Genomic DNA, 221866 nt, shown 5'->3' on the forward strand with positions numbered 1-221866 from the left:
GCCTGATCCGCCCGGTCGGCTGGGCGCATGGCGTATTGTTCCTGTCCTATATCGTGGCGATGGTGCCGGGCCTGTGGGGCAGGAAGGCGGGGCTGCTCGGCTGGCTGCGCACTTTCATCGCGGCGCTGTTTCCCTTCGGCACCTTTCTCAATGACGGGTTCCTGAAGCGCCTTGAACGTTAGGGGCGATCTTGCCGGTCGCGCGGCGGCCTTGCCAGCATGGCCACGGCCAGCGCGGCAAGGCAGGCCAGCGACAGGGACCGCAGCGGATAATCGACGAGCGAATGCGCCGCGATCACCGCGAGCACGGCCATGCCGAAAGCGATCTGGACCCGGTCCTGCCGTTCCCTGCGCCAGGCGCGAACGGCCATGAACAGCACCAGCAGAGCCGTCAGGGCCAAGGCGGCGATCCCGAAAACGCCCGCTTCGAGCGCCAACTCGAGATAATCATTATGGGCCCGGTTGGGCATGCCCGCATCGACAGCCTCAAGCGGTTCCAGCGCGACAAATGTGGGAACGAAAGTGCCCATGCCCGATCCGAAGGGCCAATATTGACAGACGGCGTAGAGCGTATCGCGCCATAGCCCTTCGCGCCCATCGCCTGCGATCCGGTCGAACCGCCCTGCCACCTGCTGCAACGCCAGATTATGCCGCAGCAGGAATAAGCCCCCAAGGATGACTGCAAGGGCACCCCCGGCGATTACCGGCAAGCGCCGGTTCCACGCCTTGCGCGGATCGAGCGCAAGGATAGCCCATGCCGCGATCCCGACCGGCAGGATCAGCGCAATGCCCGTGCGCGACGCTGTGAAAATGCTGGCAAGCACGAGCAGCAGGGCAGCGCCTGCGAGCCACCAGACCCGCTGTCCGGCAGCCTCCCGCTTCGGCTGGCCTTTTTCCGACTGGTGCCCTGCCGCATATGCGGCAAGCGCCAGCATCCCGATCAGCAGTATGTCGGCAGTCGCGTTGCGGTTGGCCTGAAAGCCGACCAGAGTGGCGTGGCTGGCGCTGTAGAACCGAAAGGCCCGCCCGCCTGCACTGATCTGGAATGCGCCGATCAACGCGGATGCGAGCGCCATCAGCAGGATAGCGGCCAGCAATATGCGGCGTTGCCGGCGCTGGAGCGCGCCAGCCATCAGCATCAGCGTAAGGGGCGGGACCAGGGATAGCAGGCTGGCCAGCGTGCGCGGCGGCGACATGGAAAGCGGGCGCCAGCTGTCCTCCTCTCCAACCAGAGCAAGCGCGGCAGCCTGCGCCTCTCGGCCCGGCAGTGCCTGCCAAATATCCGGCGGAAGCGGCACGAGCTGCAAGGCAGGAACAGCGATGGCGAGCGCCGCGATGGTCCATAGAGCAGGGTCAGTTGGCAGGCGGACCGGGCCAGGCAACCATATCCATGCCAGCATGGTCAGGCCCGCAAGCAGTTCGAGGGAGAGTTCCGGCAGCGGGCTGGGCGTGCCGCCACCGCCCAGCAGGAACGCCATGATCAGCAGAATCACGGCGGGCGTCAAATGGTGCCGGGACGGATCGAGAGCCTGAAAGAGCCGCGTCAAAACCTCGCACCCCATGATTGCTCGGAAACGTCAGCCATCAACGCATAGTCCGCCCTAACAGAGCGTCAACGCATGACGATGGTTTTCGCGGTGAAGCGATTCACTGCTTCGATCAGGGGCGGAAATTCTGGAAAAGGCTGGAGCGGGTAGCGGGAATCGAACCCGCCTAACTAGCTTGGAAGGCTAGGGCTTTACCACTAAGCTATACCCGCCCGTTCCAGTGGCGCTGCACTGCCATTGCGGGGTATGTTCAGTCAATAGCGGCGTTTGCAGGGCGACCATTCCTGCAGGTCCGCAATCAGTGCAGGTCAGTGACCTTCGAATTCCATCAGCGCTTCGACTTCGATGCCGTTGTCGCGCAGCAATTGCGCCCCGCCCAGTTCGGGCAGATCGATCACAAACAGGGCACGGTCCACCACGGCACCGGCCTGGCGCAGCAGCCTGGCGGCGGCCAGCGCGGTGCCGCCGGTTGCGATCAGATCATCCACGATGATTACCGGTTCACCCGGCTGGATCAGCGTTGGATCGATCTCGAGCCGAGCCTCGCCATATTCCAGCGCATAGTCGATGCCGATGGTCGGCACCGGCAGTTTGCCGGCCTTGCGCACGGGCACGAAGCCCAGCATCAGTAAGGAAGCCACGGCGGCGCCAAAGATGAAACCACGCGCCTCAAGCCCTGCAATGGCGCCTGCTCCAACCGCATTGGCGCGCTTGGCGATATGCTCCACCGAGGCTGTCAGGCCCTTGCCGTCCGCCAGTAGGGTGGTGATGTCCCGGAACAGGATTCCTTCCTTGGGGAAGTCCGGCACGGTGCGGATCAGGGACTTGAGTTCATCGGTCGTCATGCAAATCCCCTTCGGGCGCTGGCGGGCCAAATAAAACGCCCCTCGCATCAGGGGATGGAGGGGCGTTCGGATATTCAGTTCTGTCTTACCGGACTCAGTGCTTGGCTTTCTTCTCAGCCCAGATGTTCCGGTAGGCAAGATAGGCAAGCACGGTGGCGAAGAGCAGGAAGCCCAGCACCGGCCAGCCGGTCTGCTTGCGCTTGTCGAGAGTTGGTTCGGCCGTCCAGGTAAGGAAAGCAGAGACGTCCTTGGCCATGGCATCGACCGTGTCGGGCGAGCCGTCAGCAAAGGTGACCTGACCATCCGTCAGCGGCGGAGCCATCGCGAGGTTGAGGTTCGCGAAATACGGATTGTAGTGCAGGCCGTTCGGCGTCTTGGAATCCGGGAACTTCTTGATCAGTTCCGCAGGCTGGTTCTGGAAGCCGGTCAGCAGCGAATAGACATAGGCAGCACCGTCATGACGGGCCTTGGTCATCAGCGAGAGATCCGGCGGAACCGCATTGTTATTGGCAGCGCGCGCGGCGATGTCGTTCGGATAGGGCGACGGGAAGAAGTCCGTCGGCAGACCCGGACGAGTGGTCGCCTCGCCGGTGTTCGGGTCAACGCCCGGCACCTGCTTGCTGGCGGCAATCGCCTTCACTTCGGCTTCGGTATAGCCCAGCTGCTCAAGATCGCGGAACGCGACATACTTGAGCGAGTGGCAGGCCGAGCAGACTTCGCTGTAGACCTGGAAGCCGCGCTGGAGCTGCTGCTTGTCGAAACGGCCGAAGGGGCCATCGCTGGCAAGGTGCAGTTCCTTGGGCGTCTTGTGGAACTCGTGTTCGGCGGTCGGCGCGGCCGGCTCGGTGATCGCGGTGTAAGCGCCGCTGACGAATGCAGCGAGCACGGACAGCACGAAGAACAGGCCGACGGCGACGGATGCGATGAGGCGGTTCATGTGTCGTTTTCCCTCGGGACTGTTCGCTTAGCTCTTCGCAGCCAGCTTCGCATCGTCATCCGATCCGAGCACCGCCTCGGTGATCGAGAAGGGCAGCGGCTTGGGCTTTTCCATCAAAGCGACAAGCGGAAGAACGATGAGGAAGTGGAGGAAGTAGTAGGCCGTGGCGATCTGGCTCATCATCACATAGGGCTCTGCAGCCGGCGCGCCGCCGCAATAGAACAGCACGGCCATGTCGATGACGAGGATCCAGAAGAACTTCTTGAACACCGGGCGGTAGTGGCCCGAGCGCACCGGCGAGTTGTCCAGCCAGGGCAGGAAGAACCACACCAGGATCGCCGCGAACATCGCCAGCACGCCCATCAGCTTTGCGGGAATGAAGAAGATGTCGAAGGTGAAGGCGCGCAGGATCGCGTAGAACGGCCAGAAGTACCATTCGGGCACGATGTGCGCCGGCGTGGAGAGCGGGTTCGCCGGGATATAATTATCCGGGTGGCCCAGCTGGTTCGGCATGAAGAACAGGAAGGCGCAATAGATCAGCAGGAACACGCCCAGCCCGAAACCGTCCTTCGCCGTGTAATACGGGTGGAAGGGCACGGTGTCGCTTTCGCTCTTCACTTCTACGCCCGTGGGGTTCGACGAACCCGGGATGTGGAGCGCCCAGATGTGCAGGATCACGACGCCCGCGATCACGAAGGGCAGCAGGAAGTGCAGCGAGAAGAAGCGGTTCAGCGCGGCATTGTCAGGGGCGAAGCCGCCCAGCAGCCAGGTCTGCAGCGGTTCGCCGACGACCGGAATCGCGCCGAACAGGCCGGTGATCACCTTGGCGCCCCAGAAGCTCATCTGGCCCCAGGGAAGCACGTAGCCCATGAAGGCCGTGGCCATCATCAGCAGGAAGATCACGACGCCCAGCAGCCAGATCATTTCGCGCGGCGCCTTGTAGGAGCCGAAATAGAAACCGCGGAAGATGTGGAGATAGACGACCACGAAGAAGGCCGAGGCCCCGTTCGCGTGCGCATAACGCAGCATCCAGCCCCAGTTGACGTCGCGCATGATGTGCTCGGTCGAGGCGAAGGCAACGCCCGCATTGGCTGCATAATGCATCGCCAGGATCACGCCCGTGACGATCTGCAGCATGAGGCAGAAGCCGGCGAGAACGCCGAAGTTCCACATGTAGTTGAGGTTGCGCGGAACCGGATAGCCGGCACCGACTGCATTATAGACGAGACGCGGCAAAGGCAGCTTCTCGTCCATCCACTTCATCACGGGATGCGACGGGGTGTAATGGTTTGCCCAGGGAAAGCTCATGATCTCTCTCTTTCGCCTCAGCCGATCTTCACGACAGTGTCGGAGGTGAATTCATATTCCGGCACTTCCAGATTCTTGGGAGCCGGACCTTTGCGGATGCGAGCCGCGGTATCGTAGTGCGAACCGTGACAGGGGCAGAAATAGCCGCCAAACTCGCCCTTCACTTCGCCTTCAGCGGCGCCCAGCGGCACACAGCCGAGGTGGGTGCAGACACCCATGGTGATGAGCCAGTTTTCCTTGCCCGGCTTGGTACGCTCGTCAAGCGTCTGGGGATCGCGCAGGCTTGCGGTGTCGACCGCATTTGCCTCGGCGATTTCCTTCGCCGTGAGGTTACGGATGAAAAGCGGCTGCTTGCGGAAAATCGCCTTGATCGCCTGACCCGGCTGGATCGCGCTGACGTCGACCTCGGTCGAGCTTTCTGCCAGCACGTCCTTCGACGGAGCCATCTGGCTGATCAGGGGAACGAGCGTTGCGATGCCGCCCACGCCAGCGGCACCGACTGCCGCGATATTGATGAAGTCCCGGCGCCGGATGCCTTCACCTTCCGTCCCGGCGATCGTTGCCGGGTCTGCGGTGCCAGTCGTATCTGCCATCAACCTTGCCTTGCCTGTCGGCCGTACCGGCGGAGCTTACCGCCGGCAAAGCCGGGAAAATCAACAAAAGTCGCGCGTTCAGGAAGCCCCCGCCGCAAGCGTTGGGCACAGGTCTAGCGCCTGCTGCCAATGCCGACTTGGGCGGGCTGATAGACGAGAGGCGCCCCTATGCCAACAGGCATTTTGGCGGTTTTGCGACCCTCTTGCAGCTAGATCGAAAAAGGTAGGCCGATCAGCGAGAATTGGCGCCCGTAATTGGGCTCTGCGCGATGGGTGGAGCGGCGGAAGGAGAAGAAGCGCTCTTCCAGCGCATAAGTATCGAGGCCCAGCCCCTCCACCTGCCCGATACCGGCAGCCTCAAGCCTGGCCGCAACATAGGATTCCAGGGCGAACTGGAAGTGGCCTAGCATACCGGAAACGAAGAAGCGCGAATCCTGCGGAGTGAAGTTGGCTCGGAAATCCTCGCCCACTTCGTAGCTTGCCTGCGCGATGCAAGGGCCGATGGCTGCCGCGATGCGATCCCGCCGGGCGCCCAGCGCCTCCATTGCCTCGATCGTCGCTTCGGCCACCCCACCATGCGCGCCGCGCCATCCGGCATGGGCCGCGCCGATCACCCCCACTTCGCGATCCGCGAAGAGAATCGGGGCACAATCCGCCGTGACGATGCCGATCAGCGTACCGGGACGGGCCGTGACTAGCGCATCGGCAGTGGGCCGCCGGGTATCGTCCCACGGTTCCTCGACCGTCACGCAGATGGCCGAATGGACCTGGTGGACGGCCACCAGCGGCGCACCGGGCAAGACGGCTTCGCCCGCGCGGTGCCGATTCTGTGCCACAGCCTCCGGATCGTCCCCCGCGCCGAAGCCCACGTTCAGCCCGGCGACCAGCCCGGTGGAGACCCCGCCCCGACGCCCCAGAAAGCCGTGTGGAAGGCCCTCCAGCACTCCGGCGCGGTTCACCTCCACGGCTTCGGGCGCGGAATCAGCCAAGGCTTTTCGTCACCTGCTCGTAAGTATCGGCCGAAAGATTCGGCGAGGCCGCGATCCGTTCCAGTTCGCCGCGCATCATCTCCGCCCGCTTCGGTTCGATCCGGCGCCAGCGGCCCAGCGGCGGAACGAAACGCGCCGCCGTCTGTGCATTGAGCGGGTCGAGTGCGAGAATCAGGTCCGCGATCATGCGATAGCCCTCGCCATCCGCCGCGTGGAACGCATGCGGATTCACTGCGAAGGCCATATAGAGCGAGCGCACACGGTTCGGATTCTTGAGCGTGAAGTCCTGGTGCTGTGCCAGCGCCTTCACATGTTCGAGCGCCTGCGGGTGGAGCGACTGCGCCTGCAGCGAGAACCACTTGTCGATCACCAGCGCATTGCCGGCGTAACGCGCGTGGAAATCGGCCAGCAATTCTGACCGCACATTTGCACTTTGGGGCGTTTCCAGCCCGGCCAGCACCATCAGCGCACCCTGCCGGTCGGTCATATTGTCCGCCGCGCGATATTGTGCCGCCGCCAGTTCGGCTGCCTTTTCGGGCGCGGCGGCCGCAAGATAGACCAGCGCCTGCGTCTTCACCTTGCGCGCACCGCGTGCCTCGGCCTCGAGGCTGTAGGGCACGGCAGAGGCGCGGGCGTGGAGCGCAGTGAGTTCCGCCTCCAGCTGAGCGCCGAGCCAGGCCTTCAGCCCTTCCCGCTCGCCATGGACGGCAGCCGGATCGGAAACCAGCATCTGTTCGGAAAGATAGGTCTGGCTGGGCAGCAGCATCAATTCGCCGCGCATCAGATCGTCCAGCGCCGAATCGGTGAGGACGGCTTTCAGCGCAGTGGCAATCGCTTCGCGCCCGGCCGCGCGCGCCGCATCGTCCAGCGTACCGCCCAGAACCGCGGTGAGGTGGCCCACGGTAAGTTCCTGCATCGCCTCATAGCGAGCGAAGGGATCGTCATCCTGCGCGGCAAGGAAGACGAGATCGTCATGGCTCATTTCGCGCTCGATCGAAACCGGGGCGGAAAAGCCGCGATTGATCGACAGCACCGGCGCTTCGCTGAAACCGCTGAAAGTGAAGCTGGCCTGCGCATCTTTCAGCACCACCAGTTCCTCGCCCCGATGAGCGCCGCTTGCCCGGTCGAACAGAGCCAGGCGCAGCGGGATAACCATCGGCTGCTTCACCTTCTGGCCGGGCGTGGCGGGCACGATCTGGCTGAGGTGCAGCGTGGAAGTATCGCCCGCATGGTCCAGCCGCACCGTCACCTTGGGCGTGCCGGCCTGCGAATACCAGAGGCGGAACTGCGCGAGGTCCAGCCCGGCGCCTTCCTCGATCGCCTTGACGAAATCCTCGCAGGTCGCGGCTTCGCCATCGTGGCGGTCGAAATAGAGGTCGCTGCCCTGCCGGAACCGTTCCGGCCCCGCCATGGTGCGCATCATGCGGATGACTTCCGCGCCCTTGTTATAGACGGTGGCGGTGTAGAAATTAGAGATTTCCTGATAGGAATCCGGTCGGATCGGGTGCGCCAGCGGGCCGGAATCCTCCGGGAACTGGGCCGCGCGCAGCACGCGCACATCCTCGATCCGCTTCACCGCCTCGGAACCCATGTCCTGGCTGAAAAGCTGGTCGCGCAGCACGGTGAAGCCCTCTTTCAGCGAGAGCTGGAACCAGTCGCGGCAGGTCACGCGATTGCCCGACCAATTATGGAAATATTCGTGGGCGATCACGCTTTCGATGCCGTCATAATCGGCGTCGGTCGCGGTTTCGGGGTCTGCCAGCACATAGCGCGTGTTGAAGACGTTGAGGCCCTTGTTCTCCATCGCGCCCATGTTGAAATCGCTGACGGCGACGATGTTGAACAGGTCTAGATCATATTCGCGGCCGAAGACCTGCTCGTCCCACTTCATGCTCTTGATGAGGGAGCGCATGGCATGATCCGTCCGGTCGAGATCACCGGGGCGAACCCAGATATTCAGTTCGACTTCGCGCCCGCTCATGGTGGTGAAGCTGCTGCGATTGGAAACCAGATCGCCCGCCACCAACGCGAAGAGATAGCAGGGCTTGGGCCAGGGATCGTGCCATTCGGCCCAATGGGTGCCATCCGCATTCTCGCCTGCGGCTTCGCGGTTGCCGTTGGAAAGCAGCACGGGAAAAGCGGCCTTTTCCCCCGCCATGCGCACGCGATAGGTGCTGAGCACGTCCGGACGGTCGGGGAAAAAGGTGATGCGGCGGAAGCCTTCCGCCTCGCACTGGGTGCACAGCATGCCGTTTGAAGCATAGAGGCCCATCAGCTGAGTGTTCTGTGCGGGATCGATCTCGGTGACGATTTCCAGCGAGTGCGCGTCGCCCGGCAGGGCGATCAGCAGGTCGCCGCGTTCCAGCCGCCAGCTGTTCACTGCCTCGCCATCCACCCGGACTTCCAGAGGAGCAAGCCCGTCGCCATTCAGGCGGATCGTCCCATCATTTGCCGCCGCGGGATTGGCCGCCACTTTCAGCGTAGCCTGCACCCGGGTCTTTTCCAGGCCCAGCGCGAAATCCAGCGCCACTTCCGGCACCAGCCATGCGGGCGGAACATATTCCTCGCGCAGGACGACAATGGGGGCATGGGGCGTTTCGGCCGCGTCGGCCATCTCGGGATTGGTCACGATATCCATGGCTTTGCACTTAAGTACTTTGCAGGCCGCATCCAATGGGTAGATTGGCGCCATGGCCCATTTCCTGATCTTCGGCCTTGGGTACACGGCCGGCTATATCGCCAGCGACCTGCGAGCGCAGGGCTGGCAGGTCGATGCGACAGGCAGCAGGGGCAATATCGCCTTCGATGACGAGCAGGCCGTGCACGATGCGCTGGACCTTGCCAGCCACGTGATCTCTTCCGTTCCGCCCGATCCCGCCACCGGCCTCGATCCGGTGCTGGAACGCTATGGCGCGGCGCTGGCAGGCCGCTGGCTGGGCTATCTGTCCTCCACCGGCGTCTATGGCGATACGGGCGGGGCGTGGATCGACGAGGACGCACCCACGGGCGGCGGCAGGCGCACGGCGCGGGCCGCAATCGACGCGCGCTGGCTGGAACTGGGCGCCCATGTCTTCCGCCTGCCCGGTATCTACGGGCCGGGCCGCAGCGCGCTGGACCGGGTGCGCGAAGGCAAGGCGCGGCGGATCGACGTGCCGGGGCAAGTGTTCAGCCGGGTACATGTGGCGGACATCGCCAGCGGTGTCGTGAAGGCAGTGAATGCGCCCGCCGGGGCCTATAATCTGGCTGACGATTATCCCTGTTCGCAGAACGAAGTGATCGAGGAAGCCTGCCGCCTGCTGGGTTCCCCCCTACCGCCGCTGGTTGCGCTGGAGGATGCCGGCCTTAGTGATCAAGCCCTTGCTTTCTATACGGAAAACCGCCGGATTTCGAATGGCAAGGCCAAGCGGATACTTGGTTGGAAGCCCACCTATCCCACTTATCGCGAGGGGCTGCGCGCCCTTAATGCCAGCACCATGCCCAGCAATGCCAGCACCGCTCCGGCCACCGAAAGCAGTGACCAGCGATAGCCTTCCGCCAGGGTGGAAATCAGCATGGCGACGATGGGCACCACCACGCCATTATAGGCTGCGCGACCCGGCCCAAGCGCGCGTATCAGGCTGAAATACAAGGGAAACGTGACGACAGAACCCATGATTCCGAGATACAGCACACTGGCGACATAACGGGCACTCAAGGGGAGCACAGGGGGGCCTGAAAGCACCCAGGCGACGCAGAAATCGCCCAGTGCGCCCCATAGCAGCGCCCAGAACAACATGGCGAGAATCGGTTGCCGCCGCGCCACCTGTCCGGCCTGCATCACATTGGCCGCCGATGCCGCGAGGATGGAAGCGCAGGCAAGCGCAATGCCGGTGACGACCGCACCGCCCGCAAGCCCGCCAGCCAGAGAGGCCACGCGCGCTTCATGCAGCAGCAGCAGGCCGATGCCCGCCAGCGCCACGGCGGTTCCCGCAACGAAACGCCCCGAAACCCTGATGCCCAGGAAGACGCGCCCCAGCAGCGCATTGGGCAGCATCAGCATGGCGAACATTACCGCGACGATGCCCGATGTGAGATAGGCCTCTGCCCGGTAGAGCAGATTGAAGTTGAGGCAGAACTGGGTCAGCCCGAACAGCGCCGCCACCACATGGCCTTCGCGGCTCATGCGGAAGCTCTGCCGCCGCGCCAGCACCAGCACGCCCATGCCGATGGCCGCCACGATGAACCGCCAGGTGACGGACCAGCTTGGCGGCGCGGCGTGGAGCTGATCCTTGATCGCGAACCATGTCGCGCCCCAGATCAGGGCCGTGAGGGTGAAGGGAATGACGATGGCGGGCCGCAGCAGGGTTTGCGCAGTGCCCTCGGCAGGTGCCTCGCTCACAGGGCGCTCATAGGGCGGCAATCGCCTTTGCCAGCGCGGCGGCATGTTCCGCAGGCGTATCCCACGCCGTGACCATGCGCACCGATGCATCGTCCCAGTCGTAAAAGGCAAAGCCCTGCGCGCGCAGGGCCGCGCGTTCGGCTCCATCCATGCGCAGGAACACTTCGTTGGCCTCTACCGGGTGAAGCAGGCGGCCTGTCGCCCCGCTTGCCACTTCAACCGCCGCGGCATTGGCCGCCCGGGCATTTTCCAGCCACAGGCCATCTTCGATCAGTGCCAGCAACTGTGCAGCCAGATAGCGGCCCTTGGACTGCAAGTGCCCGGCCCGCTTGCGCCGCCAACGGGCCAGATCGGCCTGTTCCGGATCGAAGAACACCACGGCTTCCGCATCCATGCCGCCATTTTTCACGCAGCCGAAGCTCAGCACATCGACCGGCCCGGCCGATTCGGCGGGCGTGCAGCCGAGAAAGGCCGTGGCATTGGCAAAGCGTGCGCCGTCCATATGCAGGCCAAGGCCATGCGCCTTTGCCAGCGCGCCGATCGCCGCCAGTTCGTCGGGACAATAGGCACGGCCATATTCGCTGGCCTGCGTGATGGAGATCGCCTGCGCGGGCACCTGATGCACGCCGCGCGTGATGCCCGCCAGCACCGCTGAGATGCTTTCCGCCGTCAGCTTCGCGCCATCGCCTTCGGCCAGCAACAGCTTGGCACCGTGCAGGAAGAAGCCCGGCGCGCCGCATTCGTCCATTTCGATATGCGCCTCGCGGTGGCAGATCACGCCGCCATGCGGCTGCACCATGGTAGTGAGCGCAAGGCAGTTTGCCGCCGTGCCGGTGGCGACCCAGATCGCCGCCACATCCCGCCCGAACAGCGCCGAAAACGCCTCATCCATCCGCTGCGAAAGCGAATCGCCATCATAGGGGCGGTCCGCCGAATCGGCCGCCTGCATCGCCGCCCACACTGCCGGGTGCACGCGCGCCGCATTGTCGGAAAGGAATTGCATGGCAGCGCCATGGACCCGGGCCGGGGCTTGTGCAAGATTCCCGCTGAGGCAAGAGGAGTCCCCATGGAAGGCTTGGCAATCACCCGCATCGATCACGGCGACCATGGCGAATATCGCGCCCATCCGGCAGACAGCCATTTCATCGGGCGGCTGACCTGGGTGCAGAAAGACGGTGTCCGTGCGGCTGAACACACGATCGTGCCCAAAGAGATCGGCGGGCGCGGGATCGCGGGCGAGTTGGTGAAGGCCCTGATTGCCGATGCGCGTGAACAGGGCTTCCGCATCGCGCCGCAATGTTCCTATGTCGCCGCCCAGTTCGATCGGCACCCGGAATGGGCGGATTTGCGCGCCTGATTGGCATATCCAGCCGGGCCGGTCCCCCACTGCGATGAGCGGCGGAACACCGCCCCTGCCCCTCCGTTGATCGGATACAGGCGACGGACGGATCGCTGACGCGCCGGTCGAATCGGCGCGTATCGCGGGCCACCCCATGGCTGCCCCCGCATCCGCCCGCGCTTCCGCGAACAACGGAGGAGATGCGACATGAACCAGATGACCAGCGAAACCCTGATGCCTGACAAGGCCGCAGGCCCTGGCAATTCCGTGAGCACCGAAGAGACGCACGATCTGATCTCGTCCGACAAGGTGGACGGCACCGCCGTCTATTCCACCGATGGCGAGAAGCTGGGCCATGTCGATCATCTGATGATCGGCAAGCGCAGCGGACAGGTGAAATATGCCGTGATGAGCTTCGGCGGCTTCCTGGGTCTGGGTGAAAGCTATCACCCGATTCCCTGGGATGCGCTGGATTACGATACGCAGCGCGACGGCTATGTCGTCGCCATCGACAAGGCCAAGCTGCATGACGCGCCTTACTACACAGGCGATTCCCCGCCCGTGTTCGACGCCAATTTCGGCGCGGGCCTCTATCGCTATTACGGCGTGTTCTACTGAAGCAGGCTGCGCATACGGGCCGGGCGGCCCGACGCATCCGCACCGGCCCCTGGGCCTCGGCGCAAGCCGGGGCCCTTCGCTTGAGGGCCAGGTTCCAGCCTGATTTTCAGGAAAGAAGGGAAATGGTGCTGCTGGGGAGGATTGAACTCCCGACCTCAGCCTTACCAAGGATGCGCTCTACCACTGAGCTACAGCAGCCAACCATTTCAGATGCGGGGCGAGGCGCAAAAGCCCTGCCCGGCAGGGGCGCGCTATTGGCGGGGCTGGCAGGGCTTGTCAAGCACTGCCCGGCTGCGGCAATGCCTTTCGTGATGAAGGACGAACCCGCCACCCTATCCCGCGAAGAACGGCTTGCCGCAAAGCTCCGCGAAAACCTGCGCCGCCGCAAGGCACAGTCCCGCGAGATGGAGGCGCGCGAAACGCTGGATGGCACGGCGGATCAGGCGGAAAACGCCACCCTTCCCAAAGAGGCTTCGAAAAGCTAGGGCGACGTGCTCCCGACCGAGAGCAGGAGCAGATTGCCCGTGTCCACCCCCCGCGCCAGCCTTATCCTTGTCCGCCATGGCCAGAGCCAGTGGAACCTGGAGAACCGTTTCACCGGCTGGTGGGACGTGGATCTGACCGATCAGGGAATCGCCGAAGCGCGCGCCGCCGGCGAATTGCTGGGCGCCAAGGGCCTGCTGCCGACCTGCGCCTTCACTTCGCTGCAGACCCGCGCGATCCGCACTTTGCACATCGTGCTGCGCCATTGCGGCCGCCTGTGGGTGCCCGAAACCAAGGACTGGCGCCTGAACGAACGCCATTATGGCGGGCTGACCGGGCTGGACAAGGCCGAGACCGCCGCCAAGCATGGCGACGATCAGGTGAAGATCTGGCGCCGCAGCTTTGACGTGCCGCCGCCGCCGATGGATGCGGGCGGGCCGTTCGATCTCTCGTCCGATCCGCGCTATGCCGGGATCGACGTGCCGGCGACCGAAAGCCTGAAGGACACGATCGCCCGCGTGCTGCCCTATTATGAAAGCGCCATCCTGCCCGAGCTTTCCGCCGGCAAGACGGTGATCGTTGCCGCGCATGGCAATTCGCTGCGCGCGCTGGTGAAGCACCTGTCGGGCATTTCCGACGATGACATCACCGGGCTGGAAATTCCGACCGGCCAGCCCATCGTCTATGATTTCGACGATGCCATGGCGCCGGGCGAACGGCATTATCTGAAGGACAGGTAAGATGGGGGCAGGAACCGCGCCGAACGGGGCGCCGAAAGTTGCGATCATCATGGGCAGCCAGTCTGACTGGCCGACCATGCAATGCGCCGCCAAGGTGCTCGACGATCTGGGCGTCGCTTACGATGCGCGAATCGTTTCCGCCCACCGCACGCCGGAACGGATGTTCGATTTCGCCCGCACGGCCGAAGCACAGGGCTTCCACGTGATTATCGCGGGTGCAGGCGGCGCGGCACATCTGCCGGGCATGGTCGCCTCGCTCACCCATCTGCCCGTGCTGGGCGTTCCGGTGAAGTCCAAGGCGCTGTCCGGGCAGGACAGCCTGCTGTCCATCGTGCAGATGCCGGCGGGCATTCCCGTGGGCACTCTGGCCATCGGCGAAGCCGGTGCGACCAATGCCGGGCTTCATGCCGCCGCGATTCTCGCCCTGTCCGATGCCGCCCTTTCCGAACGGCTGAAGGCATGGCGCGCCACCAATACGGCATCGGTGGCGGAAAAGCCTTCCGACGACTAGAGCGAGGCCCATGCTTCTTCCCGGCGCCACGATCGGCATTCTCGGCGGCGGCCAGCTTGGCCGCATGATGGCCGTTGCGGCCGCCCAGCTCGGCTATCGCTGCCATATCTACGCGCCGGAAACGGAAAGCGTGGCGGGCGAAGTTTCCGCCCAGCTGACCCGCGCGGACTGGCACGATACGCAGGCGCTGGCCGATTTCGCCGCGCAATGCGACGTGATTACCTATGAGTTCGAGAATGTGGCTGCCGGCCCGCTGGCGATGATCGCGGACATCGCGCCGCTGCGTCCCGGCCCCAAGGTGCTGGAAATCGCCCAGTCGCGCAGCAACGAGAAGAATTTCGCGCGCGATTGCGGCGGGGTGACTGCGCCTTTCGCCCTGGTCGATTCGGCGGAAGAACTGGCTGCGGCCATTGCCGAAATCGGCGCGCCTGCGATCCTGAAGACCAACCGCCTCGGCTATGACGGCAAGGGCCAGATGCGCCTTTCCGGCGGGGAAGACCCGGCGCAGGTCTGGCAGGAAATCGGCGCCCATACTTGCGTGCTGGAAGGTTTCGTCACCTTCGAGGCGGAATTCTCGGTGATTCTGGTGCGCGGGCTGGATGGCGAAATCCGCTTCTGGGACAGTGCGGAAAACGTCCATGTCGGCGGCATTCTGGCCACTTCCACCGTTCCCGCATCGCCTGTGGCGCAGGCGCAGGTGGCCGAAGCACGCCACTTTGCGGCGCGCATGGCGGAAGAGCTTGGCTATGTCGGCGTCCTGTCCTGCGAATTCTTCGCCACGGCAGAAGGCCCGGTGTTCAACGAAATGGCGCCGCGCGTGCACAATTCCGGCCACTGGACCATCGAAGGCGCGGTGACGAGCCAGTTCGAAAACCACATTCGCGCGATTTGCGGCCTGCCGCTGGGCGATACCTCGCTCACCGGGTCGCAGGTGGTGATGGACAATCTGATCGGCGACGACGGGCTGGACGTTCTGCCGATCCTGCAGGACGGGGCGAACCGCCTGCATCTCTATGGCAAGAGCGAGGCGCGCCCTGGCCGCAAGATGGGCCATGTGACGAAGGTGACACGCTGATGGCGCGCGACATCCTGTTCATCGTTGCCCGGGCGAGCGACGGGACCATCGCCATCGACGGCAAGGTTCCCTGGCAGATTTCCGCCGATCTCAAGCGATTCAAGCGGATCACCATGGGCACGCCGATGGTGATGGGCCGCAAGACTTTCGAGAGCCTGCCCGGCCTGCTGCCCGGCCGCCGCCACATCGTGCTGACTCGCGATGCAAGTTGGCAGGCAGAGGGCGCGGAAGTGGCCCATTCGGTGGAGCAGGCGCTGGAAATGGCCGGGGACGGCGATGTTTCCGTGATCGGCGGGGCGGAAATCTTCGCCCTGTTCGCCCCGCTGGCCACCCGCTTCGAACTGACCGAGGTGCATGAGGATACGCAGGGCGATGTGTTCATGCCCTATCCCGGCCCCGAATGGCGCGAGACTGCGCGCGAAGAACATCCCGCCGCCGATGGCTGGCCCCCCTACGCCTTCGTTACACTGGAGAAACGCCCCTGATGCGCCTCGACCACCGCCAGCCGATCCCCGAAAACCTGCGCGGCGCGATCGTGGCGCTGGGCAATTTCGACGGCTTCCATCTGGGCCATCAGGCCGTGGTGAAGGAAACGGTGGAATGGGCGCGCAGCGAAGGCCGCCCGGCGATCATCGCCACCTTCGACCCGCACCCCATCCGCCATTTCGCGCCGCATGTGCCGCCCTTCCGCCTGACCACGCTGGACCAGCGCGAGGAGATGTTCGCGGCCGCCGGGGCGGATGCCATGCTGGTGTTCCATTTCGACGATGAACTGGCCACCACCCATGCCGACGATTTCATCTGCACCCTGCTGGCCAAGCGCGTCGGCGCGGCGGGCGTGGTGACGGGTGAGGATTTCACCTTCGGCAAGGGCCGTGACGGCAATCGCGACACGCTGATCGCACTGGGCAAGGCCCATGGCATCGCCGCGCGCGCCGTGCCCGAAGTGATGGAAAGCGGCATGGTCGTTTCGTCCAGCCGCATCCGCGATTCGCTCAAGGCCGGGGAATGCGACGTGGCCACCCGCCTGCTGACCCGCCCCTTCGCCGTGCGCAGCACCGTGCAACATGGCGACAAGCGCGGCCGGGAAATCGGCTTTCCCACTGCCAACATGGCACTGGGCGCCTATCTGCGCCCGCGCTTCGGCGTCTATGCCATCACCGGCACCGTGCTGGACACCGGCGAACAGTTGAAGGGCGCCGCCAATATCGGCATCCGCCCGCAATTCGAGCCGCCGATCGAATTGCTGGAACCGCATTTCTTCGATTTTTCCGCCGACCTCTATGGCCGCGAGATCGAAGTGCAGTTCCGCCACTTCCTGCGGCCCGAAGCGAAGTTCGATTCGCTCGACGCGCTGATTGCCCAGATGAACCGCGACTGCGACCGCGCGCGCGAATTGCTGGCCTGAACCCGCAATCATGTCGGGCATCCCGGTTCTGGAGACGGAGCGCCTGATTCTGCGCGGCTTCCAGCCGTCAGACCGCGAGCCATTCATGGAAGCCCTGGCGAAGGACGAATTCGCCCGCACCATTTCGCGCGAGGGGCGGGGCCTGACGCGGGAAGAGGCATGGCGCTCCATGGCCATGATCAACGGCAGCTGGTCGCTGGAAGGCTTCGGCAATTGGGTGGCGACGCTGAAGGAAACGGGCGAACCCATCGGCCGCCTTGGCCCCTTCGCCCCGCCGGGCTGGCCCGGTTTCGAAGTCGGCTGGGCAATCTTCCCCGAACATCAGCGCCGCGGCTATGCCGTGGAAGGCGCCGCCGCCGCGCTTGTCTGGTGCAAGGAAGCACTGGGGCACGATCTGGTCATGCACTGCATCCTGAAAGGCAATGCAGGCAGCGAAAAGACGGCCGCCGCGCTCGGTTCCCGGCCCGAACGGGACTGGAGCCCGCCGTGGGGCGGCGATGTTACCATTTGGTACACGCATTGGGATGAATTCACCCGCAGCATGCCCTATCGGCGGCTGATGGCGTGGCGCAGCGGCGCCTGATCGCGATTCGGGGGGAATCATGGGGGGTAATCGCAAGGCCTGGCTCACGGGCGCCGGCATGGTGCTGGCGCTCGGCTTCGTGGGGCTGACTTTCACCAATGCCAGCTGGCTGGCCGATGCGCCGCGCGGCACGCCGTGGAAAGTGGCCCATCGCGGAATCGGGCAATATGCCACCGGCCCCGGCCCGAACGGTTGCAGCGCCGCCGCGATAGAGCAACCGGTGCATCAGTTCATCGAGAACACCCTGCCCTCGCTCGCACAGACCCGGCGGCTTGGCGCAGGCATGCTGGCGGTGGACCTCGTCCCCACGGCAGACGGCAAATTCGCCGTGTTCCGCGACGCCACGCTCGATTGCCGGACAGAGGGCAAGGGCAAGGTTCGCAGCCAGACGATGGATCAGCTCAAGCAGCTCGATGTCGGCTATGGCTATACGGCGGATGGCGGCAAGAGCTTCCCCCTGCGCGGCAAGGGCATTGGCGCCATGCCATCGCTGGACGAATTGCTGGCCGCGGTTCCCGATACGCCGATCCTGTTCAACCTGAACGGCTTCACCCCCGCCGATGTGGACCAGTTGGCCCGCACCCTGCGCGGATCGCTGCGCGACGTGGACAATTCGCGCGACGGTTTTTCCGGCGACACCCCTGCCATCCGCCGCATTGCCGAACATTTCCCCAAGGCGTGGAGCTTCAGCGTGGAAGGCGCGAAGGCCTGCCAGAGCGACTATATGCTCAGTGGCTGGACCGGCGCCCTGCCCGACAGCTGCCGGGGCGGCACCATGCTGGTGACGATGGAAAACAGCTTCTTCCTGTGGGGCTGGCCCAATCGCCTGATCCAGCGGATGGAAGCACAGGGCGGCCATGTGATCATCGCCCCGCCCGCGCCCGACACATCCCCGCTGGGCGGCCTTTCCCTGCCTGAAGAGATCGGCGAGATTCCCTCCACCTTCAACGGCCATATCCTGATCGACGATATGTGGACCGTAGGCCCCGCCCTGCACCCATCGCTCGACAAGCGCCGCGATGAAGAGATTGCAAAGGCCGAAGCCGGGCTGGAGAAGCGCCGGGCCACGAAGTGATCCCACGCGTGATCCGGGCGGGCACTTCGCCCGAAAAACCGGCTCCGCGTTCTTCCCGGCGTGTGGATAGTCTTTATCACGCCGGTTCTTTGCTCTAACGGCGCAGCCATGTCAGAACAGCGCGATTATCGTCCCACGGTTTTCCTCCCGAAGACCGATTTCCCGATGAAGGCCGGCCTCCCCCAGAAGGAGCCGGGCATTCTTGCGCGCTGGCAGGCTGACGGGCTGTATGAAAAGCTGCGCGCCGCCCGTGCGGGCGAGGAAAAGTTCATCCTGCACGATGGCCCGCCCTATGCGAATGGCGACATGCATATCGGCCATGCGCTGAACCACATCCTGAAGGACATGGTGGTGCGCACGCAAAGCTTGCTGGGCAAGGACGCGCCCTATGTTCCCGGCTGGGACTGCCACGGCCTGCCCATCGAATGGAAGGTCGAGGAAGAATACCGCAAGAAGAAGAAGAACAAGGACGAGGTTCCCGCCAAGGAATTCCGCGCCGAATGCCGCGCCTACGCCCAGAACTGGGTGAATGTGCAGCGCGAACAGCTCAAGCGCCTGGGCGTGAATGGCGATTGGGACCATCCCTATCTGACCATGGATTTCCAGGCCGAAGCCACCATCGTGGGCGAGCTGCTGAAATTCGCGGAAGCCGGCCAGCTCTATCGCGGTGCCAAGCCGGTGATGTGGTCGCCCGTAGAAAAGACGGCGCTGGCGGAAGCCGAGGTTGAGTACGAGGACATTACCTCGACCCAGATCGACGTGGCCTTCGAGATCACCGAGAGCCCGATCAAGGAACTGATCGGCGCCTATGCGGTGATCTGGACGACGACCCCCTGGACGATCCCGGTGAACCAGGCTTTGGCCTACGGGCCGGAGGTTGAGTATGTTTTGTCTGCAGTTATCGTCGCTGCGCATGCTGCTTGGAAAGATGATGCAGAACTTCAACCTGCTTTCGTCGCAAACACTGTTGGCAAGCAGTTCCTTATTGCCCGCTCACTTCTACCGCAGTTCCAAGAACGAATTGTCGGGAAAGGTGGCTCACTAGAAATCGAAGAAATCTGGTCCGGCAAAGGCTCCGACCTCGCCGGGACCGTCGCCCGTCACCCGATGCACCAGCTCGGCGGCTTCTTTGCCGAGCCGCGCCCCTTCCTGTCCGGCGACTTCGTCACCACCGAAAGCGGCACCGGCCTGGTCCACATGGCGCCCGACCATGGCGAGGACGATTTCGACCTGTGCAAGGCCCATGGGATCGAGCCGAAATTCGTGGTGGAGGCCGATGGCCGCTATCGCGAAGACTGGGCATGGCTGGGCGGTCAGGGATCGGTCATCAATCCCAAGTTCAACGCGCCCGACGGGCCGATCTGCACCGACCTGCGCGAAGCAGGCGGGCTGCTGGCCGCATCGGCGGATTACAAACATTCCTATCCGCATAGCTGGCGCAGCAAGGCCAAGGTGATCTTCCGCTGCACGCCGCAATGGTTCGTGCCGATGGACAAGCCGCTGACCACGCTGGAATTCCCGGTCGCCCCGCTGGACGGCGTGGGCGCTGCCGTGGCCGCCGTGGTTTCCGCCAACAGCGCAACCCTGCGCGAAGTGGCGCTGCAGGCCATCGCCGAAACACGCTTCGTGCCGGACAAGGGCCGCAACCGCATCGGCAGCATGGTGGAAGGCCGCCCGGACTGGGTGCTTTCGCGCCAGCGCGCCTGGGGCGTGCCGATCACCCTGTTCGTCGATCGCAAGACCGGCCAGTATCTCAACGATCCCGCAGTCAATGCCCGCATCGTCGCCGCCGTGCGCGAACAGGGCGTGGATGCCTGGGATGACGAGAATGCCGCCGCACTGCTCGGCCCCGATTACGATCTGGCCGATTACGAACGCATCACCGACATTCTGGACGTGTGGTTCGATTCGGGCAGCACCCATGCCTTCGTGCTGGAAAGCGGCCGCTGGCCCGAATTGCTGCGCCCGGAAGGCTATGAAGGCCCGCCGGCGGACCTCTATCTGGAAGGCAGCGACCAGCATCGCGGCTGGTTCCAGTCTTCCCTGCTGGAAAGCTGCGCCACGCGCGGCCATGCGCCCTACAAAGCGGTTCTGACCCACGGCTTCACCATGGATCAGAAGGGCATGAAAATGTCCAAGTCGCTCGGCAACACCGTCAGCCCGCTGAAGGTGATGGAGCAATATGGCGCGGACATCATCCGCCTGTGGGCGCTCTCGGTAGATTACACCGAAGATCACCGCATCGGGGACGAGATCCTCAAGGGCGTGGCCGACCAGTATCGCAAGCTGCGCAATACCTTCCGCTACCTGCTGGGTGCGCTGGACGGCTTCACCGAGGAAGAACGCCTGCCGGTGGAGGAAATGCCGCAGCTTGAGCATTACATGCTCGCCTTGCTGCGCGATCTGGATACGGAACTGCGTCGGGCGACCGATGCGTTCGATTTCAACGCCTATGTCCGCGCGCTGACCGATTTCTGCAATGAAGACCTCTCGGCCTTCTTCTTCGATATCCGCAAGGACTGCCTCTATTGCGATGCGCCGTCGGACCCGCGCCGCCGCGCCTATCGCACGGTGCTGGACACTCTGTTCCACGCCCTGATCCGCTATGCGGCGCCGGTGCTGGTCTTCACTGCGGAAGAAGTGTGGCAGAGCCGCTATCCCGACAGCGAAAGCGTGCACCTGCTGGTGTGGCCGGAACTGCCCGTGGCCCATGCCGCCATGGCCGACTGGAACGGCCTGCGCGAATTGCGCCAGAAAGTGACCGAGGCCATCGAGCCGCTGCGCCGCGACAAGACGCTGGGTTCCAGCCTGCAGGCCGAAGTAATCCTGCCGGAAGGCCCGATGGTGTTCGACGATGCACAATTGGCAGAGCTGTTCATCACCGCGTCAGTCACGCACGCTAAGGGCGATGAAGTGACTGTCACCGCAACCTCTCGCCACAAATGCGGCCGCTGCTGGCGCCATCTGCCCGAAGTGGCGGAAGACGGCGCCCTGTGCGACCGCTGCGAAAGCGTGGTTGCCGAAATGGATGCCGCCTGATGGCCCGTGCAACCCGCAACCGGCTTTACGGCCTCGGCCTTGCCGCAGTGGTTCTGGCGCTTGACCTGTGGGTGAAGGCGCTGGTGCTCGGCCCCATCGCCCTGCGCAACCAGCCGGGCGGCCAGATCGAGATCCTGCCCTTCTTCAACCTCACCTGGACGCAGAATTTCGGCGTCTCGCTGGGGATGCTGCAGGCCACCTCCGCCGAAATGCGCTGGGGCCTCGTGGCGATGACCGGGCTGATCGCACTGGTGGTGCTGGTGTGGATGCTGCGCGAGCGGCGGCTGTGGGACATCCTGCCGCTGGCCTTCGTGCTGGGCGGCGCGCTGGGCAATATCCGCGATCGCACCGTCTATGGCTATGTGATCGACTATGCCGATCTCCATTTCGGAGAATGGCGCCCCTTCATGATCTTCAACATTGCCGATGCCGCGATCAGCATCGGTGTCGTGATTATCCTTGCCCGCGCGATCTTCCTGCGCGAAAAGCCTGCTCAAACGAGCGCCGCATAGGCCCCGGAGAAGAATTGATGCGCAAGACCACCACGATCCTCCTGCTGCTGGCCGGTTCGGCCATGCTCGCTTCCTGCGGCAGCGGCGGCGGCATCTTCAACCGCGCGCGGCCCGATGAATTCGCGGTGCAGCGCCAGGCCCCGCTGGTGGTTCCGCCCGATTTCAACCTCGTGCCCCCGGCCCCCGGCGCCCCGCGCCCGGCAGAAGGCACCGCCAGCCAGCAGGCGCTCGATGCGCTGTTCGGCGGCACCGCCCCGCGTTCCAGCGTGGAAACCAGCGCGCTTGACCGTGCAGGCTCGGCCGATGCGGGCATCCGCTCCGCCGTGGGCGATACGCAGACCAATACGGTGGACAAGGGCACTGTCACCCGCGCCATCGTTTCCGCGCCGCAGGGCGACGGGCGCGAAGCACAGGCCGTGATCCCCAATCAAGGCTGACCTGGCCTGACCGGACATGAAAAAGGCCCGCTTCGGCGGGCCTTTTCTTTTGGCGAGGGCAGGCGCGTCAATCGCCCGTATCGGGTTCAGGTGCCTCGTCGTTAAGCTGGCTGACCAACAGCTGGTCGATGCGGAGGCCGTCCATATCGACCACCTCGAAGCGCCAGCCCTGCGTTTCGAACACTTCGCCCACCGTCGGCAGCTTCTTCAGCACGGCAAGGACGAAACCCGCCGCCGTGGCGAATTCACGATCTTCGGGCAGTTCGATTCCCAGCCGGTCAGCCATCAGATCCGCCGGCATATAGCCAGCAACCAGCAGCGATCCGTCCGCCCGCTCCACCAACTGCGGCGCATCGCCTTCATCCTGATGGCTGACGAAAGTGCCCACCAGCGCCATCAGCAAGTCAGCCGGAGTGACGACGCCTTCCAGGTGGCCATATTCATCATGCACCATGGCCATGCCAGTGCCCGATTGCTGCAACATGCGCAGCGCATCCATGGCATCCAGCTGGTCGGGAATGACCTCAGGCTTGCGCAGCACGCTGTCGAGATCGATGGTCTTCTTCTCCAGCAGCAGGGCCAGCACTTCGCGCACCTTCACCACGCCCACGACCTTGTCGGTCGAGCCATCGGCGACTGGCAGCAGCGAATGGGGCGATGCGGCGATGGTCGCGCGAATTTCCGCCTCGCTCGCCGAACAGTCGATCCAGTCCAGCTCGGTGCGGGGGGTCATCAGTTCGCGCACCGGACGATTCGCCAGCTTCATGATCCCGGCCATGATCGCACGCTCGTCTTCCTCGATCGCGCCGGACCGGGTCGCCTCGGCGAAGATGATCTGCAGTTCCTCGGCCGTCAGCCCGTGTTCGCCGCGATGGCTGATCCGCAGCAGGCGCATGAGCGTGGCGGAAGACTTGTCGAGCAACCAGACGAAGGGCGCCGCCACCTTGGACAGCAGCATCATGGGCCGTGCCATCAACAGCGCGATCGGCTCTGCCGCGCGCAGGGCGAATTGCTTGGGCACCAGTTCGCCCACGACGAGGCTGAAATAGGTGGTCAGCACGATCACCAGCGCAAAGCCGACTTCGTCCGCCATCCTGTCGGGCACGCCCAGCAGGCCCAGCCGCTCGCCCACGGGCCCGCCAAGGCTCGCCCCGGAATAGGCACCCGCGATAATGCCCACCAGCGTGATGCCGATCTGAACCGTGGAGAGAAACTTGCCCGGGTCCGCTTCCAGATCGATCGCGGCCTTGGCGGCTTTGCTGCCCTTTTCGGCTGCCACTTGCAGGCGGGCCGGCCGTGCGGAAACGATGGCCAGTTCGGACATGGCGAACAGGCCATTGAGCAAAATCAGTCCTGCGATGATCAGGACGTCGATCCAGGGGAAAGGTGTCACGAGGCATCGCTAGCAGATTCTTGCCGCCCCGCAAATCGCTCAACCCATCCCTGTGCCGGAAGGAGTTCCAATCCGTTCATCTAAGAGTAAAGACCGGAAAGGCAGCAGGAATTGACGCGGGCAATCTCCCCCCTTTGGCCCGCGCAAGAACAGAAAGGAGCCTTCACCATGAGGAAATCGCGCCTTTTCATCTCGAGTTTCGCAGCAGCAGCGCTGCTCTCCACCACGGCATGCGTGACCGATCCGAACACGGGCGAGAAGAAAGTCTCGCGCACGGCGATCGGCGGCGTGGGCGGCGCACTGGGCGGTTACCTTCTGGGCGGCCTGATCGGCGGCAAGACCGGCCGCATCATCGGTGCGGGCATCGGCGGCGTGGCCGGTGCGGCAGTCGGCTACACGATGGACAAGCAGATCAAGGAACTGAAGGAACAGACTGCCGGCAGCGGCGTGGATGTTACCGAAACGCCTGACGGCCAGGCCATTCTGGTCAATCTGCCCAATGGCGTCACCTTCGATGTGGACAGCAGCACGGTGAAGCCGGAATTCCAGCGCACGCTGGATACTATCGCCAACAGCCTGGTGACTTATCCCAACAGCCTGATCGACGTGATGGGCCACACCGATTCCACCGGTAGCGACGAGTATAACCTCGCTCTGTCGCAGCGCCGCGCCAATGCGGTGGCCGATTATCTGGTGATGCGGGGCGTATCGCGCGCCCGCGTGGCGACCATCGGCTATGGCGAACGCTATCCGGTGGCCGATAACAACACCGAATATGGCCGCGCGCAGAACCGCCGCGTGGAACTGAAGATCACCCCGATCAGCCAGGAAGACGTGAGCGCCGCCCGTCAGGGCAACTAAGCGCCCATAGCCAATGGCTGAAAGAAGGGCCGGCCGCTGCCAAGGGGCAGTGCGCCGGCCTTTTCATTCCGGCGGCAGGGAAAGCACCGCCGCGCGATCCGCCAGCCGCTCCACCGCGGCAGCATGAATCGCCGGGGCACACACCAGCACACCGAAGGCGCGCGGATCGCGCTTGTTATAGGCCAGCGGCTCGCCAAAAGCGTCGCTGACGGCGGCGCCCGCCTCCCGCGCGATCAGGGTCGCGGCGGCGATATCCCATTCATAGCCCCAGCGCAGGGTGGCCAGCAGATCGGCCCGGTCATCCGCCACCATGGCGATGCGCAGGGCGATGGAATTGGGCTTTTCGACCATGGTCAGGTCGCGATCTTCCTTCGGCAGGGAATCGGCCGGCACACGCGATCCGGGAAAGTCCTGCCGGGTGCTGGCCTTGAGGCGCCTGCCATTGAGCCATGCGCCCTGCCCGGCCATGCCATACCATTCCTCGCCGCCAGGTTCGGTCCCGCGTGCCGGCGCCACCAGCATCCCGATCAGGGGGCGCCCGGCACTGACCAGCGCGACCGAGACGGACCAGCCGGGGCGCCCGCGCATGAAATCGCGCGTGCCGTCGATCGGATCGACCAACCAGCACAGGCCCCTGCCCAACCGCTCGGGATGATCGGCGGTTTCTTCCGAAAGCCATCCGGCCGAGGGAAGCAGGGCGAGCAATTCGCGGCGCAGGAAATCGTCCACTTCCATATCCGCATCGGTGACTGGGGAGCCGGGCGTCTTCTCCCAGCTCTTCACCGTGTGGCCAGCACCGGGCCACTGGCGCATGGCGATCTGCCCGGCTTCGCGGACGATCTTTTCGAGGCGTTGCCGGTCGATCATTTCCCAATGCCAGTTGAAGCGGTGCGCGGCACTTTTCAAGCCATGGCGATTGTGCTTATGCGAAAGCACTCCCTTCACATCCTTGAAAGAGCCGAGTCCCCCATGAACATTCACGAATATCAGGCCAAGGAACTGCTCGCGAAATTCGGTATCGGCATTCCGGCCGGCTATCCCGCACTCACCGTTGAAGAAGCGGTTGCAGGTGCGAAACAGCTCCCCGGGCCGCTTTATGTCGTGAAGGCCCAGATTCATGCGGGCGGGCGCGGCAAGGGCAAGTTCAAGGAACTGGCCGCCGATGCCAAGGGCGGCGTGCGCCTGGCCAAGAGCATCGAGGAAGTAGAAGCCAACGCCAAAGAAATGCTCGGCAATACGCTGGTGACGGTGCAGACCGGTGAAGCGGGCAAGCAGGTGAACCGCCTCTACATCACCGATGGCGTGGACATCGCGAAGGAATACTACCTTTCCATGCTGGTGGACCGTGCAAGCGGCCGCGTGGCGATGATCGTTTCCACCGAAGGCGGCATGGACATCGAAACCGTGGCGCATGAAACGCCCGAAAAGATCACCACCATCACCATCGATCCGGCCCAGGGCTTCATGCCTCACCACGGTCGCGCGGTGGCCTTCGCGCTGAAGCTGCAGGGCGATCTCAACAAGCAGGCCCAGAAGCTGGCGAAGCAGCTTTACGAAGCCTTCATGACGCTCGACTGCGCGATGCTGGAAATCAACCCGCTGGTTGAAACCGTGGACGGCAAGCTGCTGGTGCTCGACACCAAGATGAGCTTCGATTCCAACGCGCTCTACCGCCACCCCGATGTGGAAGCGATGCGCGACGAGACCGAGGAAGATCCGATGGAAGTGGAAGCTTCCAAATACGATCTGGCCTACATCAAGCTGGATGGCGACATCGGCTGCATGGTGAACGGCGCGGGCCTTGCCATGGCCACCATGGACATCATCAAGCTGAACGGCGCCTTCCCGGCCAACTTCCTCGACGTGGGCGGCGGCGCCAACAAGGAAAAGGTGACTGCGGCCTTCAAGATCATCCTGTCCGATCCGGCCGTGAAGGGCATTCTGGTCAATATCTTCGGCGGCATCATGCGCTGCGACACCATCGCGGAAGGCATTGTGGCGGCCGCCAAGGAAGTCGATCTGTCCGTGCCGCTGGTGGTGCGCCTTGAAGGCACCAATGTGCAGCAGGGCAAGGACATCCTGAACAATTCGGGCCTGCCGATCGTTTCGGCCAACGATCTGGGCGATGCCGCCAAGAAGATCGTTGCCGAAGTCAAGCAGGCAGCCTGACGCTACGGCGCACTCGCGCCATTACAGCTTTAGGCGGGCTCGGGCGCATGCGTCCGGGCCCGCTGCGTTTCAAACTGCCCTTCCTGCCCCCTTGACCTAGGGCTTGGGGGGCGCGATGGCAGCAGCCAACAGCGTGTAACCGACCGGTTAAACGCGATTTCGGGAACCTTAAGGGAAGGATGCACTCCCCATGAAGATCCTCGTGCCCGTGAAGCGGGTGATCGACTATAATGTGAAGCCCCGCGTGAAGGCGGACGGCACCGGCGTCGATCTGGCCAATGTGAAGATGAGCATGAACCCGTTCGACGAGATCGCCGTGGAAGAGGCGATCCGGCTGAAGGAAAAGGGCGCCGCGACGGAAATCGTGGTCGTCTCCATCGGCCCGGCGAAGGCTCAGGAAACGCTGCGCACCGCACTTGCCATGGGCGGGGATCGCGCGATCCTGGTGCAGACCGATGACGAGGTGGCACCGCTGGCCGTCGCCAAGATCCTCAAGGCAATTGCCGACGAGGAACAGCCCGGCCTGGTGGTAATGGGCAAGCAGGCGATCGACGACGATTCCAACCAGACGGGCCAGATGCTGGCCGCGCTGATGGGCCGCCCGCAGGGTACTTTCGCCAGCAAGGTGGAAGTCGCCGGCGACACGGTGAACGTGACGCGCGAAGTCGATGGTGGGCTTGAGACGGTGAGCCTCACGCTCCCGGCCATCGTCACCACCGATCTGCGCCTGAACGAGCCGCGCTATGCCTCGCTGCCCAATATCATGAAGGCCAAGTCCAAGCCTCTGGCAACCAAGTCCCCGGCCGATCTGGGTGTGGACACCGCGCCGCGCCTCAAGACGCTGAAGGTCAGCGAACCGCCCGTGCGCAAGGCTGGCATCAAGGTCGGCTCGGTTGACGAGCTGGTGGCCAAGATCAAGGAACTGGGAGTCGCCTGATGAACACGCTGGTCTGGGCAGAACATGACAATGCGTCGCTGAAGGACGCAACCCTCTCCGCCGTCACCGCCGCAGGCAAGCTGGGCGAAGTGACCGTGCTGGTCGCAGGCAAGGATTGCGGCGCCGTGGCCGATGCTGCGGCGCAAATTGCCGGTGTCGCCAAGGTGCTGAAGGCCGACGATGCGGCCTACGAACATGCGCTGGCCGAAAACGTCGCCCCGCTGGTTGCCGGGCTGATGGACGGGTTCGATGCTTTCGTGGCGCCCGCCACCACCACGGGCAAGAACATCGCCCCGCGCGTCGCCGCGCTGCTGGACGTGATGCAGGTATCGGACATCCTTTCGGTTGAAGGCCCCAAGACCTTCACCCGCCCGATCTATGCCGGCAATGCGATTGCCACCGTGGAATCGAGCGATGCCAAGCTGGTCGTCACTGTGCGCGGCACTGCGTTCGAGCGTGCGGCCTCCACGGGCGGTTCGGCTGCGGTGGAAGCCGTTTCCGGCTCGGGCGATGCGGGTCTTTCCAGCTTCGTCGGTGCGGAAGTCGCCAAGTCCGACCGTCCCGAACTCACCAGCGCCAAGGTGATCGTCTCGGGCGGGCGCGCGCTGAAGGACGGGGAAACCTTCCAGTCGGTGCTCACTCCGCTGGCCGACAAGCTGGGTGCCGCCATCGGCGCCAGCCGCGCCGCGGTGGACGCAGGCTATGTGCCCAACGACTATCAGGTCGGCCAGACAGGCAAGATCGTGGCGCCCGAGCTTTACATCGCAATCGGCATTTCCGGTGCGATCCAGCATCTGGCGGGGATGAAGGATTCCAAGACCATCATCGCCATAAACAAGGACGAAGACGCGCCGATCTTCTCGGTGGCGGATTATGGCCTTGTTGCCGATCTTTTCCAGGCTGTGCCGGAACTCACCGAGAAATTGTGAGGCCCGGCACACGGGAATAATCCCGTGTTGATTATCTCCCCGTTCCGTTGATAAAGTCCGGAAAAAAGGGATTGGGAGATAATGCCATGAGGAAGATTCTCGCTTCGGCGAGCGTGTTTGCCTTGCTTTCGGCAACGGCACACGCCGCCGATGGTGACGCATCGCGCGTTTACAAGCCGTCCAGCGCCTGGCAGGCCGATTTCGGGGACGATTATTGTCGTCTCGCCCGCAGCTTCAGCGACGGGAAAGACACGCTTTCTGTCGCGCTGGAGCGCATCCAGCCGACCAATTCCGTGCGCCTTATCCTGGTCGGCAACGGGATCAGGATGTTCCGCGGGTCCGACCAGCTAGGTTTCACGCTTTCCCCCTCGGGCGGGGAGCGGAAGGGCCCGTTCTGGCGTTCGGAAACGACCGACGGCCGGCAATATCTCAATCTGGGCGAAGTCTTCATGGCACCGCCGATGGCATTTGGGGCACCTCCCGGCGCACCAAGGGTCGAGGCAAGGAAAGAGTTTGACCGTGTACCGGACAAGCCTGCAGCCGGAGCGCCTCCTGCCCCGCCCCAACCGGGCCAGCCGCTTGCGATCCCGCCCTATAATCGCACGGCCGAACAGGAATTTGCCAAGGGCGTTACCGCCATCGACATTACCAGTGGCGTGATGGAACCCGCACGGATCGAGACCGGCAATCTCAAGGCTCCCATCGGTGTGCTGCAGCAATGCGCGGACGACCTGCTTGCCGTCTGGGGTCTCGACCCTGAAAAGCACAAGGCGATGACCCGCCGGGCCGCCCCGGCGACCGAAGCGAACAAATGGCTGCCCACCGGAACCATCGGCTTTGGCGATTTCCCCAAGCTGGGCGGTTCGGCCAATCAGTTCCGCATCATGGTGAGCGCCGAAGGCAAGCCCACCAGTTGCACCGTGCATTGGCCGACACTGGAGCAGAAGACGAACGACGCTGTTTGCAAGGCCATCATGAACAAGGGCGAATTCTCGCCCGCGCTTGATGCCGCCGGCCAGCCCATGTCCAGTTACTGGACGGTTGCCCCCTTCTTCCTGATGCCACCTTTCGGCGGGACGTGAGCCCCGTCGGGCAGCCTGTAGGGGGTGGCTGGGGGGCTATTGCGACCCCTTACAGGCTGTCGATAAAGTGGATTGTCACCCCGACCAGCCCACCCACCATCGTGCCGTTGATGCGGATGAACTGAAGATCCCGGCCCACGGCGCCTTCAATCCGGTCCGTCACCGTGCGGGCATCCCAGCGGCGCACGGTTTCGGAAACGAGCCGAACGATCTGCGAACCATAACGGGTTGCGATACCCACAACGATGCGGCGGGCAAAGCGGTTCACCTGAACCTGCAGTACCAGATCGTTGCGCAGAGCAGCGCCCAGTTCCGACAGGGCGCCGCCCAACTGGCCCGAAAGTGCCGCATCGGGATTGCGCGCCGCGGAAATCAACCCCTGCCTCAGGCGTTCCCATACGCCGTCCCACCAGACGGCCACGGCGGGATTATCCAGCAGGTCACGCTTGATGCGTTCAACCTTGGCTCGCATTTCAGGATCATGCGTCAGATCCCGCGCAAGCTGTTCCAGCCCTTCCTCCACCTTGCGGCGCAGGGGATGGTCCGGATCGACAATACATTCTGCAAGCAGCTTGTAGAGGCCATCCAGCACTGAATTGGCCAGCTTCTCGTCCAGCCCGGTCAGGCGCAACAGGGCATTGGCGCGCTGGTGGATCATGCCGCGCACGAGCTCCTCATTCGCTTCCAGCGTCATTCCCGCCCAGCGCAGCAGGCTTTCCAGCACGGGCAGATGGCGCTTGTCGGCAATCGCCGCCTCCATCATCTGGCCAAGCAGGGGCGCGATTTCCAACCGGTCCAGCTGGCCCTTCAGCCCTGCCTTCATCTGTCCGCCCAGCCGGTCCGGATCGAGCGATTCCAGCACTTCGGCAAACAGTTCCGCCGCGCCCGCCCTGATGCGCGAGGGGCGGCCGCCGGTCGGTTCAGCGAGGAAATTGCCGGTCGCCAGCGCAAGGTTCATCGCCTGCATCCGCCGCGCTACCACGGCAGGCGTCAGGAAGTTCGCCTGCAGGAACGCCGCCATCGTATCGGCAATACGATCCTTGTTTTCAGGAATGATCGCCGTGTGGGGAATTGGTAGGCCCAACGGCCTGCGGAACAGGGCCGTAACCGCGAACCAATCAGCCAGACCGCCCACCATCGCCGCTTCGGCAAAGGCCCGGACATAACCCCATGCAGGGTGCATTCCGGTGAAATGGCGCGCAGTCATATAAAGCCCGGCCATGGCGATAAGCAGGGCCGTAGCGAAAATCCGCATTGAGCGCGCCCGGTCGACCGGAGGAAACACGCGCAGGGCAGGCTTGAAACGCGGGCGACCGCCCGGCCGGGAGGCAGACCGGTTGTCCGGCCCGCTCATGGCAACAACCCCGTCACTCCGCGGGCAAGGCCTCCGGCCCTCGGCCCCGGCGCCGTTCGTCACCGGGGTTGTAGGTCAGCAGATTGCGCCGCAGCCAAGGGCCGACACGCTTTTCGAAGCCATCCGCCAGGCTGAAGCCGGCAGGCACGATCAGCAGGGTCAGCAGGGTAGACAGGATCAGGCCGCCGATCACCGTCGTGCCCATCGGCGCACGCCATGCAGCATCGCCCGAAAGCGAAAGCGCGGTGGGAATCATGCCCGCGGTCATGGCCATGGTCGTCATCACGATAGGCTGGGCGCGCTTGTGCCCTGCTTCGAGGATTGCGGCCTGTTTGGCTTCGCCGCGTTCCATCTCTTCCAATGCGAAGTCGATCAGCAGGATCGAGTTCTTGGCCACGATGCCCAGCAGCATGAGAATACCGATGAACACGGAGATCGAGATGGGCTGCCCCAGCAGGGTAAGCGCGATCAGGCCGCCCAGCGGTGCAAGCAACAGCGACGTCATGTTCACCAGCGGCGACACAAAGCGGCGATAGAGCAGCACAAGGACGCCGAACACCAGCAGAACGCCGCTGACCACTGCAATCACGAAGTTATAGATCAGTTCCGCCTGCCACTTTTCATCGCCCACAGCGTTGTTGGAAACACCAGCAGGCAGGTTCTTCATGATCGGTAGGGCGTTGATCTTGTCCATCACCGGACCCTTCAGAACGCCTTCGCCAAGGTCCGCGCCCACAAAGATGCGGCGTGACTGGTTATAGCGCTGAATTTGAGTCGGCCCCGCACCGAAGCGGATTTCCGCCACCCGCTTGAGCGGCACGGAACCGCCGCTGGCCGTGGTGACGGGCAGGTTTTCGATCGTGGCGATGTCTCGGCGCGAATCCTTGGGCAGGATCACGCGGATCGGCACCTGCCGGTCGGAAAGGGAGAACTTGGCCGCATTCTGGTCAATTTCGCCCATGGTGGCGATGCGGATCGTCTGGCTGAGGGCCGAAGTGGTCACACCAAGCTGCGCAGCCAGATCGAGCCGCGGCACGATCACCAGTTCCGGCCGCTGGAGGTCCGCCGCGATACGCGGTGCGACGACACCCTTGATGCCCTTCATCTGGTCAACCAGCGTCTGTGCCGTCTGCTGCAGCAGTTCGGGATTCGAACCGGCGAGCATGACCGAAATCTCGCGCCCGGTGCCGCCCCCGCCGCCCTGCGACGAGAAGGTGACTCGGGCATCGGCGATATTCTGGAATTCCTTGTTCAGGCGCCGCTCGAAGTCGATGCTGGTATTTTCGCGATCGGGCTTGAGCATGATGAACAGTGTCGCGCTGCCTTCGCTCACGCGTTCCATCACCAGCCGCACTTCCTGCTGTTCGCTCAGGATACCTGCGACGCGGTCCGCCACTTCCTCGGTCTGCTCGATCGTGGTGCCGGGCACCATTTCGATATTGGCGCGACTGGAATCGGAATCCGTCAGCGGCTGGAACTGCATTGGCAGCAGGTAGAACATGGCCAGCGTGAGACCGAGCGCACCCACGCCGATACCGAAGCACCACAGGCGATGATCCCGCAGGCGGGCATGAATCCGGCCGCGGAAGAATTCGTGATATTCGGCAACCTTCGCACCGTGGATCTGCGAGATGAGGATGTTCACCACCAGTGCGGCGATCCAGCTGGCAGCGAAGGCCCCGATCAGGATTGCCGGAACTTCCGCCAGCTTGGGCAGTTCGAGAATGCCGGCCAGCTTGAACGCGCCATATCCGCCGCCGACAAACCCGAACACGATGGCGAGGATATAGACCGTTTCGGCCTGGAACGTGGCCCAGTTGGGGGTAACCGGCGTCAGACGTTCGCGCATGGCGTGAGCCAGACGCGTATCGAGCGACCAGGCCAGCACCTTCATGTAAAGGTCCATCAGCCAGCCGCCGCCATGTTCCTGATGGCCCTTGGCCTTGAGGAAATAGGCCGCGATCATGGGCGTGATCATTCGCGCCACGGCAAGGCTCATCAGAACCGCCGCAACCACGGTGAGGCCGAAATTCTTGAAGAACTGGCCGGAAATGCCGGGCATCAGGCCCACGGGCAGGAACACCGCCACAATCGAGAATGTGGTGGCCATCACCGCCAGGCCGATTTCGTCGGCAGCGTCGATGGCGGCCTGATAGGCGCTTTTGCCCATGCGCATATGGCGCACGATATTCTCGATCTCCACGATCGCATCGTCCACCAGCACGCCGGCCACGAGGCTGAGCGCAAGCAGCGACAGCTCGTTCAGAGTGAAGCCCAGCAGGTCCATGAACCAGAAGGTGGGGATTGCCGAAAGCGGGATTGCGATGGCGCTGATGATCGTTGCGCGCCAGTCCCGCAGGAACAGGAACACCACCACGATGGCCAGAACCGCGCCTTCGATCATCGCCTCCATCGAGGTCGAATACTGATCCTTGGTATATTCCACCGAAGTGTAGAGTTCGGTGATGTGAATGCCGCGGTTTTCCTTCTGCAGGTCCGCGATGATCTTCTGCGCCTCGTCATAGACGGTGACGTCCGAAGCGCCCTTGGCGCGTTCGAGGCTGAAGGTGACGACCTGCTTGCCCTTGATCTTGGCGATCGAGGTCTGTTCCGAATAGCCGTCATACACGGTGGCGACATCGCGCAGGCGGATTACGCGGCCATTGGAATTGATCCGCGTTTCGCCCAGCTGATAGGCATCGTCCGCATTGCCCAGCACGCGCACGGACTGGCGCGCACCGGCGATTTCCGCCCGGCCGCCCGCCGCATCGGTATTCACCTGACGCAGCACCTGGTTGATCTGGCTGGCGGTAACGCCCAGCGACTGCATCCGCGCCGGATCGAGCACCACGCGGATTTCGCGGTCCACACCGCCCGCACGGCTGACTGCGGCCATGCCTTCGATCGACATCAGCTTGCGCGAAACCGTATCGTCGACGAACCAGCTGAGCTGTTCCATCGTCATGTCATCGGCACTGACGGCATAATAGCCGATGGGGCCATTGCCGCCGACTTCGATCTTGGAAACGCGCGGTTCCAGAATGCCGTCGGGCAAGTCGCTGCGGATCTGGTCGACCGCGTTCTTCACTTCGTTCACGGCATCATTGGCATCGGTGCCGATGACGAACTGCACGAAAGTGGAACTGCTGCCTTCCGAAGCGGTCGACTGGATTTCATCCACGCCGTTGATCGAACGGACGGCCGCTTCCACCTTCTGGGTGATCTGGGTTTCGATTTCGGTCGGCGCGGCGCCCGGCTGGGAAATGAAGACGTTGACGCCCGGAAAATCGATATCCGGGCTGCCGTTCACATCCATGCGGTTGAACGCCACCACACCCGCCAGCAGCAGGCCAATGAACAGCACGATCGGGACGATGGGGTTCCTGATCGACCAGGCGGAAAGGTTGCGAAGATTCACGGTGCCGCGCCCTATTTCGTCACGACGCGCGGCCTGACTTCATCGCCCGGAGCGAGGAAGCCGCCAGCGCGCAGCACGACCTTTTCGGAGCCGGTCAGCCCTTCGGTAACGGCAATGCCGTTTTCGGTGACCAGCCCGGTCTTCACCGCGCGCCGTTCCACCTTGTTGCCCTTGCCCACGATGTAGACGAAGCTGCCTTCAGCATCGCTGAGGATGGCGCTTTCCGGCAGCATCGGTGCAACCACTGTGCCGCTGCTGATCGTGGCCGTGGCAAATCCGCCGGGGCGCAGTTCAGGCGCATAATTGAGCGCGATGCGCGCGGTGCCCTGGCGGTTCTGCTGATCGATCACCGGAGCGACCTGCCAGACCTGACCGGTGAAGGTCTTGTCCGTGCCGACCGGAGTGACCTGTGCCGTCACGCCGGTGGAGATCTTTGCCAGTTCGGATTCGCCGACCAGCGCCAGAAGCTCGAACTGGCCGTCCTTGGCGATGCTGAACAGAGTGCCCGAACCGGGGCTAACAACCTGACCCGGCTCGACATCCCGCGTGAGCAGCAGGCCAGAGGCAGGTGCCACGATATTGAGCTGGGCATTACGCGCATTGCGTTCACCATATTGCGCTTCAGCCACGCGCACCCGCGCAACTGCGGCATCGCGTGTGGCGGTGAGGCGATCCACGTCCGCCTTGGATATGAAACCGCGATCCACCAGCTGCAGTGCACGGTCGAGATTGGCCTGGGCAAGGCGCGCATCGGCCTTCGCCACTTCGATATTGGCGGCGGTGCTGGCGGTCTGCTGCGTCTGAACCGAACGGTCGATCACGGCGAGAACCTGCCCGGCGCGGACCCACTGGCCGGCATCGACGGGAACGGACACGACCCGTCCGCCTTCGCCCACCACGCCAATCGGCATTTCGCGGCGTGCAGCCAGCGTGCCGGTGGCCTGGATCATTCCCTGTACGGTGGCCTGTCCCGGCGCGATCACGGTTACGGCGGGAGTCTGGGTTGCCTGCTGGCCAGTCGTTTCGCCTCCGCTGCGGGTCATCAGCAGAACGGCAATCGCGACGACCACGATCGCCACGACAGCGAAGATGATCAGCCTCCTGCGGCGTGCATCTTCGTCATGAGAATCCTGCCCCGACAGGATTTCCCGACTGCTGGCATCGACAGTGGTTTCGTAATTCATCTTTTCCGCCAAGTGCCCGAGATCCCTGCCCCCAAAATCCGCCACGGAAAGCCCGCGAACCGGCAAGGTGTGTTATACCCCTAAGCCACCCCGCGCAAGCCGGGCAGCATTCCCATCTGCCCATAGACCCGCGCCGATGCGGTGACAATCGGCCCTCTGCCGACTGTCATTCATGCCCGACGAAAGGCTTTTGCTGCAGTCGGCATCAAATCCCCAAGGGGCCGGGTTCGTTCCCGCCCCTTGGGGCAATTTGATTTACTCAAGGGATTCAGGCGCTTGCCCGCAGCGCAGGTTAACGCACGCGGCCGCGCTGCACGAGATTGACGATTGCCAGCAGAATTACGGCGCCGAGAACGGCGATCAGCAGCCCCGTGAGCGAAAACGCCTTGACCGTGCCCTGCATGCCCAAGAGCGGCCCGGCCACGGCATTGCCGACTACCGATCCGACGCAACCGACCACAATGTTCCAGACGATTCCCATCGAGGCGTCGCGCTTCATGAGCAAGCTGGCCAGCCAGCCTGCGATACCGCCGACGATGAGTGCAATGATCAAGCCCATGGAACTTCTCCTGCATTGTTGTTTTCCGGCCGCCCAAATCCGACGGCTCGTTCCGCCAAGGCTACAGCAATGCGGGCGAGTTGGGCAGGCTACCGCTTCCGGCCGCCGTGCGTGCAGGGCGGACGAACGAAAAAGGGCCGGAAAATCCGGCCCTTTCCCAATCATTCACGCGCTGCAAGAATTCAGTATTTGAGCTGTCGCTCGTAAAGGTCGCGATAGTGCTGGATGCGGGTGACGCGCAGGCCCTGCATGCCCGAACGGTCTACCGCGCGCTGCCAGGAAGCGAATTCCTCCAGCGTCAGCCCGTATCGCTCAAGCACTTCGTCAATCGTCAGCAGGCCGCCATTGACGGCAGCCACGACTTCCGCCTTGCGGCGCACGACCCAGCGCTTGGTATCGGGCGGCGGCAGGTCGGCCAGCGACAGCGGCTCGCCAAGCGGGCCGATTACCTGCGCAGGACGGATTTTCTGGTTCTCGATCATTACCTTCCTCGATCGCCGTGCGTCTCTTCGCTCGTAGCGGCGAAGTCGATGCCATCGGCGCATTTGCCATTGGCTAAAACAATAGGGTTAACAGCCGGTTTGCCTTCGCCCAGCGCCGCCAGATGGCGGGCGGACGACAGATCGAAACTGCCGCCCGCCAAGGGATTATGCGCGGCCGACAACCGGCGGAAATCGCGCGCCGCAGCCAGCCGGGCCGCAATATCGCCCCAGCTCAGCTCGCGCAGTTGCGTGCCGCCCACCGCCACTTCGGACGGGGTTGGTTCTTCACCGGAATGGATGATCCTGGCTTCGTACATGCCCGCCTTTTAGCCTGCAGCCCGTCAAGATCGGGTAAAGCCCGGGTTTACCGGGCGTTAGGGTTGATTAACCGGTCGCTTAAACGCCACGCTTTGCCTTGCGGCCGCACGCGTGTATGGGCCACGCCATGCCCGCAAGCTCCGCCCTGACGCTCGGTTTCGACCCGGCCAGCCTGTTCGATCTGCCGCGCCCGGCGCGGGAGAGCCGGATCGTCGTGGCCATGTCGGGCGGCGTGGATTCTTCCGTTGTGGCCGCCCTTGCCGCCGCAAGCGGGGCTGAAGTGATCGGCATTACGCTGCAGCTTTACGATTACGGCGCCGCGACTGGCCGCAAGGGCGCATGCTGCGCCGGTGACGACATTCGCGACGCGCGGCAGGTGGCGGACCGGCTGGGCCTCGCCCATTACGTGTTCGATCATGAAAGCGCCTTCCGCGAGGAAGTGGTCGAGCGCTTTGCCGACGATTACCTCTCCGGCCGCACGCCGGTGCCCTGCATCCGCTGCAATATGGGGCCAAAATTCACCGACCTGCTGCGCATGGCGCGCGAACTGGGCGCCGATTGCCTCGCCACGGGCCATTACGTGCGCCGGGTGGAAGGCGCGGCCGGGCCGGAACTGCACCGCGCGCTCGATCCGGCGCGGGACCAGTCCTATTTCCTATACGGAACCACGGAAGAACAGCTGGCCTTCCTGCGTTATCCCTTGGGCGGCCTGCCCAAGCAGGATGTGCGCTCCATCGCCGCGCAGGCCGGGCTGCTGGTGGCCGACAAGCCCGACAGCCAGGATATCTGCTTCGTGCCCGATGGCGATTATGCGAAGATCGTTCGCTCGCTGCGCCCCGAAGGCGTGCGGCCGGGCGCGATTGTCCATGCCGAAACCGGCGAGGAACTGGGCAGCCATGCAGGCGTGATCCACTTCACCGTGGGCCAGCGCCGGGGGCTGGAGATCGGCGGCCAGCCCGAACCGCTCTATGTCGTGGCGCTCGATGCGGAAAATGCCCGCGTGCTGGTTGGCCCCAAGCGGCTGCTGGCCACCGGGGCCGCGCAAATCGTGGAAACCAACCGCATCGGCCCCATCCCCGATGCGCCGCTGACGGCCAAGGTCCGATCGCTGGCAAAGCCGGTGCCGGTGACACTGGAAGGATCGCTGGGCGATGGCGAGCCGGTGGTGTTGCGCTTTGCCCAGCCGGAATATGGCGTCGCCCCCGGACAGGCTGCCGTGATCTATGCGGGGGACCGTGTGGTGGGCGGCGGCTGGATCGACGGCACCGAGCCTGCGTAACCGGCGGATGCACAGCCGGCCGGCCCGTCAATCGTCCCACTTCTCCAGCACGCAGCCATAACCTTCGCGGAATGTGGCCGTCTGGCTGGAAAGCAGGGGCACGCTGGCCGTAACGCTCTTCGCCGCTTCATCCTCGCTCAGGGAAACGAGGCCCATTCCGGGTTCGAAGTCCTTTTCGCAATCCGCCAGATCGCGCCCGCCGATGAAGCGGCAGGAACAGGCCACGCGCGCGCCATAGGCCGTGCCGGCCGTGGCCTGTGCCATCACCGTATCGCGATAGAACCACGCCGTAACCGCAGCAATCAATCCAAGGCCGAGCACGATTCGCGGCCAGCTCAGCCGCCTGCGCTGGCGCGTATTTCTGCTGGCGGGTTTTGCGGTTGCCATTGATCCCCAACTGACCGAGAGATGCGAACGCCATGAAGCGGCCCCTCCTCTCTATCGCCTCGCTCGCCCTGCTGCCAGCCCCGCTGCTGGCACTGGCCGCATGTGGCGGTGGATCGGAGGAACCCGCTGCCACTGCCCCACTGAGCGAGGCAGCACTGGATGCCGTGGTTGCCGATCCCGGCGCACCGCGCGAGCAGCTGGCCCGGCGAATCGATCACCTGTTCACCGGGGAAGGCATGGGCGAGACCCGCGCAGTGATCGTGATGCAGGGCGGGCGAATCGTGGCCGAACGCTATGGCGAAGGCTATGGCGAGGAAACCCGCTTCATCAGCTGGTCCATGGCCAAGACCGTTACAGGCGTGATGATCGGCATGCTGGTGGCTGACGGCAAGCTGCAGCTGGACGAAACGCCACCTATCCCCAATTGGCGCCGCACTGGCGATCCGCGCGGCGCGATCACCCTGCGCCAGTTGCTGCAGATGCGCAGCGGCCTGCGCCACACGGAAAGCGGCGATCCCGCTTACGAGGCGGACACGGTGAAGATGCTGTTCCTGCAGGGGCGCGACGATATGGCCGCCTGGGCCGAAGCCCAGCCGCTGGAAGCCAAGCCGGGCACGCATTTCGAATATTCCACCAACACCACCGTCATCCTGGCCGACATCGCCGCCCGTGTGCTGACCGACAGCACCGATCCGGAAACGCGGCGCAAGGCCGTGGACGATTACCTGAAGGCGCGGATCTTCGTGCCGCTGGGCATGTATTCCATGGTGCCGGAATATGACCGGGCAGGCACGCTGATCGGCGGCAGCCTGATCCACGGCACCGCGCGCGACTGGGCGCGTTTCGGCGAATTCCTGCGCCATCAGGGCGCGGTCAAGGGCGCCCAGCTGGTGCCCAAGGGCTGGATCACTTTCATGACCACGCCCAGCCCTCGTTCGCCCGATTACGGTGCGCAAATCTGGCTCAACCGCCCTTCGGAAACGGACCGCAACGTGCTGTTCGCCGCGCGCGGCCCGTCAGACCTTTATTCAATGGTCGGCCATCTGGGCCAATATGTGATGGTCTCGCCCCGGCAGGGCCTCACCGTGGTGCGTCTGGGCAAGACGGACGATGCGATTCGCGATCCGCTGGTTGCCGCTCTGGGCGATGTGGTCGCCTTGTTCCCGGTCCGCAAATAGGCAGCCGGTCAGCCGTCCTTGCGTTCACCCAGATCGGGCAGCAATTCCTCCGCCGCCGTGCCGTCTTCATTGATCAGCCCTTCCGGGTCCGGGTGGATCAGTACTTCCACGCCGGGAAAGGCTCGCTCCAGCTCTTCCTCGATCTCGTCCATCACCCGGTGTGCCTCGGCCACGGTCATGTGCGGATCGACCGAGGCGTGGAACTGCGCGAAGTCATGCGCGCCGCTGGTGCGGGTGCGCAGATCGTGCACGCCGCGCAGGGCGGGATGACGTGCAATGACGTTCAGGAACTCCTGCCGCCGCCATTCAGGCCATTCGCGGTCCATGATCTGGTCGATCGCCTCGGTGGAGGCGCGCCACGCGCCCCATGCCAGCCACAGGGCAATCCCGATACCGAACAGCGCATCCGCTCCCTTGATCAGGGCAAAGTGATCCAGCGCCAAGGCCGCGATCACGGCCAGATTGAGCACGAGGTCCGACTTGTAATGCAGATGGTCGGTAGAGATCGCGATACTGCCGGTCTTGCGAATCACATGGCGCTGCCATGCCAGCAGCGCGAAAGTGGCCACCATGGCGACGAGTGAGACGGCTATCCCTTCTTCCGCCGCTTCGGTGCGCGCGCCCGCCAGATATTGCCCCACTGCGCGGAACAGGATGCCGGCCGCCGAAAGCGCGATCAGCACCACCTGCAGCATCGCCGCCAGTGCTTCCGCCTTGCCATGGCCGAAGCGGTGATCTTCATCCGCCGGCATGGCCGCGATCCACACGCCCGCCAGAGTGGCAATGCTGGCGATCAGATCCAGCGTGGTATCCGCAAGGCTGCCCAGCATCGCGGCAGAGCCGGTCAGCGCCGTGGCCCACACCTTGATTACCACCAGCAGCAGGGCCACCGCGATGGAGGCATAGGCCGCGCTGCGCGTCAGCCGGGAATGTTCCTGGCTATATCCGGTCACGGATAGAGCAGGCTGCTGGTCCAGCCGCCATCTTCAGTGCGCACGAAACGGCGGCGTTCATGCAGCCGGTTGGGCCGGTCGATCCAGAATTCCACCGCGCGCGGCTTCAACAGGAAGCCGGTCCAGTGCGGCGGGCGCGGAATTTCCGTTCCTTCGGGATAGAGGGCGGAGATTTCCTCCACCCGGTCCAGATAGGTTTCGCGCCGGTCCAGCGGGCGCGACTGGTCGGACGCGGCCGAACCGATCTGCGAAACGCGCGGGCGCGAATGGAAATAATCGTCCGCCATCTGGCCGCTCACTTCGGTAAGCGGGCCTTCGATGCGAATCTGGCGGCGCAGGCTCTTCCAGTGGAACAGCAGGGCGGCCACCGGATTGGCGAGTATCTCGCCACCCTTGCGGCTCTGCGTGTTGGTGTAGAACACGAAACCGCCCAGATCTGCGCCCCAACCCTTCAACAGCACCATGCGCACCGAAGGAATGGCACCCGGCGTGGCGGTTGCCAGCGCCATGGCGTTCGAATCGTTCGGCTCGCTGGCCCGCGCTTCGGCATACCAGGCGTCAAACAGGGTGAAGGGATCGGTTTCGGGGATCGCGTCCTGTTCAGCTTTCACGTTCTATTCCTGTCGAAGTTGACAATGTTGACACAGTCCAGGGTTGAAAATCCGGCACCCCGGCGCGCGGCAGGCACGGGCAGGACCGGATCGGCACAAAGACTGTTCCATGGCCCTGCCCTAAGCCCGTAATGCAATGTAGGAAAGAGCGGCGCTTGCGCCTTCACGTTGCATTACCTAGCTAACACACCATGGCAGACCCTTATACGACACTGGGCGTGGCACGCAGCGCGAGCGAGAAGGACATCAAGTCCGCTTATCGCAAGCTCGCCAAGGAACTCCACCCCGACCGGAACAAGGACAATCCCAACGCGGCGGAGCGCTTTTCCGAAGTGACCCGCGCTTACGATCTGCTGTCCGACAAGGATAAGCGCGCCCAGTTCGACCGCGGCGAAATCGACGCCGACGGCAATCCCGCCATGCCCTTCGGCATGGGAGGCGGAATGGGCGGGGGCGGCTTCCGCCCCGGTGGCGGCGGTCGTGGCTATTCGGCGCAGGATTTCCAGGGCTTCGGCGATGAAGGCATGGATCTGGGCGATATTTTCGAAGGGCTGTTCGGCGGCCGTGCCGGGGGCGGATCGCCCTTTGGCGCACGCGGCGGCCAGTCCGGCTTCGGCGGCGGCGCGCGCCGCCCGCCCCAGACGGGCGCCAATGTGCAATATCGCCTGAAAGTGCCCTTCGTGGATGCCGCGACCGGCAAGGATCAGCGCATCACCCTGTCCGACGGCAAGACGATTGATCTCAAGCTGCCTGCCGGAGTGGAGGAAGGCACGCAGATGCGGCTCAAGGGCCGGGGCGAGCAGGGTCCGGGCGGCCCGGGCGACGCGCTGGTCACGATCAGCATCGAACCGCATCCCTTCTTCCGCCGCGATGGCAACGATGTGCGCATCGATCTGCCCATCACGCTGGACGAAGCCGTCAACGGCGCCAAGGTGAAGGTGCCCACGGTGGACGGGGCTGTGATGCTCACCGTCGCGCCGGGCAGCGGATCGGGCAAGGTGCTGCGCCTGAAGGGCAAGGGCTTCCAGCTGAAGGGCGGCGGCCGCGGCGATCAGCTCGTCACGCTGGAAGTGGACCTGCCCGACCATGACGAGGATCTGGTCCGCCGGCTGGAAGGCTGGCGCGACGCGCGCGACGTGCGGGCAAGGCTCAAATCCTGATGACAGATGGCGGGAAGCGGAAGCGGCCGGCTGAACCCGGCCAGCCGGTTCCCGACCTGACGCCAGAGGCACGCCGCGCCGCGCACAAGCCGCTGCTGCAGGGCGAAAGGGGCCATTCGCGCCTCTATGTCATTGCCCGCCGCGTGGCGCTGGGCACATGGAATGACGGCTTCATCCATGCCGGGAACCTCGCCTACCTTACGGTGTTGGCAATCTTCCCCTTCTTCATCCTCGGCGCAGCCGTATTCACTGCCGTGGGCGAAACGGACGATCAGCTGGCCGCCGTGCGCGCGCTGCAATCGGCCCTGCCGCCCAGCGTTGCCAATGTGATCGGTCCGGCCGCCAGCGATGCCATCGCCTCGCGCAGCGGCTGGCTGCTCTGGGCGGGCGGGCTGTTCGCCCTGTGGACCGTGGGCAGCCTGATCGAGACAATTCGTGATATTCTGCGCCGCTCCTACGGCACGCAACACACAAAGGGCTTCTGGCAACACCGGCTGATCTCCACCGGCATCATCATCGGCGCGGTGATCCTGCTGCTGGTCGCGCTGGTAGTGCAGGTAGCCATCGGCACGGTGGAAGAAGCCATCGACGCATGGGCGCCGCAACTGGCCAGTGCGCTGGACGGGCTGGTCTATTCGCGCGCGGCGACCGGGCTGGCGGTCTATTTCTCGATCTTCATGCTGTTCATCACGCTGACCCCCGCTGCCTATCGCGGCAAGCGTTACCCCAAATGGCCGGGCGCATTGCTGGTCACGGTGTGGTGGGTCGGCGTCACTCTGGCGTTCCCGCCCCTCCTCCGGTCGCTTTTTTCCTATTCGCTCACCTATGGCGGGCTGGCTGGCATCATGATCGCGCTTTTCTTTTTCTGGCTGGTCGGCTTAGGAGTGGTCGCAGGTGCCGAACTCAACGCTGCGCTCGCGCGTACGCCGGAAGAGGAAGGCACATAAGGATTTACGGTGGCCGGCCCCTTTGGGTCGAGAAGGAAGGACAGGGCCCGATGAGCGGTCTGATGGCAGGAAAACGTGGTCTCATCATGGGGCTCGCCAATGACAAGTCCCTGGCTTGGGGCATTGCGCAGAAGCTGCATGAACAAGGCGCCGAAATGGCGTTTTCCTATCAGGGCGAAGCCCTTGAAAAGCGCGTGCGCCCACTGGCCGAGAGCCTGGGTTCGGATTTCCTGTTCGATTGTGACGTTTCCAGCATGGAAGCGCTCGATGCGGCATTCGAAAAGCTGCAGAGCCGGTGGGAAACGATCGATTTCGTCGTCCACGCCATCGGCTTTTCCGACAAGAACGAACTGCGCGGGAAATTCGTCGACACCAGCCTCGACAATTTCCTGATGACGATGAACATCTCGGCCTACAGCCTCGTCGCCGTGTCGCAGCGCGCCGCGCGGATGATGCCGAATGGCGGTTCGATCCTCACCCTCACCTATTACGGCGCCGAAAAGGTCGTGCCGCATTACAATGTGATGGGCGTGGCCAAGTCCGCGCTGGAAACCAGCGTGAAATATCTCGCCAACGATCTGGGGCCGGACAATATCCGGGTGAACGCCATTTCGGCCGGCCCGATCAAGACGCTGGCCGCCAGCGGCATTGGCGATTTCCGCTACATCCTGAAGTGGAACGAATATAATTCGCCGCTGCGCCGCAACGTCACCATCGAAGATGTGGGCGGTGCGGGCCTCTACATGCTGTCTGACCTGTCCTCGGGCGTGACCGGAGAAATCCACCATGTCGATTCGGGCTATAATGTCGTCGGCATGAAGCAAGTGGACGCGCCGGACATCTCGCTCGTCTGATCCGGCTGGCACTGCCCGCTCGGGCGCGATGGACTCAGCTTGTGTTCGTGATATGTTCCATATCGCGAATCGAGGGAGACAAGTCATGCGTCAGGGCGGGTGCCAGTGCGGCACAGTGAGATACGCAATCGAAGGCGATCCGGTGCATCACGCATTGTGTCATTGCGCGGATTGCCGCGCTTCGGCGGGTGCGCCGATGGTGGCATGGCTCGCCGTGAAGGAAAGCCAGTTGCACCTGCTTTCGGGCGAGCTTTCGACTTATGAAGGCAAGAACGGCGCCCTGCGCCAGTTCTGCCCCCTTTGCGGCACTGGCCTGTTCTATCGCAACGAAGCCGTGATGCCGGGGCTGGTGGATATCCAGTCCGCCACGCTGGACGATACGGCCAGGCTGGTTCCGGGCGCCCATATCCAATGCGCCGAGCGGCTGCCCTGGATGACGATGCTGGGCGAATTGCCGGAATTCGAACGCTTCCCGGGCGGTTAGCGCTTGCTCGCCACTGTTTGGCGTGGCTCGTCATTGCGAGCATAGCGAAGCAATCATGGCCTGACGTGTTACGCCCCGGATTGCTGCGGGGCGTTGCCCCTCGCAATGACGAAGGGGATCAACCCGCCAGCCGCTCGGGCTGTTCTTCCGCTGCCGCGAACGGATCCGGCTGATCGGGCCAGATGCCGCGCGTATCGTAAACCCGCTTGCCGATGCGCTTTTCCAGCGGGACATTCTTGAACGCATCGTGGTCCACCAGCACGATCAGCACGCCGCATGTGGCGAGCGCGGTTTCCAGATCGACCTTGGTGGCGCCGGTGCCCTGATATTCGATCGGCAGTTCCGGCGTATGCGGTTCCACCACATGGATGCGCGAGCCATATTTGCGCGCCAGCGTAGCCGAGACGAGCCGGGCCGGGCTTTCGCGGAAATCGTCGATATTCGCCTTGAAGGCGAGGCCGAGGCAGGCGACCTTTTCGCCCGGCGCGGCATCCACCAAAGCCGAAGCGCGTGCGATCACGTGGCGGATCTTGCCGTCATTCACCCCGCGCGCCGTCTGGATCAGGGGTGTCTGTTCACGCGCGCCATGGACGATGAACCACGGGTCCACCGCGATGCAATGCCCGCCCACGCCCGGGCCGGGCTGCAGGATGTTCACGCGCGGATGGCGATTGGCCAGCCGGATCACTTCCCACACATCCAGCCCCATTGCGTCGGCGACGATGGAAAGTTCATTGGCGAAGGCGATGTTGATGTCGCGATAGGCGTTTTCGACCAGCTTGGTCATTTCCGCGCTGCGCGCATCGGTGGTGATGCATTCGCCGCGCACGAAGCGCTGGTAGAATGCCGCCGCCTTCTCCGCGCATTCGGGCGTCAGGCCGCCGATGGACCGGTCATTATGAATCAGTTCGACCAGGATCTTCCCCGGCAGCACACGTTCCGGGCAATAGGCCATGGCGATATCCGCCTTGCCCTGCACAAGGCCCGGCAGCTTCAGGTCAGGCCGTTCCGCGGCGATCACGTCGCGCATCTGCTCGGTCGTGCCGACGGGCGAGGTCGATTCGAGAATCACTGTGTCGCCCGGCTTCAGCACTTTCGCGACCTGCCGCGTGGCGGCCAGCACATAGGAAATATCCGGCGTGTGGCGCCCGTCCTTCTCGAAGGGTGTCGGCACGGCGATCACGAAAACATCCGCAGGTTCGACAGCAGTGGACGCCCGCAGCATCCCGTTGCGCACCACGGCCTGCACCAGCGCATCCAGATCGACTTCCTCGATATGGATTTCGCCGCGGTTGATCGTTTCGACGACCTTTTCGGAAATATCGACGCCCAGCACTTTCATGCCGGATCGCGCGATCACTGCGGCTGTGGGCAGGCCGATATATCCCAGGCCAACCATGCAGACTGCAGGAGCTTCACTCGAACGCATGCGGATTCCCTCACTAGACGGGGAAATCCTTTGCGCCGGAAGGGTAAAGATAGAGGTAACGATGCCCTTGCGCACCGTTCCCACTACCCCTCAGCCGCGCGCGGCCAGCAGGTCCACGATGCGCTGCGCGCTCTTGCCGTCACCGAAGGGATTATGCGCCCGCGCCATGGCGCCATAGGCAATCGGATCGTCCAGCAGGCGGAAGGTTTCGGCCACGATCCTGTTCGTATCGGTGCCCACCAGCTTGGCGGTGCCGGCCTCTACCCCTTCGGGCCGTTCGGTCGTCTCGCGCATGACCAGCACGGGCTTGCCCAGGGCCGGCGCTTCTTCCTGCACGCCGCCGCTATCGGTCAGCATCAGATAGGAAAGGCCGATCAGCCGGGCGAAATGCGGATAATCCAGCGGTTCGATCAGCGCGACATTGTCCAGCCCGGCCAGTTCGCCCTGCATCACCGTGCGGACATTGGGGTTGAGATGGACGGGATAGATCACCGCCACATCATCGCGCGCGGCGATCCGGCGGATCGCTTCGGCGATGTTCATCATGCCCGCGCCGAAATTCTCGCGCCGGTGGCTGGTGACGCCGATGATCTTCTTGCCGGCAAAGCGCTGTTCCAGTTCGGCAAGGCCACTCGCCAGCTCCGGCTCTGCCTCGATCCGGCGGGTGATCCAGTACAGTGCATCGATCACCGTATTGCCGGTGACATGCACTGTTGCCGGATCGACATTTTCCGCCAGCAGTGCCTTCGCGGATGTCTCGGTGGGGGCGCAGTGCAGCGCCGCGATCGTGCCGATGATCTTGCGATTGACCTCTTCCGGCCAGGGATGATGGATATTGCCGCTGCGCAGCCCGGCTTCCACGTGGCAGACGGGAATCTTGCGGTAATAGGCGGCCAGCGCGCCCGCCATGGCCGTGGCCGTATCGCCCTGCACCACCACCCAGCGCGGCTTTTCCGCATCGAGCACCTTGCCGATTTCGGTGAGCAGCGCTGCGGTGAGCGAATCCAGCGTCTGGTCCGGCTGCATCAGGTCCAGATCGTATTCGGGCGAGAGCCGCGCGATTTCCAGCACCTGATCCAGCATCCCGCGGTGCTGCCCCGTGACGCAGACGCGCGAGACGAAGCGGCTGTCCGCCGCCAGCGCGTGGATCAGGGGGAAGAGCTTGATCGCCTCTGGCCGGGTGCCGAAGACAGTGAGGATGCGTTGCGTGCCAGACATGGCCCGCCCCTTAGCGCTTCAATGGTTAAGGCCCGCTTTTTCGAGAGGCCTGGGCTCGCGCCTTACTGGCCGCCCTGCGGCGTAGCGGCGGCAGGTTCCTCGCCGGGCAGCGGAGCGTCGCGCTCAGCCTTCAGGCGCGCCTCATATTCCTTTTCGATCTGTTCGACCCGCGCCTGTTCTGCGGCGGCATCTGCATCGATCGTTTCAAGCCGCTTGGCGCGTTCTTCCTCGATCAGCTGGCTGAAGCGAATGTCGGAACTGCCATGCTTTTCCTTGTAGGCCGCATCGATCAGCTGCGAGGTACAGCCGGTCCAGCCGCCATAGCCAGAGGGGGAGCAAGACATGGTGCCGAAGGCGCCCACGGTCTCATAGGCTTCCACCCGATTGGCCCATGCTTCGTTGGCGGGCGATTCGCTCTGCCGCAGGGCTTCGGGAATGCGATAGCGTTCGCTTTCCGCCTTGCGGGCGCAAACCACGATTTCATTGCCGCTGGAGGCCGGGCAGGGATCATCCCCATAGACGATCAGCTGATTTACGGTTTCGCCCGCTACCTCGATCGGACCGACCTGCGCGAAGGCGGGGGCAGAACCGGCGAACAGCACGGACGGAACTGCGAGGACGGCAAGGCTAAGGCGTTTCATCGTGTCTCTCCGATGCGGCACGGCCGCAGGCAAATCTCGTTCGCCCTTACAGGGCATGATCCGCAGTGAACATGATCTGAAGCAATAACGGCTGCAAGCCCCGCAGCCTTTGCTTCAGATCCGTTCCGACAGGCGAATGGCCAGCTTGCAGCCCAGCCGGATCGCGCCGGACAGCAGCGGATAGGCGGGCGCACGCTCAGCCCCGGCGGCGAGGGCGGCATCGCGATGTTCGCGCTCGTCCTCGCGGAAATCCTCGATCACCGCGGCCAGTTCCGGGTCTTCGCCGTCCCGCGCCAGTTCTTCCAACTGGCTGGTGTAATGACGGTCAATCTCTTCTTCCACCGCGGCGGTGCAGGCCATCGCCGCTTCCGGCCCGATCAGTGCGGTTGCCGCGCCCAGCGCGAAACCGGCAACCGACCAGAAGGGCTGCAGCGCAGTAGGGCGCACGCCCCTTTCGGCCAGCATGGCATTGAACCGGGCAAGGTGATCGTCCTCCTGCGCGGCCATGGCGCGGATTTCGGTGGCGTGCGGCCCGCGCTCGCCCAAAACGGCAAGCTGCCCGGCATAGATGCGCGTGGCGCCATATTCGCCGGCCTGATCGACCCGGATCATGCGTTTGGTGTCGGCCATCACGCCTTCCTGCGCAGCAGCGCCAGAGCAAGCAGGGCCCCGGCCGTGGAGATCAGGAAGTTGTAACCTGCCAGCGAGATGCCGAACAGTTCCCATTGCGCCACATCGCAGCGGATGATCGGCGCGGACATGATCGCATCCAGCGGATCGGCCCCGCCCGACGAGATCGAGGAACAGGTGGTGAAGCCTTCCCACCAGCCATATTCCACACCCGCGTGATAGGCGCCGATCAGGCCGGAAACGAGCACGGCCAGCGCGGTCAGCCCGACCCAGAGCCGCTTGGGCGGCAGGACGAAGGCCAGCAGCCCCAGCACCACCGCCGCGAAATGGGCGTAACGCTGCCACCAGCACATTTCGCAAGGGTAGAGGCCGAAGCCATATTCGGAGATATAGGCCCCGGCCAGCAGGGCCACGGGCACGCCCAGCGCAAGCGCATGTGCCTGGGTGAGAGATTTGCCGGTCGCCATCGCAATCGCCCCCTTCTTCGCGTTACGGCCGCAGCGCCATGGCGCTGCCCGTAGTGCGGCGCAGGGTGGAGAGCGCGTAATAGAGCTGGAAGTCCTTGATGCCCTTTTCTTCCAGTTCTTCCGGCGTCATCTTGAAACGCGGATCGACTTCCTTGTCCTTTTCGAGCTGCTTGTCGTCCAGATCCACCTCGTTGATCAGGTGCTTGCGCAGATCGGATTCGCGCAGGGCGAATTTGGCGCGCTTGGCGGCATCGGGATCGGAAAGCTGCGGCACACGGATGTCCGGCTCGATCCCGCCTTCCTGCACCGAACGGCCCGACGGCGTGTAATACCGCGCGGTGGTCAGCTTGATCGCACTGTCGGACGTCAGCTTCAGCAGCGTCTGAACGCTGCCCTTGCCGAAGCTGGTTTCACCCATGATCAGCGCGCGGTGCTGATCCTGCAGCGCGCCGGCAACGATTTCGGACGCCGAGGCCGAACCGACATCGATCAGCACGATCATCGGCAGCTTGGGCGCAATATCGCCGGGGAACACGGTTTCCGCATCGAAGGAGATGTCCTCTTTCTTGTTGCGTCCGCGCTGGGATACGATCTGGCCCTTGGTCAGGAACAGGTCCGACAGGGCGACAGCCTCGTCCAGCGAGCCGCCGGGGTTGGACCGCAGATCCAGCACCAGCCCGCTGATCCGGCCGCCGGCTTCCTCGCGCAGGGCAGCAATCGCCGCGCGCACATCATTGCCGACATCCTTCGAAAATTCGTTCACCGAAATCACGCCGATGGCGCCATCTTCCAGCTTGTAGGTCACCGGCTCCAGCTCGATGACGCCGCGCGTCACGGTCACGTCGAACGGTTCCTCGCGGCCAGCGCGGAAGATGGTCAGCCGCACGCTGGTATCTGCAGGGCCGCGCATCTGGGCCACGGCCTCGTCCAGCGTCTGGCCGTAGATCAGCTTGCCGTCGATATGAGTGATGAAATCGCCCGCCTTGAGGCCGGCCTTTTCCGCCGGGCTGCCCTTCATCGGCGAGATGATCTTCACCGCGCCATCGTCCATCCCGACCGAAATGCCGAGGCCCTGATAATTGCCGTCGATCAGCGTATCGAGGCGATTCAGGGCTTCCCCTTCGAGATAGGCAGAATGCGGGTCGAGCGCGCTCAGCATCCCGTCAAGCGCGCCCTTGATCAGCACATCGTCATCCACCGGATCGACATAGAATGCCTTGATCCGCTGATAGACTGCAAAGAGCTTTCCGAATTCAGGTGCCGCACGGCCTTCCACCTGCGCAAGCCCGGCCGTGGTTGCCGGAATCAGTGCCACCGCCGTAACCAGCGCGGCGGATCGGAAAAGCTGGACGAATTTCATCTCAATGGCACCTTGAACACTTGTGCGACCGGCACATTTCGGCGCGCTTGTATCGCGCGCGGCAGCTTAACGCCAGATGAGGGCGCGGGAAGCGAAATTCCGTGCAGGGCAGGCCTAACCAAGGAATTCCAGCGGATTGACCGGCGTGCCTTCACGCCGCAATTCCAGCGTGATGAGCGGGCGGGTCGGCCCGGCAATGCCCAGCGGCGCGCCGCCCACCAATTGCTGGCCCACGGCAACGTCCACCCGCGCCATGCCTGTTACCAGCGTGGTCCAGCCGCCTTCATGTTCGATAATCGCGATCCGGCCATATCCGCGATAGGGCCCGGCAAAGACCACGCGGCCCGCCGCCGGGGCCACTACCTGTGCACCCGCGCGCGGGGCCAGCGTAAGGCCCTGCGTCAGCGCGCCGCCCGATGTGGGCGCGCCGAACCCCGTGACAGTGCGGCCTGCCACCGGAAGCTGATAGCCCACGGGCGCACGCACGGCCGTGGCGGCCTGCGTTTCCTGCGAGACGACGCGTGATTCTTCCGGGCGCGGCGGACGGATGATCGGGCCGGACAATGCGGCAAGCTGCTCGCGCAGATTCCCCGCCGCATCCAGCGTTGCCACCAGCGTATCGAGATCGCGTGCTTCCTCTGCCAGCGCAAGCGCCCGCTCCGCCTCTCGCGCGGCATCCCCGCTCGCCCGGCGCGCATCGAGCCGCTGGCGGGTTTCAAGCGCGGCCAGTTCCTTGCGCCGCGATTCGAGCAGGCCTTCATTCTGGCGCAGATCGGCCAATGCCCGTTCCGCCTGCCGTTGCAGGGCTTTGCCGCGCGCCAGCTCGCCCCGAAGGGCCGCAGTACGGTGCTGCACTTCGGGCACGGTGGAGCCAAGCATGGCGCGCAGATAGACCATTTCCTTCACCGAGCCGGGACGCATGACCGACAGGGCAAGCGGACGGCGGGAAAAGCGCTGCAGCGCAGCGGTTAGCCGCACCACCGGCTTCTGGCGCTGAGCCAGCCGCGCAGCCAGCGCCCGGCGCTGCCCGTCAATCAGGGAGAGCCTCGCCTCTGCCGCTGCGATGGTAGCTTCCGATTCCTGGATACGGGCGGCAAGGGCTGCTGCCTGACGGGTGGTCTTCTCCACTGCCTCTCCCGCGCGGGCAGCCTCGCCTTCCAGCACTTTCGCCCGCGCCTCTGCCGATTGACGGTCCTTCAGCGCGCGACTGATTGCCTGCCGGGTCTCGTCCACGCTGGCAAAGCCTGCATCGCGCTGGGCCGAAGCCCCCGCCGAAAGCAGGGCCGCCAGCAGCAGCGGGACAAGGACAAGGCGTGCGCGCATTCGCATGACGCTAGCCTGCCCGATGATAGGGATGGCCTGCAAGGATGGAGGTCGCGCGGAAGAGCTGTTCCATCAGCATCGCCCGCGCCAGCAGATGAGGCCAGGTGGCCTTGCCGAAAGCGAACAGCAGGTCCGCCCCTTCGCGCGCGGCTTCGCCATGCCCGTCCGCCGCGCCCAGCACGAAGCGCGTTTCACGCACGCCATCGTCGCGCCAGCGGCCCAACAGGGCGGCGAATTCTTCCGACGAAAGCTGCTTGCCGCGCTCATCCAGCAGCACGGTACGGCACGGGGTGAGCGGTTCGGGAATGTTCCCGCCGGTCTCCGGAAGCTCGGTCAGCTTCAGGGGCCACTGGATGCGCTTTTCATAGCGCGCGACAAGGTCTGCCTCGGGCGAACGCCCGATCTTCCCTCTGGCAATAACGTGCAGGCGCATGGAACCCTCCCGCGCCCGCCTTACAGGTCAGGCTTGCCCGGCTGCAACCGGCGGCGCGTCTCCGAACGCCCACATGCGCTCGAGATTGTAGAAGCTGCGCACTTCGGGGCGGAACAGATGCACCACCACGTCGCCCGCGTCGATCAGCACCCAGTCGGCGGCCGGAAGACCTTCGATCCGGGAGGAGCCGAAGCCCGCTTCCTTGACGCGTTCGGCCAGCTTCTGGGCCATGGCGGCCACCTGGCGGGTCGAACGGCCCGATGCGATCACCATGTGATCGGCAATGCTCGATTTCCCTTCGAGGGGAATCGAGATCACGTCCTGCGCCTGATCATCGTCCAGCGACTGGAGGATGAGGGCATGAAGCCTTTCGGCCTCGCTAGCCACCTTGCCGCCTGTGGCGGGAAGGGGACTGGCCTTGGAAATGCCGGTACTGGCCGGCGAAGTCTGCGCCTGGTTCATCGCAGCGTATAGTGCTCCATCTGGGGGAAAAGAACGCAAAGGGAGGCGTGCGCCTCATGCGCGCTCCTCCCCTGAACGGTCTTGAATGAGACAATGCGTCACCTGATCCCGTGGGGGCGCGCCCGTAAAGCGGCGGGCCCAGTCAGGATCTGCGCGGCGTATCTGTGTCGCCGAACGCGGATCAGGATCGAAACGCAATTCTATCAGCGCCGGTGCGCTCCATTCACCCCGGTTTCTCAAACTGGCGGCAGGTACCCGGAAGCGCCTGAGCCAGGCCATCGCGGGGCTCGCGAAGGCGGCAGCATCATAGCCGGGGCGGGCGATTACCGCAATCGGCATTTCCCGGGCAATGCCGCGCCAGTCTTTCCAGCGGTGAAACTGGGCCAGATTATCCGCCCCCATCAGCCACAGGAATCGGCGGCGGGGATAGCGGCGCTTCAATGCTTTCAGCGTGTCCACGGTGAATCGCGTGCCCAGTTCCCGCTCGATCGCTGTCACCCGGATCGGCGCGCCGCGCGCGGCCTTTTGCGCCGATTTCACCCGCTTGGAGAGCGGCGCCATGCCCGCATCGGGCTTGAGCGGATTGCCCGGCGAGACGAGCCACCACAGATCGTCCAGCCCCAGCGCCTCCAGCGCGAACAGGCTTACGCGGCGGTGTCCGCGATGGGCAGGATTGAAGCTGCCTCCCAATAGCCCGGTAAGCGGATAGGCACGCGTCATCGCGGCTCCCGCCGGGGAGAGATTCGCTGGGAATTGGTGCCGGTCTGCATCCCGATGGCCCAGCCGGGATATTCCAGCTCCAGCGCGCCGAGTTCGCCAAGAATAGCCAGTTCCCCAGCGGTAAGCTCCACCTCGCTGGCGGCGATATTCTCGGCCAGCTGGTCCGCCCTTTTTGCGCCGACGATCACGCTGCTGACGACGGGCTGGTGCAACAGCCAGGCCAGCGCGATGGCCGGCACGGTCAGCCCGCGCGCATCGGCCATGGGGCGCATCGCCTCCACCAGCGCTGCGGCGCGGGCCTTGTCCACCCGCGGGAAATCCAGCTTGGCCCTGCGGCCCTCGCCCTGTGTCGTGCCATCCTCGGCAAAGGCATATTTCCCGCTCAGCAGCCCCCCTGCCAGCGGGCTCCACACCAGCAGGCCCAGGCTTTCGCTGGCCAGCATGGGGCCGAGTTCGCGTTCCAGATCGCGCGAGGCAACTGTGTAATGCGCCTGAAGCGAGACGAATTTGTCCCACCCGCGCCGTTCGGCAATGCCCAGCGCCTTCACGATCTGCCACGCCGCCCAGTTCGAAACGCCGACATAACGCGCCCTGCCGGAACGCACGATGTCCTCAAGGGCACGCAAAGCCTCTTCCATCGGGGTCAACGGATCCCAGCCGTGGATCTGGTAGAGATCGACATGATCGAGGCCCAGCCGGGCGAGGCTTTCATCCACGTGGTGCAGCAAATGCTTCGCGCTCATGCCCGCGTCGTTCGGCCCTTGCCCCATCGGGCCCATGCCCTTGGTGGCAATCACGATTTCCTGCCGCGCAATGCCCAGCGCCTTCAGCGCCCCGCCGACGAATTCTTCCGACTGGCCTTGCGTGTAGACATTGGCCGTATCGATGAAGTTGATCCCCGATTCCACGGCCTGCTTCACCAGCGCGGTTGCGCCGTGCTGATCCAGCTCATGGGCAAAAAATCGGCTCGGCCGATTGCCGAAAGTCATCGCGCCGAGGCACAGCTCCGACACGACGAGACCCGAATTGCCGAGGCGATTGTAACGCATGGCTGGCTCCTCCCAACTGGTGGGAGGTGATGCGGGGCAGGCCCGGTGCCGTCAAGCGGCACCGAAGCCTTCCGCATCGGATCAGGGCCTTGTCTGGCCCTTGCCGCGTGCCACCCACTTGTACGTGGTCAACCCTTCGAGGGCGACCGGACCGCGTGCATGCAGGCGGCCGGTAGCGATGCCGATTTCCGCACCCAGCCCGAATTCGCCGCCATCGGCAAACTGGGTGGAGGCATTGACCATCACGATGGCACTGTCGACTTCGTTGAGGAAGCGTTCCGCCACTGCCTCATCCGACGCGAGGATCGCATCGGTATGGCCGGAGGAATGGCGCGCAATGTGATCCAGCGCAGCGTCCAGACCGTCCACCACGGCGACCGACAGGATCGCGTCGAGATATTCGGTGTCCCAATCATTGGCGCTGGCAATGCCGATACGCGGATCGAGTGCACGGGCGCGCCCGTCACCACGCAATTCGCAGCCAGCATCGATCAGCGCGCCGACCACATCGGACCCGGCAGGGAAATTCGCGTCGATCAGAAGGGTCTCCATCGACCCGCAAATGCCGGTGCGGCGCATCTTGGCGTTGAGCGCCACGGTGCGGGCCATTTCCGGATCGGCGGAAGAATGGATGTAGGTGTGGCAGATGCCATCCAGATGGGCGAGCACAGGGACGCGTGCTTCGTCCTGCACGCGGGCGACAAGGCTCTTGCCACCACGCGGCACGATCATGTCGATCAGGCCTGCCGCACGCAGCATGGCGCCCACGGCGGCACGGTCCTGCGTGGGCATAAGCTGCATCACTTCCGCAGGAATTCCACCTTCTTCCAGGCCTTTGGCCAGCGCGGCGTGAATGGCGCGGTTGGAATTGACCGCTTCGCTGCCGCCGCGCAGCAGCACGGCATTGCCCGCGCGCACGCACAGGGCGGCCGCGTCTGCCGTCACATTGGGGCGGCTTTCATAGATGATGCCGATCAGGCCGATAGGAATGCGCACTCGCGACAGTTCAAGGCCGTTGGCGGGCACGGAACGGTCGATCACCTGGCCGACAGGGTCGGGCAGGTCCGCCACGGCTTCCACGGCCGCGGCGATACCTTCAAGCCGCGCCGGATCGAGCTTCAGCCGGTCGAGCATGGCGCCGGTCAGGCCCCGGGCCTCGCCTGCGGCAAAGTCGCGCGCATTGGCCTCCAGCACTTCTGGCCCGGCCGCGCGCAGGGCAGCGGCGGCGAGCTTGAGCGCGGCGGATTTCTCCGCGTCACTCTTCCTCGCCAGCACGCGCTGCGCCGCGCGGCCAGAGCGGGCAAGCCGCTCAACCAGGTCGGTGCATTGGGCGTCGGTATCGTGCTGAGTAGCCATGGGCGCGCGCCCTAGCACCGGCGGAACGGATTGTCACCGAATCTCGATTCGACAGGATTTTTGCCGAAAGCAAAACCAGCGACTCGGATGGGCGATTCGCAGGAGTCAAAAGGGTGGTTAACCGGCGGTTTTCCGATTCTCCGGTGGAATCGCTATACGACAAAACGATTCATCGCACGACTCCACCGGCCTGCCCCTCACCCCCCCTCCCGCGATAGACGCTTACCGGCAGCGCTGTAAGCAGCCTGCCCATACCGAAACAGTCCGGTTCTGGACCGTGTATTGGGGTCGTCAACTTGATCAGGGCGGATGCCGCAAAACTGCGGGAAAGGCTGAAGGCCTGGTTCCCGGACCGCGAATTTTTCATGCGGTCCCAGGGCCAGGTTCGCTTCATCAAGCTCTCCTCGCGCGTCCAGATGGCCGCAGCGGGGGCAGTTGCTTTCGCCCTGCTGTTCTGGGCCGTGACAATGGTGAGCGTGGCCGTAAGCCAGTTCATTTCGCAGCGAGACCGGCTGGCCATGCTGGAACGCGAGGCGAAGGTCGAATCTGCCGAAAGCCGCGTGGCGGCCTATCGCGAGAACCTCAACGAAACCGCCGACGAACTGAAGCGGCGGCAGGAATTCATCGAACAGACGCTGGACGGCGTGCTGGACGACATCAAGGTGACCGACAAGGACACGGTAAGCGATTCCTCCAAGGAAGCCGCTGAAACCGTGAAGAAAGTCAGCGTCGCGATTCCCGAGGCGGCAGGCCTTGCCAAGATCGAGGCACGCCAGATCGCCTTTGCCGAGAAACTGACTCTCTACGCCGATCAGCGTTCCGCCCGCGCGGCAGCCGCGATGCGCAAGCTGGGCCTCAATCCCGAAGCCATGCTGCGCTCTGCCCAGCGGGCACAGGGCGGCCCGCTGGAACTGCTTTCCACCCGGCGTGGCGGCGGGATGGACCCCCGCTTCGAGCGCATGGGCCTGAGCCTTGCCCGTATGGAAGCGCTGGAGGACAGCCTGCAGGGGATTCCCCAATATCTGCCGGCTGCCGAATGGTCGATTTCGTCCGGTTTCGGCTATCGCCGCGATCCCTTTACGGGCCATGGCGCCATGCATGCCGGGCTGGATTTCCGCGCCGGTTACGGTTCCCCTATCCACGCCGCCGCCAAGGGCCGCGTCAGCTTTGTCGGCCAGAAGGCCGGTTACGGCAGGGTAGTGGAAATCAGCCATGGCAATGGTCTGATGACTCGCTATGCTCACATGTCTGCTTTCCGCACCCGCGTGGGGCAGCAGGTTGCGGCAGGCGATGTGATCGGCGCCATCGGCAGTTCCGGGCGTTCGACCGGCCCGCACCTCCATTTCGAGGTGCGTATCAATGATCGCGCGGTGAACCCGCGCCCCTTCCTGGAGGCTGCGCCCCATGTTCTCGAAGAAGCCCGCGGAACAGCCGCGGCCCGCAGCGGCCAAGCCGCAAGGTAGGACGACCATGACCGGCAGTGCGACCTTTTCCGTGATCGGCGGCGACGTCAGCATCAAGGGCGACATCAGCGCCAGCGCCGACCTGCATGTGGACGGGCGAGTGGAAGGCGATATTGCCTGCGCATCGCTGGTGCAGGGCGAATCGAGCGTGATCGAAGGGTCGATCGAAGCCGAAACCGCGCGTCTTGCCGGCCGCGTGACCGGATCGATCCATGCCCGCGAGCTGGTGGTGCTGCGCACTGCCCGTATCGAAGGTGACGTGCATTACGATGCGCTGACCATCGAACAGGGCGCGCAAGTGGATGGCCGCTTCTCGCACCGCATTCCGGGCCAGGCCAAGGGCGCCACGCCCGCTGGCGAAGGGCCGGACGATGAAGGTGGCCCCAAGCTGCACCTCGCAGGCTAAGCCGGCGCGGATTTCAGGCTGGGCACAGCCCCGGCCTTACCCTTCTCCCAGAACCTCGCGTCGCAGGGCTTTGCGGTCCAGCTTGCCGATTGGCGTCTTGGGCAGGGCGTCGCGGATTTCCACGCGCTGCAGCCGCTCATGCTTGCCGAGGTGGGAATTGGCCCAGTTGCACAGGCTTTCGCCATCGGTGGGCGGCGAGCATTCTGCCAGTGTGACGAAAGCCGCCGGGCGCTCGCCCAGATAGGCGTCGGGCACTGCGATCACCAGCACCTCCTTCACGCAGGAATGGCGCAGCAGCACTTCTTCCACCTGGCTGGGGAAGACCTTGAAGCCACCCACCGTGATCATGTCCTTCGACCGATCAACGATGCGGATGTAGAAATCCGGATCGAGCATGGCGATGTCGCCCGTGCGTAGCCAGCGCTCGCCATCGCGCATGGCAAAGGCAGCATCGAAGGATTCCGGACGGTTCCAGTATCCCTGCATCACCTGTGGTCCGCAAATGGCCAGTTCGCCCGGTTCGCCCGGCGGCGCATCGCGGCTGGAATCTTCCTTGTCGAGCAGGCGAATCCGGGTTTCCGGCAAGGGCTGGCCGATCGTGCCGTGGCGGTTTTCGCCCTGATAGGGATTGGTGGAGACCACGCCCGAACTTTCGGTGAGGCCATATCCTTCTACCAGCCGCGCACCGGTCGCCTCCTCGAAACGCTGGTGGAGCGGTTCGGGCAGTGGCGCCCCGCCCGAAATACACACCAGCAGGCTGGAGAAGTCGGTCTGCTTCAGGCGCGGATTGTCCAGCAGGGCCTGATACATGGTCGGCACGCCGGGAAAGGCAGTGGCCCCCACGCGCTCCATCGTCTTGAGTGCCTGGCCCGCGTCAAAGCGCGGCAGCATGGACAGGCAACCGCCCTTCACCACCGTGCGGTTAAGCACGCAGGTATTGGCAAAGACATGGAACAGCGGCAGCACGCCCATGATGATGTCCGGCCCGCTGCGGAACGGGTCAATCGCGTCCACTTGCCGTGCATTGGCGGTAAGATTCTGGTGGCTGAGCATCGCGCCCTTGGGCACGCCCGTGGTGCCGCCCGAATATTGCAGCAGGGCAATGTCCTGCTGGGCATCCAGCGCGACCGGCCTAGGCTGGCCATGGCCGATCATGTCCTTCCATGCCAGCACATCGGCGCGACGGGGCAAGGGGCTAATGCTTTTGCGGCCGAAGGCCCTGAGCGCCAGCCCCTTGTACCAGGGCAGCATGTCCGCCAGCCGGCCGACCACCAGAGTCTGAAGCGAGGATTGTTCCAGCACCTTGCAGGCAGTGGGCAGCAGCGCCGGCACGTCGAGCGTGACCAGCAGGCGCGTGCCCGAATCCTCCACCTGCGCGTCGAGTTCATCCACGGTGTAAAGCGGGGAGAAGTTCACGGCGATGGCACCGGCCATCATCGCCCCGAAATAGGCCGCGACATAGATCGGCACATTGGGCAGGAACATTCCCACCCGGTCGCCCTTGGCGATGCCCAGCTGCTGCAGGCCCGCGGCAAAGGCCCGCGCCTGTTGCAGTATCTCGGCATAGGAATAGTCGCGCCCCATGAACTCAACCAGAGTCGCCGCCGGATGGGCCGAAGCGGAACGCTGCAGCATTTCCGGCATGGTCATGGGCGGGAGGTCTAGTTCCCACGGGCTGGGATGCTGGTAGCAATCGGGCGCCGGGCGAAACGCTTCGTCCGGGGCGGGTTCTGACGGCCCTGCCTTACTGACATCCATGTTAGTCAGTGTGGCTTAAGCAGGTAGTTAAGGCAAGAGGGTTGCGGGGCGAATCAGGCCTTCGCAAAGCACCGGCCACCAAAGCAAAACGCCCCCGGAACCGGTCCGGAGGCGCTTTGGGATTCGCAGGCGGCAATGCCGTAGCGTCAGACCAGAATCAGCCCTGCCCTTCGGCTGCCTCCGCCGCGCGCTTGGCTTCGAGCCATGCTTCCACTTCGGCTTCCTGTGCAGCTTCGACAGCAGCCTTTGCAGCGGCTTCACGCTCTGCGCGCAGTTCTTCGATCAGCGCCTGACGATCGTCGGACGTGCCGGTTTCCACCGGAGCGTTGGGATCGATTCCCGCCTTCTTGGCCGCCTTGGACACAACCGCATCCAGTTCGCGCTGCGAACACAGGCCCAGCGTCACCGGGTCTTTCGCCTGGATGTTCTGGATGTTCCAGTGCGACCGGTCGCGAATCGCGGCGATCGTGTTGCGGGTGGTGCCGATCAGCTTGGAAACCTGCGCATCGGAGATTTCCGGGTGATTGCGCAGAATCCATGCGATGCCATCGGGCTTGTCCTGGCGCTTGGACACCGGAGTGTAGCGCGGGCCCTTGGTGCGGCTGACCTGTACCGGCGCCTTCTGCATCTTCAGCACATAGTTCGGATCGGCCTGACCGCGCTCGATTTCCTCGTGCGTCAATTCGCCCGAATGGATCGGATCGCGGCCGGTATATTTGGCGCTGGTCAGATCGTCGGCCATGGCCTGCACTTCCAGAATGTGCAGCCCGCAGAAGTCGGCGATCTGCTCGAAACTGAGAGCGGTATTGTCTACGAGCCACGACGCCGTGGCATGCGGCATGAGCGGTTTGGACTGGGACATGGTCTTCTCTCCGCCCGCCTCTTCGCGGGCCCAAAATAGAAGGGCCGCCCCTTTCGGAGCGGCCGTTTGCCTGCCCCAGATAGGGCATTGGCCCGGTTTGGGCAAGCCGAAGCGCGATCAGGCCGCGCGACGGATCGCCGGGGGAAGCACGGGCGCGGCAGGTTCGGCCGCCGGTTCGGCAGGGCAGACCAATGCATCGAGGAACTGGCGGGCGCTCGCGTCCCAGGTGAAGCTGCGGCCATGGGCAAGGCAGCCCTCTCGGTCCAGGGTCAGCGCCTGTGTGATCGCGGCGGAGAGATTCTCGTCCATCGCGCCGCTTTCCGGCGTCAGGATATCGACCGGGCCGGTAACCGGATAGGCCGCCACCGGCGTGCCGCAGGCCAGCGCCTCGATCATCACCAGCCCGAAAGTGTCCGTCCTGCTGGGGAACACAAACACATCCGCCCCGGCGTAACAGGCGGCCAGTTCAGCCCCCATCTGGCGGCCAAGGAAATGTGCTTCCGGGAATTCCTGCCGCAGGCGCGCAAGCGCCGGGCCATCGCCCACCACCACTTTCGATCCGGGCACGTCGGACTTCAGGAAGGCCTCGATGTTCTTTTCCACCGCCACCCGGCCGACATAGAGCTGAATCGGGCGCGGCAGATCCCAATAGAGGTCCGGCGGCGCAACTTGCGGGCCGAAAGCTTCCAGATCTACGCCGCGGCTCCATTCGCGCAGGTTGGGCAAGCCATGAGCGCGCAGATCGCGCCGCACGCTCTCGGTCGCCACCATGATCCCGGCCGAGGGGCCGTGGAACCAGCGGATGTAAGACCAGAACCACGATGCCGGCAGGCCGGTGCGCTTGGCCACATAATCCGGGAAATGGGTGTGATAGGCGGTGGTGAACGGCACCCCGCGCGCCACGCAGTGATTGCGCGCCGCAAGGCCCAGCGGCCCTTCCGTGGCGACATGCACGGCATCGGGCGCGAAACATTCGATCCGCTTGCCCACCGAACGGCCGCTGGCCAGCGCAAGGCGGATTTCCGGATAGGACGGGCAAGGCACCGAACGATACTGATCGGGCGAGATCACCAGCACTTCATGGCCCCAGCGGGCGAGAAGTTCAGTGATCGCCTGCAAGGTACGCACCACGCCGTTGACCTGCGGCGCCCAGGCGTCGGTGATGAGGGCGATTCTCATGGATGAAGGCCCTTTCCCGCCGCTTCCGTCAGGCCGCCTGCGCCAGGCTGGCATCGGCCGGGGCGGCATCCGCCTGCGTGGCATTGCGCTTGGCAATCTCGTCGGGCCAGTGGAGGATTTCCATGCGCCCGTCGAAATGTTCGACCAGCGCGTTGCAGCCTTCCACCCAATCGCCGTCGTTCCAGTATTCGATCCCGTCGAACATGCGGAATTCGGCCGTGTGGATGTGTCCGCACACCACCCCGTCAACCCCCCGTTGGGCGGCGGCGCGCGCGACGATTTCTTCATAGCGGGAGATGAACTCGACCGCGTTCTTCACCTTGTGCTTCGCCATCTTGGACAGCGACCAGTAAGGCAGGCCCAGCCGGGCGCGCACCGCATTGACGCGGCGGTTCAGCGTCATCAGCATGGTGTAGGCCGCATCGCCCACGAAAGCGAGCCAGCGATGGGCGAGCATCACCGCGTCGAATTCGTCGCCATGCAGCACCATCAGGCGGCGCCCGTCGGCCGTATCGTGGAAGGCAGCGCGGCGAATTTCCACCCCGCCGAAATTCAGCCCGGTAAACTGGCGGAACATCTCGTCATGGTTGCCGGGGATGTAGACGATGCGCGTTCCGCGCTTGGCGCGCTTCAGGATGCGCCAGACGATGTCGTTATGCGTGGCGGGCCAATAGAACTTCTTCTTCAGGCGCCAGCCGTCGATGATGTCGCCCACCAGATACATCGTCTCGCTGTCGACATTGTCGAGGAAGTCGATCAGCAGCTCCGCATTGCAGCCTTTCGTGCCGAGGTGGACATCGGAAATCCAGATGGTGCGATAGCGTCGGCGCCCCTCGTCCGACGGTTCGGGAACACTGGGTTCGCTCACCGTGAAATGAGGAAAAGCCGGAACGGCGATGCCGTTTTCACCAAAATTGTCGCGCTCGCCAAACATTCGGCAATGCCCTTGAACAGCCTGATCTTGGCTTTGCGCCTATGAATCCTAATTGTTACAGGCGATTCACAGTTCAGGGACAGTTCCGCGACTCTTTACATTTAAATCGTCATTCCATCGTCACATAACCGGGCAGGTTACCGACCCTGTCGAGCCATGCACAGACATTGGCATAACCACCCAGGGCAAAGCCCCCGTCTTCGGCCACATGGGTATAGGCATAGAGCGCCACATCGGCGAGCGAGGCCGCCTTTCCGGCAAACCAGTCCTGCCCTGCCAGATGGCGATCCATCAGTTCCAGTGCCGCTTCACCCGCCACGCGCTTTGCAGCGATCTGGCCGCATTGCTGCTCTGAAAGATGGGCCTGACCGACAAAGGCCAACCAGAAACGCAAAGTGGCGATATTGGGTTCGTGATTATATTGTTCGAAGAACATCCAGCGCAGCATGTCCGCCCGGTCGAACCGGTCTTCGGGCACCAGCCGCGAACCATCCGCCAGATAGAAACAGGCCGCATTGCTTTCCGGCAGGAAACGATGGCCGATCTGCAGCACCGGAATGCGGCCATTGGCATTCACCTTGGCCAGAAATTCGGGCGTGCGGGTTTCGCCCTTGCGGATATCGTAGCTGCGCCGTTCGAGATCGATGCCCAGCAGGGCCGCCGTCAGACGGATCTTGTAGCAATTGCCGCTGACCGGATCTTCATGAAGGATCAGCTTCTCATCCATCGGAAACCTCCAGCACGATCTTGCCGACATGCTCGCCCGCTTCCATCCGCGCATGGGCGGCGCTTGCCTCGCTCAGCGGGAACACCTTGTCCATCACCGGACGCAAGGTGCCATCGGCCACCAATGGCCAGACATTTTCCTCGATTTCGTGGGCCAGCAGTGCCTTGAACTCGTCGGAACGCGGACGCAGCGTCGATCCGGTCATCGTCGCGCGGCGCACCATCAGGGCAGCCATGTTGATCTCGGCCTTGGCCCCGCCCAGCACGGCGATGGTCACATGGCGGCCATCCTCGGCAAGGCAGCGCAGATTGCGCGGTACATAACTGCCCGCCACCATATCCAGCACCAGATTCACGCCCTTGCCGCCAGTGAAGGCCTGCACTTCTTCCACGAAGTCCTGCTCGCGATAATTGATCGCCAGATCCGTACCGATCCTCCGCGCGGCCTCGCACTTGTCCTCGCTGCCGCAGGTAGTGATCACGGTGAGGCCGAACAGCTTGCCCAGAATGATCGCCATCGAACCGATGCCGCTGGTGCCACCATGAACCAGCAGGGTTTCACCTTCCGATGCCCAACCGCGATCGAACACATTGTGCCACACGGTGAACAGGGTTTCCGGCAAGGCCGCTGCCTCTGCCATCGAAAGGCCCGGCGGCACAGGCAGGCAGTGCCTGTGATGGGCGAGGCAATATTCGGCATATCCCCCACCGGGCACCAGCGCGCAGACCTTGCGGCCCAGCATTTCCGGCTCGACGCCTTCGCCTACCGCCACAATCGTGCCCGAAAGCTCCAGCCCGGGAATCGGCGATGCGCCTGGCGGGGACGGATAATGGCCCTGCCGCTGGATTACGTCGGGGCGGTTCACCCCGGCAAAAGCCGTGCGGATCAGCACCTGCCCCGCGCCCGGACGGGGCACAGGCAGGGTTTCCGCCCGGAGAACTTCGGGGCCACCGGGGGCGTCGAAGCCCATTGCCGTCATCGTTTCGGGAAAAGCTGCTGCCATTGTTTCCAATCCGGCTCGTGGCCGGCCGGCCACACTCCACATGCCAATCGAGCACCCCATTGACAGAAAGCGCGGACAATTGCGATGCTGCACCGCAATGGATGACGACGATCTCCCCAGGTGGCGCGGAGATGCTGCCGGCCAGCTCTCCAAAGAGAGCCTGGACACCTATTCGCTGGACGAACTGGCGGATCGTATCGCGCTGCTCGAAGCGGAAATCGCGCGCGTCAAATCCCACCGCGACAAGGCCGGGGCGCACAAGCTGGCGGCCGAAGCGCTGTTCAAACCGAAAGCGACAACCTGATGCGGCCCGCCCCTCCCAATCCGGCGAGGGCGCCCCATATAGGACCTGTTCCCCTTGCCCGCAGCCAAGCGATTGCGGGCATTTCTTCCCTCTTGCCCCTTCCGGTCCCGGAAGGATTTCCCCCGCAACCGAAAGAACGCTGAATGCCCAATTTCGCCCAGAGCCTCGAAAAGACGCTGCACAACGCGCTCCAGAATGCGAGCGACCGCGCGCATGAATATGCGACGCTGGAGCACTTGCTGTTGGCGCTGGTGGAAGACCCGGACGCCGCCGAAGTGATGACCGCTTGCGGCGTCGATCTGGGCGAGCTTGCCGAAGTGGTGAAGCAGTATCTCGATCAGGAATATCAGTCGCTGAAAACGGAGGACGAGGCCGATCCCCAGCCCACCGCCGGATTCCAGCGGGTGATTCAGCGCGCGATCCTGCATGTGCAGTCTTCCGGCAAGGATACCGTCACCGGCGCGAATGTGCTGGTGGCCCTGTTTTCCGAGCGTGACAGCTATGCCGTCTATTTCCTGCAGCAGCAGGATATGAGCCGGCTGGATGCCGTGAGCTATATCAGCCACGGCATCGGCAAGGGCGGCCGTCAGATGGAAAGCCGCACGCCCAGCGGCGCGGAAGAGCCCCAGCAGCAGGCCGAGGAAAAGAGCGACAAGTCCAAGAAGGATTCCGCGCTCGACCAGTTCACGGTGAACCTCAACCAGAAGGCGCTGGACGGCAAGGTCGATCCGCTGATCGGCCGCGGGCCGGAAGTGGACCGCACCATCCAGATCCTGTGCCGCCGTTCCAAGAACAACCCGCTCTATGTGGGCGATCCGGGCGTGGGCAAGACGGCCATCGCCGAAGGCCTTGCACGCAAGATCGTGGAAGGTGACGTGCCCGAAGTGCTGGAAAAGGCCGTGATCTATTCGCTCGACATGGGCGCGCTGCTGGCCGGCACCCGTTATCGCGGCGATTTCGAGGAACGGCTGAAGCAGGTCGTCTCCGAACTGGAAAAGATGCCGCATGCGGTGCTATTCATCGACGAAATCCATACGGTAATCGGCGCGGGTGCGACCAGCGGCGGGGCGATGGACGCTTCCAACCTGCTCAAGCCTGCGCTGTCGGGCGGCACGATCCGCTGCATCGGTTCGACCACTTACAAGGAATTCCGCAATCACTTCGAGAAGGACCGCGCCCTGCTGCGCCGGTTCCAGAAGATCGACGTGAACGAACCGACTGTGGAGGATACGATCAAGATCCTGCGCGGCCTGCGTTCCGCCTTCGAAGAGCACCACAAGGTCAAGTACACGCCCGAGGCGATCAAGACCGCGGTGGAGCTTTCGGCACGCTATATCAATGACCGCAAGCTGCCCGACAAGGCGATCGACGTGATCGACGAAGTGGGCGCGATGCAGATGCTGGTGCCGCCGTCCAAGCGGAAGAAGAAGATCACGTCCCGGGAAATCGAGGCTGTGATCGCCACCATGGCGCGCATCCCGCCCAAGACGGTCAGCACCGACGACAAGAAGGCGCTGGAATCGCTCGAGAAGGATCTCAAGCGCGTGGTCTTCGGGCAGGACAAGGCAATCGAAGTCCTGTCCACGGCCATGAAGCTTTCCCGCGCGGGCCTGCGCGATCCGGACAAGCCGATCGGCAGCTTCCTGTTCTCCGGCCCTACCGGCGTCGGCAAGACGGAAGTAGCCAAGCAGCTGGCCAGCATCATGGGCATCCCGATGCAGCGTTTCGACATGTCTGAATATATGGAGCGCCATTCGGTCAGCCGCCTGATCGGTGCCCCTCCGGGCTATGTCGGCTACGATCAGGGCGGGCTTCTGACCGATGCCGTGGACCAGCAGCCGCATAGCGTGCTGCTGCTCGACGAAATCGAGAAGGCCCACCCGGACCTGTTCAACATCCTGCTGCAGGTGATGGATAATGGCCGCCTGACCGACCATCACGGCAAGACGGTGGACTTCCGCAACGTGGTGCTGATCATGACCACCAATGCCGGCGCATCCGACATGGCGCGTCAGGGCATCGGCTTCGGCGACGTGTCCAAGGCGGACGCGGGCGACGAGGCGGTGAAGAAGATGTTCAGCCCCGAATTCCGCAACCGTCTCGATGCGATCGTGCCCTTCGGCTATCTCGGCCAGGAAACGGTCAGCCGGGTGGTGGACAAGTTCATCCTCCAGCTGGAACTGCAGCTGGCCGAACAGAACGTCCACATCCAGTTCGATTCGGATGCCCGCCAGTGGCTGGGCCTGCGCGGATACGACAAGCTCTATGGCGCCCGCCCGATGGCCCGCCTGATCCAGGATCGGGTCAAGCAGCCGTTGGCTGAGGAACTGCTGTTCGGCAAGCTGGTGCATGGCGGCGAAGTCCATGTGAGCGTGAAGGACGACAAGCTCAGTTTCGAGCTGACGCGCGCTCCGCCCAAGGAAGAAAAGCGCAAGCGCCCTGCCGCAAAGAAGGCGGCGCCGAGGAAAAAGCCCGTCACCCAGGCCGACAAGGGCACTGACGAGGCCTGAACGCGCCCTGCGTGAGGAAATTTGAGGCGAGTCAAAGCGCTCGCCTCATTTTTCTTTAGTGGAAAGGCTGGAACTGCCTGACCACGAAAGGGACCAAATGGCCGCCGCACCCGAAGAACCGCGCGTTACAGCCTTCGAACGGCTGGGCGGAGCACAGGCTATCGGGCGGATCGTAGAACGCTTCTACGATCTGATGGAATGCGATCCGGCCTATGCCGAATTGCGCGCCATGCATGCGCCCGACCTTGCGCCCATGCGTAAATCGCTTGCCGGGTTCCTTACCGGTTGGAGCGGCGGCCCGCGCGACTGGTTCGATGCCAATCCCGGCAAATGCATGATGAGCATGCATTCCGGTTTCCCCATAGGCGCACAGACTGCGACCCAATGGGCTGAAGCAATGCAACGCGCCATTGCCGATGCCGAATTGCAGGATGCCGAAGTAGCGGCTCTGCTTTCCGAAAGGCTGGACATGATTGCCCGCTCCATGGGGCAGACGGGCAAGACGGCGGAAGGCCCGGCTGCGGCCTAGCCCAACTGCACCAGCTTCTCGCGCGATGTAGCCCCGCGAAGCAGGGTAACGCGGCTGCGGGCTATGCCCAGCGCCCCGGCGATCAGGGCCAGCACCGCATCGGTCGCTTCTCCGTCCTTGGGCTTGGCGCGGGTCTTCACCACCAGCTTGCCTTCGGTGATTTCTAGCATTTCCACTCGCGCACCGGGCGTGACTTTCACGGCCAGCCGGCCATCCTCGTCAGCCAAAGCCAGGATCGCCTCGGCCGGAGGGGCTTCCGCCTTAGGCCGCGCCATCTTTCAGCGCAGCGGCATGGTGGCGGGCATTTTCGACATAATGGGCAACGCCCATACGCATTTCGGCAATGGCCCGTTCCGGCAGATCGCGCGCATGGGCGGCGGGCCTGCCGGTCCAGAGCTGTCCGGAAGGCATGGTCTTGCCCGGGGTAAGCATCGCACCGGCCGCCAGCATCGCGTCGGACCCGATGCGGCAGCCATCCATTACGATGGAACCTAAGCCTACAAAGGCACGGTCTTCCAGAATGCAGCCGTGAACCATGGCAAGGTGGCCGATCAGCACATCTTCCCCGATCAGGGTAGGGAAGCCTTCCGGGCGGCGCAGGCTGGGGCTGTCGCAATGGATCACCGTGCCATCCTGCACATTGCTGCGCGCGCCGATCACGATGCGATTAACATCGGCGCGGATCACGCAATTATACCAGATGCTGGCATCCGGCCCGATCTCCACATCGCCGATGATCCGGCAACCCGGGGCGATAAAGGCCGAATCGTGAATCTTCGGCACCTTGCCGTGGATGGCGAGGATAGTGACGTCATCACGCATCACTGCCTTGCCTCCCATTCACAGCGGTCGATCGAATAGACGATCGTATCGCGAAACGGTGCCTGCGGCCGCAGATCGGTGAAATCGAGATCTTCGCGGCGGCGCATGCCGATCCGCTTCATCAGCCCCCAGCTGGGCGCATTCTCGATAATCGTCAGGGCGACGATTTCCTGAGCTCCGAAACTTTCGAAGCCCGCCGCAAGCGAGGCGAGCGCCGCTTCCTTCGCGTAACCCTGGCCCCACGCATCTTCACGCAGGCGCCAGCCGACTTCGAACTCACCCAGAGTGGGACTGTCCGGCGCATCGCTGCGTTTGAGGCCGCAAAAGCCCAGCACTTCGCCATCGTCCTTGCGTTCGACCAGCCAGAAGCAATGGCCGTTGCGTTCGCTGCAGGTTTCGACCCGGCTGCGCTGGGCTGCCACCGCTTCGGCCTGCATGACGCCGCCCAGCCAGCGCATGACTTCCGGCGTGTTGGTGTGGCGGAAAAACTCCTGCCAGTCCCGGTCGCCATTCCAGTCGCGCAGCACCAGCCGTTCGGTTTCCCGGCGGAAGTCAGCCATGGAGCAAACGTGCGGCAAGCGGCGCGTGATAGGTCAGCACGCCGGAACAGCCGGCCCGCTTGAAGGCCAACAAGGTTTCCAGAACCAGCGCCTCGCGATTGCCGGCACCGGCTGCCGCTGCAGCCTCGATCATCGCATATTCGCCGCTCACCTGATACGCGAACACCGGCACTTCGAAGCGTTCCTTCACGCGCCGCACGATGTCGAGATAGGGCAGGCCCGGCTTCACCATCACGCTGTCGGCCCCTTCGGCAAGGTCCAGCGCCACTTCGCGCAGGGCCTCTTCCGAATTGGCCGGGTCCATCTGATAGCTCTTCTTGTCGCCCTTCAGCAGACCGCCGGAGCCGACCGCGTCGCGGAACGGGCCGTAGAAGGCGCTGGCATATTTGGCGGCATAGGACATGATCTGCACATTGGCATGGCCGCCCTGTTCCAGCGCGGCGCGGATCGCACCGATGCGGCCATCCATCATGTCCGAAGGGGCGATGATATCCGCCCCGGCCTCCGCCTGATTGATCGCCTGACCGACCAGCACTTCGACAGTGACATCGTTGAGGACATAGCCCGCATCATCGATCAGCCCGTCCTGGCCATGGGCCGTATAGGGATCGAGCGCCACGTCGGTCAGCACGCCGATGTCATCGCCGCAGGCATCGCGGATCGCGCGGATCGCCCGGCACATCAGATTATCGGGATTGAGTGCCTCGGCCCCATCGTCGCTGCGCCGTTCGGGCTGGGTGTTGGGGAACAGGGCAAGGCAGGGAATGCCCAGTTCCACCGCTTCCTTCGCCCGGGCTGCGATCCCATCCACCGACCAGCGCGAAACGCCGGGCAGCGACCCGACCGGTTCTTCCACGCCCTGCCCTTCGGTTACGAAGAGAGGCCAGATCAGATCGGCCGGGGTGAGGATGGTTTCGCGGTGGAGCGCGCGGCTCCAGGTGCTGGCGCGTGTGCGGCGCAGGCGGGTGGCGGGGAAAGATGCGCTCGTCATGGCGCGCCTCCTGCCGGAAATTGCGCCGAATCGCAATTGAATGGACGCGTTGCCGCGCCTTCAGTTCAACTCGCGCGGCCGGTCTGCCCGCTCGATCTCGCGCTTCGGCTCATCCGTCACAGTGGAGGCAGGTGCCAGGCTGGCAAGCGCGGCGCCGGGCTGGACCTGCATCAGGCCGGCCAGTTGCGCCTTGAAGCTGGCCAGTTCCTTGCCCGAAAGCGTTGCGCGAGTAACGAACTGCACGCTCGCCGGGTTCACCGTCTTGCCGCCGCGATACATTTCATAATGCAGATGCGGCCCGGTGGAGAGACCGGTGGAACCGACATAGCCGATCACCTGCCCGCGCCGGACATGCTGGCCCGAACTCACCGCGATCCGGCTCATATGGGCATAGCCAGTGCCCAGTCCGCCGCCATGATTGAGCTTCACATAATTGCCGTGCCCGCCATGGCGACCCGCGAAGGCCACGGTGCCATCCGTGACGGCATAGATCGGTGTGCCGTAACCCGCCTTGAAGTCCATCCCGGCATGCATCCGCGTGTATCCAAGGATCGGATGGCGGCGCATGCCGTAATTGGAAGTCACCCGGCCAGGCACAGGCGCGAGCAGCCCGCTGCGCTGTTCGCCCACACCGGATGCTTCGAAGAACTGCCCGTCCTTGCCCCAGCGCATCAGCTGGGTCTTCGGTTTGCCGTTCCGGAGCACCCCGGCATAGAGAAGTTGCCCCGTCTCCACTTCGCCCGTCGCCGCGCGCTTGTAGGAAACGATCATGTCATATTCGTCGTTCGGACCCAGCGCACTATCCAGATCGTACTGGCTGGCCAGCGTGCGCAGATAATCCTGCACCGCCTTGGCCGGCGCACCCGCGCCACGCGCGGAACGATAGAGGCTTGAGCCAACCCTGCCCCGGATACGCAACGGCGTGGAATCGACGCGAATCGGCCTGGGATCGAGCACGAGGCCGCCATTGCGACGTTCCAATGCCAGTTCGAGATCGAAGCGCGCACGGAAGGACAGCGAATCGAGCGGGCGCGGCTGGCCGACAGAGCCACGGCGGCCCAGCACGAGGTCCACCTTGGTCCCGGCGGCAATATCGGAAAGCGGCATGGCGGAGGATACCAGCGAAACCACACGGTCCGCCTCGGCGGAGCCAAGCCCGGCGCGCTGAAGCATCCGCGCAAAACTGTCGCCCTGCGCAAGGGTTGCCACGAGTTCGATCTGCGGCCGTTCCGGTGCCGATGCCAAAGGGCGCACGGCGGAAGTGGCCGCCATATGCCGCCCGCTATCGCCCCCAAGCGCCAGAGGCATGATCATCTGGCTGCGAAATTCATCACGCTCCGTATCGCCGATGCTCATTGGCGCGGCGGCTTCCACCGGGGCGAAATCGGGCCAGAAGAGCAGCGAGAGGGCGGCAAGGCCGAACATGGTGCCAGCACCCCGGAACCAGCGCGTGCTGCCGATGTCCTCGGCGAGATCGGGCGCCAGATCGAGGGCGGAAAGATGCAGCGAGAGGCGCTCGCGCCACTGGCCATAGTGTTCAGCGAAGGAATTGAAGCGAGCGATCACCTGCTTGCGCGGGTCTTCCATGATCAGGGAATGCGAAAGCTGAGCCGCGGCAATGCCCGGCCCACTCACGCTGCCGGCGTCGATACCGGCTTCCCCCTGGTCGCGAGGCTTGAACAAACCCGTCTCCATTCCGGCCCGCTCGGCCATCCGTCAATCTGGATGGCGCGACCCGATCCCGGCCTCCTGTCTGACGCAAATCCATGGCGGATCAAAGTTAATAAGCCGTCAATTTCGATGGAGCGACTCACGCAAACGGCTAGCCGAGTCATTGGACGCGTTACCAAAGTCCGCCAAAGTCCGGTTGCCTGCCGCGCCCGCGCCTGCCACATTACCATCCATTGTGACCCGCCGTTCCGTCGATAGCCGTATCAAGGCCGTACTCGGCCCGACCAACACCGGAAAAACCCATCTCGCGATCGAGAGGCTATGTGCCCATTCGAGCGGTGCGATCGGCTTTCCGCTGCGCCTGCTGGCGCGCGAGGTCTATGACAAGGTGCGCGCGATCAAGGGCGATCGCTCGGTTGCTCTGATCACAGGCGAAGAACGGATCGAACCGCCGGAGGCCCGCTGGTTCCTCTGCACCGCCGAGGCCATGCCCGCCGGGCGTCCGGACCGGCTTGGCCAGGGATTGCTGAGCAAGGGCGATCTGGCCTTCGTCGCGCTGGACGAAGCGCAGCTTTCCGCCGATCCCGAACGCGGTCATGTCTTCACCGACCGTTTGTTGAACGCACGCGGGCGGGAAGAGACCATGCTGCTCGGCTCGGCCACGCTCGCCCCGATGGTGAAAGCCTTGATGCCCGAGGCGGAGATTATCGAGCGGCCGCGCTTTTCCACACTGCGCCACGCCGGCAGCGCCAAGCTTTCCCGCCTGCCCCCGCGCAGCGCCATCGTCGCCTTCTCGGCCGAGCAGGTCTATGCCGTGGCGGAAATGCTCCGCCGCTTCAGGGGTGGCGCAGCCGTGGTGATGGGCGCACTCAGCCCTGACACACGCAATCGGCAGGTCGAACTCTTCCAGTCAGGCGAAGTGGATTACATTGTCGCCACCGATGCCATCGGCATGGGCCTCAATCTCGATGTCAGCCATGTGGCCTTTGCGGGGCTGTCGAAGTTCGACGGATCGCGCCAGCGGCGCCTCACTCCCGCCGAAATGGCGCAGATTGCAGGCCGTGCCGGGCGTCACCAGAAGGATGGCACCTTCGGCACACTGTCAGGCGGCGGAAAGGATGGGCGCGGGGGCGCGCCGGTGGAATTCACCGAAGAAGAAATCTACGCGATCGAGGAACATCGATTCGCTCCGCTGACAAAGCTGTTCTGGCGCGAAGCCGATCCTCGTTTCGACAATCTGGATGTGCTGATCTCCGATCTGGAGACGAAGCCGGACCTGCCCCAGCTTGCCCCCGCCCCCGAAGCGATCGACCTCAAAGTGCTCAAACGGCTGGCCGACGAGCACGGCATTGCCGATACGCTGACCTCACCCGGGATGGTCCGGCGGTTCTGGGAGGCCTGTTGCCTACCCGATTTTCGCCAGCAGGGCGCAGATACGCATGCGCGCTTCGTCCAGCGCCTGTGGCAGGAACTGAAAGACGGGTACCTCGGATCTGATTATGCAGCGGCGAAAATTTCGGAGCTGGACAATCTGTCCGGCGACATCGACACTTTGCAGGGCCGCATCGCAGCGATCCGCAGTTGGGCCTATATCGCCCAGCGGCCTGATTGGGTGCTGGCCAAGGACGAAATGGCCGCGCGTGCGCGCGCGGTCGAAAGCCGACTTTCTGATGCGCTCCATCAGCGGCTCACCGAACGTTTCGTCAATCGCCGCACTGCTGTATTGATGAAGACCATGGGTAAGGATGCAGGTCTCTTGAAGGTTGAACTGAACGACGATGGCGCTGTGCTGGTTGAAGGCGAAGCGATTGGCCATCTGGACGGTTTCCGTTTCGTGGTGGACGCGCAGGCGGACCACGCCGATCGCAAGCTGCTGCTGGCAGCGGCGGAAAAGCATTTGCCGCAATTACTGGCGCAAAAGGCCCACAAACTGGCAGCGAGCGAGCTTGGCACGCTGACGCTTGAAGACGGCCAGGTGCAGCGCGATGGCCAGGCAGTTGCACTGCTCCACCAGACAAAGGACATTTCCCGCCCCCGCCTCGAATTGGCGAAGGAACTGACGGCGCTTGGCCCGGCTCAGTCGGAACGGCTGGCTGAGACGCTGAGCCACTGGCTCGAAGGCGAGCTGGCGCCGCTGGCGCCGCTGAGGACTCTGGAGGAAGCGACTCGCGATCCGGAAGCGGGGTCGGAACTGCGCGCCCTGCTGCTGCAGGTGGTCGCCGGTGCGGGCATGGTGGCTCGCGAGAAGGCCGGCCTTGCCCATCTCCCCAAGGAGCGGCGGCATCTGCTACGCAAGCTGGGCGTCACTATCGGCGCGCTGGATGTTTTCGCTCCGGCCCTGCTCAAGCCGGCACCGCGCAAGGTTCTTCGCTCCATCGGGGCAGACAACCGCCCTGTTCAGGAAAACATGGCCGCCGTCATCGAGGGCGCGCGCCAGCTTCCCGCAGGCTATCGCCATGCCGGCAAGCATGCGATCCGGCTCGACATGGCCGAAAAGCTGTTCCGCACGGCGCATGAGGCGCGCGCGGCCGCCTCGGGCAAGCGCTTCTATATCGATCTTGCCCTGCCGACCTCCATGGGCCTGACTGAAGAGAGCTATTCGCGGCTGATGCGCGATGCGGGCTTCCGCCCGGTGCGTCATCGGGCGCTGGCGGACGGGGCTTTCGGCCCGGCTGCTCCCCTGATGTGGGACTGGCGCGCACCGAGGACGGATCATCGCGGCGAGCGGCAGGAAGAGGATTCCCGCACTCCGCGCGGCGGAAATCGGCACCGGGACAACCGCGCCGCCGGGCATGCGAAGCAAGATCGCAAGGACGGACGCGGGCGCAAGGATGGCAGGACAGGCAAGCCCGGCGGCGGTAAGCGCCCCGAAAACCGGCCCGCGCCCGCTCGTCCGGCTGAAGGCAATGCCTTCTCCGTCCTGGCAGATCTGCTGCGCTAAGGGCCGGGCAGAGGCTGGCCCCGAAATGCGGATCGACCGGCTGCTCTGGTTTCTACGTTTCGCAAAGAGCCGGGGGCTGGCGCAGAAGTGGGTTGGCGAAGGCCATATCCGCCGCAACGGCGCGCGGGTCTTGCGTCTGGATCAGGCCATTGCGGCCGGAGATGTGCTTACGCTGCCCCTAAGCAGCCGTGTGGTGGTGATAGAAATCCTGTCTTTGCCAAGCCGCCGCGGTCCGGCAGAAGAAGCGCGCACCTGCTATCGGGAACTTGACGCTTCCGGCACATTCGCCTTAGCAGGCGGCAAAAGCCAATTGAGCGAAGGACAACCGCACCCATGACCTATGTCGTCACCGACGCCTGCATCCGCTGCAAGTACACGGACTGCGTGGAGGTCTGCCCTGTCGACTGCTTTTACGAAGGCGAGAACATGCTGGTGATCAACCCCAGCGAGTGCATCGACTGCGGCGTGTGCGAACCGGAATGCCCTGCCGAAGCCATTCTGCCCGATACCGAGGGCGGCCTTGAGAAGTGGCTTGAACTCAACGCCAAATATTCGGCCGAATGGCCCAATATCACTGCCCGCAAGGATCCGCCGGCTGATGCCGACGAACATAAGGGCGAAGAAGGCAAGTTCGAGAAGTTCTTCTCCGCCGAACCCGGCGAGGGCGACTGACCCAAAACGGGACATTTCCCGTACCTCATGGTTGTTGAGGGCCTGATTCCTCTCTAGGCTCCCCCGGATTGGTGCATATCTGGGGGGCAACAGATGGGCACAACGCTTCTTGTTGTAAGTTTTGCCGCGGTGGGCACCATCGCGGCAGGTTTTGGCGTAGTGATTGGCGGAATGCTGGCCTCCTCAAAGGTGGCCGATCTTCACGCGCGGCTCGATCATTCCGAGGAACTCGCCCGCGAACAGGCGCAATTGCTCGAAGCATTGCGCCAGGTCGTCACCACCTTGCTTGATGAGCTTGGCGCCAACGGCGCTACGTCCGAAAGCCATGGTATCGCAAGCGATCTGCTCGGCCGGATGGGAACTCCGGATGCCACTTGATTTACAAATCTTCTCAAGACCTTTCCGCTTGCGGGAGGTCTATCTCAAGACTTAGTCAACTAATTCCTCCGGGCTGATTTCGCTCGCCAGGCCGACACCTTGCGGTGGGGCTGGAATTTTTGTTGCGAAACTGCTACATAATCACCCGATGGTCGCAATTATCCACAACCGGCCACAGGAATCACGAAAGGCAGGCCCAGCAACGCATCAGGGTTGAAAGTCGATTTCGGGTCGCGGCTTCTGCTTGCGGCCCCGGAATAGTCTTTGACGTCAGTCACCCTGCCACGCGCCAAGGTTCTGCACTGAGAAAGGACGATTCATGGTAGCCAAGGCTCCCGCCTTTTCCGTCGGCGATTATGTTGTTTACCCCAAGCACGGCGTTGGCCGTGTGATCGAGCTGCAGAACGAAGAAATCGCCGGCATGCAGCTTGAACTCTACGTTCTCCGCTTCGAAAAGGAACGCATGACGCTGCGCGTTCCGGTCAACAAGGTCGAAGCGATCGGCATGCGCAAGCTTTCCAGCGACAAGACCCTGCGCGAAGCGCTCGACACACTGACGGGCAAGCCCAAGGTGAAACGCACCATGTGGTCACGCCGCGCTCAGGAATATGAAGCAAAGATCAATTCGGGCGACCTCGTGTCGATTGCAGAAGTGACGCGCGACCTTTTCCGCGCCGACGATCAGCCGGAACAGAGCTATTCCGAACGTCAGATCTTCGAAGCTGCCTCCAGCCGCCTTGCCCGCGAGCTGGCTGCGATGGAAAAGACGGACGAGCCTGCCGCGTTGAAGAAGATTCTGGCGATTCTGAACGAACACGCGCCGAAATATTACGAGACTGCCGAAACCGCCTGAGCGAGTTCGTCAGATCAAGCCGAAAGGGCCGCCCTGACCGGGGTGGCCCTTTTCATTTTGGCGTAGCAAGACCGCACCACCCTTGCATCCTTGAACTTCTGGCCTCTTTAGTGTATTGCTGTATTAATACACAAAGGGAGTGTGCTGGATGCGTTTTGCCAAGTTCATCAGATCAGTCGGACCCGTCATGGCTATAGCAATGGCAGCAGGCGTAAGTGGCTGCGATCGCGCGCACTTTTCGATGAACGGCAAGGAGGGAGTCCCTCTGGCCGAGCTCGATCTCTCGGGAGATGCACCGGAAGAAGTCGCGCTTCTGAGTTCTGACATTGTCCGCATTACGTCTGGAGACGATTTCACCATTGCGCTTGAAGGCGATGCTACAGCAAAAAACCGCCTGCGTTTCCTGCTTGAAGGCAAGCGGCTTTCCATCTTGCGTGACATCTCGACGATCCAGGATGGCTCACGCGCGACCGTAACTGTGACTATGCCTGCCCCAAAACGGCTCGTTCTCGCAGGAGCGGGCAACATTTTCTCCGAACATCTTGCACGCGATTCTGAGGTTACCATTGCCGGATCTGGCCTCGTCGAGACACTGGGGATCAACGTGGACTCCCTGGAAGCAGAGATCGCCGGTTCGGGTGGCTATCGCGCTTCAGGTGTTACCAAGGCACTGGACCTTTCCATCGCTGGCTCAGGAGAAGCGGCGCTTTCGGAACTGAAAGTCGGCGAAGCTGACATCACCATTGCCGGCTCGGGCAGCGCCGGTTTGGCATCGGATGGCTCAGTAAAGGCAAAGATCATGGGATCGGGCGAGATTACCGTGCTCGGGAGCGCGACCTGCAAAGTGCAAAACATGGGATCAGGCAAACTGACCTGCAAACCTGGCCCGACAGGCAAGAACCAGTAGAGCGCAGATCACGCTGCTGCCCGCGCCAGCCGATCGCCGATTGCTGCCCCGATTCCGTCATGAGGAAGCTTTGCTACTGCAATGCGCGGCTTTGACGAAGCTGCGGCAAGGTGAAGGCAGGCATATAGCCGGGCAGCGGCTTCCGCCAGATCGCCGGAAGCCGAGAGCGTACAGTCTCCAGCCACATCTCCAAAGCCGATCATGAACTCGTCCGATGCGCTATCCTGTGCTTCAAGGCGCAAAGGTTTCCCGGGCGAGTAATGCTGCGCGAGTTGGCCCGGCGCCTCCACTTTGGCAGATGTGACGTCATGCGGTCGCCCAAGAATGGCAGAAATCCGAGATTCCTCGATCGGTCCGGGGCGCAGGAGTTGCCATGTTCCATCGGCACGCAAGGCAACGATAGTCGATTCCAGCCCCCGCTCGCACGCGCCGCCATCCACCACCGCATCGATCCTGCCTCCCAGTGAAGCAACGACATGCCCGGCGTCGGTCGGGCTGACCGCCCCGCTGCGATTGGCCGATGGCGCCGCCAGCGGAAGGCCGGTCTGGGCAAGCAAGGCCTGCATGGCAGGATGAGCTGGCATGCGCAGCGCAATTGTCGGGAGGCCCGCAGTCACGGCGGGGGCAATCTGCGCGTCTTCCCGCAGCGGCAGCACCATGGTCAGAGGGCCGGGCCAGAACCGATCCGCCAATTCGCGGGCGCGACTGTCCAAGACTGCCAAACTTTCCGCCAATTCCCGCGATGCCACATGAACAATCAGCGGATTGAAGTCCGGCCGGCCCTTGGCGCGATAGATCGACGCCACGGCCGCATCGGAATCCGCACGCGCCGCCAGGCCATAGACAGTCTCGGTCGGCACAGCGACAAGGCGGCCGCCGCGCAGCAACTCACTTGCACGGGTGATCCCCGCCGCATCCGGCGCCAGCAATTCGGTTCCGCTCTGATCCATGATCGCCGTGCTTATATCCCTGTAACCGGCCTGCAAGTCCGAGGGACTGCAAGCCCTGCTGCTTGGACGTTCAATCGCCGATTTCTCGGGCAGGTCAAGCCAATGGCGGTGCGCAGGTGATTCGCGCCCCATGCCGCCCCGCCCTTCCGTAGCGTCCTTGCCGCCTCTTCGGCGGGACGGTAGGTGAGGTCAGACAGACAACAGAAAGTGCCCATAAGGGCGCCTGAAGGGAGCCGAAGATGCCTTATGCCCCCGCTCTGGACGACCAGCTTCTGGCCATCACCGTCAATGCCGGAATCGCCGGGCTTTCCGCCCATGAACGCTTCGCCGCTGCTTCGCCAGACATGGTGGAGGCCATTGCCCAGGGCATCGGCGCACTTGCCGCAGGCGAATGGGCGCCGCTAAACCGGAACGGTGATACGCAAGGTGCCCGGCTGATAGATGGCAAGGTCACTTTGCCCGAAGGCTTCGCTGAAGCTTATGCCGGCTATGTCGAACAAGGCTGGAACAGCATTTCTGGCCCAACAGAACACGGCGGGCAAGGCCTGCCCTATACGCTTGCCATCAATGTGATGGAAAATCTCGGCACCGCGAACCTGGCATTCTCTTTGCTGCCCATGTTGACCGTCGGCGCGATCGAAGCGCTTGAGAAACATGGCAGCGATACGCAACGCGCACTCCACCTGCCCAAGCTCATCAGCGGCGAATGGCCGGGCACGATGAACCTCACCGAACCGCAAGCAGGCAGCGACGTGGGTGCGCTGCGCAGCACTGCTTCACCGATCGAAAGCGGGGAACATGCCGGAAAATACCGCATTTCCGGCCAGAAGATCTTCATCACCTGGGGCGATCACGAACTGGCGGAGAATATCGTTCACCTCGTCCTCGCCCGCCTGCCCGGCGCGCCTGAAGGGAGCCGGGGTATCTCGCTGTTTCTGGTGCCCAAGTTCCTCGTCAACGCAGACGGATCACTGGGCGCGCGCAACGATTTGCGAGCCGTCAGCCTTGAACACAAGCTGGGCATCCATGCCTCGCCCACCTGCGTGATGTCTTACGGCGACAATGGCGAATGTATCGGCGAACTGGTCGGCAGCGAGAATGAGGGCCTGATGGCCATGTTCACAATGATGAATTCGGCCCGCATCAATGTTGGCAATCAAGGCGTCCAGATTGCGGAACGCGCGACGCAGCAGGCATTGGCCTATGCAACCGAACGGGTGCAGTCCGCCCGTGCAGGCGCCCCCAGCCGCGCGCCCGTGGCGATTATCGAACATCCCGATGTTCGGCGGATGCTTCTGCGGATGAAGGCGCTGACGGAAGGGGCCCGTGCCCTGCTGTATTACACTGCAGGTCAGGTCGATCAGGGATCGCTTGGCGATCGCGCCGCGCAAGCCCGCGCGGACCTGCTGGTGCCGCTGATCAAGGCATGGGGCACCGACATCGGCGTAGAAGTGGCCAGCCTTGGCATTCAGGTCCATGGAGGCATGGGCTATATCGAGGAAACCGGGGCAGCCCAGCATCTGCGCGATGCCCGCATTCCGCCGATCTACGAAGGCACGAATGGAATTCAGGCGGCGGACCTCGTCACCCGCAAACTCTCCATGGATAATGGCGCCATATTCGCATCATTGATGGGTGACATTGCCGAGGCCGGCCGCGAAGAGCCCAATCTGGCTGCGCTGGCACAGGAATGCGCCAAAATCGGCGAATGGATGCTGCATGACGCCACTCTCGATGACAGGCTGGCCGGCAGTGTGCCGTTCTGCACCATGTGCGCGGTGGCAGTGGCCGGATGGCAATTGTTGCGCCAGCTTCGCTCTGTGGAAGCAGGTGAGGCTCCGGCGCTGGCGAAAACCAAGCCAGTCACGGCACGCTTCTTCCTCGATCGCATTGTCCCCGAGACACAAGGGCTTGCCGCATCGGCCCGGGCCGGTGCCGAATTGCTCTATGCACTTGACGCGGAGCAGCTGGCGGGGTGAACCCTGCGTGCATGACCGATCAAGGAGACCCCCTCGCCCGGATCGCCGCCGCGCTTGAACGCCTGGCGCCGCCGCCCCGCCCGCAGACTGACTGGCTGGCAAGCCCGGCCTATGTATGGACCGGGAACACCGCCCGCGCGGTCGAAAAGCTGGAAGCGCCGCGGCTCGACCTGCTGCAGGGCATCGACGCGCAGAAGACCCGCGTGGCGGAAAATGTACTGCGCCTGGCCCAGGGCCACGCCGCGCATGACATGTTGCTGTGGGGATCGCGCGGCATGGGCAAATCCGCCCTGATGCGCGCTTCGATCCTTGCGGCGCAGAACGCCCATCCGGGGCGGATCGCACTGGTTCAGGTGGGCACGGACGCGATGGAAGGCATTTCAGGCCTGTTTGCGGAACTGGGCCGGGTGAACCGCAATTTCCTCGTCTATATCGACGATCTGGGTTTCGCCGAGGGCGATTCGGTCGGCCCGCGCCACTTGCGCAGCTGGCTGGAAGGCGGCGTGGAAGCACGCCCCGGCAATGTCCGCCTGGCCGTTACCTCCAATCGACGTGCGATCGTGCCGCGCCATGCGGCCGAGCAGGACGATCCGCTCAACCCCCGCGATGTCGTGGATGACAGCCTTGCCCTGGCGGATCGTTTCGGCCTCTCGCTGGGCTTCCACAATTGCAATCAGGACGATTACCTCGCGATCATCGCGGGATATTGCCGCGAATTCGGCCTGAGCTTCGAACAGGCGGACGCTCTTGAATGGTCCAGACGGCGCGGCGCTCGTTCGGGCCGCACCGCCTGGCAATATGTAAACGAGCTGGCCGGCCGCGCGGGGCGGCTGATCTAGGCGGCGTGGACAAATTCCGCAACGCCACGGCTGGAGGCAAAAACCGTCAATTCAAGGAGGCGAGGCGCAGGAATATGCCGATATTTCCAGCCGAGTCGACGCCGAAGTGGCGGTTTTTGGTCCAGCCCCTTTTGGGGTTGGCCTGTAAAGAGCCCCAGCCGCGTTGCTCGACCCTTGAAAGAGCCCACTCTTCCTGCGGTCTCGCGCCTCGCTGGCGCTCTTTACAGGCCAACCGTGGCGATGCGGAATTTGTCCACGCCGCCTAGGCCAGCCTCGCCTCAGTTAAGGACGGCATTTTCCTCAAACGCCGCTGCGGGATCGCCCAGCAATTCCTTCAGCGGCGGCAGGCGCTCACCCTTGTTGCGCTTGGGGGCCGGATTGGCCGGAGCGCCAGGCTTCACAACGCGCCACACGATATTGCCGGTGTCGTCGCTCACCAACAGGGCGCCGGTCTTGTCCCACGCAACCCAGGTCGGGCGGCCCTTGGTGGTGCCATCCTTGTTGAGGAAGCCGGTGAGGACAGGCACGGGCTTGTCGATCGGATTGCCGCGCGCGTCAAATTTCACGAAGACCACGTCATAGCCGGCGGCAGGCTTGCGGTTCCACGAACCGTGGCGAGCCACGAACGTGCCCTGTCCGAATTCCGGCCCCATGCGATTGCCTGCCCCCGTGAAGACGAAACCGAGTGCGGCCACGTGCGGCCCCATGGCGAATTCAGGCCGGCGGACATAGCCGGTAAGCCCGGTGGGCATCGGCGCTTCCACGCGATCGTCGATCACATCGCCCCAATAATACCAGGGCCAGCCATATTGCGCGCCGACCGGCACATTGGTGAGGTAATCGGGCACGAGGTCAGAACCGAGCATGTCGCGCTCGTTAACCGTAGTCCACAATTCGCCGGTCCAGGGATTCCAGTCGAGTCCATTGGGATTGCGCAGGCCAGCTGCGAAGGGCCGCGAATGACCGGTGGTGAGGTTCAGCTCGTGAATCATCGCCCGGCCCTGTTCCGCTTCGATCCCGCCTTCGGCGATATTGGAGGCCGAGCCGACTGCGACATAGAGCTTGGTGCCATCGGCGCTCAGCAGGAGGTTGCGCATCCAGTGATTGCCTGCGCCGGGCAGATCCATCAGCTTCTTCGGCGCGCCCGTGAGCGCCTTGGAACCGAGTTCGTAGTTGAACTCCACCACTTCGTCATGATTGGCGACGTAAAGCTTGCCATCACGCCAGGCCATGCCGGAGGGCGAATCGAGATCGCTGCGGATCACCGTCTTGCCCTCGGCCACACCGTCGCCGTCTGCATCCTGCAACAGCACGATCTTGTTGGGGGAAGGAATCGCCGCCCCTGCCTGACTGAACAGGATACCCGCGACGAGATTCGTGATTCCGCCTCCAGCAACCACGCGCGCCGGTGCGTTCGATTCGGCCACCAGAATGTCGCCATTTGGCAGGGCCAGCATTGTGCGCGGATGTTCCAGGCCTTCCGCAAAGCGCGTGACCTTCAGGCCATCGGCCGGAATCGGCGCCTCGCCCGCTTTCCAGCCCACTGGCTTGGCGATCTTGACCGTAGGAATGGTCTGCGGATCAGGCTCGGCCAGTGTCGGGTCCGTCCCCGTCACCTTGTCGAAAGGCAGCTTGGCCGGATCACCACGCAGGATGAAATAGGCTGCAACCGCCAGGGCGACGATCACGACGAGCAATCCGATAAGGATCTTCTTGAGAATGCGCATGGGTCAGCGAGATACGCCCTCCCGCGGCTTGCGGCAACGGGGCAGCGCACTACATCGGGCATCATGTATGATTTCGCACCCGATCCGACTCTCTCCCGCGCCGAACTCCATGCCGAGCTGCACGCTGCGGCCGATGCCATCACGTCGGGCGAGCCGGACGGGATTGCCAATATGGCCAATGTCGCAGCACTGATCTGGCAATTCATGCCCGATCTCAACTGGGCTGGCTTCTATCGCACAATCGGTAACGAACTCGTCCTGGGGCCTTTTTGCGGCAAGCCTGCCTGCATTCGCATTGCCTGGGGCAAGGGCGTATGCGGCACGGCCGCTGCGCTTGGCGCAACTCAACTGGTGGAAGACGTCCACGCATTTCCTGGACATATCGCTTGCGATGCCCAGAGCCGATCGGAATTGGTGGTGCCAATCATGCGGGACGGCGCGGTCATCGCAGTGATCGATCTCGACAGCCCACTGCCCGCTCGCTTCAATGGCGAAGATGCGGCCGGTATCGAACGTCTGGCAGCCCTGCTTTCCACCCGCATTTAGGCGCCCCGAAACGGGACAGGCGCCACAGCGCGTTTTGGATTTCCGCCTGCGGGAATGCTAAATTCGGCGTTAACGTGGAGCGCGTCGCTCAGACTGATGCGATGCGCGAGCCTGACAGGGGAACCAGCCAATGCGCCATAGCCGCCCAATCCTTCTTGCCGTCATCACCGGCGCAGCATTTGCATCGGCACCCGTCCAGGCCGGGGAACCCTATACTCTGCCGCAGCTTGATGTGCCTGCAGGTGTGCCCGATGCCGCGTTTGACGCTGCAATCGAGAATCAGGGCACATGGGGCGGCGAATGGGAAGCTGTTCACACTGGCGCGCCTCGCATGGTTCCGATGGGTGCGATGCCCTATTCAGGCCCGACGGGAATGCCGGGCTACCCCATGATGCATCCGGGCGCAGGTCTGCCGCCGCAACCGGCTGCGGTGCGGCTCGCCTATAGCGCAGAGGAACGCGAGAACTGGCTGCATGAATGCCGCAAGCGCTACGGCGATTCCGACAACGGCCTGGGCGGCGCGCTGATCGGCGGCGTATTGGGCGGGGTCGCCGGCAATGTAATCGCCGGTAAAGGCAATCGCACTCTGGGCACCGTGATTGGCGCAACGACTGGTGCAATTGCAGGTGCGGCAATCGACAAAGGTGAAGACCGCGGCAAGGCTCGTGACTTCTGCGAAGATTATCTCGCGCGCTATGAAGCCTCGGGAACACAAGGCGCCTACAGTTCCTATGGCTATGCTGCCGGTGGGAACGTGATGTGGGTACCCACTGTGGTAGGCTGGAAGTGCAAGCCCAAGGAAGAAGTCGTCGAAGAATGGGTAGAGGAGAAGCCCGCCCGTCGCGTTATTCCCAAGAAGACCAAATATGTACCGGTGAAAACCAAGACTGTCCCGGTCAAGACCGTTCCAGTGAAGGCGAAAAGCGTCAAGGCCATCAAATAAGCGATTGGGGAGTCGAAGTCGCGCGGCGCGACTTCGACTCCTGGCCTGTCACAGGCACGACTTTGCGCCTGAAAACGTCGTTCAGATCAGATTCCGCCGCCAGTAAGGCGCTGACACACCAGATCCAGTTGATCGAGCGTGGAATAACGGATCGTTACGGAGCCAGAGCGCGGATCCGGATCGGTAGTGATCCGCACCGGCAATCCCAGGAACTCCTCCAGTTGGCTCTGCACTGCGGCGATATCCGCATCTTCGGCGCCAGTGGCATCAACGGCAGCACGGCGCGGTTCGCGAGGTTTGCCCGGCTTGCGGGCAAGACGCTCCATATCGCGCACGGACAGCTTCCGTGCGACAGCCTGTTCCGCCAATGCCTCCGCATCGTCATGGCCAACAAGCGCGCGGGCGTGGCCCATCGTCAGCCGCCCGGCTTCCAAGTGTTCGATCACGCTTTCCGGAAGCGAAAGCAGACGCTGGAGATTCGCCACATGGCTGCGCGACTTTTCAACCAGTCGGGCAATCTCTGCCTGTGTCAGCCCTTCGAGTTCCGCCAGGCGACTATAGGCGCGCGCTTCTTCGACGGGATTGAGGTCTTCGCGCTGAATATTCTCAATGAGCGCCAGCGCCATCACGTCACGATCGGAAAGATCGCGAATTAGTGCTGGAATTTCATGCAGTTGTGCCTTCTGGGCAGCCCGCCAGCGACGCTCACCCGCCACCAACTGATAGCCACCCTCAAACGGCCGCACAATCACTGGCTGAATGACGCCACGCGCAGCGATTGAGGCAGCAAGTTCGTTCAGAGCATCTTCGTCAAAATGGCGACGAGGCTGATCGGGATGCGGCGAGATCGATGAAACCGGAATACTTGCCAGCCCACTGCGCTGCGCCGGGATCGTATCCGTCCGTTCCGCGACCGCAATGTCGGAATTCGCAGCTTCAAACGAGGCGCGAGCCGGCGCCGCGGCCAGCGGTTCCTCGCGGCGAACCTCCCCCAGCAATGCGCCAAGCCCCCGGCCCAATCTGCGCTTGGCATCCGGCTTTCCAGCCACGGCCGTCAGACGTACCGGTTCGTTTGCGTCACTCATGCCGCTTTCCTCTTCTCGGGCAGTCGGGAAATCAGTTCGCGTGCCAGCGCCATATAGGCGCGGCTGCCAGCACAGGAATGATCGTAAATCAGTGCCGGCAAGCCATGACTAGGCGCTTCGGACAGACGAACATTTCGGGGAATCACTGATTCGAAAACGAGATTGCCCAGACAACCACGGACATCTTCCGAAACCTGATCGGTCAGACGGTTGCGACGGTCAAACATCGTCAAAGCCACGCCGACAATTCCGAGATCGGGATTGAAGACCTGCTGCACTTTTTCGACCGTCTGCAGAAGTTGGCTGAGCCCTTCCAGTGCGAAGAACTCGCACTGAAGAGGAACAAGCAAGGTATCGGCCGCAGTCAATGCGTTCAGTGTCAGCAGGCCGAGCGAAGGCGGGCAATCGATGAAACACACATCGTGCCCCACATGGCCGGCAAGCGCACGGCGGAGACGCCCAGCGCGATCTTCGAAATCGACCAGCTCGATTTCTGCCCCGCTGAGATCCACCGTAGCCGGGAGCACGTCCAGGCCGGGAATTGAACTGGGAACAACCGCTTCGGCCACGGTCGCTTCGCCGAGCAGCACATCATAGCTTGATAGCTCGCGCTGGCGGGAATCGATACCGGTTCCCGTGGATGCATTGCCCTGCGGATCGAGATCAATCAGCAAAGTCTTCCAGCCGGTGGCTGCCATGGCAGTGGCCATGTTGATCGCGGTCGTGGTCTTGCCCACCCCGCCCTTCTGGTTTGCAATGGCGATACGAATCACGGCATTAGCCTCGCTTGCTGCCTGGGGTCTGCTTCGGACCGCGATGCCCGGCAAGATCCAGCCGACCAACGATAATCCCCGCCTCCGTATCAGTGCAAGACTGTTCCACGTGAAACAGCCGCCGCGTCGATTCGGGCAACGAAGCCAAATCCTGTGCTGCGGAGCGCCCCTTGGGCAACAGCCAAAGAGTCCGGTTTGTGGAAAAACGTGCGGAAAGATCGATCAATTTCGGCATCGGCGCAAATGCTCGCGCAGATATGACACCGGCTTCTACGGTTGCGACCATCTCGAGCCGCGAAGCAACGACCTGGCACCGTCCAAGGCCAAGGTCGATTCGGGCACGCTCTAGCCAGTCCGTCCTCTTGCGGCGGGATTCGATCAAACGCACATCCCAATGCGGCCGCATCGCGGCAATCACGAGACCCGGAAAACCTGCCCCAGTGCCAAGGTCGAGCCATGCGCCGGGATCTTCTGTTTCACGTGGAACATAGCTGAGCAGCTGGGCCGAATCAGCGACATGCCTCAACCATACGGTTTGGAGAGTTGCGGCAGCAATCAGGTTCTGGCGCTCGTTCTCCTCCCGAAGCAGTGCTTCAAGCCGGTCAAGCCGCTCCATTCCGGCCGCGTCGACAAAGTCGGCAACATAGGCCCGAGCCTGTTCCTCATCGCGGAGAATCATGCCGCGCTTTCCAGGCGTCGACGGGCGTGAACCAATAAGGCTGCGAGTGCCGCCGGCGTGATGCCAGCAATACGCCCGGCGGCAGAGAGATTTGCAGGCTTCACCGCCTCAAGTCGCTCGACCATTTCACGTGAAAGCCCAGGCACTGTGGCAAAGGGAAATCCCTCACCCAATGGCACGCCTTCACTTGCCCGAAGGTCTCGCAGTTCCGCATCCTGCCTATCGAGATAGGGCGCGTAAGCCGCATCTTCGGCCAGCTCCAGCGCGGCCTCCGAACAAGGATCAAGATCGCCGGGCAACCAGGTTGCCAGCGTGCCAAGTTCAACGCCGCCAAAACGCAACCACTCCCTGAGAGTCCGCTTCCCGCCATCACCCCGCACCGGAACGCCGGACGACGCCAGTTCAATCGCGCCCAATTCGTGATCAAGCGCTTCATTCCAGTGGGCACGATCCTCTTCACGCTGGCGGAACCAGTCACGCCGCTCCTCTCCCACACAACCGGCTTCCAATGCCAGAGGTGTGAGGCGGGTGGTCGCGTTATTCGCGCGAAGACGCAGGCGATATTCGGCTCTGGCAGTCAGCATGCGATAGGGCTCGCTCACTCCATGAAGCGTCAGATCGTCAATCATTACTGCCATATAGCTGTTCGCTCGATCCAGCGCCGGAGCCTCCCGTGAGAGCACCTTCGCAGCTGCGTGCAATCCGGCCATCAAGCCTTGCGCGGCGGCCTCTTCATATCCGGTCGTCCCATTAATCTGGCCAGCGCAATAAAGCCCCGGCATGGCCCGAACTTCCAGAGTTGGATGAAGCGCACGCGGGTCGATGTGATCATATTCGACTGCATAGCCTGGCACTTCCATCACGACATTCTCCAGCCCTTCCATGGTGCGGAGCATATCGAGTTGGACATCCGTAGGCAGCGACGTGCTTATCCCGTTCGGATAGACAAGGTGGTCACTCAGCCCTTCCGGCTCGAGAAACACCTGATGCCCGTCCCGGTCTGCAAAGCGGTGGATCTTGTCTTCAATCGAAGGGCAGTAGCGCGGGCCTCTCGCATCGATCGCGCCAGTAAACAGCGGTGAACGATGCAGATTGGCGCGAATGACGTCATGGCTACGCTCATTGGTTCGCGTGATCGCGCAGAAAAGCTGCGGATTCACCCTGGCCGGTGTGAGTGGGGACATCGTCCAGGGATCTTCATCGCTCGGCTGTTCCTCCAAGCACGCCCAGTCAATCGTCCTGCCATCGAGACGAGGCGGAGTCCCGGTCTTGAGCCGAGCCATGGGGAGCTGCGCTTCCCGCAGCTGCTCGGCCAGCCGTCGAGCCGAGGCTTCCCCGATACGACCGCCAACGAAGCGCTCCTCGCCGCGAAACAGGGTACCGCCGAGGAATGTGCCTGTACAGAGAACCACAGCCTGCGCGTTGAGTGTCTGTCCATCACTGAGAACAACGCCGGCTACTCTGCCCTGTTCAATGACCAGCTCAGCCGCTTCGCCTCCAACGCAGCTCAGATTGTCCTGCCGGTCAATCATCGACTGGATCGCAGCCTTGAACAATTTGCGGTCCGCCTGAATGCGTGGCCCCCAAACGGCACTGCCCTTCGAGCGATTGAGCATACGATAGTGTATCGCAGCTGCGTCGGCAGCCCGCCCGATCAAGCCGTCAAATGCATCGACTTCCCGAACGAGGTGCCCTTTGCCAAGGCCACCAATGGCCGGGTTGCAGCTCATTGCTCCGATGGCCGAGAGGTCGAAACTTACCAGTGCCGTCCGCGCGCCCATACGGGCGGCCGCACTGGCGGCCTCGCAACCAGCATGGCCGCCACCGACCACGACAATATCAAAGCTGTGCGCAGTTGAAGTCATCAGTCGCGCCGATACTGCCTCTGGCAACTCCGGTCAAAGGCTTGCGATGTTTCACGTGAAACATCGCAAGCCGAGCGACCTATTTGCCAATACAGAAACGCCCGAACAGCATATCAAGCATGTCTTCCGTCGCTGCCCGTCCAATCAGCCGGTCGAAGGACGCCCGCGCGATCCGCAATTGCTCAGCCAAAAGCAAGGGGTCAGCCTCTCGTCCCGCCCACTCCAAGGCAGCCACTGCATCGCCCAGGAGCCCCCGCTGCCGGGCATTGAGCGCCGCCTGACCGGGCTTGGGCATTGCTTCACGGGCCAGAACTACAAGATCCTGTTTTAGCGCCGCCAGCCCCGCTCCACTCACGGCGGAAAGACGATGGCGAGGTGCGGACTTCTTCTCATGGTCGGGAAGGTCGATCTGCGCTTCCACTTCCCATGCGCCTGCCGGACCATGCCCTTCCGGGCCAAGCCACAAGACCAGATCGGCACGATCCAGTTCAGCCTGCGCACGAGCAATACCGATTGCCTCGATCTCACCCACACCCTCATCGCGCAGCCCTGCTGTATCGACGAAACTGAAAGGCACACCGCCAAGGGAAACCGGCCGGACCAAAACATCGCGCGTCGTCCCGGCGCTTGGTGCCGTGATAGCCGCTTCGCTCTCGACCAATACATTAAAAAGGGTAGACTTACCGGCATTGGGCGGCCCGGCAAGAACCACGCGAAAACCCTCTCTCAGGGTTTCGGCGTGCGGCGCGTTGAGAGCCTCCCGAATCTCACCCGCCAGCTTGGCTATTTCCGCAGTGAACTCAGCCGGCAAGGCCGCAACGTCATCCTCATCGGCAAAGTCCAGCACTGCTTCAACCTGGGCCGAGAGAAGCAATACCCTGTCTCGCCAAGAGGCCACTCGCCGGGAAAGCAGGCCACCCGCCATCTCCAGTGCGGCACGGCGCTGAAGTTCCGTTTCCGCCTCAAGGAGGTCGGCCAGCCCTTCCGCCTCTGCCAGATCGATGCATCCATTGGCAAACGCCCTGCGAGTGAACTCACCCGGCTCGGCCCGGCGCAATCCTGGCAGAGTGCCCAGCGCCGCTTCCACACCGGCAATAACGGCCCGGCCGCCATGCAAATGCAATTCAGCCAAATCTTCGCCCGTCGCAGTGTTCGGCCCCGGGAACCACAATATGAGAGCGCGATCGAGAATGCTGCCCGCTGCATCGCGCAATACCCTGAGGCTGGCATGGCGAGCCTGTGGCAACGCACCAGCGAGCGCCTGCAAGGCAGCGCTGGCACCTGAGCCGCTGATACGCAACACAGCTATGGCCGCCGGAGGCTGACCGCTCGACAGGGCAAAAATCGTATCCATCGACGCAGCGCCTAGCCTATCCACCAACCTGCGTCAGCCACCGCGAAGTGAACGTTCACTCGCCGGGCTTGCTGCCCTTGCCTTTCGCACCTTCGGTAAAGGCGGCACCGCTTTCCATGAAATTCTGGAACAGCTTCAGGCCGAACTGGCCCATCGGGGCGAGGTTCTTGGCATATTCCTGCAACTGGTCGACGCTCGACACGCCCTGCATCGCCTTGGTGATCGCATCCATATAGGCTTGGTTGGCCTTCTCCACGTCGGGCAGCCCCATGAAGCGCCGGGCTTCTTCAGGGGTACAATCGATCTCGACATGGACCTTCATCGTGCGAGCCTCCTCAGGCGGAAATGCCACTGACAGCAAATGGCAATCTGTTCTCAGACCTGCAAGGCTGTCACAGGGCACTGGCAATGTCCATCTTCGGACAATAGTTTGCTGCACCCGACCTGCGAGAGGAGCCCCGCCCATGCCGACCAACATCTCCGTTCCCGCCCTTGGTAGCGAAGGCTCGATCCCGGCCTGGTGTTCACGCCCGGAAACCACGCCGCGTGCGGCAGTGATCGTGATTCCAGAAATCTTCGGTGTGAATGCCGGGATCGTGCAGAAGTGCGACGACTGGGCTGCGCTGGGCTATCTCGCAGTCGCCCCTGACATCTTCTGGCGGTTCGCGCCCGGCAGCGAGCTTGATCCCGATGTGGAGGACGAGTTCAAGCAGGCGATCGACAACATGATGCAATATTCCGCCGATGACGGCGTGAAAGACATCGAAGCCTGCGTGAAATTCATCCGCAACGAACTAGGCGTGGAGAAGGTCGGCGCAGTGGGCTTCTGCCTTGGCGGCAGGCTCGCCTATATGGCTGCGACCCGCACCGATGTGGACGCCAGTGTGGGCTATTACGGGGTGATGATCGACCAGATGCTGGACGAGGCCCATGCTATTGCTCGCCCGTTGTTGCTGCATGTTCCCACGGCGGACCACTTCGTAAGCCCCGATGCACAGGCGGCGATGCACAAGGCACTCGATCCGCATCCGCGCGTGACTTTGTACGACTATGAAGGGCTGGACCACGGCTTCGCAGCCACTTCGGGCAGTCGGCGAAACAAGGAAGGCGCACAACTGGCCGATGCTCGGACGCGCGAGTTCCTTGCGGAGAATCTAGCCTGATTATCCCGCCAGCGGATGCAGGAAATAGTCACCCCGCCCCTGGGGGTTCACCGGCACAGTCAATGCACTGAGCGGCGCGAACACGATCTCCACGAACGAAGTGCCACCCAGCGCCCAGAGGGCAGCCGTGGCCGCTATCATCACGCCTGCCCACGCTCCGGCCACTCGCAGCACCGCACGCCTCAAGCCCGGTGAGAAACTCCATTCATTCTCACCGAGGACTTCGATCAGCAAATCGCTGGCCAGTCGATATTGCGAGGCGGGTACCCATATACGATGACCGCCAAGCGCAAGTGAATTGACCTCCACCGATGCGTGGTTGAGGGCGCCCGTGTTCGCGAATATTCCCCCGGCCTCAAGCATGGAAGTCACGACAATAGCCTCAACACGGGAGACGAGGATGGCGAGCAAGACCATCCCATCCGCCTGATCGCCGTCATCATCCATTGCCGCCCCCTGAGTCTGCCGACAGGTATCCTGCCACGAAGCGCAGGCGATCCTCAACGGATACGAACGGCAGATCGATAGGACTGTATCCATATCGGCGCCATGCCGCACTGATCGCGGCATCGCTGGCAACCGCCTGATCCCAGTCCTGAATCCGTTCCGCATCCTGTGCATAGATTGCGCGCCACGGCGCCGCCCTGAAGATCGGCCCCTCGTAACGCAGATCCCGACAGATTCGTTCAAGCTCACGCGGGACGGGCAGACCTTCCAGGTCGAGGAAACCGGCGATGTCGGGAAAGCCGCGATCGAATAGAACAGGCGTGTTCTCACGAACACTTTCTTCGAATGCCGCCAATTCATGGGCAAGCATCGCTTCGGCAAAACCAGTGGGATTGCGCTCACGCAGTTCCATGCCGCCCGGTGCCTGAAGGATTACCCGGGCGACTTCTGGCGAAACAGCCATGCCCGCTGCCGCGGCGGCATCGAGCAATGTGGACTTGCCCGCCCCCGGTCCGCCGGTAACCACCGAGCGGAAGGGAAGGCGGGCAGCCATTCGAACCTTACTGGTTCATCGTCGCGAAGAAATCTTCGTTGGTCTTGGAATCCTTCATCTTGTCGAGGAGGAATTCCATCGCGTCCACCGTGCCCATCTGCATCAGGATACGGCGCAGCACCCACATCTTGCTGAGCTGGTCCTTGCCGACCAGCAGTTCTTCCTTGCGGGTGCCGCTCTTGCCGACATCCAGCGCCGGGAAGATGCGCTTGTCCGCAACCTTGCGGTCGAGCACGATTTCCGAGTTACCGGTGCCCTTGAATTCTTCGAAGATCACTTCGTCCATGCGGCTGCCGGTATCGATCAGCGCCGTGGCGATAATGGAAAGCGAACCGCCTTCCTCGATGTTGCGCGCGGCGCCGAAGAAGCGCTTCGGCCGCTGCAGGGCGTTGGCGTCCACACCGCCGGTCAGCACCTTGCCGGAACTGGGCACCACGGTGTTGTAGGCACGGCCGAGGCGGGTAATCGAGTCCAGCAGGATGACGACATCCTTCTTGTGCTCGACCAGGCGCTTGGCCTTTTCGATAACCATTTCAGCAACTTGCACGTGGCGAGAAGCGGGTTCGTCGAAGGTGGAGGAAATCACCTCGCCCTTCACCGAACGCTGCATGTCGGTCACTTCTTCCGGACGTTCGTCGACCAGCAGGACGATCAGGAACACTTCCGGGTGATTATCGGTGATCGCCTTGGCGATGTTCTGCAGCAGCACAGTCTTACCGGTACGCGGCGGCGCCACGATCAGGGCGCGCTGGCCCTTGCCCTGCGGCGCGATGAGATCGATCACGCGAGCCGACTTGTCCTTCACCGTGGGATCGACAGTGTCGAGCACCAGACGTTCGTCGGGATAGAGCGGTGTGAGGTTATCGAAATTCGTGCGATGGCGCACTGCATCGGGATGGTCGAAATTGACGCTGGTGAGCTTGGTCAGCGCGAAATAACGTTCGCCATCCTTGGGCGCGCGAATTTCTCCTTCCACCGTATCGCCGGTGCGCAGGCCCCATTTGCGGACCTGGTTGGGCGAGACGTAAATATCGTCGGGGCCGGCGAGATAATTCGCCTCGGGGCTGCGCAGGAAGCCGAAGCCATCCTGCAGCACTTCAATCGTGCCGACGCCGAGGATTTCCTCGCCATCTTCGGCCACTTCCTTGAGGATGGCGAACATCAGATCCTGCCGGCGCATGGTGGATGCGCCTTCGACCTCATATTCTTCTGCCATGGCGACCAGTTCGGCCGGCGTCCTCTTCTTGAGTTCTTTCAGATGCATTGTCTGGGTTCCACTTGGGAAATGTTGGGAAGCCGGCGGGCCTGATGGGCTTGGAGAAAGCGGACCCTGCCGCCCTGAATGGCGGCTACAGCCGGAGTGCAACGGAAATAGGCGCGCCGCGGCCTTCCGTCAATTCGCAATAAAAGCATAGCCTGCACGGCTCGCCGCAAATGAATAGCGGCGAAACCGGCACAATCGGGCGGTTCAGAAGGGCTTGATCACCACCAGCACCACGATCAGCGCCGCGGCAATGCCAGGCACTTCGTTGAGCATGCGCAGCTTCTTGCCTTCAAGCTTGCGCTCCCCGCGGGCCAAGGCCTTGGCATAGGCCGACAGCCAGCCATGATAGCCGGACAGGATCAGCACCAGCAGCAGCTTGGCATGGAACCAGCCCTGCGCGAAGGCGCCGATCTGCCATGCCAGCAGCAGGCCCAACACCCACACCACGACGATCGAGGGCAGCAGGATGATCTTCAGCAGCTTGCGTTCCCGATCGATCCACACTGCATTTTCAGGCGAATCCGGCGCGCATTCCTGATGGTACACGAAATAGCGGGGCAGCATGAACAGCCCGGCCATCCAGAAGATAACGAAGATAATGTGGCCGGCCTTGAGCCAGAAATAGAGCATGGAGAGCACTTCCTGCATGTGGCGCATTTACGCCAAATTTGAGCAGGTTTCACCCACTCTTTTCGCGCCGCGCATGTGGCAGAGGGGGCAAGGCCTGGTCAAGAGATGGCCCGGTCAAGAGATGGCCAGGTCAAGAAATGGAACGCTTGATTGCAAGCCTGCTCATGATCTGCACGCCAATATTCCCGTGAAAAGGGGAAATTCGATGAAGCATAGTTCGACCATCCGGCTCCTGCTGGCCTCTGCCACGCTCACACTCGCCGCGCCCATGCCCGCCATGGCTGCCGACACCGCAGCGGCACAGCCCGAACTGCGCCTTTCGAAAGCGGAGCTGGAAGACAAGATCTATGCATCCTGGCTCGGCCAGCTGGTCGGCAATATTTACGGCCTGCCGCATGAGAATGTGCATATCGATGAGCCGGGGCCGGATGCCTTCCCCTACGGCTACGACTTTCTCGAAATCCCCTATTACCAGTCCCACTTCGGCGCCACACGCATGACCGGAGTGATGGATGCCTTCGGCGGCGCATTCTCGGACGACGATACGGATTTCGAATATATCTATCTTCGCCTGATGGAGCAGGCCGGCGCCGAGCCGACCTATGCCCAGATCCGCGATGCCTGGATAGCCCATGTCGACAATTGGGTCTGGATCGCGAACCGTCAGGCACTCGCCATGATGCATCAGGGCTTCTATCCGCCGGAAACCGGCGCGAAGGATCTCAATCCCGAATATTTCCAGATCGATCCGCAGCTGATCAACGAAATCTGGGCAATCACTGCCCCCGGAATGGTCGATTACGCGGCACAAAAATCCCGCTGGGCAGCAAAAATCAGTGCCGATGCCGAAGGAACCGAACCGACGATTGCCTATGGCGCGATGTTCTCGGCCGCGTTCCATGAATCCGATGTCGCAAAGCTGGTGGATATCGGACAGGCCGCGCTTCCCGCCGATTCCCAGTTCGCGAAAACCATCGCTTTTGTGAAGGAACTCAAGCACCGCTATCCCGATGACTGGAAGGCGGCACGCAAGGAAGTTGCCAAGGCCTATTACGAAAACAGCGCCCATAAATCGATCTGGGATGCCAATCTCAATGGTGCCTGCGCTATCCTGGCGCTGCTCTATGGCGAAGGCGATTTCCGCCGCTCGCTCGACCTTGCCAGCGCCATGGGCTTCGATGCCGATAATCAGGCCGCCACGGTCGCCGGGCTTCTGGCCCTTGCCGGCGGCACCAAGGCAATTCCCGAGGATCTGCTCTATCCGATCAAGGGCTGGACGCTGCCGTTCAACGATCGCTATCTCAACCGTTCACGCCGCGACATGCCCAGCGTCTCGATCCGCGAGATGGCCCAGCGCACAGCCAGACTAGCCGAACAGCAGATTCTGGACCATGGTGGGCAAAGCGAGATTGTCGACGGGCAAATCTATTACCGGGTCAATCAGGCGGCGAGTTTTACCCCGCCCTTCGAGATCATGCCCAGCCCGCCCCGCACGCTGATTGCCGGACAGGATGCGACCATCCAGCTCTATGCCGGAGGCAGCACTCCCGCCAGCTGGACAGCAACCGATCTGCCTCCCGGCCTTGCCATCGATGCGTCGGGACGGATTGGCGGCGTGCCTTCCGCCATTGGCAGTTTTGACAGCAAGGTAACGGTGACGTCAGGCGGCAAAAGCCTGTCGGAAACCGTAACCCTCATCGTGAAAGGCTCCAACCTCGCCCAAAGCGCCGTCGAACTGCTCGGCCCGCTCGATCAGGCCGGAATTGAGCCTTTGCGCGATGGAGCAACGATGGGCGGCACCAGCGTTGAAAGCCCCAAGGGGCCAACGCGGCTGGAAAGCTTCGGCTATCGCTGGGACAAGCCGGTCGATGTCGGCAGCATGCTCGTCACCACCGGCAAGATGGGTGAATATGGCGGTTGGTTCGTATCGCTGAGCGCGGAATATCTCGACGCTGACGGCAACTGGATCGCCATTCCCGGTGTCCGTATGGTGACCGAACCGGTGCTGGTGAACGACAAGCATCTGCGCCCACAATTCGCCTCCTACCTCATCGAGTTTCCGAAAATCCGGACCAGTGCGGTGCGGATCAAGGGCCTCAATGGCGGCGAAGGCGATCAGCGCTACATCAGCCTCAGCGAGCTGGCCGTTTTCCCTCAATAGATCGGGAATACAGCCGGGCTGTATCCTCAACTGCCCCAGCCGCGCACCACGCCCAACAGCCGTTCGACATTGGCGATGGGCGTGGTCTGGCCGATCCCATGGCCCAGATTGAACACGTGAGGGCGCCCGGCAAAGGCGTCCAGCACCTTACGCGCCTGACGGTCGAGTTCTTCACCGCCGGAAAGCAGCAGCAAGGGATCGAGATTGCCCTGTACCGGCATGCCTTCCGGCAATGCCTTTGCCGCCCAGAGCGGATCGACGGTCTCGTCCACCCCGATGGCATCCACGCCCGTCTCGCGCGCATAGGCGGACAGTTTCTCGCCCGATCCCTTTGGGAAGCCGATCAGCGGAATATCGGGATGGCGGCGTTTCATCTCGCTGGCGATGGCGGCATTGGGGGCAATCACCCACCGCTCATATTGCGCGGGTGAAAGGCTGCCTGCCCAGCTGTCGAACAATTGCAGCGCTTCCGCGCCTGCTTCGACCTGGCCGGAGAGATATTCCACCGTCACCGCAACGATCCCGTCCACGATGGCCTGGAAAGCCTGCGGATCGCGATAGGCATATTCACGAGTGACATGCTGGTCCCGGCTGCCCTCGCCCGCGACCATATAGGTCGCCACAGTCCAAGGGCTGCCTGCAAAGCCCAGCATGGTCACCTCAGGCGCGAGTTGGGCCTTAACCTTAGCCACGGTCTCATAGATCGGAGAAAGGCGCTCAGGGACCGCCTGAAGGCTCTCCAGAGCCACATCGGCAAGCCGGGGGGAAAGGTTCGGCCCTTCCCCGGCGAGGAACTTCAGATCCTGCCCCATGGCATAGGGGACGATGAGGATGTCGGAAAACAGGATTGCCCCGTCAAAACCGAAACGGCGCAGGGGTTGAATCGTGATCTCGGCCGCGGCGTCTGAATCATAGACCAGTTCGAGGAAACCGCCCTTCTCCGCCCGCAGCGCGCGATATTCGGGAAGGTAGCGGCCGGCCTGGCGCATGAGCCAGACGGGGCGCCGGGAAATGTTGGTTCCACGCAGCGTTTTGAGAAGGGGGCCGGGCATCGCGGGAAGGTCCAATCCAAAAAAAGATATTTATATATATAGGTTTATGGACTCTGTTGGTCCTGTGGATATCGGGGATTGCCGGGCCTTGCCCGATTTCTCCCGTAATGAACAGCAGCAGTGCGCACTCGAATCGTGGGAATGTGACGTCAACGAGACTCTTTCCCCACTGTCCACAGCCTGTCGAAACTCCGTTCCACCTGTCCACATCTTGCCCGTTGAAGGACTCGATCCGGGGAGTGAATCCGTCCCCGAACTTGTCCAGAGGCTCCTCCCGTGGTTTATGCCGGGTGTTATCCACATGGCCCCGCCTGCATTGGTTTCGGCGGGATCGGCAAAGGTTGCTCCTGTCGCGATGACCCGGCTTCACCTGCATCTTCTATCGGATTCCACTGGCGAAACGCTGGAAAACATCGCAAAGGCGGCCCTCGCCCAGTTCGAAGGGATCGAGATCGTGCGCCATTTCTGGCCCATGGTCCGTTCCCAGCAGCATCTGGAGCGGATTCTGGGCGAATTGAGTGCCAATTCCGGCCTTGTGCTGTTCACTCTGGTCAATCCCGACACGCGCAAGAGGTTGGAAGAGCATTGCCGGGCCGTGGGCCTGCCGATGGTTGCCGCGCTCGATGCCGTTACCGAAGCACTGGAGCATCAGCTCGGTCAGGCCGCCGTCGGCAGGCCCGGCCGCCAGCACATGATGGACGAGGCCTATTTCGCCCGCGTCAACGCGATCCACTACACCATTGCCCATGACGACGGCGTGCTGTGGGAGGAATGGGAAGAGGCGGACATCGTGCTGGCGGGCGTTTCGCGCACATCCAAGACGCCGACCAGCATCTATCTTGCCAATCGCGGCTACAAGGTCGCCAATATCCCGCTGGTGGTGGAAAGCCCGCCGCCGCCTTCTCTTTTCGGCCTGCGGCACCCGCTGGTGGTGGGGCTGACGACTGCGCCCAAGCGCCTGATCGAGATCCGCCGCAACCGCCTGCTGTCCCTCAATGAGGGGACGGAGACCGCCTATGTCTCGGAAGAGCGCGTGGAAAAGGAAGTGGCCTTTGCGCGGCGCATGTTCGCCGATAATGGCTGGCCGGTGATCGACGTTACCAGGCGTTCGATCGAGGAAACCGCCGCGGCGATCATCCGCCTGTATAATGAACGCAAGACGGCCAGCCATGAAGGCGGCGCAAAGCCGATATGAACCTGCAGAAATGATTATCCTCGCTTCCCAGAGCGGCTCGCGCAAGGCGATGCTCGCTGCCGCAGGTGTCGCCTTCGATGCTCGTCCTGCCCATCTCGATGAACGGGCTTTGGAGGAAAAGCTCGGCGATGCGCGTCCGCAGGAGGTCGCGCTTGCACTGGCCGAGGCCAAGGCACTTGCCGTTTCGCGCGAGATGCCCGGGCGGCTTGTGCTGGGCAGCGATTCCCTCGTGGCCGTGATCGGCCAGCGTTTTGACAAGCCGGCCAGCCGGGAAGATGCGGCGGATCATCTGCGCTTCTTCTCGGGCAAGCCGATGCATTTGCACAGTGCCGCCGCCCTCGCCCGAGACGGCAGGATGGTGTGGAGCGCGGCGGACGATGCCGTGCTGCATGTCCGCGAATTATCCGAAAGCTTCATCGAGCATTATCTTGCGGCCGAATGGCCCGAAGTGGCGGGCTGCGTGGGCGTATTCCGGATCGAGGCCATGGGCGTGCAATTGTTTGAACGTATCGAAGGGGATCAGTTCACTGTGCTGGGCATGCCATTATTGCCGGTTCTGGGCGCATTGCGCGCCGAAGGGGAGCTTGAGGCGTGACCAGGCCCTATGCCGAAGTGATCGGCGATCCGATCGTCCAGTCCAAATCCCCAGCGATCCATGGCTACTGGATTGCCGGCCTCGGCCTCGATGCCGAATATCGCGCGGCCCATGTGACCTCCAGCGGGCTTGAGGATTACCTTGCCTCGCGCCGCGCCGATGCGGACTGGCGTGGCTGTAACGTCACCATGCCGCACAAGCAGGCGGTGATCCCCCTGCTCGATCGGCTCGATCCGCTGGCGGCGAAAATCGGCGCGGTGAATACGATCATTCGCGAGAAGGATGGCTCGCTCACCGGATACAATACCGATGCGGGCGGCTTTCTGGAGCCTTTGCGGCCGATCCTTGCGCGGGAGCATCTGTTCCGCATGGCTCGCGTGCTCGGCACCGGAGGTGCGGCACGGGCGATCATCGCGGCGCTGGCGCAGGAACATGTGGTGATCGTGCTGGCGGGCCGCGATCCGGCAAAGGCACGCGCCTTGCTCGACGAGCTTGATCCGCAGGGCGAACATCACGTTGCCCCCCTCGCCCATTTTGCCGAACCGACCGATTTCGAGTTCGACGACCGGGCAGGCTGTTTCGACCTGGTAGTGAATGCCAGCCCGCTGGGCATGGCCGGCCAGCCTCCGCTGGAATTCGATTTCAGCCATGTGCCGCCCGGCAGCGTGGTCTATGATATCGTGACGCATCCGGTGGATACGCCGCTGCTTCAGGCGGCCCGCGCGGCCGGGTTCCGCACGGTGGACGGGCTTTCCATGTTGATCGGCCAGGCGGCCGAGGCGTTCGAGAAGTTCTTCGGTGTCGCTCCACTGAGGCAGGATGGCGATACGGAGTTGCGCAAGCGGCTGACCGGGGCCTGAGCGGGTGAGCCATCCCTTCATTCTCGGCCTCACCGGCTCGATCGGGATGGGCAAATCCACTGTCGCGCAGATGTTCGCCGAACTTGGCGTGCCGGTGTTCGATGCCGATGCATCGGTGCATCGCCTGCAAGGTCCGGATGGCCGGTTGCTGGCCGAGATTGAAAAGGCATTTCCGGGCACGACCGGCCCTGCCGGTGTCGATCGTGCTGCCCTTGGTGCGCAGGTGTTCGGTGACGATGCGGCGATGGCCCGGCTCGAGGCAATCATCCACCCCGCCGTGGCGGCAGAGCGGGAGGCGTTCCTGATCGAACATGCCGGGCAAAAGCTGATCGTCTTCGACATCCCGCTGCTGTTCGAAAAAGGCACGCAGGATCGGGTGGACGCAGTGGCGGTCGTATCTGCCGATGCAGAGACCCAGCGGCGCCGGGTTCTTGGCCGCCCCGGCATGAGCGTGGAGAAATTCGCGGCGATCCTCGAACGGCAGATGCCCGATGCGGAAAAGCGCGCGCGGGCCGATTTCATAATCGATACGGGCTGCCCGATTGAGGAAACGCGCGAGGCTGTTCGCAGCCTGGTCGAGAATCTGACAAAGCCCCGCTGACAACTCTTGCCAGCGTCGGAAACGAGTCCGATATTGGACTTAATGAGAGAGATCGTCTTCGACACCGAAACCACCGGTTTCGATCCCGCGAAAGGGGATCGGCTGGTGGAAATGGGGTGCATCGAACTCGTGAACCGGGTTGCAACCGGCCGCTCATTCCACGCCTATTACAATCCCGATCGTTCGATGCCCGCCGAAGCGGAAGCCGTGCACGGCCTCTCCGATGCCTTCCTGGCGGACAAGCCGCGTTTCCATGAAAGCGCGGAAGAACTGCTCGAATTCCTCGGCGATTCCCCGCTGGTGGCGCACAATGCCACGTTCGACTTTGGCTTCCTCAATGCCGAACTCGCCATGTGCGGGATGGAGCCGGTCAGCATGGACCGGATGGTGGATACGCTGGCCATCGCCAAGCGGCGCCATCCGGGCGCCAAGCTCTCGCTGGATGCCCTGTGCTCCCGTTATGGGGTCGACCGCAGCCACCGTACATTCCACGGGGCGCTGCTCGATGCCGAACTGCTGGCGCAGGTCTATGTCGAACTCACCGGCGGGCGGCAGATTGGCCTCGAACTGGCGGCCACCGTCACCGAAACAACCGTAATCGAATTCAGACGCAGCCCGGCGAAGAAGCGCGAATTTCGTGCCCCTCGCCCTCACGATGCGAGTGAGGAGGAACTCGCGCGGCACAAGGAGTTTTTGACAACGATCGCATCCCCGCTCTGGGACACTTGAGAATCCCAACGGGCGGCGGATCGAAGCAGGAGTAGCGTTACGATGGATATTCGCGTGTCCGGCCACCAGATCGACACCGGCAGTGCTCTGCAGGAGCATGCTGCCGACCGGCTCAATTCGATCATCGACAAATATTTCAGCCGCGCGCTTTCCTCACACGTCACATTCGGCAAGGCGCCGACCAGCGCCTATACCAGTGACATCGTGATGCATGTGATGCACGGCCTGATCCTGAAGGCCCATGGCGAAGCGCATGACGTTCACATCGCGTTCGACCAGGCTGCCGAAAAGATCGACAAGCAGCTTCGCCGCTACAAGCGCCGATTGAAGGACCGGCATGAGCAGGTCGCCTTCGCCGCGTACGAGGAAGATGCTGCCTATACCGTCTTTGCCCCCCTCGCCGAAGAGGCGGAGGAAGTGGTGGAGAGCGATGCGCCGCTGGTGATCGCCGAAACCCGGGTGGACATCCCCGAGGCCAGCGTATCCGACGCTGTGATGATGCTGGATCTCAGGCACACCAACGCCCTGTTCTTCAAAAATGCTGGCACCGGGCGTCATAATATGGTCTACCGCCGCCACGACGGCTCGATCGGCTGGGTCGAACCGTCCTGAAGCGGGCGCGCAATCGGCGCGCCAGGGCTCGCAGATCTCGGGCAACTCCCTGAATTTGACGGTGATTTCCGTCAGGCTTTTGGCGTTGCCCGGCTGCACCCTGCCTAAGTGAGGGTCGCAAGAAGCAGAGCTTTTGAAGAGTGATGACGTCGCTTTTTTCCATCCTTCCTGAATCGGTTGCCGTAATCCGGGCCGAAACGAAGCATGAAATCCTGGGCCGTCTGGCCGGAATTTTTGCTGCCTCCTATGAACTCGATCCTGCCGAAGTGCTCGATCGACTGCAGGAGCGCGAGAATCTCGGCAGTACCGGTTTCGGACGCGGCGTCGCCATTCCGCATGCCCGCGTTCCGGGGATCAAGCGGCCGGTTGCGGCCCTGCTCAAACTGGACGAGCCGGTGGATTTCGCATCGGCCGATGGCTTGCCGGTGGAACTCGTCTTCGGCCTGCTCTCGCCGGAAAATGCCGGTGTCACTCATCTCCATGCCCTTGCGGCAATCTCTCGCCTTGTGCGCGATGAACGCACGCATGAAGCACTGATGGAAGCGCATGGGGAGGAAGCGCTTTACGCCCTCCTCGCCAATGCGACCGATCGCGACGCTGCCTGATACTTCGAGCCTGACCCAGTGAGCGGGCAAGACGATTCCGGTGCCGTGCTGCATTATCGTGCGCTGGAAAATCTCTATGCTTCCGCACCGATCAACGCGCTGTTCCCTTCCCGCCTCGCGATAATGGGAAGCGGTACCGCCCAGATCGAGTTCGAAGTGGATGAGCGTGTCTTCCACGCGGCAGGCGCCGCCCATGGCACGATCTATTTCAAGATGCTGGACGATGCCGCCTTCTATGCGGCGAACAGCCTCGTTTCCGATCGCTTCCTGTTGACCACGGGTTTCAATCTCCATTTCACTGCCCCGGTCCGGTCCGGTAAAGTGGTGGCCCATGGCCGCTGGATCAGCGGCAAGCGCCGCGTCTTTGTGGCGGAAGCCAATCTGGTCGATGCGCAGGGTGAAGAGATCGGACGCGGAACGGGCACCTTCATGCGATCGCGGATCGCGCTCTCAGGACTGCCGGGATACGCTGTGCCTTCCGAATGAGGCTTCTGAAAGTGCAGGCAGAGGGAGTGCGGATGGATGGATGACAGGATACCCGCTCATCTCGAAATTTCGGGCCTGATCCGCGTGGTCAACGCGGCCGGAGGTTTCGCAACGGTAATTGCAAAAGGTGAACGCGATGCCGGCACCATCCTTGTCATTTGTTGCGAAAACGGGGCGAAGGGCAGAATTTACGAACGCATGCCGCAGCTTGATGGAAGCCGCCAATGGACGCTGACGCGCACGCAAGATACTGAAAATCCGGTAGATTTTTCGGAATATTATCAAAGACGCAAACGCCAGGACGATGACCTTTGGATTCTCGAACTGGACATCGCCAATGGTGAACGTTTCATCGGTTTGCCGCCCTTCAAAGGTTGACTTCCGCCGTATTGGCCGTAAGGGCGCCGCGACCTAACGCGCAGGCGGTCAGACCGGCAAATCGGCCGGGTGGCTAGCACGCAGACGGGGAACGGCCGGCAGGCCAACGATCGCAAGATCGGAACAGGTCCATGTCTTACGGACGGACCAAGGCCTGCGTCGGGGCGCGTTCACCGCCGATAAAAACAGGAATATGAGTCGCAAAACCCAGCTGGCCGCGGCCTTTGCCGTGATGGCCATGACGGTCTTTACGATTTCAGGCGCCGCTGCATCCGGTGCCTTCGCACAAGACCCCGAGACCAAGGTAATGGCCCGGGGAGAGGCTGATACAGAAGCGGCTATTGCGCCGCTGGCAGCCGATACAGGTGCGGTTCGTTTCGTTTCCAAGGAAGTTGTGCAGCCCCTGCCCACCGATAAGCCGGTGGTGGCAGGCGACTCCGATTCCCTTGAAGGGCTGGTAGCCAGCCTTCCTGCCGCCGGTGACATGTCCAAGGACATGCAGTGCCTGGCAGGCGCCATCTATTTCGAAGCGCGCGGAGAACCGCTGGTGGGTCAGCTTGCCGTGGGGCAGGTGATCGTCAATCGCGCCGAATCCGACAAATTCCCCGAAAGCTATTGCGGCGTGGTCTACCAGCGTTCGCAATTCTCTTTCGTGCGTAACGGGCGCATGCCTTCTATCCGCACGTCTTCCGCCGCCTGGCGCAATGCCAAGGCAATCGCGCGGATCGTGCATGAAGGCCTGTGGGATAGTCCGGTGGGCGATGCGCTGTATTTCCATGCTGCATCGGTAAGGCCCAACTGGCGCCGTGCCCGAATCGCGCGGGTGGACAGCCACATCTTCTATCGCTGATCGGCGGATTTCCGCCCGGATATGGATAGCCCCTCCCCCTGTGGAGGGGCTTTTCCTGTGCCGAAGGCCTAGTCCCGCAGTTCGACCCAGACGGGGGCGTGATCGCTGGCTTTCTCGCGCCCGCGATATTCCTTGTCCACGCCTGCGGAAACGAGCCTGTCCGCGCATTCCGGCGAAAGCAGCAGGTGATCGATGCGGAAGCCGTGGTCTTTCTGCCAGGCGCCCGCCTGATAATCCCAATAGGTCCACACCCCGCCACGCGGGTTGAGCGTGTCGAGCGCATCGGTCCACCCATCGTGGAGCAGACGGAAATAGGCATCGCGCGATTCCGGCTGAGTCAGCGCGTCATCCGCCATCGCCTTGACCGAATAGGTATCCTTGTCCTCGGGAATGACGTTGAAATCGCCCAGTACCACAGCCGGGATCTCCGCTGCGCGCAGCTCCGCCATGCGGGCGCGCAGGCGCTTCATCCAGGCCAGCTTGTAATCGAATTTCGGGCCAGGCTGGGGATTGCCGTTAGGCAGATAGAGATTGCACACCCGCACGCCGCCCACTTCGGCTTCGAGATACCGGGACTGCTCATCCTCAGGATCGCCGGGCAGCCCGCGCTGTATTTCAACCGGTTCTACGCCGTCCGCCAGGATTGCCACACCGTTAAAGCCCTTCTGGCCATGCCAGATCGCCTTGTAGCCGATCTTTTCGAACTCGGCGGCGGGGAAGCTGTCATCCTGGCACTTGATTTCCTGCAGCGCGGCCACGCTTGGCCGGCGTTCCTCTAGCCATTCCAGCAGGCGCGGCAGGCGGGCCTTGGTGCCGTTGATGTTGAAGCTGGCGATCCGCACGCGTCAGATGCCGAAGCTGGAACCGCAGCCGCAACCGGACGCGGCATTGGGATTTTCGACGCGGAAAGCAGCGCCGCCCAGCGATTCGACGAAATCCACCGTGGCGCCCGCCACCAGATCGAGGCTTACCGGATCGACCAGCAGCTTCACGCCGTCGGTTTCGCTTACCGAGTCATCCGCTTCCTGCGCTTCGGCAAGGTCGAACTTGTACTGGAAGCCGGAACAGCCGCCCCCTTCCACCGAAAGGCGCAGGATTGCCGGCTTGGCCTGACGTTGGGCGATCCATGCTACGCGCTTGGCGGCGGCGGGCGTGAGGGTGAGCGTTTGAGCCATGGCCCCGATGTAGGGAAGCGGGGCGCCCGGCTCAAGCCATGCGGATATATTCCCGCATCTGCTCCGCCTCGGCTTCCACCAGTTCGATCCGGTGCTTCACCAGATCGCCGATGGAAACGAAGCCCTGAACCTTTCTGCCCTGCATCACCGGCAAGTGACGGATGCGGCGCCGAGTCATCAAGGCCAGCGCTTCCAGCACATCGGTTTCCGGGCCTACTGTGATTGCAGGCGCGGTCATCACTTCGCCCACCCGCCGTTCCAGCACGCCGGAACCTTCACTGGCGATGGAATAGAGCAGGTCACGCTCGGAAAATATCCCGGCGATTTCGCCATTGTCGTAAACAGGCATGGCACCGATCCTGTGCCTTGCCAGCAGCCGTGCTGCTTCTTCTACCGTAGCGCTTGTTTCGCAGCTCACAATGCTGTGTTCGCGCCCTTCGATAATCCTCCCGATCGACATCATCACTCTCCCGCGTATTTTGTTGCGTCTCGCGGATCTCCCTTGGCACCCCCTATCTACGGGATAACCCGAAGGGCATCATGCCACAGAAGGCGAGTCGGCCCAAATCGCGCAGGAATGGCGGTGGCGGGCGATTGCCAATGACCGAATCGCAAGGCATCACGCGCAGCATGAGTCGCCCCTCCCCACTCGATGATCCCGAAACCGCAGCCCACGCCTGGGCGCGTTACCGGCGGATCATGCGCTTCATGATGATGGCAACGGTGCTGGTGGTGATTCTGGCGCTGGCAGCGCTTTATGCGAAGAACGGGATGGTCTCGATCCATCTCTACATTGCCACGGCGGCCGGGATCAGCTTCACCATGCTGCTGGGGTCGGCGCTGATGGGGCTGGTGTTCCTCTCCAACGGAACGGGCCATGACAAGGCCGTAAGCGACCGTCCGAAGGAAGATCGCAAACGCCGCCGTTAAGCTGCTTCAGCGCGTGGGATAGAGGCGGAAATCTTCCACCGGCACGCCGCCGATCAGATGTTCCTGGATGATCCGTTCCAGCACTTCCTCAGTACAGGAATGATACCAGACACCATCGGGCCAGACGACCACGATAGGCCCGGCTTCGCAGATCTGCAGGCAATCGGCCTTGGTGCGCTGCACATGCCCCTTCGGCCCTGCCAGACCCAGCTCGCGCAGCCTCTGCTTCAGGAAATTCCACGCGGCCTCTCCGGTTGCCCGGTCGCAGCATTTGCCCTTTTCGGAAAGGGCGCAGATGAAGATGTGTCGCTCGATTCCGGCGCCGCCAATCTGGTCGAGCGCCTTTCTGGCCCGTTCAACGCTGCTCAAGGCCATTTTGGGCTGCCGTCAGCCCCGCTTGCCGGCGATTCGGGCGATTTCTGCTGCGACCAGCTTTTCCACCATGTCGGGCAGGTTTTTGTCGAGCCAGTCTGCCAGCATCGGACGAAGCATTTCGCGCACCATGCCTTCCAGCGAGGTTTCGCCCGAACGGACGATCTGCGGCTGGGCACCGGGCTCTGCCAGCATGGCGAGGGCGGCAAGTGATTCGCGCATCGAGGCGCGCGATTCTTCCGGGATCAGGCCCGAATCATCGTCAGAATCATCCATCGAATGCAACACGGCCTCCGTGCTCAGCTCCAGCACGTCTTCCACCGTGCGAGCCGCGGAAATCCCGCGATTTTCACGGCGACGATGTTCTTCCTGTGCAGTCTCGCGATTATCGCGCGCGATCACTTTCTTGATCGACGCGAGGATTTCCTCGACCGACGGTTCGCTTTCATGCCGCATGATTTCAAAGCCCCCAAAGCTCTTACTGTTGCGGAACTTCGCCGTCCTGCGCCGGCGTGTCAACGGTTCGCGTCGACTGGGCAGTCGGATCGGGGTCCATCGCCCAGTCCCAGATCTTGCCCTTTACGCGGTCATAATTGACCTGCGGATCGTACAGCACGCCTTCGTCGCCCAGCCCCAGATCGCGCGCTTCGGCGCGGCCCATGGCGGCCAGCAGAGTGAATCCGGCAACATAGGCATTGCGCCGCGCGGTCACCAACTGGACCCGTGCGCTGAGCAGTTCCTGCTCAGCATTCAGGATTTCGAGGATGGTGCGATTGCCCACCGTATTTTCTGCCCGCACGCCTTCAAGGCTCAATTCGGCGGCGCTCACGGCTGTCTGAGTCGATGCGATGATCGAATTGGCCGCCTCAAGGCTCGAAAATGCGGCGCGCACTTGCGAGATTACACTGCGTTCCGTGCCGATTTCCTGTTCCAGCGCGGCGGCGGAACGAGCCTGCGCCTGCCGTTCCTGCGCAGCCGGGCGGCCACCCTGAAACAGCGGGATCGTGGCCCGCACGCCCGCCGAAGCGCCCGTGGCGCTGGTACCGTTCGCTACGCTGCCCAGCGGATCGTTATAAGTGCCGGTGGTGAACACCTCCAGCTTGGGCAGACGTCCGGCACCGGCAACGTCGATGTCGTATTTCGCGGCGTTGGACCGCTCCCGAGCTGCAATCAGGTCTGGGTTGCTGTCCAGCGCGACCGAAACCGCTTCTTCCGGGGTTGTCGGAAGGCCCGGGAGGGGCGGCGGTGCCTGAAGGTTTTCAGGCTGCTTGCCGACAAGCTGGATATAGCGTTCGCGTGCAGAGGCCAGATTGGCCCGCGCACTGCGCAGATCGCCTTGGGCAAGCGCAAGGCGCGATTCGGACTGGGCAACGTCGGTGCGGGTCAGGTCGCCGATCTCGAAACGATCCCGCGTAGCTTGCAGATTGACCGTCAGTACATCGACATTGTTGGCTGAAAGGCCGACCACCGCTTCGTTCAGGATCACATCCATGTAGGCGGTCACTGTCTGGCTGAACACGCTGCTTTCGGTGGCCCGCAGGTCATGCTGGCCTGCCTTCACGCGGGTTTCGGCTGCCGTGATCGAATTGCGCACGGAACCGCCTGAATAGACCGGGACTGAAAGCGAAATCGACCCGGCAAGGGTCCGGTCCGCGAACAGATTGGTCGGGTCGGGCGTCGTTTCCTTCAACTGCTCCGTATAAGTGGCAGAGCCGGTGACCGAAGGCAGGCCGCTGGCGCGGTTGATCGGCACGTTTTCATCGGTGGCGCGCTGGTTGGCGCGCGCTGCCTGCAATGTGGGGTTCGTCTGATAGGCGCCCAGCAGGGCATCCTTCAGCGTGTCGGCCAGCGCAGGCGCCGGTGCCAGCGCCATCGCTGCCCCGGCCAGCAGAGCCAGCCTCGTTCCCCCCCGCGACATGATCAGAAGCTCCAGCTCTTCGACACCGCGAATTCGGGAAGCACCGGAATGCCCATTTCGGTGAGCGGAATAAGCGAAACCTCGCCCGCAATCTTGCGGCCATAGGCAAGGCGGGTAAGCCCGCGCACGACGAGACCGGAGACCAAGCGGCCATTATCCGCCAGTCGCTTCGCCAGCGCATCGGGCAATTGCCCGATGGCGCCATCGATCACCAACAGGGTGACATCGCCCTTCTTGCGCGAGGCGGCGGCGGCATCTTCCGGCTTTATCACTTCAAGCGAAGCGACGAGCGGGCGCAGCAATTCGGCCATGTAGCCGCTGCCGCCGTCCACCAGCAGCACGCTGTCATCTGCTGTGGGGGCGGATTCTTCCAGCATGCGGCCATGCACCAGCGGTGCAGCCAGGAAGCGGCCACTACCCAGCGGCACGGCGCGATCCATATAGGCAATGGCGCGCAGCTCTTCCGGGACGAATTCCTCACGCGCAACGGCGCCCATGCGCTCGCGCACGATGTCGGTATTGACCCCGCTCACGCGCAGCTGGCTGTCCACCATCGCCTTGCGGGCCGCAGCATATCCGGCGTTCGCCGGCCGATCTTTCACGATTGTCATTTCCGAACCCTTCATACGGGCTGTGTTGCACATGTAACACGCCCGCGCAATCTGCTCCGCTTTAGGCGGAACAGCGCCGCCAGCCAAGCGCTTTGACGGTAAAGCGGAGCGGCGATAAGGGGGCATGCATTCGACAGGCAGGAGGCTACGCTCGATGAGCGACATGGTTACGATCCGCGAAGAAGACCTCATCGAAAGCGTGGCCGACGCGCTGCAATACATCTCCTATTTCCATCCGATGGATTACATCCGCGCTCTGGGCGACGCCTATGAGGCGGAACAGGGGCCTGCTGCGAAGGATGCGATCGCGCAGATCCTGACCAACAGTCGCATGTGTGCCGAAGGGCACCGGCCGATTTGCCAGGATACCGGCATCGTCAATGTCTTCATCGAATGGGGCCAGGATTGCCGGCTTGAATCGCGCCGCTCGCTGCAAGACGTGGTGGATGAAGGCGTGCGCCAGGCCTATCTCCACCCGGAAAACAAGCTGCGGGCATCGGTTCTGGCCGATCCGGCCTTCACCCGCCGCAACACCCGCGACAATACGCCCTGTGTGCTGAGTGTGGAGATGGTGCCGGGCAACAAGGTTTCCGTCGATGTCGCCGCCAAGGGCGGCGGCAGCGAGAACAAGTCCAAGTTCAAGATGATGAACCCCAGCGACAATATTGTGGACTGGGTGCTGGAAATGATCCCGCAGATGGGCGCCGGCTGGTGTCCTCCGGGCATGCTGGGCATCGGCATTGGCGGCACGGCGGAACATTGCGTCAAGCTGGCCAAGCAGAGCCTGATGGAACCCATCGATATGGCCCAGCTGAAAGAGCGCGGCCCGCAGAACGACATCGAGGCGCTACGCATCGAGATCTTCGACAAGGTCAATGCGCTGGGCATCGGGGCGCAAGGCCTGGGCGGCCTTGCCACCATTCTCGACGTCAAGATTCTCGACTGGCCCTGCCACGCGGCAGGCAAGCCGGTGGCGATGATCCCGAACTGTGCCGCAACCCGCCATGCCCATTTCACGCTGGACGGTTCCGGCCCTTCCTTCCTTGAAGCGCCGAATCTCGATGAATGGCCCAAGGTTGACTGGCAGCCGGACAGCGCGGCGATCCGCGTCGATCTGGACGCATTGACGCCGGAAATGGTGCAGGGCTGGAAGCAGGGAGACCGCCTGCTGCTCAACGGCAAGATGCTGACGGGCCGCGATGCCGCCCACAAGCGTATTCAGGACATGCTCGCCAAGGGCGAGGAACTGCCTGTCGAGTTCAAGGGCCGCGTGATCTATTATGTCGGCCCGGTCGATCCGGTGGGTGAGGAAATCGTCGGCCCGGCCGGCCCCACTACCGCCACCCGCATGGACAAGTTCACGCGCATGATGCTGGAACAGGGCCTGTTGGCCATGGTCGGCAAGGCTGAGCGTGGGCCGATGGCCGTGGATGCGATCCGCGATCACAAGAGCGCCTATCTGATGGCCGTGGGCGGCGCCGCCTATCTGGTTGCCCGCGCGATCAAGGGCAGCAAGGTGGTCGGTTTCGAAGATCTCGGCATGGAAGCGATCTACGAATTCGAAGTGAAGGATTTTCCGGTCACGGTCGCGGTCGACAGCGAGGGCAAGAATGTCCACCAGCTCGCCCCGCTGGTGTGGCGCGAGAAAATCGCGAAGGAAAAGCTGCTCGCCTGATGCTGCCTGGCTGATCTCCGCTCGACATTCGTCGGGCGGAATCGGGCACTGGTGGTTCGACCAAGGGCAGACCCGTGCCGATTGCCGGGCTGGCTTTTAGTCAGGCCTTGGGGCTATCCCGGCCATGCATGCAGGAACCCGCCCTCGATCTCGCGCGCCCGCGCGTCCCGGTCAGCACCGTCCTTGCCTCCATCGTGGGGCTATGGGCGTGCTATTTCGTGCTCACCACGATCCGGGCCGAAATTCTCGACCTCGGATTCGAGTTCGAGCTGCTCTGGCGCCGCGCGGTGGTAGCACTGATCGGCGTGGCGGTGACCTTCGCCATGTGGTTGATCCTGCGGCAGTTCGATCACAAGCCGCTATGGGCTAAGGTTGCTGCTGCGCTGGTGATTTCCGCCCCGGTGTCCATCGTATTGGCACAGGCGAACCGCTTCGTCTTTGCCGACCTGGAAACCGAAATTGCCAAGAGCTTCGGTGAGAAGCAGGGCTTCAAGGTCCGTCGGGACGAAAGCGGCAATCTACTAGTCGATATTCCGGTTCCCACGTCCCATGCGCCGCAAGCGACGCCTACGGGCGAGGAGACGGATGGCGGCTCGGGTGCGCTGGAAGAACTGCCCCAAGCGATCACGATCAACACGCCTTCGCCGCAGGATACGGGCCTGCCGGAAATCGCGCTTGGCCGATATTTCCTGATGTTGGCGTGGTGCGCGCTCTATCTCGCGCTCGTCGCAGGTGAACAGGCGCGCACTGCGGAACGGCGCGAAGGCGCCTTTCGCCGGGCGGCCAAGGCGGCAGAGCTGCGCTCGCTACGTTATCAGGTCAACCCGCACTTCCTGTTCAACACGCTCAACTCGCTGTCGGCACTGGTCCTCACCGGTCGCAACCAGCAGGCGGAGCGGATGATCCAGATGATCTCCACCTTCTATCGCAGCAGCTTGGCTGACGATCCCACATCGGACGTGCCACTGCGCGATGAATTCGGCCTGCAGCGGCTTTACCTCGACATCGAGGCGGTGCGTTTTCCTGATCGGCTGGTGGCGGTCTATGATTTGCCCGCCGCGCTGGAAGGCGCGAAGGTGCCGGGGATGATCTTGCAGCCGCTGGTGGAAAATTCAGTGAAGCACGCCGTCGCTCCGTCGGCAGGCAAGGTTACCATCACCCTTTCCGCGCGGGAGGAATATGGCCGGCTTGTCATTACGGTGTCCGACGATGGCAAGGGCAAGCGCGCGGCAGGCCCGGCACGGCCCACTGATGGCTATGGCATCGGTCTGCAGAACGTGCGCGAACGGCTTGAGGCCCGCTTTGGCGAACAGGCCAGTATCGTTTCCGGGCCGACCGGTTCGGGCTATGCCACCCATATCCGGATTCCCTTGCTGACTCACAGGAACGCCGATGCCTGACGATGGCCCTGCGCCGATGCGCACATTGATCGTGGATGACGAACCGCTTGCGGTAGAACGGATGCAGGTGATCTGCGCCGAATTGCGCGACCTGTCCGTGGTCGGCACGGCCAGCGATGGCGGCGCCGCGCTGCGGCTGGTAGAGGCGCTTTCGCCCGACCTTCTATTGCTGGATATGACCATGCCCGAGATGGATGGGCTGCAGGTCGCCCGCGCCCTTGCCGGGCGCGATGCGCGACCGGCCGTGATCTTCGTGACCGCCCACGATCATTTCGCTGTGGAAGCCTTCGATCTCGATGCGGTGGATTACGTCCTCAAGCCCGTCACGCCAGAGCGGCTGGAGCGGGCAATTGGCCGCGCGGTTGCGCGGCGCGGCAATGTTGGCGGCGTGGCGAGCGAATGGTTGAGCGAATTCTGGGTGCCGCACCGTTCCGAACTGATCCGCATCGAAGCCGCTCAGGTCGACCGGATCGACGCCGAACGCGATTATGTGCGGCTGCATGTCGGGGAAAGCAGCTATCTGCTGCTGCAGACCATTGCCGGGCTGGAGGCTCGGCTCAATCCGGCGGATTTCATTCGTATCCACCGTTCCTGCATCCTGCGGCGCGAGTGCATTCGCGGCCTGAGGCATGAAGGGCTGGGCGTGTGGTCGGTCGAGGTCGACGATGGAGAGGCCTTGCGCATCGGGCGCACTTATCTCTCCAGAGTGAAGGCCATGGCCGGCCGCTGATCGGGCGGAACTTCAGCACACAAAGCGCCCGATGGGGATTGCCGGCCATGGCAGGTGGCCCGCCCTTGTCCTGGGACTGGGTTGGAACAGGCGGGCTGCACCGCCGGTTAGCTACCGGCGGTGTTATTGCTTGTTTCGGTGAGCGTGGCGATCCGGGTCTCGATTTTCTTCCGCGCTTCCTTGTAGCACTTGCGCGCATCGTTGCTGGGCACGCGGCTGCCCGTGCGGTCGACATTGTAACCACAGACGTCCTTTGCCGCGTTGTCGATGCGTCGATCGAGCTCCTTGCGGCCCTTCTCGGTGGAAAGGTCCAGATCCTTGAAAGAGACCGTAGCGGCTTCGGCAAAGGCCGGCTGGGCTGCGACCAGCGTGCCCACTGCGGCGGCGATGATCATGATTGAACGCTTCATTTTCCGTACTCCCTCCTTGGGCGCCGCTGGGGGCAGGGCGCCCTGACAGGAAGAAAATTATGCCGAGATGCCGTTCAACACATGCGCACTTCGACAGCCAAGCAAAGCCGCCCGACGAGCGAGTCCCCGCTGGACGAAATGCGCGAACCGGCGGACGAACAGCGTTTGGCATCCGACGAAATTGCGGCCATCTTCGCCACCAATGGCGATTCTCTTCACCTTTCTGTTCGGCATCGGCAATTTCGCGCTGCACAAGGCAGTTCTGGAAAGCCGCCATCCCGTGATCGGTATGCTGCCGCGTTTTCTGGTGCGGTCGGGTGGCCGGGCGAGCCTCGCTGTCGAATTCCTTGTCCTGCTCGCCGTCCTGCTGCTCGTGGCAAATGGGCAGACCGGCTGGAGCTGGGGCTATTTCGCTTATACGGCATCCAACGCCGTTGCCGCCTGGCTAATCCTCTCAAACCGCTGGTAAATCCTTCCCTCATGACGAAACCTCTTTTGATCTGGCTGGTCACGAATGCGGCCAGTGGCAGCAACGGCAAAGACAGGTTGGCGGCGCTGGAGAAGGATGCGGAAGCAGCCGGTATCGAGTTCGCCCGGACAATCCACTTTCCGGAAGAAAGCTTGCCGAGGCCTGCGGATCTGGATGCAGCCGGTGTGGAGATTATTGCGGTCTTCGCGGGGGACGGCACGGTCAATGCCGTGGTCACATCGCTCTACGGGTGGGGTGGTTCGGTGCTGGTGCTGCCGGGCGGGACCAAGAACCTGCTGTTCCATCGTTTGCACGGGCAACAGGATTTGGCCGATGTGTTTGAAGGGGTCGTAGAGGGCAGAGCACGCCGGGTGCGACCCGGAATCGTGCGCTGCGCGCAGGGAGATGGTCTTGCCGGACTGATGGCCGGCCCGGGTACGGCATGGTACGATGTGCGCGAAGCGATGCGGAACGCCGATCTGGCGGCAGTAGCCAGCGGCACCGCTCAGGCAATTGAAGCGTCGGTTGCGGCGCCGATGATTGCCTGTACCGATCCAAGACTCGGTCGGCCGGAAGGCTACCCCCTCATCATGTTGACCCCGCATGATAATGGTTTCGCGGTGGACGCCTATTATGCAGAGACGGTGCAGGATTTCCTCGTTCAGGGTCTCGCACTGCTCCGGCGCGAATTCCGCGACGGTCCCAGCGAATTGCTGGGCGTGGTTCCCGAACTCAAGCTCGCCAGCGTATCGGGTGATCCGCTCGGTTTGCTGATCGATGGTGAGAAAGTGGATTGCGGGTCGAAGGTCCGTTTCACGCTGGTCCCCTGCGAAGTCGATCTGCTAGCTACCGGTCCGTCATGACCATCGCGGCCCGCCTTTTCCATTTGAGCGACATCCACTTCGGGGTGGAAGATCGTGGCGCGCTTGCGTGGTTCGAAGAAGCAGTGCGGGAAGAAAAGCCCGATGCGGTGATCTGCACCGGCGATCTCACCCAGCGCGCGAAGAGAAGCGAATATGCTGCCGCTGCCGAATGGTTCGCCCGGCTTGGCGTGCCGGCGGTGATAGAGCCGGGCAATCACGACATGCCCTATTTCAATCCGGTCGAGCGTTTTCGCACGCCATTTCGCCGTTTCGGCCAACTGGCGGGAATGGTTGGCAGCGAGTTGGAACTGGACCATGTCGCCGTCATTACCCTGCGCACTACGGTCAGCGCGCAATGGCGCTGGCCATGGTCCGACGGTGTCGTACGCGGGCGTGCGTTGGAAGAGGCCTTACAGGAACTGACGCGCCTGAAGGGCGATCACCGTTTCAAGATCGTGGCGTGCCACCACCCTTTGTCCGGCTCTTCGCTGACCGGCCATAATCCGACAGTGCGGGGCCATTCCGCCCTGCGGGCGCTGGTGGATGCCGGGGCGGACGCGATTCTTTCGGGCCATGTCCACGATGCTTTCGACATCACCCACAAGGTTGACGGGAAGAAGGTTCGCATGATTGGCAGCGGCACCATGTCGGAACGGCTGCGCGGCACGCCCCCGTCCTACAATGTGCTGCATTTCGATCTGGTCCACGGCCTCTCGGTGGAAAATCGCCAATTCGGCTGAGGTGCGCTGAGGGTTGATCCCGGTCAAGGCGCATGAATTGCGGGCGTGCAACAGGCGATCATCGACATTTGCGGCCCCGGAGGACGGCATGTTCAGACTCGCGATGATCCTGCATCTGGTGATCGGTTCAACCCTGATGGGCGTTGGCGTGATTGCCGTACTGGTCATGGGAATGACCCAGCCTCGGCCAATCATTCTGGCTGCTGTGGTCGGTTTCCTGATCGCCTTTCCCGTCAGCTGGATGGTTGCCAAGGCGATTACGCGGCAGACCGGCACGAGTTGACCGCACAACGAAAAAGGGCGGCCTGTTGCCAGGCCGCCCCTTCGTAACGGGTTTCCCCGAAAAGCTCAGCGCTTCGAGAACTGGAAGCTGCGGCGTGCCTTGGCGCGGCCGTACTTCTTGCGTTCCACCACGCGGCTGTCGCGGGTGAGGAAACCGGCAGCCTTGACGGTGCCGCGCAGCGCAGGTTCGAACTTCGACAGAGCCTGGCTGATGCCGTGCTTCACAGCGCCCGCCTGACCCGAAAGACCGCCGCCCTTGACGGTAGCGACGACGTCATACTGGCCTTCGCGCTCCGAAATCTGGAACGGCTGGTTGATGACGAGGCGCAGCGTCGGACGTGCGAAATAGACTTCCTGATCGCGGCCATTGACGGTGACCTTGCCAGTGCCCGGCTTCAGCCACACGCGGGCCACGGCGTCCTTGCGGCGGCCGGTGGCATAGGCGCGACCCAGCGAGTCCACTTCCTGCTCGCGCAGGGGGGCGGTGCTGGCGTGAGTGACTTCGGCAACGCCCGCAGCAGCGGCTGCAGCGTCGGCGGCAGGAGCTTCGCCGGTGATCGACTTCAGATCGGCGAGATCCGTGACGGAGTTGGTTTCGTCGGCCATTAGGAGGTAGCCTTGTTCTTGCGGTTCATCGAAGCGACGTCGAGCGCCACGGGCTGGGTTCCCCCATGCGGATGTTCGGTGCCGGCATAGAGGTGCAGCGCGCGCATCTGCGCACGGCCGAGCGGGCCACGCGGGATCATACGTTCCACGGCCTTTTCGAGCACGCGCTCGGGGAAGCGGCTGCCCAGAACCTTGGCGGGGCTGGTTTCCTTGATGCCGCCGGGGTGGCCGGTGTGCTTGTAGTAACGCTTGTCCTGCAGCTTGTTGCCGGTGAAGCGCACCTTGTCCGCGTTGATGACGACAACATGGTCGCCGCAATCGACGTGCGGGGTGAAGCTCGGCTTGTGCTTGCCGCGCAGGATATTGGCGATGATCACCGCGAGGCGGCCGACCACCAGGCCGTCGGCATCGATCAGATGCCAGTTCTTTTCCACCTCGGCCGGCTTGATCGACCGGGTGGTCTTGCTGAGCGCCTTCATGGGCCTGAATTTCCTTATCGTATGTCCATCACCGAGCGCGGCCTGTTGATAAAACACAAGCGCGTGCCCGCGAATGGCGGGGCCTTTGTGCGGAAATGGCCCGCAAGTCAAGCAAAACGGCGGGTTTCGGCGGAGGTAAAATAATACCGTTAGCCGCCTGTGCCTGCAAGACCGGCCAGCCATCCGGCCGTGGCCGCGCCACAGCGGTCCGCATTCCAGCCCACGATCGCCGGGGCGTCATAGGGATGGATTTCCTCCAACCGGGCGATTGCCCGGGACAGCAGTCCTGCCTCTGTCTTGAACAGAACGCCGCATTCGCGCGAATCGCCCCGCTCGCCCAGCCATTGGTAGAGCGAGCGCATGGCCGGCATGATATTGGCGCAGGCGATCAGCCCTTCGTCGAGCAGGATCGTGGCGGCGGCAGCCGCGTCGTCTTCAGTGGCGAAGGTGCTCCAGATGAGAGCTGGCTTCGCGCTCATCAGGGCTTAAAGCCGCCGTCCGGTGGAATGCGCGCCCCATGCGGTCGCGGCGACCAACAGCGCGCCAACCAGCTGGTGCAGCACCGCGATCCACAGGGAAACCCCGGTCAGCACGGTGGCGATGCCCAGAATCACCTGCGTACCGAAGGCCGAATGGATCGCCACTGACGCCTGCCGGTCGCCTGCGCGCCGGCTTTTGCGCGCCAGCACGATCAGGAAGGCCACGGCCACCCATGCCCACCAGCGATGGACAAAGTGAAGCAGGAAAGGCTCATGCGTGAAGGCCCAGAAGGCGCCGTTCGACCAGTCGACTTCCGGAAACAGCCGCCCCTGCATCAGCGGCCAGCTGTCGGAAGCCAGGCCCGCGTTGAGACCAGCGACCCAGGCACCCAGCAGCAATTGCACGAACAGCACCGCGCCGGTCACCGCGCCGATCCGGGTCAGCCGCGCGGGCCGCGCGCCGGGCGATTTCGTCAGATCCAGAAGGTCAAGAGCGGTCCACACCAGCCCGGCCAGCGTGATCAGTGCAGTCAGCAGGTGGATCGAAAGCCAGAAATGGCTGACGTCGGTGACCTTCGCATTAAGGCCCGAACTCACCATGATCCAGCCGAACACGCCCTGCAGCCCGCCCAGTGCCAGCAGCGCGACGAGCCGCGGCTTGTAGCCGGTGGGGATCGCCTTGCGCAGCCAGTACCACGCCAGCGGTAGCGCAAAGGCAAGGCCGATCACGCGGCCCAACAGGCGGTGGAACCATTCCCAGAAATAGATGAACTTGTAATCGGCCAACGTCATCCCCGCAGGGCCGTTGATCTGCTGATATTCGCCGATCTGGCGATAGCCATCGAATTCGGCCTGCCATTGCGCTTCGGTAAGCGGGGGAAGGGCGCCGGTCACGGGCTTCCATTCGGTGATCGAAAGGCCCGATTCCGTCAGGCGCGTAATCCCGCCCACCATCACCATCAGAATGACAAGGAAGGCGACAAACAGCAGCCAACGGGCAAGGGCCACGGGGCGAACAGTGCTGCCAATGCCCGCCTGGGGGCCGGACTCAACGCGCATCGCATTATCCATGCGCCGCCCTCTGCGCCGCACCGGGGCAAAGCGCAAGGGGCCAGCAAAGCCCGGCATTGCATATCGGCGCGCCAAAGCACTTGAACAATGATACATCGTAACATACATGGGCGCCCATGCCGACGCCTACGCCTTCGAATCGCAGCCACCTTGATCGGGCCGGGATGCTCCTTTCAGGACTCTGCGCGCTTCATTGCGTATCGGGCATCGTCCTCGTTGCCGTGCTGGGAATGGGTGGGGGCATCCTGCTCGATCCCATCATCCACCGCGTTGGCCTCGCTATCGCGGCGCTGATCGCTGCTGTGGCCATCGGCATTGGTGCCCTGCGCCACCGGCGCGCCTTGCCCTTCGTGGTGGCGATGACCGGCCTGTCCTTCATGGGCGGCGCGCTGGCCGTGCCGCATGGCATGGAAGAAGCCGTGCTGACGATTATCGGCGTGAGCCTGGTGGCGCTGGCGCACTTCCTGAACCTGCGCCACAAGCACTAAGGCCCGCCGCCGCTCCAAAATTCGCCACTTAGCCCTGTAACCTTGGCCCCTCAGGCGCTATCTGGCCCGACATGGCTGACCAGATTTCCCTTACCGTCAATGGCGAAGCCCGGCGCAGTGCCGCCGCCACTATCGCCGAACTCGTTGCCGAACTCGGCCTCAAGCCCGAAAAGGTGGCGGTGGAGCGCAATGGCGCGATTGCACCGCGCTCGGCCCATGGCGAAACGCCGCTGGCCGATGGCGATGTGCTGGAGATTGTGCATTTCGTCGGCGGAGGGGATCATGCCGCGGATACATGGACCGTAGCGGGCCACACATTCCGTTCGCGGCTGATCGTGGGCACCGGCAAGTATAAGGACTTCGCCCAGAATGCGGCAGCCGTTGAGGCTTCGGGCGCGGAAATCGTCACCGTGGCAGTGCGGCGCGTCAATGTGTCTGACCCGACTGCCCCGATGCTGACGGACTATATCGATCCGCAGAAGATCACTTACCTGCCCAACACGGCAGGTTGCTTCACGGCCGAAGAAGCGATCCGCACCCTGCGCCTGGCGCGCGAGGCTGGCGGTTGGGAACTGGTGAAGCTGGAAGTCTTGGGCGAGGCCCGCACGCTTTACCCCGACATGCGCGAAACGCTGAAGGCCACCGAGATTCTGGCCGCTGAAGGCTTCAAGCCGATGGTCTATTGCACCGACGATCCGATTGCCGCCAAGCAGCTGGAATCGGCCGGCGCGGTGGCAGTCATGCCGCTCGGCGCCCCCATCGGTTCGGGCCTTGGCATCCAGAACCGGGTGACGATCCGCCTGATCGTGGAAGGCGCCAGCGTGCCGGTGCTGGTCGATGCCGGAGTTGGCACTGCGTCCGATGCCGCCGTGGCAATGGAACTGGGCTGCGACGGTGTGCTGATGAACACTGCCATTGCCGAAGCGAAAGATCCGCTGCGCATGGCCCGGGCAATGAAGCTGGCGGTGGAGGCCGGGCGCGACGCCTATCTCGCCGGGCGCATGGGCACGCGCAAATATGCCGATCCTTCCAGCCCGCTGGCGGGGCTGATCTAGGCGGGGTGGAAATTCTCCTGACCGATCGTCCGCTATAGGCGAGCCGCTTTTCCGCCTGGCGTGGCTGAAATGGGGTGGGGAGCGGACAAAACCTGCTTGCCTCAACCTCCACACCCGTTCGTCCTGAGCCTGTCGAAGGACACGCGCCGTCGTCTGATCTGGGGCTACATCAATAAGCAGAAGCAGTGCGAACCAGTCAGCCCTCAATTATTCTAGAATGAACCTATCGCGTGTCCTTCGACAGGCTCAGGACGAACGGGGGTTGAAGAATGTCGCAATGCGTGGAGTCGGGAAAGGCCGCTTCCAGCGCCTCTCAAATTATCCACAAGCGGTTTACCGGATACTAACCATGGAGCGCGCATGTCCTGTTCCACAGGCCAATCAGGACGGGCCTGGGGGACAAGGACATGCACGACGCCCAATCGCTGACGATTGCGGAATTGCGCGAATTCGCGAGCTTCGCGCCCTCGGAACAACGCTATATCAAGCGCAGCCTCGATGTTGGTCTGGGCCGGGCCGACGCGTTCAAGCTGTGGGCGCGCGATGCGGATGAACTGGCTTCGATTCGCCGCCAATATCTCGCCTATCAGGATCTGAAGGGCCTCAAGGGCATCACGCCCGATGAGACCGCGATTGACGGGATCGAGGATTTCATGGGCAGGCTGCTGCACGTGACCGCGTTCGATCTGGCGCAGGAAAAGCTGAATGGCTTTTCCGCCTATCGTTTCCTTTATGAGCGCCTGCTGGGCGCCGATGTGCGGCCTTGGCTTCCGGCAGCCTTCTGCGGGGCTTCCGCCCTGCCGCAGATTCGCCCGGAACGGCGCAAGCTGCTGCTCCAGTCGCTCAGCGAAGCGGCGGCCACGGCCCCGGGCTGGTCTGCTCGTGCGCCGATCTTCTATCCCGAATTCGTCGAAGCCGAAGCGGCCTGAGCAGGACTGACCCCGGATGAACGCGCAGGAATTCGACCAGCTTTCGCCGCACGATCTTGCCCGCGCCGAGGTCGAGGCGTGGCGGGCCGAATGTCTGGACCTGTTCGCACAGGGCGAAATCCTGATCGGCACCCTGCTCGAACTCGCGCGCGAGGCGCGTTATCGCGTGAATCTCTACCCGGTGGCTGCGCAGCGCACGCTGGAAGCATCGCGTCTGGTGGATATGCTCGGCGCCGATACGGAAGCCAAGGATGCCGGGCCGGTGCTGGCTGCATGGCAGAGCCTCGAATCGCGGCGCGACCTGCTCGCTTCGGGCGTCGCCACCGAAACGGTGGACCGCATGGGCAATTGGTACGTCATGTTCGACATGATTTCCTATCGCGGCAATGGCGCGGTGCGCGGCCGCTGGGCCGTGAGCCGCAACGAGGCAGAGGCCTTCCTGCAGGAATTGGAACATTCCTACATCATCCTCAAGAGCCAGCTTGGTGCGATCCGCCTGGAATTGGGCAACCGCTTCGCTGCCTGAACCGGGTGTCCGCCTGGACGCTATCGAAGGGTAGCATTTCTGCTCGCCTGTGGGGTGACAGGGCCAAAACGCCCGACTAAGCAGCAGGCATGCAACAGGATCCCAACGCGCCCCTCCGCCCGCTGCCTCTCCTGATCTTCGGTTCCCGCTGGCTACAGCTTCCGCTCTATCTCGGGCTGATCGTGGCGCAGTGCGTCTATGTCTATCTGTTCCTCAAGGAACTGTGGCACCTGATCACCCATGCTGCCGGTTTCAGCGAGCAGGAGATCATGCTCGTCGTGCTGGGGCTGATCGACGTGGTGATGATTTCCAACCTGCTGATCATGGTGATCGTTGGCGGTTACGAAACCTTCGTTTCGCGCCTTGGCCTGCAGGGCCATCGCGACCAGCCCGAATGGCTCAGCCATGTGAATGCCGGCATCCTCAAAGTGAAGCTGGCGATGGCGATCATCGGCATTTCCTCGATCCACCTGCTGCGCACTTTCATCGAAGCGAGCGCAATCGGCACGCCGAACGCGCGGCTGACGGAAACGGGTGTGATGTGGCAGACGATCATTCACGGGATGTTCATCGTCTCGGCCATCGGCATCGCCTATGTCGACCGAATGACCCAGCACAAGCACTGAGCGGGTTAGCGCGCGCTAACCCTGTCCGGCTTCACGCCTTGTAGAGCGCGTCCAGCCGTTCCCCATAGCGGGCCTTGATCATGTGGCGGCGAATCTTGAGGCTGGGGGTCATCTCGCCATTCTCGATGGCGAAGGCCTCGTCGGCAAAGGCGAACTGGCGGACTTTCTCAACTACCGAGATGTCCTTGTTCACCCGGTCTACCGCGGCGCGGATCGCGCTCTTGAAGGCAGGCAGTTCCTGCAGCGCGTCCATGTCGAATTTCTCGCCATTGGCGCGCGCCCATTCCAGCGCCCATTCGGCATCGGGGACGATCAACCCCACAATGTAGGGTCGCTTGTCGCCCACCACCATTGCCTGCGCGATTTCGCGCTGAAGCGTCAGCATTCCCTCGATCTTCTGGGGCGCGACGTTGTCGCCCTTGTCGTTGACGATCATGTCCTTCTTGCGATCGGTGATGACGATCCGGCCCTTGGCATCCAGATGGCCGATGTCGCCCGTATGCAGCCAGATCGCTCCAGTCGGATCGATTGCATTGGGTTGGAGCGCACGGGCGGTTTCCGCCGGGTTCTGCCAGTATCCCTGCATAACCAGTTCTCCGCGCACCAGAATCTCGCCATCTTCGGCGATCCGTACTTCCACGCCCTTCATCGGCGGGCCGACCGTGTCCATCTTCAATCCCACCTTGGGCCGGTTGCAGCTGACCACTGGGGCGGATTCGGTCTGGCCATAGCCTTGCAGCATGGTCAGCCCCATGGATTCGAAGAAGGTGCCGACATCGGGATTGAGCGGCGCCCCGCCCGATACCAGCGCCTTGATCCGTCCGCCGAACCGGTCTCGAATCTTGGGGCGTAGCGTCTTTTCCAGGATCAGGTTCATCGGCAGGTCGCGCAGCCGCCGGCGCCCGGCGAAAGACAGTTCCCCGATGCGCAGGGCGCGGTCCATCAGGAAGTTGGCCACCCTGCCCTGCTTTTCCACCTGTTTCATGATGCGGGTGCGCAACACTTCGAACAGGCGGGGAACCACCACCATGATAGTGGGGCGCACTTCCTCGATATTGCTGGCCAGCTTATCCAGCCCTTCGGCGTAATAGATCTCGGCGCCCAGCCCGATGGGCAGGAACTGGCCGCCCGTATGTTCATAGGCGTGGGAAAGCGGCAGGAAAGAGAGGAACACTTCCTCGTCCCAGCCGAAATCCTCCACTAGCAGATCGGCCGCACCGTCGATGTTGCACAGGATTGCCCCGTGGGAGAGCATCACCCCGCGCGGGGCGCCGCCCGTGCCGCTGGTATAGATGATGCAGGCGGTCACTTCGCGGCCGATTCCGGCAATCCGTTCTTCCACTGCGCTGCGCGCGGCATCGGCATCGCCAGCCAGCATCTCGTCCCAGCTATGGAAGTCGAAAGTGCCGGACTGGTGGCGGTTGAGATTTTCCACCCCGATGACATGTTCGGCCACGCCTGACGTCATCACCGCAGGCAGCAGCGGCTTGGCCAGTTTCTCGTTGGAGACGATCACTACGCGCGCGCCGGAATTGTCCAGCACATGCTGGTGATCGCGCTCGGTATTGGTGGTGTAGGCCGGCACGGTGATGCAGCCGGCGGCCATGATCGCCAGGTCCGCGATACACCATTCCGGCCGGTTTTCGGAGACGAGCGCCACCCGGTCGCCTTCCTTCAGGCCCAGTTTGCGCAGGTTTTCTGACAGCAGGCATACCGCCCGCGCCACTTCGTTCCAGCTTTGCGAATGCCAGCTACCGCCGCTTTTGGCCCACAGGAACGGCTTGTCGCCCAGTTCGTCGGCCCGCTGCAGGAACAGGGCGACCAGATTGTCGGCCGATCCGAAATCGGTAAGCTTCATCGGCAAATCCCCTCGCGCCCCATCACCCTCCCGGGGCCCTTTTCCCGAGATGTAAGCCCGGTTTGCGCAAGCGACAAGCACGCAGAAGGGGCGCTATTCCCCGACAGAGGCGCCCGCGCTGCGCGGGTCGGCCGCACCAAGCCAGCCGGTGGCAGTGCGTTCCGCCGCATTGGCCTTGAGCGGAAGCGCACGGGCGACGATGGCCTTGTGGCCCAAGGCTTCCAGCGCGGGCTTCATGCCTTCCAACGCCGTGCCCGGCTCGATGAACATCGTGTCGCCGGGGGAATAGAGCATCGGCAGGGCAATCGCGTCCTGTGCCGAAAGATCCCAGTCGATCCAGCCGATCAGGGCCTTGGCCACCTGTACCGGAATGGTCGGCCCGCCCGCCGCGCCGACGGCCATCGCCAGCTTGCCGTTGGCGTCATAGACCAGTGTGGGTGACATGGAACTGCGCGGCCGCTTGCCTGCCTGCACCCGGTTTGCCACCGGCAAACCGTCTTTTTCCGGCGAGAAGCTGAAATCCGTCAGTTCATTATTGAGGTAATAGCCGCCCACCATCAGGCCCGACCCGAAGGAACCTTCAACGGTCGAGGTGTAGCTTACCGCATTGCCCCAGCGGTCCACTGCCACGAAATGGGATGTGCCGTGTTCTTCAGGCTCGTCGCCATCGGCCCAGCTTACCTGCGTGCCATCCATCGGCGGGGTTCCCGCGCTGGCCGTGGCCATCGTGCTGTCGGGCGAGATCAGCAGGCCTCGCCCAGCCAGATAGGCATCGCTCACCAGCCCCTTTACCGGGACCGGCACGAAATCATCGTCGCCAAGGTAAAGCTCGCGGTCCGCGAAGGCGAGGCGCTGGGATTCGGCAAAGAGGTGCCACGCGACGGGCGAATCCTTGCCCAGCGCATGCAGATCGAATCGTTCAAGCTGCTTCAGGATCGCCAGCACAGTGGTCGCGCCGGAAGAAGGCGGACCCATGCCGCAGATTTTGTATGTCCGGTACGTTCCGCAAACGGGAGTACGATCGCGCGCAGCGTAATTCTCGATGTCGCCCGTCACCATGCCGCGCGCATGTGGGGTCTCTGCGGCGACATGCACGGCGATCGCCAGCGCATTGTCGCCGGTATAGAAGGCGTCCGGGCCTTCCTTTGCCAGTTTTTCAAGCGTTTCGGCCAGGGCGGGGTTTTTCACCAGCGTGCCCACCGGCAGCGGCTCGCCCATCTCGTCGTAAAACAGGGCCTGCCCTTCCGCCTCTGCTGCGGCCCGGTTCTTCGCGTTGATCAGGAATTCGTGCAGGCGTTCGTTGATGACGAACCCGTCGCGCGCCAGTGCAATGGCCGGGTCGAACAGGGCCTTCCAGGGCAGCTTACCGTGGCGCTCATGTGCCTTCTGCGCCAGACGGACATTGCCCGGTACACCTACGCTGAGGCCGGACATCACCGCTTCCATGAAGGGGCGCGGTTTGCCCTCGCTGTCGAGGAACCAGTCCGGCCCCGCTGCCATGGGCGCCGTTTCGCGCCCGTCCAGCGTTTCGACATCTCCGGCCGCATCGCCCAGCACCATGAAGCCGCCGCCGCCAATGCCGGAGCTTTGCGGTTCGACCACGGTCAGGGCCAGCATGGTGGCGATGGCCGCATCGGTGGCGCTGCCGCCCTTGCGCAGCATTTGCGCCCCGGCCTCGGCCGCGCGCGGATCGGCCGCGCTGACGAGGCCGGGCGCCTGTGGCGCAGGCGTGCTGGCCAGCGCCGCACCGCCTTCGCCAGTGCAGGCCCAGAGGGCAAAGGGGAGGAGAAGGGCTGCGGAGAAGCGTTTCAGCATGGACCCTGCCTATTCGCTCCCGACGGCCTCTTCAATGGAAGTGAAGCCGTCCCGCCGCATCAGTGCCTCGATCCCGCGTGTGATCCTGCGGGCGATGCCCGGGCCTTCATAGACCATGGAGGAATAGAGCTGCACCAGGCTGGCACCGGCCCTGATCCGCGCCCAGGCATCCGCAGCATTGGCGATGCCGCCCACGCCCACCAGCGGCACGGCGCCGCCGGTTGCCTTGCGGAAATCGCGCAGGCGCTGCTGGGCCAGATCGCGCAGGGGCGCGCCGGAAAGGCCGCCGGTCTCCCCGGCATGGCGCGATTTCAGCGGCGGGCGCGAGATGGTGGTGTTGGACACGATCAGCGCGCCCAGCTTCTTTTCAACTGCGATGCGGGCGATGGCGTCCACATCGGCAGGCTCCAGATCGGGCGCAACCTTCAGGAAGACCGGCGGTGGCTTGCCATGGGTGGCCTCGCTTGCCCCGTCGAGCACAGCGTCGAGCAGTTCGGTAAGCACGCTTTCATCCTGCAAAGCGCGCAGGCCCGGCGTATTGGGGCTGGAGACGTTGACCGCCAGATAGGTGGCCAGCGGCGCCATGACACGGGCCATCACCCCATAATCGGAAATGCGATCGGGCGAATCCTTGTTCGCGCCGATATTGATGCCGACCACCCCGGTACGGGCGGCTCTTGCCGCAAGCCGGTCATGTGCGGTTTCAGCGCCCTTGTTGTTGAACCCCATGCGGTTGATTACCGCGCGGTCCTCGGTCAGGCGGAACAGGCGCGGTTTCGGGTTGCCCGATTGCGGCAACGGCGTGATCGAGCCTACTTCAGCAAAGCCGAAGCCAAGCCCCAGCAGGGCGTCGGGCACTTCACCATCCTTGTCGAACCCGGCGGCCATGCCCAGCGGATTGGGAAAGCGGATGCCCGCCAGGCTCGTCGCCAGCGGGCCGTCGGCCGCAGGGGGTGCGCCATGCGGCAGGGCCTTCAGCGCGGCAAGGGCCAGGCCATGCGCGGTTTCGGGATCAAAGGCGAACAGGGCGGGGCGGATCAGGCGGAAAAGCATGCCCGCCGGTTATGGCAAAGCGCGCGCCCTGTCGATGGCGAGGAAGGGTGCGGAAGCGCGGAATAGCCACTGGCGTATGTCCCTGAGCACGCTAACGAAAGTTACGATTTCTTTGCGCTGTTACTCATTTGCCACCGCCTTTGTCGCTTTCTTACAATTCCTGTTCATCTTTCATCGGTAGACAGGGCGCGCGACCCGAAGGGCTCGAAGCAGCAATGCTATCGAGTTCTCAACTTAGAGGGCGGTTTCCTTTCGAGGGGGCCGCCCTTTTTTCGTCCGGTTTTCCGGCGCTTTTCCGCCATTGGCGGATTGGTTGTTGCAATGCGGCAATCCATGCCTAGATGAAACCGGAACGAATCACTCTGAATTGGAGTGGCCCTGAAACCCACGAGGAAAGGCAGATGCGGCTTTCGAGCATGGCCGATTACGCAGTCGTCACGATGAGCGCCGCCGCGCGCCATTGCGGTTCTGCGCGCGTCTCCTCTGTGCAGCTGGCGGAAGAAACCGGCTTGCCCGTGCCCACGGTGCAGAAGCTGGTCAGTATGCTCAGCTCTGCCGGCCTGCTGCGGTCCGTGCGCGGTGCTCATGGCGGGTTGCAGCTGGCCCGGCCGGCGGCGGCGATTTCCATTGCGGACATTGTCGAAGCGGTTGAAGGGCCGATTGCGCTGACCGCCTGCGTGGATCACGGCAAGCAGGATTGCGCGCTCGAATGCTCCTGCTCCGCGCGGCCGCATTGGGGTGCAGTGAATGAGGCGATGCGCGGCGCGCTGGCGGGTGTCCCGCTCAGCCGGTTCGTCGGCGTTCCCGCCAAGGATGTAGCATTGTGACCGACGAAACGACTCTGCCCGATCAGGAAGCCCGCGAAGCGGCGAAGAAGCTCGAAACCTATGAATGGGGTTTCTCGAGCGACATCGAACAGGAATTCGCGCCCAAGGGGCTGGACGAAAACACTGTCCGCTTCATTTCGGCCAAGAAGGAAGAGCCGGAATGGATGCTGGAATGGCGTCTCAAGGCCTTCCGCCTGTGGCAGACCATGCCTGAACCGGACTGGGCCAAGCTCGACATTCCGCCGATCGATTATCAGGACGCCTATTATTACGCCGCCCCCCGCAAGAAGGAGGCGCTGAAGAGCCTTGATGAGCTCGATCCCGAGATCAAGGCCGTCTACGACAAGCTGGGCATTCCGCTGGCGGAGCAGGAAGTGCTCGCCGGGGTGGAAGGTTCGCGCAAGGTTGCCGTCGATGCCGTGTTCGACAGCGTCAGCGTTGCCACCACTTTCCGGGAAGAGCTGAAGAAGGCGGGAGTCATCTTCCTCTCCATCTCGGAAGCGATCCGCGAATATCCCGAAATGGTGAAGCAGTGGCTCGGCAAGGTCGTGCCGATGCACGACAATTATTTCGCAGCCCTCAATTGCGCGGTCTTTTCCGACGGCACCTTCGTCTACATCCCCGAAGGCGTGCGCTGCCCGATGGAGCTTTCCACCTATTTCCGCATCAATGCGGAAAATACCGGGCAGTTCGAGCGCACACTGATCGTGGCCGACAAGGGCGCCTACGTTTCCTATCTGGAAGGCTGCACCGCACCGCAGCGCGATGAGAACCAGCTTCATGCCGCAGTGGTGGAACTGGTCGCGCTCGACGATGCGGAGATCAAATATTCCACCGTCCAGAACTGGTATCCCGGCGATGCCGAGGGCAAGGGCGGGATCTATAATTTCGTCACCAAGCGGGCGCTGTGTCAGGGCAAGCGCAGCAAGGTCAGCTGGACACAGGTGGAAACCGGCAGCGCGATCACCTGGAAATATCCCAGCTGCGTGCTGAATGGTGAGGATTCGGTGGGCGAGTTCTACTCGGTCGCGGTCACCAACAACCACCAGCAGGCCGATACCGGCACCAAGATGATCCACAACGGCGCGCGCAGCCGTTCCACCATTGTGTCCAAGGGTATCAGCGCGGGCAAGAGCAACAACACCTATCGCGGGCTGGTGCGTGTGGGCGCCAATGCCGATGGCGTGCGCAACTTCACCCAGTGCGACAGCCTGCTGCTGGGCGACAAATGCGGCGCGCACACCGTGCCCTATATCGAAGTGAAGAACCCTTCAGCCCAGATCGAGCATGAGGCGACCACTAGCAAGATCAGCGACGATCAGCTGTTCTACGCCATGCAGCGCGGGCTGGATCAGGAAGCGGCAGTGGCGCTGATCGTCAACGGCTTTGCCCGCGAAGTGTTGCAGCAATTGCCGATGGAATTCGCCGTGGAAGCGCAGAAGCTGCTCGGTATCAGCCTTGAAGGTAGCGTAGGATGACTGACCGCAAGACTCTCAAGCTCCGCTCGCCTGACGAACAGGCCGAAGCACCCGCTCTCAAGCGCAAAGGCCGCGGTTGGGAGATTTCGGAATCGCGGCTCGATGCGTTGCACGATCAGGCGCGCGAGATGCGCCGCCATTCGAGCGAGGCGCACAAGGCGCTGGCGGAGCGTTTCGCCAAGGCCGATCTCGGGCGTTACAAATTCACGCGCCACGCCGTGGTCGGCTCGGCCATCGTCGATTTCAACTGCCACAATCTCGGCATGGTGATCGCAATTGACGAGGAAGGCGCCAACGAGGCGATCGAGCATCGCCGTGACAAGAGCCTTGAGGCAATCGGCGTCCGCGTCATGAGGATCAAGGCCGCCGACATTCTCGAGAACATGGACGAAGTACTTGCGCGGATCACCGCCGGCATGCGCCTGCGCATTGCCGACAAGGCAGAATCGCGCCGCAAGCACTTTGCCAGCCACCCCCGCAAGGCGAACCCGCGCTGAAGCGGCGACAGGACAGACAATGCTGAAGATCGAAAACCTCCACGCCGAAATCGACGGCAAGCAGATCCTCAATGGCCTCACTCTGGAAGTGGGCGCGGGCGAGGTGCATGCGATCATGGGCCCCAATGGCGCGGGCAAGTCCACGCTGGGCTATGTGCTGGGCGGCCGCCCCGGTTATGAAGTCACGCAGGGTTCCGTGACCTTCAAGGGGCAGAATCTGCTGGAACTGGAACCGCATGAACGCGCGGCGGCCGGCATGTTCCTGGGTTTCCAGTATCCGGTGGAGATTCCCGGCGTCAGCTTCGCCCAGTTCCTGCGCGAGGCTGTGAATGCCCAGCGCAAGGGCCGCGGGGAAGAAGCGCTTTCGGGCGGCGAGTTCCTGAAGCTGGCCAAGGAAAAGGCCGGGCTGCTGCGGCTCGATATGGATATGCTCAAGCGCCCGGTGAATGTCGGCTTTTCCGGCGGCGAGAAGAAGCGCGCCGAGATGGTCCAGATGGGCATTCTCGACCCCTCCTTTGCCGTGCTGGACGAGACGGATAGCGGCCTCGACATCGATGCGCTGCGCATCGTGGGCGAAGGCATCAATGCGATCATGCGCGCGCCGGACAAGGCCGTGCTGCTGATCACGCATTATCAGCGCTTGCTCGATTACGTGAAGCCGGACGTGGTGCACGTCCTCGCCAAGGGCCGCATCGTGAAGACGGGCGGGCCGGAGCTCGCGCTTGAACTCGAAGAGCAGGGCTACGAGGCGGTTGCGTGAGCGAGTTGGCCACCCTTCCCACCACGCGTGACGAGGATTGGCGCTATGCCGATCCCCAGTGGCTGGCCGCTGCCGACCCGGCTGCGCTTGCCCGGTGGCGCGAAGTGGATGTGCCTGCTGGCACTGCGATCAGCGAAACGCGGGAAGTTGCCGCAGGTGTTGAACGTCTGCGCGTCCTTGTCGGGCGTGGGGGCAGCTTTGCCCTGTTCTGCATCAATGCCGCTGGCCCCTATGCCCGCGCCGAAGTGGAAGTGACGCTGGAAGAAGGCGCGCATTTCGAATTTGGCGGCGTGACTATCGGCGGGGGCGATGCTCGGCAGGAATTCGTCACCCGCGTGGTCCATGCCCACCCCCATGCCACCAGCAACCAGACGGTGCGCGCGGTGCAATGGGGCCGTTCCACCGGCAATTTCCTCGGCCGGATCGAAGTGGTACGCGATGCGCAGAAGACCGATGCGGCGCAGAATTTCCGCGCGATCCTGCTGGAAAAAGGCGCAACGGCCAACACCAAGCCGGAACTGGAAATCTATGCCGACGATGTGAAATGCGCCCATGGCGCGGCCATCGGCGCGCTGGACCAGACGGCGGCGTTTTATATGGCGGCGCGGGGTATTCCGCCGGAAGTCGCCCGCAAGCTGTTGATCCGCGCATTCGTGGCCGATGCCTTCGCCGCGATCGAGGATGCCGATATGCGCGAGGCCATGCTTGAAAAGGCGCTTTCCGCCCTGGGCGAGGAGGCCGCATGAGCACCGAGACCCTGACCCGCAAGGCGGACTTTCCCGGCCTGTTGAATGCCGATGGCGGCGAATGGCATTATCTCGATACGGCGGCAACGGCGCAGAAGCCCATTGCCGTGATCGAGGCGGTCAGCCGCGCATTGGGGCAGGATTACGCCACGGTTCACCGGGGGGTCTATGCCCGCTCGGCCGAGATGACGCTCGCCTTCGAAGAGGCGCGGCGCAAGGTGGCGCGCTTCATTGGCGGGCAGGAGGACGAAATCGTCTTCACGCGCGGCGCGACCGAGGCGATCAATCTGGTGGCGGCAACATGGGGCGCGGCCAATCTTCGGCCGGGCGACCGTATTTTGCTCTCCACGCTGGAGCATCATTCCAACATCGTGCCCTGGCAGCTGGTGGCGCAGCGGACCGGCGCGATCATCGATGTCTGCCCGCTGACCGAGGACGGCCGGATCGATCTCGACGCGGCCGAGGCAATGTTGACGTCTGCGCACAAGCTGGTCGCCTTCGCCCATGTCTCCAACGTGCTCGGGTCCGAACTGGATGCCGCGCGCGCGGTCACTCTGGCCCATGCGGTCGGCGCGAAGATTCTGCTCGACGGGTGCCAGGCCGTCCCGCGCCTCAAAGTGGATGTCGCGGCGCTGGGCTGCGATTTCTATGCCTTCTCGGCGCACAAGCTCTATGGCCCCACCGGCATTGGCGCGCTGTGGGCCCGGCGCGAGATCCTGGCCGACATGCCCCCCTATCAGGGCGGCGGCGCGATGATCGACAAGGTGACCTTCGAACGCACCACCTACGCCCCTGCCCCGCAGCGTTTCGAGGCAGGCACGCCTGCCATTGTCGAGGCGATCGGCTTTGGCGCGGCGGTGGATTACCTCTCGGAAATCGGGCTGGACGTGGCCGAGCGGCATGAACGCGAACTGGTGGCGAAGCTGCGCGGCGAATTGCGCGCGATGAACGACGTCACCCTGTTCGGGCCGGAACAGTCGGCTGGCATCGTCAGTTTCGCACTTGATGGCATTCATCCCCACGATCTCGGCACGATCCTCGATGAGGCGAATGTCGCGATCCGGGCGGGCCATCATTGCGCGCAGCCTTTGATGGATCATCTGGGCGTGCCCGCCACCGCGCGGGCCAGCTTCGGTATTTACAGTGACGAAAGCGATATTGCGGCCCTGCTGGCCGGTATCGAGCGGACCAAGAGGATTTTCGGATGAGCGAGGAAGCGGACAAGGGCTTCACCGTGGAAGAAGTTGCCAGCGTGGATGCGCCGCCGCGCGCGCGCGTCGATCTGGAAAACACGCCGGACGAAACGCCCGTAGAAAAGCTGGAGCGCAAGCGCGACTATCTCGAAGGCTTCCTGGCGCAGAAGCCGGAAGGCGCCAATGCGGGCGATCCGGGTGGTGCGCTGTATGAAGCGGTGATCACCTCGCTGAAGGAAATCTACGATCCGGAAATCCCGGTGAACATCTACGATCTGGGCCTGATCTACGGCGTGGACGTTTCGGAAGATGGCGATGCCGTGGTGACGATGACGCTCACTACCCCGCATTGCCCCGTGGCCGAAAGCATGCCAGGCGAAGTGGAACTGCGCGTGGGCGCGGTGCCGGGCATTCGCGATGCCGAAGTGAATCTCGTCTGGGATCCGCCGTGGGATCCGGCCAAGATGAGCGACGAGGCCCGGCTCGAACTGGGGATGCTGTGATGGCCGAAACCCAAACCCGCCAGCGCCCTGCCGCTGTCATTCTCACTCCCGGCGCGGAAGCGCGCATTGCGGAACTGATGGCGAATGCGCCGGAAGGGGCAATCGGGGTGAAGCTTTCCACTCCGCGCCGGGGCTGTTCCGGCCTTGCCTATTCGGTCGACTATGTGAACGAGGCCGTTCCCTTCGACGAGCGGATCGAAACGCCGGGCGGCACTTTCTTCATCGACGGGGCGAGCGTGCTCTACCTCGTCGGTTCGATCATGGACTGGAAGGAAGACGATTTTTCGGCCGGCTTCGTGTTCGACAACCCGAATGCCAAGGGTTCCTGCGGCTGCGGGGAAAGCTTCACCGTCTGACCGAACGGCGGCCGACAGGGATCAGCCGCCGAATTCTTCCTCGATGAAGTCAAGCAGGGCGCGGTCCAGTTCGTCCAGCTGGCCGTTGGCGTCCATCTGCGCGTCGAGCCAGTCCTGTTCGTCCAGATCGATCTGGCGGGCGGCTTCCACCATGTCGGCATGGTTTTGCGCCGTGTCCTTGCGGCCGAACACGGAACCGAAGGCGTTCGGCATGCTGCGCACCATGCGGCCGAAGAAGCGGCCGGTGCTGGCGCGATTATCGGCAATGAAGGCTTCCAGTTCCTTGGCCCGCGCATGGTCGAGCTGCGCATTGCGGCTGGTGAAGCCCATCAGGTAATTGCCCACGCCCTGCACGAACAGGCGCGTCCATTCGGCGGAATTGGGCTTGCCGAGCGTGGCGTCCTTGATGCGGAACAGCATTTCCGCATCTTCGCGGCTGGCGGATGCGGCGCCCAGCCCGCCGCTGGAAAAGATGATCCGGCGCAGCAGGCGGCATTCGGCATCGGTAATGTGCTGATCGGAAAGGGCGCCGCCGTCGCGGGTCGGGCCAGTGCCCAGCAGCACTGCATGTTCGATCTGCTTCAGTGCATAATGCTTGAGGCTTGCGGGCACATTGATGGCGCGTTCCATCACCCGCACCAGCAGTTCCAGTTCGGCCATGCTTTCAAGCTGGCCATCCTTGTCCAGCGCCTCGATTAGCCAGGCAGCCTCGCCTTCATCGACATAACCCTTCGGCGGTGTGCCGTTGACGATGAATTCGCCCAGGGCCTCCACGAAGAAGTCCACCCATTCGGGGGTCGGATCGGCCAGCCGGCGGTTCAGTTCGAAGATCGCTTCGGCTTCGTGCAGCGTGATGTCGCCGCTTTCCCAGCCTAGCCGGCGCAGCGCGAGGATGTCTTCCGGCGTAACCTTGCCGTCTTCCGCCACCTGTGCGGCAAGATTGCTGAACTGGACGCTCATGATGATTGGCCCCTCTTCTGATCGGGGCCTTATGCCGCAACAGGCTTAATTCCGGGTTACCCCTGATTTCAGCGCCTGCGCAGGGCCTCCACGCAGGCCGCGCGGTCCACATCCTGCCCGTCGCTTCCGCGCCGCGCATCCACATGCGTCGCCACCGGATCGGCGCTGTTGCCCGAAGGGTAGAGATAGATGTCGAGCACGCAGGCACTGCCGCTGAATTGCAGCTTGCGCACGTCGCCTTCCAGCAGGTCCAGCCGCGGTTGGCCGAACTGGCGCAGCAAATTGGCCGCATTGGCCCCGATCACGCCTTCCAGCCCGGGCAGGTGCATCACCTGAGGTTCCGGGCGCGGGCGGGGGACGACTTCATATTGCACCGGAGGGCGCGGGTCTTTCTGCACCGGGGGCAGCGGCTGGCTGCGCGGGCGCGGCACGGCCCCGCCGCAGGCGGAAATCAGCATGGCCAGAGTGGAAAGCAGGGCGATTGCCGCCAGATTACGCCGCGCCATTCGAAGCCTTCTCCTTGCCGTGAACCAGATGCGCCGCGCTGGCGGCGCCAAGCACCGGGGCCAGGAAATTGGCGAAAGGCACTGCCAGCAGCGCGGCGGTCGCCCCACCCAGCACGAACCGTTCGCCCCGGGACAGGGGCGCGGGCGCACCCTCTGCATGGCGGTGGCGCAGCCACACCATGTCGGAAAGTTCGCGCCCCAGCAGCACGGCATTGACTGCCCAGAACAGCAAGGCGGTGCCCACCCCGGTCACCAGCAGGGCCAGCGCGAAGGGCAGCACGATCAGATTGGCCAGCAAGGCCCGCCCGACAGCGCGAAGGCTGGTGGACAATTGTTCGCTCACCGGCAGATCGCGCGCGCGGGCGGCGGCATCGGGATAATAGCGCGCCTCCACTGCCAGCACGGCTTCATCGGCATAGAAGGAAATCACGCCCATCGCGATCACGCGCCACAGCAGCCAACCGGCGATCAGCGTAACCGCAAACGATACAACGCCGCGCACACCGCCGGCGCCGGTGAAGGCTGCATCTTTCAGCCCGGCCCAAGCGAGAACCCAGTCGAGCGCGATCCACCCCAGCCAGCCGAGGATGATGAACAGGATCAGGCTTACGCCCACTGTCTTGGCCAGCAGCCGCAGGATGCGCGGATCGGCCATTTGCGCCAGTGCGCGCAGCATTGCGGAAAGGATCGAACCCATCGGGCTTGCGATTGCGCGCCGCGCACGGCAAGTCAACGGCGCCTTTGCCGGTGCGTCATCGCGATTGGTGCTGCGGGCGGCGGGGCGAGTGCAAATTCGGACGAAGGATTCCCATGACCAAGCCCCGCTATGACGTGATCGCAATCGGTAATGCGATCGTCGACGTGATGTCCCCCTGCGAGGAGGAGCTGATCGAAGAGCTGGGGCTGGCCCGCGGGGGCATGACGCTGATCGACACGGACCGGGCGAAGGAACTCTACGCCGCGATGGGGCCCGCGCGCGAGATTTCGGGCGGTTCCGCCGCCAATACGCTGGCGGGCATTTCCGCTCTCGGCCTGCAATGTTCCTTCATCGGCCAGGTGGCGGACGATCAGCTGGGCGAAGTCTTCGCGCATGACATTCGCGCCGCCGGGATCGATTTCGATGTGGCGCCGCGCGCGGGCGATCCGCCGACGGGCCGCTGCCTGATCTTCGTCACGCCCGATGGCCAGCGCACGATGAACACCTTCCTCGGCGCCTCGCACTACCTTCCGCGCGAATCGCTGAATGTGGAAGCCGTGGCCGATGCCGCCGTGCTCTATCTCGAAGGCTATATGTGGGATCCGCAAGAGCCGCGCGCCGTGATGCGTCAGGCGATCGAGGCGGCCAAGGCGGCCGGGCGCAAGGTGGCCTTCACTCTGTCCGAAGTGTTCGTGATCGACATGCATGGCGGCGATTTCCGCGCCATGATCGATGACGGTTTGATCGACATCCTGTTCGCCAACCATCACGAACTGGCCGCGCTGACCGGCGAGGACGATCTGGAGGCCGGGATTGCAGCGCTGGCACCCAAGGTGCCGGTGCTGGTCGTCACGCGCAGCGCAGATGGCGCAGTGGCCGTGGCAGACGGGGAACGCGCCGAAGTTCCGGCCGAGCCGATTGACGAAGTGGTGGACACCACCGGCGCGGGCGATCTGTTCGCCGCGGGCTTCCTGACCGGCCATGTGCGCGGCGAAAGCCTGACCCGCTGCCTCGAAATGGGTGCGGTTGCGGCTTCCGAAATCATCTCGCATTTCGGCGCACGGCCCGAAGCGGACCTTGCCGAGCTGATGAAAAAACGATTCGGTTAGAATCCTTTACCGCACCTTCGGGTGCAGCATGGATACCTCTTCGTCATTGCGAGCGGCGAAGCCGTGAAGCAATCCAGAGTGAACCGCGTTGGGCGCAGGATTGCTTCGCTTCGCTCGCAATGACGAAAATAGGCTTCGCTTAGCCCAGCCGCTCGCGCGCAGCTTCGCGGGCCACTTCGCGATAGCCGATATCGTGGCGATAGAAGCCGGTGGGGAAGTCGATCGCCGTAACCGCGCGATAGGCGGCGGACTGCGCCTCGCTCACCGTGCCGCCCAGCGCCGTGACATTGAGCACGCGCCCGCCATTGGCCACCAGGTTGCCTTCCGCGTCCAGCGCGGTGCCAGCGTGGAACACTTTGGCGCCGCCTGCTTCGGCCGCGTCGATCTTGCGGATCGCGCCGCCCTTTTCCACTTCGCCCGGATAGCCATTGGCAGCCATCACCACGGTCAGCGCGGTGCGATTGGCCAGGCGTGCCGGTTCCATGGCACCCAGGCGGTTTTCCGCACAGGCCAGCAGCAGTTCGCCCAGATCGGATTCCAGCCGCAGCATCAGCACCTGACATTCGGGATCGCCAAAGCGGCAATTATATTCGATCAGCTTCGGCCCTTCGGGCGTCAGCATCAGGCCGGCATAGAGCACGCCGGAATAGGGCGTGCCTTCATCGGCCATGGTCTTCACCGTGGGGGCGATGATCCGCGCGATTACTTCGCCGCGCAGGTTCGCATTCAGCACCGGAGCCGGGCTGTAGGCGCCCATGCCGCCCGTATTCGGCCCGGTATCGCCATCGCCCACGCGCTTGTGATCCTGTGCGGAACCGATGGACATGATGGATGCGCCGTCGGTCAGCACGAAGAAGCTGGCTTCTTCACCGGTGAGGAATTCTTCGATCACCACTTCCGCGCCCGCTTCGCCGAAAGCGCCGCCGAACATGTCGGCCAATGCTTCTTCCGCCGTCGCACGGTCTTCCGCGATCACTACGCCCTTGCCCGCGGCAAGGCCGTCAGCCTTGAGCACGTAAGGCGCCTTGAAGCGGCCGAGCGCCTCCAGCGCCTCGGCCAGCGACCTGGTGCGCACATAGCCCGCCGTGGGGATGCCAGCGCGTTCGCACAGATCCTTGGTGAAGCCCTTGCTGCCTTCCAGCTGGGCGGCGGCCTTGTTGGGGCCGAACACCGGAATACCTTCGCCGCGCAGGCTGTCGGCCAGACCGTCCACCAGCGGGGCTTCCGGCCCGATCACTACCAGGCCGATGCCCTTTTCCGCGCAGAGCGCGATCACTGCGGCATGGTCCGTCACGTCCAAAGACAGCAGCGTGGCATATTGGGCTATGCCGGGATTGCCGGGCGCGGCATAGAGCGTGCCCCCTTCCGACGCGATCAGGCGGGATTGCGCCAGCTTCCAAGCCAGAGCATGTTCGCGTCCGCCCGATCCCAGCAAAAGGATATTCATGTCCGGCCCTTCATTCATTAACGACGATGTTCAGGCCGGTCTCGTAGCGCGCGGCAACCCCGGGGACAACGCTGAGCCGCTCTCCATCACCGAGATTTCGGCCCAATTGAAGCGGGTAGTGGAAGATCGCTTCGGCTTCGTGCGCCTGCGCGGCGAGCTATCGGGCGTGAAGCTGGCGGCCTCCGGGCATTTGTATTGCCGCCTCAAGGACGAGAACGCCCAGATCGATGCCGTGATGTGGCGCGGCAGCGTGCAGAGGCTCGCTTTCCGCCCGGAAGACGGGATCGAGGTGGTCGCGGCTGGCAAGCTCACTACCTATGCGGGCCGTTCTTCCTATCAGATCGTGATCGAAAGCATGGAGATCGCGGGCGAAGGCGCCCTGCTGGCCCTGCTGGAAAAGACCAAGGCGCGGCTGGAGGCTGAAGGGCTGTTCCGTCCGGAACGCAAGCGCCCCCTGCCCTTCCTGCCGCGGACCATCGCGGTGGTGACATCCCCTACGGGGGCGGTGATTCGCGACATTCTTCACCGACTGGCGGATCGTTTCCCCAGCCATGTGCTGGTCTGGCCGGTGCTGGTGCAGGGGCAAGGCTCTGCCGAACAGGTCGCGGCGGCGATTCGCGGTTTCTCGGCCATTGAGCCGGGCGGCCCGGTTCCCCGGCCCGATGTGGTAATCGTGGCGCGCGGGGGCGGATCGATCGAGGATCTGTGGAGCTTCAACGAGGAAATCGTCGTCCGCGCGATTGCTGATTGCTCGATCCCGGTCATCTCCGCCGTCGGCCACGAAACGGACACGACTTTGGCCGATTTCGCGGCTGACCGGCGTGCCCCCACTCCCACCGCTGCTGCCGAGATGGCCGTCCCGGTGCGCGCTGAACTGGCCGCCACGCTGGACGAGCTTGCCCTGCGCAAACGCCGGGCGATCCTGCGGCCCGTGTCGCTGGGGCGGGAGAGGCTGGAAGCACGCGTTGCACGCCTGCCTCGGCCCGAAGTGCTGGTGGCGCAGGCGGCGCAGCGGCTGGACGATCTGGGCGAACGGCTCCGTCGCGGGCTGGCAGACCGGGCGCGCCAGGCGGATAGCCGGTTGCAGCTGGCTTCAGTGCGCCTCACTCCCGCTCTGCTCACTCGCCCCCTTGCCCAGCGGCAGGACAAGCTCGCCGCGCTGGAGCGTCTGCGCCTGCAACTGGACCCCAGGGCTCCGTTAAGGCGCGGTTATGTCCTCGTCAGCGATGCTTCAGGCCGTGTTGTGAAAAGTGCTGAAGATGCCCGCCAACAGCCCGTGCTCACCATTGAATTCGAGGATGGGAAGCTGGACGTATCGACTGGCGGCGCGCCCGTTCCTTCGGCGAAACGCCCGGCAAAACCGGGCAAATCCTCGCCCGAGGGGCAGGCGGAATTGTTCTGAGGGCCCAGGATTGCTAGAGGCATGTCCATGTTGATGTCATCGGGCGGCAACCCCGCCACTCTCATTTACGGCCCCAACGGTTTTCGCGTCGCCAAGCCGGGCAAGTTCGTGATCTGCGCCGTCACTGGCGAGGAAATCCCGCTCGAGGCGCTCCGTTACTGGAGTGTTGACCGGCAGGAAGCCTATGCCAGCCCGGAAATCGCCACGCGCCGCCTCTTGGGCCAGGCGTGAAGGCGGGCCGCGCAACCCGTTTCCTGCCAGCTTTCCTTCTGCTTGCCGGCTGTCAGGCCGATGAGCCGGAGGCCCATGCCGCCACGCTCCCCGCTGCGCCGCTTTCCGCGCCCGTGGCCGAACCGACCGGGCAGGTGGAACTGCCGGTGGTCCAGCCCCTGCCCGCCACAATCGAACTGGGCGGTGAACTGACGCAGGGCGGCTGGATGCGCGGCACGCTTCCGCCCTCCACGGTCGAGGCCACACTGGATGGCACGCCCTTCCCCTTCGCGCCTGACGGATCGTTCTTCGCCGCCTTTGACCGTGATGCAGGCACCAGCGCGAAGCTCGTCGCGCGCCTTGCCGATGGCCGCGTGATCGAGCGGGAAATCGCCGTCTCGCCGCGCAAGTGGAATATCGAACACATCAATGTCGCCCGCACGCCGGGCGGGGCCAGTGCGGATTTCATGAAAATTCGCGAGCCGGAACTGGCCCAGATCGCCACCGCGCGCGAAGTGCGCTCCGATGCGGAGGGCTGGCGGCAGAACTTCATCTGGCCTGCCAAGGGCCGCATTTCCGGCCGGTTCGGGTCCCAGCGCATCTATCGCGGAGAGCCGGGCAGCTATCATTCCGGCCTCGACATTTCGAGCGGCACCAGCGGAACGCCCTTTGTCGCCCCGGCGGACGGAGTGGTGATTCTGGCGGCGCAGACGCCCTTCAGCCTCGAAGGGCATCTGCTGATGATCGACCATGGCAATGGCCTCAACAGCGCCTTTCTCCATTGTTCGGAGATTTCGGTGAAGCTGGGTGACCATGTGAAACAGGGGCAGGTTATCGGGAAGATCGGCATGAGCGGTCGTGCAACCGGGCCGCATCTGCACTGGAGCCTCAAATGGCTCGATTCCCGGCTTGATCCGCTGCTGTTCCTCGGCCCGATGCCCTGACGCATCATGCGCCGTCCGGGTCGTATCGTTCTGGCCGTGCTTCTGGCGCTTGGGCTCGCACCGGGAATCGTGTGGCGCAGCGCGCCGCCGGTGCCCGATTCCAGCCAGCGCATTGCCTATGTGCGGCTGCCCATTCCGGAAGGCGATGCAGCTCGCATCGGCGGACCGGATAGCCCGGTGATGACGGGCGCCTGGCGCATCGAAAGTCCCAATTCGCGCTTCGGTTCCTATTCAGCGCTGCTTGCCGATGGAAAGGACGGGTTCCTTGCCTTCAGCGATCAGGGCGGGTTCCTGCGAGCGCCGTTTCCGGGGCAGCGCGGGCAAGTGAAGATCGGGCGTGCCCTGCCCGGAGCAGGCCATTTCAAGCAGATGCAGGACATCGAATCGGCCACGTCCGATCCGGCGGGCGATTATATCTGGCTGGGGCTGGAAGGCCGCAACGCCATCATCCGCGTGAAGCGCGATCTGTCCGGCGCGCAGACCGTGCGGCCATTGCAGATGAAGCTCTGGCCGGAAAATGGCGGCCCCGAATCGCTGTTGCGCCTCAGTGACGGGCGCTTCCTCACTCTGGCCGAATCGCCTTATTCCTGGAGCACGGGGGGCAGCCCTGCCCTGCTGTTCCCGGGCGATCCGCTGAAAGGGGAAGAAGGGCTGGAATTCCGCTTCTCCCCGCCGGAAGGCTATCTGCCGACCGACATCAAGCAATTGCCGGATGGGCGTGTGCTGATTCTGATGCGCGGTATCGGCCTGTTCCCGCCGCGTTTCACGGCAAAGCTGGCGCTGGCCGACCTTGCGGATATTCGCGAGGGGGAGCCATGGCCGTGGCAGGAAGTGGGCACGATCGACCGTCCCTTCCCGCTCGACAATTATGAAGGGCTGGTGGTTGCCGGGGGCAAGGCCGGCGCGCCGCTCACGCTCTGGATCATTTCGGACGATAATGGCGGCGAGATGCTGCAGCATACTTTGTTGCTGCGGCTTTCATGGCAAATGCCGCCGCCCGCGCGGTGAACCAATCGCCCGGCGAGCGAATACGCGAAAAGCGCGCGGTTTTGCCGCGCGCTCTTGCGATCAGAAGATCGGCTGGCCCCGAAGGGCCGGAAGATCAGGCTGCCGCCTGAACCTTCTTCAGCTCGCGCTTCACCTTGAGGGCGCGCGGGCTCAGCTTCTCGTCAGAGGTCTTGAGCAGCCAGTTGTCGAGGCCGCCATTGTGCTCGACCGAGCGCAGACCATGGGTCGACACGCGGAACTTGTAGCTGCGGTCCAGCTTTTCGCTCAGCAGCGTGACGTTCTGCAGGTTGGGCAGGAAGACGCGCTTGGTCTTGTTGTTGGCGTGGCTCACATTGTGGCCAACCTGGCGGCCCTTGCCGGTCAGTTCGCAGATGCGCGACATGGTTCTCTCTCGTTCGAATTGCTGTCGGGATGTCCCGGAAAGCGGCGCGCATAGCTGCCAAGGTCCGAATCGTCAAGCAATCCCGGGCCTCTATATGGCTCGGTTGCGATGGTGCCCCTGCCGCGCTAGCCCCACGGCATGAACAGGTGGCCCCTTCCCGAACCCATGGCGCGCGCGCTGGCGCTGGCTCGCGAGGGTGCAACGGAGGGCGAAGTGCCCATCGGGGCGGTGATCGTCAAGGACGGGCGCGTGATCGCCGGGGCGCATAATGCGCCGCGCAGCCTGAAAGACCCCACGGCCCATGCCGAGCTGCTCGCGATTCGGCGGGCGAGCGAGGCATTGGGGACGGAGCGGCTGGAAGGCTGCGAATTATGGGTCACGCTGGAACCGTGCCCGATGTGCGCAGGGGCGATCTCCCATGCGCGAATCGCCCGGCTCTATTACGCCGCATCCGATCCCAAAGGCGGCGCGGTGGAACATGGTGCGCGTGTGTTCGAGCACAGGCAGTGCCTCCACCGGCCGGATGTCTATTCCGGCATGGGCGAGGATGAGGCTGCGGGGCTGCTGCGCGATTTCTTCGCCGAGCGGCGCTAGGCAGAGCTACAATCCGCGCCAGATTTTGGCGGGAGTGCCGTCTGCCGGGCCATATTGCGCCCTGGTGCAGCGTGTCGGGCGGAAATTCCTGCCGTAGCAGAGGCGGATTTCTTCCAGCCAGCCACCTTTGTTCAGCCGCACCCCCACCATGGCTGGCGTGAAAGCAGGGAAGGCATCGGCCATCGCCTGCCGAATCGCTCCGGCATTGAGGCCCTTCTGGCGCGAGAGCCGGTCGAGATCGGGCAGGGTGAGCGAATTCCACAAGATGCGTGCAGCCTTGAAATAGGCTTCCGGGCGCTTCGTCATGCAGGCGCCGTGCTTGGCCCATTCATGGGCGAGCAGCGCGGCAGAAGGTGTCATGCACAGATTCTGCCGGGCGATCTGCGGCGTCACCTGCCGGGTGGTGGGGCACCATTGCGGCCATTCGCCGCCCTTCCCTTCCGGCCACAGCCCATGAAGGACGAGGCCGAAGCGGCCATTCTTACCGCCGCACTGGAACCTGTCGGCAGCTTTGGCCTTGCGGGTGCGGCAATATTCGGGGGACCAACTGAGCGCGAGCGTATAGTGCGTCGCGGCACTTTGCCGTGTCGGGCCGTCCGGCACGGGTTTCGGGATTACTGGCGCGGTGTTGGGGACATAGCACTGAAAGGCCTGCGCGTGTGCGGCGGTGGGAAGAATGGCCAGAAGTGCCGCGGCGACAAGACTTGCCAGCCTAGTCTCACGAACGGGCATCGAGGCCTCTCCCACGGGCAAACCAGCTTTGTGCAGACGGGGTGAACAGTAGGGCGACTGCAATCGGCTTCATTACGAAGCTGACCAGCCACAGCGGTGAAGGGGCGCCGTGCAACCCCAGGGCTTCCTGAAGGTTCACAAGGCTGGCCAGAGTGATCAGGGCCACGAACCAGCGGGCGAAACCGGCGCGCAGGAACCAGATCAGCGCAATGGGTATCAGTGCGATGGTAAGCCTTGCCGAGAGGATGACGATCACGGCATCCCGGCTGAAATGCCACTGCGGCAGCCAGCTTTCGAAATAGGCGGTCTGCTGTGCCAGATTGCGCATTCCGTCGATGTAGGCACAGATTGCCGCTGCGAAGAACAGCGCCGCGAACAGCCGGATCGAGGCCGGGCGCCCCGCCTTCATAGCGGCGTGAAATCGAGCCCGATGTCGGCGGCAGGTGCGCTCTGGGTCAGGCGGCCGACCGAGACGTAATCCACCCCGCTGGCCGCGATGGCGCCAATCGTGCCGAGCGTGACGCCGCCCGATGCTTCCGTGGCGGCCCGCCCTGCCACCATGGCGACGGCTTCCCGCAGGGTCTCTGGCGTCATATTATCGAGCAGCAGGTGGCTGGCACCTGCCAGCAGTGCGGGTTCGATCTGGTCGAGCCGGTCTACCTCGCAGATGATGTCCTTCACGCCGGCCTCGCGTGCGCGGCGCACGGCTTCGCCCACGTCGCCTGCGACAAGAACGTGATTGTCCTTGATCATCGCCGCATCCCACAGCCCCATGCGATGGTTCTGTGCGCCGCCCATGCGGGTGGCGTATTTTTCCAGATGGCGCAGTCCGGGGATGGTCTTGCGCGTATCGAGCAGCTTCGCCTCGGCTGGCCCCATTGCGCGGACATAGTCGCGCGTCATGGTGGCGATGCCGGAAAGGTGCTGCACGGTGTTGAGCGCGCTGCGCTCCGCCGTCAGCATGGCACGGGCATTGCCCGAAAGGCGCATGACGTCCGATCCGGCGGGGACTTCCTGGCCCTCTTCGGCCAGAATTTCGATTTCCATCGCCGGATCCAGCAGGCGGAAGAAGGCGGCGGCGATGGGCAGGCCGACAACAACGATGGGATCGCGGCTGTCCATCACGCCGGAAAAGCGCGCATTGGCCGGGATCACGCTTTCGGCGGTCACGTCATGCCCGCCACCCGGCAGACCCACGCCAAGATCCTCGTCCAGCGTAGCGCGGACGAAGGAGGCGAGGTCGAATCCGGGGAGATGCCAGTCAGCAGCCAAGAAATTCTGTCCGTCCCAAGCCCGTCGAAGGACAGTCCTTCTCCTTCAGGCGTGTTGCCACGCGCTAAGTGAAGAGCGGCCCTTCGACAAGCTCAGGCCGAACGGAATTTTCGAGTCTGCAAACCCCGATCAGTGGACGAAGCGTGCCACCACGTCGCGATAGGAACGGCTGACCTTCACCTGTGCGCCGCTTTCCAGCACCAGGAAACATTCGCCATTGGTGTGGGGCTTCACTTGCCGCACCTTGTCCAGATTGACGATGGTGGAGCGGTGAACGCGCTGGAAGATGCGCGGATCGAGCCTGCGGTCCAGATCCTTCATCGTTTCGCGAAGAACCAGCGAATTATCGGCCGTGTAGATCAGCATGTAATCGCCGGCCGCCTCGATATGCTCGATCGAATCGACATCGACGCGGAAAATCTGCCCGCGATCCTTGATGTTGATCAGCTTCTCATAGCGGGTGGCGGCGGCTTCATCCTCTTCCACCAGGCCTTCGACGGCATCGGGGGCGACTTCGGCCAGCACTTCCTTCAGCTTCTCTGCCTCTTCGGCGGAACGCTTCTCGGCAAGGCGGGTGCGCACGCGTTCCATCGTGTCGGCCAGCTTGTCCACGTCCACAGGTTTCATCAGGTAATTGACCGCATTCGCCTCGAAGGCGCGGATCGCATGTTCCTGAAAAGCCGTGACGAAGACGAACAGCGGCGGATCGATCTCCATTACGCCCTTCACGACGGAAAAGCCGTCGAAGCCAGGCATCTGGATGTCGAGAAAGACCAGATCGGGCTTTTCCGTCTTGATCTTGCGGATCGCCTCGCGCCCATTGGCGCAAGTATCGATCACTTCGACATCGGCGAATTCCAGGAGCCGCAATTGCAGCCCCTGGATGGCGAGTTTTTCATCATCGACGATGATCGTGCGGATACTCATGCGCCAAGCCCCAATTCGCGCTGAACGGGCTGTTGGCCCTTTGCGAGGGCTTGGCTCTGTGCGGCGTTTCCGGCCATGGCCGGCTTGCTCTGCAGTTTCGGCAGGGTTGGGGTCTCCTCTTGCTCGGCCGCTTCATATGGGATCTCGATCACCACAGTGAAGCCGCCTTGCGCCGGCGTGCGGGTTTCGAAGACATGGTCGTCGCCATAGGCTTGAGCCAGACGGTCCCTGATGTTGGTAAGACCGACACCGGTGGACGAAACCATGCCCGCGCCACTCGCGCCGACACTAGCGAAGTTCGTCCCCGTGCGAGTGTTTTGCAATCCCGGGCCAGTGTCGGCAACGGTGATACGAAGCCTTTGCCCGATGAGCCGCGCCGAGATGCTGATCTTGGCCCCTTCCTCCTGCGGAGAGACCGCATATTTTATCGCATTCTCTACCAGAGGCTGGAGCAGCAACGAGGGGAGCAGCGCCCGGCGCGCTGAATCGTCGATACGGAATTCGGTGCGCAGCCGTTCTTCGAAACGCATCCGCTCGATATCGAGATAGAGCTTCAGCGTCTCCACTTCCTCTTCCACCGTCACCTTGCCTCCCGGCTCGTTCACCAGCGTGTGGCGCAGGAAGGCGGAAAGGCGGGTCAGCATCGCATTGGCAGGCTCGGTCTGCTTGAGCAGCACCAGCGTGGAAATGGAATTGAGTGTGTTGAACAGAAAGTGCGGGTTGAGCTGATAACGCAGCATGGCAAGCTGCGCGGTAGTGGCCTGCAATTGCATCTGGGCAAGCTCGTCGGCCTTTTCTTCCGCCTGCAGGAAGTAGTTGATCGCGTAATAAAGCGCGGACCATGCGCCCAGCAGGGTCATGTCGATATAGAACACACCCAGGAAGAGCTGGGCAAAGCTCGCTTCGCTGGTCGGCCGGTAAAGGCTGATCACCCAGGCATCGATGAAGCAGTAAAGGCATACCGCAATTCCCAGCGCCAGCGGGCTGAAAGTCCAGGTGATGACCGGGCGCCGGTTGATCAACTGGCGATAGATCACCGACAGCAACAGGCTGATCGAAAAGCCTGTGATCGCGGCGATCAGGATGATCACCAGGAAGTTCAGCGGCTGGGTATTGGCCAGCGCCGAGACCGAGCGGAACAAGAATATGCCCCCCCAGCCCGCGAACTGGATTTGCCAGAATGCCCGATTCTTGTTGGCGAAGAACGGGGTGGGTTGGGAAGGCAGCACGGCCATGGGCGGGCTTCTACCGCAAAAATCGCCGGAACGTCAGAATGTTTTGCGGCGTTTCGTGCAAGGAGTAGTGTGATCTGCGGGAGACATGCCGTGACCGACCGTCATCAACCCACCAATCGCGCCCTTTTCCGCTCGATGGAAGAAGGCACGGCGCAGGACTGGCAGATCATCGCGGGTGAATTCCGCCCCTATGCGGCTTCACTGCCCGAACGGGTGCTGGATCATTTGCGCCTGCTCCTGGGCGATTATGGCGGTTTCCCGGTCGATCGGCTGGAACATTCGCTGCAGACGGCGACGCGTGCTTATCGCGACGGGCGGGACGAACCCTATGTGGTGATGGCCCTGCTCCACGACATCGGGGATACGCTGGGCGCCTATAACCATCCGGACATCGCCGCCGCGATCCTGAAGCCTTTCGTTTCGGAGGAACTGCACTGGATCTGCCTCAACCATGGCGTGTTCCAGGGATATTACTTCTTCCACTATCTGGGCATGAACCGTGATCTGCGGGAGAATTTCCGCGATCATCCATGGTTCGATGCCTGCGCGGAATTCTGCGAAAAATACGATCAGGCCGCGTTCGACCCTGACTATCCGTCAGAGCCGCTGGAATTCTTCGTGCCTATGGTGGAACGGGTCTTCGCCCGCCCGCTGAATTCGATTTACAGCGCGGCGGTGGAATAGGGCCTAGAGGCCCTTTTCCTTCGCCACGCGCGCGATGGAGGCGGCAAGCACATCGCGAGAAAGGGCGCCCGAATGGGCCTCGTCGCCGATCACCCAGGAAGGTGTGCCGGTGAAGCCCACCGCTTCCGCGATGCGCTGATTGTTCTGGATTTCCATCTCATACTTGCCGCTGGCGATGGAGGCCTTGGCCTTGGCCAGATCGACACCGGCTTCCTGCGCGGCCGCGTCGATAGTGGCAGGATTGACGGTGTCTTTCGAGAACATCGTCTTGTGGAAGGCTGCGTAAAGGCCCTGATCGGCGGCGGCGAGGGCCATGCGGGCGGCATCGTCGCTGTCAGGGGAAATCACCGCTTCTTCGCGGACGACCACCTTCAGTTCCTTGTTCGTGGCGATCAGTGCCTCCACCTCGGGCATGCTCAGGCGGCAATAGGGGCAGGCATAATCCGAGAATTCGACCAGCACGATCTTGCCGTTGGGGTTGCCCAGAACCGCGCCGGGATAAGGCGTTTCGATTGCGGAGCGCAGCGGCGCAAGGCGGGCCTGCATCTCGCGCTGCTGCATGCGCTGCATCGCTTCGGGCAGAATCTCCGGATGGTCGAGAATGTAATCGTGCACGATCGTTTCGGTCGCGCCGCGCCCTGCACCCGTGGCCTGCCAGGCCCAGCCGCCCGCAAACCCGAACAGGGCAGCGCCAATGATAATGGCAAGAGTGGGCAGGATGCCGCCGAAGCGCGAAGAAGAAGCCATGGGACAGTGCGCTACTTGCGCTTCTTCTGCCGTTCAAGCTCGGCTTTTGCCGTCATCGCAATATCCTGCGCGCGCAGCCAGTCCGGCGTGCCGGTGGGCAGCCCGCGTTCGGCCGCTTGCGCGCTGCGCATGGCCTCTTCCATCTGGCCGCTCATGGATTGCTGTTCGGCGCTGGCCAGCCTGGCGCGCGGCATATCGCCCTGCGCGGCATAGACCACGCCCAGCTGGTACCAGGCGAAGGGATTGTACCGGTCACGCGTGACGGCGGCTTTCAGCACTGTTTCCGCCTCCGCGAAATTCGCGCTGTCTTCCGTGGCGATAAGGGCGTGGCCGAAAGTGGTGGCAATCAGCGGAGTGTTGTTGGTCAGCTGGGTGGCTTCGCGCAGTGGCTCCAACGCCTCGCGCGGACGGCCCGATTCGAGCAGGATCTGGCCTTCCAGTTCAAGGAAATAGGGATCGTGCGGATCGGCTTCGATCAGGGCAGTGGTTTCCGCCAGCGCCTTATCGACCTGTGCGTCCTTGTGATAGGCATAGGCACGGGCATAGCGTGCGGGAATGCCCGTCATCGTCACGGGATAGGCGCGCAAGGTTTCCTGCGGGTTGGCCAGATAACCATAGAGCTTGGCCTTGGCGCGTTGGAAGCGTTCTTCCAGTTCCGGATCGCTGGGTTTGTTCCACGCCACATCGCGCTCATAATCATGCTGCAGGTTGGAAATACGGTCGCCCGTCAGCGGGTGGCTGCGCGAATAGGTGGCATCGTCCTTCTGGCTCACGCCATAGCGGAATTCGAGGTTCTGCAGCTTCTTGAAGAACTCGATCGAACCGCGCCCGGAAATCCCCGCCTTGGAGAGATATTCCACCCCCGCTGCGTCCGCCGAACTTTCCTGCACGCGGCTGAAGGCCAGATATTTGCCCATGGCTGCCTGTTGCCCGGCGGCCAGAATGCCCATGCCCGCATCGCCTGCGCCTGCCGCAATGGCTGCGACGCCCAGCAGGAGCGAGACAATAGTGATATTGGTCGCCTGCTGGATGCCTTCGGAACTGCGGATGATGTGCCCGCCGGTGATGTGGCCCAGTTCGTGCGCCATCACGCCCTGAACTTCATTGGCGGAATCGGCGGCATTGATCAGCCCGCTATGGATATAAATCCGCTGCCCGCCGGCTACGAAGGCGTTGATTGAACTATCCTGCACCAGCACGATCTCGACCGCGCCCTTGCCCAGCCCGGCAGCGTCGGACAGTGGATCGACCATGTCCTGCAGCAGCTTTTCCGTTTCGGCATCGCGCAGCACGGACTGTGCGGCGGCAGGCTGGATGGCCAGCTGTAGCGCGGCAAGCAATGCCGCCAGTCGGGCGATGATCCGGATGGGTGCGCGCATTACTTTCCTGCTAGCGTTCCGGCGGCTGAACCGGGGCTGAAGCCTTGGCAGATTCGGCCCTTTCGGCGAGGAAGGCAAGCACCCGCCTCTTCGTTTCCCCGCTCAGATCGAAAGGTTTGGCCAAGCGGATCAGGATGCCTGCATGGCCAATTCCGTCCAGCACGATCGGCCGGGTTGGCGCACCAGCAGCGGTGAGCGCGCTCGCCAGCTTTTCGGAGTTACGCGGGCGCACGGACGTATCGTCGGAGCCGGTGAGCAACAGCATAGGCGGTGCCTTGGCCAGGGCGAAATTCACCGGCTGCGTTTCGGCGGGCCGGGGCCAGTGGCCGAAGGCCTGTCGCGCGGCATCGGTCGTGAAGGGATAGAAATCATAAGGGCCTGCAAGGCCGACCACGCCCGCAATCATGTCGCTCGTCATCCCCTGCCTGCCCAGCCATTGTGGGTCGAGTGCGACCATGGCGGCATTATAGGCCCCTGCCGAATGGCCCATCAGCAGGATGCGATCGGGATCGCCGCCATAGCGCGCGGCATTGCGATGCGCCCAGGCAACGGCAGCTGCCGTGTCCTCCAGCATAGCGGGAAAGCGCCCTTTCGGCCCCAGTCGATAGCCGGCCAGCACCACGACATAGCCTTGTGGTGCGAAATTGCGCGCGATGAAGCCATAATCAGCCGGATCGCCGCTGTTCCAGCTGCCGCCGTGGACGAAGACCAGCACCGGCAGAGGCTCTGCTCCGCGATTGGGATAGATGTAGAGCTGCTGGGTCGGATCCGGCCCCAGGCTGGCCCGCAGCCGGTGCCGCCCGTGAGTGAACCAGCCATCGATCCGGTCAAGCGTGGCGACCGACTGGGTCTGGCGTGCCCAGAGATAGAATCCGCCGAGCAAAAGCAGGGCGATTACGGCCAGAAGCGCCGCCGGCAGCACACAGCCGATCTTGCGCGGGCCAAGCCTCATGGCGCTGGCGCCCGATAAAGCACGAAATGGCGGGCAGGGCGGTTCATGCCCCCTGTGTTACGGATTCGCCGGGGAAAGCAGAAGCCCTGCCGGGGCAGGGCCTGCCTCAGCCGATCAGTTTCTTCGCGGCCTTTTCGATCATCGCGACATCTTCGGAGATTTCGCCCAGAACGGCCACTTCGCCGGTGTTCATGCGGCGGATCATCACCAGCCCGAATTCATGGCCTTCGCCTGCCAGAGTTTCGAGCGCCATCGGCTGCAGCTTGCGCAGTTGGCGGGCGATGCGGGCACGCGGTTCGCGCGTTACCGGGGTGGAGGGCTTGCCGGATTCCTCGCGGCGCAGGCGGCGTTCTGCCGCGACAACGCCCTTCAACCCGCCATCGGCAGCGCGGAGGAAATCGCCCAGCGCGCCGCGATCCAGTGAATGGCGATGCGCATGGCTTAGTGCGGCGGCATATTCGGTAAGGCGCGTCTTGTCGTAATCCACGCCGAAAACCAGCTTCACCACCGGCGTCATCGGGGCGCGTTCCTGCATGGCAAGGCCCGATGCCTCAAGCAGGTCGGCAAATTCGTCCGGCTCGGCTGCGGCGGCGAGCGAGAAATCGTAGGCGCGCGAAATGGCCTCATACAGGGCGGCGCGCGAACGGTCTTCGCTGGAGACGGCAACCTGCGCCAGTTCCCGCGCGGATGCGAGCCAGTCGCCCAGGCCCATCTGGCTCTCGTCCATGGGGGAGAGCGCATAGGCCGAGAAATCTTCGTCCTCTTCCTCCGCATTGGTCGTAGCGGAAGCGGGAGTGACGTCGAAGCTGTCGGGCCCGCCGAAATGCGGCATCGGCAGGGCTGCATCGTCGAGTGCGGGAATGCCGGCATGGATGTTGAGGTTCAAGATCCCGTCAGCCGGAGTAGCCTGCGGCATGGCGGCAAGATCGACAGTGGCGGCCGGTCCGTCGGCCCAGTCGGTCATCGGATGATCGGAAGAACGCAGCGGAGTTTCTTCGGGAGCGTCTTCCAAAGCCTGATCGATTTCGAGCATCAGCTCGTCGGTCGTGCGCTGGTCAGCCAGTTCCTTCCAGTTGATGACGCCATAGATGAAATCGATCGTGTCATCGTCGCTGGAGAAGGGCAGCAGGATGCCACGATAGAGAATCGTCTGGTTCCGCTGATTTACGAATTCCGCTTCGAAGCCTATCGGGGCCTGATTCGCGAGAATCTGCATGTAATGATCGGTAATGCGCGACAGCAGCGAACGGCTGGGCACGTCGTCCAGATGTTCGATCGTCTCGTCGGCGTCGCATTCGATGGCCAGCTTCTCGCCCAGATAGGAAATACCCGGGTTCTCGATTCCCGCCGTGAAATCCAGCAGTACGCTGTAAGGCCCGAAATCGGTGAGCGATTCGGGGTCGAGATCGTCGATCGAAGGGAAGTTGCGATCTTCCAGCAGGCCTGCCCAGTGATTGTAGGCGCGCACCTGCATACGGCGTTCGTCCTGCCCGATTAGGCTGGGTGTCTCGCGGCCGGCATCGTCTTCAACCGGATCATAGGCATCGCCATCGTCGATCAGATCGGCGCGGTCGGCGAAATTTCCCCTAAGCGTGTCCATGGCCCTCAAGCCCCCATTGCAACATCTGGGGGAGAGTTCTGGCGCGACATGGTAAACTTATCGTTAAGTTGTGCCAAACTCTGCGCAGGCGGCATTTTTTTGCCGCAACCGTGACGTCACGGCGCCAGTCTGGCGCGGCGGATTGGCTGTTCGGCGCTGATTCTAGACGGCGGGAGGGGCGTGGCCTTCTCCGATTCCCGGCATGGGCGCCAGCACCCGCAGAACTACCAGAGATGCCAGTAGCCATGCCGCTGAGGCCAGGAGGGCGTTCGGCGTGCCGACGAAATCCGACAGCGTGCCCCATGCTGCTGAGCCGACCGCCATGCCGCCGAAGATCATCGACTGGAAGATGGAGAGGCTGCGGCCCAGCAATTCGTCCGGGCTGCGCATCTGGATCGAGACGTTGAGGCTGGTCATGGCCGAGACATGGCCGCAGCCGGCCATGAAGGCAGCCGCCATGGCAATGGGAATATTCGGCGCGACGGCCAGCAGGGTCACTGCCAGTGCGGCAATGATGCTGGCGGCACTGACGATGGCTTCCGGCCCGAAGCGACGGCGCACGCGGGCTACCCAGACGGCAGTGATGACCGATCCGACACCGAATGCGCCGAACATCAGGCCGAAGCCGATTTCGCTGCCCTTCAACTGTTCGCGCGCGACCAGCGGCAGCAATGCCTGAAAGCTGATCGCCCCGATGCCGAAGGCCAGCGCGCGGGTCAGCACGCGGCGCACCGGGCTGCTCGACACGGCAAAGCGCAGGCCAGCGCCGATAGCCGCACCCACCCTGTGTCGCTGCGCGCGCGGCGGCGTGACCGGGCGCCAGCGCAGCAGGATATAGACCAGCGCCAGATAGCTCAGTGCATTGATGGTGAAGGCCGTGGAAGGCCCCCAGATGGACAGCACCACCCCGCCGATAGCCGGGCCGACGCTGCGGGCGGCATTATAGGCGATGGTGTTGAGCGAAATGGCCTGCGGCAAATCCTCGCGCGGTACCATCTGGCGCACCGATGCCTGCCAGGAAGGGCCGTTCAACGCGAAGCCCGCGCCGATGGCCATGGTGAAGAACAGCAGCGAATAGGGCCCGATTGCGCCGATCCATGCCAGAACCGCCAGAATTGCGGAAAGCACCAGCATGGCGATATTGGCGATCAGCATCACCTTCCGCCGGTCGTAATTGTCGGCGATTACTCCGGCAAAGATGCCGAACAGCAGCACCGGCACGGTGACGGATGCCTGCACCAGCGCCACCAGCAGGTGGGACTCGGTCAATTCCGTCATCAGCCAGGCCGCCGCGGTCATCTGGATCATGCTGCCCAGTGCCGAGGTCAGGTTGGCCGTCCACACCCTGCGGAATACCGGCCAGCGGAACGGCGCGAATGGCGAATCGAGCGACATGGCCGCCGAAGGATTGCCGAATTGAGTGCTGTCCGCGTCCGCCACGGCTCAGGCCCTAGGCGCGGTTTTTGATTGCCGCAAGCGCCGCCCCTGCCGGAGCGGCCCGGTCAGAGCATGTAGCGCATGCGAATCGTCTGGCTCAGCGGCTTGTCCGCCACTTCGAACGCGGCCGATTTGAAGCTGGGCGGGCCCATCTTCACCTTGGCATCGCGGGAGAATCCATAGCCTTCCTTGGGCATCATCATCAGTGCCCGGTCGGCCTTGCCGTTGTTATTCTCGTCATGCAGCAGCGCGATGGCATAGGTGCCCGGCGCTACATTCTCGAAAGTGATCGTCACCGTGCCCGCGGCATTTACCGTCGCACGGTGGGATTTCGGGTCTTGCCGGCATTTGGGGAAGATGTTGGCATCGTCCGTCATGCAGGCCCGCACCACGCCCTTGGTGTTGCGCAGATCGGTCACGGTGATCGTCACCGTAGTGCCAGTGGAGGAGGCCGCAAGCAGCGGGCTGCCGGCCAGCGCAAGCGCCGGGGCAAGGATCAGGGCTGCGAAAGGCCGCGATCCGTGCCGCACAGATGATCCCAGAAGCGGAAGTAGAGGCCGTAATTGCATCGGTAATTCTCATGATGACGATGGTGGTGGCTGGCAGTTATCAGCCAGTGCCCGAGCCGGGAATGAACAAGGGCGCGGGGGAACATCTCCCAGCCCATGTGATTGGTAACGCCCATCACCGTCATGATCGCCAGCACCGTTCCCAGCATGGCGATGTGGATGGGGATGAAGAACACCAATGCCGGGATCACCACCGCCCCGGTGATCGCTTCCACCGGATGGAAGCTCATGGCCGCCCAGGCTGTCGGCGGGCGGCTGGCGTGATGCACGGCATGGGCCACGCGGAACACGGCCGGGCGGTGCATCCAGCGGTGGGTCCAGTAGAACCAGGTGTCGTGCAGGAAGAGGTAGAGGAACAGCGACAGCGGCAGATACCACAGCGGATAATCGTTCCATGCGGTGTAGATCTTCGTCCAGCCGCGTTCCTGCCAACCCCATGCGACGATGCCCGCAGGCACACCATAGATCGCCGCCGAAGCGAGCGACCAGAAGATTTCCATGCGAATCTGGGGGGTGAGACCCTTGTAGAGGCCGGGGCGGACCTTGTGAGTCGCCCAGGCAAAGGCCCCGCTGGTGATGAGATAACGCAGGCCGACGATCAGCGTCATGGCCAGTGCGGAGAGGATTGCGGCCTGTATCATGGGGCGGCCTGCAAAGCGGCAGGTGTTACACCTGTTACACACACGCGCGTCCCGGAAATCCTGCCCGCTGGCGCCAGATGGCATGGGGCCGGTTTGGATCTGGCGGGACAGTGAATCATGGCGGGCTCCCTACCACCTGCATGGCGTGTAGGACAGCCCGCCCGATCCTGTGTGCGGCCTTTCGGCCAGTTTCAGGTCAGCCCTGACGCGGTGCCTGTCGGCGCTGCGGGCGCTGGCCGCCTTCGATGCGCGGGCCACGGCCCTGACCGCCCCGGCCTTCGCCACCGCGGGATTCAGCGCTGCGACCATGGCCGCCGTGGCTGTGGCGCTGTTCGCCCTGACGGCGTTCGCCGCGCTGATCCGGACGCGCCTCGCGGCGTTCCCCGCGATGGTCCGCACGGTGTTCTCCGCGATGCTCGCCCTGGCGATTGTCGCGGCGCGGATCGGCGGAACGGGCGCCGTCGCGCTGGCCATGGGCCTGGCCGCCGCGCGCGTTCCCGCCATTGCGATTGCCGCCCTGGCGTTGGCCCTCGCGGCCGGATTTGGCTTCGCGTGCTTCGTCGGAATTGGGCCAGGGGTTGCGCGGGGTGATGAACTTGCGCGCGGCTTCGCGGCGTTCTGCATCGCGGCGCTGTCCGCCGCCATTGGCATTGCCGCCGCCATTGCGGCTGCCGCCCCGGCCTTCACCGCGACCTTCGCCACGACCTTCACCGCCACGGCGCTGGCCGCGCCCGTCGCGCGAATTGCGGCGGTCACCCCGGCCTTCGTCACGCTCTTCCTCGGGCTTCGCGCGCGGGGGAAGGGGCAGGCGGGCCATTTCGGTGCGGAAGCTTTCGGGCAGCGGCATGGCGGTCAGCCGCACGCCGGTCAGCTTCTCGATGTCGCGCAGATAGGCCTTTTCGTCGGGCGCGACGAAGCTCATGGCGATACCATCCGCCCCGGCGCGCGCGGTACGGCCGATGCGATGGACATATTGTTCGGGCACGTTGGGCAGTTCGAAGTTGAACACATGGCTCACGCCCGAAACGTCAATCCCGCGCGCGGCGATGTCGGTTGCCACCAGCACCTTCACCTGGCCCCGGCGGAAGCTGTCCAGCGCGCGAATGCGCTGGGCCTGGCTCTTGTTGCCGTGGATCGCGACCGAATCGATGCTCGCGGCGGAAAGGTGGCGCACCACTCGGTCTGCCCCATGCTTCGTGCGGGTGAACACCAGCGCGCGGTCAAGGCTCTGGTCGTTGAACGCTTCGCGCAGGCGCAGGATAAGCAGGGCCTGCTTTTCCTTCTGGTCCACGAAAGTGGAATATTGCTCGACCCGCTCGGCCGTGGTGGCCTGCGGCGTCACTTCCACGCGCACCGGGTTCTTGATGAAGCGCTTGCCAAGATCGGCAATCGCTTTTGGCATGGTGGCGGAGAAGAACAGGCTCTGGCGCTGTTCGGGCAGCAGGGCGGCCACGCGGGTCAGCGGCTTGATGAAGCCGAGGTCCATCATCTGGTCCGCTTCGTCCAGCACGAAGATTTCGACATGGCGCAGGGTCAGTGCGCGCTGGTCGATCAGGTCCAGCAGGCGGCCGGGAGTGGCCACCAGAATGTCGCAGCCGCGCGTCAGGGCGCGGGCCTGCTTGCCCACGGGCACGCCGCCGAACACGCACTGGACGGAAAGGTCCAGATAACGGGCATACAGCTTCATGTTCTCGGCGATCTGGGCAGCCAGTTCGCGCGTGGGGGAAAGCACCAGCATGCGGCAGCCGGCATTGAAGCGGCCGACCGGGTTTTCGGCCAGGCGGTGCAGCGAAGGCAGCGAGAAGGCTGCGGTCTTGCCGGTGCCGGTCTGCGCGATGCCCAGAATGTCGCGCCCTTCCAGCAGGGCGGGAATCGCCTGACGCTGGATGGGGGTGGGGTCGGAATAGCCCTTCGAGTTCAATGCACGAAGGATGGGCTCGGCAAGGCCAAGCTCGGTGAAATAGGACATGAAAATCTCTCATTGGGGCGGCGCGCAGGCGCAATTCGCCTGTGCACGGGCCCGGGTTCGTTTCTGGCGAACCTTGCGTGAAAAAGGCAGCTTGCTTGCGATGTCTACGATCGGAAGTTCGGGCGGAACGCCGGGGAATGCCCGTGCGCCCTCACGCTGCCGGAACCGCGGCGGGAAGTTGCCCCGCTCGCCGATTGCTGCGCTGCACATAAGCAGGATTACCCCGAAAAGCAAGGAAATTGCGTGTCCGCCCCGGATCGCCTGCCCGGGCCGAGCGGTTGCCTAGGCTCCGCCCCAGCGGCCCACATGGGGATCGAGCAGGGCAAGCTGGCGGCGCAGGGCTGTGCGGGCCAGCCGTTCCACTTCCACCTTGCGCCGCGCGGCGACGAGCGGCTGCAGCGGGGCGGGGCGCAAAATCTCCGCATCGTAGCCATCGGCCACGATCACGCCGCATGTGCTGGGCAGGAACCCTTCCGTCTCCAGCGGTGCCCTGTCCAGTTCCGGAGGGACGCCCCAGAAAAACCGGTCGCAATAGTCCAGATAGTCCGGCCACTTGCCGTCGCCCAGCAGGTCTGCACGGCTGACTTTGATTTCTACAATCACGATCTGGCCCTTGGGGTCGATCCCCATCAGGTCTGCCCGGCGGCCGTTGCGCAGGGGCATTTCGGCCAGGCACCAGATGTCGTTGCGGGCAAACAGCCGTGCGATTCCGCGCGCCACGGCCCGGGCGTGCCGTTCGGCGGCTTCCTGTTCCGGGGTTAGTATCGCGAGAGAATCGCCCATGCCCCGGAGATGGAACATAGCGCGAACCCGGTCAACGGGCTTTCGGTGGATTGATGCGGAAGTGTCTTCTCAGGCCGTGGGTCAGGGCCTTGAATTCAGGACATCCGCTTGCGCTGGATCATTCCGTGCGGGGCCAGCGAAAGCAGGGCTGTCCGGGCCGCCAGAAATTCGTGCCACAGGGCCTGCGCCGGGGCTGTGGTGTCTGCACCACGGGCGTTCACGGCCAGCAGGGCAGTGATGCCGGGTTCAAGGATGGCGGCCAGATCGTCGATCCCCTTTTCCGCCAGTTGGCGGCGCCAGGCGCCCGCATGGCGGATGGTTTCGGGAAAGGCGATGATCTCGGGCGTGGGCTGTTCCGGCTCGATCCCCGCAAGGTGCGCCACTACAGCGGCGGCGTCTTGCAGGGCGGCCCATTGGGCAGCCGTAGCGCCATAAAGCGCTTCTGCGAAATGCGGCGTTCCGACCAGCGAATCGCCGTGGGGAATCATGTTGGGAGGGACCGCGTTCATGCCCAATGGATAGGGGGCAGAAGTTTGAGAAATGGTTAGTGACGCGGCAACCTATGCGCGCCACTAACGCATTTCCGGGCTTTTAGTATAAGCCAAACGATTGATTCCGTTCGCCTCAATCGGCGAAGGGATCGTCATCAACCGTGTCGTTGCTTTCAAGTCCAAGGTCGATATTCGCCCCGTTCTCGCCCGTGGTCAGGTGGTTGTTTTCCGAACAGACATATTCGCGAATCGGGAAGGAATTATCCAGCTTGTAGGCCACGCGGGTCACGAAGGGGGCCGTCAGCACCTCGGGATCGGTGATCGTCATCTCGTCGATCAGCTGGCCGGGCTTCTCCAGCCAGATCTTCTCGTCCACGCGCATTTTCTCGCTGTGGTTGATGCCGGGGGCAATGAAGGTGGACAGGTTAAAGCCGGTGCTCTCGATCACCAGCGTATCGCCTTCCCAATGGCCGATCGAATTGCCGTTATAAAACAGGTCGGGATCGGCGGGCAGGGCGCGGCCATCGGTGTAGACGCGGCGGGCCTGGGCATAGGCTTCGGTCAGGATGGTCACCCGGCCGGGGGAATAGAGGATCTCGATCGGATAGGGCTGCTGCATCAGGCCGGGCAGGCCCGGCGGCAGGCAGTGGGCCTGTGCATACTGATTGGGGCCGTTTTCCTTGGTGTCGGCCAGATATTTGTCATAGGCCGCCTGCGCCGCGGGCGTCAGTTGCGGCTTGGCTGCCGCGCGGCCGCCGAACAGGGCGCCCCAGTCCGGATACCAGATGCCGGTCCAGTCCGGCAGTTTGGTGACTTCCTGATAGGCGGTCGCCCGGGGCGTGGCTTCGTCTGCGGCGGCGGCTGGGGTGACGATCGCCAGCGCCGAGGCGCAGGCAAGCATGCTGGCAATGCGGGGTAGGCCCTTCATCTCACTCTCCGGATTGTTTTCTTGTTTCATTTTTCGCCCTCGTGTGGCGAGAATTTGTTCCAAGTCAAGCTGCGGGTTGATAAAGTCATGTAAGATTGGCAGATGGGAAGAAAATCAGCATCCGCAGTGCAAGGTGGATGACATACGGAGAGTAGCATGTCTGGGAAGATTTCACGCCGCAAAACCATGATCGGCGCCGCGCTCGCTGCCGGTGCCGTGCTTGCCGTGGGGGCGCCGCTGGCGGCCCACCATTCGACCGCGATGTTCGAATGGGGCAAGGAAAAGCCTATGCCCAACGCGGTGGTGGACCGCTGGGAATGGACAAATCCGCACACTTTCCTTTACGTGAAGGTGAAGGAAAAGGACGGCCAGGAACACGTCTGGGCGCTTGAGGGGATGAGCCCCAACCACCTGCAGCGTTATGGCTGGTCGCGCACCTCGCTCAAGCCGGGCGAGAAGATCAACCTCACCTATTACCCCCTGCGCGACAAGCGCCGCGGCGGCTTCAACGTCACCGTAACCAAGGGTGATGGTACCAAGCTCAACCAGTTCGGCGAACGCGGCTCTTCCCAGTAAGAGGGGGCGCTCCGGGCATGATCGGCGATGTGTCCCCGGCGGGCGCATCGCTTTTGCCTTGGCGCAGGCCAGCAAGCTTGCTAGGCGGCGCCCCACGCACCCGTAGCTCAGCTGGATAGAGTACTGCCCTCCGAAGGCAGGGGTCACAGGTTCGAATCCTGTCGGGTGCGCCACAAGCAGGGTTCCGGATGGAAGGCCTGTGGCTGGCCCTCAACCCATTTCGTTTTTTCCCATCGCCTTGCGGATTGCCGCAAAGACCCGCTCGTCGCCGAGCTGGGTTACGTTGAAGCGCAGGAAATCCGCTGCTGTCTGCGAAGGGCTGAATACATTGCCGGGGGCAAGCATTACCTTGTCCGCCATGCAGCGCCGGGCCAGATCGCCTGAATCATATCCTTCCGGCAGGCTGCACCACAGGTGGAAGCCGCCGCGCGGGGCGATCCAGGGGGTGATTTCCAGTTCGGCCAGTCGCTCGGCAGCGTGTTTACGGGCGCGGGACAAGCGTTGACGCAGGTCTTCCATATGCTTGCGATAGCTGCCCCCGGCCAGCACGCCGGCCACCAACTCGGTCGCCAGTGTAGAAGGGCCGCCGTAACAGGTTGCCACCTGCAGGTCGGCCAGCTCCTCAATCCAGTCGGTACGTGCCGCGATATAGCCGCAGCGGGCCGATGCGGAGAGGGTCTTGGAGAAGCTGCCAATGCGGATCACTCGCTCCAGCCCGTCAAGCACGGCCAGGCGAGGTGAAGGTGACGGCTCAAAATCCGCAAAGATGTCATCCTCCACGATGGTGATGCCGTGGGTGGATGCCAGTGTCAGCACGCGATGGGCAACTTGCGGCGAAAGGCTGGCTCCGGTTGGATTATGGACGGCCGAATTGGTGATGTAGAGGCGCGGCAATTCGTTGGTGAGCGCCTGTTCGAATGCGGCGGTATCCGGGCCATTGGGCGTATAGGGCACCCCTACGATGCGCACGTGATGGGCGCGCAGCAGGGCCTGGAAGTTGAAATAGCATGGATCGTCGACCAGCACCGTGTCGCCCGGGCGCAGCAGCAGGCGGCAGACGAGGTCGATCGCCTGCGTGCCCGATCCAGCCAGCATGATCTGGTCAGCCCCGGCGGCAATCCCTTCATCGGCGAAGCGCGCCTGAAGCAGCCGCCGTAGGGTGGGGGAGCCGCGCGTTCCGCCATAGCTGGTCAGCAGGCTGTCTTCCGCCCGCGCAAGGCCCCTTAACCCCTTGCGCAGCGCGGCATTGGGCATCCAGTCCGCCGGCAGCCAGCCGCAGCCGGGTGTGAGCACGGCGGGATCCGCGTCGAGCGACTGGCGGGACACCCAGAAGGGATCAAGCTCGCGCTCTCGCACCGGGCCCATTTCGGCCAGCGCCATGGGCGGAAGATTGGCGCCGGTGACGTAGAAGCCCGATCCCCGCCGGGCGCGAATCACGCCTTCGGCCTCCAGCCGGTCATAGGCTTCGACCACGGTAGAGGGGGAAACGCCCATCGTCCGGGCGAAGCTTCGCACAGAGGGCAGGCGGTCCCCCGGAACCAGCGCGCGCGTGGCGATGCGGCTGCGGATTGCCTCCATCAGCGTTTCGGTGCGGGTGAGGGCCGGGCTGGCCATGAGAGACTTCCTTCCACTCTGTATGGCCTATTGGATCAATACAGTTTGATTAAATTGTATGCCATCGTTGCTGTCAGGCCAAGCCCGCCCTGCCTAGTGCGCCCGTGCAAGGAGGTATCGGCATATGGACCGGACAAGCGCGGGCTGGGGTAGCGGCCTGCTGGGCGTAATCATTTTCAGCGGGTCGCTTCCGGCGACACGGCTGGCGGTGGAAGAGCTTTCACCTTTGTTTCTCACCTCGGCCCGGGCCGCGATTGCGGGCCTGCTCGGTGCGGCCTGCCTTCTGGCACTGCGCCAGCGAAGGCCTGCCCGGGCCGATCTGGTTCCGCTTGCCGTCGTGGCGCTGGGCGTGGTGGTGGGCTATCCGCTGCTTTCCGCGCTGGCGCTGCAATATGTCAGCGCCGCCCATTCCGCCGTGTTCCTTGGCCTTCTGCCGCTCAGCACGGCGTTTTTCGGCGTTCTGCGCGGAGGGGAGCGGCCTCATCCGGCCTTCTGGATATTCTCCCTGCTGGGTGCGGCAATCGTGGCGGGCTTTGCGCTTTCGCGCGGAGCTGACGGCTCCCTGCCGGGCGATCTGCTGATGCTCGCCGGGATTCTCGTCTGCGGCTTGGGCTATGCCGAAGGCGCTGCCCTGTCGCGCCGGCTTGGTGGCTGGCAGGTCATTTCATGGGCGCTGCTGCTGGCGCTGTTGCCTATGGCAGCCATCGCCCTTGCCACCACTCCAGTGCATCCGGGCGGGATCGGAGTGTCCGCATGGGCGGGCCTGTTCTACGTCTCGGTATTCAGCATGCTGGTGGGGTTCGTGTTCTGGTATCGCGGCCTTGCGCTGGGCGGGATCGCCGGCGTGGGCCAGCTGCAGCTGATGCAGCCCTTCTTTGGCCTGCTGGCGGCAGCCCTGGTGCTGCACGAACCCATCGCATGGACGATGACCGTTGCGGCGGCGGCCGTGATCCTGTGCGTCGCCGGGGCGAAGCGCTTTGCCTGAGGCTCAGGCCCTGAAAATCAGGGCCAGGCCTTGGCGGGCGCTTCGGCCAGGCAACCGGTGATCCGGAAGGCGCCGCGCGGCATGGAATCCGCCTCTGCCTCGGGGTCGGGCGTCAGCATGGCAACATCGTACCACAGGGCCTCGCCCAGTTCCGGCGTCATCAGATAGGGCGGGGCTTCTTGCCCGGCGGAAGGCGGATTTTCGGCCACCATCAGGTTTGCGTCGAGCGGAAGGAAGCGCAGTTTGGCGAGCAGCTCAAGCTCCGCATCCTGATCTTCCGGGCTTTCTGTTTCGGGCAAAAGGCTGGCAGGGCCGCCATCCTCGGCAGCGGGATCGTAGGGGTTCCCGACCGGCAGCAGGGTGATCCCGCTGTAACCGTTGGAAACGGCGAAGGAGAACCAATAGTCCCGCCGGGGCGTAGTGAGCTTGAAGTAGAGGTCCGATGCCGCGGAAGGCCAGTGCCTGGCCGGAATGAAGGATGCGTGGATGTCCCCCTCTTCGGACGGCAAGGTGTAGACCGCGCGTTCCGCCGGGCAGCTTGCCGCGCCTGCCTGCGCCTCTTCCGCATGGGCCAGTGCGGGTGCCAGCAGCAGGCCAGAACCAAGCGCGCACCGCAGCGCGGCGCGGAAAACATGTGCCATTGGGGTCAGCTCCAGCCTTGTTCGAGGAAACGTGTGGCGCAGCCCGCCAGGAAGGCGGCCCCGCGCGGAAGGACGGCTTCGTCCACCATCATGCGGCTGGAATGCAGGCCGCAGCACTGGCTCCAGTCATCGCCTTCATGCGCGACGCCCAGAAAGAACATCGCGCCGGGCATGGCCTGCAGGACATAGGAAAAGTCCTCTGCGCCCATGATCGGGTGATCCATGCGCAGGAATGCCTGTTCGCCGCCCAGTTCCTTGGCGATGGCCTCGCCCAGCGAAACGGCGCGCGGATCGTTGATGGTGGGCGGGAAGCCCTGCACGAATCCTGCCGTCGCTTCCATCCCATGGGCAGCGGCGATGCCCTGCGCCAGTTGAGAGACTTCTTCGCGCACGCGGGCGCGGTTCTGCGTTGAAAGCGTACGGATCGTGCCGCGCAGCCGCGCCTCGTTGGGAATGATATTGTGGGCACTGCCCGCATCGAGCTGGGTGATGGTGATCACCACGGCCTCTGCCGCGTTGAAGCGGCGGGTGACGAGTGTTTGCAGCGCGCCCACGATCTCGCATGCCACCGGCACCGGATCGCGCGTGTCATGCGGCATGGAGGCATGGCCGCCGCGGCCGGTGACAGTGATTTCCACCATGTCGGCGGCGGCAAGCAAGGCCCCGTCGCGGCTGCCCAGCACGCCGTGGGCCGCGTTGGGCATGATATGCATCGCAAATGCGGCCTCGGGCAGGGGATAGCCGGTCGTTCCGCCCAGCAGCCCGTCTTCCAGCATGAAGCGGGCGCCGTGGAAGCCTTCCTCGCCCGGCTGGAACATGAAGCGCACTTCGCCGGCCAATTCACCCTGCCGCGCCGCCAGAATGCGCGCGGCGCCAGCCAGCATGGCGGTGTGCGTGTCATGCCCGCAGGCATGCATCCGGCCGGGAATGGTGGAGGCAAAGGGCAGGCCCGTCTCCTCCCCCATGGGCAGGGCGTCCATATCGCCGCGCAGCAGCACGGTGCGACCGGGCTTGGCGCCTTTCATGATCGCCACCGCGCCGGTGGTGGAGGGGCCTTCGCGCCATTCCAGCGGCAGATCCGCCAGTTCGGCGCGGACCTTGGCCAGCGTCTTGGGCGTTTCGAGGCCGAGTTCAGGCTCGGCATGGATCGCCCGACGCAGGGAGACAATGCGATCCGCGATCGCGCGGGCATCGGCGAGCAGGGATTCAGTCAGCATTCCGGGTTGATAGCGCCAACCGGCGCGGCCCGCCAGCCGCCTTGATCTTACGGATATTTCATCTGGATATGGGTGGCGAGGCCGGACTTCGACACATTGAGCCGCACCGCGCTGAAGGAGGGAAGACCGGCAATGGTGGAAGGGTTGTTGGAAAAGCCGAAGCCTTCCTTGGGCAGCAGCCCGCGGTCGAACTTACCGCCGCCATCTTCGTCATGATAGACGGCGATGGCGTAGACGCCCGGCCCGGGAATGCACACTTTCGCGCGGGTAGTGCCCTGCTGGGCATCCACCTTGCCGACATTGATCTCGCCCTTGGACGCAAGGAAGCGCTTGCGGTCGTCAGGATAGATCGTGACCACCAGCTTGCCGTTGTTGTTGCGAATGCCGTTCGCCACCACATTTATCGACGCGGGAAACTTGTTGCGGCCAACGCAATCCCCCTCGCCCTGCGCGGATGCGGGGGCGGCGGCGGGGGCGGCTGCCGCAGCAACGGCCAGGGTCAGTGCTGCTTTTCGGAAGAGGGAAGTGTTGGTCATGGCTTTCTACATGGGTTTGCGGTTTAAAATTCATAGGGCCGGATGACGTCAGCTGATGCATTCGCCATTCGCTCATCGTTTTGGTGCGAACCCTGTTGGTCGGGGTTTCTGCCCCCGGCTCGTTTAACGCCCACTGAATTGGCCGATCAGGCCGCGGCAAGGCACCGGACTGTCGCCAAATTGATTCGGCCTGACGATAAATCAAGATTCTGTGTGGAAAATGAGGCAGGCCCGGCTTGTCGCCCCAACCGGTGGTAGATAGGGCCATTGCGCAGTATGAGCGCTCCGCTGATCTCGCCCTCGATCCTTTCGGCCGACTTTTCGCGGCTTGGTGAAGAAGTGCGCGCAATCGACGCAGCCGGTGCCGACTGGATTCACGTGGATGTGATGGATGGGCATTACGTGCCCAATCTCACTATCGGCCCGGCCGTGGTGAAGGCGCTGCGCCCGCACACCAGCAAGCCGTTCGACGTTCATCTGATGGTGTCCCCGGTCGATAACTGGCTGCAGGACTTTGCCGATGCCGGGGCAGACATCATCACCGTCCACCCCGAAGCCGGGCCGCATATCCACCGCACGGTGCAGGCGATCCGGGCGCTGGGCAAGAAGGCGGGCGTCTCGCTCAATCCCGGCACTCCGGCCAAGATGCTGGACTATCTGCTGGAAGATATCGACCTTGTCCTGGTGATGAGCGTCAATCCCGGCTTTGGCGGGCAGAGCTTCATTCACAGCCAGCTCAAGAAGATCGAGGCGATCCGCAAGCGGATCGACCAGATGGGGTTGCAGGTCCATCTGGAAGTGGATGGCGGCGTGAACGAGGAAACGGCGCGCCTGTGTGTCGATGCCGGGGCCGATGTGCTGGTCGCCGGTTCGGCCACTTTCAAGGGCGGGCCGGATCGCTATGCCGCCAATATCGCGGCATTAAAGGGCGGTGGGTGATGGAGCAGGTCGCCAGCCAGCCGCGCCTCGCGCTCGATGGTGACCATGCTGCGTCGCAGGATTTTCCCATGGCCGTGCCGCTTTCCACGCCCGGTGCGGAGCCGCTGACCACTCAGCCCGCTGCCGACGATGCGGGGCTCGACCTCGTGGCAAGCGAGTTGATCGAGCCGGGCCGTTCGCTTGTCCTCAGCGATATTCAGCCTCCTGCGCTCAGTGCCGGTGAAAAGCTGATCCGCCTTGCCTATCGCATGGGTGTTCCGGGTTCGACCATTGCCGCGCCTTTCCGCAAGCCGGCCAAGCCGCGCCTGCTGGCCACGGTGGAAAGCCCGCTGCCGGGAGACCGTGTTGCGGGCGTGGCGCTCAGGGCCGGCCATTTCCTGATTCACGGGGTGAAGGCGCCCATCGGCCAGATGGATTTCACCCCCGCTGCACGGCTCACGCCGCCGTTCGAGCAGACGATCCACGGTTTCGGCTGGCTGCGAGACCTCTCGTCCAGTGCGCCGCGCGAGCAATGTGTCCCGACGTCTGAGCGGATCGCTTCGGCCTGGCTCGATGCCAATGCCCATCCCGGCAAGGGTGCGGCCTGGAGCGTCGGCAATGCCGGGCACAGGTTGCTGAACTGGCTCGTCCATGCGCCGCTTATCCTGTCAGGCACGGACAAGGCGCTGCGTGGCCGGATGCTGGCCGCGATGAACGAAACCGCCCGCTGGCTGGATCGCGCCGTCCTGCGTGCGGAAGACCGGCTGGCCGAAACGGCGGGTTGGTGCGCCATCGTGGCGGCCGGGCTGCTGCTGCCCGATGGCAAGCCGCGCCGCCTTTATGGCGAAGCCGGGCTGATCAAGGCGCTGGGCGAACTGGTGGGCGACGATGGCGGGGTGCTGTCACGCAGCCCTCTGGCCCAGATGGAAGCGATCGGCCTGCTGGTGGACCTTTCCGCCTGTTACCGCGCCACGCGCCGGGATCCGCCCGAGGCCGTGGATGCCATGCTGCATTTGCTGGTGCCGCCGCTGTTGGCGCTGACCCATGGCGACGGATCGCTGGGCAATTGGCAGGGCGCAGGCGCTGTTTCGGCAGATGCGATTGCCGGGCTGATAGAGGCGAGCGGTGTGCGCACGCGCCCGCTCAAGGACGCCCGCCAGTGGGGCTATCAGCGCGTGACCGCCGGCAAGGCAGTGCTGCAGATGGATGCTGCCCCGCCGCCGCTCGCGCGGCATACGCGCAGCGGCTGTGCCTCCACCCTTGCGTTTGAGCTTTCGGACCGTGGACAGCGGATCATCGGCAATTGCGGCGGGGCTGCCTTTGCGGGCGGGCAGGTGCCGGTGCGCATCGAAAGCGGGCTGCGCGCCACGGCGGCCCATTCCACGCTGGTGCTGGACGATGTGAATTCCACTGCCGTGCTGATCAACGGCAAGATCGGTTCCGGCGTCAACGAGGTCGAGCTGGACCGCCGGATGATGCAGGATGAACGGGGCGGGGCGGCCACGCGGATCGAGGCGAGCCATGACGGCTATGCCCAGCGCTATGGCCTGATCCACCGCCGTATCCTGATCCTGCGGGATGACGGGACGGAACTTCGCGGGGAAGATCTGTTGCTTCCCGTGGGCCGCAAGGGCAAGCGCGGCAAAGTGCCCTTCGCGATTCGCTTTCATGTCGGGCCGGGTGTAGAACTGGGCCTGTCGGAAACCGGCACCGGCGCGGGGCTGGCCCTTCCGGATGGAAGCTATTGGCAGTTCGCCACTGGCGCGGGTGCGCTGGAGGAAGGCGAACTGGCAATCGAGGAGAGCCTGTGGGTCGATGGCGGCGGCAGGCCGCAGGCAGCCCAGCAATTGGTGCTGCAGGGAATGGTATCGCGCGGCGGGGGAAGTTTCTCCTGGCTGCTCAAGCGAATGGGATGAATCCGGTGAGCGAGGTCAAGATCAAGCGGGCGCTGCTGTCAGTGTCCGACAAAGGCGGTTTGGTGGAACTGGGCCAGGCATTGGCGCGGCACGGGGTGGAACTGGTTTCCACCGGCGGCACGGCCAAGGCCCTGCGCGAGGCAGGCCTTGCGGTGATGGATATTTCGGAGCTGACCGGCTTTCCCGAAATGATGGATGGCCGGGTGAAGACCCTGCACCCCAAGGTCCATGGCGCGCTGTTGGCCGTGCGCGACAATGCCGAGCATGTTGCGGCCATGGTTGAGCATTCTATCGGCGCGATCGACCTCGTTGTCGTCAATCTCTACCCCTTTGAGGCTACCGTAGCCCGGGGTGCCGAACGCGATGAAGTGATCGAGAATATCGACATTGGCGGGCCGTCCATGGTCCGCTCCGCCGCGAAAAACCATGGTTTCGTCACGCTTCTCACCGATCCGGCCGATTATGCCGAAGTGATCGCGGAAATGGACGCCACGGGCGGTGCCACGTCGCTGGCATTCCGCATCCGCATGGCAGGCAAGGCCTATGCGCGCACTGCGTCATACGATGCGGCCATCGCCAACTGGTTCGCTTTCGGCGATGCCTATTCCAATCCGCTCGGCGCCGAGGCGCTGAAGGCGACTCCTTTCCCCGCAGCATTGCCGCTGGCCTTCAAGCGCGAGGCTGAACTGCGCTATGGCGAAAACCCGCACCAGATCGCGGCGGTCTATCTGCCGCAGGCGAGCAACGTGCAGGGCATCGCCCAGGCAGAACAGCTGCAGGGCAAGGAACTGTCCTACAACAATTTCAACGATGCCGATGCCGCGCTGGAACTGGTGAGCGAGTTCCGCAATGGCGATCCGGCAGTGGTTATCGTCAAGCATGCCAATCCCTGCGGCGTGGCGCAGGCAGGCAGCCTGCTCGATGCCTATAATGCGGCCTTCGATTGCGACCGTGTCTCTGCATTCGGCGGTATCGTGGCGGTCAATCGCCCGCTCGACGGGCCGACGGCGGAAGCCATCACCTCGATCTTCACCGAAGTCGTGATCGCCCCCGGCGCGGATGAAGCGGCGCGTGCGATCTTCGCCCAGAAGAAGAACCTGCGCCTGCTGCTGACGGGCGAACTGCCCGATCCGGCGCGCCCGGGCCTGACGCTGAAGACCATTGCTGGCGGCCTGCTGGTGCAGAGCCGTGACAATGGCGAGATCAGCCTGCCCGATCTCAAGGTGGTGACCAAACGCGCGCCGACCGAGCAGGAGTTGAAGGATTGCCTGTTCGCCTGGACGGTGGCCAAGCATGTGAAGTCCAACGCCATCGTCTATGCCAAGGACGGGGTGACGGCAGGTATCGGCGCAGGCCAGATGAACCGCCGCGATTCCTCCCGCATTGCCGCGATCCGCGCGCGCGAAGCGGCAGAGGAAGCTGGCTGGCCGCAGCCCCGCACCGTGGGCAGCGCCGTGGCGTCCGATGCGTTCTTCCCCTTCCCCGACGGACTGCTGGCAGCCGCCGAAGCGGGCGCGACCGCGGTGATCCAGCCGGGCGGCGCCATGGGCGACGACAAGGTGATCGCTGCAGCCGACGAAGCAGGCCTCGCCATGGTCTTCACCGGGATGCGCCACTTCCGGCACTGATCCGGCCCGTAACGCTTCCACCATTCGTCGCTGATTCCGCTCGCTTCGCGGAGTCCGGCCTTGAACCGGCATGGCCGGGAACCGAACTCGCCCTCCGTCGTCGATAGCGGCAGGGGGCGCTTTCGTTCGTTCCGTTCACGCCCGCGCAAGGGTTTTGCGTTAGACAAATGCGATCCGAAGATCGCGAAGAGCTGAAAGTTACCCCATCATGGGCCTTTTCACTGCCGACCTTTATCGTTCCTTTGCCATCGGCTTTGGCCTTGGGGGACTGGCTGTCGCGATCGCCGTCGCAACACAGAGCCTGATAGCGTGATGACACAGACGAAACCCGCAAAGACTCTTATCCTCGCAGCTTCGCTGCTTTTCTCCGCCGCCTGCGCCCAGCCCGCTTTCGCGGAAGAGGCCGTGCTTGCCCCGGCGGCCAAGGTCACTTCGAAGGAAAGCGGTTTGCAGACCGCGATCTTCGCGGGTGGCTGCTTCTGGGGGATCGAGGCGGTGTTCAGCCACACCAAGGGCATCACCAGCGCGGTTTCGGGTTATCACGGCGGCAGCAAGGCCGATGCGGTCTATGGCACGGTCAGCGATGGCAATACCGGCCATGCCGAATCGGTGAAGGTGACCTACGATCCCAAGATCGTCCGTTACGATCAGTTGCTGCGCATCTTCTTCTCGGTTGGCGCCGACCCCACGACGCTGAATTATCAAGGCCCCGATCACGGCACGCAATATCGCAGCGCGCTGGTGCCGATGAATGCCGAACAGGCAAAGGTGGCCAAGGCCTATCTCGCCCAGATGGGCAAGTCCGGCGTGTGGAAGGCCCCGATTGTCACGAAGATCGAAGCCTACAAGGCCTTCTACCCGGCTGAACAATATCATCAGGACTTCATGAAGCGGAATCCCAACCAGGGTTACATCGTCCGGTGGGACAAGCCCAAGGTGGCCGCGCTGAAGAAGATGTTCCCCGTTCAGTACAGCGCCACCTTCAAGACAGGCTGATCCCGAGCCGCAAGATTGCGGGCCGGGATCGGACTGCCTATATCCTGCACATGGCCAGGCATCATCATCACGAACATTCGGGCGCGAAGCTTGTCGACGCTGCCCGTTCCGCGCTGACCGAAGCGGGCGAACAGTGGACCGACATGCGCGCCGACGTGTTCGAGGCGCTGGCCACTTACGAGAAGCCGGCATCGGCCTATGACATTGCCGAAAGCCTATCCGCCAGCCGGGGCAAGCGCGTGGCGGCCAACAGCGTCTATCGCATCCTGGACCTGTTCGTGCGCACGAACCTGGCCAACCGGATCGAAAGCGCCAATGCCTATATGGCCAACACCCATCCCGGCTGCCGCCACGATTGCATCTTCCTGATCTGCGACAAATGCGGTCAGGCCACCCATTTCGATGACGATGGCATCACCGGCAGCCTGCGCGATGCCGGGCACCGCAACGGCTTTGCCGATGTCCGCCCGGTGGTGGAACTGCGCGGCCTGTGCGATCACTGCGCGGCCTGACCGGCCCTGCGAAGCGACCGGCACAATTGCACCATAGTGCGTAACATGCACCTAGCGTTCGACACTTCTTTGACCTTGGGGTAACAGGGGCCGATGTCCAATCCTCCCGTCACGCCGTTGCTCGACACGGTCGATATTCCAGCCGATCTGCGCAAGCTCAAGCCCGGGCAATTGCGCCAGGTTGCGGACGAACTGCGGCAGGAAATGATCTCCGCCGTGGGTGCCACCGGCGGGCATCTGGGTTCTGGCCTTGGCGTGGTCGAACTGACCGTGGCGATCCATTACGTGTTCAACACGCCGGATGACCGGCTGATCTGGGACGTGGGCCATCAGGCCTATCCGCACAAGATCATCACCGGCAGGCGGGACCGTATTCGCACCCTGCGTCAGGGTGGCGGGCTTTCCGGCTTCACCAAGCGCAGCGAAAGTGAATACGATCCCTTCGGCGCGGCGCATTCCTCCACCTCGATTTCGGCTGGCCTCGGCTTTGCCATCGCCAACAAGCTGGCGGGCACGCCGGGCAAGGCCATCGCGGTGATCGGTGACGGCGCGATGAGCGCGGGCATGGCCTATGAGGCGATGAACAACGCGGAAGCCGCCGGCAACCGGCTGGTGGTGATCCTCAACGACAACGACATGTCCATCGCGCCGCCAGTGGGCGGGCTTTCGGGCTATCTCGCGCGGCTGGTTTCCAGCGCGCAATTCCTTGGTCTGCGCGATCTGGCGAAGAAATTCGCCCGCCGCCTGCCTGCCCCGCTGCATCGCGCGGCGAAGAAGACGGACGAATTTGCCCGCGGCATGGCCATGGGCGGCACCTTGTTCGAGGAACTGGGCTTCTATTACGTCGGCCCTATCGACGGGCACGATCTGGACCAGCTTGTCCCGGTGCTGGAAAATGTGCGCGATGCCGCCGAAGGGCCGTGCCTGATTCATGTCGTGACGCAGAAGGGCAAGGGCTATGGCCCCGCCGAACAGAGCGCGGACAAATATCACGGCGTCCAGAAGTTCGATGTCATCACTGGTGAACAGAAGAAAAGCGCGGGCGGGCCGCCCAGCTACACCGGCGTTTTCGCCAATGCGCTGATGGCCGAAGCGGCACAGGATGACCGCATTTGCGCGATCACGGCGGCGATGCCTTCCGGCACCGGGCTGGACAAGTTCGCCGCTGCCTATCCTGACCGCACATTCGATGTCGGCATTGCCGAACAGCATGCGGTTACCTTTGCTGCCGGGCTTGCGGCGCAGGGCATGAAGCCCTTCTGCGCGATCTATTCCACCTTCCTGCAGCGCGCATACGATCAGGTGGTGCATGATGTGGCGATCCAGAACCTGCCGGTGCGCTTTGCCATTGACCGTGCGGGTCTGGTCGGGGCCGATGGGGCGACCCATGCGGGCAGCTTCGATGTGACCTATCTCGCCAGCCTGCCCAATTTCGTGGTGATGGCCGCCGCGGATGAGGCGGAACTGGTCCATATGACGCACACCGCCGCGCAATATGACGCAGGCCCCATCGCCTTCCGCTATCCGCGCGGCAATGGCGTGGGCGTGCCTCTGCCCGAAGACCCGCAAGTGCTGGAAATCGGCAAGGGTCGCGTGGTGCGCGAAGGGACGAAGATCGCCCTGCTCTCGCTTGGCACCCGCCTTGCCGAAGCGCTCAGGGCGGCCGACCAGCTTGATGCGAAGGGCCTTTCCACCACGGTGGCCGATCTGCGCTTCGCCAAGCCGCTGGACAGCGAATTGATCCGCCGCCTGATCGCCACGCATGAAGTGGTGGTGACGATCGAGGAAGGCTCCATCGGCGGCCTTGGCGCCCATGTGCTGACCATGGCCAGCGACGAAGGGCTGACCGATAGTGGCCTCAAGATCCGCACCCTGCGCCTGCCGGACATCTTCCAGGATCAGGACGCGCCCGAAAAGCAGTATGACGAAGCCGGGCTGAACGCGGGCGGGATCGTCGATACGGTGCTGAAAGCCCTGCGGCACAATTCGGCCGGTGTGGAAGAGGCGCGGGCTTGAACGAACCGCCAACTTCCCCCGCTGAAGATCCGCGTTCCCGTTGGCCAGAGGGCGTCAAATCGGTCGGCGTGGATGATTTGGGGCGCTTAGGTGTGAGCGAGCGTGGCGGCCTTTACTGGGATGGCAGGCAAATTGAAGTTCGTCGGACATTCAGTTTGTCGGGATGGCAGTCACTTTATGCAATCTTGACGCTTATAATTGCCGCTATCGCGGCTGCATCGGCAGCCATTTCAGCTTACGTTGATCTGGGGACACAAAAGATGGTCAGTCTGGCTAAGTCAGATCCAACGCCAAATCCCAGCGGGAATCCCGGCAGCATGGATATGGCCGTAAGTCGCCACAAGCCACAGGACCAGCGAGATCAGCCATAGCGGCAGGCCGGCCGAAGTCAGCTTGCCCCAGCGGGGCCAGAAGCTTGAACGGGCTTCCCAATGTATCCAGGCATCGCCCAGCAACTCGGCCTTCTTCTTGTCCTGCAGGCGGCTGCCGATCAGAGCCAGGATAAGGATGGCAGTGGCCAGGATGGTCGTGCGCGCGCTCCAGCCGATCAGGATATGGGCAATGGCCCATAGCGCTATGCCCCACATCATCGGATGGCGGGTTACCGCGAAGACACCGGTCGGTCTGGCCGCGGCGATCTTCTCCACCGGAGTTTCCGGCATCGCCGGATTGCCGCGAAACGATCCGAACAGCAGCACCAGTGCCACCAGCGTCAGCAGGCTGGCGACAGCCCACAGCAGCTCGCCCGGCAGGCCGGGAAGGCCGCCGCTGCCAACTGGAGAGGCGCGGAAGGCCAGCACCATCCAGATCAGACTGGCAAAGGCCACCAGTGAATAGAGGCCAAGGAAGGGCTTTTCACCCAGCGCACGCACCAGCGGCGCGCGCAGCGGGTGAGACAGCACGAAATGCCCGCCGGTGAAGGCAGTCGATGCGGCGATCAGCGAAACGAGTGACGGGTCCATCGGGGGCCTCCCTCAGACACGATCATCTCACCAATCGTAAGCCTTGGGCAAGGCGCCTTCCTGCGGTGTAAGGTAACGGTCGCGAAGCTTCGTCTGGTGGCTTTCCAGGGGCTGTTCTACTCCGTCCACGAACACGCGCATGGGTGCAGTGCTCAGTTCCAGCGGGTCGCCATCCCAGATCACCACATCGCCTGTCGCGCCGGGTTTCAACACGCCCATGCCGGGCATGCCGCTGATCTCCGCCGGGACGGAGCTGATCGCGGCGAATGCCTCGCCCCAGCTCAGCCCGCTGGCGCCGGGCAGCTTGGTCAGCGCCACCAGATTGCCTGCCTGCTGCGGGGCGTAGCGCGGCTGGTTCATATCGAAGAAGCGGCCGATGGCCACTTTCACCCCGGCATCGTGCATCCGCCCGGCATTGGATTGGGTCGCGGCCAATTGCTCGAACTGGGCGGGCAGATCGTTCAGCGCATTGGCGATTACCGGCACCTTCGCGGCGGAGATTTCCTTCGCCACCATCCAGCCCTCGCTCGCCCCTGCCAGCACGAGGTCCAGCTTGGGGAAATCCTGCCGCAGCTTGAGCGCCGCGAGGATGTCTGCCGCGCGTTCGACATGGACGTAAAGCGGCTGGCGCCCCTCCACGACCGGGATCAGCGCCGCCGCATCTGGCCGGTTGAGCAGGGCATCGTCATTGCGCCCGCCGCGCGAGGCGAGATCCTGCGCTTCGGCAAGCGCGTTGCGCAGGGTGACATGGGCGGCCGTGCGGCTGCCTCCGGCCAGTCCGCCACCGCCTTCGCCAAGCTCGACATATTGGAAGGCGCGCGGCTTCACCACCGGCTCGCTGTCGGAACCCAGGTCGATCACGGCGCCCTGCCCGGCGAAGATCGCATTGCCGGATCGGGGGAAGACACTGGCCCGCGTCACTCCGCCCGCGCGGCTGACCTTGATGTTCTGCGCCAGTGGATTGACTACCGGGGCAATGTCCAGCGCGGCACTGAAGATGGATTTATCGGCGCTGATGTCGCGGCTCTGGTCCACTGCGTCGACATCGTACAGGCCAAGATCAGTGAGGGCGGAGAACAGGCCGGGTGTCACCCATTTGCCGGTTCCGTCGATCTGCTCCACGCCCTGCGGCACGGCAACGCCCCGGCCAACGGCAGCGACCTTGCCGCCGCGCACCACAAGGGTGGCATCGGCAATCGGTTCGCTCCCGTCGCCCAGTGCGACAGTGGCGTGGGTGATGGCGAAATCCTGCGCGACGGCGGGGGCTGCGATGGCCAGCGCGGCAGCCGCAGCCAGAAGAGCGGGAAGGCGCGTCATTTCACGTCTCCTTCACCGGGCTGGCCCAATTCGAAATCGCTGACCGGGCGGCGCTGCGGATCGAGTGCGTCAAACATCAGCGCGCCGTCGATCCAGACCTTTTCCGGCCGTGAATAGACCGACAGCGGATTGCCGTTCCACAGCACCACATCGGCCATCTTGCCGGTTTCAAGGCTGCCGGTGAGCTTGTCGATCCCCATCGCCTTCGCGGCGTTCAGCGTGAACCAGCCGACCACCTGAGCATCGGGAATGTCGATGCCGATGCGCTTGCCCGCAGCCTGTGCCTTGGCGGCTTCCTGATTGAGGCGCTGGATGCCGTTCTCGTCATCCGAATGGATGATGACGCAGGCCCCGGCCTGCTGGATCAGCGCGGCATTTTCAGGGATCGCATCATAGGCTTCCATCTTGAAGCCGTACCAGTCCGCCCACACGGCGGAGCAGACATTGGCCTGACGCAGCAGATCGGCAATCTTGTAGCTTTCCACTGCGTGGTGGAACGCAGTGACCTTGTAGCCCATCTCCTTCGCCATATCGAGGACGAGGGCCATCTCGTCCGCGCGATAGCAGTGGTTCTGGACCAGGATGTCGCCATCCAGCACTCCGGCCAGCGTTTCCATCGCAAGATCGCGTTCCTTGCGGTCGCCAGCGGCATATTTCTTCGCTTCGAACCAGGTCTTCCGGTTGACCGCGAAATTGCCCATGCGGGTCATCGGGGACCGGCCCTGGCTGCCATAGACGCGCTTGGGGTTTTCCCCGCAGGCCATCTTCAAACTATAGGGCGCGCCGGGGAACTTCATTCCCTGCACCGTGCGGCTGGGCACATTCTTGAGCGTGACGGAGCGGCCGCCCATCAGATTGCCCGAACCGGGCAGGATCTGCAGTGCGGTAACGCCGCCATTGGCCAGTGCGCGGGTGAAGCCGGGATCCTGCGGCCATACGCTGTGTTCGGCCCATACCTGCGGCGTGGTCGGTTCCGTCATTTCATTGCCGTCTTCATGCGAGGCAACGGCGGGGGAGGGGTAGTCGCCCAGATGGGAGTGAACGTCGATCACGCCGGGGGTGACGAACTTGCCCGTCCCGTCAATGCGGGCATAGCCTTCAGGAATGGCCAGTTCGGCATTGCCGACGGCGACTACCTTGCCTTCCGAAAACAGCACAATGCCCTTGTCGATCCGGCCGCCCTTGCCGTCATACACCGTGGCGCCAACCAGTGCGGTCGGCGCGCCGGGATAGGGCTTGTAGGTGGAAGGATAGGGCTGGTCTTCCCTTTCGTCCTTTGCAGAGGCGGCGGACGGGGCAGGCGCGGGCTTTGCGCTCGCGCTGTTTACCCCGCCGCTTTCGCCGCCACAGGCCGCCAGGGCGAATGCCCCGGCCAGTGCCACACCGATTGCCGCCTTGCTGCGTGCCATGCCCTGCACCCTTGCCTTAGTCCTGTTGCTTCATGGCAGGGCGGATGCCCGCAGCCTCTGCCTCGCCTGCTTCGGCCTTGCCAAGCAGATCGTCGCCGACATTGTCGTCGCGGAGCGTGTCGAGATGCATCAGCTTCTTCACGAAGGGGCTGACGACCAGCACGGCCACGCCGATCAGCATGGCGGTCCAGCCCACGGCGGTCCACACGTCGAGGAACAGTTCCTTCGCCGCTTCGCCGCTTTCGGCATTCTCGGCCCCGGTCATGGCCGAGAGCTGTCCCGCTACGAAATTGCCGCCAGCAGTGGCGAAGAACCATGCGCCCATGATGAGGCCTGCCATATGCCAGGGCGCCAGGCGGTTCATGGCCGAAAGGCCCACGGGCGACAGGCACAGCTCACCAGTGGTGTGCAGCAGATAGAGCAGGATGATCAGCCACATCGAAGTGGCGGTGTCCACGCCGGCTGCCTGCGTGCCCCAGACCAGCAGGAGGAAGCCGAGGCCCACCTGCACGATGGCGAGGCCGAACTTGGCCGGGGTGGAGGGTTCCAGCCCGCGGCGGCCCAAAGAAGTCCACAGCCAGGCGAAGAGCGGACCGAGCAGGATGATGAAGGCCGCATTGACCGACTGGAACCAGGTGGTCGGCACTTCCCAGCCCAGGAACATGCGGTCCACATGACGGTCCGTGAAGAGATTGACCGAAGCGCCCGCCTGTTCGAACAGGCCCCAGAATACGGGCTGCAGCAGCAGCAGGAAGATGATCACCAGAATCCGGTCGCGTTCGTGCTTGCCCAGCTTCGTCACAGCGATCCAGGCGATATAGGCCAGCAGGATCGCGCCGGAAACCAGCAGCATCCAGCCCACCAATTCCTGTGCCTGTACCAGAACCCACAGCACGCCGATCGAGGCAAGGCCCACGGCATAGAGCAGCCATTCGAGGCGAATGCCGGCAACGGGCTTGGCCAGCAATTCGGGAGAGGGCGGTTCGGCCCGGCCCATCAGCAGCGGCTTGCCGATGATGAACACGATCAGGCCCAGCAGCATGCCGACGCCCGCCGCGCCGAAGCCGTAGCTCCAGCCATAGGTTTCGCCCAGATAGCCGGCGATCAGCACGCCGAAGAACGAGCCGAGGTTAATCCCCATGTAGAAGATCGTGTAGGCGCCATCGCGCCGCACGTCGGTGAGCGGATAGAGCTTGCCCACGATCACCGAGATATTCCCCTTGAGGAAGCCCGATCCGACGATGATGAAACTGAGCGCGAGCCAGAATATGTTGATCGCCGGATCGCCCTGCCCGCCCGAACCTTCGAAGGCCATCAGGAAGTGCCCCAGTGTCAGCACTACCGCGCCGAACAGCACGGCCTTGCGCTGGCCCAGATAACGGTCCGCCAGCCAGCCGCCCAGAACAGGGGTGATGTATACCAGCGAGGTATAGGCGCCATATATCAGCGAGGCGCGCCCGTCGGAAAACAGCCAGTGCTTGGTAAGGTAGAAGATCAGCAGGGCGCGCATCCCGTAATAGGAAAAACGCTCCCACATTTCGGCGAAGAACAGGACGAAAAGCCCTTTCGGATGCCCCAGGAAGGTTCCGCGGGCATCTCCGCTTTCCGCATATTGGCTGGCCATTGGCGCTTGGTCCCCATGTATCATGCGTCTGCCGGGCAATCCCGGTCTGGCGAATGGGGCACCCTACCGGAAAAGGCGGGCTTGTGAAGCAGGCTTGTTGCATTCGTAACCGAATTGCGACCGGCAAAGCGGCTCTTCTCTTGACCTGCTCCGCTGTATTATGGCACTGATGCACCTGTCGCTTCCGGGCGAAAACCACAGGACCAGAAATGTCTCAAGCCAGCCGCCCCGTCTATCTGAAGCTGCGCGATCTGATCGCGGCGGCGATCATAGAGGGGCGATATGCGGAAGGGGACATGCTGCCGTCCGTGCGTGCCTTCGCGGCGGAACAGAGGGCCAATCCGCTGACTGTGGCCAAGGCCTATCAGCAGTTCCAGACGGATGGGCTGGTGGAAGTGCAGCGCGGCGTAGGCATGTTCGTGGTTAAGGGTGCGGCCGAGAAGCTGCGTCAGGCCGAGCGCGAAGTCTTTCTTGCGCAGGAATGGCCCGAAATTCGCGCCCGGATGCAGCGGCTGGGCATCGCCACGGCAGACTTGTTCAGGGACGCATGAGCCGCGCCGCGCCTGTGAAGGCGCGGCAGTGGAATTGTCCCGTTTCTGCCCACTATATCCGGGATTTGACCTAACTCATTGCAACTAAGGGCGTGCTCTGGCAGTTTTGCCCATTGGCGCATGACTCGCCATGCCCCAGGGGGTTGGAACGATGATCAGATCCGAATTGCTGCAGGCGTTGGCTAAGGACAATCCCGAGCTGCGCGCTGACGAGATCGAGCAGGTCGTCGATATTTTCTTCGACGAGATTGCCCAGCGGCTCGCGGAAGGTGGGCGCGTGGAACTGCGCGGCTTCGGCGCATTCTCCACCAGACAGCGCGAAGCCCGTACCGGCCGCAATCCGCGTAGCGGGGATTCGGTCAGCGTGCCGGCCAAGCGGGTGCCCTATTTCAAGCCGGGCAAGGAAATCCGCGAACGCCTCAACAAGTAAGGCTTGATCTGCCGGATCCGTCAGGCCTGCATTTGCGGGCAGTTCTGGCCTTGCGTCTGTGGACGTGGCCATTGAGGCAGGCGGTGCGACAGACAGAAAAAGGGCGCGAACCGGCTGGGTTCGCGCCCTTTTCGTTTGGGCCCCTTTTCGTTTGGGAATGGCCCCTGTCGAAACAGGGGCCGCCCTTATCAGAAGCTGCGGCGAACCGTGACCGCCCAGGTGCGGGGCAGGGCGGGCACGCCCGTGACCAGACCCAGCGAAGCGGTGACGTCGCTCTTGCTCAGGTAATAATACTTGTCGAACAGGTTCTGGACTTCCAGCGACACGCGCCAGTCGTCGTCGGCCGAAGTGTAGGTGAGCCGGGCATTGCCCAGGAACACGCCTTCAACACGGCTGTATTCGCTGTTCGAAGCTTCAGTGAAAGTATCCGACTGATAGGAACCGTCGAAGCGGACGCCAAGTGTCGCACCGTTCTTCAGTTCATGGTCGTACTGGACGCCGAAGCTGTAGGTCCATTCCGGCGTATAGGGCGTGACCTCATCACCCGTCAGCCCGGCCGATGCCACCGACGCCGCATCATACTTGAAGTTGATGTAGCTCAGCGAACCGTCGAACGACAGGCCGTCCACCGGATAGGCCGACATTTCGACCTCGAAGCCCTTCACATCGGCCTTGCCGACATTGTTGGGCTGGAGGCACGGAACCGACGGACAGGCCGACAGCGTCAGGATGATGTCGTTGTACTTGTTGATGAAGCCGGCGGCATTCAGGCGCAGGCGGCGGTCAAGAAGATCGCTCTTGAAACCGATTTCGTAAGTCGTGAGGGTTTCAGGATTGAAGGCCTTGAGCTGGTTACAGGCTGCGGGGGCCACATAGCCCGGCGCATCGCATTCGCCCGCCGAAGGGCCGAAGAACGGACGCGGGTTGACGCCGCCGCTCTTGTAGCCAGTCGAGACCGAGGCATAGGCTAGGAACTGATCGGAGAAACGATAGTCCGTGACGATGCGCCAATCCCAGCGGTCCCCTTCGAAAGTGTCGGAGATGCCATAGAGGCCGGACAGGAGGCAGTTCGGCGTATTGCCGACGCCGGTCGGGCCTGCCGTCGGTGCGCCCTGGAAGAATTCGCAGATCGGCAGCGCAGGCAGGTCGGCCGGGGTCCAGTCCTCGAAGGGAATCGAACCATCGGGATTGCTGCGGTAATAGGTGTAGGTCTTCTTGTCCTTCGAATAGCGCAGGCCGCCCGTAATGCTCCACGCATCGGTCGGGTGCAGCGTACCGTTGAAGAACACCGCCTTCGACGTGCTCGGCGTGGTATCCGGGCCGTGGATGAAGTCGATGCCGGCGTAGTTCAGGTCGACGCGGGCGGTGTAATTGCCGTCCTGGTCGAAGTAGAACCCGCCAAGGGTATATTGGAACAGGCCGTCGCCCAATTCGCCGTTCAGGCGCAGTTCCTGGCTCCATGCACGGTGGTGCATTTCGTTGTCGAGCTGCGCGACCGGAACCGGGGTAGCATCCTGATCCTGGCCCCAGCGCGATTCATATTCACGCCAGGAGCTGATCCACACGAGCTGGAGGCTGTCGCTGAGGTCCAGCGTGACATTGCCGTGGATGCCCCAGCCGATGAAGTCCTGGTTCTGCAGTGCAGTATAGGGCTTGTAGGGGGCCTGCGTCGTGTTCGCCATGCCGTCCACGAAATTGGCATAGCTGATGTACCGGGGGTCGACGCCGAGTGCGGAGGCATCGAGCGTGTCGCAGCTGTTCACGCCATAAGGCACGAAGTGGCAGTCCACCGGAACGGGCTGGCCGTTAACGCCCGGCAGCCACGCGCCGCCATTGGCGTTGGTGGCCGGATTCGGGACGCTGGGATCGAACGGATTCGGGTTCGTGGACGTCGGGCCGGGCCGCCCGGCAGCGAGAACCACCGTCGGTGCCGGTTCAGAGTGGTCCGACGTGTAGTCGCCCGAGATGTTCACTTCGAGCGTGTCGGTCGGGGTCCAGCGCAGGGCCAGCTTGCCCGCGACATAGGACTGGCCGCCCTGCGAGCCGACAATGGCGTTCGCGCCGCGTGCATTGGACGAAGGCACGTTCGAACCCACATGGGTGCGGCCATAGTCGAGCAGATCGACATAGCCGTCACGGCTCTTGGCCACGCCGGAAACACGGGCGAACAGGTTTTCAGCAACCTTGAAGTCGGCCATGCCACGGATGTCGAGCCGGTTGTAGGAGCCGTAGCTGACCTGCAGCGAGCCTGAACCATCGCCCTTGGGCTTCTGGCTGAACAGCTTGATCGCGCCGCCGATGGAGTTCTTGCCCGCCAGCGTGCCCTGCGGACCGCGAAGGATTTCGATACGGTCGAGATCCATCAGGTCGAGCAGCGAGCTGGACAGGGTGGGAATATAGACGTCGTCGACATAGACGCCGACGCCCGGATCGAGCGCGTAGTTGAAGTCGGTCTGGCCGACACCGCGAATGAACGCGATCAGGCCGGCGCCACCGTTCTGCGGCTGCGGCTTCAGGGTTACGTTCGGGGCTTGAGCAGCGACCTGCGCAATGTCCGTTTGCCCGCGAGCCTCAAGCATTTCGGAATTGACCGCGGTAATCGCGATCGGCGTATCCTGCAGCTTGGCTTCGCGGAATTCCGCGGTCACGATAATTTCGTTGGTCCGGACACTATTGTCCTCGGTTCCTTCGTCCTGCGCGTAAGCCGGCGTCGCCAGGCTGGCCATCACGGCCAGCGAAGACACGACGCCCATAGTCTTGAGCTTCATGTAGACATCCTCCCAAACCGGGGCCGATCCAGCCCCGAGTTCTCACCAATTATCCAACGCGGCTGCCGGTCATTGCCGGAAGGCTCGCGAAAGACCCCAGTAGGGAGGCTTCCCGATGAGCGCGTTCGTGGCGCCCAATTTTCCTCCCCATGTCCATCAAGTAAACCTGAACAAGGGCGCCGCAAAGAGCCCAGAACGCACCCGGCATACCGAAAGCGAAGTTGATGTTACTATGAGGCAACAGTGAAAAACCCCGGAAATACGAGGAAATTTGACTAAGTCCGATTTGAACATTTCGCCCTGAGGCAAGACGTTTCGGGGCGAGACAGTTAAGTTGCAGCCAAGATACAAAGCCCGTTGGGAGAGGCGGAATATGCGAATTTGCTTGTATAAGAGGCGCTTGTGTCAGCGTTGACACACGGGGCGCCCGAAGCCGGGGGCAATGCCGGCGAGGCAAGCCATTCCTACGCCTATGAGCTGCGCGTGTTGCTTTTGCTCGGTCTGGCGTTCGGTTTCGCCTATTTCGACCGTATGGCGATGACCTTCCTCGGTCCCTTCGTGATCGAGGATCTATCGCTCAGTAACACGCAGGTGGGGGCGCTCGGGTCCGGGCTTTCGGTCACCTGGGCGCTGGGCGCCTACTTCGTCGGCCGCTGGTCTGACTCCATCGGTGCGCGCAAGCCCTTCCTGCTCGCGGCGCTGGTGATCTTCTCTTTCTGCTCGGTCATGTCTGGCCTTGCATGGAACTTCGGCACGCTCTTCGCCACGCGTGTGGTGATGGGCGCGGCTGAAGGTCCGTTCCTGCCGATCTGCCTTGCGATCATGGCCGCCGCTTCCGCCGAAGGGCGGCGCGGGCTGAATGCCGGGATGGTCCAGAACGTCTTCGGGTCGCTGCTGGGAACGGCCGTGGCGCCGATTGTGCTGGTGTGGCTGGCGGAGGCCTATGGCTGGCGCGTGGCCTTCTATCTGGCAGGCGTGCCGGGCCTGATCCTGGCCTTGCTGATCTGGCGCTTCGTGGCAGAACCGCCGCGCGCCAAGGCGCCAGCAGTCACCACCGCGCGCGATGCTTCGCTTTCGCCCTGGCACATGCTGGCGGAACGCAACGTGCTGCTCTGTTCGATCCTCAGCTGCTTTGCGGTCGGTTCCGCTGTGGTCGGCTCCATCTTCATGCCGCTCTATCTCGACGGGCCGCGCGCCATCGATCCCACGACATGGAAGTGGATGATGGCCGTCGTGGGCCTGTGCCCCGGCGTGGGCGCCGTGGTGCTGGCGGCCCTTTCCGACCGGATTGGGCGCAAGCCGCCGATGATCCTTGGCGGCTTCCTGATGGCGCTGCCGCCACTGGCGCTGCTGCTGGTGCCGGGCACTCCCGTGATGCTGACTGCGCTGATGTTCCTTGGCTGGATGGGCATGGGCATCTTCCCGCTGTTCATGGGCGTGGTCCCGGCAGAGACACTGGGCGGCGCCCGCGCGGCGACTGCCATGGGTTTGGTGGTCGGCATCGGCGAATTGAGCGGCGGCGTATTCGGCCCGATCCTGGCGGGCTGGCTGGCCGACAGCTTCACCCTGGACGTGGCGCTGTGGCTGCAGGCAGGCCTCGGCCTTGCGGGCGGGCTGACCGCGCTGCTGCTTTCCGAAACCAATCCGCGCGTGCTTGCCCGCCGCGCTCAAGCGAGTGTGGCCCATGGCTGAGAAGCAGAATGTCATCATCGTGGGCGCAGGCCCGGTCGGTTTCCTGACTGCACTGGGCCTTGCCCGGCAGGGGATCGAAGTGACCGTGCTGGATGCGGAAAGGGAAGTGAACACCTCCCCCCGCGCGGCGGTTTATTACCACACCACCCTGTCGATCCTGAACAAGCTGGGCGTGGCCGACGATGCGCATGAAATCGGCCTGCCCAGCACCGAATTCCGCATGCATTGGCTGGAAACCGGCGAGACCATGAGCTCCGACATGCGCGAGACGCTCGATCCGGGTCAGGAATATGATCACAACCTCCATTTCGGGCAGCATATCCTTGCCGAACTGGTGATGAAGCACCTCGCCCGCCTGCCGCATACGCAGGTGCTGTGGGGCCACAAACTCACCGCGATGGACCAGTCCGCCGATGGTGTGACGCTGACGGTGGAGACGGCTGACGGCGTGAAGCAGATGGCCGCCCATTGGGTGATCGGCACCGATGGCGCACGGTCCACCATGCGGCGGCTGATGGGGCTGGAATTCGAAGGCATCACCTGGCCCGATCGCTTCGTTGCGACCAATATCGAATATCCGTTTCTGGAAAACGGATTCTGCAACGCCAACATGGTGGTCGATCCGGTGAACTGGGCCGTAGTCGGCAGGCTCGGGCGCGAGAACTTGTGGCGCCTGACCTATGGCGAGGATGCCGAACTGGACGAGGCTTCCATTCTGGAACGCCTGCCGGAACGCTTCGCCGCGATCCTGCCCGATCCATCCATTCCCTATCGGATCGACAATTTCTCCCCCTATCGCGTGCATCAGCGCAGCGCGCCCACCTATCGCGTGGGCCGTGCGCTGCTGGCGGGCGATGCGGCCCATGCCTGCAATCCCTGCGGGGGGCTGGGGCTGACCGGCGGGGTGCTGGATGCCGATGCGCTGAGCGATGCGCTGGGCGCGGTGATCCTTGGCCGTGCGGCTGACGGCGTGCTCGATTTCTATTCGCAGGAACGCCGCCGCGTATTCCTGGAAGTGGCTTCTCCCCTGTCTTCCAATTTCAAGCGCTTGCTTTCGGAGAGCGATCCGGTGCAGCGGGCGAAAGACAAGCAGGACATGCTGGCGGAAGGGGAAAAGGGCGGGGCCGAAATCCGCGCTTCCTCTCTCGCAGAGCTGATGAAGGGCCAGCCGATGCCGGTTCCCGCGCCCGCGATACAGGAAGACGCATGAGCGAGTTTGCCTACAGCACCGAAGGGTTCGAACGCACCGTCTATCGCATCGATGGCGTGGAAAGCGTGGTCTATGAAATCGGCGAGGGGGAACCCTGCGTCTATTTCCACGGTGGGGGCACCTATCACGGCTTCGAATGGGCGCGCGATTTCGCCGATTCCTTCCGCATGATCCTGCCGATCCATCCCAATTTCGGTGAAAGCGGCGATGCCGATTTCACTGCTATCGGCGATTATGTGATGCATTACGAAATGCTCTTCGCCGCGCTGGGGCTGGAGACCTTCCACCTGATGGGTGCGTCCATGGGCGGGCATTTTGCCGCGCGCTATGCCGGGGAACATTGGGAAGAGATCGACAAGCTGGTGCTGGTTTCCCCCGCCGGGTTGAAAAGCGACAAGGCCGCCATTCCCGACTTCTCGCAGATCGCGCCCGAGGAACTGCCCGACTGGTTCGTGGAAAGCCGCGAATGGCTGGAACCCTATTGGCCCGCGCAGCCCGGCCCGGAATGGCTGGCCTTACGCCAGCGCGAAGGTGAGGCAGCGTTCCGCACGCGGGAAGACCTTGCCGTCACCGATGCGAAATTGCGCGAATTGCTCAAGGGCTTCGACCGGCCGGTGCTGTTGCTGTGGGGCGGGGATGACCGGATCGTGCCGCCCGGCTTCATTCCCGAATGGCAGGGCGTGCTGCCTGACGCGCAAGTGGCCGTGATCCCCGGCGGGGCGCATCTGCTGCTCGACGAGAACATGGCCGCGCGCAAGGCGGCGAAGGACTTCCTGAACCGCTAATTCGTCATTGCGAGCGTAGCGAAGCAATCCAGGGCAGTTACACTGGGCCTTGGATTGCTTCGGGGCCTTGCCCCTCGCAATGACGAGGCCTTACCGCCCCGGCTCCATCCGCCGGGCGCGGCTGAAGGTGAGGGCGGAAAGCACGGCGGGCACGGCCATGGCGGCGCAGACTGCGCCCACGGCCAGCCCTTCGCCCAGCAGCCATCCGCCCATGATCGGCCCGAAGATCGATCCGACCCGCCCGGCCGTGGTGGCAAAGCCCAGCCCCGTGGCGCGCAATTGCGGCGGGAAGGCATAGGCGATGGTCAGCCAGTTGGCCGTGGCCGAACCGAACAGCATGGCGCCCACCAGCGGGGCGATCAGCCACAGGGCCTGCTGGCTGCCGGTGAACTGGCCAAACAGGGCGATCAGCGCGGCAAGGCTCAGCATGGTGAACCACATCATGCGCTTTACCCCGATGGTGCCGCACAGGAATCCGGTGGTCATCCCGCCCACGATCCCGCCATAGGAAACCCAGGCCGAATATTGCGCGCCCAACGTGTCGGACGCATTGGCCTGTGCCACCAGTGGCGGCCCCCAGTTGATGATGAAATACCAGGCGAACATGTTCAGCGCATGGGCCAGGAACAGCTTTGCCAGTTCCTTCGCATGGAAGGGCTGGACGATCTCCGCCAGCACCGCGCTGCGCGCGCCTTCCGGCTTGGGCGGCAATTCGGCAATCTCGGGAATGGCCATGCGGCGCAGCATCCTGTTGGTGCGGGCGACGGCGTTTCTCGGCTGGCGCGAGAGCAGGTAATCCAGCGATTCAGCGAGCCACAGGAAGGCAACGGGAAACAGCAGCGCGGACAGGGCCGAACCGACCCAGAAGATGCCGCGCCAGCCATAGGAACCCAGCACAGCCACCGCCACCATCGCACCCAGGATCGTGCCCACCGGATAGGCCGCGGCCACGCAGCTCGATGCGAATTCGCGGCGTTTGAAGCTGGCATATTCCAGCGCCAGCATGCCCGCCGTGCTGGTCATCCCGCCAATGCCGATGCCGGTGACGATGCGGCCTGCCGCCATGGAATAGAAGCCGTGCGACATGGCGGAAATCGCCATGCCCATGCTCATGAAGATCAGGCAGGAAAGGATTGCCGGGCGCCGCCCCCATTGGTCCGCCACAGGCGATACGCCCAGCGCGCCAATGGCCATGCCGACAAGGTTCATGGACAGCAGAGTGCCCAGCGCCGCATCGCCCATACCCCATTCGCGCTTCAGGGCGGAACCTGCCTGGGCAAGGGCGAGAATATCGTATCCGTCGATCATGTTGATCAGCACGCACAGGCCGATCACCGCATATTGCGGCAGTTGCATGGGCCGGTTGCCCAGCACTTCGCGCGGATCGGAAACGGAAACCGGCGTTTCGCTTGCCACCAAGACTTCCCCCTCACCCTGCCGCTATGTTGCGGGCTTCCGGGCAAGCTATGCTGCGCAGCATGGCGCGCCAAGTTCACCGGGCGAAGGAGAGGTTGACCGTGAGCGAAGCCGAACAGATCACCTGCGATGTGGAAGCGACGATGAACTATGTCGTGCGCGGAGAGAAGGCGACTTTCCATCCCGGCGTGCGGGAGAAAAGCTACTGGCCGGTGGAAGAACATCGGGTGACGATCCACGATATGCGGCCCTACACAAGCGATCTGGGCTTCGATCGCAACGGCTTCGTCCTGCTGGACGAGCCGACCGCTGTTACGGACTTCACGGACAAGGACGCGCTTGCCCACTATTGCCGCGAGACGGAGGCGCTGGTGCGGCGGCTGACCGGTGCGGCCAGGACGATCAGCTTCGGCCCGGTGGTGCGCACCAATGCGGGCGGAACCCACGGCCACAACATGCCCGCCTATGGCGCCCATGTGGATTATGGCGACCGCACGGTGCGGGACTTCACTTATGATCTGCTGCCGAAGGACGAGGCCGACCGGCGGCTTTCCGGCCGTTACATGCTGATCAATGTCTGGCGCCCTATCACCATGGTCGAAAGCGCGCCTTTTGCCCTGTGCGATGCCAGCACGGTGAAGCGGGAGGACATGTTCCCCAGCGAAGTCGTGGGCGGGCTGGGGGACTTCAACCGCCGTTCGCTATGGGGCTTCAACCTGGCATGGGCGCCGGGCCAGAAATGGTACTGGGTGCCGCATATGCAGCCATGGGAAGTGCTGGCCTTCAAGCTGTATGACAGCGATCCCGATGCAGTGCAGTTCACGGCACACAGCGCCTTCGACGCGCCCGATACGCCCCATGATGCCGCGCCGCGCCAGAGCATCGAATTGCGGACCATTTCCTATATGGAATGACGGGGATCACGCCTCCACGGGTGAAGGTGTCTCCAGCGTCTTGACGAACCACAGGCCGTTCAGGCGGGCATCGGCATCGCTGCTCATGGCGCGCAATCCGCCCAGTGCAGCCTCCAGCGCAGCACCCCCGCCACAGGCGTGGAAGACAAGCTGCTTGTTCGCCACCGCGCGGGGCGATGTGCGTTCAAGGAACACGCGGCGCCGGTCTTCCGCATAAATATCCAGCAGCGCCGGGTCGGCTCCATCAAGCACGATGGCGGCCAGCGTGGGCCACAGGGCATAGGCATCGAACAGGCCGGTGGTCAGGCCATAACCGCCTGTGGGGTTAGTGACGTGAGCGGCATCGCCCGCCAATACCACCCGGCCCTTGCGGAAGCTGTCCGCCGCGCGCTGATGCATCTTGTAGGGGGCGGCCCGGTCCAGCTTGTAGCCCCCTTCTCCCACCAGCAGGTGCCCGTAGGCTCCGTTCAGGCGCTGCAAATAATCCCGCTCCGGCAAGGCGGCGTCCTCCATATAGGTGCAGCGCCACAGCCCTTCCTCGTCGATCTTCACGATCACCGCGCCCCATTCCTCGTCAATCACCATGGTGGTGAGGCCGTAATTCGCGCTTTCGAAGTCGTGATAGACATTGGTGGCCACGAACCGCTCCGGCCAGGTCATGCCTTCAAAGCCCAGGTTCAGCGTCTTGCGCACAAGGCTGCCTGCCCCGTCCGCCCCGACGACATAGGCGCAGGAAAGGTATTCCACGCCTTCCGGACCTTCCACTGCCACGCGCACGCCATCGGCATCCTGCGCCAGGGTGATCATGCCGGTGGCGAAGCGGATTTCGGCATTGGGCAGTGCCTCCAGCCGGTCCCGCGCGATGGCGGCCAGCCGATCCTGCCCCAGATGGATGTTGTAGGGAAAGGCGGTGTGCCCGGCGAGCACGGAGAGATCGTAGCGGATTTTCTCGCCCGTCTTCTTCACCAGCCAGAGATAGTCCTGCTTGGGAAAGCCGACCTGTTCCGCTTCCTCGCGTATGCCCAGCCGCTCCAGCCCGTCGAGCACCGACCAGTGGTAGACGGCCGCGCGCGGGCTATCGATGATGGCTTCTTCCTGCTCCACCACGCAGACCTTCACCCCGGCCTGCGCAAGGCCCAGCGCAGTGACGAAACCGGTGGGGCCGCCGCCCACGATAATCACGTCATAATCGTACATGCATCTCTCTCCCCCACTGCACCTGCCAGAGGGCTTCGCGCGCTGCCAAGAGATTTTCGCCCCGGTTCAAGCGGTGGCGACGGGCGCGGCCTAGGACTTGGTGCGGGAAGAGGAGAGGAATGCCAGTGGCGCAGGCCCAGTTAGACGAAACCATCGAAGCGCGTGGCGGCACCTATCGCCTGCGCGGCCGTTACAATTCCGAATTCAGCGGAGTGGCCGAAGCCTTCATCGAGAATTTCCGGGTCGAGGAAGAACTCGGCGCTGCCACCAGCGTGGTGCGCGATGGCGAGACAGTGGTCGACCTGTGGGGCGGCTGGGCGCGCGAGGATCGCTCTCAGGAATGGGGCGAGCATTCCACCGTCTGCATGATGAGCGTGGCCAAGGGCGTGACCGGCATTGCCTTCAACATGCTGGTGGACCGGGGGCTGGTGGATATCGACAAGCCGGTCGCCCATTACTGGCCTGAATTCGCGCAGAACGGCAAAGAGGATATTCTGGTGCGCTGGTGCCTCGATCACCGCGCGGCGATCCCCGTGCTGACCACCGACACGATGTATCCGGGCGGGTTCTTCGATTACCCGGCCTATATCCGCGCGCTGGAAGTGCAGGAGCCACTGTGGCAGCCGGGCACCCGCGCGGCCTATCACGTGCATAATCAGGGCTTCCTGCTGGGCGAAATCATGCGCCGAGTCACGGGCATGACCGTCGGCCCCTTCCTGCGCCAGAATGTCACCGGGCCGCTCCATGCCGAATATTGCATCGGAGGGATGAGCGACGAAGAACAGTCCCACGTCGCCGAAGTGCTGCCCAACACCAAGGCGCGGCTGTTCGCGGCCAAGGACCAGACCGTGCCGCCCAAGCCCAGCACGCCGGAAGGCTGGCAGGACGGGGCCACCCTGCGCAGCTTCGCCTTCCTGCAGAACCCCAGCGAGCCGTGGCATACCACGATGAATTCGCCGATCTGGCGCACCTGCGAGATCGCCAGCGGTTCCGGCCATGGCAATCCGCGCGGCGTGGCGCGCATCTATGGCGCCGCCGTGGGCGAGGTCGGCGGGGTCAGCCTGCTGTCGACGGAAGCGCTGGAGGCGATGCTCGTCGAGCAGCACAACCAGATCGAACTGTTGCAGGACCGGCCCTATCATCAGGCGCTGGGCGTTCTGCTGAACACGCCAGAGGCGGTCTATATGGGCCCCAATCCGCGCAGTTTCGGCCATCATGGCCTGGGCGGTTCGATCGGCTTCGGCGATCCGGATGCGAAGTTCGGCTTCTCCTATTGCTGCAACCAGATGCACAGCGTGGGCGACAATGGCCCGCGTGCAAGGCGCCTGATCGACGCGGTCTACGCGGCGATCGGCTGAGAAAGGACAGGATCAGATGGACAAGGAACTTTTCGACAAGGGCATGCAAATCCGCCGCGAGGTGCTGGGCGATGCCTATGTCGACCGGGCACTGTCGAAGAGCGGGCCGTTCAACGATCCGCTGCAGGAACTGGTGACCACCTATTGCTGGGGCTGGACCTGGGGGCGGGAAGGCCTGCCGCGCCGCGACCGTTCGCTGATCAATCTCGCGATGATCTCCGTGCTCAATCGCGGCCACGAGCTGAAGGCCCATATTCGCGGCGCGCTCAATAACGGTCTCTCCAAAGAGGAGATCCGCGAAGTGCTGCTGCAGGTGGGCATCTATGCCGGCATCCCGGCCACGGTGGACAGCTTCCGCATCGCCAATGAGGCTTTTGCCGAAATCGAAGCGGAACAGGCATCGTGAAGGACCGGAAACGCCTGCGGATCGAGGCGGAATGCGGCAAATTGCCGCTGCTCTTCGCGAGCTATGCCGACAATGGCGATCACGAGGCGCTTGCGGCCCTGTTCACTGAGGATTGCATCTTCGCTCGCCCGTTCCAGCCGGACTTCCCGTTTTACGGGCGGGATCGGGTGCAGGCGATCTTCCGCGACCGGCCACCGATCCTTGTCCGCCACATCGTCACCAATGTGCTGGTGGAAGTGATTTCGGAGACGGAGGCCAAGGGCACCAACTACCTCGCCATGCTCTCCAGCCACAAATCGGTGGAGCCGCCGCAGGAAGCGGGCGGGCTCTATGTCGGCGGGTTCGAGGATCATTACGTGAAGACGCCCGAAGGGTGGAAATTCGCCAGCCGCTACGGCCAGGTCGCGCTGCATCAGGGCGGCGCGATGCCGGTGATCCCGCCACCTACCGAGCAGGCTCGCGGCGTTGGAAAGGGAGAGTGAAATGAGCGTGACCGCAGCCAATGCCGACGAGCAGCTGGTGCTCGATTTCTTCGAAGTGCTGTCCTCGGGCGATCTGGAGAAGCTGCGCGGCTTCTATCACGACCAGTCCGTGTGGGAACCGAAAGTGAAGGGCATCGCCGGGGCCGGGCGCCATGTGGGGATGGACATCATCGACAAGTTCCTCGCCCCGGTGCGCGGCATGTTCCATCCGGGCGATCCCAAGGTCCATGTCCATGCCATGTTCTCAAGAGATGGCTGGGTCTGCGTGGAATCCAATTCCACGGGCACCACGATGGACGGCAAGGTCTATGACAATGACTATTGCTGGGTGTTCGAAATCTCGAACGGCAAGATCGACGCGATGCGGGAATATATGGACAGCCATTATACCGCCAAGCTGTTCGGGATGGACTGAGCGATGAAGTTCGCAGGCCGTCCCATCCTTATTTCCGGCGCCGGGCGCGGCCTTGGCGAAGGGATCGCGAAGCATCTTGCCGCCGAAGGCGCCATTGTGGGCGTGGCGGATATCAACCAGGCTTCCGCTCACAAGGTGGTGGATGAAATCCGCGCCGCCGGGGGCGCAGCACACGCCTATGGCGGGGACCTGGGCCAGCGGGCGCAGTTCTTCGGCGTGGCGGAAGCCTTTCGCTACGATGCCGGGCCGCTGCGCGCGGTGATCAACAATGCTTCCGTGCTGGTCTACGAACCGATCGAGGACGTGACCGAGGAAACGCTCGAGCTGATGCTGTCCGCCGGGCTGAAATCGGTGTTTTGGGGCGTGCAGGCCTTCCTCGCCTATCGGGATGAGGAAGCGAGCGGAAACATCCTCAATTACTCGTCACCCGTTGCCTATCGCGGGCGGCCGAATACCGGGGCCTATACCACCATCAAGGCCGGGATCGCCGGGCTGACCAAGGTGCTGGCGGGCGAATTGGGCCCGCGCGGCATCCGGGTGAACGCCATCGCGCCGGGCAGCGTGCCGACCCCGGCGACGGATGGCTTCGTCACCCCCGAACAATATGCCCAGCGGGCCAACAACATCCCCCTGCGCCGCAACGGTACGCCGGAGGATGTGGCCCGAGCGGCGGCCTTCATCCTCTCCGACGAGGCGGATTTCGTGAATGGGGCAATGCTGGCCATCGATGGCGGCATCATCGCGGCGGGGTGAGGGGATGAGAGAAATCCTCCTCCTTCCGTTTGCCCCGAGCTTGTCGAAGGGCCGCTCTTTCCCTGGGCAGCACGCCGAAAAAGAAAAAACGGCCCTTCGACAGGCTCAGGACGGACGGAGTTAGTTATGGCAAAAGTCTGGCAGGAACGGCTCGACACACTGCGCGAGGTCATCCTCGCGGATATTGCGCGCGGGGATTATTATGGGCTGGTGCTCACCGTCGGGCGCGGCGGGGAGAAACTGTTCGAGGAAGCGCTGGGCGCGCAGGACGCAGCGGGCGAACGGCCCTTGCGGCTGGATAATGTCTTCTCCATCTTCTCCACCACCAAGGCCTTCACCAACATCCTGATCCTCAAGGCAATCGAGGAAGGCCGTTTCGCGCTGACCACCAAGGTGCGCGACGTGCTGCCGGAATTCACCGGCAAGCCTCGCGAGGAAGCCACTTTCTATCATCTGCTAACCCACACGGCTGGCATGCCCGGCGTGTGGACGCCCAAGCCGGGCATGTATCTCGACCGTTTGTCGGAACTCTACGAGGCGACAATCGAGGCCGTGCATGGCGCGGTAGAGCCAGGCAGCCGCTGCGACTATTCGCCGCTGGTCAATCATGTGCTGATGGGCATGGCGCTCGTCCGCACGGACCCCAAGGGGCGCGATTATCAGACGCTGCTCTATGAAGACCTGTTTGCTCCGCTGAAGATGGACAGCACCTCCATGGGGCTTCGGGCCGACCTGAAGGACCGGCACGTCCGCCCGGATATGCGCGGCACGGTGCCGATCAAGCATCTGTCCCGCAATATCGAAGGCGACCACGCCCTGTTCGAAGACCCGGCGACCGAATCCCCGCATGTCGGCTGTGCGTCGACTTCCGGCGATCTCTATCGCTTTGCCGAGATGCTCCGCCGGGGCGGGGAACTGGACGGCGTACGCATCCTCTCCCCCCGCATGATCGCGGTGGCGCGGCAAGTGCATACGGGCGAGATGCCGAACGAACTGTACAAGGCCGCCCATCTGCGCGCCGGCTGGCAGGTCGCGCCTGCCTATATGGGGCTGGGCTTCAACGTGCGCGGTACGGCCATCGTGAACCACCAGCTGGGCACGCTCACTTCGCCGCAGACTTACGGCAATTACGGCGCGGGCAGCACTTTGTTCTGGGTCGATCCGGAGCTGGACGTCAGCTTCGCCGCAACCAGCGCCGGGGTGATGACGCAAACGGCCAATATCGAACGCTTCCAGAAGCTGTCCGACATGATCGTGTCGGCCATGCTCTGACTGCCCCAACGGCCGCGGGATTGAGGATGATTGAATGAGCGACGCAGACATCATTGCCATCGGTTCGGGCCATAACGGCCTGGTCGCCGCAGCCTATCTGGCAGTGGCTGGCAAGAAGGTGCTGGTGCTGGAACGCAATGACTGGTTCGGCGGCGGCGTGGTGACGCGCGAACTGACGCGGCCCGGCTTCCGGCACGATCAGCATTCGATGAGCCATATCTTCATCCAGGGCAATCCGCTGCTGCTGAATGACGATCTGGGGCTGAAGTCGAAATACGGCCTGCGCTACGTCTTCCCCGACGTGCCGATGATGAGCGTGTGGGAAGATGGCGCTACCTTGCCACTGCATCGCGATCCGGCGAAATCGGCCGAAGCGATCCGCAAGTTCTCCCACAAGGATGCGGAGACTTTCCTCGAGATGTCGCGCCAGGCCGCCCAATGGCTGCCGATGATCCAGGCGGGGCTCTATTCCCCGCCCATGCCGCTGGGCGCGCAGACGGCGATGATGGACCAGAGCGCCGAGGGGCGCGAGATCATGCGCACCATGGCCGTCAGCACTTTCGACCTGATGGAAGAGCTGTTCGAGCATGATAAGGTGAAGGCCCATTTCGGCCGCGTAGCGGGCGAAAACCTCGTCAGCCCGGACGAGAAGGCCACCGGCATCGGTGCCTATGTGTTCCTTGGCTTCCTTGAGAAGTTCGGTTTCGGCGTGCCGGTGGGCGGATCGGGCAGTCTCACTGCCGCACTGATCGCCTGTATCGAGGATCACGGCGGAAAGGTGCTGAACAATTCGCAGGTGCGCGAGATCGTGACCGACGGCACGCGCGCCACCGGCGTGGTGCTGGACGATGGCTCGCGCCTTTCCGCGAAGGATGGGATCATCGGCGCAATCCATCCGCACATCCTGCCCGATCTGGTCGCGGCCCTGCCCGCCCATGTCGCGAAGAATGCGAAGCGCACACATATCACTGATGCGGCCTGCTTCACGGTTCATGCCGCGCTGGATGCGCCGATGAAGTTCAAGGCCAAAAACAGCGAGGGTGGCGACATCTCTGCCGTGATGTATGAGCTGATGCCCGCCAGGTATGAGGATATGCGCCGCGCGTTTGACGAGCTGCGCTATGGCAATTTCTCACCCACGCCGCTGGTGGGCGTCGGCCAGCTGACCCAGCACGATCCCAGCCGCGCGCCCGAGGGCAAGGCGATCTTCCATGCGTGGGACTATGTTCCCTACACGCGCAAGGATGGCCGTAACTGGGATGAGGCCAAGGGCGAATTCGCCGAGAAGATGATCCGCCGCATGGGCGATTTCATCGAGAACGTGCCCGACGTGGTGCTCGATTATCATTGTGACAGCCCGGTGGATATGGAGCGGACCAGCCCCAGCTTCTTCCGCGGCGATCTGCACGGCATCGCCACCACCACCTATCAGTCCGGCTCCCACCGGCCCACGCCGGAGCTGGGCCAATATCGCGTGCCGGGCGTGGAAGGCCTCTATCTGGTCGGTCCGTTCCAGCATCCAGGCGGCGGCGTGTTCGGCGCCGGGCGCGCCACGGCGCAGGTAATGGCCGAAGACCTCGGCATCGATTTCGACGGGATCCGCGTCTCGTGAAGATCTATTCCGCAGACAAGAGCGAGCTGATGCAGGTTTCCGCCATAGAGCGGAAGGGCAACGATCTCGTGCTGAAGGGCAAGGTCTTCGGCACCATGCCGATGAGCGCCACGCTCACCCCCGAACAGGCGCGCGCTGCCTTCAAGCTGCTGACGCCCAGGCTGATCCTGTTTCTCCTCACCATGCCATTCCGCAGGTCCAAATGAGCCGCCTCGTCATCGCGAGGCGCGGAGCGACGAAGCAATCCAGGGCGGTTGTGCGCCGTGCCCTGGATTGCCGCGCGACCTTCGGTCGCTCGCAATGACGAAAACGAACCCGGAGAGAATGTTATGACCAAGCGCCACGAAGGCAAGACCATGCTCGTCACCGGCGCGGCCGGTGCCATCGGCTATGCCACCTGCGAAATCCTCGCCCGCGAAGGGGCACTGGTGATGCTGGTGGATATCGATGCGGCAAAGCTGGAAGAACGGGTGAAGGCGCTCAGCGATGCGGGCCACACAGTGTTCGGCCATCACGCCGATTGCGCCGATGAGCAGCAGGTGATCGGTTACGCGGAGGCCGCGCTGAAGGCCATGGGCCGGGTGGACGGCTTCTTCAACAATGCCGGGATCGAAGGGCATCTTGCCCCCACGCACGAATATGAGGTCGCCGAGTTCGACCGGGTACTGCACGTAAATCTGCGCGGCATGTTCCTGGGCCTGCGTTACGTGCTGCCGGACATGGTGAAGCGCGGTGCGGGCGCGGTGGTGAACACCGCCTCCATCGGTTCAGAACGCGGCCTTGCGGGCGCCTGCGCCTATAATGCGGCCAAGCATGGCGCGGTGGGCCTCACCCGCACGGCGGCCAGCGAAGTGGCGCAAAAGGGTGTGCGCGTGAACTGCGTGATGCCCGGCGTGATCGAAACCCCGTTGCTGGTGGGCATGCTGGAGCAGATGTTCGACGATGTGGCCGCCGGTATGCGCAAGCTGGGCGAAGTCGCCACGCTCAACCGCGTGGGCCAGCCCGCCGAAGTGGGCAATGTCGTCAGCTTCCTGCTCTCGGACGAGGCCAGCTACGTCAACGGTGCGAAGTGGGAAATCGACGGCGGCGCGCTGGCGACGATCCGCAACGACATCTGAAGCGAACCGACAGGCATTTCATCGGCGGGTTAGTCATTGCGAGCGTAGCGAAGCAATCCAGAGCGCAACGCGGCGGGCCCTTGATTGCTTCGGACCGCCAGTCCTCGCAATGACGGAGATTACTCGCTCAGCACCGCGTCCAGACCGGGCACGATCAGCGTGCGCCCGCCTCCGAAATCGTGGCGGACCACGATCAGGCCCTTCCTTTCCAGATGTTCGAGCAGGCGGCGCGTGCGGCCGGGCGAGCTGGTGCCGTAAACGCGGGAGAGTTCCTCGTCATCCGGTTCCTCGATCCCTTCGGCGGCATGGCGCGCAATAGTGAGAAAGGGCGCGAGCACATCGTCATCCAGGGTGCTGCCCATTTCCAGGATGTGCTGGCGCACATGGGGCTCCAGCCCGTCCAGCCGGGCGAGCGCGATGGCGAACATGCGGCGGAAGCCGGCCATGTCGGGCGTGGCGGCGCTGGCCTGCCGCTTGCGGCAATGGAGCAGGAAGGTCTGATAGAGCGCAGCGGAAGGCTGGAAGGCAGCGCGCGGGTCGCTCGCCATGGCGCGCATGATATCTTCCACCACTTGCGCGGCGGCGCCCGGCGCTGCGGAAGAAGGTTCCGCCCCATCCTCGTCGCTTGCCACGGGATCGGCTTCGAAACGGGTGATCTGCTCGGACAGCTGCTCGGCCGTGAAGGCCGGCGGAGGAGGTGCGGCGCGCTTGGCTTCGGCCTGGCTTTCCATCACGGCGGCCAGTTCGGCATGGAGCAAGGCCTGCATTTCCTCTGCCGGGGCAGTTGGCAGCGGGGCGAGCTTGCTGGTCGTCTGTTTGGGGCCGGATTTAACCGGGCCGACCTTCACCGCACTGGGGCGGCGGCAGATCGCCGGGCCGAGGCCGAGGAAGCGCCCACGCTCAAGGTCGCGGATACGTTCGGCCTGCCGGCGCTCCATGCCCAGCAAGTCCGCCGCGCGCAGCATGTCGATATCGAGGAAGGTGCGCCCCATCAGGAAGTTGGAGGCTTCGGCAGCGACATTCTTGGCCAGTTTGGCAAGGCGCTGCGTGGCCACGATCCCGGCCAGCCCGCGCTTGCGGCCGCGGCACATCAGGTTGGTCATGGCATTCAGGGTGATGCGGCGCGTATCCTCGCTGATCTCGCCCGCCACGGCGGGGGCGAACATCTGCGCTTCGTCCACTACCACCAAAGCAGGGAACCAGTGTTCGCGAGGGGCGTCGAACAGGGCAGTGATGAAATGGGCGGAGCAGCGGATCTGCTGTTCCACGTCCAGCCCTTCCAGCGCCAGCACCACCGAAGCACGGTGTTGCCGCACGCGGGCGGCCAGTGCCTCGATTTCGGCAATGGAATGGGCCGCGCCGTCGATCACCACATGGCCGAAATGGTCGGCCAGCGAGACGAAATCCCCCTCAGGGTCCACCACCACCTGCTGCACCATGCCGGCGCTCTCTTCCAGCAGGCGTCGCAACAGGTGCGACTTGCCGGACCCGCTGTTGCCCTGAACGAGCAGGCGGGTGGCCAGCAATTCTTCAAGGTCGATCCGGACCGGCTGGCCCGTTTCGTCCTCACCTATGACGATGTTCGAATCCACGCGCCTGAGCTAGCGGCAGGCGCCCGCTGGCCCAAGGGGGTGAGGGAGGTTTTCCAGATGTGCGTGCGGAGTCGGGCATTTGAACTGCATCTGCCCCCTCCTTGCGCAACGGACTAGTCGGCGAACGACGACGCCTGTTGCTGTTCCCTTGTGGCGCGGGGGCTCAGCCCAAAGCGGTTATCTTCTGCTTTCCCAGGGACAAGAGCGATCGTGAGTATTGCGATAGTAAGGGGCAGGCATGCCAATGTCGCAGGCGTGTACCACCAGGGGTCGCCCCCGCTGAGTACCATTGGGTTCAGTTGCGTCACCGACCAAGCTTTGTAGATATCCAGAGCGACGACGGGCAGGCCGAATATCGTCCACCAGCCAGACAGATTGTGATCGTGCAGGCGTTTGGTGATGAGAAACAGGGATGCGAGTCCGCTCAACCCGTCCGCAGCAAGTCTGATCTTGATTCCAGTGTTCCAGTCAAAACCCTTTGAAAGCAGAAACGCTGCAGTGTTGAACGTGCAGGTCAGAAGAAGCATGGCCAACAACCATTCGCCGACCGTCAGACGGCCGGAAAGAGAGAATATTCTTTCTAACAGGTGCTTCATCTTCCGCGCGCGGCTTCGTCCCAGTTGAAACTGTCCAGCAATTCTAGTGTCGCGAAAGGCGGTGTGGCGATCGGGAGAAGTCCTTACCCCCGCCCGCCTGCACGATAGTTCCTCGGGCTCATCTCGAAGCGGCGGCGGAAGGCGCGGCAGAAGCTGGAGAGGTCGTTGAAGCCGACGTCGTAGGCTACGTCGGTCACCGTCACATCGCCGCCTTCGCGTTCCAGGCGGCGGGCGGCGAGTTCTAAGCGGCGGTTCTGGATGAAGGCGCGCGGAGTAGTGCCCATTTCGGCGAACAGCATCTGCACATAGCGCGCGGAAACTCCCATGCGGCGGGCGAGGCGGTGGACGTCCAGGTCGGGATCGGTCAGGTCCACTTCCACAGCTTCGAACAGGGCGCGGCGGCGCTCGTCACGGCGGTTGGGTTCCACGGCCGGGCGGGCAGAGGCATAGGCCATGTCCAGCAGCGGCCAGATCGCATCGCCCAGCGCGTCCACCCATTCGCCGCTGCCGTCATGCTCCAGCTCTTCCCAGGCATTACGCATGAAGCGGGAGAACAGCGCACCCGCGCCGCGCGTGCCGCTTACTGGAATGCCTGCCTGACTGCGCAGATGGGGCATGCGTTCTTCCACTGTCGCCAGCGGCAAGCGCACTACGATGGCTTGGGTATATTCCTCGAAATTGAGCCAGAGCGGCTTGGAAGGGTCGTAAAGAACGAAGTCCCCTTCCTCCAGCACGGCAGTGCGGCCGCCCGTATGGTTGGTGCTGCGGCCACGGTGTTGCACCTGGATGTTCAGCACCCCGGCGCTTTCATGGTCGGGCGCGCTGTAGATGCGCGCGGGGCTGGAACAGGGTGACAGCAATTCGCACTCGCGCAGCTTGCGGCGATAGAGCCGGGCCTCGAAAGGCGCTTCGCCCAGAGGCTCGACCCGGATCGGGGCGACCATGCGGGCTATGTCGTTCCAGAAGGGCAGGCGGTCGCACGGGTCGACCTCTGCCGTGCTCAGTTGCTCGAGCAGCGACATGGCATCCAAACTCCCAATGCCGCGAGATTCGCGGCGGGCCTCGTATCGGGCCGTTGAGGGGGAGGTTATGGAGCCTTTGGGCGCTTGGCAAGCGGCGTGCGAATCGGGGCCTCAGGCACCTCGTTCCGGGTCCAGACCGGCATCACTTTCCACCACCTTGGCCATGGCAGTAAAATCCGCGTCCGGGCCATAGTCGGCCAGCACGCGTTCCAGATAGCTGCGCACCACCTGCCCCAGTTGCAGCGGAACGCCCATGGCCTCCGCCTCGTCCAGTAGCAGGTTGGTGTCCTTGAGGCTCAGCGCGGCGGCGAAGCCGAAATCGAAAGTGCGCGGCAGGACGGAGCGGGGCCATTTGTCGCGCGTGGCGGAATTGATGCCGGTGCCGCTGTTCAGCACCTCGATCATGCGGGCCGGGTCCAGCCCGGCCTTGATACCCATGGCCATGCCTTCGGAAGTGACGCCGATGGCCACTGCGCCCAGCAGATTATTGACCAGCTTCATCACCTGCCCGGCGCCGGGCGTCTCGCCCATGTAGAAGGGCTTGCCCATGCGTTGCAGCAGTGGAAGAACCTGATCGTATTCCGCCTGCGGCCCGCCTGCCATGATGGCCAAAGTGCCGTCTTTCGCGCCCTTGATCCCGCCGGAAACCGGCGCGTCGATGCTGGCGATGCCCCTGGCGGAAAGCGCGGCGTGCAGATCCTGCGCCAGACGCGGGCCCGAAGTGGAAAGGTCGCAGACTATCTTCACGCGGCTGCCTTCAGCCACGCCGCCGGGGCCGAGGATCGCTTCGCGCACGATGGGCGGGGTGGGCAGGCTGGCGAACACGATGTCGCATTCATCGCCCAGTGCCTTGGCCGAACCGGCCGCCTGCGCGCCCTGCGCCACCATTGCGGCGACGGCATCGGGCGAAACGTCATGTACGAGCAACTGGTCGACATGGCCGATAAGATTGGCCGCCATATTGGCGCCCATGCGGCCAAGGCCGATGAAACCGACAATGCTCATAGATACTCCGAAACGGGTTTGTGCGGGGGCAGATCCACGCGGGCGATGCCGTTTTCCGAAGGGAAACAGGCCAGCACCAGCGGATCGTGGCCGGGGATAAGATGATCGAGCGACCCGCCCGCAAGCTCCAGCGCGCGAGCCTGCGCGGCGCGATATTGCGGCTCGTCGATGAAGATCGGGAAGGGCAGCTTGCGCGCGATATTGGCGTAAAGATGCGCCGCATCGCTGGCTAGCACCACTGTGCCGCGCGCAGTTTCGCAGCAAACCACCATCAGCCCGGCCGTGTGGCCGGGGCACAGGCGCAGCGAAATGCCGGGGGCGAATTCGCTGTCTCCGGCATGGAACACCACCCTGTCGGCATAGAGCTTGCGCACCAGCTGGGCGACCGGCTCCCCATCGAAAGGCGCGCGAATATCGTGATTGCACATGGCGCGGCTGGTGGCGAAGGCCAGTTCGGCATCCTGCACGTGGAAATGGGCATTGGGAAAGGCGCCCAGAGACCCGGCATGATCGTAATGCAGGTGAGTGAGGATCACATGCTCCACCAGCAGATGGTCGATCCCCGCATCGCGTAGCCCTTCAGCCACCGGGCGGATCAATGTGCGCCCCCGCGCCATCGCCGCCGCCTCACCAAAGCCGGTATCGACGATTACCGGCGGATGGCCCTCGCGGTGGATTGCCCAGACATAATAGTCGAGCGGCATGGGCAGATCGTGATCGTCCACCGGCTGCGTGAAGTTGGCTGCCGCCACACGCTCGTGCCGCGCATAAAGGATCGCGTCGATGCGGGTGACGGGGGCGCTCATGGGGCGATCATACCCTGTTCGTCACTCTTCGTCATTGCGAGGGGCGAAGCCCGGAAGCAATCCAGTGCCCAATGCGGGACGCCCTGGATTGCCGCGTCGCCTTCGGCTCCTCGCAATGACGAATGATGCTTCACGCAAACTTCAGCCGCACGGGCTGGCGGATCGGGCCATGGCCGACGGTCGTCATCCAGGGTTCGTAAGGTCCGGCCAGTTCGAAGCCTTCCACCTCGCTGATTATAGTGCCGAGAAGCGCCTGTGCTTCCATCTGTGCCAGCACGCGGCCCACGCAGCCATGAACGCCGTAACCCCAGCCGAGCGAATGTTTGTTGTCCCGCTCGATCCGATATTCTTCCGGGGCATCCCAGAAGCGCGGATCGCGATTGGCGGCGGCGAACATCAGCCCGCAGCGCGTACCGGCGGGAATGAGGATGTCATCCACTTCCACATCCTTCACTGCGATGCGCCCGGCCATGCGGCTGGGGCTGTCCCAGCGCAGGCTTTCATCGAAGGCATTGCGCAGTAATCTGGGATCGGCGCGCAGCTTCGCATATTCACCGGGGAACATCGCCCATGCGCGGATGGCATTGGCCATGGTGAGATAGGTGGTATCCGCCCCCGCGCTCAACACGGTCTGCAACAGCAGCTTGGCTTCGCCCAAAGTGACCTGGCCTCTGTCGGCGGCGCGGAAGAATTCCGCCCCGATTCCTTCCGGGTCGATCGCATCGCGCTCGCAGGTGGTTTCCAACCATTCGATCACGCCGGAAAAATCCTGATCCATCGCCTCGTCGAACAATTCTCCCGGCGGGCCCATCGTGGCCCAGACCATCTGGGAAAAGCCGTGCATATGGTGCCGCCCTTCCTGTGGCAGGCCCAGAATGTCAGGCAGGACGCGGAAGATATAGGCCTGAGTGATGTCGCCCACGGCGTCCACCACTTCGCCTTCCCTTGCGCGAAGCTCGTCGACGAAATCCTGTGCGGCGGCCTCGAAGATCGCCTTCACCCGTTCCAGCGCGCGAGGGGAAAGGGCATCGGCCACCACCTTGCGCACCTGCGTGTGGCGTGGCGGATCGTCGGTCAGCAGGATTTCCGGCCGGGGCGAATTGGGATCGTGCCATGGCCGCGATGTGGAGGAAAAGGTCTGCCAGTCCAGCAGGCCCTTCGTCACATGCTCGTGCCGGGCGATCATCACCACCCCGTCATGCAGCCGCACGGCAGGGGCGAATTCGCGCAGGGCATCGTCCACCTCGCGCGCATTGCGCACGGCGTCGGGAGTGAAGATGTCCAGCGGGTAATCGGGGATTGCGCGCGCCATCTTACAGCCCCAGTCCCTTGAACCAGCGCTCGCCCTTGGCGTCGGTGGTGAAATGCCCGGCGGTGGGATCGGCGAAATGCGCGCCGATGATCAGCACGCCGCTATCGGTATATTTCTCGGCAAAGCGCACGCGGCTGGCGCGCCCGGCGTCCTTGTCCATGTCGAAGGTCGCGTCGCGCTGCGGCATGGCGCATTGCATCGGGTGGTGCATCAGGTCGCCGGTGATGACGGCCCGCTCGCCATTCGATTCGATGCAGACATGCACATGGCCGGGCGTATGGCCGTGGCTGGGCTCGCAATAGAGCTCCTCGCAGATGCGGTGATCGGCATCGATGAAATCCGCCATGCCTGCCGCCACGATGGGATCGACGCATTCGATCATGTGGCCGGGATGGTGGATGCCATCATTGCGAATATCCTTCCATGCCTCGAACTCGGTCTTGCCGAACAGATAACGGGCATTGGGGAAGGTCGGCCGGAACTCGCCCGTTTCCGGGTCCTTGTAGGTGTTCCAGCCGACATGGTCGAAATGCAGGTGCGTGCACATCACGATGTCCACGTCGTGCCGGTCCACGCCGAGGCTTTCCAGATCCTGCATGAAGCCTTCGGGCAGGTTGGTGAACACATCGAACTGCCGGTCGCGCCCGGCGCCGATGCAGCTGTCCACCACGATGGTCTTCGTCGGGGTCTGCACCACAAAGCCCTGGAAGTTCATTCGCTGCTTCCCTTCGGGCGTGGCGTAATGCGGGTGCAGCCATTCCAGCGCGATCACTTCCTCGGGCGTCGCATCGGGCATGGTCATGTTGATGTTATCGCGAAAGTCCCACACTTCCACGATCCGGCTGACGGTGACGTCGCCCACTTTCCAGCTTTTGACGTGTTCCTTCGCCATGGTTTGCCTCTCCTCAGGCGGCTTTTTTCTTCGAACGGGGTGCCGCCTTTTTCGGGGCGGGTTTGTATCGGGCGACCGATTCCGGCGGCAGCTCGGCGGCCGGAAGGGCGGGCTTGCCCAGGATGAAATCGGCCGCGCGCTCGGCGATCATCACGCAGGGCGCATTGGTGTTGCCGCCCACGATGCTGGGCATCACGCTGGCATCGGCAATGCGCAGCCCGACAATTCCATTGAAGCGCAATTGTGGATCGACCACGGCGGCTGCATCGCTGCCCATGCGGCAGGTGCCGACCGGGTGGTGCACGGTGTAGCCGGTGCTGCGGATATAGGCGTCGATCTCCGCATCGCTTTGCACTTCCGGCCCGGGCGCCACTTCCACCCCGCTGAAGCGGGCGAAGGCGTCGCTGGCGAAGACCTTGCGTGCGATCTTTATCGCGCGGATCAGGCAGTCGATCTCGCCATCCTCGGCCAGCAGGCGCGGGTCGATCAGCGGCGCGGCGGCGGGATCGGGGCTGGCCAGCCGCAAGGTGCCGCGCGCCTTGGGATAGAGCGAGACCGGGCTGATCGCGTAGCCATGGCCCACGGGGAAGGGGATTTTCGTCGTCAGGCGCTTGGCCGGCTGGAACACGAACTGCACGTCCGGCCGGGCCAGCGCGGGATCGGTGCGCAGGAAGGCCACGCTTTCGAACACATTGCCTGCCAGCGGCCCCTTGCGGGTGAGGATGTATTGGAAAAGCTGGAAGATGTCGCGCGGCAGGGCGGGCAGCGAGAGGCCATAGGATGTGGTGTTGGCCGTTTCCATATGGACGGGGGAGGCGACATGGTCGTGGTAATTTGCGCCGACGCCCGCCACGTCCTTCACCAGCTCGATGCCCATTTCCTGCAGATGGGCGCCCGGGCCGATGCCGGACAGCAGCAGTATCTGCGGCGTCTGCACCGCGCCCGCGCACAGCACCACTTCATGCCTGGCGCGCACGATCCGCCCGTCGAGCAGTTCCACGCCCGTAGCGCGACCTTTGTCCACCAGCACACGGCGCACCGGGGCGCCGGTCTGCACATGGACATTGCCGCGCTTCAGCGCCGGGCGCAGCATGTTGATCGAGGTGCTTTCACGGCGGCCTGCGCGCATCAGGCCCTGGCGCCGGCCATAGCCCTCCGAGTTGGGCCCGTTGAAATCGGGGCAGGCGGGGAATTGCAGCGAGGCGAGCCCGTCCATGAAGGCGTAGTTCAGCGCGTTGGGATTATCGACCACCTTGACGTTGATCGGCCCGCCCTTGCCGTGGAACACGCTCTCGGGATAATTCTCGTTATTCTCGGTGCGGGTGAAATAAGGCAGCACTTCCGCGTAAGACCAGCCAGTGGCCCCGGCATCGGCCCAATCGTCGTAATCCGTCGGATGGCCGCGGAAATAGACCATGCCATTGATGCTGCCCGATCCGCCCAGCACCTTGCCGCGCGGCAAGGGGATCGGCCGTCCCGCCATGCCGGGCTGGGGCACGGTGGCGAAGTTCCAGTTCAGGCTCTTCGTATGGATCGCGGCTGCCACGAAGCTCGGCACATGGATGAAGGGATGGCTATCCGCGCCGCCCGCTTCCAGCAGGCAGGTCGTGCGATCTTCCCGCTCCCCCAGCCGCGCGGCCAGCGCCGCGCCCGACGTGCCGCCGCCCACCACTACGTAATCGAATTCCGCCGCATCCATCCCGCGCATCTCTCCCATTATCGGGAGAGGGATAGACCGTGCATGCGTTCAGCGGCTTGGCGGGGTGCGAAGAGGGGTTGCCGGGGGGCGAAGATCAGACCGGTCGAGGAGCGAGTTGTCCAAGAAGCTCCTGCGCCTCCTCGCGTTCAAACTCCGCGATATATTCTGAGTTCACAGCCATCGCGAGGCAGCGAAGGGCAGCCTGCGGGTTCTTGCGAACTCCCTGCCCTGAGAGATAACACTTCGCCATGTGGAATTGTGCGCTACCGTCGCCTGCCTCGGCAACCTTTGCAAACCAGCGGAACATGGTTCGGTATTTGCCCTGTTCACGATAAAGGATCGCAATGTTTGCTGCGGCGGCATGGCTGCCTTTGCGCCATGCCCGACGGTAGAGCGCCATCGCCAGTGGCTTGTCCACGTTCACGCCCTCGCCCACATCATACATGTAACCCAATGCTTGAAGGCACATGGCATCCCCAAGCTCAGCGCCTTGCTCGTAGCACTTTCGTGCGACGTCGAAGTTGCCAGCTTCTGAGGCGTTGTAAGCGATCAGGAGAAGGGCGTCGGTATTGACCATCACTGATCGGTTGGCTCTGGCCCGTCATACTCGATCCCCTCCGCCGCCTTGCCGGACAGGATGAAGCCGATGGGCCGCTCTGCCTCTTCGGTCAGGTGGCCGATCAGCCCCGCTGTGCGGCAGAGTAGGCCGATGCCTTTCAGTGCCGCGAGCGGGAAGCCGACATCCAGCATGATTGCCGGGATCGGGCCGTTGACGTTCACCGGCAGGTGGCGGCCGATGGTTTCGGGCAGCGCTGCCTGCAGCGCGCGCATCATGGCGACGTGGTCGCCGGAAACGCCGCGCTGGTCGGCCAGATCGAGCAGCAGATTGGCGCGCGGATCGCCTTCGGAGTGCTGGGGGTGGCCGAAGCCGGGGATGGCCTTGGTCGTCTGGCGCAGGCGAGTGATGTTGCGCAGGGCCACGGCATTGATGTCGTCCCCGCTTTCCCGCCAGTCCGCCACGCAATCGGCATAGAAGCGACCCGCTACTTCCGCGCTGCCCAGCACGACCGATCCGCAGCCGAGCAGCCCCGCGGCGACCGCGCCCTGCAAGGCCTCCGGCGCGGCGGCGTAGGTCATGCGGGCGGCGACCACGCTGGGCACCAGACCATGTTCGGCTAGCGCGCAGAGCACGGCATTGGCGAAGAACAGCTGATCCTCGTTCGGCTCCACGCCTGTGACCAGAAACCAGAAATAGCTGGTGAAGTCCGTCTTGCCGATGATCTCCCCCACCAGATCCTTGCCGCGCACGGTGATGCTGTCGGCATCGGAAGTGCAGATGGCGGTGAAGGGGGCGTCCTGTTTGCCGATGCGCATATTCTCTCTCCTTGCTGGTGCTATCCGCCGCTGCCTATACCGGCGTCAAGATTGGGAGAGGTGCACAATGGCAAAGCCGCTGGAAGGCATTCGCGTGCTGGATATGGGAACCTTCATCACCGGGCCGCAGGCCGGTTCGCTGCTGGCGGATCTGGGCGCGGAAGTGATCAAGGTGGAGATGCCCGAGGTTGGCGACCCGTTCCGGGCCTTCAAGGGCGGGCTCTATTCGCCGCATTACCAGACCTATAACCGCAACAAGAAGTCCATCGAGCTGAACACCAAGCAGCCCGAAGACCTTGCCGCCTTTGACGAGCTGGTGAAGGGCGCGGATGTGTTCATCCAGAACTTCCGCCCCGGCGTGGCCGAGCGGCTGGGGGTGGATGCCAAGCGGCTGCAGGCGATCAACCCGCGCCTTGTCTATGCCCTGATCACCGGCTTCGGTTCCGACGGCCCGCATCGCGACCGCCCGGCCTTCGATACTGTGGCGCAAGCCTCCTCCGGCTTCCTGCGCTTGTTGGTGAACCCCGAACATCCCCGCGTGGTCGGCCCTGCATTGGCCGACGCACTGACCGGCTTCTATGCGGCGCACGGCGTGGTCGCGGCGCTCTATGAGCGGGAGAAGACCGGCAAGGGCCGTCTGGTGGAAACCAGCATGTTCGAGGCGATGTGCCACTTCAATCTGGACGATTTCACGCACCTGCTCTCAATGGGCGAAGTGATGGGGCCCTATTCCCGCCCGCATGTCTCGCAGAGCTATGTCTTCGAATGCGCCGATGGCGGCTGGCTGGCGCTGCACATGTCATCCCCGCCCAAATTCTGGGAGAATCTGGCCGTGGCGGCCGGGCAGCCCGACATGCTCCAGCGCCCCGAATTCGCGGATCGCAATGCCCGCATTGCCAATTACGACAAGGTGATCGCCTTCCTCGCCCCGATCTTCAAGCGGCAGCCGCGATCCTATTGGGCAGAGCGGCTGGCCGAACTGGAAGTGCCGCATTCGCCGGTTTTCACTTCGCAGGAAGTGGTCGATGGCGAATTGGCGCAGCATCACGAAATCGTGCTGGAAACCGAAGGTCCGCACGGAACCTTCCGCACCATCCGTTCGCCCCTGCGTTTCGATGGGCAGAAACAGGAAGAAGTGGTCGCTCCGCCAGTACTTGGCCAGCACAATGAAGAAATCCTTGGTCGTAAAGGTAGCGATAAACCCGGTTAAGGAGTGAATTGCGTGTGGCAAAAGCTTTGATATGCTCGCCCTGTAGAGCCGTATCCTGAAAGGACTCGGCGCGAGGGAGAGACAAGATGAGCAAACTGCCGAGCAGGCTGCACCACACCGCCTATGTAACCAAGGATCTGGAAGCGACGCGTGCCTTTTACGAAGACGTGATCGGCCTGCCGCTGTCGGCCACCTGGTGCGAGACGGATTTCCTGTTCGGCAAGGATCGCACTTATTGCCACGTCTTCTTCGATCTGGGCGACGGTAGCAGCCTTGCCTTCTTCCAGTTTGCCGATGCGGAAGATCAGGCGCAGTTCGGGCCTGAAATCCCGGCATCGCCCTTCATTCACATCGCGCTGAACGTGGACAAGGAAACGCAGGCCGAAATCGAAGGGCGCATTGCCAAGGCCGGAATCCAGCCGCCCAACACCTACACGCTTGAACATGGCTATTGCCGCTCGGTCTATGTGAACGATCCCAACGGCATGATCGTGGAATTCACTTGCGACGATCCGCGCGCTGCCGAAGGCGCGGCAGACCGCCGCGCGCGCGCCCATGCTGAGTTGAAGCGCTGGCTGGCAGGCGATCACACCAACAACAACCTGTTCCGCCACGAAGAAGAAGCGGCTTGATGGCCCTGCCCTTGCTGCCGACCTCGCTGGTCGGTTCGCATGCGCAGCCGGACTGGCTGATCGACCGGCAGAAGCTGGCCGGTCGCTTCCCGCCGCGCACCCGCGCCAGGGAATTGTGGCGCGTTGCGGAAGACTGGCTGGATCAGGCGTGGGACGATGCCACCATCGTCGCCATCCGCGAGCAGGAAGAGGCCGGGCTCGACATCATCACCGATGGCGAGATGCGGCGCGAGAGCTATTCCAACCGCTTCGCCACTGCGCTGGACGGGGTGGATATCGAAAATCACGGCACCGCGCTCGACCGTTCGGGAGAGCCGGTGCCGGTCCCGCGCGTGGTGGGTGAAATCAGCCGCCGCCACCCAGTACAGGTGCGCGATGTGGAATTTCTGCGCGCCCATACGGATCGCACCACCAAGATCACTGTGCCCGGCCCCTTCACCATGGCCCAGCAGGCACAGGACGATTATTACGGCGATCCCGAGGCATTGGCGCTGGCCTATGCGGCGGCCGTGAACGAGGAGATCAAAGACCTCTTCGCTGCGGGCGTGGACGTGGTCCAGCTCGACGAGCCCTATATGCAGGCACGGCCGGACAAGGCACGCCAGTTCGGCCTCAAGGCGCTCGAACGCGCGCTGGAGGGTGTGAGGGGCACGACGGCGCTGCATATCTGCTTCGGCTATGCCGCGCTGATCCATGAACGGCCCGAAGGCTATAATTTCCTGCCCGAACTGGCGGCGACGGCCTTGGGCCAGGTGTCGGTGGAAACGGCGCAATCCCACCTCGATTGTGCGGTGCTGGAAAAGCTGGCGCCCAAGACGGTGATCCTCGGCGTGCTCGATCTTTCAACCCATGAGGTGGAAACGCCGGAAACCGTGGCCGTGCGCATCCGCCGTGCCTTGCCGCATGTCGATGCGAACCGTCTGATCGTGGCCCCGGATTGCGGGCTGAAATATCTGCCGCGCGATGTGGCCAACGGCAAATTGCGCGCCATGGCCGCTGGCGCAGCCATAGTGCGTGAAGAGCTGGCATGATCTTCAAGACCACACATACCGGCAGTCTGCCGCGCCCCGAACAGCTGCTTTCCCTCGTCTTCGCGCGCGAAGGCGGCGGGATTGTGAGCGACGCGGAAATGGACGCGGCAGTGGAGGATGCCACTGCCTATGTCCTTGCCCGGCAGCGGGATGCGGGCATTGCCATCGTGGGCGATGGCGAGATGTCGAAGCCCAGCTATGCCACCTATATCAAGCACCGCCTGACCGGGTTCGACGGGGAAGCGGGCAGTTACGAATTCCAGGATCTGGAAGAGTTTCCCGGCGCCAAGGCGAAGGTGTTCGGTGATACCGGGCGTGCGCGGCGTTCCGCCCCGGCTTGCACGTCCGAGATCACCGTCAAGGACATGGAAGCGCCGCGGATCGATGCCGAACGGCTGAACCGGCTGGCGGGCGATCACGAGACTTTCATGTCCGCCGCATCGCCCGGGGTGACGGCGCTGTTCTTCCCCAACCGCTTCTACAAGGATGACGAGGAATATGTCTTCGCCATCGCGGAGGCGCTGCGGCACGAATATGAAACCATCGCGAATGCCGGGATCACCCTGCAGCTCGATTGCCCGGATATGGCCATGGGCCGCCACGTGCAGTTCACGCATCTTTCGACCGAGGAATTCCGCAAGAAGCTGGCCATGAACGTGGCCGCGCTGAACCATGCTTTGCGCAATATCCCGGCGGAAAGGCTGCGCATGCATCTGTGTTGGGGCAATTATCCCGGTCCGCATCATTGCGACGTGCCACTGGATGACATTGCGGACATCGTCTGGCAGGCAAAGCCGCAGACGGTTCTGCTGGAAGGCGCCAATCCGCGCCACGCCCATGAATTTGCCTGGTTCGAAGAAAACGAGCTGCCCGAAGGCAAGGTGCTTTGCCCCGGCATGATCGAACCGCAGAGCAGCTATATCGAACATCCCGAACTGATCGCCCAGCGCATCGGCCGCTATGCCGACCTGTTAGGAACTGAGCGGATTCTGGCGGGGGTCGATTGCGGCTTTTCTGTCCACGCAGGCAGCGGCAATCTCGATCCCGAAGTGGTCTGGGCGAAACTTGCCGCGCTTGCGGAAGGGGCAGAGATCGCCGGGCGGCGCTTTCGTTAGGTTAACCGTCGCAGGCCTCGATTGGCGGAAATACGTGCCGACAGCTCAGCGCCGGGCGCAGTCTTGCGCCCAAGAATTGCGATCGAGACCGGTGGGCGCCGAAATAGTTGCGGCCTGCCGGTAACCAATCGTTTCGTAAGAATGACAGGATATTGCTGTCCCGCTTTGAGCCGGAATTTGCCGCGCGAATCGTGTCAAAAACGCTCGCGCTGCTCGTAGAAAGCCGTTATCCGGCAAGAGCTTAGTTGGTTATCGCGGACCCGGGGACGGGTCTGAACATCACGTGTGCGGGCGTGGCGGAATGGTAGACGCCGGGGACTTAAAATCCCCTGAGCTTTGCTCGTGCGGGTTCAAGTCCCGCCGCCCGCACCATCAGTGTTTACTACGAGGCTTCACCACACACTTTATTCACGTTTGGAAGTCAGGGAATATTAGCATTTATCGGATACCCACGTAGAAATGCGGGGTTCTCTGCCCCGGAGTGGGCAGGCCCATCTTCCGGACAGTTGCCTCGTCGAACGAAAATTGGGTGGCCAGCCGGCTGGCCCATGCGAGAAAACGCTATGACTGAGGTTGTGCAATCGCCTGGCGGTCATGTGCAGGGACAGGTGGCAGGCCCGCCGGGTGACGACGGCGAGGAGCAGCGGATTGCCCCCCGCTTCACCCTGCTGATCCGTACTGCCAAACTGATCTGCTCGTTGGGCGAATATCTATGCATTGTCCGCGATGCCTCCTCCACGGGGGTCAGCATCCGTACCTTCCATCCGCTGCCGCAAGGTGTGCAGCTGACCCTTGAACTTCCCAATGGTGACCGGCACCCGGTGGAACGTGTGTGGGAAAAGGAAGGTGCTGCTGGATTCCGCTTTCCGGTGGAAGTGGATATTGATCGCCTGCTTAACAACAAAAGCCGCTTTCCCAAGCGTGCGGTGCGGCTGAAGCTGCAACTGCCGGCGCTGATTTCGTGTCACGGCCGCACGGCCGGAGTGGTGATCCACAATATCTCGCAGCAGGGCGCGCAGATCGAATCTCCGCTCTACATGGCAATCGACCAGAAGCTGCGGCTGGAGGCCGACAATCTGCCCGTGATTCAGGCGCGGGTGCGCTGGCGCAAGGATTCCAATTACGGGCTGGTGTTCGACGATACGTTCCAGTTTGCCGAACTCGCGCGACTGGCAGCGCAGCTTCAGGGAAGCTGTAATATCGAGAGCGGTACGTGGATACCCGGACCCATGGATTCCGTCCGGCGTTAACCTGCTCCTAACCATTATCGTTCACTCCCGGACAGGAGCAAATCACCGGGGGTAGATTGTGACGGAATTCAGCCGAACTTCGCAGGCCAAAGAGGTCGTTGTCGACGTGGCGATCATCGGTGCGGGGCCTGCGGGCCTTACTGCCGGTTATCTGCTGACCAAGCAGGGCAAGACTGTCGCGATCATCGAAAAGGACGAGACCTATGTCGGCGGCATCAGCCGCACGGTGGAGCATGAAGGCTACCGTTTCGACATTGGCGGCCACCGGTTCTTTTCCAAGAGCGCCGCTGTGGTTGACCTCTGGAACGAGATCCTGCCCGACGATTTCATCCAGCGTCCGCGGATGAGCCGCATCTATTACGAGGGCAAGTTCTACTCCTACCCGCTGCGCGCCTTCGAGGCTCTGCGCAACCTGGGTATCTGGCGCTCGACCACCTGCATGGTCAGCTATCTCTGGTCCAAGGCCTTCCCGATCAAGGACGTGAAGAGCTTCGAGGACTGGACGACCAACCAGTTCGGCCAGAAGCTCTATTCGATCTTCTTCAAGACCTATACCGAGAAGGTGTGGGGCATGCCCTGCAACGAAATGAGCGCCGACTGGGCCGCCCAGCGTATCAAGGGCCTGTCGCTCTGGGGTGCAGTTGTCGATGGCCTCAAGCGTTCGCTCGGCCTCAACAAGCGCCCGAATGACGGGCAGCAGGTCAAGACCCTGCTTGAAACCTTCCGCTATCCGCGCCTCGGCCCCGGCATGATGTGGGAAGCCGCCCGCGACCGGATCGTGGAGCGCGGCGGCCATGTGGTCATGGGCCACGCGCTCAAGCAGCTCGCTTCGGATGGGCAGGATGGCTGGCGCATGGTTGCCACGGGCAAGGATGGTGAACTTGTCGTCCGCGCCAAACACGCCATCAGCTCCGCTCCGATGCGCGAACTCGCAGCGCGCCTGCATCCGCTGCCGGAATCGACGCTCAACGCCTCGCAGCTCAAATATCGGGATTTCCTCACCGTCGCGCTGATGATCCGTTCTGAAGACCTCTTCCCGGACAACTGGATCTACATCCACGACAGCAAGGTGAAGGTCGGCCGCGTGCAGAACTTCCGCAGCTGGTCGCCGGAAATGGTGCCGGATGAAAGCGTCGCCTGTGTCGGCCTCGAATATTTCTGTTTCGAAGGCGACGGCCTGTGGTCGTCGAGCGATGCGGATCTGGTCGAACTGGCGAAGAAGGAAATGGAAATCCTCGGCCTGCTCGATCCCTCTGCCGTGATCGGCGGCGCGGTGGTTCGTCAGGAAAAGGCCTATCCGGTCTATGACGAAGCCTATGCCGCCAATGTCGACGTGATGCGCAAGGAACTGGAGGACAAGTTCCCCACCCTTCATCTGGTCGGCCGCAACGGTATGCACCGCTACAACAATCAGGATCACGCGATGATGACCGCTATGCTGACGGTGGAGAACATCCTCGCCGGCGAGCGCATCTACGACACGTGGTGCGTCAATGAGGATGCCGAATATCACGAGGCAGGCGATGAAGGCGCCGAAAAGGCCCTGCCGCAGCGTGAGACCGCCGCTCGCCAGCCGGTGAGTCCGGATCAGGCCGTCGCGCTTGCATCCGTGCGCGATGTTCCTGAACGCATTGTGCCAGAAGGCCGCAAGGCCGCCTGACGCCGGAGGTAAAGCCATGACGGACAGTCTCTACCGTCTGAGCCAGAACCAGTTCCTGCGCTATCTTATTGCCAGCGTGGGTGCCCTGTCGGTCGATATGGGCAGCTTCATCCTGATGCTGCACTTCGGGATACTGGCCGGGCTTGCGGCGGCAATCGCCTATACGCTCGGGATCGTCGCGCATTGGGTCTTGCTCAGCCGGGGGGTGTTCAAGGAAGGCGTTGCCGAACGCGGCATGGCCCGCACGCAGCAGAAGGTGATCTTCTTCGTCACTACACTGGCGGGGCTTGGCCTGACGACTGCGGTGGTCAGCGTACTGGTTGCGCTTGGCGTGGCGCCGATCGTGACCAAGGTGTTGGCGGTGGTGCTGAGCTTCACGCTCAACTGGCTGATCCGCAAACGTTACATCTTCCGGCCCGCCGTGGCGGTTGCCTGAAGCATTACAGGGGGAAATCATGGCGGAATATCTCGTCACTGGCGGTTCCGGCTTCGTGGGCACTTTGCTGGTGGGCAAGCTGCTCGATGAAGGGCACCGCGTCGTCTCGATAGACCTGTTGCCTTCCACCCTGTCTCACCCCCGCCTCAATGCGGTGGTCGGCGACATTCGCGATCGCGCCGCGCTCGATGCGATCTATGCCGCGTGCAAGCCCGATGCGGTATTTCACTGCGCCGCGCTGCTGGCGCATGGGTCCATCACCGAAAAGGAACTGATGTCCCACAATGCGGAAGGCACCCGCGTGCTGGCGGAGGCCACGGCCGCTGCCGGTGTGCGCAAGGTGGTTTATCTTTCCAGCAATTGTCTGTGGGGCCACGGTTTCGAACGCCCGGTGAGGGAAGACGATGCCCCCGCCCCCTGTGAGCCTTACGGCGTGAGCAAGCTGGAGGGCGAACGGGTGCTGGCCGGCTTCGGCAACCAGTTCGAAACTGTCGCCATCCGTTGCCCGACCATCATCGATGAAGGGCGCCTCGGCCTGCTGGCGATCCTGTTCGAATTCATCTCCGACGATAATCGTATCCCGCTGGTGGGCAGCGGGGCGAACCGGTACCAGTTCATTTATGCCGCCGATCTGCTCGATGCTATGGTGCGCGCCGCCAGTTGCGAAGGCAGCCATGTCTTCGGCATCGGTTCGGACAATGTTCCCAGCATGGCGGGCGCCTTCCAGCACGTGATTGACGGTTCGGGCAGCAAGTCCCGCCTGCTGCGCTTGCCCAAGGCACCGATGATCCTGGCGATGCAGATCGCGCACCACCTGCGCATTTCGCCGCTCGGCCCCTATCACTACCGGATGATTGCCAGTTCCTTTGTGTTCGACACAACTTCGATCAAGCGGGTTCTGGGCTGGAAGCCTACGCTGACCAACGGGGAGATGCTGCTCAGGGCCTATCGCTATTATCATTCCAACCGCAGTGAGATCGCCGCGCGTTCGAATGTCTCGGCCCATCGGCAGGCCACCAAGATGGGCGTGATCCGGGTATTGAAGTGGCTGTCTTGACCGACAGTCCGGCTAATTCCACTGACGGGGCCGCACAGGAGGAGGTTCAGGGCGAACCGGCCGGGCCGTGGCGTCCGCGCCTCTGGCATATATGGCTGGCCCTGTCGGCATTTCTGCTGCTGATCAATCTGCATGATGTGACCCGCTCTCTCGCGCCGGAGTCTGACGATTATCTGCGTCTGGCACAGGTGCGCGACTGGCTTGCCGGGCAGGACTGGTTCGATTCTCGCCAATATCGGATGAATCCGCCGGTCGGTGCCGACATTCATTGGGTTCGGCTGGTGGATTTGCCCATAGCGGGCTTCATTCTGTTGTTTCGGCTATTCCTCAACCAACAGGCGGCAGAGACGGCGGCCATGGTCGCAGTGCCGCTCGCGCAGCTCTATGTCACCATGCTGGTGCTGCGCGCGCTGATGCGCGAGCTTGGTCAGACGGCTTCGGAAGTCCAGCTGGGAATGCTTCTCATTCCGCTGATGCCGCTGCTCAGCTTCAATTACATGCCGATGCGGATCGATCACCACGGATGGCAGGCGACTGCCATGCTGACGATCGTCTGGCTGATGATCCGAACAGGGTATCGGCAGGCATTTGTGGCGGGTTTTCTTGCGGCTGTGCTTCTCTTCATCTCGGTGGAAGGCATGCCGATGGTTGCGGCAATCGGCGGCCTTTATGCCGTCCGCTACTGGCTGGATCGTGCGCGCGAATATGAGGGCTATCTTCTAGGGCTGGCTATCGGTGGGCCGGTGTTGTTCCTGGTTCTGCGGCCGCTGTCGGATGTCGCTACGCCCTATTGCGACATGCTTAGCTGGCCGCATTTTCTTGCCTTTGGCGCCAGTGCGCTTGCGGCAGCGGGTGCGCGCATAATGCCTGCGCAAGGTGGCAAGACGGGACGTTTGCTTGCACTGCTTCCGATTCCGCTTGTGGCCGCGCCTGCCATGCTGCTGCCACTGGGTATTTGCGCGATTTCGCCCATGTCGGTGCTTGATCCGGTATTGAAGGCAAACTGGTTCAATTATCTGATGGAATCGGCGCCTCTCTGGCGGCAGATCCCTTCAGTTGCGGTCATGCTGGTTGCGGATTTCGTGCTCATTGCCCTTGGCGTCCGCCTGGCGCGGGAACGTTGGCGGGGCACCGATTACTGGCAGAAATGGATATTTCTCACCCTTGCGACACTGGCTGCCGCGGTGGTCGCCCTGCTTGTCATGCGGGCGGCGATTACGGCCCAATTGCTGACTCTGCCATTTTCCGCGCTGCTGCTTGCAACGCTACTCCCACGGGCACAGGCGCTGGGCGGTACGGTCAAGCGGGTGATCGCAACCGTGATTTGCTTCGTGCTGGTTACCCCTGCGCTGGTCACTGCTACGGCAAAGCCGTTCGATGCCAAGGTCAGCTACACTCTGGTAACTCATCCCAAGCTGGGAATGGATGGCGAATGCAGCATAGATCGATTGCGCGAAATCCCGCCATCGATGATGTTCGCTTCACTGGACCTCAGTGCGCAGATCGTCGCGCGGACGCCGCACAGCGTGGTGATGGGCGGCTATCATCGCAATCAGGCCAAGATGCTTGAAGTATTCCGTGCCTTTGGCGGGCCGATCGATCAGGCGGAAACGCTCATCCGTGCCAATCACGCGAAGTATGTGGTGACGTGCACCAGTTCTCCAGATCTCGCGGCCTATGCGAATATGGGCGAGGATAATCTGGCCGATCGTATTTTTGCAGGCAATCCGCCGCCCTGGCTGGAGCCGGTGCCGAATCTGGGTAATGCGGCCTTGCGCTTGTATCGGGTCAGATAGGCCCGGTCAGGCAGGCCGGAACTTCATCGCCACGCCGTTCATGCAGTAACGCAGGCCGGTGGGCTTCGGCCCGTCACGGAACACATGGCCAAGATGGCCGCCGCAATCGGCGCAATGCACTTCCGTCCGTGGATAGCCGATCTTGTTGTCGGTAGAAGTGCCAACCGCCCCCGCAAGCGGCTTCCAGAAGCTGGGCCAGCCGGTGCCGCTTTCGAACTTGGTCTCGCTCGAATAGAGTTCGTTGTCGCAGCCCTTGCACAGAAAAGTGCCCTTGCGATGTTCCTTGTTGAGCGGCGAGGTGAACGGTCGCTCGGTCGCTTCCTGGCGCAGCACGTCATAGGCTTGCCGGTCCAGCAGCTTGCGCCATTCTGCGTCGGTATGAGTTACGCGATAGCCCGCCGCGAATGCGGGGCCGGCGCCGGAAAGGGCGGTGAGCGAAACGGCGCCGCCGAGCCAGCCGAGCAACGTTCTGCGCGATGGGGTGAGATGCTGGTTCATGTGCCTCTCCAAACTCGGCTTATCCTATCATGCCAACGCGCGAATGGCGAAAGGGTTGCACCTATCCGCCCGGCATTGCCCTTCCCCTTACGATCGTCAGCAGACCGCGCCGCCGCTTGTTGCCGTGCTGCGGACCCGATTTCATGACGCGCCTGCGGAACAGTGCCGATCCGGCCTTGATGAAGAGCGCGACCGCCACGGCCTGCCACGCGAGCGCCGCGAAATGCGGCCACAAGGCATCGTCGGTCGCGGCGCGGGCCAGCATGGCGAAGGGTGAACTCAGCGGGAAGGCGATTGCGGCAAGTTCCATGGGCTTGCCTGTCTGCGTCAGGGCCAGGGCGGAGAAGAAGAACACCAGCACCTGCATCATGGTCACCGGCATGGACAGGGTCTGCACCTCGCGGACCGTGGAGGCCATCGAGCCGATCGCCAGAAAGATGGAGCCGAGCAGCAGATAGCCCATGGAGAAATAGATCACGCCGAACAGGAAGAAGAGCGGCCAGCCCACCCCCGGCGTCGGCAGATCTTGGATATTCCACCCGCCGGGCAGGGTTTCCTGCATTCCTGCAACGCCAACCAGGCCGCCGATGACGGTGGCCCATACAGCGATGCCCACCAGCGATACGGCCAGCATGGCAAACAGCTTGCCCAGGAACACCGCATCCATCGGAATGGCGGCGGCCAGAACTTCGATGATCTTGTTCGCCTTTTCCTCGACAAGGTTGGAAAGCACCATGCCGGCCAGCAGCATGATCAACAGGAATAACACTGTCTGCCCCACCTGCGCGGTGGCGACGCGGCCCTGCTTTTCCCGTGCCCCGCTGGTGGCCACGCCAGTAAGCGTTACGGGCGGAAATTCCGTGGGCGCGCGCTTCAGGGCCTGTGCGGCGATCAGGCCCACCGGGCCTTTCCACCAGTCCAGCCTCTCTTGCGTGGCGGTAAGTTCAGGTGCGGAGGGCGTGCCGGTGACGATGCCCGCCATGTTGCCCTTTGTCTCTTCCAGATAGGCTCGCGCGTCGAATGTCTGGCCAGGACTGATTCGCTTCAATTCCACCATGCGGGGAATGGCCGGGCCGATCTTGGGCGCCAGATCTTCATAGGCGGCCAACATCCGGTCAACATCGGCGCTTTCCATAGCGATGCCGATTTCAGGCCGGGCAGTTTCCTGCTGCACCTGTTCGCCGATCCCGCCGGCAAGGCTGCCCACGATTATCGGGAACAGCGGGCCGAGCAGGAAGAAGATGAAGGCGCGGCTGAACAGGATCGCCACGAAATCGCGCCGTGCGATGACGAAGGCGGCCTGCCAGATGGACAGGCGGCCTGCCGTGCTGCCCGAAATCATGATCGCGTGCCCTCCTCTTCGGGAGAGGCTTCCAGCGCGCGTGCGGCGGCCTCTCCGGCGATAGCCACAAATGCGTCGTGCAGGCCGGCACGTTCGATGGAAAGGGAAAGGATGCCCGCTTCCCCTTCGATCAGGGCGCGCAGCAGTGGCTCGATGCCCGTATCGGGCAGGTCGAAATACCAAAAGGTGCCTTCATGCCGCGCATTTGCGGGCAGGGCCGTGCGCCACGGGCCGTCCACATGGGCGGTTTCCAGCCGCACCTGCGCGGGGATGCGATCCCGCGCTTCGTCCACCCGGCCGGCAAAGGGGACTTTGCCCCCGGCGATGATCGCGATCTGTTCGCACAGCCTTTCGGCATGGGCGATGACATGGGTGGAGAAGATCACCGTAGTACCGTCATCGGCAAGGCGGCGGATCATCTGTTCCAGCTTGCCCTGATTGAGCGCGTCGAGGCCGGAAAACGGCTCGTCCAGCACAACCAGCTTCGGTTTGTGGACCAGCGTGCCCAGCAATTGCACCGTCTGCGCCATGCCTTTGGACAATTGCCGGATCTGGCGGTCCGCCGCGTGCCCCAACCCATGGCCTTCCAGCAATTCGCGGCCCCGTTCTCGCCCTTCCTTCAATGGCACACCGCGCAGGGCGCCCATGAAGGCGATTGCCTCATAGGCTTTCATGGAAGGATACAGCCCGCGTTCCTCAGGCAGATAGCCGATCAGCCGGGCGACATCGTGGGGGCGATCATGCCCCAGCACACGGCGGGTGCCTTCATCGGGATCAATGATGCCCAGCAACATGCGCAGGGTGGTGGTCTTACCCGCGCCGTTCGGACCGAGAATGCCGTAGATCGCACCTTCGGGGACGGCAATGTCCACCCCGTCGACGGCCAGAGTGCCGTCGAAGCGCTTCACCAGGCCGCGGGCTTCGATTGCCAGCGGTCTTGCATGGTTGTCCGCCGGTCGGGGTTCGCCTAGCTCGGTCTGCATGTGTGCGAGTTAACCCTCGCCAGTGAACAGGAGCAACAGCGAACTTGGTTAATTCCAGCCTCGATTCCTTCAAGGCGCGTCTGGTCGCGGAAGCGAAGCGGCTGGGCTTTGCCGCCATCGGCTTTGCGCCGGCGGCGGACGATCCGCAGCGCGCCGCACGGCTGGATGAATGGCTGGCCGCCGGGTTCCATGGCGAAATGGACTGGATGGCCGACCGCGCCGATGTCCGGCGCGGGCCGCAAAGCATGTGGCCGGGCGCGCAAAGCGTGATCGCGCTGGGCATGTCCTATGCCCCGCCGCACGATCCGCTGGCACTGGAAGGGGACACTGAAAAGGCCCGCATTTCCGTATACGCGCAGGGGCGGGACTATCACGACGTAGTGAAGAAGGCGCTGAAGGCCCTTGCCCGCTGGCTGGTGGCCGAAGCGGAAAAGCAGGGGCTGGAAGCTCAGCTCAAGGTCTTCGTCGATACTGCCCCGGTGATGGAAAAGCCGCTGGGTGAGGCCGCCGGGCTGGGCTGGCAGGGCAAGCACACCAATCTCGTCAGCCGCGCCCATGGCAGCTGGCTGTTTCTGGGCGCGATCTATTGCACCTTGCCCTTTGCCCCGGATGCGCCCCATTCCAATCGCTGCGGAAGTTGCACTGCCTGTCAGGATGCCTGCCCGACCGAGGCGTTTCCTGCACCCTATCGGTTGGATGCGCGGCGCTGCATCTCTTATCTGACTATCGAGCATAAGGGGCCGATCCCGCAGGAATTCCGCAAGCAACTGGGCAACCGCATCTATGGCTGCGATGATTGTCTGGCCGTGTGTCCGTGGAACAAGTTTGCCGATCAGGCCGCCCGCAATGCCGCCTTCCTGCCGCGAGAGGAACTGGTGGAGCCGCGGTTGGACGAATTGCTGGCGCTGGACGATGCTGCCTTCCGTGCGAAATTCTCAGGCAGCCCGATCAAGCGCATCGGGCGCAACCGCTTCGTGCGCAATTGCCTGATCGCCGCCGGGAATAGTGGCAATCAGGCGTTGGCTGCGCAGGTGCGCGCCCTGACCGGCGATGCCGATCCAGTAGTCGTCGAAGCGGCCCATTGGGCGCTGTCGGAACTGGAAGGCGCGCTTACAGCATCTCCTTGAGCGGCGTTGCCGTATCCATCAGAAGTTCCGGGGCGATCTTTGCGCCGGCTTCCACCAGCTTCCTGCCCTGCACATAGTCCTTCATCGCATTGACGCAGTCGAGCGCGATGACCTTGCCTTCCTTGAGATAGACCACGCTGAAACTGCGCGTGGCCGGATCGCCGCGCAGTACGGTGGTGTCGTGCCCCATGCTGAGGCCGGCAGTCTGCAGCTTGAGATCGTACTGGTTGGACCAGAACCAGGGCAACGCGTGATAGGGCTGGGGCTCGCCGCAGATCGCCTTTGCCGCCGTGGTCGCCATGTCGTTGGCGTTCTGTACGCTTTCCAGCCGGATCACCGCCCCGCCCGCGAAACTGTTCGCATGGGCGGCGCAATCGCCGATGGCATAGACATCTTCCAGCGCGGTGCGGCAGAATTCGTCCACATCCACGCCGTTGCCGCCTGCCGCCCCGGCTGCGATCAGCGGGCCGACTGCCGGAACGATGCCGATGCCGACCACCACCATTTCGGCAGGGACGATTTCGCCGCTGGCCAGCTTCACGCCGGTTACGCGGGTGCCGTCGCCTTCGATGGCCTCGACCATGGTCTCGGTGCGCAGGTCCACGCCATGGGCGCGGTGTTCCGCCTCGTAGAAGCGGGACAAATCTTCGCCCGCAACGCGCGCCAGCACGCGGGGCAGGGCTTCCAGCAGGGTCACATCGCAGCCGAACTTGGTCAGCACGGCGGCTGCTTCCAGCCCGATATAGCCGCCGCCGATCACGGCGACCCGTTTTGCCCCGCCGTCCAGTTCGGCCATCATCTGGTCCGCATCGGCAAGGTCGCGCACGTAATGGATGCCCGCGAGGTCGGCGCCGGGGCAAGAAAGGCGGCGCGGATCGCCGCCCGTGGCCCAGATCAGCGATCCGTAGCCAAGGTGCGTGCCGTCGGCCAGTATCACCTCATGCGCGGCGGGATCGACTTCGGTCACTGTGGCGCCCAGCTTCAGTTCGACATTCTTGTCGCCCCAGAACTGCGGGGGCCGGATCAGGATGCGTTCCAACGGCTTCTCTCGCGAGAGATATTCCTTGGACAAGGGCGGCCGTTCATAGGGGGGCTGGCTGTCGCGCCCCAACATCAGGATCGATCCTTCGAAGCCCTGCTGGCGCAGTGCGATTGCCGCCTGCGCCCCGCCGTGGCCCGTGCCCACTATGATTACGTCATATGCCATGGTCCGGCCCTTCGCATAT

Annotated in this window: 230 protein-coding genes, 4 tRNA genes and 1 pseudogene (1 of these 235 only partly in view); 116 read left to right on the top strand and 119 right to left on the bottom strand. The window is 63.4% G+C overall.

Going from position 1 to position 221866, the window contains the following annotated elements; genetic code table 11:
• Positions 1–182: the 3' portion of a DUF3817 domain-containing protein gene (locus tag SZ64_RS13245; RefSeq protein ID WP_241773040.1), read on the top strand. The gene continues 100 nt to the left of window position 1, outside the view; the window shows 182 of its 282 coding nt (coding positions 101–282); the start codon falls outside the window, past its left edge; the stop codon is at positions 180–182.
• On the opposite strand, the gene SZ64_RS13250 is transcribed toward SZ64_RS13245, so the two are convergent.
• The 8 genes from SZ64_RS13250 to pepN all read right to left on the bottom strand — a co-directional run bounded on the left by SZ64_RS13250 (position 179) and on the right by pepN (position 8856).
• Positions 179–1492, bottom strand: a complete 1314-nt coding sequence (locus tag SZ64_RS13250; RefSeq protein WP_206742912.1) for an O-antigen ligase family protein — start codon at positions 1490–1492, stop codon at positions 179–181. The genes SZ64_RS13245 and SZ64_RS13250 overlap by 4 nt on opposite strands.
• A gap of 192 nt (positions 1493–1684) precedes the next feature.
• Positions 1685–1758 (bottom strand) — tRNA-Gly (locus tag SZ64_RS13255).
• A 96-nt stretch (positions 1759–1854) separates the two neighbouring features.
• A complete protein-coding gene (locus tag SZ64_RS13260; protein ID WP_054531266.1) occupies positions 1855–2391 on the bottom strand; it encodes an adenine phosphoribosyltransferase in 537 nt (178 codons plus the stop codon).
• A gap of 94 nt (positions 2392–2485) precedes the next feature.
• Entirely contained in the window at positions 2486–3328 is an 843-nt protein-coding gene (locus SZ64_RS13265) for a cytochrome c1 (RefSeq protein WP_054531267.1), read from the bottom strand.
• 27 nt (positions 3329–3355) lie between these two features.
• Positions 3356–4636: a cytochrome b/b6 gene (locus SZ64_RS13270; RefSeq protein ID WP_054531268.1), complete on the bottom strand. Its 1281-nt coding sequence runs from the start codon at positions 4634–4636 to the stop codon at positions 3356–3358.
• 17 nt (positions 4637–4653) lie between these two features.
• A complete protein-coding gene (gene petA, locus SZ64_RS13275; RefSeq protein ID WP_054531269.1) occupies positions 4654–5229 on the bottom strand; it encodes a ubiquinol-cytochrome c reductase iron-sulfur subunit in 576 nt (191 codons plus the stop codon).
• Positions 5230–5438: 209 nt separating this feature from the next.
• On the bottom strand, positions 5439–6218 hold the full coding sequence (gene pgeF, locus SZ64_RS13280; RefSeq protein ID WP_054531270.1) for a peptidoglycan editing factor PgeF: 780 nt from the start codon (positions 6216–6218) through the stop codon (positions 5439–5441).
• Positions 6211–8856, bottom strand: coding sequence for an aminopeptidase N (gene pepN, locus SZ64_RS13285; RefSeq protein WP_054532251.1), 2646 nt, complete (start codon positions 8854–8856; stop codon positions 6211–6213). Before pepN ends, pgeF begins: the two co-directional genes overlap by 8 nt.
• 52 nt (positions 8857–8908) lie before the next feature.
• On the opposite strand from pepN, the gene SZ64_RS13290 reads away from it, so the two are divergent.
• Entirely contained in the window at positions 8909–9745 is an 837-nt protein-coding gene (locus SZ64_RS13290; RefSeq protein ID WP_054531271.1) for an epimerase, read from the top strand.
• Here SZ64_RS13290 and SZ64_RS13295 read toward each other — a convergent pair.
• Together SZ64_RS13295 and SZ64_RS13300 are read right to left on the bottom strand one after the other, a co-directional pair.
• Positions 9655–10596, bottom strand: a complete 942-nt coding sequence (locus tag SZ64_RS13295; protein ID WP_054532252.1) for a DMT family transporter — start codon at positions 10594–10596, stop codon at positions 9655–9657. The genes SZ64_RS13290 and SZ64_RS13295 overlap by 91 nt on opposite strands.
• Positions 10597–10603: 7 nt before the next feature.
• Positions 10604–11599, bottom strand: coding sequence for a beta-eliminating lyase-related protein (locus SZ64_RS13300; protein ID WP_054531272.1), 996 nt, complete (start codon positions 11597–11599; stop codon positions 10604–10606).
• A gap of 63 nt (positions 11600–11662) precedes the next feature.
• Here SZ64_RS13300 and SZ64_RS13305 point away from each other — a divergent pair, with 63 nt between their 5' ends.
• Together SZ64_RS13305 and SZ64_RS13310 are read left to right on the top strand one after the other, a co-directional pair.
• Positions 11663–11953: a GNAT family N-acetyltransferase gene (locus tag SZ64_RS13305; protein WP_054531273.1), complete on the top strand. Its 291-nt coding sequence runs from the start codon at positions 11663–11665 to the stop codon at positions 11951–11953.
• A gap of 189 nt (positions 11954–12142) precedes the next feature.
• On the top strand, positions 12143–12553 hold the full coding sequence (locus tag SZ64_RS13310) for a PRC-barrel domain-containing protein (protein ID WP_241773041.1): 411 nt from the start codon (positions 12143–12145) through the stop codon (positions 12551–12553).
• Between the two features lie 123 nt (positions 12554–12676).
• On the opposite strand, the gene SZ64_RS13315 is transcribed toward SZ64_RS13310, so the two are convergent.
• Positions 12677–12751: transfer RNA gene (locus SZ64_RS13315), tRNA-Thr, on the bottom strand.
• A gap of 113 nt (positions 12752–12864) precedes the next feature.
• On the opposite strand from SZ64_RS13315, the gene SZ64_RS18825 reads away from it, so the two are divergent.
• From SZ64_RS18825 to SZ64_RS13365, 11 genes are all read left to right on the top strand, one after another.
• Positions 12865–13038 carry a hypothetical protein gene (locus SZ64_RS18825; RefSeq protein ID WP_193391526.1) on the top strand — a complete coding sequence of 58 codons (174 nt, stop codon included), beginning with the start codon at positions 12865–12867 and terminating at the stop codon, positions 13036–13038.
• Positions 13039–13077: 39 nt separating this feature from the next.
• A complete protein-coding gene (gene gpmA, locus SZ64_RS13320; protein WP_054531274.1) occupies positions 13078–13776 on the top strand; it encodes a 2,3-diphosphoglycerate-dependent phosphoglycerate mutase in 699 nt (232 codons plus the stop codon).
• A gap of 1 nt (position 13777) precedes the next feature.
• Entirely contained in the window at positions 13778–14287 is a 510-nt protein-coding gene (gene purE, locus SZ64_RS13325) for a 5-(carboxyamino)imidazole ribonucleotide mutase (RefSeq protein ID WP_054531275.1), read from the top strand.
• A gap of 10 nt (positions 14288–14297) precedes the next feature.
• Positions 14298–15362: a 5-(carboxyamino)imidazole ribonucleotide synthase gene (locus SZ64_RS13330; RefSeq protein ID WP_054531276.1), complete on the top strand. Its 1065-nt coding sequence runs from the start codon at positions 14298–14300 to the stop codon at positions 15360–15362.
• Complete coding sequence (locus tag SZ64_RS13335; protein ID WP_054531277.1) at positions 15362–15847, top strand: dihydrofolate reductase; 486 nt, start codon at positions 15362–15364, stop codon at positions 15845–15847. The genes SZ64_RS13330 and SZ64_RS13335 overlap by 1 nt, the downstream gene beginning before the upstream one ends.
• Positions 15847–16770, top strand: coding sequence for a bifunctional riboflavin kinase/FAD synthetase (locus SZ64_RS13340; RefSeq protein ID WP_054531278.1), 924 nt, complete (start codon positions 15847–15849; stop codon positions 16768–16770). The genes SZ64_RS13335 and SZ64_RS13340 overlap by 1 nt, the downstream gene beginning before the upstream one ends.
• A gap of 10 nt (positions 16771–16780) precedes the next feature.
• On the top strand, positions 16781–17353 hold the full coding sequence (locus tag SZ64_RS13345) for a GNAT family N-acetyltransferase (RefSeq protein ID WP_054531279.1): 573 nt from the start codon (positions 16781–16783) through the stop codon (positions 17351–17353).
• Between the two features lie 19 nt (positions 17354–17372).
• Positions 17373–18428, top strand: a complete 1056-nt coding sequence (locus SZ64_RS13350) for a glycerophosphodiester phosphodiesterase family protein (RefSeq protein WP_054531280.1) — start codon at positions 17373–17375, stop codon at positions 18426–18428.
• A gap of 108 nt (positions 18429–18536) precedes the next feature.
• A complete protein-coding gene (ileS, locus tag SZ64_RS13355) occupies positions 18537–21467 on the top strand; it encodes an isoleucine--tRNA ligase (RefSeq protein ID WP_054531281.1) in 2931 nt (976 codons plus the stop codon).
• Positions 21467–21979: a signal peptidase II gene (gene lspA, locus SZ64_RS13360; protein WP_054531282.1), complete on the top strand. Its 513-nt coding sequence runs from the start codon at positions 21467–21469 to the stop codon at positions 21977–21979. The genes ileS and lspA overlap by 1 nt, the downstream gene beginning before the upstream one ends.
• A 17-nt stretch (positions 21980–21996) precedes the next feature.
• Entirely contained in the window at positions 21997–22416 is a 420-nt protein-coding gene (locus SZ64_RS13365; RefSeq protein WP_054531283.1) for a DUF3035 domain-containing protein, read from the top strand.
• 67 nt (positions 22417–22483) lie between these two features.
• Here the strand turns inward: SZ64_RS13365 and SZ64_RS13370 are convergent, their stop codons facing one another.
• Positions 22484–23809 (bottom strand): hemolysin family protein, encoded by a 1326-nt coding sequence (locus SZ64_RS13370; RefSeq protein ID WP_054531284.1) that lies wholly within the window; start codon positions 23807–23809, stop codon positions 22484–22486.
• A gap of 168 nt (positions 23810–23977) precedes the next feature.
• Here SZ64_RS13370 and SZ64_RS13375 point away from each other — a divergent pair, with 168 nt between their 5' ends.
• A complete protein-coding gene (locus tag SZ64_RS13375; RefSeq protein ID WP_054531285.1) occupies positions 23978–24670 on the top strand; it encodes an OmpA family protein in 693 nt (230 codons plus the stop codon).
• A 63-nt stretch (positions 24671–24733) separates the two neighbouring features.
• Here SZ64_RS13375 and SZ64_RS13380 read toward each other — a convergent pair whose 3' ends face one another.
• A complete protein-coding gene (locus tag SZ64_RS13380; RefSeq protein ID WP_054532254.1) occupies positions 24734–25537 on the bottom strand; it encodes a 3'(2'),5'-bisphosphate nucleotidase CysQ in 804 nt (267 codons plus the stop codon).
• 102 nt (positions 25538–25639) lie between these two features.
• Between SZ64_RS13380 and sucC the strand changes: the two genes are divergently transcribed.
• The 4 genes from sucC to SZ64_RS13400 all read left to right on the top strand — a co-directional run bounded on the left by sucC (position 25640) and on the right by SZ64_RS13400 (position 29787).
• A complete protein-coding gene (gene sucC, locus SZ64_RS13385) occupies positions 25640–26839 on the top strand; it encodes an ADP-forming succinate--CoA ligase subunit beta (RefSeq protein ID WP_054531286.1) in 1200 nt (399 codons plus the stop codon).
• A 190-nt stretch (positions 26840–27029) separates the two neighbouring features.
• Positions 27030–27776: an electron transfer flavoprotein subunit beta/FixA family protein gene (locus SZ64_RS13390; protein WP_054531287.1), complete on the top strand. Its 747-nt coding sequence runs from the start codon at positions 27030–27032 to the stop codon at positions 27774–27776.
• Positions 27776–28705, top strand: coding sequence for an electron transfer flavoprotein subunit alpha/FixB family protein (locus SZ64_RS13395; protein ID WP_054531288.1), 930 nt, complete (start codon positions 27776–27778; stop codon positions 28703–28705). Before SZ64_RS13390 ends, SZ64_RS13395 begins: the two co-directional genes overlap by 1 nt.
• Positions 28706–28791: 86 nt before the next feature.
• Positions 28792–29787, top strand: a complete 996-nt coding sequence (locus SZ64_RS13400; RefSeq protein ID WP_054531289.1) for a hypothetical protein — start codon at positions 28792–28794, stop codon at positions 29785–29787.
• A gap of 49 nt (positions 29788–29836) precedes the next feature.
• Here the strand turns inward: SZ64_RS13400 and SZ64_RS13405 are convergent, their stop codons facing one another.
• The 6 genes from SZ64_RS13405 to SZ64_RS13430 form a co-directional block, all read right to left on the bottom strand.
• A complete protein-coding gene (locus SZ64_RS13405; protein WP_054532255.1) occupies positions 29837–31042 on the bottom strand; it encodes a DUF445 domain-containing protein in 1206 nt (401 codons plus the stop codon).
• A 112-nt stretch (positions 31043–31154) separates the two neighbouring features.
• The gene (locus tag SZ64_RS13410) at positions 31155–34559 is read right to left on the bottom strand and encodes an efflux RND transporter permease subunit (RefSeq protein WP_054531290.1); all 3405 of its coding nucleotides are present in this window, start codon (positions 34557–34559) and stop codon (positions 31155–31157) included.
• Positions 34560–34570: 11 nt separating this feature from the next.
• Positions 34571–35743: an efflux RND transporter periplasmic adaptor subunit gene (locus tag SZ64_RS13415; RefSeq protein ID WP_054532256.1), complete on the bottom strand. Its 1173-nt coding sequence runs from the start codon at positions 35741–35743 to the stop codon at positions 34571–34573.
• A gap of 292 nt (positions 35744–36035) precedes the next feature.
• Positions 36036–36302, bottom strand: coding sequence for a GlsB/YeaQ/YmgE family stress response membrane protein (locus SZ64_RS13420; protein ID WP_054531291.1), 267 nt, complete (start codon positions 36300–36302; stop codon positions 36036–36038).
• Between the two features lie 182 nt (positions 36303–36484).
• A complete protein-coding gene (locus SZ64_RS13425) occupies positions 36485–36784 on the bottom strand; it encodes a DUF1153 domain-containing protein (protein WP_054531292.1) in 300 nt (99 codons plus the stop codon).
• On the bottom strand, positions 36784–37101 hold the full coding sequence (locus tag SZ64_RS13430; RefSeq protein ID WP_054531293.1) for a hypothetical protein: 318 nt from the start codon (positions 37099–37101) through the stop codon (positions 36784–36786). Before SZ64_RS13430 ends, SZ64_RS13425 begins: the two co-directional genes overlap by 1 nt.
• Before the next feature lie 128 nt (positions 37102–37229).
• Between SZ64_RS13430 and mnmA the strand changes: the two genes are divergently transcribed.
• On the top strand, positions 37230–38381 hold the full coding sequence (gene mnmA, locus SZ64_RS13435; RefSeq protein ID WP_054532257.1) for a tRNA 2-thiouridine(34) synthase MnmA: 1152 nt from the start codon (positions 37230–37232) through the stop codon (positions 38379–38381).
• Positions 38382–38408: 27 nt separating this feature from the next.
• On the opposite strand, the gene SZ64_RS13440 is transcribed toward mnmA, so the two are convergent.
• Positions 38409–38768, bottom strand: coding sequence for a hypothetical protein (locus SZ64_RS13440; RefSeq protein ID WP_054531294.1), 360 nt, complete (start codon positions 38766–38768; stop codon positions 38409–38411).
• Positions 38769–38800: 32 nt separating this feature from the next.
• Here SZ64_RS13440 and SZ64_RS13445 point away from each other — a divergent pair, with 32 nt between their 5' ends.
• Complete coding sequence (locus SZ64_RS13445; RefSeq protein WP_054531295.1) at positions 38801–39946, top strand: serine hydrolase; 1146 nt, start codon at positions 38801–38803, stop codon at positions 39944–39946.
• A gap of 8 nt (positions 39947–39954) precedes the next feature.
• Here the strand turns inward: SZ64_RS13445 and SZ64_RS13450 are convergent, their stop codons facing one another.
• A complete protein-coding gene (locus SZ64_RS13450) occupies positions 39955–40899 on the bottom strand; it encodes a cation diffusion facilitator family transporter (protein ID WP_054531296.1) in 945 nt (314 codons plus the stop codon).
• A complete protein-coding gene (gene pdxH, locus SZ64_RS13455) occupies positions 40896–41510 on the bottom strand; it encodes a pyridoxamine 5'-phosphate oxidase (RefSeq protein WP_054531297.1) in 615 nt (204 codons plus the stop codon). The genes SZ64_RS13450 and pdxH overlap by 4 nt, the downstream gene beginning before the upstream one ends.
• A 191-nt stretch (positions 41511–41701) precedes the next feature.
• Here pdxH and SZ64_RS13460 point away from each other — a divergent pair, with 191 nt between their 5' ends.
• The 4 genes from SZ64_RS13460 to SZ64_RS13475 all read left to right on the top strand — a co-directional run bounded on the left by SZ64_RS13460 (position 41702) and on the right by SZ64_RS13475 (position 44955).
• Positions 41702–42670, top strand: coding sequence for a J domain-containing protein (locus SZ64_RS13460; protein ID WP_054531298.1), 969 nt, complete (start codon positions 41702–41704; stop codon positions 42668–42670).
• A complete protein-coding gene (locus SZ64_RS13465; RefSeq protein WP_054531299.1) occupies positions 42670–43617 on the top strand; it encodes a YihY/virulence factor BrkB family protein in 948 nt (315 codons plus the stop codon). Before SZ64_RS13460 ends, SZ64_RS13465 begins: the two co-directional genes overlap by 1 nt.
• A gap of 50 nt (positions 43618–43667) precedes the next feature.
• Positions 43668–44471, top strand: coding sequence for an enoyl-ACP reductase FabI (gene fabI, locus SZ64_RS13470; RefSeq protein ID WP_054531300.1), 804 nt, complete (start codon positions 43668–43670; stop codon positions 44469–44471).
• 115 nt (positions 44472–44586) lie between these two features.
• On the top strand, positions 44587–44955 hold the full coding sequence (locus SZ64_RS13475) for a GFA family protein (RefSeq protein ID WP_347230262.1): 369 nt from the start codon (positions 44587–44589) through the stop codon (positions 44953–44955).
• Positions 44956–45073: 118 nt separating this feature from the next.
• Here SZ64_RS13475 and wecC read toward each other — a convergent pair whose 3' ends face one another.
• The 12 genes from wecC to SZ64_RS13535 form a co-directional block, all read right to left on the bottom strand.
• Positions 45074–46384, bottom strand: a complete 1311-nt coding sequence (gene wecC, locus SZ64_RS13480) for a UDP-N-acetyl-D-mannosamine dehydrogenase (RefSeq protein WP_054531302.1) — start codon at positions 46382–46384, stop codon at positions 45074–45076.
• Between the two features lie 90 nt (positions 46385–46474).
• On the bottom strand, positions 46475–47602 hold the full coding sequence (gene wecB / locus SZ64_RS13485; protein ID WP_054531303.1) for a UDP-N-acetylglucosamine 2-epimerase (non-hydrolyzing): 1128 nt from the start codon (positions 47600–47602) through the stop codon (positions 46475–46477).
• Positions 47603–47664: 62 nt separating this feature from the next.
• Positions 47665–48243 (bottom strand): hypothetical protein, encoded by a 579-nt coding sequence (locus SZ64_RS13490; protein WP_054531304.1) that lies wholly within the window; start codon positions 48241–48243, stop codon positions 47665–47667.
• 114 nt (positions 48244–48357) lie between these two features.
• On the bottom strand, positions 48358–48873 hold the full coding sequence (locus tag SZ64_RS13495) for a demethoxyubiquinone hydroxylase family protein (protein WP_054531305.1): 516 nt from the start codon (positions 48871–48873) through the stop codon (positions 48358–48360).
• Positions 48873–49340 carry a disulfide bond formation protein B gene (locus SZ64_RS13500; protein WP_054531306.1) on the bottom strand — a complete coding sequence of 156 codons (468 nt, stop codon included), beginning with the start codon at positions 49338–49340 and terminating at the stop codon, positions 48873–48875. Before SZ64_RS13500 ends, SZ64_RS13495 begins: the two co-directional genes overlap by 1 nt.
• Before the next feature lie 22 nt (positions 49341–49362).
• A complete protein-coding gene (locus SZ64_RS13505; protein ID WP_054531307.1) occupies positions 49363–50700 on the bottom strand; it encodes a S41 family peptidase in 1338 nt (445 codons plus the stop codon).
• A gap of 114 nt (positions 50701–50814) precedes the next feature.
• Positions 50815–52029 (bottom strand): peptidoglycan DD-metalloendopeptidase family protein, encoded by a 1215-nt coding sequence (locus SZ64_RS13510; RefSeq protein ID WP_054531308.1) that lies wholly within the window; start codon positions 52027–52029, stop codon positions 50815–50817.
• A 4-nt stretch (positions 52030–52033) separates the two neighbouring features.
• Entirely contained in the window at positions 52034–52456 is a 423-nt protein-coding gene (locus tag SZ64_RS13515; protein WP_054531309.1) for a 23S rRNA (pseudouridine(1915)-N(3))-methyltransferase RlmH, read from the bottom strand.
• Positions 52457–52483: 27 nt separating this feature from the next.
• Positions 52484–52918, bottom strand: coding sequence for a ribosome silencing factor (rsfS, locus tag SZ64_RS13520; RefSeq protein ID WP_054531310.1), 435 nt, complete (start codon positions 52916–52918; stop codon positions 52484–52486).
• 54 nt (positions 52919–52972) lie between these two features.
• Positions 52973–53638: a nicotinate-nucleotide adenylyltransferase gene (locus tag SZ64_RS13525; RefSeq protein ID WP_054531311.1), complete on the bottom strand. Its 666-nt coding sequence runs from the start codon at positions 53636–53638 to the stop codon at positions 52973–52975.
• Complete coding sequence (locus tag SZ64_RS13530; protein ID WP_054531312.1) at positions 53635–54687, bottom strand: aldo/keto reductase; 1053 nt, start codon at positions 54685–54687, stop codon at positions 53635–53637. The genes SZ64_RS13525 and SZ64_RS13530 overlap by 4 nt, the downstream gene beginning before the upstream one ends.
• Before the next feature lie 81 nt (positions 54688–54768).
• Complete coding sequence (locus tag SZ64_RS13535; protein ID WP_054531313.1) at positions 54769–56043, bottom strand: glutamate-5-semialdehyde dehydrogenase; 1275 nt, start codon at positions 56041–56043, stop codon at positions 54769–54771.
• A 296-nt stretch (positions 56044–56339) separates the two neighbouring features.
• Here SZ64_RS13535 and SZ64_RS13540 point away from each other — a divergent pair, with 296 nt between their 5' ends.
• Together SZ64_RS13540 and SZ64_RS13545 are read left to right on the top strand one after the other, a co-directional pair.
• Positions 56340–57506, top strand: coding sequence for a M23 family metallopeptidase (locus tag SZ64_RS13540; protein ID WP_347230263.1), 1167 nt, complete (start codon positions 56340–56342; stop codon positions 57504–57506).
• 7 nt (positions 57507–57513) lie between these two features.
• Positions 57514–57912: a polymer-forming cytoskeletal protein gene (locus SZ64_RS13545; RefSeq protein ID WP_054531314.1), complete on the top strand. Its 399-nt coding sequence runs from the start codon at positions 57514–57516 to the stop codon at positions 57910–57912.
• 36 nt (positions 57913–57948) lie between these two features.
• Here the strand turns inward: SZ64_RS13545 and SZ64_RS13550 are convergent, their stop codons facing one another.
• The 6 genes from SZ64_RS13550 to SZ64_RS13575 form a co-directional block, all read right to left on the bottom strand.
• A complete protein-coding gene (locus SZ64_RS13550; RefSeq protein ID WP_082384588.1) occupies positions 57949–59670 on the bottom strand; it encodes a long-chain fatty acid--CoA ligase in 1722 nt (573 codons plus the stop codon).
• Positions 59671–59827: 157 nt separating this feature from the next.
• Positions 59828–60532 carry a DUF1013 domain-containing protein gene (locus SZ64_RS13555; RefSeq protein WP_054531316.1) on the bottom strand — a complete coding sequence of 235 codons (705 nt, stop codon included), beginning with the start codon at positions 60530–60532 and terminating at the stop codon, positions 59828–59830.
• A gap of 117 nt (positions 60533–60649) precedes the next feature.
• Complete coding sequence (locus SZ64_RS13560) at positions 60650–61711, bottom strand: glycosyltransferase family 1 protein (protein ID WP_054531317.1); 1062 nt, start codon at positions 61709–61711, stop codon at positions 60650–60652.
• A gap of 28 nt (positions 61712–61739) precedes the next feature.
• The gene (locus tag SZ64_RS13565; protein ID WP_054532259.1) at positions 61740–62579 is read right to left on the bottom strand and encodes a UDP-2,3-diacylglucosamine diphosphatase; all 840 of its coding nucleotides are present in this window, start codon (positions 62577–62579) and stop codon (positions 61740–61742) included.
• Positions 62580–62754: 175 nt separating this feature from the next.
• Positions 62755–63372, bottom strand: a complete 618-nt coding sequence (locus tag SZ64_RS13570) for a glutathione S-transferase family protein (protein ID WP_054531318.1) — start codon at positions 63370–63372, stop codon at positions 62755–62757.
• On the bottom strand, positions 63365–64375 hold the full coding sequence (locus tag SZ64_RS13575) for an NAD(P)H-quinone oxidoreductase (protein WP_054531319.1): 1011 nt from the start codon (positions 64373–64375) through the stop codon (positions 63365–63367). Before SZ64_RS13575 ends, SZ64_RS13570 begins: the two co-directional genes overlap by 8 nt.
• 97 nt (positions 64376–64472) lie before the next feature.
• Between SZ64_RS13575 and SZ64_RS13580 the strand changes: the two genes are divergently transcribed.
• The 3 genes from SZ64_RS13580 (at position 64473) to SZ64_RS13590 (ending at position 67718) form a co-directional block, all read left to right on the top strand.
• Positions 64473–64679, top strand: a complete 207-nt coding sequence (locus SZ64_RS13580; protein WP_054531320.1) for a DUF1192 domain-containing protein — start codon at positions 64473–64475, stop codon at positions 64677–64679.
• 143 nt (positions 64680–64822) lie between these two features.
• Positions 64823–67189, top strand: a complete 2367-nt coding sequence (gene clpA, locus SZ64_RS13585) for an ATP-dependent Clp protease ATP-binding subunit ClpA (protein WP_054531321.1) — start codon at positions 64823–64825, stop codon at positions 67187–67189.
• A gap of 97 nt (positions 67190–67286) precedes the next feature.
• Positions 67287–67718: a group II truncated hemoglobin gene (locus tag SZ64_RS13590; RefSeq protein WP_054531322.1), complete on the top strand. Its 432-nt coding sequence runs from the start codon at positions 67287–67289 to the stop codon at positions 67716–67718.
• On the opposite strand, the gene SZ64_RS13595 is transcribed toward SZ64_RS13590, so the two are convergent.
• The 5 genes from SZ64_RS13595 to SZ64_RS13615 are packed head-to-tail and all read right to left on the bottom strand — an operon-like array spanning position 67715 to position 71786.
• Complete coding sequence (locus tag SZ64_RS13595; protein WP_054531323.1) at positions 67715–67993, bottom strand: DUF167 domain-containing protein; 279 nt, start codon at positions 67991–67993, stop codon at positions 67715–67717. The genes SZ64_RS13590 and SZ64_RS13595 overlap by 4 nt on opposite strands.
• Positions 67980–68540 (bottom strand): gamma carbonic anhydrase family protein, encoded by a 561-nt coding sequence (locus SZ64_RS13600; protein WP_054531324.1) that lies wholly within the window; start codon positions 68538–68540, stop codon positions 67980–67982. Before SZ64_RS13600 ends, SZ64_RS13595 begins: the two co-directional genes overlap by 14 nt.
• The gene (locus tag SZ64_RS13605) at positions 68540–69100 is read right to left on the bottom strand and encodes a GNAT family N-acetyltransferase (RefSeq protein ID WP_054531325.1); all 561 of its coding nucleotides are present in this window, start codon (positions 69098–69100) and stop codon (positions 68540–68542) included. The genes SZ64_RS13600 and SZ64_RS13605 overlap by 1 nt, the downstream gene beginning before the upstream one ends.
• On the bottom strand, positions 69093–70091 hold the full coding sequence (hemB, locus tag SZ64_RS13610; protein ID WP_054531326.1) for a porphobilinogen synthase: 999 nt from the start codon (positions 70089–70091) through the stop codon (positions 69093–69095). Before hemB ends, SZ64_RS13605 begins: the two co-directional genes overlap by 8 nt.
• A 60-nt stretch (positions 70092–70151) precedes the next feature.
• A complete protein-coding gene (locus tag SZ64_RS13615; protein WP_082384590.1) occupies positions 70152–71786 on the bottom strand; it encodes a M23 family metallopeptidase in 1635 nt (544 codons plus the stop codon).
• 211 nt (positions 71787–71997) lie between these two features.
• Here SZ64_RS13615 and SZ64_RS13620 point away from each other — a divergent pair, with 211 nt between their 5' ends.
• The 6 genes from SZ64_RS13620 (at position 71998) to SZ64_RS13645 (ending at position 77513) form a co-directional block, all read left to right on the top strand.
• Positions 71998–74703, top strand: a complete 2706-nt coding sequence (locus tag SZ64_RS13620; protein WP_241773042.1) for a helicase-related protein — start codon at positions 71998–72000, stop codon at positions 74701–74703.
• Positions 74704–74728: 25 nt separating this feature from the next.
• A complete protein-coding gene (locus SZ64_RS13625; protein WP_054531327.1) occupies positions 74729–75040 on the top strand; it encodes a S4 domain-containing protein in 312 nt (103 codons plus the stop codon).
• Positions 75037–75375, top strand: coding sequence for a ferredoxin FdxA (gene fdxA / locus SZ64_RS13630; protein ID WP_054531328.1), 339 nt, complete (start codon positions 75037–75039; stop codon positions 75373–75375). The genes SZ64_RS13625 and fdxA overlap by 4 nt, the downstream gene beginning before the upstream one ends.
• A gap of 93 nt (positions 75376–75468) precedes the next feature.
• The gene (locus SZ64_RS13635) at positions 75469–75753 is read left to right on the top strand and encodes a hypothetical protein (RefSeq protein ID WP_054531329.1); all 285 of its coding nucleotides are present in this window, start codon (positions 75469–75471) and stop codon (positions 75751–75753) included.
• Between the two features lie 319 nt (positions 75754–76072).
• Complete coding sequence (locus tag SZ64_RS13640) at positions 76073–76606, top strand: CarD family transcriptional regulator (protein ID WP_054531330.1); 534 nt, start codon at positions 76073–76075, stop codon at positions 76604–76606.
• Between the two features lie 148 nt (positions 76607–76754).
• Positions 76755–77513, top strand: coding sequence for a head GIN domain-containing protein (locus SZ64_RS13645; RefSeq protein WP_082384592.1), 759 nt, complete (start codon positions 76755–76757; stop codon positions 77511–77513).
• An 8-nt stretch (positions 77514–77521) separates the two neighbouring features.
• On the opposite strand, the gene SZ64_RS13650 is transcribed toward SZ64_RS13645, so the two are convergent.
• On the bottom strand, positions 77522–78463 hold the full coding sequence (locus tag SZ64_RS13650) for an L-threonylcarbamoyladenylate synthase (RefSeq protein ID WP_054531331.1): 942 nt from the start codon (positions 78461–78463) through the stop codon (positions 77522–77524).
• 239 nt (positions 78464–78702) lie between these two features.
• On the opposite strand from SZ64_RS13650, the gene SZ64_RS13655 reads away from it, so the two are divergent.
• The gene (locus tag SZ64_RS13655; protein ID WP_054531332.1) at positions 78703–80442 is read left to right on the top strand and encodes an acyl-CoA dehydrogenase; all 1740 of its coding nucleotides are present in this window, start codon (positions 78703–78705) and stop codon (positions 80440–80442) included.
• Positions 80443–80453: 11 nt separating this feature from the next.
• Complete coding sequence (locus SZ64_RS13660) at positions 80454–81281, top strand: DUF815 domain-containing protein (protein WP_054532263.1); 828 nt, start codon at positions 80454–80456, stop codon at positions 81279–81281.
• A gap of 278 nt (positions 81282–81559) precedes the next feature.
• Here SZ64_RS13660 and SZ64_RS13665 read toward each other — a convergent pair whose 3' ends face one another.
• Entirely contained in the window at positions 81560–83008 is a 1449-nt protein-coding gene (locus tag SZ64_RS13665; RefSeq protein ID WP_054531333.1) for a sorbosone dehydrogenase family protein, read from the bottom strand.
• A 63-nt stretch (positions 83009–83071) separates the two neighbouring features.
• On the opposite strand from SZ64_RS13665, the gene SZ64_RS13670 reads away from it, so the two are divergent.
• Complete coding sequence (locus SZ64_RS13670) at positions 83072–83554, top strand: GAF domain-containing protein (RefSeq protein ID WP_054531334.1); 483 nt, start codon at positions 83072–83074, stop codon at positions 83552–83554.
• Between the two features lie 130 nt (positions 83555–83684).
• Complete coding sequence (locus SZ64_RS13675) at positions 83685–84497, top strand: glycine zipper 2TM domain-containing protein (protein WP_054531335.1); 813 nt, start codon at positions 83685–83687, stop codon at positions 84495–84497.
• A gap of 86 nt (positions 84498–84583) precedes the next feature.
• On the opposite strand, the gene SZ64_RS13680 is transcribed toward SZ64_RS13675, so the two are convergent.
• From SZ64_RS13680 to SZ64_RS13705, 6 genes are all read right to left on the bottom strand, one after another.
• Positions 84584–85582 carry a ParB/RepB/Spo0J family partition protein gene (locus SZ64_RS13680; RefSeq protein WP_054531336.1) on the bottom strand — a complete coding sequence of 333 codons (999 nt, stop codon included), beginning with the start codon at positions 85580–85582 and terminating at the stop codon, positions 84584–84586.
• Positions 85579–86355: an AAA family ATPase gene (locus SZ64_RS13685; RefSeq protein ID WP_054531337.1), complete on the bottom strand. Its 777-nt coding sequence runs from the start codon at positions 86353–86355 to the stop codon at positions 85579–85581. The genes SZ64_RS13680 and SZ64_RS13685 overlap by 4 nt, the downstream gene beginning before the upstream one ends.
• A 4-nt stretch (positions 86356–86359) precedes the next feature.
• Entirely contained in the window at positions 86360–87034 is a 675-nt protein-coding gene (gene rsmG, locus SZ64_RS13690; protein ID WP_054531338.1) for a 16S rRNA (guanine(527)-N(7))-methyltransferase RsmG, read from the bottom strand.
• Positions 87031–88899 carry a tRNA uridine-5-carboxymethylaminomethyl(34) synthesis enzyme MnmG gene (mnmG, locus tag SZ64_RS13695; protein WP_054531339.1) on the bottom strand — a complete coding sequence of 623 codons (1869 nt, stop codon included), beginning with the start codon at positions 88897–88899 and terminating at the stop codon, positions 87031–87033. The genes rsmG and mnmG overlap by 4 nt, the downstream gene beginning before the upstream one ends.
• A gap of 79 nt (positions 88900–88978) precedes the next feature.
• A complete protein-coding gene (mnmE, locus tag SZ64_RS13700) occupies positions 88979–90253 on the bottom strand; it encodes a tRNA uridine-5-carboxymethylaminomethyl(34) synthesis GTPase MnmE (protein ID WP_054531340.1) in 1275 nt (424 codons plus the stop codon).
• A 55-nt stretch (positions 90254–90308) separates the two neighbouring features.
• Positions 90309–90575, bottom strand: a complete 267-nt coding sequence (locus SZ64_RS13705; RefSeq protein ID WP_054531341.1) for a DUF6489 family protein — start codon at positions 90573–90575, stop codon at positions 90309–90311.
• Positions 90576–90717: 142 nt separating this feature from the next.
• Between SZ64_RS13705 and SZ64_RS13710 the strand changes: the two genes are divergently transcribed.
• Positions 90718–91416 carry a dienelactone hydrolase family protein gene (locus SZ64_RS13710; protein WP_054531342.1) on the top strand — a complete coding sequence of 233 codons (699 nt, stop codon included), beginning with the start codon at positions 90718–90720 and terminating at the stop codon, positions 91414–91416.
• Here SZ64_RS13710 and SZ64_RS13715 read toward each other — a convergent pair whose 3' ends face one another.
• From SZ64_RS13715 to SZ64_RS13730, 4 genes are all read right to left on the bottom strand, one after another.
• Positions 91417–91863 (bottom strand): hypothetical protein, encoded by a 447-nt coding sequence (locus SZ64_RS13715; protein WP_054531343.1) that lies wholly within the window; start codon positions 91861–91863, stop codon positions 91417–91419.
• Positions 91856–92416 carry an AAA family ATPase gene (locus SZ64_RS13720; protein ID WP_054531344.1) on the bottom strand — a complete coding sequence of 187 codons (561 nt, stop codon included), beginning with the start codon at positions 92414–92416 and terminating at the stop codon, positions 91856–91858. Before SZ64_RS13720 ends, SZ64_RS13715 begins: the two co-directional genes overlap by 8 nt.
• 7 nt (positions 92417–92423) lie before the next feature.
• On the bottom strand, positions 92424–93680 hold the full coding sequence (gene rho, locus SZ64_RS13725) for a transcription termination factor Rho (protein WP_054531345.1): 1257 nt from the start codon (positions 93678–93680) through the stop codon (positions 92424–92426).
• A 204-nt stretch (positions 93681–93884) separates the two neighbouring features.
• The gene (locus SZ64_RS13730) at positions 93885–94328 is read right to left on the bottom strand and encodes a CopD family protein (protein ID WP_054532264.1); all 444 of its coding nucleotides are present in this window, start codon (positions 94326–94328) and stop codon (positions 93885–93887) included.
• Between the two features lie 187 nt (positions 94329–94515).
• Here SZ64_RS13730 and SZ64_RS13735 point away from each other — a divergent pair, with 187 nt between their 5' ends.
• Positions 94516–96471 carry an ADP-ribosylglycohydrolase family protein gene (locus SZ64_RS13735; protein ID WP_054531346.1) on the top strand — a complete coding sequence of 652 codons (1956 nt, stop codon included), beginning with the start codon at positions 94516–94518 and terminating at the stop codon, positions 96469–96471.
• Between the two features lie 26 nt (positions 96472–96497).
• On the opposite strand, the gene hemE is transcribed toward SZ64_RS13735, so the two are convergent.
• A complete protein-coding gene (hemE, locus tag SZ64_RS13740; RefSeq protein ID WP_054531347.1) occupies positions 96498–97523 on the bottom strand; it encodes a uroporphyrinogen decarboxylase in 1026 nt (341 codons plus the stop codon).
• Positions 97524–97878: 355 nt separating this feature from the next.
• On the opposite strand from hemE, the gene SZ64_RS13745 reads away from it, so the two are divergent.
• From SZ64_RS13745 to SZ64_RS13790, 10 genes are all read left to right on the top strand, one after another.
• Positions 97879–98718: a pyruvate, water dikinase regulatory protein gene (locus SZ64_RS13745; RefSeq protein WP_054531348.1), complete on the top strand. Its 840-nt coding sequence runs from the start codon at positions 97879–97881 to the stop codon at positions 98716–98718.
• Between the two features lie 10 nt (positions 98719–98728).
• Positions 98729–99313 (top strand): Maf family protein, encoded by a 585-nt coding sequence (locus SZ64_RS13750; RefSeq protein ID WP_054532265.1) that lies wholly within the window; start codon positions 98729–98731, stop codon positions 99311–99313.
• Complete coding sequence (locus tag SZ64_RS13755; protein WP_054531349.1) at positions 99310–100173, top strand: shikimate dehydrogenase; 864 nt, start codon at positions 99310–99312, stop codon at positions 100171–100173. Before SZ64_RS13750 ends, SZ64_RS13755 begins: the two co-directional genes overlap by 4 nt.
• Before the next feature lie 4 nt (positions 100174–100177).
• Positions 100178–100774, top strand: coding sequence for a dephospho-CoA kinase (gene coaE / locus SZ64_RS13760; protein WP_082384594.1), 597 nt, complete (start codon positions 100178–100180; stop codon positions 100772–100774).
• 42 nt (positions 100775–100816) lie between these two features.
• The gene (dnaQ, locus tag SZ64_RS13765) at positions 100817–101503 is read left to right on the top strand and encodes a DNA polymerase III subunit epsilon (RefSeq protein ID WP_054531350.1); all 687 of its coding nucleotides are present in this window, start codon (positions 100817–100819) and stop codon (positions 101501–101503) included.
• A gap of 42 nt (positions 101504–101545) precedes the next feature.
• Positions 101546–102115, top strand: a complete 570-nt coding sequence (gene raiA, locus SZ64_RS13770) for a ribosome-associated translation inhibitor RaiA (RefSeq protein WP_054531351.1) — start codon at positions 101546–101548, stop codon at positions 102113–102115.
• Between the two features lie 143 nt (positions 102116–102258).
• A complete protein-coding gene (locus SZ64_RS13775) occupies positions 102259–102720 on the top strand; it encodes a PTS sugar transporter subunit IIA (RefSeq protein ID WP_054531352.1) in 462 nt (153 codons plus the stop codon).
• Positions 102721–102738: 18 nt separating this feature from the next.
• Complete coding sequence (locus SZ64_RS13780) at positions 102739–103206, top strand: PaaI family thioesterase (RefSeq protein WP_054531353.1); 468 nt, start codon at positions 102739–102741, stop codon at positions 103204–103206.
• Between the two features lie 36 nt (positions 103207–103242).
• Positions 103243–103584, top strand: coding sequence for a DUF1491 family protein (locus SZ64_RS13785; RefSeq protein ID WP_054531354.1), 342 nt, complete (start codon positions 103243–103245; stop codon positions 103582–103584).
• 193 nt (positions 103585–103777) lie between these two features.
• Positions 103778–104434: a cell wall hydrolase gene (locus SZ64_RS13790; RefSeq protein ID WP_054531355.1), complete on the top strand. Its 657-nt coding sequence runs from the start codon at positions 103778–103780 to the stop codon at positions 104432–104434.
• 68 nt (positions 104435–104502) lie between these two features.
• Here the strand turns inward: SZ64_RS13790 and xth are convergent, their stop codons facing one another.
• The 3 genes from xth to SZ64_RS13805 are packed head-to-tail and all read right to left on the bottom strand — an operon-like array spanning position 104503 to position 106072.
• On the bottom strand, positions 104503–105276 hold the full coding sequence (gene xth / locus SZ64_RS13795) for an exodeoxyribonuclease III (protein WP_054531356.1): 774 nt from the start codon (positions 105274–105276) through the stop codon (positions 104503–104505).
• A 3-nt stretch (positions 105277–105279) separates the two neighbouring features.
• Entirely contained in the window at positions 105280–105609 is a 330-nt protein-coding gene (erpA, locus tag SZ64_RS13800; RefSeq protein WP_054531357.1) for an iron-sulfur cluster insertion protein ErpA, read from the bottom strand.
• A gap of 31 nt (positions 105610–105640) precedes the next feature.
• Positions 105641–106072: a CBS domain-containing protein gene (locus tag SZ64_RS13805; protein ID WP_347230264.1), complete on the bottom strand. Its 432-nt coding sequence runs from the start codon at positions 106070–106072 to the stop codon at positions 105641–105643.
• A gap of 167 nt (positions 106073–106239) precedes the next feature.
• On the opposite strand from SZ64_RS13805, the gene SZ64_RS13810 reads away from it, so the two are divergent.
• Positions 106240–106539, top strand: a complete 300-nt coding sequence (locus tag SZ64_RS13810; protein ID WP_054532268.1) for a hypothetical protein — start codon at positions 106240–106242, stop codon at positions 106537–106539.
• 6 nt (positions 106540–106545) lie between these two features.
• Here the strand turns inward: SZ64_RS13810 and SZ64_RS13815 are convergent, their stop codons facing one another.
• Genes SZ64_RS13815 through SZ64_RS13830 form a run of 4 tightly spaced genes read right to left on the bottom strand, consistent with a single transcriptional unit; the run spans position 106546 to position 109440 of the window.
• Entirely contained in the window at positions 106546–106914 is a 369-nt protein-coding gene (locus SZ64_RS13815; RefSeq protein ID WP_054531358.1) for a hypothetical protein, read from the bottom strand.
• A 12-nt stretch (positions 106915–106926) separates the two neighbouring features.
• The gene (locus SZ64_RS13820) at positions 106927–107367 is read right to left on the bottom strand and encodes a DUF2497 domain-containing protein (protein ID WP_054531359.1); all 441 of its coding nucleotides are present in this window, start codon (positions 107365–107367) and stop codon (positions 106927–106929) included.
• A gap of 22 nt (positions 107368–107389) precedes the next feature.
• The gene (locus SZ64_RS13825; protein ID WP_054531360.1) at positions 107390–108829 is read right to left on the bottom strand and encodes a TolC family outer membrane protein; all 1440 of its coding nucleotides are present in this window, start codon (positions 108827–108829) and stop codon (positions 107390–107392) included.
• A 2-nt stretch (positions 108830–108831) separates the two neighbouring features.
• Positions 108832–109440: a protein-L-isoaspartate O-methyltransferase gene (locus SZ64_RS13830; protein WP_054532269.1), complete on the bottom strand. Its 609-nt coding sequence runs from the start codon at positions 109438–109440 to the stop codon at positions 108832–108834.
• 154 nt (positions 109441–109594) lie between these two features.
• On the opposite strand from SZ64_RS13830, the gene SZ64_RS13835 reads away from it, so the two are divergent.
• From SZ64_RS13835 to SZ64_RS13845, 3 genes are all read left to right on the top strand, one after another.
• Positions 109595–111115: a fumarate hydratase gene (locus tag SZ64_RS13835; protein WP_193391527.1), complete on the top strand. Its 1521-nt coding sequence runs from the start codon at positions 109595–109597 to the stop codon at positions 111113–111115.
• A 128-nt stretch (positions 111116–111243) separates the two neighbouring features.
• Positions 111244–112515 carry a histidine kinase gene (locus SZ64_RS13840; RefSeq protein WP_054531362.1) on the top strand — a complete coding sequence of 424 codons (1272 nt, stop codon included), beginning with the start codon at positions 111244–111246 and terminating at the stop codon, positions 112513–112515.
• A complete protein-coding gene (locus SZ64_RS13845) occupies positions 112508–113245 on the top strand; it encodes a LytTR family DNA-binding domain-containing protein (RefSeq protein WP_054531363.1) in 738 nt (245 codons plus the stop codon). Before SZ64_RS13840 ends, SZ64_RS13845 begins: the two co-directional genes overlap by 8 nt.
• A 107-nt stretch (positions 113246–113352) precedes the next feature.
• Here SZ64_RS13845 and SZ64_RS13850 read toward each other — a convergent pair whose 3' ends face one another.
• On the bottom strand, positions 113353–113655 hold the full coding sequence (locus SZ64_RS13850; protein WP_054531364.1) for a UrcA family protein: 303 nt from the start codon (positions 113653–113655) through the stop codon (positions 113353–113355).
• 202 nt (positions 113656–113857) lie between these two features.
• On the opposite strand from SZ64_RS13850, the gene SZ64_RS13855 reads away from it, so the two are divergent.
• From SZ64_RS13855 to SZ64_RS13870, 4 genes are all read left to right on the top strand, one after another.
• Positions 113858–114124, top strand: coding sequence for a hypothetical protein (locus SZ64_RS13855; protein ID WP_054531365.1), 267 nt, complete (start codon positions 113858–113860; stop codon positions 114122–114124).
• 11 nt (positions 114125–114135) lie between these two features.
• Complete coding sequence (locus tag SZ64_RS13860) at positions 114136–114987, top strand: diacylglycerol kinase family protein (RefSeq protein WP_054531366.1); 852 nt, start codon at positions 114136–114138, stop codon at positions 114985–114987.
• On the top strand, positions 114984–115727 hold the full coding sequence (locus tag SZ64_RS13865; protein ID WP_054531367.1) for a metallophosphoesterase: 744 nt from the start codon (positions 114984–114986) through the stop codon (positions 115725–115727). Before SZ64_RS13860 ends, SZ64_RS13865 begins: the two co-directional genes overlap by 4 nt.
• Positions 115728–115815: 88 nt before the next feature.
• Positions 115816–116010: a hypothetical protein gene (locus SZ64_RS13870; protein WP_054531368.1), complete on the top strand. Its 195-nt coding sequence runs from the start codon at positions 115816–115818 to the stop codon at positions 116008–116010.
• Between the two features lie 65 nt (positions 116011–116075).
• Here the strand turns inward: SZ64_RS13870 and rpsI are convergent, their stop codons facing one another.
• The 4 genes from rpsI to SZ64_RS13890 all read right to left on the bottom strand — a co-directional run bounded on the left by rpsI (position 116076) and on the right by SZ64_RS13890 (position 118644).
• A complete protein-coding gene (gene rpsI / locus SZ64_RS13875) occupies positions 116076–116615 on the bottom strand; it encodes a 30S ribosomal protein S9 (protein WP_082384595.1) in 540 nt (179 codons plus the stop codon).
• On the bottom strand, positions 116615–117094 hold the full coding sequence (rplM, locus tag SZ64_RS13880; RefSeq protein ID WP_054531369.1) for a 50S ribosomal protein L13: 480 nt from the start codon (positions 117092–117094) through the stop codon (positions 116615–116617). Before rplM ends, rpsI begins: the two co-directional genes overlap by 1 nt.
• A 149-nt stretch (positions 117095–117243) precedes the next feature.
• The gene (gene cutA, locus SZ64_RS13885) at positions 117244–117573 is read right to left on the bottom strand and encodes a divalent-cation tolerance protein CutA (RefSeq protein ID WP_054531370.1); all 330 of its coding nucleotides are present in this window, start codon (positions 117571–117573) and stop codon (positions 117244–117246) included.
• A 6-nt stretch (positions 117574–117579) separates the two neighbouring features.
• Positions 117580–118644: a COX15/CtaA family protein gene (locus SZ64_RS13890; protein WP_241773043.1), complete on the bottom strand. Its 1065-nt coding sequence runs from the start codon at positions 118642–118644 to the stop codon at positions 117580–117582.
• A 164-nt stretch (positions 118645–118808) separates the two neighbouring features.
• On the opposite strand from SZ64_RS13890, the gene SZ64_RS13895 reads away from it, so the two are divergent.
• The 5 genes from SZ64_RS13895 to SZ64_RS13915 all read left to right on the top strand — a co-directional run bounded on the left by SZ64_RS13895 (position 118809) and on the right by SZ64_RS13915 (position 122268).
• Positions 118809–119132: a MerC domain-containing protein gene (locus SZ64_RS13895; protein ID WP_347230265.1), complete on the top strand. Its 324-nt coding sequence runs from the start codon at positions 118809–118811 to the stop codon at positions 119130–119132.
• 71 nt (positions 119133–119203) lie between these two features.
• Complete coding sequence (thiS, locus tag SZ64_RS13900; RefSeq protein WP_082384596.1) at positions 119204–120187, top strand: sulfur carrier protein ThiS; 984 nt, start codon at positions 119204–119206, stop codon at positions 120185–120187.
• A 407-nt stretch (positions 120188–120594) separates the two neighbouring features.
• Positions 120595–121116 carry a hypothetical protein gene (locus SZ64_RS13905; RefSeq protein ID WP_054531372.1) on the top strand — a complete coding sequence of 174 codons (522 nt, stop codon included), beginning with the start codon at positions 120595–120597 and terminating at the stop codon, positions 121114–121116.
• Between the two features lie 16 nt (positions 121117–121132).
• Complete coding sequence (locus tag SZ64_RS13910) at positions 121133–121642, top strand: hypothetical protein (RefSeq protein ID WP_054531373.1); 510 nt, start codon at positions 121133–121135, stop codon at positions 121640–121642.
• 89 nt (positions 121643–121731) lie between these two features.
• Positions 121732–122268, top strand: a complete 537-nt coding sequence (locus SZ64_RS13915) for a TIGR00645 family protein (protein ID WP_054531374.1) — start codon at positions 121732–121734, stop codon at positions 122266–122268.
• Positions 122269–122299: 31 nt separating this feature from the next.
• On the opposite strand, the gene SZ64_RS13920 is transcribed toward SZ64_RS13915, so the two are convergent.
• From SZ64_RS13920 to SZ64_RS13930, 3 genes are all read right to left on the bottom strand, one after another.
• Positions 122300–124126, bottom strand: a complete 1827-nt coding sequence (locus SZ64_RS13920; protein ID WP_054531375.1) for a long-chain fatty acid--CoA ligase — start codon at positions 124124–124126, stop codon at positions 122300–122302.
• Between the two features lie 93 nt (positions 124127–124219).
• Positions 124220–125941, bottom strand: coding sequence for a gamma-glutamyltransferase (gene ggt, locus SZ64_RS13925; RefSeq protein ID WP_054531376.1), 1722 nt, complete (start codon positions 125939–125941; stop codon positions 124220–124222).
• 9 nt (positions 125942–125950) lie between these two features.
• Positions 125951–126994 (bottom strand): quinone-dependent dihydroorotate dehydrogenase, encoded by a 1044-nt coding sequence (locus SZ64_RS13930; protein WP_054531377.1) that lies wholly within the window; start codon positions 126992–126994, stop codon positions 125951–125953.
• A 401-nt stretch (positions 126995–127395) separates the two neighbouring features.
• On the opposite strand from SZ64_RS13930, the gene SZ64_RS13940 reads away from it, so the two are divergent.
• The 8 genes from SZ64_RS13940 to SZ64_RS13975 are packed head-to-tail and all read left to right on the top strand — an operon-like array spanning position 127396 to position 133354.
• On the top strand, positions 127396–127821 hold the full coding sequence (locus tag SZ64_RS13940; RefSeq protein WP_054531379.1) for an SUF system Fe-S cluster assembly regulator: 426 nt from the start codon (positions 127396–127398) through the stop codon (positions 127819–127821).
• Positions 127818–129299 (top strand): Fe-S cluster assembly protein SufB, encoded by a 1482-nt coding sequence (gene sufB / locus SZ64_RS13945; RefSeq protein ID WP_054531380.1) that lies wholly within the window; start codon positions 127818–127820, stop codon positions 129297–129299. The genes SZ64_RS13940 and sufB overlap by 4 nt, the downstream gene beginning before the upstream one ends.
• A complete protein-coding gene (locus SZ64_RS13950; RefSeq protein WP_054531381.1) occupies positions 129296–129796 on the top strand; it encodes a DUF559 domain-containing protein in 501 nt (166 codons plus the stop codon). The genes sufB and SZ64_RS13950 overlap by 4 nt, the downstream gene beginning before the upstream one ends.
• 19 nt (positions 129797–129815) lie before the next feature.
• Complete coding sequence (sufC, locus tag SZ64_RS13955; RefSeq protein WP_054531382.1) at positions 129816–130556, top strand: Fe-S cluster assembly ATPase SufC; 741 nt, start codon at positions 129816–129818, stop codon at positions 130554–130556.
• A complete protein-coding gene (locus SZ64_RS13960; RefSeq protein WP_054531383.1) occupies positions 130553–131302 on the top strand; it encodes a SufD family Fe-S cluster assembly protein in 750 nt (249 codons plus the stop codon). The genes sufC and SZ64_RS13960 overlap by 4 nt, the downstream gene beginning before the upstream one ends.
• Positions 131299–132510: a cysteine desulfurase gene (locus SZ64_RS13965; protein WP_054531384.1), complete on the top strand. Its 1212-nt coding sequence runs from the start codon at positions 131299–131301 to the stop codon at positions 132508–132510. Before SZ64_RS13960 ends, SZ64_RS13965 begins: the two co-directional genes overlap by 4 nt.
• Complete coding sequence (locus SZ64_RS13970) at positions 132507–132998, top strand: SUF system Fe-S cluster assembly protein (protein WP_054531385.1); 492 nt, start codon at positions 132507–132509, stop codon at positions 132996–132998. The genes SZ64_RS13965 and SZ64_RS13970 overlap by 4 nt, the downstream gene beginning before the upstream one ends.
• Entirely contained in the window at positions 132998–133354 is a 357-nt protein-coding gene (locus SZ64_RS13975; protein WP_054531386.1) for an iron-sulfur cluster assembly accessory protein, read from the top strand. Before SZ64_RS13970 ends, SZ64_RS13975 begins: the two co-directional genes overlap by 1 nt.
• A 21-nt stretch (positions 133355–133375) precedes the next feature.
• On the opposite strand, the gene SZ64_RS13980 is transcribed toward SZ64_RS13975, so the two are convergent.
• The 3 genes from SZ64_RS13980 to SZ64_RS13990 form a co-directional block, all read right to left on the bottom strand.
• Positions 133376–134314 (bottom strand): hypothetical protein, encoded by a 939-nt coding sequence (locus SZ64_RS13980; RefSeq protein WP_054531387.1) that lies wholly within the window; start codon positions 134312–134314, stop codon positions 133376–133378.
• A 68-nt stretch (positions 134315–134382) separates the two neighbouring features.
• A complete protein-coding gene (locus tag SZ64_RS13985) occupies positions 134383–134820 on the bottom strand; it encodes a hypothetical protein (RefSeq protein WP_054531388.1) in 438 nt (145 codons plus the stop codon).
• On the bottom strand, positions 134807–135517 hold the full coding sequence (locus SZ64_RS13990) for an EI24 domain-containing protein (RefSeq protein WP_054531389.1): 711 nt from the start codon (positions 135515–135517) through the stop codon (positions 134807–134809). The genes SZ64_RS13985 and SZ64_RS13990 overlap by 14 nt, the downstream gene beginning before the upstream one ends.
• Positions 135518–135630: 113 nt before the next feature.
• Between SZ64_RS13990 and SZ64_RS13995 the strand changes: the two genes are divergently transcribed.
• On the top strand, positions 135631–136626 hold the full coding sequence (locus SZ64_RS13995) for an adenosine kinase (RefSeq protein ID WP_054531390.1): 996 nt from the start codon (positions 135631–135633) through the stop codon (positions 136624–136626).
• Positions 136627–136765: 139 nt separating this feature from the next.
• On the opposite strand, the gene purD is transcribed toward SZ64_RS13995, so the two are convergent.
• Positions 136766–138073: a phosphoribosylamine--glycine ligase gene (gene purD / locus SZ64_RS14000; protein WP_054531391.1), complete on the bottom strand. Its 1308-nt coding sequence runs from the start codon at positions 138071–138073 to the stop codon at positions 136766–136768.
• On the opposite strand from purD, the gene xseA reads away from it, so the two are divergent.
• The 4 genes from xseA to SZ64_RS14020 all read left to right on the top strand — a co-directional run bounded on the left by xseA (position 138072) and on the right by SZ64_RS14020 (position 141637).
• A complete protein-coding gene (xseA, locus tag SZ64_RS14005) occupies positions 138072–139475 on the top strand; it encodes an exodeoxyribonuclease VII large subunit (protein ID WP_054531392.1) in 1404 nt (467 codons plus the stop codon). The two genes, purD and xseA, sit on opposite strands and share 2 nt — an antisense overlap.
• 27 nt (positions 139476–139502) lie before the next feature.
• Complete coding sequence (locus SZ64_RS14010; RefSeq protein WP_054532273.1) at positions 139503–139706, top strand: DUF2093 domain-containing protein; 204 nt, start codon at positions 139503–139505, stop codon at positions 139704–139706.
• A gap of 134 nt (positions 139707–139840) precedes the next feature.
• Positions 139841–140629: a M23 family metallopeptidase gene (locus tag SZ64_RS14015; protein ID WP_241773106.1), complete on the top strand. Its 789-nt coding sequence runs from the start codon at positions 139841–139843 to the stop codon at positions 140627–140629.
• 6 nt (positions 140630–140635) lie between these two features.
• Positions 140636–141637, top strand: a complete 1002-nt coding sequence (locus SZ64_RS14020) for an esterase-like activity of phytase family protein (RefSeq protein ID WP_054531393.1) — start codon at positions 140636–140638, stop codon at positions 141635–141637.
• 94 nt (positions 141638–141731) lie between these two features.
• On the opposite strand, the gene rpmB is transcribed toward SZ64_RS14020, so the two are convergent.
• Complete coding sequence (gene rpmB / locus SZ64_RS14025) at positions 141732–142019, bottom strand: 50S ribosomal protein L28 (protein WP_054531394.1); 288 nt, start codon at positions 142017–142019, stop codon at positions 141732–141734.
• A gap of 138 nt (positions 142020–142157) precedes the next feature.
• On the opposite strand from rpmB, the gene SZ64_RS14030 reads away from it, so the two are divergent.
• Positions 142158–142613 carry a nucleoside deaminase gene (locus tag SZ64_RS14030; protein WP_054531395.1) on the top strand — a complete coding sequence of 152 codons (456 nt, stop codon included), beginning with the start codon at positions 142158–142160 and terminating at the stop codon, positions 142611–142613.
• 6 nt (positions 142614–142619) lie between these two features.
• Here the strand turns inward: SZ64_RS14030 and SZ64_RS14035 are convergent, their stop codons facing one another.
• The 5 genes from SZ64_RS14035 to SZ64_RS14055 form a co-directional block, all read right to left on the bottom strand.
• The gene (locus tag SZ64_RS14035) at positions 142620–143345 is read right to left on the bottom strand and encodes a ribonuclease T2 (protein WP_054531396.1); all 726 of its coding nucleotides are present in this window, start codon (positions 143343–143345) and stop codon (positions 142620–142622) included.
• The gene (locus SZ64_RS14040; RefSeq protein WP_054531397.1) at positions 143332–143754 is read right to left on the bottom strand and encodes a hypothetical protein; all 423 of its coding nucleotides are present in this window, start codon (positions 143752–143754) and stop codon (positions 143332–143334) included. The genes SZ64_RS14035 and SZ64_RS14040 overlap by 14 nt, the downstream gene beginning before the upstream one ends.
• Entirely contained in the window at positions 143751–144617 is an 867-nt protein-coding gene (gene nadC, locus SZ64_RS14045) for a carboxylating nicotinate-nucleotide diphosphorylase (RefSeq protein ID WP_054531398.1), read from the bottom strand. Before nadC ends, SZ64_RS14040 begins: the two co-directional genes overlap by 4 nt.
• Before the next feature lie 129 nt (positions 144618–144746).
• Positions 144747–145544 (bottom strand): LytTR family DNA-binding domain-containing protein, encoded by a 798-nt coding sequence (locus SZ64_RS14050; RefSeq protein ID WP_054531399.1) that lies wholly within the window; start codon positions 145542–145544, stop codon positions 144747–144749.
• Positions 145541–146779: a histidine kinase gene (locus SZ64_RS14055; protein ID WP_054531400.1), complete on the bottom strand. Its 1239-nt coding sequence runs from the start codon at positions 146777–146779 to the stop codon at positions 145541–145543. Before SZ64_RS14055 ends, SZ64_RS14050 begins: the two co-directional genes overlap by 4 nt.
• 135 nt (positions 146780–146914) lie before the next feature.
• Here SZ64_RS14055 and SZ64_RS14060 point away from each other — a divergent pair, with 135 nt between their 5' ends.
• Entirely contained in the window at positions 146915–147463 is a 549-nt protein-coding gene (locus tag SZ64_RS14060) for an HD domain-containing protein (RefSeq protein ID WP_054532275.1), read from the top strand.
• Positions 147464–147466: 3 nt separating this feature from the next.
• Here SZ64_RS14060 and SZ64_RS14065 read toward each other — a convergent pair whose 3' ends face one another.
• The 11 genes and pseudogenes from SZ64_RS14065 to SZ64_RS14115 form a co-directional block, all read right to left on the bottom strand.
• Entirely contained in the window at positions 147467–148210 is a 744-nt protein-coding gene (locus SZ64_RS14065; protein ID WP_082384597.1) for a DsbA family protein, read from the bottom strand.
• A gap of 11 nt (positions 148211–148221) precedes the next feature.
• Entirely contained in the window at positions 148222–149589 is a 1368-nt protein-coding gene (locus SZ64_RS14070; RefSeq protein ID WP_054531401.1) for a M48 family metalloprotease, read from the bottom strand.
• Positions 149590–149599: 10 nt separating this feature from the next.
• Positions 149600–150541, bottom strand: coding sequence for an alpha/beta hydrolase (locus tag SZ64_RS14075; protein WP_054531402.1), 942 nt, complete (start codon positions 150539–150541; stop codon positions 149600–149602).
• A 106-nt stretch (positions 150542–150647) separates the two neighbouring features.
• On the bottom strand, positions 150648–152141 hold the full coding sequence (locus SZ64_RS14080) for a hypothetical protein (protein ID WP_054531403.1): 1494 nt from the start codon (positions 152139–152141) through the stop codon (positions 150648–150650).
• A gap of 162 nt (positions 152142–152303) precedes the next feature.
• Positions 152304–153581 carry an MFS transporter gene (locus SZ64_RS14085; RefSeq protein ID WP_241773044.1) on the bottom strand — a complete coding sequence of 426 codons (1278 nt, stop codon included), beginning with the start codon at positions 153579–153581 and terminating at the stop codon, positions 152304–152306.
• A gap of 62 nt (positions 153582–153643) precedes the next feature.
• Positions 153644–154108, bottom strand: coding sequence for a DUF2141 domain-containing protein (locus SZ64_RS14090; RefSeq protein ID WP_241773045.1), 465 nt, complete (start codon positions 154106–154108; stop codon positions 153644–153646).
• The gene (locus SZ64_RS14095) at positions 154075–154788 is read right to left on the bottom strand and encodes a sterol desaturase family protein (protein ID WP_054531404.1); all 714 of its coding nucleotides are present in this window, start codon (positions 154786–154788) and stop codon (positions 154075–154077) included. The genes SZ64_RS14090 and SZ64_RS14095 overlap by 34 nt, the downstream gene beginning before the upstream one ends.
• A gap of 745 nt (positions 154789–155533) precedes the next feature.
• Positions 155534–156757 (bottom strand): annotated as a pseudogene (locus tag SZ64_RS14100) (DEAD/DEAH box helicase); the annotation flags it as partial.
• A 282-nt stretch (positions 156758–157039) separates the two neighbouring features.
• Entirely contained in the window at positions 157040–157540 is a 501-nt protein-coding gene (locus SZ64_RS14105; protein WP_054532279.1) for an MmcB family DNA repair protein, read from the bottom strand.
• Positions 157541–157635: 95 nt separating this feature from the next.
• Positions 157636–158049 (bottom strand): hypothetical protein, encoded by a 414-nt coding sequence (locus SZ64_RS14110; RefSeq protein ID WP_054531406.1) that lies wholly within the window; start codon positions 158047–158049, stop codon positions 157636–157638.
• 115 nt (positions 158050–158164) lie between these two features.
• A complete protein-coding gene (locus SZ64_RS14115) occupies positions 158165–158959 on the bottom strand; it encodes a hypothetical protein (protein WP_054531407.1) in 795 nt (264 codons plus the stop codon).
• Between the two features lie 156 nt (positions 158960–159115).
• Between SZ64_RS14115 and SZ64_RS14120 the strand changes: the two genes are divergently transcribed.
• Positions 159116–159535 (top strand): DUF6152 family protein, encoded by a 420-nt coding sequence (locus SZ64_RS14120; RefSeq protein ID WP_054531408.1) that lies wholly within the window; start codon positions 159116–159118, stop codon positions 159533–159535.
• Positions 159536–159631: 96 nt separating this feature from the next.
• Positions 159632–159708 (top strand) — tRNA-Arg (locus tag SZ64_RS14125).
• A gap of 37 nt (positions 159709–159745) precedes the next feature.
• On the opposite strand, the gene SZ64_RS14130 is transcribed toward SZ64_RS14125, so the two are convergent.
• Positions 159746–161149, bottom strand: a complete 1404-nt coding sequence (locus SZ64_RS14130) for a PLP-dependent aminotransferase family protein (protein ID WP_054531409.1) — start codon at positions 161147–161149, stop codon at positions 159746–159748.
• Positions 161150–161273: 124 nt separating this feature from the next.
• On the opposite strand from SZ64_RS14130, the gene SZ64_RS14135 reads away from it, so the two are divergent.
• Complete coding sequence (locus tag SZ64_RS14135; RefSeq protein WP_054531410.1) at positions 161274–162134, top strand: DMT family transporter; 861 nt, start codon at positions 161274–161276, stop codon at positions 162132–162134.
• A gap of 17 nt (positions 162135–162151) precedes the next feature.
• On the opposite strand, the gene SZ64_RS14140 is transcribed toward SZ64_RS14135, so the two are convergent.
• From SZ64_RS14140 to SZ64_RS14150, 3 genes are read right to left on the bottom strand one after another with little or no spacing between them, the layout of a single operon-like run.
• Positions 162152–162775, bottom strand: coding sequence for a hypothetical protein (locus tag SZ64_RS14140; RefSeq protein ID WP_054531411.1), 624 nt, complete (start codon positions 162773–162775; stop codon positions 162152–162154).
• Positions 162776–162780: 5 nt separating this feature from the next.
• A complete protein-coding gene (locus SZ64_RS14145; protein WP_054531412.1) occupies positions 162781–163992 on the bottom strand; it encodes a M20 family metallopeptidase in 1212 nt (403 codons plus the stop codon).
• Between the two features lie 47 nt (positions 163993–164039).
• Positions 164040–164528: a DUF2141 domain-containing protein gene (locus tag SZ64_RS14150; RefSeq protein WP_054531413.1), complete on the bottom strand. Its 489-nt coding sequence runs from the start codon at positions 164526–164528 to the stop codon at positions 164040–164042.
• Positions 164529–164804: 276 nt separating this feature from the next.
• Here SZ64_RS14150 and rpe point away from each other — a divergent pair, with 276 nt between their 5' ends.
• The 6 genes from rpe to dxs all read left to right on the top strand — a co-directional run bounded on the left by rpe (position 164805) and on the right by dxs (position 172514).
• Entirely contained in the window at positions 164805–165467 is a 663-nt protein-coding gene (gene rpe, locus SZ64_RS14155; protein ID WP_054531414.1) for a ribulose-phosphate 3-epimerase, read from the top strand.
• Positions 165467–167362 (top strand): heparinase II/III family protein, encoded by a 1896-nt coding sequence (locus SZ64_RS14160; protein WP_082384600.1) that lies wholly within the window; start codon positions 165467–165469, stop codon positions 167360–167362. The genes rpe and SZ64_RS14160 overlap by 1 nt, the downstream gene beginning before the upstream one ends.
• A gap of 5 nt (positions 167363–167367) precedes the next feature.
• Entirely contained in the window at positions 167368–168990 is a 1623-nt protein-coding gene (gene purH, locus SZ64_RS14165) for a bifunctional phosphoribosylaminoimidazolecarboxamide formyltransferase/IMP cyclohydrolase (protein ID WP_054532281.1), read from the top strand.
• 312 nt (positions 168991–169302) lie between these two features.
• On the top strand, positions 169303–169986 hold the full coding sequence (msrA, locus tag SZ64_RS14170) for a peptide-methionine (S)-S-oxide reductase MsrA (RefSeq protein ID WP_054531415.1): 684 nt from the start codon (positions 169303–169305) through the stop codon (positions 169984–169986).
• Positions 169987–170036: 50 nt separating this feature from the next.
• Positions 170037–170498, top strand: a complete 462-nt coding sequence (locus SZ64_RS14175) for a transcriptional repressor (RefSeq protein ID WP_054531416.1) — start codon at positions 170037–170039, stop codon at positions 170496–170498.
• 93 nt (positions 170499–170591) lie between these two features.
• Positions 170592–172514, top strand: a complete 1923-nt coding sequence (gene dxs / locus SZ64_RS14180) for a 1-deoxy-D-xylulose-5-phosphate synthase (protein ID WP_054531417.1) — start codon at positions 170592–170594, stop codon at positions 172512–172514.
• 278 nt (positions 172515–172792) lie between these two features.
• On the opposite strand, the gene SZ64_RS14185 is transcribed toward dxs, so the two are convergent.
• The 4 genes from SZ64_RS14185 to SZ64_RS14200 are packed head-to-tail and all read right to left on the bottom strand — an operon-like array spanning position 172793 to position 177826.
• Complete coding sequence (locus SZ64_RS14185) at positions 172793–173476, bottom strand: NnrU family protein (RefSeq protein ID WP_054531418.1); 684 nt, start codon at positions 173474–173476, stop codon at positions 172793–172795.
• A gap of 27 nt (positions 173477–173503) precedes the next feature.
• Entirely contained in the window at positions 173504–174793 is a 1290-nt protein-coding gene (locus SZ64_RS14190) for an amidohydrolase family protein (RefSeq protein ID WP_054531419.1), read from the bottom strand.
• The gene (locus tag SZ64_RS14195) at positions 174790–176202 is read right to left on the bottom strand and encodes an amidohydrolase (protein WP_054531420.1); all 1413 of its coding nucleotides are present in this window, start codon (positions 176200–176202) and stop codon (positions 174790–174792) included. The genes SZ64_RS14190 and SZ64_RS14195 overlap by 4 nt, the downstream gene beginning before the upstream one ends.
• Positions 176203–176218: 16 nt before the next feature.
• Entirely contained in the window at positions 176219–177826 is a 1608-nt protein-coding gene (locus SZ64_RS14200) for a peptide MFS transporter (protein WP_054531421.1), read from the bottom strand.
• A 209-nt stretch (positions 177827–178035) separates the two neighbouring features.
• Between SZ64_RS14200 and SZ64_RS14205 the strand changes: the two genes are divergently transcribed.
• The gene (locus SZ64_RS14205) at positions 178036–178377 is read left to right on the top strand and encodes a GntR family transcriptional regulator (protein ID WP_054531422.1); all 342 of its coding nucleotides are present in this window, start codon (positions 178036–178038) and stop codon (positions 178375–178377) included.
• A 151-nt stretch (positions 178378–178528) separates the two neighbouring features.
• Entirely contained in the window at positions 178529–178807 is a 279-nt protein-coding gene (locus SZ64_RS14210; protein WP_054531423.1) for an integration host factor subunit beta, read from the top strand.
• A 188-nt stretch (positions 178808–178995) separates the two neighbouring features.
• On the opposite strand, the gene SZ64_RS14215 is transcribed toward SZ64_RS14210, so the two are convergent.
• A complete protein-coding gene (locus SZ64_RS14215; RefSeq protein ID WP_054531424.1) occupies positions 178996–181575 on the bottom strand; it encodes a TonB-dependent receptor in 2580 nt (859 codons plus the stop codon).
• Between the two features lie 411 nt (positions 181576–181986).
• On the opposite strand from SZ64_RS14215, the gene SZ64_RS14220 reads away from it, so the two are divergent.
• The 3 genes from SZ64_RS14220 to SZ64_RS14230 are packed head-to-tail and all read left to right on the top strand — an operon-like array spanning position 181987 to position 185262.
• Positions 181987–183267, top strand: a complete 1281-nt coding sequence (locus SZ64_RS14220) for an MFS transporter (RefSeq protein ID WP_054531425.1) — start codon at positions 181987–181989, stop codon at positions 183265–183267.
• On the top strand, positions 183260–184477 hold the full coding sequence (locus tag SZ64_RS14225) for an FAD-dependent oxidoreductase (protein ID WP_054531426.1): 1218 nt from the start codon (positions 183260–183262) through the stop codon (positions 184475–184477). Before SZ64_RS14220 ends, SZ64_RS14225 begins: the two co-directional genes overlap by 8 nt.
• On the top strand, positions 184474–185262 hold the full coding sequence (locus SZ64_RS14230) for an alpha/beta hydrolase (RefSeq protein WP_054531427.1): 789 nt from the start codon (positions 184474–184476) through the stop codon (positions 185260–185262). Before SZ64_RS14225 ends, SZ64_RS14230 begins: the two co-directional genes overlap by 4 nt.
• Positions 185263–185352: 90 nt before the next feature.
• On the opposite strand, the gene SZ64_RS14235 is transcribed toward SZ64_RS14230, so the two are convergent.
• A complete protein-coding gene (locus SZ64_RS14235; protein ID WP_156313647.1) occupies positions 185353–186678 on the bottom strand; it encodes an MFS transporter in 1326 nt (441 codons plus the stop codon).
• A gap of 101 nt (positions 186679–186779) precedes the next feature.
• Here SZ64_RS14235 and SZ64_RS14240 point away from each other — a divergent pair, with 101 nt between their 5' ends.
• Entirely contained in the window at positions 186780–187592 is an 813-nt protein-coding gene (locus SZ64_RS14240) for a CmcJ/NvfI family oxidoreductase (RefSeq protein WP_156313648.1), read from the top strand.
• A gap of 6 nt (positions 187593–187598) precedes the next feature.
• Here SZ64_RS14240 and SZ64_RS14245 read toward each other — a convergent pair whose 3' ends face one another.
• Positions 187599–188789 (bottom strand): FAD-dependent monooxygenase, encoded by a 1191-nt coding sequence (locus SZ64_RS14245; protein WP_054531430.1) that lies wholly within the window; start codon positions 188787–188789, stop codon positions 187599–187601.
• Positions 188790–188908: 119 nt separating this feature from the next.
• Between SZ64_RS14245 and SZ64_RS14250 the strand changes: the two genes are divergently transcribed.
• From SZ64_RS14250 to SZ64_RS14290, 9 genes are all read left to right on the top strand, one after another.
• Complete coding sequence (locus SZ64_RS14250; RefSeq protein ID WP_054531431.1) at positions 188909–190147, top strand: serine hydrolase domain-containing protein; 1239 nt, start codon at positions 188909–188911, stop codon at positions 190145–190147.
• 16 nt (positions 190148–190163) lie between these two features.
• Positions 190164–190553, top strand: a complete 390-nt coding sequence (locus SZ64_RS14255; protein ID WP_054531432.1) for a carboxymuconolactone decarboxylase family protein — start codon at positions 190164–190166, stop codon at positions 190551–190553.
• Positions 190550–191035 (top strand): nuclear transport factor 2 family protein, encoded by a 486-nt coding sequence (locus tag SZ64_RS14260; RefSeq protein WP_054531433.1) that lies wholly within the window; start codon positions 190550–190552, stop codon positions 191033–191035. The genes SZ64_RS14255 and SZ64_RS14260 overlap by 4 nt, the downstream gene beginning before the upstream one ends.
• A 1-nt stretch (position 191036) precedes the next feature.
• Positions 191037–191450: a nuclear transport factor 2 family protein gene (locus SZ64_RS14265; RefSeq protein ID WP_054531434.1), complete on the top strand. Its 414-nt coding sequence runs from the start codon at positions 191037–191039 to the stop codon at positions 191448–191450.
• 3 nt (positions 191451–191453) lie between these two features.
• The gene (locus SZ64_RS14270; protein ID WP_054531435.1) at positions 191454–192203 is read left to right on the top strand and encodes an SDR family oxidoreductase; all 750 of its coding nucleotides are present in this window, start codon (positions 191454–191456) and stop codon (positions 192201–192203) included.
• A 126-nt stretch (positions 192204–192329) separates the two neighbouring features.
• On the top strand, positions 192330–193475 hold the full coding sequence (locus SZ64_RS14275) for a serine hydrolase domain-containing protein (RefSeq protein WP_054531436.1): 1146 nt from the start codon (positions 192330–192332) through the stop codon (positions 193473–193475).
• 34 nt (positions 193476–193509) lie between these two features.
• Positions 193510–195087, top strand: a complete 1578-nt coding sequence (locus tag SZ64_RS14280; protein ID WP_054531437.1) for an NAD(P)/FAD-dependent oxidoreductase — start codon at positions 193510–193512, stop codon at positions 195085–195087.
• Entirely contained in the window at positions 195084–195293 is a 210-nt protein-coding gene (locus tag SZ64_RS14285) for a hypothetical protein (RefSeq protein WP_082384602.1), read from the top strand. The genes SZ64_RS14280 and SZ64_RS14285 overlap by 4 nt, the downstream gene beginning before the upstream one ends.
• A 123-nt stretch (positions 195294–195416) precedes the next feature.
• The gene (locus SZ64_RS14290; RefSeq protein ID WP_054531438.1) at positions 195417–196205 is read left to right on the top strand and encodes an SDR family NAD(P)-dependent oxidoreductase; all 789 of its coding nucleotides are present in this window, start codon (positions 195417–195419) and stop codon (positions 196203–196205) included.
• A gap of 119 nt (positions 196206–196324) precedes the next feature.
• Here the strand turns inward: SZ64_RS14290 and SZ64_RS14295 are convergent, their stop codons facing one another.
• From SZ64_RS14295 to SZ64_RS14340, 10 genes are all read right to left on the bottom strand, one after another.
• The gene (locus tag SZ64_RS14295; protein WP_054531439.1) at positions 196325–197797 is read right to left on the bottom strand and encodes an ATP-binding protein; all 1473 of its coding nucleotides are present in this window, start codon (positions 197795–197797) and stop codon (positions 196325–196327) included.
• Between the two features lie 113 nt (positions 197798–197910).
• Entirely contained in the window at positions 197911–198393 is a 483-nt protein-coding gene (locus tag SZ64_RS14300) for a DUF805 domain-containing protein (protein ID WP_054531440.1), read from the bottom strand.
• Positions 198394–198476: 83 nt separating this feature from the next.
• Complete coding sequence (locus SZ64_RS14305) at positions 198477–199415, bottom strand: AraC family transcriptional regulator (protein WP_156313649.1); 939 nt, start codon at positions 199413–199415, stop codon at positions 198477–198479.
• Between the two features lie 111 nt (positions 199416–199526).
• On the bottom strand, positions 199527–200420 hold the full coding sequence (locus tag SZ64_RS14310; RefSeq protein ID WP_054531442.1) for an NAD(P)-dependent oxidoreductase: 894 nt from the start codon (positions 200418–200420) through the stop codon (positions 199527–199529).
• On the bottom strand, positions 200417–201226 hold the full coding sequence (locus tag SZ64_RS14315; protein WP_054531443.1) for an N-acyl homoserine lactonase family protein: 810 nt from the start codon (positions 201224–201226) through the stop codon (positions 200417–200419). Before SZ64_RS14315 ends, SZ64_RS14310 begins: the two co-directional genes overlap by 4 nt.
• Before the next feature lie 130 nt (positions 201227–201356).
• Positions 201357–202538: a cytochrome P450 gene (locus SZ64_RS14320; protein ID WP_054531444.1), complete on the bottom strand. Its 1182-nt coding sequence runs from the start codon at positions 202536–202538 to the stop codon at positions 201357–201359.
• A 1-nt stretch (position 202539) separates the two neighbouring features.
• Positions 202540–203430, bottom strand: coding sequence for an MBL fold metallo-hydrolase (locus tag SZ64_RS14325; protein WP_054531445.1), 891 nt, complete (start codon positions 203428–203430; stop codon positions 202540–202542).
• A 13-nt stretch (positions 203431–203443) separates the two neighbouring features.
• Positions 203444–205147 (bottom strand): GMC family oxidoreductase N-terminal domain-containing protein, encoded by a 1704-nt coding sequence (locus SZ64_RS14330; RefSeq protein WP_082384603.1) that lies wholly within the window; start codon positions 205145–205147, stop codon positions 203444–203446.
• A gap of 76 nt (positions 205148–205223) precedes the next feature.
• Positions 205224–205706: an SEL1-like repeat protein gene (locus tag SZ64_RS14335; protein WP_054531447.1), complete on the bottom strand. Its 483-nt coding sequence runs from the start codon at positions 205704–205706 to the stop codon at positions 205224–205226.
• Positions 205706–206503 carry a citryl-CoA lyase gene (locus SZ64_RS14340; RefSeq protein WP_054531448.1) on the bottom strand — a complete coding sequence of 266 codons (798 nt, stop codon included), beginning with the start codon at positions 206501–206503 and terminating at the stop codon, positions 205706–205708. The genes SZ64_RS14335 and SZ64_RS14340 overlap by 1 nt, the downstream gene beginning before the upstream one ends.
• Positions 206504–206570: 67 nt before the next feature.
• Between SZ64_RS14340 and SZ64_RS14345 the strand changes: the two genes are divergently transcribed.
• The 10 genes from SZ64_RS14345 to SZ64_RS14390 all read left to right on the top strand — a co-directional run bounded on the left by SZ64_RS14345 (position 206571) and on the right by SZ64_RS14390 (position 216690).
• The gene (locus SZ64_RS14345; protein ID WP_054531449.1) at positions 206571–207713 is read left to right on the top strand and encodes a CaiB/BaiF CoA-transferase family protein; all 1143 of its coding nucleotides are present in this window, start codon (positions 206571–206573) and stop codon (positions 207711–207713) included.
• Positions 207714–207799: 86 nt separating this feature from the next.
• Positions 207800–208345, top strand: a complete 546-nt coding sequence (locus SZ64_RS14350; protein ID WP_054531450.1) for a VOC family protein — start codon at positions 207800–207802, stop codon at positions 208343–208345.
• Positions 208345–209376: a 5-methyltetrahydropteroyltriglutamate--homocysteine methyltransferase gene (locus tag SZ64_RS14355; RefSeq protein ID WP_054531451.1), complete on the top strand. Its 1032-nt coding sequence runs from the start codon at positions 208345–208347 to the stop codon at positions 209374–209376. The genes SZ64_RS14350 and SZ64_RS14355 overlap by 1 nt, the downstream gene beginning before the upstream one ends.
• Entirely contained in the window at positions 209373–210491 is a 1119-nt protein-coding gene (locus SZ64_RS14360) for a cobalamin-independent methionine synthase II family protein (protein ID WP_054531452.1), read from the top strand. Before SZ64_RS14355 ends, SZ64_RS14360 begins: the two co-directional genes overlap by 4 nt.
• Positions 210492–210778: 287 nt before the next feature.
• Positions 210779–210863: transfer RNA gene (locus SZ64_RS14365), tRNA-Leu, on the top strand.
• 191 nt (positions 210864–211054) lie between these two features.
• The gene (locus tag SZ64_RS14370; protein WP_054531453.1) at positions 211055–211741 is read left to right on the top strand and encodes a PilZ domain-containing protein; all 687 of its coding nucleotides are present in this window, start codon (positions 211055–211057) and stop codon (positions 211739–211741) included.
• A gap of 58 nt (positions 211742–211799) precedes the next feature.
• Complete coding sequence (locus tag SZ64_RS14375) at positions 211800–213401, top strand: NAD(P)/FAD-dependent oxidoreductase (RefSeq protein WP_193391528.1); 1602 nt, start codon at positions 211800–211802, stop codon at positions 213399–213401.
• A gap of 16 nt (positions 213402–213417) precedes the next feature.
• A complete protein-coding gene (locus SZ64_RS14380) occupies positions 213418–213837 on the top strand; it encodes a GtrA family protein (protein ID WP_054531455.1) in 420 nt (139 codons plus the stop codon).
• Positions 213838–213856: 19 nt separating this feature from the next.
• Entirely contained in the window at positions 213857–214894 is a 1038-nt protein-coding gene (locus SZ64_RS14385; RefSeq protein WP_054531456.1) for an NAD(P)-dependent oxidoreductase, read from the top strand.
• Positions 214891–216690 carry a hypothetical protein gene (locus SZ64_RS14390; RefSeq protein WP_054531457.1) on the top strand — a complete coding sequence of 600 codons (1800 nt, stop codon included), beginning with the start codon at positions 214891–214893 and terminating at the stop codon, positions 216688–216690. Before SZ64_RS14385 ends, SZ64_RS14390 begins: the two co-directional genes overlap by 4 nt.
• A gap of 6 nt (positions 216691–216696) precedes the next feature.
• On the opposite strand, the gene msrB is transcribed toward SZ64_RS14390, so the two are convergent.
• The 3 genes from msrB to SZ64_RS14405 all read right to left on the bottom strand — a co-directional run bounded on the left by msrB (position 216697) and on the right by SZ64_RS14405 (position 219513).
• Positions 216697–217188 (bottom strand): peptide-methionine (R)-S-oxide reductase MsrB, encoded by a 492-nt coding sequence (gene msrB / locus SZ64_RS14395; protein ID WP_054531458.1) that lies wholly within the window; start codon positions 217186–217188, stop codon positions 216697–216699.
• A 61-nt stretch (positions 217189–217249) separates the two neighbouring features.
• Positions 217250–218530: an ABC transporter permease gene (locus SZ64_RS14400; protein WP_054531459.1), complete on the bottom strand. Its 1281-nt coding sequence runs from the start codon at positions 218528–218530 to the stop codon at positions 217250–217252.
• Positions 218527–219513, bottom strand: a complete 987-nt coding sequence (locus SZ64_RS14405; RefSeq protein WP_054531460.1) for an ATP-binding cassette domain-containing protein — start codon at positions 219511–219513, stop codon at positions 218527–218529. Before SZ64_RS14405 ends, SZ64_RS14400 begins: the two co-directional genes overlap by 4 nt.
• A gap of 44 nt (positions 219514–219557) precedes the next feature.
• Here SZ64_RS14405 and queG point away from each other — a divergent pair, with 44 nt between their 5' ends.
• On the top strand, positions 219558–220640 hold the full coding sequence (gene queG / locus SZ64_RS14410; protein WP_054531461.1) for a tRNA epoxyqueuosine(34) reductase QueG: 1083 nt from the start codon (positions 219558–219560) through the stop codon (positions 220638–220640).
• Here the strand turns inward: queG and SZ64_RS14415 are convergent.
• Positions 220624–221847, bottom strand: coding sequence for an FAD-dependent oxidoreductase (locus SZ64_RS14415; protein ID WP_054531462.1), 1224 nt, complete (start codon positions 221845–221847; stop codon positions 220624–220626). The two genes, queG and SZ64_RS14415, sit on opposite strands and share 17 nt — an antisense overlap.
• Positions 221848–221866 lie beyond the last annotated feature (19 nt).

Source organism: Erythrobacter sp. SG61-1L (assembly GCF_001305965.1).
Lineage (GTDB): Bacteria > Pseudomonadota > Alphaproteobacteria > Sphingomonadales > Sphingomonadaceae > Andeanibacterium.

Bases quoted from the DNA above. Each gene is read 5' to 3' on its own strand.
- SZ64_RS13785 (WP_054531354.1), top strand. From the start codon at position 103,243: ATGGATGACAGGATACCCGCTCATCTCGAAATTTCGGGCCTGATCCGC.
- SZ64_RS14210 (WP_054531423.1), top strand. From the start codon at position 178,529: ATGATCAGATCCGAATTGCTGCAGGCGTTGGCTAAGGACAATCCCGAG.
- SZ64_RS13500 (WP_054531306.1), bottom strand. From the start codon at position 49,340: ATGGCGACCGGCAAATCTCTCACCCAGGCACATGCGCTTGCGCTGGGC.
- SZ64_RS13735 (WP_054531346.1), top strand. From the start codon at position 94,516: ATGAAGCATAGTTCGACCATCCGGCTCCTGCTGGCCTCTGCCACGCTC.
- SZ64_RS13845 (WP_054531363.1), top strand. From the start codon at position 112,508: ATGCCTGACGATGGCCCTGCGCCGATGCGCACATTGATCGTGGATGAC.
- SZ64_RS13640 (WP_054531330.1), top strand. From the start codon at position 76,073: ATGGTAGCCAAGGCTCCCGCCTTTTCCGTCGGCGATTATGTTGTTTAC.
- SZ64_RS13645 (WP_082384592.1), top strand. From the start codon at position 76,755: ATGCGTTTTGCCAAGTTCATCAGATCAGTCGGACCCGTCATGGCTATA.
- SZ64_RS14335 (WP_054531447.1), bottom strand. From the start codon at position 205,706: ATGGTCAATACCGACGCCCTTCTCCTGATCGCTTACAACGCCTCAGAA.
- rho (WP_054531345.1), bottom strand. From the start codon at position 93,680: ATGCATCTGAAAGAACTCAAGAAGAGGACGCCGGCCGAACTGGTCGCC.
- SZ64_RS13625 (WP_054531327.1), top strand. From the start codon at position 74,729: ATGCGGATCGACCGGCTGCTCTGGTTTCTACGTTTCGCAAAGAGCCGG.
- lspA (WP_054531282.1), top strand. From the start codon at position 21,467: ATGGCCCGTGCAACCCGCAACCGGCTTTACGGCCTCGGCCTTGCCGCA.
- SZ64_RS14030 (WP_054531395.1), top strand. From the start codon at position 142,158: ATGAACAGGTGGCCCCTTCCCGAACCCATGGCGCGCGCGCTGGCGCTG.
- SZ64_RS13715 (WP_054531343.1), bottom strand. From the start codon at position 91,863: ATGGATGATGACGGCGATCAGGCGGATGGGATGGTCTTGCTCGCCATC.
- SZ64_RS14300 (WP_054531440.1), bottom strand. From the start codon at position 198,393: ATGAAGCACCTGTTAGAAAGAATATTCTCTCTTTCCGGCCGTCTGACG.
- hemB (WP_054531326.1), bottom strand. From the start codon at position 70,091: ATGACGAGCGCATCTTTCCCCGCCACCCGCCTGCGCCGCACACGCGCC.
- SZ64_RS13860 (WP_054531366.1), top strand. From the start codon at position 114,136: ATGACGAAACCTCTTTTGATCTGGCTGGTCACGAATGCGGCCAGTGGC.
- SZ64_RS13395 (WP_054531288.1), top strand. From the start codon at position 27,776: ATGAACACGCTGGTCTGGGCAGAACATGACAATGCGTCGCTGAAGGAC.
- xseA (WP_054531392.1), top strand. From the start codon at position 138,072: ATGTCCGGCCCTTCATTCATTAACGACGATGTTCAGGCCGGTCTCGTA.
- SZ64_RS14095 (WP_054531404.1), bottom strand. From the start codon at position 154,788: ATGATACAGGCCGCAATCCTCTCCGCACTGGCCATGACGCTGATCGTC.
- SZ64_RS13750 (WP_054532265.1), top strand. From the start codon at position 98,729: ATGATTATCCTCGCTTCCCAGAGCGGCTCGCGCAAGGCGATGCTCGCT.
- SZ64_RS13775 (WP_054531352.1), top strand. From the start codon at position 102,259: ATGACGTCGCTTTTTTCCATCCTTCCTGAATCGGTTGCCGTAATCCGG.
- SZ64_RS14290 (WP_054531438.1), top strand. From the start codon at position 195,417: ATGACCAAGCGCCACGAAGGCAAGACCATGCTCGTCACCGGCGCGGCC.
- SZ64_RS14270 (WP_054531435.1), top strand. From the start codon at position 191,454: ATGAAGTTCGCAGGCCGTCCCATCCTTATTTCCGGCGCCGGGCGCGGC.
- SZ64_RS14120 (WP_054531408.1), top strand. From the start codon at position 159,116: ATGTCTGGGAAGATTTCACGCCGCAAAACCATGATCGGCGCCGCGCTC.
- SZ64_RS13815 (WP_054531358.1), bottom strand. From the start codon at position 106,914: ATGGCCTTGAGCAGCGTTGAACGGGCCAGAAAGGCGCTCGACCAGATT.
- SZ64_RS14105 (WP_054532279.1), bottom strand. From the start codon at position 157,540: ATGGGCGATTCTCTCGCGATACTAACCCCGGAACAGGAAGCCGCCGAA.
- SZ64_RS14350 (WP_054531450.1), top strand. From the start codon at position 207,800: ATGAGCAAACTGCCGAGCAGGCTGCACCACACCGCCTATGTAACCAAG.
- purD (WP_054531391.1), bottom strand. From the start codon at position 138,073: ATGAATATCCTTTTGCTGGGATCGGGCGGACGCGAACATGCTCTGGCT.
- SZ64_RS14035 (WP_054531396.1), bottom strand. From the start codon at position 143,345: ATGCCCGTTCGTGAGACTAGGCTGGCAAGTCTTGTCGCCGCGGCACTT.
- SZ64_RS13575 (WP_054531319.1), bottom strand. From the start codon at position 64,375: ATGGCAGCAGCTTTTCCCGAAACGATGACGGCAATGGGCTTCGACGCC.
- SZ64_RS14195 (WP_054531420.1), bottom strand. From the start codon at position 176,202: ATGGCACGCAGCAAGGCGGCAATCGGTGTGGCACTGGCCGGGGCATTC.
- SZ64_RS13965 (WP_054531384.1), top strand. From the start codon at position 131,299: ATGAGCACCGAGACCCTGACCCGCAAGGCGGACTTTCCCGGCCTGTTG.
- SZ64_RS14135 (WP_054531410.1), top strand. From the start codon at position 161,274: ATGGACCGGACAAGCGCGGGCTGGGGTAGCGGCCTGCTGGGCGTAATC.
- SZ64_RS14160 (WP_082384600.1), top strand. From the start codon at position 165,467: ATGGAGCAGGTCGCCAGCCAGCCGCGCCTCGCGCTCGATGGTGACCAT.
- SZ64_RS13490 (WP_054531304.1), bottom strand. From the start codon at position 48,243: ATGAAACGCCTTAGCCTTGCCGTCCTCGCAGTTCCGTCCGTGCTGTTC.
- SZ64_RS13430 (WP_054531293.1), bottom strand. From the start codon at position 37,101: ATGTACGAAGCCAGGATCATCCATTCCGGTGAAGAACCAACCCCGTCC.
- petA (WP_054531269.1), bottom strand. From the start codon at position 5,229: ATGGCAGATACGACTGGCACCGCAGACCCGGCAACGATCGCCGGGACG.
- SZ64_RS13415 (WP_054532256.1), bottom strand. From the start codon at position 35,743: ATGAATTACGAAACCACTGTCGATGCCAGCAGTCGGGAAATCCTGTCG.
- SZ64_RS14175 (WP_054531416.1), top strand. From the start codon at position 170,037: ATGGCCAGGCATCATCATCACGAACATTCGGGCGCGAAGCTTGTCGAC.
- SZ64_RS13260 (WP_054531266.1), bottom strand. From the start codon at position 2,391: ATGACGACCGATGAACTCAAGTCCCTGATCCGCACCGTGCCGGACTTC.
- SZ64_RS13910 (WP_054531373.1), top strand. From the start codon at position 121,133: ATGAACGCGCAGGAATTCGACCAGCTTTCGCCGCACGATCTTGCCCGC.
- SZ64_RS13580 (WP_054531320.1), top strand. From the start codon at position 64,473: ATGGATGACGACGATCTCCCCAGGTGGCGCGGAGATGCTGCCGGCCAG.
- SZ64_RS13405 (WP_054532255.1), bottom strand. From the start codon at position 31,042: ATGCGGATTTTCGCTACGGCCCTGCTTATCGCCATGGCCGGGCTTTAT.
- SZ64_RS13985 (WP_054531388.1), bottom strand. From the start codon at position 134,820: ATGGCGCGGCGTAATCTGGCGGCAATCGCCCTGCTTTCCACTCTGGCC.
- SZ64_RS14340 (WP_054531448.1), bottom strand. From the start codon at position 206,503: ATGCGCATCGGCAAACAGGACGCCCCCTTCACCGCCATCTGCACTTCC.
- SZ64_RS13420 (WP_054531291.1), bottom strand. From the start codon at position 36,302: ATGGGCTTGATCATTGCACTCATCGTCGGCGGTATCGCAGGCTGGCTG.
- SZ64_RS13515 (WP_054531309.1), bottom strand. From the start codon at position 52,456: ATGCGCCTGCACGTTATTGCCAGAGGGAAGATCGGGCGTTCGCCCGAG.
- SZ64_RS13555 (WP_054531316.1), bottom strand. From the start codon at position 60,532: ATGTCCCAGTCCAAACCGCTCATGCCGCATGCCACGGCGTCGTGGCTC.
- SZ64_RS14050 (WP_054531399.1), bottom strand. From the start codon at position 145,544: ATGAGTATCCGCACGATCATCGTCGATGATGAAAAACTCGCCATCCAG.
- SZ64_RS14150 (WP_054531413.1), bottom strand. From the start codon at position 164,528: ATGACCAACACTTCCCTCTTCCGAAAAGCAGCACTGACCCTGGCCGTT.
- SZ64_RS13975 (WP_054531386.1), top strand. From the start codon at position 132,998: ATGGCCGAAACCCAAACCCGCCAGCGCCCTGCCGCTGTCATTCTCACT.
- SZ64_RS13545 (WP_054531314.1), top strand. From the start codon at position 57,514: ATGACCGGCAGTGCGACCTTTTCCGTGATCGGCGGCGACGTCAGCATC.
- SZ64_RS14225 (WP_054531426.1), top strand. From the start codon at position 183,260: ATGGCTGAGAAGCAGAATGTCATCATCGTGGGCGCAGGCCCGGTCGGT.
- SZ64_RS14230 (WP_054531427.1), top strand. From the start codon at position 184,474: ATGAGCGAGTTTGCCTACAGCACCGAAGGGTTCGAACGCACCGTCTAT.
- SZ64_RS14355 (WP_054531451.1), top strand. From the start codon at position 208,345: ATGGCCCTGCCCTTGCTGCCGACCTCGCTGGTCGGTTCGCATGCGCAG.
- mnmA (WP_054532257.1), top strand. From the start codon at position 37,230: ATGCCCGCAAGCTCCGCCCTGACGCTCGGTTTCGACCCGGCCAGCCTG.
- rpsI (WP_082384595.1), bottom strand. From the start codon at position 116,615: ATGGCCGACGAAACCAACTCCGTCACGGATCTCGCCGATCTGAAGTCG.
- SZ64_RS13655 (WP_054531332.1), top strand. From the start codon at position 78,703: ATGCCTTATGCCCCCGCTCTGGACGACCAGCTTCTGGCCATCACCGTC.
- mnmE (WP_054531340.1), bottom strand. From the start codon at position 90,253: ATGGATACGATTTTTGCCCTGTCGAGCGGTCAGCCTCCGGCGGCCATA.
- mnmG (WP_054531339.1), bottom strand. From the start codon at position 88,899: ATGACTTCAACTGCGCACAGCTTTGATATTGTCGTGGTCGGTGGCGGC.
- SZ64_RS14315 (WP_054531443.1), bottom strand. From the start codon at position 201,226: ATGAGCGCCCCCGTCACCCGCATCGACGCGATCCTTTATGCGCGGCAC.
- SZ64_RS13835 (WP_193391527.1), top strand. From the start codon at position 109,595: ATGAGCGACATGGTTACGATCCGCGAAGAAGACCTCATCGAAAGCGTG.
- SZ64_RS13940 (WP_054531379.1), top strand. From the start codon at position 127,396: ATGCGGCTTTCGAGCATGGCCGATTACGCAGTCGTCACGATGAGCGCC.
- SZ64_RS13440 (WP_054531294.1), bottom strand. From the start codon at position 38,768: ATGGCAACCGCAAAACCCGCCAGCAGAAATACGCGCCAGCGCAGGCGG.
- SZ64_RS13720 (WP_054531344.1), bottom strand. From the start codon at position 92,416: ATGGCTGCCCGCCTTCCCTTCCGCTCGGTGGTTACCGGCGGACCGGGG.
- SZ64_RS13290 (WP_054531271.1), top strand. From the start codon at position 8,909: ATGGCCCATTTCCTGATCTTCGGCCTTGGGTACACGGCCGGCTATATC.
- SZ64_RS14205 (WP_054531422.1), top strand. From the start codon at position 178,036: ATGTCTCAAGCCAGCCGCCCCGTCTATCTGAAGCTGCGCGATCTGATC.
- SZ64_RS13460 (WP_054531298.1), top strand. From the start codon at position 41,702: ATGGCAGACCCTTATACGACACTGGGCGTGGCACGCAGCGCGAGCGAG.
- SZ64_RS13830 (WP_054532269.1), bottom strand. From the start codon at position 109,440: ATGACAATCGTGAAAGATCGGCCGGCGAACGCCGGATATGCTGCGGCC.
- SZ64_RS13915 (WP_054531374.1), top strand. From the start codon at position 121,732: ATGCAACAGGATCCCAACGCGCCCCTCCGCCCGCTGCCTCTCCTGATC.
- ggt (WP_054531376.1), bottom strand. From the start codon at position 125,941: ATGCTGAAACGCTTCTCCGCAGCCCTTCTCCTCCCCTTTGCCCTCTGG.
- SZ64_RS13605 (WP_054531325.1), bottom strand. From the start codon at position 69,100: ATGGCTGACTTCCGCCGGGAAACCGAACGGCTGGTGCTGCGCGACTGG.
- SZ64_RS13390 (WP_054531287.1), top strand. From the start codon at position 27,030: ATGAAGATCCTCGTGCCCGTGAAGCGGGTGATCGACTATAATGTGAAG.
- SZ64_RS14310 (WP_054531442.1), bottom strand. From the start codon at position 200,420: ATGAGCATTGTCGGTTTCATCGGCCTTGGCCGCATGGGCGCCAATATG.
- rpmB (WP_054531394.1), bottom strand. From the start codon at position 142,019: ATGTCGCGCATCTGCGAACTGACCGGCAAGGGCCGCCAGGTTGGCCAC.
- SZ64_RS13850 (WP_054531364.1), bottom strand. From the start codon at position 113,655: ATGAAGCGTTCAATCATGATCATCGCCGCCGCAGTGGGCACGCTGGTC.
- SZ64_RS13805 (WP_347230264.1), bottom strand. From the start codon at position 106,072: ATGATGTCGATCGGGAGGATTATCGAAGGGCGCGAACACAGCATTGTG.
- SZ64_RS13445 (WP_054531295.1), top strand. From the start codon at position 38,801: ATGAAGCGGCCCCTCCTCTCTATCGCCTCGCTCGCCCTGCTGCCAGCC.
- SZ64_RS13675 (WP_054531335.1), top strand. From the start codon at position 83,685: ATGCGCCATAGCCGCCCAATCCTTCTTGCCGTCATCACCGGCGCAGCA.
- SZ64_RS13820 (WP_054531359.1), bottom strand. From the start codon at position 107,367: ATGCGGCATGAAAGCGAACCGTCGGTCGAGGAAATCCTCGCGTCGATC.
- SZ64_RS13660 (WP_054532263.1), top strand. From the start codon at position 80,454: ATGACCGATCAAGGAGACCCCCTCGCCCGGATCGCCGCCGCGCTTGAA.
- SZ64_RS13595 (WP_054531323.1), bottom strand. From the start codon at position 67,993: ATGGCGCGGCCTAAGGCGGAAGCCCCTCCGGCCGAGGCGATCCTGGCT.
- SZ64_RS13525 (WP_054531311.1), bottom strand. From the start codon at position 53,638: ATGACGCGTGCCTATCCGCTTACCGGGCTATTGGGAGGCAGCTTCAAT.
- SZ64_RS13550 (WP_082384588.1), bottom strand. From the start codon at position 59,670: ATGGATGTCAGTAAGGCAGGGCCGTCAGAACCCGCCCCGGACGAAGCG.
- SZ64_RS13590 (WP_054531322.1), top strand. From the start codon at position 67,287: ATGGCCGCCGCACCCGAAGAACCGCGCGTTACAGCCTTCGAACGGCTG.
- SZ64_RS13365 (WP_054531283.1), top strand. From the start codon at position 21,997: ATGCGCAAGACCACCACGATCCTCCTGCTGCTGGCCGGTTCGGCCATG.
- SZ64_RS13600 (WP_054531324.1), bottom strand. From the start codon at position 68,540: ATGCGTGATGACGTCACTATCCTCGCCATCCACGGCAAGGTGCCGAAG.
- SZ64_RS13340 (WP_054531278.1), top strand. From the start codon at position 15,847: ATGCGCCTCGACCACCGCCAGCCGATCCCCGAAAACCTGCGCGGCGCG.
- SZ64_RS13710 (WP_054531342.1), top strand. From the start codon at position 90,718: ATGCCGACCAACATCTCCGTTCCCGCCCTTGGTAGCGAAGGCTCGATC.
- SZ64_RS13300 (WP_054531272.1), bottom strand. From the start codon at position 11,599: ATGCAATTCCTTTCCGACAATGCGGCGCGCGTGCACCCGGCAGTGTGG.
- SZ64_RS14110 (WP_054531406.1), bottom strand. From the start codon at position 158,049: ATGAACGCGGTCCCTCCCAACATGATTCCCCACGGCGATTCGCTGGTC.
- SZ64_RS14055 (WP_054531400.1), bottom strand. From the start codon at position 146,779: ATGGCCGTGCTGCCTTCCCAACCCACCCCGTTCTTCGCCAACAAGAAT.
- SZ64_RS14140 (WP_054531411.1), bottom strand. From the start codon at position 162,775: ATGGCACATGTTTTCCGCGCCGCGCTGCGGTGCGCGCTTGGTTCTGGC.
- SZ64_RS13570 (WP_054531318.1), bottom strand. From the start codon at position 63,372: ATGGATGAGAAGCTGATCCTTCATGAAGATCCGGTCAGCGGCAATTGC.
- SZ64_RS14065 (WP_082384597.1), bottom strand. From the start codon at position 148,210: ATGGCTTCTTCTTCGCGCTTCGGCGGCATCCTGCCCACTCTTGCCATT.
- SZ64_RS14405 (WP_054531460.1), bottom strand. From the start codon at position 219,513: ATGCAGACCGAGCTAGGCGAACCCCGACCGGCGGACAACCATGCAAGA.
- SZ64_RS13400 (WP_054531289.1), top strand. From the start codon at position 28,792: ATGAGGAAGATTCTCGCTTCGGCGAGCGTGTTTGCCTTGCTTTCGGCA.
- SZ64_RS13665 (WP_054531333.1), bottom strand. From the start codon at position 83,008: ATGCGCATTCTCAAGAAGATCCTTATCGGATTGCTCGTCGTGATCGTC.
- SZ64_RS13930 (WP_054531377.1), bottom strand. From the start codon at position 126,994: ATGCTTTTCCGCCTGATCCGCCCCGCCCTGTTCGCCTTTGATCCCGAA.
- msrA (WP_054531415.1), top strand. From the start codon at position 169,303: ATGACACAGACGAAACCCGCAAAGACTCTTATCCTCGCAGCTTCGCTG.
- SZ64_RS14345 (WP_054531449.1), top strand. From the start codon at position 206,571: ATGGCAAAGCCGCTGGAAGGCATTCGCGTGCTGGATATGGGAACCTTC.
- SZ64_RS13560 (WP_054531317.1), bottom strand. From the start codon at position 61,711: ATGAGAATCGCCCTCATCACCGACGCCTGGGCGCCGCAGGTCAACGGC.
- SZ64_RS13465 (WP_054531299.1), top strand. From the start codon at position 42,670: ATGACAGATGGCGGGAAGCGGAAGCGGCCGGCTGAACCCGGCCAGCCG.
- SZ64_RS13890 (WP_241773043.1), bottom strand. From the start codon at position 118,644: ATGGATAATGCGATGCGCGTTGAGTCCGGCCCCCAGGCGGGCATTGGC.
- sucC (WP_054531286.1), top strand. From the start codon at position 25,640: ATGAACATTCACGAATATCAGGCCAAGGAACTGCTCGCGAAATTCGGT.
- fdxA (WP_054531328.1), top strand. From the start codon at position 75,037: ATGACCTATGTCGTCACCGACGCCTGCATCCGCTGCAAGTACACGGAC.
- SZ64_RS14360 (WP_054531452.1), top strand. From the start codon at position 209,373: ATGATCTTCAAGACCACACATACCGGCAGTCTGCCGCGCCCCGAACAG.
- raiA (WP_054531351.1), top strand. From the start codon at position 101,546: ATGGATATTCGCGTGTCCGGCCACCAGATCGACACCGGCAGTGCTCTG.
- SZ64_RS14280 (WP_054531437.1), top strand. From the start codon at position 193,510: ATGAGCGACGCAGACATCATTGCCATCGGTTCGGGCCATAACGGCCTG.
- SZ64_RS13505 (WP_054531307.1), bottom strand. From the start codon at position 50,700: ATGAAATTCGTCCAGCTTTTCCGATCCGCCGCGCTGGTTACGGCGGTG.
- SZ64_RS14265 (WP_054531434.1), top strand. From the start codon at position 191,037: ATGAGCGTGACCGCAGCCAATGCCGACGAGCAGCTGGTGCTCGATTTC.
- SZ64_RS14400 (WP_054531459.1), bottom strand. From the start codon at position 218,530: ATGATTTCGGGCAGCACGGCAGGCCGCCTGTCCATCTGGCAGGCCGCC.
- SZ64_RS18825 (WP_193391526.1), top strand. From the start codon at position 12,865: ATGAAGGACGAACCCGCCACCCTATCCCGCGAAGAACGGCTTGCCGCA.
- clpA (WP_054531321.1), top strand. From the start codon at position 64,823: ATGCCCAATTTCGCCCAGAGCCTCGAAAAGACGCTGCACAACGCGCTC.
- SZ64_RS14325 (WP_054531445.1), bottom strand. From the start codon at position 203,430: ATGGCGAAGGAACACGTCAAAAGCTGGAAAGTGGGCGACGTCACCGTC.
- SZ64_RS13495 (WP_054531305.1), bottom strand. From the start codon at position 48,873: ATGGCCGACACCAAACGCATGATCCGGGTCGATCAGGCCGGCGAATAT.
- SZ64_RS13265 (WP_054531267.1), bottom strand. From the start codon at position 3,328: ATGAACCGCCTCATCGCATCCGTCGCCGTCGGCCTGTTCTTCGTGCTG.
- erpA (WP_054531357.1), bottom strand. From the start codon at position 105,609: ATGGCTCAAACGCTCACCCTCACGCCCGCCGCCGCCAAGCGCGTAGCA.
- SZ64_RS14190 (WP_054531419.1), bottom strand. From the start codon at position 174,793: ATGACGCGCCTTCCCGCTCTTCTGGCTGCGGCTGCCGCGCTGGCCATC.
- hemE (WP_054531347.1), bottom strand. From the start codon at position 97,523: ATGCCCGGCCCCCTTCTCAAAACGCTGCGTGGAACCAACATTTCCCGG.
- SZ64_RS13810 (WP_054532268.1), top strand. From the start codon at position 106,240: ATGAGTCGCCCCTCCCCACTCGATGATCCCGAAACCGCAGCCCACGCC.
- SZ64_RS13825 (WP_054531360.1), bottom strand. From the start codon at position 108,829: ATGTCGCGGGGGGGAACGAGGCTGGCTCTGCTGGCCGGGGCAGCGATG.
- SZ64_RS14320 (WP_054531444.1), bottom strand. From the start codon at position 202,538: ATGGCGCGCGCAATCCCCGATTACCCGCTGGACATCTTCACTCCCGAC.
- SZ64_RS14020 (WP_054531393.1), top strand. From the start codon at position 140,636: ATGCGCCGTCCGGGTCGTATCGTTCTGGCCGTGCTTCTGGCGCTTGGG.
- SZ64_RS14415 (WP_054531462.1), bottom strand. From the start codon at position 221,847: ATGGCATATGACGTAATCATAGTGGGCACGGGCCACGGCGGGGCGCAG.
- SZ64_RS14040 (WP_054531397.1), bottom strand. From the start codon at position 143,754: ATGAAGGCGGGGCGCCCGGCCTCGATCCGGCTGTTCGCGGCGCTGTTC.
- SZ64_RS13425 (WP_054531292.1), bottom strand. From the start codon at position 36,784: ATGATCGAGAACCAGAAAATCCGTCCTGCGCAGGTAATCGGCCCGCTT.
- rpe (WP_054531414.1), top strand. From the start codon at position 164,805: ATGAGCGCTCCGCTGATCTCGCCCTCGATCCTTTCGGCCGACTTTTCG.
- SZ64_RS14385 (WP_054531456.1), top strand. From the start codon at position 213,857: ATGGCGGAATATCTCGTCACTGGCGGTTCCGGCTTCGTGGGCACTTTG.
- msrB (WP_054531458.1), bottom strand. From the start codon at position 217,188: ATGAACCAGCATCTCACCCCATCGCGCAGAACGTTGCTCGGCTGGCTC.
- SZ64_RS14370 (WP_054531453.1), top strand. From the start codon at position 211,055: ATGACTGAGGTTGTGCAATCGCCTGGCGGTCATGTGCAGGGACAGGTG.
- SZ64_RS13705 (WP_054531341.1), bottom strand. From the start codon at position 90,575: ATGAAGGTCCATGTCGAGATCGATTGTACCCCTGAAGAAGCCCGGCGC.
- SZ64_RS13650 (WP_054531331.1), bottom strand. From the start codon at position 78,463: ATGGATCAGAGCGGAACCGAATTGCTGGCGCCGGATGCGGCGGGGATC.
- SZ64_RS13840 (WP_054531362.1), top strand. From the start codon at position 111,244: ATGCAGGAACCCGCCCTCGATCTCGCGCGCCCGCGCGTCCCGGTCAGC.
- SZ64_RS13510 (WP_054531308.1), bottom strand. From the start codon at position 52,029: ATGCGAATGCGCGCACGCCTTGTCCTTGTCCCGCTGCTGCTGGCGGCC.
- SZ64_RS13920 (WP_054531375.1), bottom strand. From the start codon at position 124,126: ATGAAGCTTACCGATTTCGGATCGGCCGACAATCTGGTCGCCCTGTTC.
- SZ64_RS13345 (WP_054531279.1), top strand. From the start codon at position 16,781: ATGTCGGGCATCCCGGTTCTGGAGACGGAGCGCCTGATTCTGCGCGGC.
- SZ64_RS14305 (WP_156313649.1), bottom strand. From the start codon at position 199,415: ATGTCGCTGCTCGAGCAACTGAGCACGGCAGAGGTCGACCCGTGCGAC.
- SZ64_RS13310 (WP_241773041.1), top strand. From the start codon at position 12,143: ATGAACCAGATGACCAGCGAAACCCTGATGCCTGACAAGGCCGCAGGC.
- SZ64_RS13350 (WP_054531280.1), top strand. From the start codon at position 17,373: ATGGGGGGTAATCGCAAGGCCTGGCTCACGGGCGCCGGCATGGTGCTG.
- pepN (WP_054532251.1), bottom strand. From the start codon at position 8,856: ATGGATATCGTGACCAATCCCGAGATGGCCGACGCGGCCGAAACGCCC.
- SZ64_RS13865 (WP_054531367.1), top strand. From the start codon at position 114,984: ATGACCATCGCGGCCCGCCTTTTCCATTTGAGCGACATCCACTTCGGG.
- cutA (WP_054531370.1), bottom strand. From the start codon at position 117,573: ATGAGCGCGAAGCCAGCTCTCATCTGGAGCACCTTCGCCACTGAAGAC.
- SZ64_RS13335 (WP_054531277.1), top strand. From the start codon at position 15,362: ATGGCGCGCGACATCCTGTTCATCGTTGCCCGGGCGAGCGACGGGACC.
- SZ64_RS13980 (WP_054531387.1), bottom strand. From the start codon at position 134,314: ATGAGCGTCCAGTTCAGCAATCTTGCCGCACAGGTGGCGGAAGACGGC.
- dxs (WP_054531417.1), top strand. From the start codon at position 170,592: ATGTCCAATCCTCCCGTCACGCCGTTGCTCGACACGGTCGATATTCCA.
- SZ64_RS14275 (WP_054531436.1), top strand. From the start codon at position 192,330: ATGGCAAAAGTCTGGCAGGAACGGCTCGACACACTGCGCGAGGTCATC.
- SZ64_RS13330 (WP_054531276.1), top strand. From the start codon at position 14,298: ATGCTTCTTCCCGGCGCCACGATCGGCATTCTCGGCGGCGGCCAGCTT.
- SZ64_RS13670 (WP_054531334.1), top strand. From the start codon at position 83,072: ATGTATGATTTCGCACCCGATCCGACTCTCTCCCGCGCCGAACTCCAT.
- SZ64_RS13950 (WP_054531381.1), top strand. From the start codon at position 129,296: ATGACTGACCGCAAGACTCTCAAGCTCCGCTCGCCTGACGAACAGGCC.
- SZ64_RS13680 (WP_054531336.1), bottom strand. From the start codon at position 85,582: ATGAGTGACGCAAACGAACCGGTACGTCTGACGGCCGTGGCTGGAAAG.
- SZ64_RS13375 (WP_054531285.1), top strand. From the start codon at position 23,978: ATGAGGAAATCGCGCCTTTTCATCTCGAGTTTCGCAGCAGCAGCGCTG.
- SZ64_RS13380 (WP_054532254.1), bottom strand. From the start codon at position 25,537: ATGATCGACCGGCAACGCCTCGAAAAGATCGTCCGCGAAGCCGGGCAG.
- SZ64_RS14070 (WP_054531401.1), bottom strand. From the start codon at position 149,589: ATGCGCGCACCCATCCGGATCATCGCCCGACTGGCGGCATTGCTTGCC.
- rsfS (WP_054531310.1), bottom strand. From the start codon at position 52,918: ATGAACCAGGCGCAGACTTCGCCGGCCAGTACCGGCATTTCCAAGGCC.
- SZ64_RS13530 (WP_054531312.1), bottom strand. From the start codon at position 54,687: ATGCGTTACAATCGCCTCGGCAATTCGGGTCTCGTCGTGTCGGAGCTG.
- SZ64_RS13305 (WP_054531273.1), top strand. From the start codon at position 11,663: ATGGAAGGCTTGGCAATCACCCGCATCGATCACGGCGACCATGGCGAA.
- SZ64_RS14075 (WP_054531402.1), bottom strand. From the start codon at position 150,541: ATGAGGCTTGGCCCGCGCAAGATCGGCTGTGTGCTGCCGGCGGCGCTT.
- SZ64_RS13535 (WP_054531313.1), bottom strand. From the start codon at position 56,043: ATGGCTACTCAGCACGATACCGACGCCCAATGCACCGACCTGGTTGAG.
- SZ64_RS14115 (WP_054531407.1), bottom strand. From the start codon at position 158,959: ATGAAGGGCCTACCCCGCATTGCCAGCATGCTTGCCTGCGCCTCGGCG.
- SZ64_RS14215 (WP_054531424.1), bottom strand. From the start codon at position 181,575: ATGAAGCTCAAGACTATGGGCGTCGTGTCTTCGCTGGCCGTGATGGCC.
- fabI (WP_054531300.1), top strand. From the start codon at position 43,668: ATGAGCGGTCTGATGGCAGGAAAACGTGGTCTCATCATGGGGCTCGCC.
- SZ64_RS13905 (WP_054531372.1), top strand. From the start codon at position 120,595: ATGCACGACGCCCAATCGCTGACGATTGCGGAATTGCGCGAATTCGCG.
- ileS (WP_054531281.1), top strand. From the start codon at position 18,537: ATGTCAGAACAGCGCGATTATCGTCCCACGGTTTTCCTCCCGAAGACC.
- SZ64_RS14330 (WP_082384603.1), bottom strand. From the start codon at position 205,147: ATGGGAGAGATGCGCGGGATGGATGCGGCGGAATTCGATTACGTAGTG.
- SZ64_RS14010 (WP_054532273.1), top strand. From the start codon at position 139,503: ATGTTGATGTCATCGGGCGGCAACCCCGCCACTCTCATTTACGGCCCC.
- SZ64_RS13895 (WP_347230265.1), top strand. From the start codon at position 118,809: ATGCTCCTTTCAGGACTCTGCGCGCTTCATTGCGTATCGGGCATCGTC.
- SZ64_RS13990 (WP_054531389.1), bottom strand. From the start codon at position 135,517: ATGGGTTCGATCCTTTCCGCAATGCTGCGCGCACTGGCGCAAATGGCC.
- SZ64_RS14145 (WP_054531412.1), bottom strand. From the start codon at position 163,992: ATGCTGACTGAATCCCTGCTCGCCGATGCCCGCGCGATCGCGGATCGC.
- SZ64_RS14060 (WP_054532275.1), top strand. From the start codon at position 146,915: ATGGAAGAAGGCACGGCGCAGGACTGGCAGATCATCGCGGGTGAATTC.
- SZ64_RS14080 (WP_054531403.1), bottom strand. From the start codon at position 152,141: ATGGACACGCTTAGGGGAAATTTCGCCGACCGCGCCGATCTGATCGAC.
- wecB (WP_054531303.1), bottom strand. From the start codon at position 47,602: ATGTCTGGCACGCAACGCATCCTCACTGTCTTCGGCACCCGGCCAGAG.
- SZ64_RS13745 (WP_054531348.1), top strand. From the start codon at position 97,879: ATGACCCGGCTTCACCTGCATCTTCTATCGGATTCCACTGGCGAAACG.
- SZ64_RS13855 (WP_054531365.1), top strand. From the start codon at position 113,858: ATGGCGATTCTCTTCACCTTTCTGTTCGGCATCGGCAATTTCGCGCTG.
- SZ64_RS14200 (WP_054531421.1), bottom strand. From the start codon at position 177,826: ATGGCCAGCCAATATGCGGAAAGCGGAGATGCCCGCGGAACCTTCCTG.
- SZ64_RS13615 (WP_082384590.1), bottom strand. From the start codon at position 71,786: ATGGAGACGGGTTTGTTCAAGCCTCGCGACCAGGGGGAAGCCGGTATC.
- SZ64_RS13270 (WP_054531268.1), bottom strand. From the start codon at position 4,636: ATGAGCTTTCCCTGGGCAAACCATTACACCCCGTCGCATCCCGTGATG.
- purE (WP_054531275.1), top strand. From the start codon at position 13,778: ATGGGGGCAGGAACCGCGCCGAACGGGGCGCCGAAAGTTGCGATCATC.
- rplM (WP_054531369.1), bottom strand. From the start codon at position 117,094: ATGAAGGCGCTCAGCAAGACCACCCGGTCGATCAAGCCGGCCGAGGTG.
- SZ64_RS13970 (WP_054531385.1), top strand. From the start codon at position 132,507: ATGAGCGAGGAAGCGGACAAGGGCTTCACCGTGGAAGAAGTTGCCAGC.
- SZ64_RS14130 (WP_054531409.1), bottom strand. From the start codon at position 161,149: ATGGCCAGCCCGGCCCTCACCCGCACCGAAACGCTGATGGAGGCAATC.
- SZ64_RS14250 (WP_054531431.1), top strand. From the start codon at position 188,909: ATGCCAGTGGCGCAGGCCCAGTTAGACGAAACCATCGAAGCGCGTGGC.
- thiS (WP_082384596.1), top strand. From the start codon at position 119,204: ATGGCTGACCAGATTTCCCTTACCGTCAATGGCGAAGCCCGGCGCAGT.
- SZ64_RS14245 (WP_054531430.1), bottom strand. From the start codon at position 188,789: ATGTACGATTATGACGTGATTATCGTGGGCGGCGGCCCCACCGGTTTC.
- sufC (WP_054531382.1), top strand. From the start codon at position 129,816: ATGCTGAAGATCGAAAACCTCCACGCCGAAATCGACGGCAAGCAGATC.
- SZ64_RS13635 (WP_054531329.1), top strand. From the start codon at position 75,469: ATGGGCACAACGCTTCTTGTTGTAAGTTTTGCCGCGGTGGGCACCATC.
- SZ64_RS14380 (WP_054531455.1), top strand. From the start codon at position 213,418: ATGACGGACAGTCTCTACCGTCTGAGCCAGAACCAGTTCCTGCGCTAT.
- SZ64_RS13730 (WP_054532264.1), bottom strand. From the start codon at position 94,328: ATGCAGGAAGTGCTCTCCATGCTCTATTTCTGGCTCAAGGCCGGCCAC.
- wecC (WP_054531302.1), bottom strand. From the start codon at position 46,384: ATGCGTTCGAGTGAAGCTCCTGCAGTCTGCATGGTTGGCCTGGGATAT.
- dnaQ (WP_054531350.1), top strand. From the start codon at position 100,817: ATGAGAGAGATCGTCTTCGACACCGAAACCACCGGTTTCGATCCCGCG.
- rsmG (WP_054531338.1), bottom strand. From the start codon at position 87,034: ATGATTCTCCGCGATGAGGAACAGGCTCGGGCCTATGTTGCCGACTTT.
- SZ64_RS13995 (WP_054531390.1), top strand. From the start codon at position 135,631: ATGACCAAGCCCCGCTATGACGTGATCGCAATCGGTAATGCGATCGTC.
- SZ64_RS14255 (WP_054531432.1), top strand. From the start codon at position 190,164: ATGGACAAGGAACTTTTCGACAAGGGCATGCAAATCCGCCGCGAGGTG.
- SZ64_RS13870 (WP_054531368.1), top strand. From the start codon at position 115,816: ATGTTCAGACTCGCGATGATCCTGCATCTGGTGATCGGTTCAACCCTG.
- SZ64_RS13790 (WP_054531355.1), top strand. From the start codon at position 103,778: ATGAGTCGCAAAACCCAGCTGGCCGCGGCCTTTGCCGTGATGGCCATG.
- SZ64_RS14185 (WP_054531418.1), bottom strand. From the start codon at position 173,476: ATGGACCCGTCACTCGTTTCGCTGATCGCCGCATCGACTGCCTTCACC.